The organism is Micromonospora sp. NPDC007220, assembly GCF_040634035.1.
In the GTDB taxonomy this organism is placed as follows: Bacteria; Actinomycetota; Actinomycetes; order Mycobacteriales; family Micromonosporaceae; genus Micromonospora; species Micromonospora reichwaldensis.
Genome location: NZ_JBEYEU010000006.1, coordinates 1 through 230,686, shown reverse-complemented (window position 1 = coordinate 230,686; position 230,686 = coordinate 1). Strand labels below are relative to the sequence as shown.

General features: G+C 71.7%; 186 protein-coding genes and 6 pseudogenes (1 of these 192 cut by a window edge). 123 read left to right on the top strand and 69 right to left on the bottom strand.

Translation table 11 applies throughout. The features are described 5' to 3' along the window. A protein-coding gene (locus ABZ573_RS15210) for a 4'-phosphopantetheinyl transferase superfamily protein (RefSeq protein ID WP_358118597.1) crosses the window boundary here: on the top strand, positions 1 to 208 show its 3' portion. Its footprint begins 596 nt before the window's first position; only the last 208 of its 804 coding nucleotides appear in the window; its start codon lies off the left edge, out of view; the stop codon is at positions 206 to 208. 228 nt (positions 209 to 436) lie between these two features. On the opposite strand, the pseudogene ABZ573_RS15205 reads toward ABZ573_RS15210, so the two are convergent. Further along, positions 437 to 631 (bottom strand): annotated as a pseudogene (locus tag ABZ573_RS15205) (transposase); the annotation flags it as partial. 1,314 nt (positions 632 to 1,945) lie between these two features. On the opposite strand from ABZ573_RS15205, the gene ABZ573_RS15200 reads away from it, so the two are divergent. Then, positions 1,946 to 3,412, top strand: a complete 1,467-nt coding sequence (locus ABZ573_RS15200) for an endo-1,4-beta-xylanase (RefSeq protein WP_358118595.1) — start codon at positions 1,946 to 1,948, stop codon at positions 3,410 to 3,412. A 194-nt stretch (positions 3,413 to 3,606) separates the two neighbouring features. Next, positions 3,607 to 4,989 carry an RICIN domain-containing protein gene (locus ABZ573_RS15195; protein ID WP_151452338.1) on the top strand — a complete coding sequence of 461 codons (1,383 nt, stop codon included), beginning with the start codon at positions 3,607 to 3,609 and terminating at the stop codon, positions 4,987 to 4,989. 103 nt (positions 4,990 to 5,092) lie between these two features. Here the strand turns inward: ABZ573_RS15195 and ABZ573_RS15190 are convergent, their stop codons facing one another. After that, positions 5,093 to 5,242: an FCD domain-containing protein gene (locus ABZ573_RS15190; protein WP_255474674.1), complete on the bottom strand. Its 150-nt coding sequence runs from the start codon at positions 5,240 to 5,242 to the stop codon at positions 5,093 to 5,095. A gap of 360 nt (positions 5,243 to 5,602) precedes the next feature. On the opposite strand from ABZ573_RS15190, the gene ABZ573_RS15185 reads away from it, so the two are divergent. Continuing rightward, positions 5,603 to 6,337 carry an HAD-IA family hydrolase gene (locus ABZ573_RS15185; RefSeq protein WP_327028949.1) on the top strand — a complete coding sequence of 245 codons (735 nt, stop codon included), beginning with the start codon at positions 5,603 to 5,605 and terminating at the stop codon, positions 6,335 to 6,337. A 112-nt stretch (positions 6,338 to 6,449) separates the two neighbouring features. Here the strand turns inward: ABZ573_RS15185 and ABZ573_RS15180 are convergent, their stop codons facing one another. Next, entirely contained in the window at positions 6,450 to 6,578 is a 129-nt protein-coding gene (locus ABZ573_RS15180; protein ID WP_255474673.1) for a hypothetical protein, read from the bottom strand. A 5-nt stretch (positions 6,579 to 6,583) separates the two neighbouring features. Between ABZ573_RS15180 and ABZ573_RS15175 the strand changes: the two genes are divergently transcribed. The 4 genes and pseudogenes from ABZ573_RS15175 (at position 6,584) to ABZ573_RS15160 (ending at position 10,208) form a co-directional block, all read left to right on the top strand. Next, positions 6,584 to 7,165 carry a DinB family protein gene (locus ABZ573_RS15175; protein WP_151452336.1) on the top strand — a complete coding sequence of 194 codons (582 nt, stop codon included), beginning with the start codon at positions 6,584 to 6,586 and terminating at the stop codon, positions 7,163 to 7,165. Further along, positions 7,149 to 7,583, top strand: a pseudogene (locus tag ABZ573_RS15170) (transposase); the annotation flags it as partial. The gene ABZ573_RS15175 and the pseudogene ABZ573_RS15170, both read left to right, overlap by 17 nt. A 91-nt stretch (positions 7,584 to 7,674) precedes the next feature. Next, positions 7,675 to 8,174: pseudogene (locus ABZ573_RS15165) on the top strand (X2-like carbohydrate binding domain-containing protein). A 636-nt stretch (positions 8,175 to 8,810) separates the two neighbouring features. Next, complete coding sequence (locus tag ABZ573_RS15160; RefSeq protein WP_151452335.1) at positions 8,811 to 10,208, top strand: hypothetical protein; 1,398 nt, start codon at positions 8,811 to 8,813, stop codon at positions 10,206 to 10,208. Positions 10,209 to 10,283: 75 nt separating this feature from the next. Here ABZ573_RS15160 and ABZ573_RS15155 read toward each other — a convergent pair whose 3' ends face one another. From ABZ573_RS15155 to ABZ573_RS15135, 5 genes are all read right to left on the bottom strand, one after another. Continuing rightward, the gene (locus tag ABZ573_RS15155) at positions 10,284 to 10,553 is read right to left on the bottom strand and encodes a phosphopantetheine-binding protein (RefSeq protein ID WP_151452334.1); all 270 of its coding nucleotides are present in this window, start codon (positions 10,551 to 10,553) and stop codon (positions 10,284 to 10,286) included. Between the two features lie 159 nt (positions 10,554 to 10,712). Continuing rightward, a complete protein-coding gene (locus ABZ573_RS15150; protein ID WP_358118591.1) occupies positions 10,713 to 12,236 on the bottom strand; it encodes an AMP-binding protein in 1,524 nt (507 codons plus the stop codon). Further along, positions 12,226 to 13,638 carry a methylaspartate mutase gene (locus ABZ573_RS15145; protein WP_151452332.1) on the bottom strand — a complete coding sequence of 471 codons (1,413 nt, stop codon included), beginning with the start codon at positions 13,636 to 13,638 and terminating at the stop codon, positions 12,226 to 12,228. The genes ABZ573_RS15150 and ABZ573_RS15145 overlap by 11 nt, the downstream gene beginning before the upstream one ends. Next, the gene (locus tag ABZ573_RS15140; protein ID WP_151452331.1) at positions 13,625 to 14,110 is read right to left on the bottom strand and encodes a cobalamin-dependent protein; all 486 of its coding nucleotides are present in this window, start codon (positions 14,108 to 14,110) and stop codon (positions 13,625 to 13,627) included. Before ABZ573_RS15140 ends, ABZ573_RS15145 begins: the two co-directional genes overlap by 14 nt. A gap of 98 nt (positions 14,111 to 14,208) precedes the next feature. Continuing rightward, positions 14,209 to 17,988, bottom strand: coding sequence for an amino acid adenylation domain-containing protein (locus ABZ573_RS15135; protein WP_358118588.1), 3,780 nt, complete (start codon positions 17,986 to 17,988; stop codon positions 14,209 to 14,211). Between the two features lie 1,239 nt (positions 17,989 to 19,227). On the opposite strand from ABZ573_RS15135, the gene ABZ573_RS15130 reads away from it, so the two are divergent. The 11 genes from ABZ573_RS15130 (at position 19,228) to ABZ573_RS15080 (ending at position 30,745) form a co-directional block, all read left to right on the top strand. Beyond that, positions 19,228 to 19,602: a cyclic-phosphate processing receiver domain-containing protein gene (locus ABZ573_RS15130; protein ID WP_358118586.1), complete on the top strand. Its 375-nt coding sequence runs from the start codon at positions 19,228 to 19,230 to the stop codon at positions 19,600 to 19,602. A 1,355-nt stretch (positions 19,603 to 20,957) separates the two neighbouring features. Continuing rightward, complete coding sequence (locus ABZ573_RS15125) at positions 20,958 to 21,086, top strand: hypothetical protein (RefSeq protein WP_358118584.1); 129 nt, start codon at positions 20,958 to 20,960, stop codon at positions 21,084 to 21,086. Between the two features lie 789 nt (positions 21,087 to 21,875). After that, positions 21,876 to 23,321, top strand: a complete 1,446-nt coding sequence (locus ABZ573_RS15120) for an ABC transporter substrate-binding protein (RefSeq protein ID WP_358118582.1) — start codon at positions 21,876 to 21,878, stop codon at positions 23,319 to 23,321. 61 nt (positions 23,322 to 23,382) lie between these two features. Further along, a complete protein-coding gene (locus ABZ573_RS15115; protein WP_151452327.1) occupies positions 23,383 to 24,258 on the top strand; it encodes a branched-chain amino acid ABC transporter permease in 876 nt (291 codons plus the stop codon). Beyond that, entirely contained in the window at positions 24,255 to 25,274 is a 1,020-nt protein-coding gene (locus tag ABZ573_RS15110; RefSeq protein ID WP_358118580.1) for a branched-chain amino acid ABC transporter permease, read from the top strand. The genes ABZ573_RS15115 and ABZ573_RS15110 overlap by 4 nt, the downstream gene beginning before the upstream one ends. After that, positions 25,267 to 26,175, top strand: coding sequence for an ATP-binding cassette domain-containing protein (locus ABZ573_RS15105; protein ID WP_358118578.1), 909 nt, complete (start codon positions 25,267 to 25,269; stop codon positions 26,173 to 26,175). Before ABZ573_RS15110 ends, ABZ573_RS15105 begins: the two co-directional genes overlap by 8 nt. Then, positions 26,162 to 26,893: an ATP-binding cassette domain-containing protein gene (locus ABZ573_RS15100; RefSeq protein WP_151452325.1), complete on the top strand. Its 732-nt coding sequence runs from the start codon at positions 26,162 to 26,164 to the stop codon at positions 26,891 to 26,893. The genes ABZ573_RS15105 and ABZ573_RS15100 overlap by 14 nt, the downstream gene beginning before the upstream one ends. A 141-nt stretch (positions 26,894 to 27,034) precedes the next feature. Beyond that, positions 27,035 to 27,901: an LLM class F420-dependent oxidoreductase gene (locus tag ABZ573_RS15095; protein WP_358118575.1), complete on the top strand. Its 867-nt coding sequence runs from the start codon at positions 27,035 to 27,037 to the stop codon at positions 27,899 to 27,901. Between the two features lie 78 nt (positions 27,902 to 27,979). After that, positions 27,980 to 28,702, top strand: coding sequence for an SDR family oxidoreductase (locus ABZ573_RS15090; protein WP_358118573.1), 723 nt, complete (start codon positions 27,980 to 27,982; stop codon positions 28,700 to 28,702). A 10-nt stretch (positions 28,703 to 28,712) separates the two neighbouring features. After that, entirely contained in the window at positions 28,713 to 29,930 is a 1,218-nt protein-coding gene (locus ABZ573_RS15085; RefSeq protein WP_358118571.1) for an acetyl-CoA C-acetyltransferase, read from the top strand. Continuing rightward, positions 29,930 to 30,745, top strand: a complete 816-nt coding sequence (locus ABZ573_RS15080; RefSeq protein WP_151452321.1) for an SDR family oxidoreductase — start codon at positions 29,930 to 29,932, stop codon at positions 30,743 to 30,745. The genes ABZ573_RS15085 and ABZ573_RS15080 overlap by 1 nt, the downstream gene beginning before the upstream one ends. Before the next feature lie 17 nt (positions 30,746 to 30,762). Here the strand turns inward: ABZ573_RS15080 and ABZ573_RS15075 are convergent, their stop codons facing one another. Further along, positions 30,763 to 31,359, bottom strand: coding sequence for a TetR/AcrR family transcriptional regulator (locus ABZ573_RS15075; RefSeq protein ID WP_151452320.1), 597 nt, complete (start codon positions 31,357 to 31,359; stop codon positions 30,763 to 30,765). 252 nt (positions 31,360 to 31,611) lie between these two features. Here ABZ573_RS15075 and ABZ573_RS15070 point away from each other — a divergent pair, with 252 nt between their 5' ends. Together ABZ573_RS15070 and ABZ573_RS15065 are read left to right on the top strand one after the other, a co-directional pair. Further along, positions 31,612 to 32,484, top strand: a complete 873-nt coding sequence (locus tag ABZ573_RS15070; RefSeq protein WP_358118569.1) for an SDR family NAD(P)-dependent oxidoreductase — start codon at positions 31,612 to 31,614, stop codon at positions 32,482 to 32,484. Continuing rightward, positions 32,477 to 34,069, top strand: coding sequence for a class I adenylate-forming enzyme family protein (locus tag ABZ573_RS15065; RefSeq protein ID WP_358118567.1), 1,593 nt, complete (start codon positions 32,477 to 32,479; stop codon positions 34,067 to 34,069). The genes ABZ573_RS15070 and ABZ573_RS15065 overlap by 8 nt, the downstream gene beginning before the upstream one ends. 96 nt (positions 34,070 to 34,165) lie before the next feature. Here ABZ573_RS15065 and ABZ573_RS15060 read toward each other — a convergent pair whose 3' ends face one another. Continuing rightward, positions 34,166 to 34,567, bottom strand: a complete 402-nt coding sequence (locus ABZ573_RS15060; protein ID WP_151452318.1) for a hypothetical protein — start codon at positions 34,565 to 34,567, stop codon at positions 34,166 to 34,168. A 73-nt stretch (positions 34,568 to 34,640) separates the two neighbouring features. Here ABZ573_RS15060 and ABZ573_RS15055 point away from each other — a divergent pair, with 73 nt between their 5' ends. Continuing rightward, complete coding sequence (locus tag ABZ573_RS15055; RefSeq protein WP_358118565.1) at positions 34,641 to 36,275, top strand: class I adenylate-forming enzyme family protein; 1,635 nt, start codon at positions 34,641 to 34,643, stop codon at positions 36,273 to 36,275. A gap of 12 nt (positions 36,276 to 36,287) precedes the next feature. On the opposite strand, the gene ABZ573_RS15050 is transcribed toward ABZ573_RS15055, so the two are convergent. Together ABZ573_RS15050 and ABZ573_RS15045 are read right to left on the bottom strand one after the other, a co-directional pair. Further along, positions 36,288 to 37,781: an AMP-binding protein gene (locus tag ABZ573_RS15050; protein ID WP_151452316.1), complete on the bottom strand. Its 1,494-nt coding sequence runs from the start codon at positions 37,779 to 37,781 to the stop codon at positions 36,288 to 36,290. After that, positions 37,778 to 38,917, bottom strand: a complete 1,140-nt coding sequence (locus ABZ573_RS15045; protein WP_358118563.1) for an alcohol dehydrogenase catalytic domain-containing protein — start codon at positions 38,915 to 38,917, stop codon at positions 37,778 to 37,780. The genes ABZ573_RS15050 and ABZ573_RS15045 overlap by 4 nt, the downstream gene beginning before the upstream one ends. 104 nt (positions 38,918 to 39,021) lie before the next feature. Here ABZ573_RS15045 and ABZ573_RS15040 point away from each other — a divergent pair, with 104 nt between their 5' ends. From ABZ573_RS15040 to ABZ573_RS15020, 5 genes are read left to right on the top strand one after another with little or no spacing between them, the layout of a single operon-like run. After that, positions 39,022 to 39,591 carry a 2-oxoacid:acceptor oxidoreductase family protein gene (locus tag ABZ573_RS15040; protein WP_151452314.1) on the top strand — a complete coding sequence of 190 codons (570 nt, stop codon included), beginning with the start codon at positions 39,022 to 39,024 and terminating at the stop codon, positions 39,589 to 39,591. Further along, a complete protein-coding gene (locus ABZ573_RS15035) occupies positions 39,588 to 40,667 on the top strand; it encodes a hypothetical protein (protein WP_151452313.1) in 1,080 nt (359 codons plus the stop codon). Before ABZ573_RS15040 ends, ABZ573_RS15035 begins: the two co-directional genes overlap by 4 nt. Beyond that, a complete protein-coding gene (locus ABZ573_RS15030) occupies positions 40,664 to 41,446 on the top strand; it encodes a thiamine pyrophosphate-dependent enzyme (protein ID WP_151452312.1) in 783 nt (260 codons plus the stop codon). Before ABZ573_RS15035 ends, ABZ573_RS15030 begins: the two co-directional genes overlap by 4 nt. Then, entirely contained in the window at positions 41,443 to 42,174 is a 732-nt protein-coding gene (locus ABZ573_RS15025) for a GntR family transcriptional regulator (protein WP_192581208.1), read from the top strand. The genes ABZ573_RS15030 and ABZ573_RS15025 overlap by 4 nt, the downstream gene beginning before the upstream one ends. Further along, positions 42,171 to 42,446: a 4Fe-4S dicluster domain-containing protein gene (locus ABZ573_RS15020; protein ID WP_358118560.1), complete on the top strand. Its 276-nt coding sequence runs from the start codon at positions 42,171 to 42,173 to the stop codon at positions 42,444 to 42,446. The genes ABZ573_RS15025 and ABZ573_RS15020 overlap by 4 nt, the downstream gene beginning before the upstream one ends. 47 nt (positions 42,447 to 42,493) lie before the next feature. On the opposite strand, the gene ABZ573_RS15015 is transcribed toward ABZ573_RS15020, so the two are convergent. Then, positions 42,494 to 42,667 (bottom strand): hypothetical protein, encoded by a 174-nt coding sequence (locus ABZ573_RS15015; protein WP_358118558.1) that lies wholly within the window; start codon positions 42,665 to 42,667, stop codon positions 42,494 to 42,496. A 200-nt stretch (positions 42,668 to 42,867) separates the two neighbouring features. Here ABZ573_RS15015 and ABZ573_RS15010 point away from each other — a divergent pair, with 200 nt between their 5' ends. After that, positions 42,868 to 43,221 (top strand): hypothetical protein, encoded by a 354-nt coding sequence (locus tag ABZ573_RS15010; protein WP_358118556.1) that lies wholly within the window; start codon positions 42,868 to 42,870, stop codon positions 43,219 to 43,221. A 2-nt stretch (positions 43,222 to 43,223) separates the two neighbouring features. On the opposite strand, the pseudogene ABZ573_RS15005 reads toward ABZ573_RS15010, so the two are convergent. Beyond that, positions 43,224 to 43,349 (bottom strand): annotated as a pseudogene (locus ABZ573_RS15005) (IS630 family transposase); the annotation flags it as partial. Between the two features lie 315 nt (positions 43,350 to 43,664). Here ABZ573_RS15005 and ABZ573_RS15000 point away from each other — a divergent pair. The 7 genes from ABZ573_RS15000 to ABZ573_RS14970 all read left to right on the top strand — a co-directional run bounded on the left by ABZ573_RS15000 (position 43,665) and on the right by ABZ573_RS14970 (position 50,886). Continuing rightward, positions 43,665 to 44,249 (top strand): helix-turn-helix domain-containing protein, encoded by a 585-nt coding sequence (locus ABZ573_RS15000; RefSeq protein ID WP_358118554.1) that lies wholly within the window; start codon positions 43,665 to 43,667, stop codon positions 44,247 to 44,249. A gap of 5 nt (positions 44,250 to 44,254) precedes the next feature. After that, entirely contained in the window at positions 44,255 to 45,508 is a 1,254-nt protein-coding gene (locus ABZ573_RS14995; RefSeq protein ID WP_358118552.1) for an MFS transporter, read from the top strand. An 85-nt stretch (positions 45,509 to 45,593) separates the two neighbouring features. Next, on the top strand, positions 45,594 to 45,788 hold the full coding sequence (locus tag ABZ573_RS14990) for a tetratricopeptide repeat protein (RefSeq protein ID WP_225851847.1): 195 nt from the start codon (positions 45,594 to 45,596) through the stop codon (positions 45,786 to 45,788). Positions 45,789 to 46,045: 257 nt separating this feature from the next. Next, positions 46,046 to 48,034 (top strand): LodA/GoxA family CTQ-dependent oxidase, encoded by a 1,989-nt coding sequence (locus tag ABZ573_RS14985; protein WP_225851846.1) that lies wholly within the window; start codon positions 46,046 to 46,048, stop codon positions 48,032 to 48,034. After that, positions 48,031 to 49,128 carry an FAD-dependent monooxygenase gene (locus ABZ573_RS14980; protein WP_151452306.1) on the top strand — a complete coding sequence of 366 codons (1,098 nt, stop codon included), beginning with the start codon at positions 48,031 to 48,033 and terminating at the stop codon, positions 49,126 to 49,128. Before ABZ573_RS14985 ends, ABZ573_RS14980 begins: the two co-directional genes overlap by 4 nt. Before the next feature lie 110 nt (positions 49,129 to 49,238). After that, positions 49,239 to 50,333: a peptidoglycan-binding protein gene (locus ABZ573_RS14975; protein ID WP_151452305.1), complete on the top strand. Its 1,095-nt coding sequence runs from the start codon at positions 49,239 to 49,241 to the stop codon at positions 50,331 to 50,333. 58 nt (positions 50,334 to 50,391) lie between these two features. Further along, positions 50,392 to 50,886 (top strand): GNAT family N-acetyltransferase, encoded by a 495-nt coding sequence (locus ABZ573_RS14970; protein ID WP_151452304.1) that lies wholly within the window; start codon positions 50,392 to 50,394, stop codon positions 50,884 to 50,886. Between the two features lie 40 nt (positions 50,887 to 50,926). On the opposite strand, the gene ABZ573_RS14965 is transcribed toward ABZ573_RS14970, so the two are convergent. The 4 genes from ABZ573_RS14965 to ABZ573_RS14950 are packed head-to-tail and all read right to left on the bottom strand — an operon-like array spanning position 50,927 to position 53,131. Beyond that, positions 50,927 to 51,463 carry an alpha/beta hydrolase gene (locus ABZ573_RS14965; RefSeq protein ID WP_151452303.1) on the bottom strand — a complete coding sequence of 179 codons (537 nt, stop codon included), beginning with the start codon at positions 51,461 to 51,463 and terminating at the stop codon, positions 50,927 to 50,929. A gap of 38 nt (positions 51,464 to 51,501) precedes the next feature. Then, a complete protein-coding gene (locus ABZ573_RS14960; protein WP_358118548.1) occupies positions 51,502 to 51,981 on the bottom strand; it encodes an SRPBCC family protein in 480 nt (159 codons plus the stop codon). Continuing rightward, complete coding sequence (locus tag ABZ573_RS14955; protein ID WP_151452301.1) at positions 51,978 to 52,340, bottom strand: metalloregulator ArsR/SmtB family transcription factor; 363 nt, start codon at positions 52,338 to 52,340, stop codon at positions 51,978 to 51,980. Before ABZ573_RS14955 ends, ABZ573_RS14960 begins: the two co-directional genes overlap by 4 nt. A 59-nt stretch (positions 52,341 to 52,399) precedes the next feature. After that, the gene (locus ABZ573_RS14950; RefSeq protein ID WP_358118546.1) at positions 52,400 to 53,131 is read right to left on the bottom strand and encodes an alpha/beta fold hydrolase; all 732 of its coding nucleotides are present in this window, start codon (positions 53,129 to 53,131) and stop codon (positions 52,400 to 52,402) included. A gap of 36 nt (positions 53,132 to 53,167) precedes the next feature. On the opposite strand from ABZ573_RS14950, the gene ABZ573_RS14945 reads away from it, so the two are divergent. After that, positions 53,168 to 53,518 (top strand): hypothetical protein, encoded by a 351-nt coding sequence (locus ABZ573_RS14945; RefSeq protein WP_358118544.1) that lies wholly within the window; start codon positions 53,168 to 53,170, stop codon positions 53,516 to 53,518. On the opposite strand, the gene ABZ573_RS14940 is transcribed toward ABZ573_RS14945, so the two are convergent. After that, complete coding sequence (locus ABZ573_RS14940; RefSeq protein ID WP_327028926.1) at positions 53,515 to 54,012, bottom strand: hypothetical protein; 498 nt, start codon at positions 54,010 to 54,012, stop codon at positions 53,515 to 53,517. The two genes, ABZ573_RS14945 and ABZ573_RS14940, sit on opposite strands and share 4 nt — an antisense overlap. A gap of 2 nt (positions 54,013 to 54,014) precedes the next feature. Beyond that, the gene (locus tag ABZ573_RS14935) at positions 54,015 to 54,692 is read right to left on the bottom strand and encodes a hypothetical protein (RefSeq protein WP_358118541.1); all 678 of its coding nucleotides are present in this window, start codon (positions 54,690 to 54,692) and stop codon (positions 54,015 to 54,017) included. Between the two features lie 556 nt (positions 54,693 to 55,248). Between ABZ573_RS14935 and ABZ573_RS14930 the strand changes: the two genes are divergently transcribed. Next, entirely contained in the window at positions 55,249 to 55,854 is a 606-nt protein-coding gene (locus ABZ573_RS14930; protein WP_151452297.1) for a YdeI/OmpD-associated family protein, read from the top strand. A 694-nt stretch (positions 55,855 to 56,548) separates the two neighbouring features. On the opposite strand, the gene ABZ573_RS14925 is transcribed toward ABZ573_RS14930, so the two are convergent. The 3 genes from ABZ573_RS14925 to ABZ573_RS14915 all read right to left on the bottom strand — a co-directional run bounded on the left by ABZ573_RS14925 (position 56,549) and on the right by ABZ573_RS14915 (position 58,873). After that, positions 56,549 to 57,121 (bottom strand): hypothetical protein, encoded by a 573-nt coding sequence (locus tag ABZ573_RS14925; RefSeq protein WP_327028924.1) that lies wholly within the window; start codon positions 57,119 to 57,121, stop codon positions 56,549 to 56,551. An 11-nt stretch (positions 57,122 to 57,132) separates the two neighbouring features. Beyond that, positions 57,133 to 58,146, bottom strand: a complete 1,014-nt coding sequence (locus tag ABZ573_RS14920) for a papain-like cysteine protease family protein (RefSeq protein ID WP_358118539.1) — start codon at positions 58,144 to 58,146, stop codon at positions 57,133 to 57,135. A gap of 331 nt (positions 58,147 to 58,477) precedes the next feature. Continuing rightward, complete coding sequence (locus tag ABZ573_RS14915; RefSeq protein WP_358118537.1) at positions 58,478 to 58,873, bottom strand: hypothetical protein; 396 nt, start codon at positions 58,871 to 58,873, stop codon at positions 58,478 to 58,480. A gap of 946 nt (positions 58,874 to 59,819) precedes the next feature. On the opposite strand from ABZ573_RS14915, the gene ABZ573_RS14910 reads away from it, so the two are divergent. The 7 genes from ABZ573_RS14910 to ABZ573_RS14880 all read left to right on the top strand — a co-directional run bounded on the left by ABZ573_RS14910 (position 59,820) and on the right by ABZ573_RS14880 (position 80,171). Beyond that, entirely contained in the window at positions 59,820 to 61,337 is a 1,518-nt protein-coding gene (locus ABZ573_RS14910) for a lyase family protein (RefSeq protein WP_358118535.1), read from the top strand. A 93-nt stretch (positions 61,338 to 61,430) separates the two neighbouring features. Continuing rightward, a complete protein-coding gene (locus tag ABZ573_RS14905) occupies positions 61,431 to 63,731 on the top strand; it encodes a pyridoxal-phosphate dependent enzyme (RefSeq protein WP_358118533.1) in 2,301 nt (766 codons plus the stop codon). A gap of 9 nt (positions 63,732 to 63,740) precedes the next feature. Continuing rightward, entirely contained in the window at positions 63,741 to 67,100 is a 3,360-nt protein-coding gene (locus ABZ573_RS14900; protein ID WP_358118531.1) for an AMP-binding protein, read from the top strand. A 10-nt stretch (positions 67,101 to 67,110) separates the two neighbouring features. Next, the gene (locus ABZ573_RS14895) at positions 67,111 to 73,818 is read left to right on the top strand and encodes an amino acid adenylation domain-containing protein (protein ID WP_358118529.1); all 6,708 of its coding nucleotides are present in this window, start codon (positions 67,111 to 67,113) and stop codon (positions 73,816 to 73,818) included. Positions 73,819 to 73,852: 34 nt separating this feature from the next. Continuing rightward, a complete protein-coding gene (locus ABZ573_RS14890) occupies positions 73,853 to 76,567 on the top strand; it encodes an amino acid adenylation domain-containing protein (protein WP_358118527.1) in 2,715 nt (904 codons plus the stop codon). Next, positions 76,564 to 77,838, top strand: a complete 1,275-nt coding sequence (locus ABZ573_RS14885) for an MFS transporter (protein ID WP_225851844.1) — start codon at positions 76,564 to 76,566, stop codon at positions 77,836 to 77,838. The genes ABZ573_RS14890 and ABZ573_RS14885 overlap by 4 nt, the downstream gene beginning before the upstream one ends. Positions 77,839 to 77,912: 74 nt before the next feature. Beyond that, positions 77,913 to 80,171 carry a penicillin acylase family protein gene (locus ABZ573_RS14880; protein ID WP_358118525.1) on the top strand — a complete coding sequence of 753 codons (2,259 nt, stop codon included), beginning with the start codon at positions 77,913 to 77,915 and terminating at the stop codon, positions 80,169 to 80,171. 28 nt (positions 80,172 to 80,199) lie between these two features. Here the strand turns inward: ABZ573_RS14880 and tsaD are convergent, their stop codons facing one another. From tsaD to ABZ573_RS14865, 3 genes are all read right to left on the bottom strand, one after another. Next, entirely contained in the window at positions 80,200 to 81,237 is a 1,038-nt protein-coding gene (tsaD, locus tag ABZ573_RS14875; protein ID WP_151452289.1) for a tRNA (adenosine(37)-N6)-threonylcarbamoyltransferase complex transferase subunit TsaD, read from the bottom strand. A gap of 2 nt (positions 81,238 to 81,239) precedes the next feature. Beyond that, a complete protein-coding gene (def, locus tag ABZ573_RS14870) occupies positions 81,240 to 81,788 on the bottom strand; it encodes a peptide deformylase (protein ID WP_151452288.1) in 549 nt (182 codons plus the stop codon). A gap of 204 nt (positions 81,789 to 81,992) precedes the next feature. Then, positions 81,993 to 82,427 carry a transcriptional repressor gene (locus ABZ573_RS14865; RefSeq protein WP_192581202.1) on the bottom strand — a complete coding sequence of 145 codons (435 nt, stop codon included), beginning with the start codon at positions 82,425 to 82,427 and terminating at the stop codon, positions 81,993 to 81,995. 107 nt (positions 82,428 to 82,534) lie between these two features. Here ABZ573_RS14865 and ABZ573_RS14860 point away from each other — a divergent pair, with 107 nt between their 5' ends. The 5 genes from ABZ573_RS14860 (at position 82,535) to ABZ573_RS14840 (ending at position 88,130) form a co-directional block, all read left to right on the top strand. Then, positions 82,535 to 83,149 carry a superoxide dismutase gene (locus tag ABZ573_RS14860; protein WP_151452286.1) on the top strand — a complete coding sequence of 205 codons (615 nt, stop codon included), beginning with the start codon at positions 82,535 to 82,537 and terminating at the stop codon, positions 83,147 to 83,149. Between the two features lie 5 nt (positions 83,150 to 83,154). Further along, positions 83,155 to 83,415, top strand: coding sequence for a superoxide dismutase (locus tag ABZ573_RS14855; RefSeq protein ID WP_327028916.1), 261 nt, complete (start codon positions 83,155 to 83,157; stop codon positions 83,413 to 83,415). Positions 83,416 to 83,582: 167 nt separating this feature from the next. Beyond that, positions 83,583 to 86,228 carry an alanine--tRNA ligase gene (gene alaS, locus ABZ573_RS14850; RefSeq protein WP_151452373.1) on the top strand — a complete coding sequence of 882 codons (2,646 nt, stop codon included), beginning with the start codon at positions 83,583 to 83,585 and terminating at the stop codon, positions 86,226 to 86,228. Positions 86,229 to 86,313: 85 nt separating this feature from the next. Beyond that, positions 86,314 to 86,997 (top strand): hypothetical protein, encoded by a 684-nt coding sequence (locus ABZ573_RS14845; protein WP_192581201.1) that lies wholly within the window; start codon positions 86,314 to 86,316, stop codon positions 86,995 to 86,997. 326 nt (positions 86,998 to 87,323) lie between these two features. Next, positions 87,324 to 88,130: a peptidoglycan DD-metalloendopeptidase family protein gene (locus tag ABZ573_RS14840; protein WP_327028915.1), complete on the top strand. Its 807-nt coding sequence runs from the start codon at positions 87,324 to 87,326 to the stop codon at positions 88,128 to 88,130. Positions 88,131 to 88,180: 50 nt separating this feature from the next. On the opposite strand, the gene ABZ573_RS14835 is transcribed toward ABZ573_RS14840, so the two are convergent. From ABZ573_RS14835 to ABZ573_RS14815, 5 genes are all read right to left on the bottom strand, one after another. Beyond that, a complete protein-coding gene (locus ABZ573_RS14835) occupies positions 88,181 to 88,912 on the bottom strand; it encodes an alpha/beta hydrolase (protein ID WP_151452283.1) in 732 nt (243 codons plus the stop codon). Between the two features lie 288 nt (positions 88,913 to 89,200). Further along, entirely contained in the window at positions 89,201 to 90,163 is a 963-nt protein-coding gene (locus ABZ573_RS14830) for a hypothetical protein (protein ID WP_151452281.1), read from the bottom strand. Positions 90,164 to 90,235: 72 nt separating this feature from the next. After that, positions 90,236 to 91,063, bottom strand: a complete 828-nt coding sequence (locus ABZ573_RS14825) for a peptidoglycan-binding domain-containing protein (protein ID WP_327028913.1) — start codon at positions 91,061 to 91,063, stop codon at positions 90,236 to 90,238. Between the two features lie 772 nt (positions 91,064 to 91,835). After that, positions 91,836 to 92,132 carry a hypothetical protein gene (locus tag ABZ573_RS14820; protein WP_151452279.1) on the bottom strand — a complete coding sequence of 99 codons (297 nt, stop codon included), beginning with the start codon at positions 92,130 to 92,132 and terminating at the stop codon, positions 91,836 to 91,838. Positions 92,133 to 92,303: 171 nt separating this feature from the next. After that, positions 92,304 to 95,351, bottom strand: a complete 3,048-nt coding sequence (locus ABZ573_RS14815; protein WP_358118519.1) for a patatin-like protein — start codon at positions 95,349 to 95,351, stop codon at positions 92,304 to 92,306. 300 nt (positions 95,352 to 95,651) lie between these two features. On the opposite strand from ABZ573_RS14815, the gene ABZ573_RS14810 reads away from it, so the two are divergent. Next, positions 95,652 to 97,955, top strand: coding sequence for an HAD-IC family P-type ATPase (locus ABZ573_RS14810; RefSeq protein ID WP_358118517.1), 2,304 nt, complete (start codon positions 95,652 to 95,654; stop codon positions 97,953 to 97,955). Positions 97,956 to 98,030: 75 nt separating this feature from the next. Here the strand turns inward: ABZ573_RS14810 and ABZ573_RS14805 are convergent, their stop codons facing one another. Then, positions 98,031 to 99,194 (bottom strand): MFS transporter, encoded by a 1,164-nt coding sequence (locus tag ABZ573_RS14805; protein ID WP_358118515.1) that lies wholly within the window; start codon positions 99,192 to 99,194, stop codon positions 98,031 to 98,033. Between the two features lie 209 nt (positions 99,195 to 99,403). Between ABZ573_RS14805 and ABZ573_RS14800 the strand changes: the two genes are divergently transcribed. The 3 genes from ABZ573_RS14800 to ABZ573_RS14790 all read left to right on the top strand — a co-directional run bounded on the left by ABZ573_RS14800 (position 99,404) and on the right by ABZ573_RS14790 (position 104,389). Further along, positions 99,404 to 102,685, top strand: coding sequence for a BTAD domain-containing putative transcriptional regulator (locus ABZ573_RS14800; RefSeq protein WP_358118513.1), 3,282 nt, complete (start codon positions 99,404 to 99,406; stop codon positions 102,683 to 102,685). Between the two features lie 48 nt (positions 102,686 to 102,733). Further along, positions 102,734 to 103,375 (top strand): NAD(P)H:quinone oxidoreductase, encoded by a 642-nt coding sequence (gene wrbA / locus ABZ573_RS14795; protein ID WP_327028907.1) that lies wholly within the window; start codon positions 102,734 to 102,736, stop codon positions 103,373 to 103,375. Positions 103,376 to 103,492: 117 nt separating this feature from the next. Continuing rightward, positions 103,493 to 104,389 (top strand): NAD(P)-binding domain-containing protein, encoded by an 897-nt coding sequence (locus tag ABZ573_RS14790; protein WP_151452274.1) that lies wholly within the window; start codon positions 103,493 to 103,495, stop codon positions 104,387 to 104,389. Positions 104,390 to 104,550: 161 nt separating this feature from the next. Here the strand turns inward: ABZ573_RS14790 and ABZ573_RS14785 are convergent, their stop codons facing one another. After that, positions 104,551 to 105,384, bottom strand: a complete 834-nt coding sequence (locus ABZ573_RS14785; protein ID WP_151452273.1) for an SGNH/GDSL hydrolase family protein — start codon at positions 105,382 to 105,384, stop codon at positions 104,551 to 104,553. Positions 105,385 to 105,934: 550 nt separating this feature from the next. On the opposite strand from ABZ573_RS14785, the gene ABZ573_RS14780 reads away from it, so the two are divergent. Next, a complete protein-coding gene (locus tag ABZ573_RS14780) occupies positions 105,935 to 106,987 on the top strand; it encodes a S1 family peptidase (protein WP_358118510.1) in 1,053 nt (350 codons plus the stop codon). Between the two features lie 51 nt (positions 106,988 to 107,038). On the opposite strand, the gene ABZ573_RS14775 is transcribed toward ABZ573_RS14780, so the two are convergent. Next, a complete protein-coding gene (locus ABZ573_RS14775) occupies positions 107,039 to 108,019 on the bottom strand; it encodes an acyltransferase domain-containing protein (protein WP_327028904.1) in 981 nt (326 codons plus the stop codon). 246 nt (positions 108,020 to 108,265) lie between these two features. Between ABZ573_RS14775 and ABZ573_RS14770 the strand changes: the two genes are divergently transcribed. The 6 genes from ABZ573_RS14770 to ABZ573_RS14745 all read left to right on the top strand — a co-directional run bounded on the left by ABZ573_RS14770 (position 108,266) and on the right by ABZ573_RS14745 (position 111,742). Beyond that, the gene (locus ABZ573_RS14770; protein WP_225851839.1) at positions 108,266 to 108,919 is read left to right on the top strand and encodes a hypothetical protein; all 654 of its coding nucleotides are present in this window, start codon (positions 108,266 to 108,268) and stop codon (positions 108,917 to 108,919) included. 6 nt (positions 108,920 to 108,925) lie between these two features. Next, positions 108,926 to 109,516 carry a MauE/DoxX family redox-associated membrane protein gene (locus tag ABZ573_RS14765; RefSeq protein WP_151452269.1) on the top strand — a complete coding sequence of 197 codons (591 nt, stop codon included), beginning with the start codon at positions 108,926 to 108,928 and terminating at the stop codon, positions 109,514 to 109,516. Beyond that, on the top strand, positions 109,513 to 110,058 hold the full coding sequence (locus tag ABZ573_RS14760; RefSeq protein ID WP_151452268.1) for a hypothetical protein: 546 nt from the start codon (positions 109,513 to 109,515) through the stop codon (positions 110,056 to 110,058). Before ABZ573_RS14765 ends, ABZ573_RS14760 begins: the two co-directional genes overlap by 4 nt. Next, positions 110,055 to 110,987 carry a peptidoglycan-binding protein gene (locus tag ABZ573_RS14755; RefSeq protein WP_358118507.1) on the top strand — a complete coding sequence of 311 codons (933 nt, stop codon included), beginning with the start codon at positions 110,055 to 110,057 and terminating at the stop codon, positions 110,985 to 110,987. Before ABZ573_RS14760 ends, ABZ573_RS14755 begins: the two co-directional genes overlap by 4 nt. Beyond that, complete coding sequence (locus ABZ573_RS14750) at positions 110,984 to 111,157, top strand: hypothetical protein (protein ID WP_192581199.1); 174 nt, start codon at positions 110,984 to 110,986, stop codon at positions 111,155 to 111,157. Before ABZ573_RS14755 ends, ABZ573_RS14750 begins: the two co-directional genes overlap by 4 nt. An 81-nt stretch (positions 111,158 to 111,238) precedes the next feature. After that, complete coding sequence (locus tag ABZ573_RS14745; protein WP_225851837.1) at positions 111,239 to 111,742, top strand: hypothetical protein; 504 nt, start codon at positions 111,239 to 111,241, stop codon at positions 111,740 to 111,742. A gap of 126 nt (positions 111,743 to 111,868) precedes the next feature. On the opposite strand, the gene ABZ573_RS14740 is transcribed toward ABZ573_RS14745, so the two are convergent. Further along, complete coding sequence (locus ABZ573_RS14740; RefSeq protein ID WP_358118504.1) at positions 111,869 to 114,742, bottom strand: BTAD domain-containing putative transcriptional regulator; 2,874 nt, start codon at positions 114,740 to 114,742, stop codon at positions 111,869 to 111,871. A 156-nt stretch (positions 114,743 to 114,898) separates the two neighbouring features. Here ABZ573_RS14740 and ABZ573_RS14735 point away from each other — a divergent pair, with 156 nt between their 5' ends. After that, positions 114,899 to 115,312 (top strand): peptidase inhibitor family I36 protein, encoded by a 414-nt coding sequence (locus ABZ573_RS14735; RefSeq protein ID WP_358118502.1) that lies wholly within the window; start codon positions 114,899 to 114,901, stop codon positions 115,310 to 115,312. After that, positions 115,303 to 116,253, top strand: coding sequence for a hypothetical protein (locus ABZ573_RS14730; protein WP_358118500.1), 951 nt, complete (start codon positions 115,303 to 115,305; stop codon positions 116,251 to 116,253). The genes ABZ573_RS14735 and ABZ573_RS14730 overlap by 10 nt, the downstream gene beginning before the upstream one ends. Positions 116,254 to 116,415: 162 nt before the next feature. Here ABZ573_RS14730 and ABZ573_RS14725 read toward each other — a convergent pair whose 3' ends face one another. Beyond that, a complete protein-coding gene (locus tag ABZ573_RS14725; protein ID WP_358118498.1) occupies positions 116,416 to 117,243 on the bottom strand; it encodes an SDR family oxidoreductase in 828 nt (275 codons plus the stop codon). 264 nt (positions 117,244 to 117,507) lie between these two features. Between ABZ573_RS14725 and ABZ573_RS14720 the strand changes: the two genes are divergently transcribed. Further along, on the top strand, positions 117,508 to 119,487 hold the full coding sequence (locus ABZ573_RS14720; RefSeq protein WP_358118496.1) for an acyl-CoA dehydrogenase: 1,980 nt from the start codon (positions 117,508 to 117,510) through the stop codon (positions 119,485 to 119,487). A gap of 284 nt (positions 119,488 to 119,771) precedes the next feature. On the opposite strand, the gene ABZ573_RS14715 is transcribed toward ABZ573_RS14720, so the two are convergent. After that, positions 119,772 to 120,131 (bottom strand): DUF4328 domain-containing protein, encoded by a 360-nt coding sequence (locus ABZ573_RS14715; RefSeq protein WP_358118494.1) that lies wholly within the window; start codon positions 120,129 to 120,131, stop codon positions 119,772 to 119,774. 434 nt (positions 120,132 to 120,565) lie between these two features. Here ABZ573_RS14715 and ABZ573_RS14710 point away from each other — a divergent pair, with 434 nt between their 5' ends. Further along, positions 120,566 to 122,089 (top strand): non-reducing end alpha-L-arabinofuranosidase family hydrolase, encoded by a 1,524-nt coding sequence (locus ABZ573_RS14710; RefSeq protein WP_327028898.1) that lies wholly within the window; start codon positions 120,566 to 120,568, stop codon positions 122,087 to 122,089. A 237-nt stretch (positions 122,090 to 122,326) separates the two neighbouring features. Here the strand turns inward: ABZ573_RS14710 and ABZ573_RS14705 are convergent, their stop codons facing one another. Continuing rightward, complete coding sequence (locus ABZ573_RS14705) at positions 122,327 to 124,012, bottom strand: cellulose binding domain-containing protein (protein ID WP_327028897.1); 1,686 nt, start codon at positions 124,010 to 124,012, stop codon at positions 122,327 to 122,329. A 269-nt stretch (positions 124,013 to 124,281) separates the two neighbouring features. Beyond that, positions 124,282 to 126,003, bottom strand: coding sequence for a family 43 glycosylhydrolase (locus ABZ573_RS14700; protein WP_358118668.1), 1,722 nt, complete (start codon positions 126,001 to 126,003; stop codon positions 124,282 to 124,284). A 609-nt stretch (positions 126,004 to 126,612) separates the two neighbouring features. On the opposite strand from ABZ573_RS14700, the pseudogene ABZ573_RS14695 reads away from it, so the two are divergent. Beyond that, positions 126,613 to 127,092, top strand: a pseudogene (locus ABZ573_RS14695) (cellulose-binding protein); the annotation flags it as partial. An 80-nt stretch (positions 127,093 to 127,172) separates the two neighbouring features. Here the strand turns inward: ABZ573_RS14695 and ABZ573_RS14690 are convergent. Further along, on the bottom strand, positions 127,173 to 128,690 hold the full coding sequence (locus tag ABZ573_RS14690; protein WP_358118666.1) for a ricin-type beta-trefoil lectin domain protein: 1,518 nt from the start codon (positions 128,688 to 128,690) through the stop codon (positions 127,173 to 127,175). A gap of 843 nt (positions 128,691 to 129,533) precedes the next feature. Here ABZ573_RS14690 and araB point away from each other — a divergent pair. The 9 genes from araB (at position 129,534) to ABZ573_RS14645 (ending at position 141,952) form a co-directional block, all read left to right on the top strand. Further along, positions 129,534 to 131,219, top strand: coding sequence for a ribulokinase (gene araB / locus ABZ573_RS14685; protein ID WP_358118491.1), 1,686 nt, complete (start codon positions 129,534 to 129,536; stop codon positions 131,217 to 131,219). Beyond that, positions 131,216 to 131,899 carry an L-ribulose-5-phosphate 4-epimerase gene (locus ABZ573_RS14680; RefSeq protein ID WP_151452867.1) on the top strand — a complete coding sequence of 228 codons (684 nt, stop codon included), beginning with the start codon at positions 131,216 to 131,218 and terminating at the stop codon, positions 131,897 to 131,899. Before araB ends, ABZ573_RS14680 begins: the two co-directional genes overlap by 4 nt. Positions 131,900 to 131,988: 89 nt before the next feature. Beyond that, positions 131,989 to 132,981 (top strand): ABC transporter substrate-binding protein, encoded by a 993-nt coding sequence (locus ABZ573_RS14675; RefSeq protein ID WP_327028894.1) that lies wholly within the window; start codon positions 131,989 to 131,991, stop codon positions 132,979 to 132,981. An 89-nt stretch (positions 132,982 to 133,070) separates the two neighbouring features. Beyond that, the gene (locus ABZ573_RS14670) at positions 133,071 to 134,612 is read left to right on the top strand and encodes a sugar ABC transporter ATP-binding protein (RefSeq protein WP_327028893.1); all 1,542 of its coding nucleotides are present in this window, start codon (positions 133,071 to 133,073) and stop codon (positions 134,610 to 134,612) included. Continuing rightward, positions 134,609 to 135,679, top strand: a complete 1,071-nt coding sequence (locus ABZ573_RS14665) for an ABC transporter permease (protein WP_151452864.1) — start codon at positions 134,609 to 134,611, stop codon at positions 135,677 to 135,679. Before ABZ573_RS14670 ends, ABZ573_RS14665 begins: the two co-directional genes overlap by 4 nt. Then, positions 135,676 to 136,668, top strand: a complete 993-nt coding sequence (gene yjfF, locus ABZ573_RS14660) for a galactofuranose ABC transporter, permease protein YjfF (RefSeq protein ID WP_151452863.1) — start codon at positions 135,676 to 135,678, stop codon at positions 136,666 to 136,668. Before ABZ573_RS14665 ends, yjfF begins: the two co-directional genes overlap by 4 nt. Before the next feature lie 26 nt (positions 136,669 to 136,694). Then, a complete protein-coding gene (gene araA, locus ABZ573_RS14655; protein ID WP_358118487.1) occupies positions 136,695 to 138,197 on the top strand; it encodes an L-arabinose isomerase in 1,503 nt (500 codons plus the stop codon). A gap of 366 nt (positions 138,198 to 138,563) precedes the next feature. Next, positions 138,564 to 140,648: an RICIN domain-containing protein gene (locus ABZ573_RS14650; protein ID WP_358118485.1), complete on the top strand. Its 2,085-nt coding sequence runs from the start codon at positions 138,564 to 138,566 to the stop codon at positions 140,646 to 140,648. A 311-nt stretch (positions 140,649 to 140,959) separates the two neighbouring features. Beyond that, a complete protein-coding gene (locus ABZ573_RS14645; RefSeq protein ID WP_192581264.1) occupies positions 140,960 to 141,952 on the top strand; it encodes a LacI family DNA-binding transcriptional regulator in 993 nt (330 codons plus the stop codon). Positions 141,953 to 141,980: 28 nt separating this feature from the next. Here the strand turns inward: ABZ573_RS14645 and ABZ573_RS14640 are convergent, their stop codons facing one another. Then, entirely contained in the window at positions 141,981 to 144,731 is a 2,751-nt protein-coding gene (locus tag ABZ573_RS14640; protein WP_358118483.1) for a beta-L-arabinofuranosidase domain-containing protein, read from the bottom strand. A gap of 29 nt (positions 144,732 to 144,760) precedes the next feature. Further along, positions 144,761 to 146,152: a glycoside hydrolase family 43 protein gene (locus tag ABZ573_RS14635; RefSeq protein WP_151452858.1), complete on the bottom strand. Its 1,392-nt coding sequence runs from the start codon at positions 146,150 to 146,152 to the stop codon at positions 144,761 to 144,763. 585 nt (positions 146,153 to 146,737) lie between these two features. On the opposite strand from ABZ573_RS14635, the gene ABZ573_RS14630 reads away from it, so the two are divergent. Both ABZ573_RS14630 and ABZ573_RS14625 read left to right on the top strand, forming a co-directional pair. Next, the gene (locus ABZ573_RS14630) at positions 146,738 to 147,145 is read left to right on the top strand and encodes a YciI family protein (protein WP_132236607.1); all 408 of its coding nucleotides are present in this window, start codon (positions 146,738 to 146,740) and stop codon (positions 147,143 to 147,145) included. Positions 147,146 to 147,149: 4 nt separating this feature from the next. Beyond that, positions 147,150 to 148,295 (top strand): DUF6596 domain-containing protein, encoded by a 1,146-nt coding sequence (locus ABZ573_RS14625; protein WP_151452856.1) that lies wholly within the window; start codon positions 147,150 to 147,152, stop codon positions 148,293 to 148,295. Positions 148,296 to 148,684: 389 nt separating this feature from the next. Here the strand turns inward: ABZ573_RS14625 and ABZ573_RS14620 are convergent, their stop codons facing one another. Next, positions 148,685 to 149,710, bottom strand: a complete 1,026-nt coding sequence (locus ABZ573_RS14620) for a hypothetical protein (RefSeq protein WP_327028889.1) — start codon at positions 149,708 to 149,710, stop codon at positions 148,685 to 148,687. A 118-nt stretch (positions 149,711 to 149,828) separates the two neighbouring features. Here ABZ573_RS14620 and ABZ573_RS14615 point away from each other — a divergent pair, with 118 nt between their 5' ends. Then, positions 149,829 to 150,479, top strand: a complete 651-nt coding sequence (locus ABZ573_RS14615) for a helix-turn-helix domain-containing protein (protein WP_327028888.1) — start codon at positions 149,829 to 149,831, stop codon at positions 150,477 to 150,479. 144 nt (positions 150,480 to 150,623) lie between these two features. After that, on the top strand, positions 150,624 to 151,358 hold the full coding sequence (locus tag ABZ573_RS14610) for a VOC family protein (protein WP_327028887.1): 735 nt from the start codon (positions 150,624 to 150,626) through the stop codon (positions 151,356 to 151,358). A gap of 14 nt (positions 151,359 to 151,372) precedes the next feature. Here the strand turns inward: ABZ573_RS14610 and ABZ573_RS14605 are convergent, their stop codons facing one another. The 7 genes from ABZ573_RS14605 to ABZ573_RS14575 form a co-directional block, all read right to left on the bottom strand. Further along, entirely contained in the window at positions 151,373 to 151,624 is a 252-nt protein-coding gene (locus ABZ573_RS14605) for a hypothetical protein (RefSeq protein ID WP_327028886.1), read from the bottom strand. Between the two features lie 247 nt (positions 151,625 to 151,871). Beyond that, positions 151,872 to 152,648, bottom strand: coding sequence for a hypothetical protein (locus ABZ573_RS14600; RefSeq protein ID WP_327028885.1), 777 nt, complete (start codon positions 152,646 to 152,648; stop codon positions 151,872 to 151,874). 911 nt (positions 152,649 to 153,559) lie between these two features. Continuing rightward, entirely contained in the window at positions 153,560 to 154,444 is an 885-nt protein-coding gene (locus tag ABZ573_RS14595) for a 3-hydroxyacyl-CoA dehydrogenase family protein (RefSeq protein WP_151452854.1), read from the bottom strand. 43 nt (positions 154,445 to 154,487) lie between these two features. Further along, entirely contained in the window at positions 154,488 to 155,507 is a 1,020-nt protein-coding gene (locus ABZ573_RS14590) for an HAD-IIIC family phosphatase (protein WP_151452873.1), read from the bottom strand. Between the two features lie 5 nt (positions 155,508 to 155,512). Further along, positions 155,513 to 156,676, bottom strand: a complete 1,164-nt coding sequence (locus ABZ573_RS14585) for an acyl-CoA dehydrogenase family protein (RefSeq protein ID WP_358118478.1) — start codon at positions 156,674 to 156,676, stop codon at positions 155,513 to 155,515. After that, a complete protein-coding gene (locus ABZ573_RS14580) occupies positions 156,673 to 156,942 on the bottom strand; it encodes a phosphopantetheine-binding protein (RefSeq protein ID WP_151452852.1) in 270 nt (89 codons plus the stop codon). The genes ABZ573_RS14585 and ABZ573_RS14580 overlap by 4 nt, the downstream gene beginning before the upstream one ends. A 13-nt stretch (positions 156,943 to 156,955) precedes the next feature. After that, complete coding sequence (locus tag ABZ573_RS14575) at positions 156,956 to 157,966, bottom strand: ketoacyl-ACP synthase III family protein (protein WP_358118475.1); 1,011 nt, start codon at positions 157,964 to 157,966, stop codon at positions 156,956 to 156,958. Between the two features lie 232 nt (positions 157,967 to 158,198). Between ABZ573_RS14575 and ABZ573_RS14570 the strand changes: the two genes are divergently transcribed. From ABZ573_RS14570 to ABZ573_RS14560, 3 genes are read left to right on the top strand one after another with little or no spacing between them, the layout of a single operon-like run. Next, the gene (locus tag ABZ573_RS14570) at positions 158,199 to 159,947 is read left to right on the top strand and encodes a condensation domain-containing protein (protein WP_358118473.1); all 1,749 of its coding nucleotides are present in this window, start codon (positions 158,199 to 158,201) and stop codon (positions 159,945 to 159,947) included. Continuing rightward, positions 159,944 to 167,290, top strand: coding sequence for an amino acid adenylation domain-containing protein (locus ABZ573_RS14565; RefSeq protein ID WP_358118471.1), 7,347 nt, complete (start codon positions 159,944 to 159,946; stop codon positions 167,288 to 167,290). The genes ABZ573_RS14570 and ABZ573_RS14565 overlap by 4 nt, the downstream gene beginning before the upstream one ends. Then, positions 167,287 to 168,951 (top strand): amino acid adenylation domain-containing protein, encoded by a 1,665-nt coding sequence (locus ABZ573_RS14560; protein WP_327028881.1) that lies wholly within the window; start codon positions 167,287 to 167,289, stop codon positions 168,949 to 168,951. The genes ABZ573_RS14565 and ABZ573_RS14560 overlap by 4 nt, the downstream gene beginning before the upstream one ends. Positions 168,952 to 169,057: 106 nt before the next feature. Here ABZ573_RS14560 and ABZ573_RS14555 read toward each other — a convergent pair whose 3' ends face one another. Next, positions 169,058 to 169,519, bottom strand: coding sequence for a hypothetical protein (locus ABZ573_RS14555; protein WP_151452848.1), 462 nt, complete (start codon positions 169,517 to 169,519; stop codon positions 169,058 to 169,060). A 205-nt stretch (positions 169,520 to 169,724) separates the two neighbouring features. Between ABZ573_RS14555 and ABZ573_RS14550 the strand changes: the two genes are divergently transcribed. From ABZ573_RS14550 to ABZ573_RS14540, 3 genes are read left to right on the top strand one after another with little or no spacing between them, the layout of a single operon-like run. Beyond that, positions 169,725 to 170,648, top strand: a complete 924-nt coding sequence (locus tag ABZ573_RS14550) for an NAD-dependent epimerase/dehydratase family protein (RefSeq protein ID WP_151452847.1) — start codon at positions 169,725 to 169,727, stop codon at positions 170,646 to 170,648. Beyond that, on the top strand, positions 170,645 to 171,121 hold the full coding sequence (locus tag ABZ573_RS14545; protein ID WP_358118468.1) for a nuclear transport factor 2 family protein: 477 nt from the start codon (positions 170,645 to 170,647) through the stop codon (positions 171,119 to 171,121). Before ABZ573_RS14550 ends, ABZ573_RS14545 begins: the two co-directional genes overlap by 4 nt. Beyond that, positions 171,118 to 171,948: an SDR family oxidoreductase gene (locus ABZ573_RS14540; RefSeq protein ID WP_358118466.1), complete on the top strand. Its 831-nt coding sequence runs from the start codon at positions 171,118 to 171,120 to the stop codon at positions 171,946 to 171,948. Before ABZ573_RS14545 ends, ABZ573_RS14540 begins: the two co-directional genes overlap by 4 nt. 48 nt (positions 171,949 to 171,996) lie before the next feature. Here ABZ573_RS14540 and ABZ573_RS14535 read toward each other — a convergent pair whose 3' ends face one another. Genes ABZ573_RS14535 through ABZ573_RS14510 form a run of 6 tightly spaced genes read right to left on the bottom strand, consistent with a single transcriptional unit; the run spans position 171,997 to position 176,999 of the window. After that, on the bottom strand, positions 171,997 to 172,866 hold the full coding sequence (locus tag ABZ573_RS14535; protein ID WP_151452844.1) for a TIGR03619 family F420-dependent LLM class oxidoreductase: 870 nt from the start codon (positions 172,864 to 172,866) through the stop codon (positions 171,997 to 171,999). A gap of 4 nt (positions 172,867 to 172,870) precedes the next feature. Continuing rightward, positions 172,871 to 173,389, bottom strand: coding sequence for a nuclear transport factor 2 family protein (locus tag ABZ573_RS14530; RefSeq protein WP_358118464.1), 519 nt, complete (start codon positions 173,387 to 173,389; stop codon positions 172,871 to 172,873). Positions 173,390 to 173,441: 52 nt separating this feature from the next. After that, entirely contained in the window at positions 173,442 to 174,338 is an 897-nt protein-coding gene (locus tag ABZ573_RS14525) for an LLM class F420-dependent oxidoreductase (protein ID WP_358118462.1), read from the bottom strand. Further along, on the bottom strand, positions 174,335 to 175,483 hold the full coding sequence (locus ABZ573_RS14520; RefSeq protein ID WP_358118460.1) for a TIGR03617 family F420-dependent LLM class oxidoreductase: 1,149 nt from the start codon (positions 175,481 to 175,483) through the stop codon (positions 174,335 to 174,337). Before ABZ573_RS14520 ends, ABZ573_RS14525 begins: the two co-directional genes overlap by 4 nt. Next, a complete protein-coding gene (locus ABZ573_RS14515; protein WP_358118458.1) occupies positions 175,480 to 176,355 on the bottom strand; it encodes an SDR family oxidoreductase in 876 nt (291 codons plus the stop codon). Before ABZ573_RS14515 ends, ABZ573_RS14520 begins: the two co-directional genes overlap by 4 nt. After that, complete coding sequence (locus ABZ573_RS14510; protein ID WP_358118456.1) at positions 176,352 to 176,999, bottom strand: PaaI family thioesterase; 648 nt, start codon at positions 176,997 to 176,999, stop codon at positions 176,352 to 176,354. The genes ABZ573_RS14515 and ABZ573_RS14510 overlap by 4 nt, the downstream gene beginning before the upstream one ends. 543 nt (positions 177,000 to 177,542) lie before the next feature. On the opposite strand from ABZ573_RS14510, the gene ABZ573_RS14505 reads away from it, so the two are divergent. From ABZ573_RS14505 to ABZ573_RS14430, 16 genes are all read left to right on the top strand, one after another. Continuing rightward, entirely contained in the window at positions 177,543 to 179,120 is a 1,578-nt protein-coding gene (locus tag ABZ573_RS14505) for an ABC transporter substrate-binding protein (RefSeq protein ID WP_358118454.1), read from the top strand. A gap of 74 nt (positions 179,121 to 179,194) precedes the next feature. Further along, positions 179,195 to 180,832, top strand: a complete 1,638-nt coding sequence (locus tag ABZ573_RS14500; RefSeq protein ID WP_358118452.1) for an AMP-binding protein — start codon at positions 179,195 to 179,197, stop codon at positions 180,830 to 180,832. Beyond that, a complete protein-coding gene (locus tag ABZ573_RS14495) occupies positions 180,829 to 181,989 on the top strand; it encodes a CaiB/BaiF CoA-transferase family protein (protein WP_358118450.1) in 1,161 nt (386 codons plus the stop codon). Before ABZ573_RS14500 ends, ABZ573_RS14495 begins: the two co-directional genes overlap by 4 nt. Positions 181,990 to 182,080: 91 nt before the next feature. Then, on the top strand, positions 182,081 to 183,778 hold the full coding sequence (locus tag ABZ573_RS14490) for an AMP-binding protein (protein ID WP_358118448.1): 1,698 nt from the start codon (positions 182,081 to 182,083) through the stop codon (positions 183,776 to 183,778). 57 nt (positions 183,779 to 183,835) lie between these two features. Next, the gene (locus ABZ573_RS14485) at positions 183,836 to 185,020 is read left to right on the top strand and encodes an acyl-CoA dehydrogenase family protein (protein WP_151455111.1); all 1,185 of its coding nucleotides are present in this window, start codon (positions 183,836 to 183,838) and stop codon (positions 185,018 to 185,020) included. After that, on the top strand, positions 185,017 to 186,036 hold the full coding sequence (locus ABZ573_RS14480) for a MaoC family dehydratase N-terminal domain-containing protein (RefSeq protein WP_358118445.1): 1,020 nt from the start codon (positions 185,017 to 185,019) through the stop codon (positions 186,034 to 186,036). The genes ABZ573_RS14485 and ABZ573_RS14480 overlap by 4 nt, the downstream gene beginning before the upstream one ends. Beyond that, a complete protein-coding gene (locus ABZ573_RS14475) occupies positions 186,036 to 187,163 on the top strand; it encodes an acyl-CoA dehydrogenase family protein (RefSeq protein ID WP_151455109.1) in 1,128 nt (375 codons plus the stop codon). Before ABZ573_RS14480 ends, ABZ573_RS14475 begins: the two co-directional genes overlap by 1 nt. Further along, on the top strand, positions 187,160 to 187,585 hold the full coding sequence (locus ABZ573_RS14470) for a MaoC/PaaZ C-terminal domain-containing protein (protein WP_225852247.1): 426 nt from the start codon (positions 187,160 to 187,162) through the stop codon (positions 187,583 to 187,585). Before ABZ573_RS14475 ends, ABZ573_RS14470 begins: the two co-directional genes overlap by 4 nt. Before the next feature lies 1 nt (position 187,586). Next, positions 187,587 to 188,768, top strand: a complete 1,182-nt coding sequence (locus ABZ573_RS14465) for a lipid-transfer protein (protein ID WP_151455108.1) — start codon at positions 187,587 to 187,589, stop codon at positions 188,766 to 188,768. A gap of 141 nt (positions 188,769 to 188,909) precedes the next feature. After that, complete coding sequence (locus ABZ573_RS14460; RefSeq protein WP_151455107.1) at positions 188,910 to 190,484, top strand: ABC transporter substrate-binding protein; 1,575 nt, start codon at positions 188,910 to 188,912, stop codon at positions 190,482 to 190,484. 142 nt (positions 190,485 to 190,626) lie between these two features. Then, positions 190,627 to 191,568, top strand: coding sequence for an ABC transporter permease (locus ABZ573_RS14455; protein WP_151455106.1), 942 nt, complete (start codon positions 190,627 to 190,629; stop codon positions 191,566 to 191,568). Then, positions 191,565 to 192,542 carry an ABC transporter permease gene (locus ABZ573_RS14450; protein WP_151455105.1) on the top strand — a complete coding sequence of 326 codons (978 nt, stop codon included), beginning with the start codon at positions 191,565 to 191,567 and terminating at the stop codon, positions 192,540 to 192,542. The genes ABZ573_RS14455 and ABZ573_RS14450 overlap by 4 nt, the downstream gene beginning before the upstream one ends. Before the next feature lie 27 nt (positions 192,543 to 192,569). Further along, positions 192,570 to 193,640, top strand: coding sequence for an ABC transporter ATP-binding protein (locus ABZ573_RS14445; protein WP_327028867.1), 1,071 nt, complete (start codon positions 192,570 to 192,572; stop codon positions 193,638 to 193,640). Then, positions 193,640 to 194,467 (top strand): ATP-binding cassette domain-containing protein, encoded by an 828-nt coding sequence (locus ABZ573_RS14440; RefSeq protein WP_358118441.1) that lies wholly within the window; start codon positions 193,640 to 193,642, stop codon positions 194,465 to 194,467. The genes ABZ573_RS14445 and ABZ573_RS14440 overlap by 1 nt, the downstream gene beginning before the upstream one ends. Before the next feature lie 3 nt (positions 194,468 to 194,470). Further along, positions 194,471 to 195,943 (top strand): MmgE/PrpD family protein, encoded by a 1,473-nt coding sequence (locus tag ABZ573_RS14435; protein ID WP_358118439.1) that lies wholly within the window; start codon positions 194,471 to 194,473, stop codon positions 195,941 to 195,943. After that, the gene (locus ABZ573_RS14430) at positions 195,940 to 196,470 is read left to right on the top strand and encodes a nitroreductase/quinone reductase family protein (protein ID WP_151455101.1); all 531 of its coding nucleotides are present in this window, start codon (positions 195,940 to 195,942) and stop codon (positions 196,468 to 196,470) included. Before ABZ573_RS14435 ends, ABZ573_RS14430 begins: the two co-directional genes overlap by 4 nt. Positions 196,471 to 196,678: 208 nt before the next feature. Here ABZ573_RS14430 and ABZ573_RS14425 read toward each other — a convergent pair whose 3' ends face one another. Further along, on the bottom strand, positions 196,679 to 197,632 hold the full coding sequence (locus tag ABZ573_RS14425) for a zinc-binding dehydrogenase (RefSeq protein ID WP_151455100.1): 954 nt from the start codon (positions 197,630 to 197,632) through the stop codon (positions 196,679 to 196,681). A 10-nt stretch (positions 197,633 to 197,642) separates the two neighbouring features. Beyond that, the gene (locus ABZ573_RS14420) at positions 197,643 to 198,908 is read right to left on the bottom strand and encodes a MaoC family dehydratase N-terminal domain-containing protein (protein WP_358118436.1); all 1,266 of its coding nucleotides are present in this window, start codon (positions 198,906 to 198,908) and stop codon (positions 197,643 to 197,645) included. 149 nt (positions 198,909 to 199,057) lie between these two features. Here ABZ573_RS14420 and ABZ573_RS14415 point away from each other — a divergent pair, with 149 nt between their 5' ends. Together ABZ573_RS14415 and ABZ573_RS14410 are read left to right on the top strand one after the other, a co-directional pair. Further along, positions 199,058 to 199,855 carry a hypothetical protein gene (locus tag ABZ573_RS14415; protein ID WP_358118434.1) on the top strand — a complete coding sequence of 266 codons (798 nt, stop codon included), beginning with the start codon at positions 199,058 to 199,060 and terminating at the stop codon, positions 199,853 to 199,855. Continuing rightward, complete coding sequence (locus tag ABZ573_RS14410; protein ID WP_327028863.1) at positions 199,852 to 200,667, top strand: SDR family NAD(P)-dependent oxidoreductase; 816 nt, start codon at positions 199,852 to 199,854, stop codon at positions 200,665 to 200,667. Before ABZ573_RS14415 ends, ABZ573_RS14410 begins: the two co-directional genes overlap by 4 nt. A gap of 16 nt (positions 200,668 to 200,683) precedes the next feature. Here the strand turns inward: ABZ573_RS14410 and ABZ573_RS14405 are convergent, their stop codons facing one another. Genes ABZ573_RS14405 through ABZ573_RS14395 form a run of 3 tightly spaced genes read right to left on the bottom strand, consistent with a single transcriptional unit; the run spans position 200,684 to position 203,367 of the window. Beyond that, the gene (locus ABZ573_RS14405; protein WP_358118432.1) at positions 200,684 to 201,283 is read right to left on the bottom strand and encodes a nuclear transport factor 2 family protein; all 600 of its coding nucleotides are present in this window, start codon (positions 201,281 to 201,283) and stop codon (positions 200,684 to 200,686) included. Further along, a complete protein-coding gene (locus ABZ573_RS14400) occupies positions 201,276 to 202,097 on the bottom strand; it encodes an SDR family oxidoreductase (protein WP_358118430.1) in 822 nt (273 codons plus the stop codon). The genes ABZ573_RS14405 and ABZ573_RS14400 overlap by 8 nt, the downstream gene beginning before the upstream one ends. Positions 202,098 to 202,152: 55 nt before the next feature. Continuing rightward, positions 202,153 to 203,367: an MFS transporter gene (locus tag ABZ573_RS14395; RefSeq protein WP_358118663.1), complete on the bottom strand. Its 1,215-nt coding sequence runs from the start codon at positions 203,365 to 203,367 to the stop codon at positions 202,153 to 202,155. A 97-nt stretch (positions 203,368 to 203,464) separates the two neighbouring features. Between ABZ573_RS14395 and ABZ573_RS14390 the strand changes: the two genes are divergently transcribed. Genes ABZ573_RS14390 through ABZ573_RS14380 form a run of 3 tightly spaced genes read left to right on the top strand, consistent with a single transcriptional unit; the run spans position 203,465 to position 206,706 of the window. Further along, positions 203,465 to 204,364 (top strand): SDR family oxidoreductase, encoded by a 900-nt coding sequence (locus ABZ573_RS14390; RefSeq protein ID WP_358118428.1) that lies wholly within the window; start codon positions 203,465 to 203,467, stop codon positions 204,362 to 204,364. Positions 204,365 to 204,401: 37 nt separating this feature from the next. Then, positions 204,402 to 205,550 (top strand): acyl-CoA dehydrogenase family protein, encoded by a 1,149-nt coding sequence (locus tag ABZ573_RS14385; protein ID WP_225852178.1) that lies wholly within the window; start codon positions 204,402 to 204,404, stop codon positions 205,548 to 205,550. Positions 205,551 to 205,560: 10 nt separating this feature from the next. Further along, on the top strand, positions 205,561 to 206,706 hold the full coding sequence (locus ABZ573_RS14380) for an acyl-CoA dehydrogenase family protein (protein WP_358118426.1): 1,146 nt from the start codon (positions 205,561 to 205,563) through the stop codon (positions 206,704 to 206,706). Positions 206,707 to 206,784: 78 nt separating this feature from the next. Here ABZ573_RS14380 and ABZ573_RS14375 read toward each other — a convergent pair whose 3' ends face one another. Beyond that, the gene (locus ABZ573_RS14375) at positions 206,785 to 207,591 is read right to left on the bottom strand and encodes an SDR family oxidoreductase (protein WP_358118424.1); all 807 of its coding nucleotides are present in this window, start codon (positions 207,589 to 207,591) and stop codon (positions 206,785 to 206,787) included. Beyond that, positions 207,591 to 208,742 carry an acetyl-CoA C-acetyltransferase gene (locus ABZ573_RS14370; RefSeq protein ID WP_358118422.1) on the bottom strand — a complete coding sequence of 384 codons (1,152 nt, stop codon included), beginning with the start codon at positions 208,740 to 208,742 and terminating at the stop codon, positions 207,591 to 207,593. Before ABZ573_RS14370 ends, ABZ573_RS14375 begins: the two co-directional genes overlap by 1 nt. 182 nt (positions 208,743 to 208,924) lie before the next feature. Here ABZ573_RS14370 and ABZ573_RS14365 point away from each other — a divergent pair, with 182 nt between their 5' ends. Both ABZ573_RS14365 and ABZ573_RS14360 read left to right on the top strand, forming a co-directional pair. Then, on the top strand, positions 208,925 to 210,532 hold the full coding sequence (locus tag ABZ573_RS14365) for a FadD3 family acyl-CoA ligase (RefSeq protein ID WP_358118661.1): 1,608 nt from the start codon (positions 208,925 to 208,927) through the stop codon (positions 210,530 to 210,532). A gap of 71 nt (positions 210,533 to 210,603) precedes the next feature. Next, complete coding sequence (locus tag ABZ573_RS14360) at positions 210,604 to 211,824, top strand: acetyl-CoA C-acetyltransferase (protein ID WP_327028858.1); 1,221 nt, start codon at positions 210,604 to 210,606, stop codon at positions 211,822 to 211,824. A 695-nt stretch (positions 211,825 to 212,519) separates the two neighbouring features. On the opposite strand, the gene ABZ573_RS14355 is transcribed toward ABZ573_RS14360, so the two are convergent. From ABZ573_RS14355 to ABZ573_RS14340, 4 genes are all read right to left on the bottom strand, one after another. Next, positions 212,520 to 213,287: a hypothetical protein gene (locus tag ABZ573_RS14355; protein ID WP_358118419.1), complete on the bottom strand. Its 768-nt coding sequence runs from the start codon at positions 213,285 to 213,287 to the stop codon at positions 212,520 to 212,522. After that, positions 213,284 to 213,850: an RNA polymerase sigma factor gene (locus ABZ573_RS14350; RefSeq protein WP_311410307.1), complete on the bottom strand. Its 567-nt coding sequence runs from the start codon at positions 213,848 to 213,850 to the stop codon at positions 213,284 to 213,286. Before ABZ573_RS14350 ends, ABZ573_RS14355 begins: the two co-directional genes overlap by 4 nt. 445 nt (positions 213,851 to 214,295) lie before the next feature. After that, positions 214,296 to 215,372 (bottom strand): phosphotransferase family protein, encoded by a 1,077-nt coding sequence (locus ABZ573_RS14345; RefSeq protein WP_358118417.1) that lies wholly within the window; start codon positions 215,370 to 215,372, stop codon positions 214,296 to 214,298. Positions 215,373 to 215,383: 11 nt separating this feature from the next. Further along, positions 215,384 to 215,971 (bottom strand): TetR/AcrR family transcriptional regulator, encoded by a 588-nt coding sequence (locus ABZ573_RS14340; protein WP_151454513.1) that lies wholly within the window; start codon positions 215,969 to 215,971, stop codon positions 215,384 to 215,386. 195 nt (positions 215,972 to 216,166) lie between these two features. On the opposite strand from ABZ573_RS14340, the gene ABZ573_RS14335 reads away from it, so the two are divergent. Continuing rightward, positions 216,167 to 217,111 carry an SDR family oxidoreductase gene (locus ABZ573_RS14335; protein ID WP_358118414.1) on the top strand — a complete coding sequence of 315 codons (945 nt, stop codon included), beginning with the start codon at positions 216,167 to 216,169 and terminating at the stop codon, positions 217,109 to 217,111. A 44-nt stretch (positions 217,112 to 217,155) separates the two neighbouring features. Further along, positions 217,156 to 217,971, top strand: a complete 816-nt coding sequence (locus tag ABZ573_RS14330; protein WP_358118412.1) for a sugar phosphate isomerase/epimerase family protein — start codon at positions 217,156 to 217,158, stop codon at positions 217,969 to 217,971. A 4-nt stretch (positions 217,972 to 217,975) separates the two neighbouring features. Here ABZ573_RS14330 and ABZ573_RS14325 read toward each other — a convergent pair whose 3' ends face one another. Beyond that, a complete protein-coding gene (locus ABZ573_RS14325) occupies positions 217,976 to 218,737 on the bottom strand; it encodes an enoyl-CoA hydratase-related protein (RefSeq protein ID WP_358118410.1) in 762 nt (253 codons plus the stop codon). A 174-nt stretch (positions 218,738 to 218,911) separates the two neighbouring features. On the opposite strand from ABZ573_RS14325, the gene ABZ573_RS14320 reads away from it, so the two are divergent. From ABZ573_RS14320 to ABZ573_RS14255, 14 genes and pseudogenes are all read left to right on the top strand, one after another. Further along, positions 218,912 to 219,772, top strand: coding sequence for a CoA-transferase (locus ABZ573_RS14320; RefSeq protein WP_327028855.1), 861 nt, complete (start codon positions 218,912 to 218,914; stop codon positions 219,770 to 219,772). After that, the gene (locus tag ABZ573_RS14315) at positions 219,769 to 220,596 is read left to right on the top strand and encodes a CoA-transferase (RefSeq protein WP_358118407.1); all 828 of its coding nucleotides are present in this window, start codon (positions 219,769 to 219,771) and stop codon (positions 220,594 to 220,596) included. Before ABZ573_RS14320 ends, ABZ573_RS14315 begins: the two co-directional genes overlap by 4 nt. Then, complete coding sequence (locus tag ABZ573_RS14310) at positions 220,593 to 221,708, top strand: nitronate monooxygenase (protein ID WP_151454519.1); 1,116 nt, start codon at positions 220,593 to 220,595, stop codon at positions 221,706 to 221,708. The genes ABZ573_RS14315 and ABZ573_RS14310 overlap by 4 nt, the downstream gene beginning before the upstream one ends. 2 nt (positions 221,709 to 221,710) lie before the next feature. Then, the gene (locus tag ABZ573_RS14305; protein ID WP_358118404.1) at positions 221,711 to 222,586 is read left to right on the top strand and encodes an SDR family NAD(P)-dependent oxidoreductase; all 876 of its coding nucleotides are present in this window, start codon (positions 221,711 to 221,713) and stop codon (positions 222,584 to 222,586) included. Then, the gene (locus tag ABZ573_RS14300; protein ID WP_358118402.1) at positions 222,579 to 223,376 is read left to right on the top strand and encodes an SDR family oxidoreductase; all 798 of its coding nucleotides are present in this window, start codon (positions 222,579 to 222,581) and stop codon (positions 223,374 to 223,376) included. The genes ABZ573_RS14305 and ABZ573_RS14300 overlap by 8 nt, the downstream gene beginning before the upstream one ends. Before the next feature lie 60 nt (positions 223,377 to 223,436). Next, a complete protein-coding gene (locus ABZ573_RS14295; RefSeq protein WP_358118400.1) occupies positions 223,437 to 223,910 on the top strand; it encodes a MaoC family dehydratase N-terminal domain-containing protein in 474 nt (157 codons plus the stop codon). Then, the gene (locus ABZ573_RS14290; RefSeq protein ID WP_358118398.1) at positions 223,907 to 224,428 is read left to right on the top strand and encodes a MaoC/PaaZ C-terminal domain-containing protein; all 522 of its coding nucleotides are present in this window, start codon (positions 223,907 to 223,909) and stop codon (positions 224,426 to 224,428) included. Before ABZ573_RS14295 ends, ABZ573_RS14290 begins: the two co-directional genes overlap by 4 nt. Beyond that, positions 224,425 to 225,213: an enoyl-CoA hydratase family protein gene (locus ABZ573_RS14285; RefSeq protein WP_327028853.1), complete on the top strand. Its 789-nt coding sequence runs from the start codon at positions 224,425 to 224,427 to the stop codon at positions 225,211 to 225,213. The genes ABZ573_RS14290 and ABZ573_RS14285 overlap by 4 nt, the downstream gene beginning before the upstream one ends. Before the next feature lie 42 nt (positions 225,214 to 225,255). Then, on the top strand, positions 225,256 to 226,200 hold the full coding sequence (locus tag ABZ573_RS14280; protein WP_225852176.1) for an NADPH:quinone oxidoreductase family protein: 945 nt from the start codon (positions 225,256 to 225,258) through the stop codon (positions 226,198 to 226,200). A 29-nt stretch (positions 226,201 to 226,229) separates the two neighbouring features. Continuing rightward, on the top strand, positions 226,230 to 227,480 hold the full coding sequence (locus tag ABZ573_RS14275) for an acyl-CoA dehydrogenase family protein (protein WP_151454530.1): 1,251 nt from the start codon (positions 226,230 to 226,232) through the stop codon (positions 227,478 to 227,480). 1 nt (position 227,481) lies between these two features. Then, entirely contained in the window at positions 227,482 to 228,621 is a 1,140-nt protein-coding gene (locus tag ABZ573_RS14270) for an acyl-CoA dehydrogenase family protein (RefSeq protein ID WP_358118395.1), read from the top strand. Positions 228,622 to 228,627: 6 nt separating this feature from the next. Then, entirely contained in the window at positions 228,628 to 229,644 is a 1,017-nt protein-coding gene (locus ABZ573_RS14265) for an acyl-CoA dehydrogenase (RefSeq protein WP_151454527.1), read from the top strand. Between the two features lie 80 nt (positions 229,645 to 229,724). Beyond that, positions 229,725 to 230,591, top strand: coding sequence for an enoyl-CoA hydratase (locus tag ABZ573_RS14260; protein WP_358118392.1), 867 nt, complete (start codon positions 229,725 to 229,727; stop codon positions 230,589 to 230,591). A 3-nt stretch (positions 230,592 to 230,594) separates the two neighbouring features. Further along, a pseudogene (locus tag ABZ573_RS14255) lies at positions 230,595 to 230,686 on the top strand (electron transfer flavoprotein subunit beta); the annotation flags it as partial.

The following is a 230,686-nucleotide window of genomic DNA, read 5'->3' as shown; positions in this document are numbered from 1 at the left end:
CGGGCTGCGGGCACCGCCCGGCCAGCTGGACGTGAGCGGGCCGACGGTCACCGTGGGCAGCGTTCCCGGCTGGCCGCGCATCCCTGTCCATCTGCACGACCTGCCTGCCCCGGCCGGTCACGCGGCGGCGCTTGCCAGCACCGTTCCGGTCCGCGCGGTGCGGTCCTTCCCGGTGCCCGGCGAGCGTGCTTTCCGGGCCACCGGATGACGACGGCCACGGTGGAGGACGATCAGGGCGGCGGGGCGGGGCAGGCGACCACCCGACGCCCGGCTGCCGTCCGGAAAGTCGGCGGCGCTTCTCCAGCCATTGCCGCCTGGATCTCGGCGCTCCGGTCCGGATCGTCACGCAACTCGCCGACACGTCAACCAGGCCAAGGGCGATCGGGGTCGGCTCGGTGTCGTCGGTGTCGTGTTGGTCGGTGTCGACGGTAATCAGGCGGGCTTTGGCCAGTAGTTCCAGGCCCGAGTAACGGCGGCCTTCAGTCCATTCGTCGGTCTGCTCGGCAAGGACGGCGCCGACGAGGCGGATGATCGCCGGCCTGTCGGGGAAGATCCCGACGACGTCGGTGCGGCGGCGGATCTCCTTGTTCAACCGCTCCTGCGGGTTGTTCGACCTGATCTGCCGCCAGATCACGCGGCGGCCGTCTCCGATCTACGCAACACGCCCATCACGGGCCAGTCGTACACCACTCCGTTGGACGCGACGGAACCACCTTCTTGTCGGCACCGGCCATGAGCGCCATCGTGGCTGCTCCGTGGCGCAGGTCGTGGGGGCGAACCGGCGGAATATCGTCGCGTCTCACCAGCCGCTTAACCTCTATCCCTCAAGCTCTGGCCTCCAGGCTACGAGGGGAAGGGCAGCCACCCTCTTATCGGAGTTTTGGCCGTGGCGTTCGTGCGCACACCTCTGCCCTGATCCGCATCAACCCGGTCCCGAATCTCGACGGGCATCGATAACTTCTGGCAGCACGACGGCCCGCCGCTGGCGCGCTGCTTCGCCTCCTCGCGGGAGGTGTGCTGACGCCGCGCCGCCCCGGTGATACCCGATTTGAGGGTTCCCCACGGATCTCTCGCCGACATCGCGCAGAACTCTCAACAGCGTTGTTCAACGATACGGTTGAAGTCATGACTCTCGCTGTCCAGGACGCCGCCCACGTCGTCGGCGCGGCCAACGTCATGAGGCTGCTGCCGACGCGGCCGCGGCTGCTCGCCCTGGGACGTCCGCAGCGGTGATCGCGTCCCGCACCTGGGATCGGCTCATTGGGGGGACGAACACCACGCCGTCCCGGGCCGCCTGGGCGGTCTCCTCGGTGATCAGCGCGTCCAGCGCACCGGATCGCGCGGTCAGAACCTGACGCACGCCCGCAGCGCGTCAGGGCGCAGCGCGGAACTCGCCGTTCGGCCGGGGTCATGATATCGCTAACATGACTTGACATCGATTCCCTGACCGAGGTTGCCGGCCCGGGCACCCAGTCGGGATGTCGCGGTCCGGCGGGGCCGACGCCGGCTTCTCGCTCCCCGAACCCGATCTCGCGGACGTGCGCCCCCGGCGATGCGCGCCGCGCCCGGCGCGCTCCGACTGTGCCCCGGAGGTGTGGGCATTGCGGCGCCGGCACGTATTGACGAACGGGATGTTATCGCTCACTCTCGATGTCGAGGATGACGGCACCTGTGGCTCACCGGGCGAGCCCGCTGGCCGAACCTCGCGTCCAGGGCATCCCCAGGGGTGCGTGGACGTCGCTTCAGGACCATCAGCAGCTGTGTGCGACAGCCGGTCGGACTGCCCGTGCCAGCGCGGACCGGCCGACGACGACCGGCGGAGCGCACCTGGGCGGCGTCGCCACCCACCCGTCTGACCGTCCGCGAGCCGCGTCCGCCGTCCCGGACCGGCTTGCCCGAACGAACTGGCTCATCACCACCACCGGATTCACTGGAAAGGAATGCCATGAGATCCATGAGAACCCTGCTGTCGACGATGGCCCTCGCCGTCGCGTTGACCGCGGGCATGACGGTGGCGCCAGCCCCGACGGCCAGTGCCGGGACGACCCTGAAAGCGTCCGCCGCCGAGAAGGGTCGCTACTATGGCGCGGCCGTCGCGACGGGCAAGCTCTCCGACAGCCAGTACGTTGGCATTCTCAACCGCGAGTTCAACAGCGTTGTCGCCGAGAACGAGATGAAGTGGGACGCCACCGAGCCGCAACAGGGTCGGTTCAGCTACACGGGCGGTGATCGTCTCGTCAGTCACGCTCGGGCCAACGGCATGAGCGTGCGGGGTCACGCCCTGCTCTGGCACGCGCAGCAGCCGGGTTGGGCGCAGAGCCTCTCCGGTAGCGCGTTGCGCAACGCCGCGATCAACCATGTCACCCAGGTCGCCACCCATTTCCGAGGCCAGATCCACTCCTGGGACGTGGTGAACGAGGCGTTCGCCGACGGTGGCAGCGGCGGTCGGCGTGACTCCAACCTGCAGCGCACGGGCAACGACTGGATCGAGGCGGCGTTCCGCGCCGCCAGGGCGGCCGATCCCGGCGCGAAGTTGTGCTACAACGACTACAACACCGACGGCGTCAATGCGAAGTCGACCGGTATCTACAACATGGTGCGGGACTTCAAGTCCCGGGGCGTGCCGATCGACTGCGTCGGGTTCCAGTCCCACCTGGGAACCTCGATCCCGGGGGACTACCAGGCCAACCTGCAGCGCTTCGCCGACCTCGGCGTCGACGTCCAGATCACCGAACTCGACGTCATGAAGGGCTCCAACCAGGCCAACATCTTCGCCACGGTCACCCGCGCCTGCCTGGCCGTCGCGCGCTGCAACGGCATCACGGTCTGGGGGGTGCGGGACAGCGACTCCTGGCGCGGCGACGACGACGCCCTGCTGTTCGACCGGTCGGGCAACAAGAAGGCGGCGTACGACGCCGTTCTCAACGCCCTCAACGCCGGCACCAACCCGCCCACCACGCCTCCGCCGGGCTCCCCGGTCGACACCAGCGCCTGGTACGTGCTGGTGAACCGGAACAGCGGCAAGGCGTTGGACGTCTACAACCTCGCGACCAACGACGGCGCCCGGATCACCCAGTGGTCCCGCAACAACGGCAACCAGCAGCAGTGGCAGTTCGTGGACTCCGGCGGCGGCTACTACCGGGTGAAGTCCCGGCTCTCCGGCAAGGTGCTGGACGTCTACAACTTCTCCGGCTCCGACGGTGCGGCGATCGTGCAGTGGAGCGACGGCAACGGCACGAACCAGCAGTTCCGCCTCGCCGAGTCGGCCGGGGGTTACCTGCGCCTGGTCAACCGCAACAGCGGCAAGGCCGTGGAGGTGCAGGGCGGGTCCACCGCCGACGGGGCGAACATCGTTCAGTACACCGACTGGGGCGGCAACAACCAGCAATGGCAGCTGATCCGCATCGGGTAGCTGGTCCTCCGTTCGGTGGCGCGGACAGCATCCGTTCGCGCCACCGCAGGCGGGCAACCGGCCAGGGACGTGCGCCGGTGGCCGCATCGCGCCCGTACGACGAACACCGTGCTGACGCCACCAGACGTCGGCACGCACGCCAGGCCACCCGCATGCGTTCCGCTCGCGGGTGACCCCGACCAGAGGAGTGGACCATGAATGCCATCGGTGCGGGTCGTCGCGCCCTTCCACCGAGACATCGCTGGCGGTCAGGGCTGGCCGCGACGGCTGCGGCGGTCATCGCGGCCAGCACGTTGGTCGCCGTGGACGCGGCCCCCGCGGCTGCGGCGACCGTGGACACCAGCGCCTGGTACGTCTTGCTGAACAGGAACAGCGGCAAGGCGCTGGACCTGTACGCCTCGGCCACCAACGACGGTGCGCGGATCAGCCAGTGGACGCGGAACGACGGGGCGAACCAGCAGTGGCAGTTCCTGGACTCAGGTGGCGGCTACTACAGGCTGAAGTCCCGGCACTCCGGCAAGGTCCTCGATGTGCACAACTGGTCGACCGCCGACGGCGGAGCGATCGTGCAGTGGTCCGACACCAACGCGACGAACCAGCAGTTCCGGCTCGCGGACTCGGACGGCGGTCACGTCCGGCTGATCAGCCGGCACAGCGGCAAGGTCGTGGAGGTGCAGGGTGCCTCCACCGCCGACGGTGGGAACATCGTGCAGTACTCCGACTGGAACGGTGCCAACCAGCAGTGGCAGCTTGTCCGCGTGGACAGCGGCAACCCGCCGTCTGGAGGCACCGGGTGCGGTAGGGCACCGACGCTGTCCAGCGGCACGCACACGATTCAGAGCAACGGCAAGAGCCGCTCCTTCATCCTGCGGGTGCCCACCAACTACAACAGCAACAACCCCTACCGGCTGATCTTCGCGTTCCACTGGCGCGGCGGCACCATGCAGGAGATATCCTCGGGCGGCACCAGCGGGACGGCCTGGTCCTACTACGGGCAGCAGGAGCAGTCGAACAACAGCGCGATCTTGGTCGCGCCCCAGGGAATTGGCAACGGCTGGGGCAACGCCGGCGGTGAGGACGTCACCTTCGTCGACGACATGATCAGACGGATCGAGAGTGACCTCTGCGTCAACCCGAGGCAGCGGTTCGCCCTCGGCTTCAGTTGGGGCGGCGGCATGAGCTATGCGCTCGCCTGCGCGCGGGCTACCGTCTTCCGGGCGGTCGCGGTCATCTCCGGCGCACAGATCAGCGGGTGCAGCGGCGGTACGCAGCCCATCGCGTACTTCGGGCTGCACGGCATCTCGGACAACGTCCTGAACATCTCGCAGGGGCGGTCGTTGCGCGACACGTTCGTCCGGAACAACGGTTGCACCGCCCAGAACCCGCCCGAGCCGGGGCCGGGCAGCCGTACGCACATCACGACCACCTACTCCGGCTGCAGGGCCGGCTACCCGGTCCAGTGGGCCGCGTTCGACAACGGTCACATGCCCGGACCGGTGGACGGGACGTACGCCGAGAGTGGCGTCACCACCTGGACCAAGGGTGAGATCTGGAGGTTCTTCGCGCAGTTCTCGTGACGCAGACGGGTCAGGCGGCGCTGGCCCTCGCGACGCGGGGGCCGGCGCCGCCTGACGTCGGGCCGGGATGGCGAGGATCCTGAGCGCCGGCCTCCTGGCCGGGTCAGCGTTGCAGGCGGGTCGGCTTGCCCGAACCGCTGCGGCGGACCAGCCAGGCCTCGGTGATGTGGGTGAACATGGCCTCGGCCGCGCCGTCCGGGTCGTGCGCGGCGATGCGCTCGTAGATGCGCCGGTGGCCGCGGTTGGACGCCACGCACAGGGAGCGTTCGGTCCGGCCCATGTAGCGGGCGGTGTTGATGACTGGCTCTCCAGCGCCTGTACGACACCGCGAGCGATGCGGTTCCCGGACGCCTGCATGACCGTCGCTGATCGGTCGGCGATGAAGGTGCTCCAGTGGGCGCCCGGACTGCGATTGAGCATCAGGGAGCGCCACGGGCTGATTGTGTTTCCGCGGATCCACAAGGCGTCTTCAAGGTGGCAAAGGAAGGGCTTGTCCGGCTGCCGGTCGAGTGGTCGGTGATGCCCTGGTCCGGTTACGGGGAAATCCATGGACCATGACCCGCGATACCGTGAGCGCCGTGCGGACAGCGGTCGACTTCCAGGGAGTCGTGTGATGACGATGCGGGTGAAAGCCGTCCTGCTGGACCTGGACGGCACTCTGCTGGACCACAAGGGTGCCGCGGAGAAGGCGTTCCTCGCCGCCTGCCTGCAATGGCTTCCCGACCTCGACGAGGAGGCGCGGTACGAGGCTCACACGGAGTGGCAGCGGCTGGAGGCCGTCCACATGCGGGCGTACTTGGACAAGACAATGACCTTCCAGGAACAACGGCGGGCTAGGCTCCGCGGTGTGCTGTCCGCCTACGGCCGAGAAACCGGAGCCGTGAGCGACGACCAAGCCGATGACCTCTTCACGCTCTACCTGCGCCACTATGAGAATTCCTGGGCAGCGTATAGCGACGTCCCGGAGGTGATGCGTTTCCTCGGCGGGGCACCCGCCGGTGTGGCGGTGTTGAGCAACGGCGATCGCGCGCAGCAGGAAGCTAAACTGGCCTCGCTCCGTCTCCCCTCGACGCCACCGCTGTTCACGCCCTCCGACGTCGGTGCTTCGAAGCCGAATCCCACAAGCTTCCTCGGCGCCTGCGAGCGGATGGGCTGGGAACCCTCCGAGGTTCTGTACGTCGGTGACGATCTTCAGGGCGATGCCTTAGCCGCCGCCGCCGCGGGATTACGGGGATGCTGGCTGGACCGGCAGCAGACGTACGGGGCCGCGGCGCCCGAGGGCATCCTTCGCGTACACAGCCTGTTCGACCTTGCGACGGCCGACCTCTTCGACCGGAGCGCGGCCTAGCTGTGCTGTCCAGGGACGTGGCGGAGCAGTACCCGAAGTCGAGATGAAAGTGCTCCGGTTCGCCTCTGTCGGGGGCGGGCCGGCACTAAGGCGTGTTTCGTAAGAGGTTGTCTCACGTGGCAAGTCTCGCGAGCTTCTTGTAGCAGGTCAGGGCGGTGGCCATGGCCAGGCCTCGGCTCTGCCGGTCGTTGCGGACCACGTACGGGATCTTGAGACCACGAGTAGCCCATGGCAGGCTCATGCCGCATGATTGATGATTTCGCGAAAGCCAACCTGCACGGGAGACTGCGGCGGGACCGCAAGGCGCTGCTCTGGAAACTCGACGGCTTGTCCGAATACGACGCCCGCCGACCTTTGACAGCGACCGGGACCAACCTCCTCGGCCTGGTCAAACACGTGGCCACCGTCGAGGCCAGGTACTTCGGCGAGGTCTTCGACCGCCCTTCCCCGGAACCGCTGCCCCGGTGGCAGGACTCCAACGGCAGCGATCTGTGGGCGACCGAGGACGAGACCCGCGATCAGATCATCGCGTTCTACCGGCGCATGTGGGAACACTCGGACGCGACGATCACCGCGCTTCCCCTCGACGCCCCCGGCCACGTGCCGTGGTGGCCGGAGCCTTATGCCGACACGAACCTGTTCGCCATCATGGTCCATGTCCTCGGCGAGTCCATCCGGCATGCCGGGCACGCCGATATCCTGCGCGAGGGCCTCGACGGCCGGACCGGGTTGCGCGCCGAACACGAGAACCAGATCGACGAGGAAGCCCGTGCAGCCTACTGCGCGAAGATCGAGCAGGCCGCCAGGTCGGCTGACGAGGCGGCATGACCTGACCGACGGGCAGTGGGCTGTTCTGGCTCCGCTGCTGCCTCCCGCGCCAAAAACAGGTCGTCCGCTGAAGTGGGAGAAACGACAGCTCATTGATGGATCCGGTGGCGGATCCGCATCGGCGCCCCATGGCGGGATGTCCCGGCTGAGTCCGCGCCGTGGCCCACCGTCTACGGCCTGTTCCGCCGGTGGCAGCGGGACGGGACCTGAGGACAAGATCCTGTCGGCGTTGCAGACCGCGGGCGATGCGCAGGGCCGGATCGGTTGGACAGTGAGCGTGGACTCGATGACCAGCCGCGCCCACCAACACGCCGCCAGCGCCCGCATCGACGGGCATCTGCAGAAGGAACCGCCAGGTGGCGTGCACGACGAGCCGGCCGATCATGCGCTGGGCCGCTCGCGGGGCGGGCTGACCACCTAGACTCACCTGGCTCGCGAGCAGGGGCAGAAGGTGCGCGATCCCGGCGAAGTCGCTGACGCTGAACCTCAACGGCCTGACCTTCCAGGGGTTGTGGCAGGGGAGCACGGCGCTGGCGAACGGTGCCGACCACACCGTCTCCGGCAACACGCTCACGCTCACCCCGGCCGCGCTCACCCGGCTGGCCGGCAACCGGGCGTACGGCGTCAACGCCAGCATCGAGGCCCGCTTCTCGGCGGGCGTGCCGTGGCGGATCGACGTCGTCACCTCCGACCCGCCGACCCAGGCTGCCGCGACGGGGACGACGCAGTCGTTCGCCGTCCCGACCCAGTTCCGCGGCGACCAACTGCCGCCATGGAGGCGAAGTACGCCGACGGCAGTCCCGCCGGACCGGCGGACTGGACCCCGTACGAGGAGTTCTGGCAGCACTTCCAGCCCGACTACGCCGCGTCGACGATCCTTCTCAAGCCCGAGTTCTTCGCCGAGGTCGACGATGGCGCCGTCACCCTCACGTTCCACTTCTGGAGCGGCGCGCGGACCACGTACCGCATCACCAAGACCGGCACCACGGTGACCGGCAGCACCCCCTGACGTCCGGCGGCGCCGCGGCCGGGCACGCCGCGGCGCCGCCGCCATCCTCATGACGCTCGTCGTGGCGATCTTCATCGGCGGCCTCATCCCACTCTCATCGTCGCTTCCGCCCTCGGTGACCACGCCCGCTGGCCGGCGGCGCGACGGAGTGCCCAGCCGCCCGCCGTCGTGCCCGCGTCAGCGAGGCTTTCGCCGGCGTGCGGCAACAGGCGGCGGGGTTGCCCGGACCGGGCCGGACTCGGTCGTGCTCACGTCGGCAGCGAGCTGATGGGCGGCAACCCGGTGCGGGAACCCGGGGACCGACAACTCCCTCGTTGCCAAACAGGCAGTTATGGCTGATCATGGCCTTGATCACTCGTCGACCGCTGGCAGCGGCTCCTTCCAGCCCTCGGGTTCGACCTCTTCGTGATGTCGGAGCCAAGGAGGAACCGAGTCCTTCCACTCCGTCGACAGCCACCTTCGACCAGGCGACCCGTTCCCGGTCGCTGTCAACTCCTGCACGCCGATCACCGCTTGCTGCGCCAGTTGGAGGCAGACCATGCCCTGCTCCTGTCAGCCTGGACGGCCGACGCCGAGCCGCTCCTGCCACGGCACGCCGCACCACCTGCGCGTCGCGACCAGGGCAGGGGGCGCCTGATGGGCTCCACCGGCCCGGTGTTCCTTTCCGACCCCGCCGCGGACTACCTGAGGGCGGTCGGAGCCGGCAAGCTGCCGGCCGACCTGCCAGCCGATCACGCGGTCGCGGTGCTGGGGCCGGAACTCGCGGCGCGGACCTTCCCGCGCCCGATGTTCGTCGCGGAGCGTGAGATCGCTTCGTTCTACGCCGACTTCGAGGTGTTGCTCGATGTCGTCGGCAGACTGCCCGATCTTCTCGCGGGCGGCAGCCTGGCCGCGTTCGGCGCGCTGACCGACGCGCCGGCGGCGATCCGCCCGATGCTCGTCGACACCGACCTGCCACGCCTCGTCCGGTACGGCCGCGCCGACCTGATCCACGACGGCACCGGCTTCAAGGTGATCGAGCTGGGTTTGAGCACCGCGGTCGGCGGGGTGCGGCGGGCACCTCTGGCTGCCGCGATCCTGGCCGACCCACGATTCAGTTCCTTCGCCGAGCGCCACGGACTACGTCACCTCGATTCCGTCACCGGCCTGGTCGACGTGTTGGACGCAGCGGCGCCGGAGCAGGAAGCCGGCAGGCCTGGCGAGCTCAGGGAGGTGCTGATGGTCGAGGCGACCGGCGCACTCGCGGAGTGGGCCGCCGCATGGCAGCCGATGGCCGAGCGGATCGAGACGCGCCCCTTCCGGACTCGGCTGGCAGAAATCGCCGATCTGTCGAAACCCGACGGGACCATCGCCGACGGTGTCGCCGGAGCCAGCGCGATCCTGCGGCTGTTCAACCTGGAGGAACTCGCCGCCGAGCCGGAACCGGCGATCGCCTGGCGGCGGCTGCACCCCGCAGCGGACGACACCATGCCGCCGGTGGTCACCGTACCGGCGCATGACGTGTTCAACAGCAAGTCCTGCCTCGCCCTGGTGCAGCTGCCCGCGGTGCAGGGCGCGCTGACCGAGGCCGAACGCGCTGCGTTGCGCCGGATCCTGCCCCAGGCGACCCGCATCGACGCGTCGTACGACCTGACCGGTCTGATCCGCGACAGGTCCGACAACATCCTCAAACCGACCACGCTGGCCCGGGGGGAGGGCACGGTGGCCGGCTGGACGGTTGACGACACGACGTGGCGCGCCGCGCTCACCACGGCGGCCAGGGACGGCAGGTACATCGTGCAGCGGCGGGTGGTGCCCCGGATCGAACCGGGCTACGACGAGCAGGGCGGCCCGGTGCGAGACTGGCACGCGGTGTGGGGGCTGCACTACGGACCGGCCGGGCTCACCGGTCTCACCTCCCGACTGGTCAGGGACCCGAGCACCGTCATCCGCGGCACCACCGAACGAGGCACCCTGCTCGCGCCGGTGCTCCTCAACTCCGGCTCTCAACCGCCGAGCGGTGACCGCCGTGGGACAGCCACCGCTGGAAGCTGACTCCCGCCGTTGTCGGGCCGCTGGCCGAGGCGCTGTCCGACGAGGACAGGGCCGGAGCGGCGGCGCTGGGCGTCCTCACGAGCGCTCGCTCCGGACGACGCCCTCCTGTTCGGCGATGAGCTCACAGACGTCCGCGACAGTCGGATTGCGGAAGAAGTCACGGAGCCTCAGGTCGACCGCCAATTCGACGTTGATCCTCGTCACGACCTCAGCCGCGAGCAGCGAGTGGCCACCGACGTCGAAGAAGTCGTCCGTCACCGAAACGGTATCGATGTCGAGACACTCGGCGAACAGGGCGCACATCGACTCCTCCAGCGACTTCCGCGCAAGTTGGTCCATGGGCATCAGATTCTCCAGAAGAAGTAGAAGGGACAAACTCGGACTCTGCCCGGCTGCTCGCCGCTGAGGCCACCACGCGGGCGGGCAGTCACCGAAGAGAAACGCACTCCACCCTGCCCGCTGAAGACATCGCCTTCCCGTTCACCATGCTCCGGACGGCCGAACTCAGCGCGCGAACCTCTTCTGCAGCAGTCCCGCACAGGCCGTCCGGTCGGTCTTGCCGCGATCGTTCACCGGAAGGCCGTCCAAGGCCGCGATGCGCGTAGGGATCATGTAGTCGGGCAGGTGGGGGCGAAGCAGTTTGCGTAGTTCACGTCCTGACGGAACGTCACCGGTGCAGGCGGCGGCGAGCTCGAGTTGCCCGTCCAGGTGCGCGACCGCGTGGACGATCGCGTCATCGACTCCTGCCCACATTCGCATGGCGCTTTCTATCTCGGGTAGCTCAATCCGGTATCCACGGATCTTGACCTGGTGGTCCAGGCGACCCAGGTGAACGAGGATTCCATTTTCGAGGGCGATCCGGTCGCCGGTGCGGTACCACGCCTCAGGCCCTGGTTCGGGGCGGTCGGACCCGGGTTGAGGAAGGGCGGGTTCGATGAACCGTCCCTCGTTGTCCTTGGCGTCGTGATAGCCGTGGAACCGCTGGGAGCCCCGCACCTGCAGCTCGCCGGATTCTGGATCGATCTGAAAGTCCAGATGCGGGTACACCGCGCCGATCGGCACTGTTCCGTTGGATGTCGCCGGCCAGGCGCCGCGTTCCTTCGGTAGGCGATATGACGTCATCGCAACCGTGAGCTCGGTCGGCCCGTAGAGGTTCTCCAACGTGCTGTTCGGCGCCGCCTCGGCCCATGCCTGCGCCTGGTTGAGCGTGAGCTGCTCCCCGCAGAACAGGCTCCAGCGCAGCGACGGCATGCATCCCGGAGACAGCAGCCGCGCTCGGGTGGCCATGGAAACCAGAGAGGGTACGCAGAACCAGTGCGTCAACCGGTGCTTGTTGACGAACTCGACCGGATCGTAGAGGTCGTCGGCCGACGGCACCACCAGAGCGGCACCGGATCCCCAGGTGACGAACATGTCGAAGACCGACAGGTCGAACGTCAGGCTGAACATCTGCGAGTGTCGGCAGCCTGGTTCCATCCCGTAGCGGGCGACGTTGAGATCGATGAACGGGTCCACGTTGCCGTGCCTGATCGGCACGCCCTTGGGCTGGCCCGTCGAGCCCGAGGTGAACAGCAGATAGGCGAGGTCGTCAGGATTGCCCGTCCAGTCGGGAAAGCTGTCCCGCGATGCCGATCCGGCAGTGGTGTCCGATGCCGACGGCGATTCGACGCGTACGACACGGGCCGGGAGCGCGTCCAGGAGTGCGGCGTCCGCCGTGTCGTCGGCGACGACGAAGTCCAGGCCGGCCGAGCGGGCGACCACGGCCAGGCGATCGGCAGGATGGGCAGGGTCGAGCGGCACGACGACACCGCCGATCCGCAGCCCCGCGAGGTAGGCCGCGTAGGTCTCGACGGTACGCGTGGACAGCAGGCCGATTCGCGGCCGGTCGACGCCCTCGGCGAGCAGGCGGTGGCCGATGCTGCGGGAGATCCCGTCGAGCTCGGCATAGCTGAACTGCTGTCCGTCGGCGATCAGCGCGGGCTCGTCTGGATACTTCTCGACGCTCCGGATGAACCAGTCATGCAGCATACGTTTCCTCCGGATCAGCTCCCTGGGTTGCCGAATCAACCACAGTCGGCGCAAAGTCGAAATCCTGCTCGCCCGGCGGCTCAAGGAAGTAGTTGATGTCCGCCATCAGTAGTCGCATCCGGTCGTGATCGGTGACCGTGAGCCACCGGTCATCGAGCAGGCTGCGGTTTCGACGCATGACGTCCTCGGAGAAGGGAAGCCCACCCGCGTCCAGATAGCGGACCGCGCCGGCACGATCCCGACACGGCATGACGTTCGACCTCGCGTGCCTGCTCGCGCTGAAGGGAACGTCCAGGGAGCCGCGTTCGAATGCCGAGGAGATTGCCAGTGGAAGATTGGCGGCGCCGAGCAGTGGACCCACGATCTCATCCACCTCGCGCTCGATCCAGTGTTGCTCCTCCTCCAGGGCGTCCTCGTCGAGCCGGATGGCGCGGACGAATGGGGCGTTCGCGATCCGTGCGAGGCGCATGCCATGAACGTTCGCCGAGGCGTCCGGGATGCCGTAACCCTCCTGGATCGTCTTCGTGACCACCTTCGCCGCGCCGCCGAGCCTCGCGGTCAGGGCTCCCGCGAATATGAGTTGCTCGGCACGGGCGCGGCTCTTCGGAAAGACACCCATGAACTCGTGGAGCACCGGATGGACGTCGACTGACGAGGGTAGGTAGCGGCTCGCGAGAGACCGGATCGCGCGCAGCGCGGCCACATCCTGCACCAGGTTGCCGGCCTGCGGATACGCGATCGACACGCAGGTCACTCCGGCACGGGTGGCCATGACCGCTTCCAACACGCTGATCGCGAGACTGACCGACGGCGGCACGAGCACGCCGGTGAGGCTGCCGAACAGTTCACGGTCGACGACCACGCCCGCCTGAGCCAGCTCGCCGCACCTCGCGTCGATCTCCGCGTACGCGTCCAACGAGGCCGCGAGCGGCACGTCCTTGCAGTACGGCAGGTTGTACGAAATCCCGCCGCCCTCGAAGGACGTTATTCCTGACGCGATCGTGGTTTCGAACAGTCGGTGCGGCAACGGAGAGCCATGGCGTACCTCCAGCGGGGCCGAGACCGCCTGGTTGAGGTCGCGTCCGCGCCGCCAACCATGCGTCACCAACGGGTAGCCGTTCATTTCCTCAGGGGCGTTGGACAACGACGACAGCGCCCTGTCGAACTGGTTGAGCCGCGTGTAGGAGTCGATCGTCAGACTCAGGATGTCGGGGTGGGCGCCTTCTTCGAGGGCGAGCAGCAGGGCGCGCATCTGCTCATGACCGCCGACACCGCATCGCGGCTGAACCGCCACCAGGCCCTGGGCCTGCGCCGCCCTCAGGACATCGGAGACAGTGGGCTTGTCCAGCCCTTTGATGAAGCCGATCGAATCGGCAGCCGATGGAAGCTCATCGGTGTCCATCGGCTGTCTCCTCGATGCGTGGCGCACCCGAGAATGCGGTCACCTCGCCGTCGGGTCGCCCCCGGAGTTGGTCGAGCACCGTGGGGATCGTGGACGGGTCGCGGAGGATGTGATCCACCCCCAGGGCGTAGAGGGCCGCCTCTTGGCTGATGTCGTCGGTCACGGCCACCGACAGGTTGCCCCCGACGATCACCGGGCAGGTGATCGCGCCGCGTTCCTTCGCCGCTGGCAGGTCGGCGAGATCCTGTCGTGCGTGTCCGTTGAGGCTGCCGACGAGCACCGCCTCCGCTTCAGGCCACCGGAGAAGTGCATCGCACATATCGGACACCGTCGTGCAGGCGCCGAGGTTCACCACGTTGAAGCCGCGGGACCTGAGCAAATAGGCTATGAGGTGGTTCGCGACGACGTGGGAATCGCTGGCCGCGACGCACAGGATGACGGTTCGCCTGCCGGGGCGGTAATCGCTTCTCATTCCTGACCGATTTCTATGTATCGAGGGGTCGACCGGTGCATCCGGCTGATTCGAGTCGAACATCGGTGCTGGACGGCAGCACCAAGCTCTATGGCCGTCTACGAGGGGTGGCGCTCCTCCACCAGCTGCACCCCCGAGAGCTGTGCTTTCGGGTCCCGCGCTCCGGCGGTGAGTAGCTGACGGAAGTGCAGAACCAACTCCTGTATCGCATCGCGGTCGAATATCTCGGTAGCGAACTCGGCGCGCAACGACCATCGTGTCGGCGAAACGGGGATCACCTCGACCATCAGGTCAAGCTTGGCAGTTCCGTTGTGAATGGACAGTTGTCGGACCTCCGTGCCGGCGAAGGTTACGGGGGCAGGCGTGACCGATTGAAGTGCGAAGGCGACCTGCGTGAAGGGCTGGCGGCTCCGGTCGCGGGGAGGGCTGAGCTCCTGCACGAGCCGAACGAAAGGCACGTCCGAGTTGCTGAACGCGCCGAGCGCCGATTGCCTCACCCGCTCCATCATCTCCACGAACGTCGGCGCGCCGCCGGTATGGACGCGCAGGACGACCGTGTTCATCAGGAGCCCCACGAGAGACTCCGTACCGGGATGATGGCGGCCCGCGACCGGCACGATCATCGCCACGTCGTCCTGGTCGGCGTATCGTGCCAGCAGTTCCTGGAACGCCGCGGCGACCGCCATGAAGAGCGTGCAGCCGTGATCCTCAGCCGTCGCACGGAGTTGGCCCATGAGGGGACCGGGCAGGTCGACCTCGACCCGATCGCCGCTCACCGGTCGCTGTTTCGGGCGCGGCCTGTCGGTGGGCAGGTCGAAGGGGACGTAGCCGGCGAGGGCTGAACGCCAGTAGTCCAGCTGGCGCGCCAGCCGTTCGCCGCTGAGCCATCGCTGGTACCACGCCGCGAACTCGGAGTACGTGACGTCGAGCGTCAGCAGTCGTGCCGGCCGTGATTCCACGATGCTGTCGTAGAGCTCGCTCAGCTCCTTGGTGAGGACACCGATCGACCAGTCGTCGCAGATGATGTGGTGCAGGCAGAACAGCAGAACATGCCTGTCAGGGCGAAGCCGAACCAGGCTGCCGCGCAGTAGGGGTGCGCGTTCGAGGTCGAAGGGTGTCCGCGCCACCAGGCGCATCTGCGCCTCCAGCACCGCTGGGTCATTCCCCGTCGCATCGACCTCGTCGAGGCTGACGCTCACGTCGGGATGCACCCGCAGGGTGGAGACGCCACGGCTTTCCGGGAAGGACGTGCGCAACACCTCGTGCCGGCTCACCAGGAGGTGCAACGCCTGGTTCAGCGCGGCCACGTCTATCTGCCCCGTGAGCTCGTACGCCAGGGGAACGTTGTATATCGGTAGTTCGGGATACACCTGGTGCAGGAGCCACTGACCGCTTTGGGTGGGGGACAGGCCGCCGGCCGGCTGGCCTGCCGAATCCTCGGCGGCGACGGCCGGCTGGGCGGGGCTTTCCACCCTTGTCGCCCGCGCCGCCAGTGCTGACAGGACCGGATGGGCAAAGATGTCATCCAACCCGATCCGGACATGCTCCGCCGATTCCAGAAGGTGGACCACGCGCATCGCCGCGAGGGAATCGCCACCAAGCGCGAAGAAGTCGTCTGCGGACTCCACCACGTCCACCCCGAGCACCGTCTGCCACGCCCGCGCAATCCGCTGCTCGTCGACACTGAGGGGGGCGGGTTCGTCGCCGACGCGGTCGGCGTGATCGGCAACCGCCTTCACGTCGATCTTGCCGTTCGGCGTGAGCCGCATCTTCTCCACGATGACGATGCTGGCCGGCACCATGTACGACGGCAGCGCGGCGGCGCACATCTCCTGGAGGTGTCGAGCGGTGACCGGTTCCACCAGCGGGCGAGGCTGCACGTGGGCCACCAGGCGACGCCGTCCGTCCGGACGACCGACCACGCCTACGACGGCCCGATCCACCCCCGGGTGGGTGTGCAGTACGTTCTCCACGTCACCGAGTTCGATCCGATGCCCGTTCACCTTCACCTGACGGTCCCGGCGCCCGACGATCTCCAGCGTCCCGTCCGCGCGGTATCGTCCGAGGTCCCCCGTCCGGTACAGGCGGGCGCCAGGGCGGCCGCCGAGGTGGTCGGGCACGAAGCGCTCAGCGGTGAGACCCGGTGACCTCACGTAGCCGCGGCCGACCCCGGAACCACCGAACACCACTTCGCCGACGACCCCGTACGGGACCGGTTGAAGATTCTCGTCGAGCACGTAGACGTCGATGTTGGGGTTGGGGCGCCCCAGAGGCGTGGTGCCTCGACCGCCTGCGGCGGCAACTGCGGTCGCATCCACGCAGCAACCGCCGACGGTGACCTCCGTGGCGCCGTACTGGCTCAGCACCGTCAGCCCCGCTGCCCGGGCCGCGAGGGACCTGACGACCTCCAGTCGCAGCGGTTCACCGCCGACGAACAGCGTCCTGGTGGCCAGTCCTCCGCCCCGCAGTCGAAGCTGCCCTTCGAGGACTTCGAGGTGCGACGGGGTGAGCCGGACGAAGTCGAAGTCGGCGTCGCCGGTGAGCGCGTCGACCACCTTGTCGATCCTCGCGCCGTCGGGCAGCAACACCACCTCCGCGCCCCTCATGAGGGGTACGAAGATGCACGGCACGGTGAAGTCGAAGCTCAGTCGGCTATGCACCAGGGTGCCCTGCCGATGGCCCGTGGGCAGCACGGAATCAGCCCACAGCAGGTAGTTCACGGCACTTCGGTGCTCGATCATCGAGCCTTTCGGCGTGCCGGTGGAGCCGGAGGTGAAGATGACGTACGCCAGATTGCGTGGGGCGGCGAGGGACTCCGGTCGGTCGCTCGGTTGTGCCCGCAGCTCGGTGGCATGCCGATCGACGTCCAGAACGGGAAGACCAGTCGGCACCAGAAGGTCAGCGGTGTCGGCATCCGTGATGGTCAGGCTGACACCGGCGGCCGCGAGAGTGGTCGCCGTCCGCTCCAGAGGCTGATCGCGGTCCTGCGGTACGTATGCTGCGCCAGCCTTGAGGATCGCCAGGATCGCGACGATCACTCTCGGCTCCCGCCCCAGGAGGATGCCTACCCGGCATTCCGGCCCGATCCCGCGCTGACGGAGCAGCCGAGCGAGTTTGTTGGCCTCACGCTCCAGCTCCCCATAGGTAAGCGTGGATTCACCACACGAGACCGCGAGGGCGTCCGGCACCTGATCCGCCTGCCTCTCGAACAGCTCGTGCAGGCACAGGTCGGGCGTACTGGCTGCCCTGCCCCGGCCCCACTGGCGGGTGATCGTGGCGGTCTCGTCGGACGTCAGCAGGGTGAGAAGACGAGCAGGGGTGTGCGGATCAGCGTATGCGCTGCCCAGGAGAGTCATCAGGTGAGTGACCATGCGGCGGGTGGTGTCGCGGTCGAACAATTCGGGGTCGTAGCTGAGCCGACCGTCGAGACCGGCGGAGGTCGCGGTCATCGTCAGTCTGATCTCCGCCCGGAAGGTGCTCCCATCGGCCACGGGAGACTCCAACGGCTCGCCGTGGACCGTCGTCCCCTCGCCGTACCAGGCAAACACCGCGCGTGCCGTCTGGGTCCGAGATCCGGCTCGGTGTCCGCCGTCGCCCGGTTGTTCTGCCGGATTGCCACGGAGGCACCCGAGCTCGGAGGCGTTTGCTCTGGCCAACGCGTCGAACCCCAGTGGCCCGGGATCGCCGCACTCGACGACGGTGCCTGGCTCCGTGGTGTGCTCGTGCGCCCTGGCTGACCCGACGGGCACACCCATGACACCCATGACGAATCGTCTCTGCCCGCTGTACCGGTGCAGCAGCAGGCGCCATGCGGTCTGGAGAACCACCCACCTGTCGGTCCCGACCCGACCAGCCAATGCGTCGACCTGTTCGGCCATGACTCCGGTGATGGCGAATGGCTCGTCCGCCCTACGGCTACCGGCAGCACGAGTACGCGGCCGGTCGGTTGGCAGTTCGAGGAGTGATTCGTCTCCTGGAACCCGGTCGGCTAACTCGGGCGATTGCTCAGTCACGGCCGCTCCTGTGGCAGAGATGGGTTGCGTTCTCTCCTCTGGCGTGGCGTGGCGTGAAAGGAGAGGGATTGACCAGCAGGAGGAGGGATAACGGAGAGTAGGCAAGGGCGGGGGACGTGAGCCGCGCGGGGAGTGAATGCCGGGCCGGCAGCCCGCTCTAGACGCCACCAGGTCTGCAGGCATCAGCTGAGACCACCCATGCTGACCGTCTGGTCGAGGCCGCCGTCAGGATGGTCTGGAGGGCCACCCCACCCGGGATACCACGGACGGCCGAAGGTAAGACGTCGTGCATGCATCGGCTCCTTGGGGGCAGCGCATAGACAGAGAATTAGTGATACTGTTGCGGAGCGGAATCGAGCGGCCACACGTCTGACGGTGTGCCTTCCGGCCCCTTGCGTCTGAAGACGGACAGATGCATGAATGGCTCCAGCCCTCGTGTGGATGGATGCCCGGGGAAAGGTATGCTGACCCGACGGCTTTCGCCGCGAGTAGGCGAGCGTTCATGTGATCGCAGCAAACAACCTCAAAAAATCAACTCACCATAAGGTGAGCGCCGCATCCGACTGCATGTATTAGTAGTCGGATGCCGCTTTACCATGTATTGCCCTCCTGGTGGGGGATCCTACGCACAGCGAGTGGATCAAAGCAACACCTTCGATCCTCACTTAGGGGTCGGTGGGCGGTGGGCACGCCGCAGGTCGACGCCGGCCTCACCAGGGCCGTCGCCGCGGCCCCCTCACCCTGTCCGTCGCCGTGACGACGACGGCGTCCTGCGCTGCGTCCTCGGCGACGGCACCCAGAGGATCTGCCGATCGCCACCGGTCTCACCATCGGGAAACTGACCTTCTCGTCCGCAACGGCGAGGCGCCTCCGGTCGGCCGCAGAGTGAAGTTGGCGAACTTCACCGGAGCAGAGCCGCGGAACGTTTCGGAGCGCCGCCCGGCGGTCCCGCCGCCCTGAGGTGGGCAGCGGCAGCAAGCTACCGAGGCCAGAAGCACTCATCCGCACATCGGCACGACCGTGCACTGCGCCGGGCGGCAGCCAACGCGCGGACAACGGCAGATCCGGATGCCGGAACACGGCGACTTCAGGCATCCTCTCTGGGTGGATGCCAGCGGGGCCAGGATCGTTCTGGTGGATGATCTGCGTTCCTTCGTGGATGGTCGCAGTGCGGAGGTGGCCCGTAGCAGTGCGGCTGGGGTTCAGCTCCTCGATCGGTACCGGGGGCAGCGGTTGGACGAGTTGTGGCTGGACCATGACCTGGGCGGGGACGACACGATCTGGCCGGTCGTGGAGGTGCTGGAACGGGCCGCCTTCGAGGATCGCCGGTTCGACATCGGTGTCGTCTACGTCCACTCCGCCAACCCGGCTGGTGCCACGAAGATCGTCCAGGTTCTGCGGCGTTGGGGCTACCAGGTCCACGTCGCGTCGGGCTCGACGGACGTCGGCTATCTCGACGGGACCGCCAGCGCGAGCTGACCGGTTGCAAAGCGCCAGAGCGACACAGGCCAGCCGACCTCGCGACTCGCAGCAGAAGCAGATAGCCGACTATCGCGGGACTCGGCGCCCGAAGGACGAGGCGTGCTGGCCAGTTGGCTCTTGAGGGCATGCCGCCGAGTTACCACACTTACTCGCTATGAGTGCTAAGGGGCGTCCGCGTCAGCCGAGCGATGAGGTCGCGGAACGACGCCAGCGACGCGACGTGCGGATTCGCGCGGAACGGATCGAACTCGCGATGGCGGAGATGGACGACAAACCGCCGACCGACGACATCGAGTTCGGGCCCGGCCGCGATACGCGTGTACGGCGCGGAGGACTACCTGGCCTCGGTCGAGGTCGGTGAACCGCCCGCCGGGCCACTCTGGGTGAACTCCGATCGGGCCATCGTTGTCGGCGACTTGATCACGGCATGCCTGGCCCTTCGGCAACCCACCAGCTCGTTGGGACGCCGTGCGGCGATCGGATTGCGGCAGATGAGTGCATCTGCACGACCGGCAAGGGACTCATAATTGCAGGGTGATGGATCACGCGCTGTGAAGGGACGACTGCCGGTTGACTACGAGCGCTGACGAGTTGTTCGCGGCACGGCTCGCCTTCCCGGTGGGCGACCGGGTGCGAGGCACCGTGAGTTCCGTCCCGATGGGCGCGGGAAGAGCAGGGGTTCTGGTAGACCTTGGCCAGCCGCCGCGAGGATGGGTCGACGTCCTACACCTGCCGGATGACCCGACCGACTGGCCTCCGGTCGGCAAGTCCGGGCTCTTCGAGGTAGGGCAACACCGGCCCGGCCAGGTGCGGCTGTTTCCGTTGGACGCCGGGATGCGAGGTCGTGGGGCCCGCCTTTTACGCTGGTCTGGTGAGGAATGGACCGCGATCACCAGACGGTACTCCGAGGGCGAAGTTGTCGTGGCAACGGTAACAGACGTTTTTCCAGCCACCCGTGAGTACACAGTGGTGTTCGACAACTGCTGGTCGGCGGTCGAGTATGAGGACAAGGCCCTGCCGGTCGGCTGGACCGGCCCGTTCCGTGTGACCCGTCTGCTGGAGTGGACTCACCGAATCTTGCTAACGCCGGCAAAGTAACGATCGAATAGATGGACAAAACCAGGCCAATCGGGCCGAGCGTCCCGAGATCCGACGGGCCAGCTTGCTAACGCACTCAACTCGGCATGTCCGCACGATCAGCGGCATGAGCGAATGCCGCGGTCGTCGATCTGCACGTCGCGGACGTCGGTGGCCCCTGGTCCATCTATCAACGACGGCATCAAGCGAGCGCCAGAAGCAGTCACTACGCCTGGCAGGCCCTCGCCGAACCCTGACGGGCCCACCATCGTCTGATGCAGCAAGATGACGAGATGGCCGCCGAGAACACCACCCCAGATCGCATGACCGACGCGGAGATTCGCCAACTCGCCAGGCTGCTCGCACGTTCTTCCCGGACGACGATCATGGATTCTCGGTCGTGATCGCCCCTCGGGCACGTACAGTTGCCCCACGGTAATCAGCGTCAGGCTCGGCCTCGACGCTGATTTTTGTTTTGCGCGGGGTTGCAGGTGAGGGCGAGCCGTAGCTTGCTCTTGTCTCCGCTGTGGGCGTCGTAGGGCGGACGAGCCATTCGCCATCCCCGGGGCCATGGCCGAGCAGGTTGACGCATCGGCGAGTCGGGTCGGGACCGGTTCTCCAGACCGCAGATCAGCTCGCTGCCGTCACCAGCACGACCGAGTCCGGCGCGGTCCGGCCAACCCGGAGCCCTCGACCGGTGTCGCCGGACGCTCCGGCAGCCCTCTGCCGATCGCGTACGCCCGGCGCCGGCGATGCCAGGCGGCGGGATCGATCGGCTGGGCCGGCCGTGATCTGCGCGGTGCCCCCGACCGGCTCCGGATCGCCGAAGACCGCGTCGGCCTGGTCCTCGGCGCACCCGCTGTGTGTGACGCCGCTGGATCACTTCCATGTTGTCCCGGCACTGGCCGAGGACGTCCACGCCACCGGCCCGGTCGGCGGTTTCCACGGCCCGTGCCGTTCGGGCAGATCCCGCCCCGGCGACCCGTCGCCGGGCTCCGCCCGCCGACCGCGAGGTCGGCTCGATCCGTCGTTGGTGACGGAGTGTAATCGATCTTGTGGGCGCTGGAGTGGCCCGCGGCGCGCAGGTGCCTGGTGATCTCGCTCGGCGACCGGGGCTGAGCTGCGAAGCCGTCGGCGTGTCCCAGCAGTCGGACGACTTCGAAGATGAAAGTGCTTCTTGATTCATTCGTAACATGCAGCTCACATTGTGGTGCTTGACACAGCCCGCGGCTGACACCATCATTGGAAACAACCAAGCGCTTGCTAGGTTCTGGGGAGGGGTGGCACCTCATTCCCGGCCGGAGCCTCGTGGGCGCGCGGCAGCCACCGGTCGGCCGTCCGGGCCGGCCGACCGACTTCGACGCGAGACGCACAACTACCTATCACTGACGACCGGCAAGGCAGGGATAGAAGTGGCCGTATCAAGAAGTGGCACCACCGGTCTGGCGACGGGCCTGGTTGCCCTGTTGCTGGCCGTCACCGGCTGTGGTGGAGGCGGCGGCGGCAACGACAAGCCCACCGATGGGACCGCCTCCGGGTCCCCCATCATCATCGGGATGGACGAGGACAGCACCGGTCCGGGCGCGTCCTACAGCACGATCGCCGGCGAGACGATCCGGCTGGCCGTGCAGGACGTCAACGACAAGGGCGGGGTCCTCGGCCGTCCGCTACGCCTGGTCGTCGAGAACGACGAGAGCGATCCGACCAAGGTTCCCGCGGTGCTGCAGAAGCTCGCCGGACAGGGTGCCAAGGCACTGCTGCTGCAGAGCGGCAGCGCGGCGATCATGCAGGCCAAGTCGACGCTGACCCAGCTCGGGTTGCCGGCGATCGCACCGACCGGCGTCACCGCCACGCTGGTCGAGCCGCCCAACAACGAGCTGATCTACATGCTCGCCAACACCACCGCCGACTGGGCCGACGTCTACTGCGGCGCGTTCAAGGCGGCGAACATCAGCAAGCTGGGCGTGTTGACCGACGACACCACCACCATCGCCGCGCTCAACAAGTCGCTGCTGGGCGGGCTCGGCTGCGTCACGGTGGTGGCCACCGAGAAGGGCGCCGCCAACGCCTCCGACCTCTCCGCCCAGGTGGCCCGGCTGAAGAACGCCAACCCGGACGCCGTGCTGGTGACGAGCGTCGGCGGCGCCTTCGAGGTGCTCGCCCAGAACACCCTGGCCCGGCAGTTCTCCGGCAAGCCGCGGTTCTCGCTGGCGTCGATCGGCAACCAGCCCTCCTCCTGGAAACTGGCCAACGCCGGTGCGCTGGAGGGCCTGATCTTCATGGGCTCGATCAACCAGGAGAACCCCCGCACCAAGGCACTCACCGAGCTGCTCAAGAAGAAGCACGGCAAGGACTACGAGGTCACCGCGTACGACGCGCAGGCCTGGGACTCGGTGCAGCTGCTGAAGCTGGCCATCGAGAAGGCCGGCAGCCCGGACGACCCGGCGAAGCTGAACACCGCGATCCAGAGCCTCACCGGCTACTCGGCCAGCTTCGGACAGCCGAACTTCACCCTGTCGTTCTCGGCGACGAAGCATCTCGGCGCGGACGGCCTGTGCGGGCTCTCCCTGATCGAGTTCGGTGCCGACAACAAGCCGAAGGGCCCCTGGTCCACCTTCCAGCCGCCCTGTTCCGGTTGATCCGGTGGAGGGGGCCGGCCGTCGAGGCCGGTCTCCTCCCGCCGTTCCCGAGGGAGTGACGATGACAGATCCCCAGCTCTGGCTCTCCGCGGTGGAGATGGGCTGTTTCTTCGGCATGCTGGCCCTGGCCTACTACCTTGTCCAGGTCGGTGCCGGTTTCTTCAACTTCGCCATCGGCCCGTACGCGATGATGGGCGGCCTCTGCACGAGTTGGCTGGTCATCGAGTACGACCTCGGCGTCTGGTCGGCTGCCGGCATAGCGGTGGCGGTCACCCTGCTGCTCGCGGCCGTCACCGAGCTGGGCGTCGTCCGGCCGGTGCAGCGGCGCAGCGGCGGCGGTGAGCTTCCCGCCCTGGTCGCGGTGGCCGCCGTGCTCTTCGCCATCCAGCAGTTCGCCGGGTACCTCTTCGGCCACCCGACGTTGCCGGGGCAGAACCTGGCCACCTTCGAACCGGTCACGGTCGGCGAGATCGTGGTCCAGCCCAGCTCGTTCCTGCTGATCGGCGTGACGCTGTTCGCCTTCGGCCTGGTCGCGGTCTGGATCAGATCAACCCGGACCGGCCGGATGTTGCGGGCGGTCGGGGACAGCAAACAGGCGGCGTCCCTGCTCGGCCTGCCGGTCAACCGGATCCGGCTGATCGCCTTCCTGCTGGCGGGCTTCCTCGCCGCGCTGGCCGGGCTGCTCTTCGCCCCCAAGGCCGGCGTGCACTCGCTCTCGGGACTGCACTGGTCGCTGTCCGGCTTCCTCGCCGTCGTGATCGGCGGCACGGGTTCGGTCTGGGCGCCTCTCTTCGGCGGGATGCTGCTCGGCCTGGCCGAGGTCTTCCTGCCCTACTACTTCGGGGGCCAGTCACACGTGTACGGGATGCTCCTGATCGCCCTGCTCTTCTTCGCCTTCCGTCCCCAGGGACTCTTCGTCCGGATGGTGCGCGCATGACCGGCACGGCTCCGCCTCGCATCGAGGGCCCGCCGAGGCGCCGGGACATCCGTCAGGTGCCCGGCATCGGCGGGCTCGCCCTCGGCGTCGCCGCGGCGGTGCTGATCCTGGCCTGGGTGGGTTCCGACGGCTACCGGCAGACGCTCGTCACCGCCAGTGTCACGTACGCGCTGATCGCCCTCGGCATGTACGTGCCGTACCTGATGGCGGGCTCGCTGTCGATGGCCTACAGCGCGTACGCCGGCATCGGTGGGTACGCCGTCGGCCTGATCTCGACCCGTACCGACCTGCCACTCCTGCTGGCCTGGATCGCGGGCCCGATCGTGGCGGCGCTCATCGCGGTCCTGCTGGGGCTCGCCACCCGGCGGCTGTCCGGGTTCTTCCTCGCGGCGGTGACCCTGCTCTTCGGGATGGCGTTCACCGCGTTCCTGATCGACGGCGAGGGGATCACCGGCGGCTCCGCCGGCCTGGGCAACCTGCGTCCGCTGCACCTGTTCGGCTGGACGCCGAGCCACTACCAGGTGGTGGTCGGCTCGGTGGTGGTGGTCTGCGTCGTCGCCTTCCTGCTGGACCGGTTGCGCCTGTCGCCGTGGGGCGTGATCGTGCGGACGATGCGGGACGCTCCCCGGGCGGTGGAGGCGGCCGGTGTCCGCGTACCGATGATGAACCTGGTCGCGCTGGCGCTCGGCGCGGCGATCGCCGCGGTCGGCGGCGGCCTGTTCACCTACTCGGCCGGCAGCGTCACGCCCGACACCTTCACGCTGAACATCGTCTTCCTGGCGATCTTCATGCCGCTGATCGGCGGCTCCGGCACCCCCTGGGGCGCGGTCGCCGGCGCCGTGCTCGCCGTCCAGCTGACCTTGAACTTCCCGGCCGTGCAGGCCAGCGGCACGTTGCTGCTCGCGCTGGGCGTGCTGGTCATCATGCTGGTCGCGCCGAAGGGCGTGATCGGCTACGCCGACGAGCTGAGACGGCGCGCGATCGCGTTGCCACGGAGGGGGCGTACCGGTGGATGAGACGGAGCTGCTGGTCGGCCGCGGCCTGACCAAGCGGTACGGCGGGGTGACCGCGCTGGCGGAGGTGTCCTTCGAGCTGCGTCCGGGCGAGATCCTCGGCCTGGTCGGGCCGAACGGAGCCGGCAAGACGACCCTGGTGGACCTGATCTCCGGCGCGCAGGCGGCCACCGCCGGCGAGCTGCTGCTGCGCGGTCGCAAGCTCACCGGTCCGGCGTCCCGGCGGGCTCGGGTCGGCCTCGGGCGGACCTTCCAGTACCCGCAGCTGGCGCTGCACCTGAGCGTGCGGGACAACCTGCTGCTCGGCCGGCACGCGCGACGGCACGGCACGCCCTGGCAGATGCTGGTCGGCGCGTTCGCCGGCGCAATGCGCCCGGAGCGCCCCGCCGACCGGGAGGCCGTCAGGCAACTGGCGGGGGAACTGGGCATCGAGGGGCTCGACCGGATGGCGGGTGACCTCACGTTGGGCGAGCAACGCCTGGTCGAGGTCGGCCGGGCCCTGGGCCAGGATCCGGTGGTCCTGCTGCTCGACGAGCCCTTCGCCGGGTCGGACGCCCAGGGTGTCGCCGGCATCGCCGAGGTCATCCGGACCGTCCAACGACGGGGGCACGCGGTGATCCTGGTCGATCACAACGTGGACCTGGTCGCCCGGCTGGTCGACCGGGTGCTGCTGCTCGACCGGGGCCGGGTCGCCTTCGACGGTGCTCCGGGGGAGTGCCTGGCCAGCCCGGAGATGCAGCGGGTCTACTTCGGCGCGCACGACGCCGACGACGACGGTGCGGAGGACGAGGGTGGGGCCCGGGACGAGGCGCCGGCCGATGCCGGCCCGGCCGGGACCGACGCCGCGGCCGTGCCCGGCAACCAGGCGCGACGACAGGGGAGGGTGGAGGATGTCCGCTCATGAGTTGCGGGTGGAGGGGCTGAGCGTCCGGTACGGGCACGCCAGCGCCCTCTCCGCCGCGACGGTGACGGTGCCGGGCGGCACCATCACCGCGCTGGTCGGGCCGAACGGCGCGGGCAAGAGCAGCCTGCTGCTCGCCGCCTACGGCTCGGTGCCCGCCACCGGTCAGGTCCTGCTGGACGGCACCGACGTCAGCCGGCTGCGGCCGGCGGCCCGGGCCCGGGCGGGGATCGCGATCGTCCCACAGGGGCGGCAGCTCTTTCCGCACCTCGACGTCGTCGACAACCTCCAGGTGATGGCGGAGCTGCTGCACCTGCCGCGCAGCGTCGTGCAGGGCGCGCTGGACCGCTTCCCGATCCTGCAGACCCGCCGGCGCAGCCTGGTCGGGGTGCTCTCCGGCGGCGAGCAGCAGATGTTGGTGGTGGCGCGGGCGCTGATGGGCTCGCCCCGGGTGCTGCTGCTGGACGAGATGACGACCGGGCTGGCTCCGCTGATCGTGCAGGAGCTCGGCCGGACGGTGACCGCGCTGGCCGCCGAGGGCGTGGCGGTGTTGCTCGCCGAACCGGCCCTGGGGGTGCTGCGCCGGATCGTCGACCGTGGCTACGTACTCGTCCGGGGCGAGGTGGTGGCCTGTGAGGAGGGGGGCGGCCGTGCGTTGGACGACGCGTACCGCGCCGCCATGGGTGTGCAACGTCCTCGCGAGCTGCGCCCGGCGAGCTGACTCTCGCCGGGCGGGCGCCGCCCACGGGCGGCCACCCGGGTGGCCGCCCGTGAGCCGCGAGCAGTTGGCCGGTGACGAACCGGGCCCGGTCGCTGGCCAGGGCCCGGTCACTGCCGAGCAAGGGATTGGTGGGCTGTCGGCATGGGGTTCAAGCTCGGCGTGATGCCGGTGCTGGGTGGGCGCGGCGCGGCCGATCCCGGCGTCACCGCGGCCTTCGTGCGGCGGATCGAGGAACTGGGCTGCGAGTCGGTCTGGGCGGTGGAGCACCTGGTGGTGCCCGACACCTATCGGTCCGGCTATCCCTACGACCCGAGCGGCCGGATGGGGCTGGGGCCCGCCGACGACATCCCCGACCCGCTGGAGTGGTTGACCTTCGCGGCGGCGCACACCAGCCGGCTGGTGCTCGGCACGGCCATGCTGATCCTTCCCCTGCACCACCCCGTCGGCCTGGCCAAGAGGCTGGCCACGCTGGACGTGCTCAGCGGCGGCCGGTTGATAGCCGGGGTCGGCGTGGGCTGGCTCCGCGAGGAGTACGACGCGGTCGGGGTGCCGTTCACCGGGCGGGGCCGGCTCGCCGACGAGTATCTCGACGTGCTGCGCGCCCTCTGGACCGGCGCACCGGCCAGCCACCAGGGCTCTGCCGTGCGCTTCGACGCGGTGCACAGCGCGCCACGGCCCACCCGACCGGGCGGGGTCCCCATCATGGTCGGCGGGCACAGCGTCGCGGCGGTGCGCCGCGCCGCCCGCTTCGCCACCGACTTCTATCCCCTCGGCGTGGACGTGCCGGCCCTGGCCCGGCTGCTGGACCGGCTCCGCGCCGAGTGCGCGGCGCTCGGCCGGGATCCGGTCGAGGTCGCGGTGACCGTACGGGGCCCGGGGACCCGGGCGGAGGCGGACGCCCTGCGTGAGCTGGGCGTGGCGCGGGTGGTCATCCGGGCCGACCCACGGGACCCGGAACTGCTCGCCACGACGATCGACAGGTACCGGCGCGAGATCCTGGGAGAGTGACGGCGGTGCGGGGCGCGGCGAACGCGGCCCGTCGGCCGGACCGTTGCTATTCAACCAAGCGCTTGCTAGGTTCGTTTCATGGACTTCGCCTTTCCGGCCGGTGAGACGGTTGTCGTCACCGGCGCCGGCAGCGGGATCGGCCGGGCGACCGCGTTGCTGGCCGCCGCCGCCGGTCTGCGGGTGGCCGCGTGGGACGTCCAGGACCGGGCGGTCGCCGGAACGGCGGACGAGATCGTCGCCGGTGGTGGCGCCGCCCTCGCGCTGACCGTCGACGTGGCCGATCCGGCGGCGGTACGGGCGGCGCTCGCCGCCAGCGGCCCCGCCCGTTACCTGGTCAACAACGCCGGCCCGGCGAGCAGCGCCGCCCTCGACTTCGACCGGGCGCTCGCGCTCACCGTGGGCAGCGTGCGGACGGTCACCGACGCGTGGCTCGCCGGCCGCCCCGGCGCCGGAGCGGCGGTCGTCAACGTCGCCTCGGTCGCCGGGAACCTGGTCGGCACCGATTCCGCCTGGTACTGCGCGGGAAAGGCGGCGATCGCCGGTTACACCCGACACCTGGCCACCCGGCTCGCCCCGGCGGTACGGGCCAACGCGGTCGCGCCGGGACTGATCGACACCCCCCGTACCGCCGGCTTCGCCGCCACCGACCTCGGCCGCGACCTCGTCGCCCGCAACCCGATGGGGCGCCCCGGCCGGCCGGAGGAGGTCGCCCACGCGGTGCTCTTCCTGCTCGCGCCGCTCGCCGGCTATCTCAACGGCGTCCTGCTGCCGGTCGACGGCGGCTGGACGGTCACTCAGTGAGGAAGAACCGATGCCGGAAGCTGTCATCGTCGCCGCGGCCCGTTCACCGATCGGTCGCGCCGGCAAGGGCTCACTGGTCGGGATGCGCGCCGACGACCTCGTCACCGAGATCACCGGGGCGGCCCTGGCGCAGGTCCCCGCGCTGGATCCGCGGACCCTGGACGACGTCCTGCTTGGCTGCGCCCAGCCGGCCGGCGAGCAGGGCTACAACCTGGCCCGGATACTCGCCCTGCGGCTAGGTCTGGACGAGGTGCCCGGCACCGTCGTGCAGCGCTACTGCGCGTCGTCGGTGCAGACCACCAGGATGGCCCTGCACGCGATCAGGGCGGGGGAGGGGCACGCCTTCGTCTCCGCCGGCGTGGAGATGGTCTCCCGCTACGACCGGGGGAAGGCCGACGGCATGCCCGGCACCCGCCACCCCCGCTACGCCGCCGCCGAGCAGCGCACCGCCGCTCTGACCCAGGACGGCGGGCAGTGGTCCGACCCGCGCTCCGCCGGGCTGGAGCCCGACGTCTACATCGCCATGGGGCACACCGCCGAGAACGTGGCCCAGCACTGCGGGGTCAGCCGCCAGGAGCAGGACGAATTCGCCGTACGCAGCCAGAACCTGGCCGAGCGGGCGATCGCCGACGGCTTCTTCGCCGCCGACATCACGCCGGTCACCCTGCCCGACGGCACCGTGGTCGACCGCGACGACGGCCCGCGCGCCGGGGTCACCCTGGAGAAGGTCGCCGCCCTGAAGCCGGTCTTCCGTCCCGACGGCACCGTCACCGCCGCCAACTGCTGCCCGCTCAACGACGGCGCTGCCGCCCTGGTGGTGCTCAGCGACGTACGCGCCCGCGAACTCGGCCTGACCCCGTTGGCGCGGGTGGTCTCCACCGGGGTCTCCGCGCTCAGCCCGGAGATCATGGGCCTCGGTCCCGTGCAGGCCAGCCAACGTGCGCTGGCCCACGCCGGGCTCGCCATCGGCGACATCGACCTGGTGGAGATGAACGAGGCGTTCGCGGCCCAGGTGATCCCGAGCTACCGGATGCTGGGGGTCGACCCCGACCGGCTCAACGTCCACGGCGGAGCGATCGCGCTCGGCCACCCGTTCGGCATGACCGGGGCCCGGATGACCACCACCCTGGTCAACGCGCTGCGGTTCCGGGACCGGCAGTTCGGCCTGGTGACCATGTGCACGGCGGGCGGTCAGGGCATGGCGCTGATCATCGAGCGGCTCTCCTGATGCCCGGCGTGCTGGCCGGCAAGGCGGTCGTCGTCACCGGCGCCGGTCGGGGGCTGGGCGAGGCGTACGCCAGGCTCGCCGCCGCCGAGGGCGCCTCGGTCGTGGTCAACGACGTCGACACGACGGTCGCCGCGTCGGTGGCCGCCTCGATCGGGGCGCTGGCCGACGATTCGGACATCGCCACCTGGGCCGGTGCCGGCCGGTTGATCGACACCTGCCGCCAGGCGTACGGACGGATCGACGGGTTGGTCAACAACGCCGGGCTGTTCCGGCTGGCGGACCCTCGCGAGCAGGACCCCGACGAGTTCCGCCGGGTGGTGGAGGTGAACCTGCTCGGCACCGCCCACTGCGGACTGCACGCGATCCGGGCGATGCTGGCGCAGGGCTCCGGTTCGGTGGTGAACGTGACCTCCGGCGCGCAGGCCGGCACGGCGGCGCTCGCCGCGTACGGTGCGAGCAAGGGCGGTGTCGCCTCACTGACCTGGTGCTGGGCGGCGGACCTGGCCGGCACCGGGGTGCGGGTCAACGCGGTCTCGCCCAACGCGCACACGCGGATGGCGGAGGCGTTCGAGCGCCACCTGGGCGACCGGGCGCGGGGGCAGAACGTGGGCAAGTCCGCGGCCAGCAACGCCCCGGCCGTCATCCATCTGCTTTCCGACGCGGCGGCCGGCGTCTCCGGTCAGGTCGTCCGGATCGACGGCGACGAGTTGTCGCTGGTGACGCCACCCAGGCAGGCCGCCAGCGTGCGGATGTCGCGGTGGACGGTCGCCGCGGTGGCCGACGCGTTCGCCGGCGACCTCGGCCGGCACCGTTAGTCGCCGTGCCCGGTCGGTCAGTTCCTGGCGCGGTTGGTCAGGCCGTCCAGGAAGAGCGAGGTGCAGTCCTCGGCGAGGCGGGAGGTGGGGTGGTCGGCGCTGGGCTTGAACCAGCGTACGGACAACCACACGGCGTCCCGCATCAGTCGATAGAGGATCTTCGGGTCGACGTCGGCGCGGAAGGTGCCCTCGGCGAGGCCGGCCTCGATGACGGTCAGCCAGGCGGTCTGCACCTCCCGGCCGGCGTTGCGGAGATAGTCGAACCGGTCGAACTGCAACAGGTAGTTGACGTCGTTCTGGTAGATCTCCGTGGCGTGCGGGTGTGCCTCGACGACCTCCAGCGAGGCTACGATCAGGTCGTGCAGGCGCTGGCGGGCGTCTGTCTCCTGTGCCAGGACCTGCGCGTAGCGCTGCTGGAGGTCCCGGAGGAAGGACGAGACGATCTCGTCGACCATCGACTCCTTGGAGTCGAAGTGGTGGTAGAGGCTGCCGGAGAGGATGCCGACGTCGTCGGCGATCTGCCGGACCGTGGTCGCCGCCACCCCCTTGCTGGCGAACAGGGCGGCGGCGCTGCCGAGGATCGCCTCGCGCCGGACTCCAGGCTCTCGCGCCATGTTTTCTCGCAGACAGACTCGACGGAACAGGGTCTTGGTCGTTGGACGTCGGAAGGGCTTCCCGCCGGACGGCCCCCGAGAGTGTACCGGCGGCATCGACGGGTCGGGTCGCTCCGGATCCAGGGTAGCGTAACCAACCAAGCGCTTGGTAAGTTTTAGCGCGCGCGGCCCTGAACATCGAGTCGTGCTGATCCAGCCGATGCGGGTGGGCCGACCGCGGACGGCAGGGCGACCGGCGGCGAGAAGGCGGCGATGGCTGACGAGCGGATGACCGAGGACGACGCGCTCGACCTCCAGGCGGTGAACCGCATGACCGTGGACGCGACCCCACCGGCCCCGGCCGGCGAGGAGGCGGTCCGCGGCGCCGGCCGACGGTGGTGCGGCGGACCGATGAGGGGCCGGTACGAGGGCAGGATCGCGCTGGTCACCGGCGCCGCCGCCGGGCTGGGCCGGGCCACCGCGCGCCGGTTGGCGGCCGAGGGCGCCCGGGTGGCCTGCCTGGATCTGCACGCCGACGACGCGGGCCTCGGCCCGGCCGGCCTGGCACTCGCCGGGGACGTCCGGGACGAGGCGGCGGTCGGCGAGGCGGTGGACCGGACCCTCGCGTGGGGCGGCGGCCTGGACCTGGTGGTGACCGCGGCGGGGGTGGCCTCCTTCGGCCACACCACCGACGTCCCGCTCGCCGAGTGGGAGCGGATGCTGGCGGTCAACCTGACCGGCACCTTCCTGACCGCGCGGGCGGCCTTGCCGCACCTGGGCGCGGCCCGTGGCGCGCTGGTCACGGTCTCGTCGCTGGCGGGGGTGCGGGGATACCGCTACAGCGCCGCGTACTCGGCGGCCAAGGGCGGGGTGGTCGCGTTGACCCGGGCGCTCGCCGTCGAGTACGCCCCGGCGGGGGTCAGGGTCACCTGCGTCTGCCCCGGCTCGATCGACACCGGGCTGACCCGGAACCTGCCGCCGGTGCCGGCCGCCGACCCGAGGCTGCTGGCACACGGCCGGGCACTGGTCGACCCGCCGGTGTCCCAACCCGAGGAGATCGCGGGCGCGATCGCCTATCTCGGTTCACCGGAGGCGCGGTTCGCCACCGGTGCGGTGCTACGAATGGACGGTGGGGCAGGTGTCTGAGTTCTCCGCGGCGACGATCGAGCGGTACCACGCCGACGGTTCCTGGGATGCCGAGACGATCGCCGACCTGGTGGCCCGCAACGCCGTAGCCGCACCGGAGGCCGTGGCCTTCCACGCCCCGGAGGGGACGCTGACCTGGCGGGAGTACGACGCGGCGGCGACCCGGCTGGCCGGCGCGTACGTGCTCGTCGGCCTGCCGCCGGAGCGACCGCTGGCCGTCCTGCTCACCGGGGGCGCGCTCACGCACGTCGCGTACCTGGCCGCGCAGCGGGCGGGGCTGGTCACGCTGGGGCTCGGGCCCCGGGCGGGTGACGCCGAGATCAGCCACCTGCTGCGGCACACCGAGGCCGTCGCGCTGGTCAGCCGGGCCGTGCACCGGGGCCGGCCCGGTCCGGAGATCGCCCACGCCACCGGCGCGCCCGCACACCTGGAACTGGATCTGGTCGGCGGGCAGCCGGTGCTGCGCCGCGACGGCGTCGACCTGCCGATGCCGTCGGTGTCCGCCGCCATCGACCTGCTGGAGGGTCGTGGCCTCGGCCCGGACGACCTGTTCTTCCTCAACTCCACCTCGGGCACCACCGGGCGACCCAAGTGCGTGCGGCAGACCATGAACGTGCGCAAGTACTTCGCCGCGCTGGCCGCCGACGCCGGCGCGTTCGGTCCGGACGAGGTGGTGCTCAGCGCGCTGCCCGCCCCGTACGGCTTCGGTCTCTGGAGCGCCCACGTCGTGCCGGCCCGGTACCGGTTCCCCACCGTCCTGGCCGCCGAGTTCGACCCGGCCGGGACGCTGGAGCTGATCGAGCGCCACCGGGTGACCGTCCTGGCGGCCGTGACCAGCCAGTTCATCATGTTGCTGAACCACGAGTCGTTCGCCCGGCGGGACCTCTCCTCGCTGCGGGTCCTCTTCACCGGCGGCGAGCGGGTGCCGGCGCACCGGGCGATGGAGTTCGAGGAGCGCACCGGCTGTGCCGTGCTCCAGTTCTACGGGTCCAACGAGGCCGGGCCGATCTCGGTGACCCGGGTGGCCGACCCCCGCCCGGCGCGGTTGGGCACCGCGGGACGACCGGTGCCGGCGATGCGGGTGCGCCTGCTCGGCCCGGACGGGGAAGACGTGCCCGACGGCCCCGGCCAGGTGGCGGTGAACGGTCCCGGCTGCGCCCCCGGGTACTTCCGTGACGAGCCGGCCAACCGGCTGCTCTTCCGCCCCGACGGCTGGTTGCGCACCGGTGACCTGGGGCGGCTGGACGAGGACGGGTATCTGTCGATCACCGGGCGCACGGCGGATTTCATCATCCGTGGCGGGCACAACGTCAGCGCCCCGGTGGTGGAGGAGGCCGTCGGCGGACACCCCCGCGTGGCCCAGGTCGCTGCGCTCGGCATGCCGGACGAGGTGCTGGGGGAGCGGGTCTGCGCCTTCGTGGTGACCCGCGACGGCGGCGAGCTGACCCTCGACGAGCTGCGGGTCCACCTGGATGCGACGGGCGTGTCCAAGGTCAACTGGCCGGAGCGGCTGGTCGGGTTGCCCGCCCTGCCGCTGGGTGTCGGTGGCAAGGTCGACAAGGCGGCCCTGCGGGCCCTGCTCTGACCGTTTCGCGGGCGAGGGGGGCCTGGCCCGGGTCGGGCGGCCTCGGCGTTGCCTGCCCCTCTCGGCTTGCTCCCGGCCGGCGCAGGCCGGGGTGACTCAGGCTTTCGTGGCCCGGATCAGGGTCTGGGTGACCTGGCCGTTTCCGATGACGCGGCCGGCGACGGAGGCGGTCACGTCGAAGGTGATCCACCGGCCGGCCACGGTGGCGACGGTCGCCGCCACGTCGACCCGGTCACCGCTCAGCGCCGGGGCGCGGTGGTGCACCCCGATCCAGGTGCCCACGGAGGAGGCGCCGGGAGCGAGGCGGGGGCGCAGGATGCCGGCGGCGGTGTCCTCCAGGAGCCCGATCAGGGCGGGGGTGGACAGCACCGGTGGCGAACCGGGCACGTGGTCGGTGAGCATGCCGGCGCCGACCTCGAACGATCGGTCGATCCGGTCGCCGGGCGCGACGGCGGCGGTCAGTAGGTCGACCGTCTCCGGGGTTCGCCAGATCTGCATCCCGCCTCCTTGACACGTCTCGTCGTACGGCCACAGAATGCCATAAACAAGCGCTTGTTTGGTAGGGGTGACGATGCAGGTGAACGAGGTCGCGGCTCTCTTCCCACCCGGAACGGCCCCGGTCGCCGGCAGCGCCCACGAGCGCTACGTCGCGCAGCGGCTGGCCGAGGTGGGTCGGTGGGGCGACGACACCCTGGTCGACCGGGTACGCCGGCACGCCGGCCTGATCGGGGGGCAGGCCGCCTTCGTCGCGGGGGCCGACCGGATCACCTGGCGGGGCCTCGACGACCTCTCCGACCGGCTCGCCGCGGTGCTGCTGCGGCACGGTCTCGCGCGCGGCGAGCGGGTCGGCGTACTGCTCCCGGACGGCGTCGCGGTGCACGTGGCCTATCTGGCCGCGCTGAAGGCGGGAGTGGTGGTGGTCGCCGTCGGGCCGCGCGCCGGCCGGCTGGAGGTGCGGCACCTGCTCACCACCAGCGGTGCCACCGCGCTGATCAGCCATGCCGAGCACCGGGGCACGCCGGTCGCCGGGCTGGTCGAGGGCCTGCCGCTGCGGGTCCGGCTGGAGCTGCCGGCGACCGTGACGGAGGCGGGCTGGCCCGGCCCGACCGACGCCGAGCGGGCGCTGATCGCCGAGCGGACCCTGGGCCTCGGCGACATCCACCTGCTCAACGGCACGTCCGGCACCACGGGCATGCCCAAGTGCGTGGTGCACAACCAGAACCGGTGGATGTACTACCACCAGCTCGCCGTCGAGGCCGGTGCGCTCACCGGTGACGACGTCTTCCTCACCCTGATCCCCGCCCCGTACGGCTTCGCCCAGTGGACGGCCAACTTCACCCCCACCCTGCTCGGCGCGCCGACGGTGGTGATGCCCCGGTTCGACGCCACCGGGGCGCTGGAGCTCATCGAGCGGGAACGGGTGACCGTGCTCTGCTGCGTGAGCACGCAGTTCATCATGATGCTGAACGCCGACCCGGGCCGCTACGACCTCAGCTCGCTGCGGTGCATGTTCACCGGCGGGGAGGCGGTGCCCTTCGAGCGGGCCGCCGAGTTCGAGCGCCGTACCGGTGCCCGCGTACTCCAGTTCTTCGGCTCGAACGAGACCGGGGCGCTGTCGCGTACCACGATGGACGACGACATCGACGCGCGGCTGCGGACGGCGGGCCGGGTGATCGACGAGATGAACGTCCGGCTCTTCGCCGAGGACGGCACCGACGTCACCGCCGCCGGCGGCCCCGGCCAGGCGGCCTGCGCCGGTCCGGCGACCTGCCTCGGCTACTTCGCCGACCCGGCGGCCAACGAACGCCTCTTCACCCCCGACGGGTGGATGCTGACCGGGGACATCTGCACCAGCGACGCGGACGGCTACCTGCGGGTGGTCGACCGCAAGCAGGACTTCATCATCCGGGGCGGCAAGAACGTCAGCGCGGCGGCGGTGGAGGACCAGGTCGGCTCGCACCCGGCGGTCGCCATGGTGGCGGCGGTGGCGGTGCCCGATCCGACGTACGGCGAGCGGGTGTGCGCGGTGGTGGTCCCGCGTCCCGGTGCCACGCTCGACCTGGACGGGTTGCGCGCGCACCTCGCCGACCGGGGTGTCAGCAAGGAGAACTGGCCGGAGCGGTTGGAGATCGTCGACGACCTGCCGCGTGGCTCCGGTGGCAAGATCGCCAAGGCCGAGCTCCGCGCCCGGCTCCGCGCCGGTTGACCCCGCCCGCCGTCACGAGGCGCTCCGCAGCGACTCCCGGATGCGCGACCGCTGCACCTGGCCGGTGGCGGGAGTGCGCGGGATGGCCGGCAGCACGACCACCCGGCGCGGCTGCTTGAAACCGGCCAGCCGACCGGCGACGTGGCCGCGTACCGTGCCGACATCCGGCGGGGTCGCGCCCGGCGCCAGCACCAGGACCGCGCAGACGACCTCGCCCCAGCGGTCGTCGGGCAGGCCGACCACGGCCACGTCGACGACGCCGGCCAGGCCGCGCAGGGCCGCCTCCACCTCGACCGGCGAGACCGACTCGCCCCCGGTCCGGATCACCTCCCGGACCCGGCCGGTGAGGTGCAGGTAGCCCTCCTCGTCCAGGCGGCCCAGGTCGCCCGAGCGGTAGACGCCGTCCGGCAGGGCGGCCGCCGTCTCGGCGGGCAGCCGGTGGTAGCCCGACATCAGCGCCGGGCCCGTGACCAGCACCTCGCCGACCTGTCCGACGCCCTCGGCGGCCACCCAGAGGGCGCCCGGGAAGGCCGGCCGGCCGACGCTGCCCGGCTTCCGGGCCAGGTCCGCGTCCGGCAGCGCGCTCATCCGACCGGCCTCGGTGGAGCCGTACAGGATGGTCGTGGTGGTGCCGGGCAACCGGTCCTTGATCCGCGCGACCAGATCGGCCGGCAGGGCCGAGGTGCCGGTGTCGGCGTGCCGCAGCGAGGAGAGGTCGGCCCGCCGGTGCTCGCTGTCGAGCAGCCGCTCCCACACCGCCGGGATGCAGTAGAGCGCGGCCGGCCGTTCGGTGCGGACCACGTCGATCAGCCGGGCCGCGTCGGCCCGGGGCACCAGGTGCACGGCCGTCCGGTTCTGCCACGCCTCCAGCACGTAGTGCCACCCGCCGTAGTGGTAGAGCGGGAAGCTGCACAACACCCCGCCCGGGCCGCGGATCGCGGCGGTGAAGGTGCCGCCGCCCGGCGCGGCGCGCAGCCAGCTGGCCCGGTGGCTGACCAGCGCGCCCTTCGGCTGACCGGTGCTGCCGCTGGTGAGGTAGATGATGTGCGGGTCGGTGTCGGCCAGCCGGTCGGCGCCCGCCGGCGCGGTGGCCGCCGCCCGGGCGGTGAGCGCGTCGAGGTCGGCACCGGCGCCCGGTGCCCCGCCGAGGCCGGCCAGCGGTGCTCCCGCCGGCGCGTCCGTCCGGTCGCTGACCAGGAGGCGGGGCTCCAGGTAGTCGAGCACGGCCTCGGTCTCGACGGGGGAGAGGCCCGGATTGAGCGGTACGAAGACCGCCCCGAGGCGGGCGCAGGCGACGAAACCGTCGAGGGTACGCAGGGTCGGCGCCGCCGACCAGGCCACCCGGTCGCCGGCCCGCACCCCCAGCCCGGCGAGGGCGTTCGCCGTGCGGTTCGCCTGCCGGTCCAGCTCGCCGAAGGTGATCCGTCGGCCGCACAGGGTGGCCGCCACGGCGGTCGGGGTCATCCGTGCGGTCAGCCGGACGATCTCGCCGATCAGCAGGCTCACGGCTGCCCCCAGTCGGCGCCGAGCCGGACCTGGGCGGGGTTGATCGCGCCGTACCTCGTCTTGTCCCGGGTCATCCGCACCGCCTCCGGGATGGCCTCGATGCCGGTCAGTTGATGCGTCACCAGGGACTCCACGTCGACGTCGGAGCGGGCCACCAGGCGCAGGGCCTGGGTGAAGACGGTTCCGGAGGGGGAGTATCCGCCGGCGCCGGAACGGGGATGCAGCAGGGAGACCGCCCGCTCACGGAGCAGGCCGAGGGGTGCCGGCGCGCCGTCGGGCAGCACCGAGACGCCGACCACCCGGCCACCCCGGCGGGCGCAGCGGGCGGCCAGTTCCAGGGTGTCCACGCCGGACAGGCCGTGCCCCGGTGACCCGCCCGCGGTCTCGACGACCACGTCCGCGCCGACGCCCCCGGTCGCCGCCAGGATCGCCGTCAGCACCGGATGCTCCCCCTCGGTGCCGTCCGTCGTCGCGTCGATGACGAGGTCGGCGCCGAACCGCCGGGCCAGGGCGAGCTTGGCCGGGCTCCGGCCGCTGACCGCGACGAGGCCGGCGTTGCCACGGCGGGCGACCTGGACGGCGAGCAGGCCCATCACGCCGGCGCCGAGGACCAGGACGCTCTCGCCCGGCGCGACGGCGGCCAGGGCGTGGGCGTGCAGCGCCCCGGCGAGCGGCTGGATCGCCGCGCCCGCGGTGGCGCTCACCCCCGCGGGGATCGGCACCACGGCGCTCTCGGGTACGACCACCCGCTCGGCCAGCGCCCCCGGGCGGGTGAAGCCCAGAAACTCGGGCCGGACGCAGGCGTCGGCGCGGTCGTGCCGGCAGGCGGCACAGCGCCCGCAGGTCAGCGTCTCGACGGCGGTGACCCGGTCACCCGGCCGGTAGCGCCGGACCCCGGCGCCGACCGCGCCGACCACCCCGCAGAACTCGTGCCCCCCGAAGCGGACCGGGCCGTCCGCCAGCGCCTCGGCCAGCCGTCGGTGCAGGGCGATCGGCTCACCGGCGATCAGCATGCACTCGGTGACGCTCGGCTGTACGCACGAGACGTCGATCAGCACCTCACCGGGGCCGACCTCCGGATCGGGCACCTCGTCGACCCGGAGGTCGCCGAAGCCGTGCAGGACGGCGGCGCGCATCGTGCTCCTTCCGAAGGGCGGGGGTCGGGACGGCCCTTGCCTTGCCGATTGAATTTTGTATCTAATATCCAAACAAGGTCAAGGACTCAGCTGGGGAGGACCGCATGGAGCGTGAACTCGTGGTCACCGGCGTCGGCGGTCAGGGCATCCAGCTACTCGCCAAGACCCTCGCGCTCGCCGCCACCCGCGAAGGGCGGTACGCCATGCTGACCGCCGACTACGGCGGCGAGATGCGCGGCGGCCCCTCCCGGGCCGGCGTGGTGATCGGCGACGCGCCGCTGCGGAGCCTGCCGGTGCTCGCCGCCGCCTGGTCGGCAATCGTCGTCCACCACCGGTTCAGCGAGCCGGCCCTGGCGCGGCTGCGCCCCGGCGGGCCGGCGGTGGTGAACGTGCCGCTCGTCGACCCGGCGAGCCTGCCCGAGACGACCGTGTACCCGGTGGACGCCAGCGCCGTGGCGAAGTCCGTCGACGCGCCCCAGGCGATCGGGTTCGTGCTGCTCGGGGCGTACAACGCGGTCGCCCGGGCGGTCGACCCCGAGGCGCTGGTCGAGGCGATGACCGAGCTGCTGCCGCCGTACCGCCGGCAGCACGCCCCGGCCAACGCCCGGGCGCTCGCCGCCGGCGCCGCCGTGCCCGCGGTGGCGGTCGGCGCCCCGGTGGGGGTGACGTCGTGACCCGGGAGTTGCTGGAGGGCAGCGCGGCCATCGCGGCGGCGGCGATCACCGCCGGCTGCCGCTTCTTCGCCGGCTACCCGATGTCGCCGTTCACCGGCCTGCTCGAGAGCATGTCGCGCGAGCTGCCGGCGGCCGGTGGGGTGTGCGTCAACGCCGAGAGCGAGATCGAAGGGGTCAACATGGTGCTCGGCGCGGCGGCGGCCGGCGCCCGGGCCGCCACGGGTTCCTGCGGCCAGGGGATCGCCCTGATGCAGGAGACGATCGCCGAGGCGGCGCTCAACCAGACCCCGTTCGTCGTCTTCAACATGGCCCGCAACCAGCAGGACTACTTCCAGTGCACGCGCGGCGGCGGCTGGGGCGACTACCGGACGATCACCCTCGCGCCGAAGGACGTCACCGAGGCGGTCGCGCACACCCAACTGAGTTTCCACCTCGCCGAGCTGTACCGCGCCCCGGTGATCCTGTACGGCGACCCCCTGATCGCCCAGACCCGCGTCTCGGTCACCGTGGCACCCCAGGACCACGGGCCGCTGCCGGAGCGGGACTGGGTGCTCGACGGCACGGGCGGCGGCACCGGCCGGTCCCGCCAGGTCTGGACCTGGGCGATGGGCAAGGCGACCGACCCGGGCCCCGGCCCGGACCGGCACTGGCGGGCGGTGGCCGACAAGTTCGACGCCATCGCCGCCACCGAGGCCCGGTTCGAGCAGGCGCACGTCGAGGACGCCGAGACGGTGGTGGTGGCCTTCGGCACCGCGGCGCTCTTCGTCGAGTACGTGGTCGAGCAGCTGCGCGCCGAGGGACACCGGATCGGATGGTTCCGGCCGGTGACCCTGTGGCCGTTCCCCGGGGACGCGTTGGCCGCCGCCACCACCGGGGCCCGCCGGGTGCTCGTGTTCGAACTCAACGCCGGGCAGATGCTCGACGACGTCCGCATCCACGCCGCCGACCGCTCGGCCGTCCGGTTCATCGGCGGAGTCAGCATCGCCGAGTCCGGCCTCGCCTACGGCGACCTGATGGACGCGCCGGCGATCCGGGACCGGATCCTCGCCGCACTCACCGGAGGTGCCTCCGCATGACCCGGGAACAGATCGTCATCGACACGTCGGGCCCGCCCTCGGTGCCCGCCCGCAAGGTGGCCGACCCACGACCGTCGCTGCTCCTCGGCGAGCACTCGCTCTGCCCGGGCTGCGGCGAGCCGGTCGCGCTGCGGCTGCTGCTGGAGGTCCTTCAGGAACTCGACATCGTGCAGCGGACCATCGGGGTGGTGGGGCACGGCTGCTACGGCAGCTTCGTACGGATCATGGACGTCGACGTGCTCCAGTGCCTGCACGGCCGGGCGCCCTCCTGCGCCACCGGTATCAAGCGGGTCCGGCCGGAGTGCGCCGTGTTCACCATGCAGGGCGACGGCGACATGGCCAACGAGGGGCTCCAGGAGGTCCTGCACGCCGCCGCCCGGGGCGAGAAGATCACCTGCGTCATGCTCAACAACGGCGTCTTCGGCGACACCGGCGGCCAGCTCACCGCGACCACCGTGCTCGGCCAGCGGACCAAGACCAGCCTGGCCGGTCGGGACGCGGAGGCGCACGGATACCCCATCCCGGTGGCCGATCTGGTCGCGGGGTTGCAGGGCAGCGCCTACGTCGCCCGGGGCGCGGTCTCCACCGCCGGTGGGGTGGCCCAGACGAAACGGATGCTGCGCCGCGCCTTCGAGACGCAGCTCTCCGGTGCCGGGTTCAGCCTGGTGGAGATCCTCACCATGTGCCCCACGGGATGGTTCGTGCCGGCCGGCGAGGGCCCTGGTTATCTTGGCGGGTCGCTGGAGCAGAGCTATCCACTCGGGGAGTTGGTCACATGACGGCACTGGTACGGGCGAAGGCGGGTGAGGCCGTCGCCGGACACATTCTCGGGCTGCTCTTCGACGGCACGCTGCGCAGCGGTGACCGGATCGACCTCGACAGCATCGCCACCACCCTCGACGTCAGCCGGGTCCCGGTCCGGGAGGGGCTGATGCAGTTGGAGCGCGACGGCCTGGTGAGCATGCCGCACTACCGGGGCGCGTTCGTCTCCGCCTTCGACGCGGGCACGGTCCGCGAGGCGTTCGAGCTGTACGGCATGCTGAGCGCGCTGACCAGCAGCCGGGCGGCCACGTCCGGCGACGCCGGGCTGCGCGAGACGCTCGACAAGCTCATCGAGGCGCTGGGCGGCTGCGACCAGGTGGACGAGTTCGAGCGGCTGGCCCGGGAGTTCCGCAAGGTGGTCAACCTCGCCGCCGCCGGGCCGCACCTGAGGGCGCTGCTGCGTACCTTCAGCGGTCTGGTGCCGGTCGCGGCAAGGTTCTCGATCGAGGACGCGATGGACGAGGAACGGGCCGCGTTGCGCCGCGAACACGCGGCGCTGACGGCCGGCGATCCCGAGGCCGCCGCCGAGGCGAGCCTCGACCACGTGTTGATGACGGCCGAGAACGCGGTGCGGGCGCTGCAACGACGCGGCGTCTTCGCGGCGGAGGCCGCGCCGCCCGCCACCGGGGACCGGGCCCGACTGCTCGGCATCGTGCGGGCCACGACCGGAGGAGTACGCCCGTGACGGCACCGGAGAACACGACGAGAAGCAGCCGGGGCACCCTGGTCATCGACATCGAGAGCTGCAAGGGTTGCGAGCTGTGCGTCATCGCCTGCCCGCCCGAGGTGCTGGTGATGTCCGACGAGGTCAACGAGATGGGCTACCGGTTTCCGGAGCTGACGCCGGGCTGCACCGGCTGCACCGCGTGCCAGATGGTCTGCCCCGACTTCGTCTTCTCGGTCTACCGGCTGACGCCGGCCAGGACGGACGGGGGGCCGGACCGCGCCGCCCGATGACGCTGCCGTCTTCGCCGCCGAGCAGGACCCCGTGACGCCCATATCGGTCACCTCGCGGGAGCGGCGTCCAGGCTCAGTTGGTACCAGCGCTCGGCGGTGATCAGGTGCAGCACCGGACCGCGGCCGACCACCGTCACGCGAGCCGGAAGCGCAGCCCCGTCCGGTAGAACCAGCTGGTATTCGCCGACGACGCGCATCACCTCGCCATCCAGTTCGCCCACGACGAACCGGTCATGCTGCTGCCCGTATCCACCGAGGAGTCCGATCCGAGTGCCGGCAACTCGCGGACGCCCGGCGTCGAACCGCGTCTCGGTGGTTTGCCCGAAGTGTCGTCCGGCGGTGGGTCTGGCCGCAATAGTGTCGCGTGTCTGAATAAGTTTGACGGTGCCGAGTCGTCGTACCGGGCTGCCACGATGCAGACGTGGATGACGCTTTGAGGGTGCTGAGGCGAGAGTTCGAGTCCGTGGAGGGGAGCTTCCTGCTCCGACTGCGCTGTGAACTCGTCTGGGACCGGGCGGCGTTCAGCCGGTTGGAGCAGGCGATGCGGGTGGGCTGTGAGCAGTACGAGAGTCATGACGACCTGCCGCGCTGGGTGGCTGAGGGGTTCTACGAGGTCTCACACTTCGTGGCGGAGTGGACCGCGCACCCGAACTTCCCTCGGCCGCAGCCGGCGCAGTACTACCAGGATTGCCTGGAGCGGTTGCGGGATCTGACGGACTGGTTCTTTCGCGGGTGGCATGCCTACCAGGAGCCGCACGTTTGGCGTGATCTCTAACGTCACGCGGAAGGGGTGCGCTGGGCCTTGACGAGAATCTGGTCGGTGGTCTTGGTCCAGCGGAACGGCTGGCAGCGCTCGTTGTAGCCGTCGATGAACGCGCGGATGGCAGCGATCAGGTCGTACAGAGGCCGGGTGCCGCTTATACAGCGGTACCCGGCCTCTGTGGATCTACTGCCTCTCCGAAGGAGAAGGTCAGCAGATGACGTTCACGTTGCGGTCTGCCGGTCCACCAGCAGTGGTGGCGATGGGGGCGTCGTCGAACACGTGGAGCACATCCCCCGTAGAGAGCCAGATGTGTCAATGGGTGCGGCCGCGAGGTGAAGCTAGCTCGCATCGATTTAGTGGGTCAAGGGGTCCTGTAAAAGGAATCCTGAAACTTCGATCGGCGATTAATTCAAGAACTCTTGAATAAGGCCTGTCCGTCACATATCGTGCACACTGTGGACGAACAGCAACCCAGGCGAGTGACCCAGGTGGAGGTCTTGAAGTCCTTCTCCCACCCGCTGCGCCTGCGTCTGTACTACGCACTCGCCAAGCGCGGCTCGGCGACTGCTACGAGCCTGGCCAAGGATGTGGAAACCACTGCTCAGCTGGCCTTCTACCATCTCTCGCGGATGGCCGAGTTGGGTGTGCTCGAGGAGGACGACGCGGCCCCCGCCCGAGGCCGGGAGCGCTACTGGAAGCGATCAACCCAGGGCCTCTCCTTCACTGCCGACAGTCTCGGATCCGACACGGTGAGTGACTTGGAGGTGCTGCACCGTGGCCAGGCTGGCATCCACTTCGAGCATCTGCAGGAGTTCTTCGCGAGCGGTCCGGACGCCGAGGACGAGTTCCGCACCGCCGCGTTCGGCTCCGACATGGTCCTCAACCTGAGCCGCGCCGAGGTGGATCTCCTGCGCGAGCAACTCACCGAGGTGCTCCTGCGCTTCCGGGACAACAACCGTCCGACCGACAGCGCTGCCCCTGCCGCTGAAGAAGCGACGCGCAGCATGTTCGTGTTCGTCCATGCCTTCCCAATGAGGTGACCCTCATGACCGAGGCCACAAAGACTTCATCCGCCGTCGTCACGCCGAACCAACCGCGCTGGCGGCTGCTCTGCTGGCTGACCGCCGAGCCGGTCTCCCTCATCGGAGACCAGATTTTTTTCCTGGCGATCGCGTGGACCGCCGTACAGGAAGCAGGTCCAGCCGGCGCCGGTCTGGTCCTCGCCGCCGGCGCCGTGCCCCGCGCGCTCTTCATGCTCCTGGGCGGGACGCTCGTCGACCGTCTCGGCCCTCGACGCGTCGCCCTCAGCAGCGACATCCTGCGTGCCCTGCTCATGCTCGCGGCCGCCGTGATCGCCGCCGCCGGTGCGACGATCCCCCTGCTCCTGGCTCTCGCACTGATTTTCGGCGTCATCGACGCACTTTTCTATCCCGCAACCAACGCCCTCGCCCCACTCGTCGTAGCCCATGACCAACTCGTCCGAGTCCAGAATCTGCGTGCACTCGGCACCCGCGCCGCCGTCCTGATCGGCGCTCCTCTCGGCGGCCTCCTCCTGGCGATCGGAGGCCCGTCCACCTCCTTCGCCGTCAACGCCGCCACCTTCGCCGTGTCGGCCGTAGCCCTGACAGCCCTACGCATCCGCTCCGTTGTGGCTCAGCATCAAGACGGTGCCGGTGGCGTCGTCCGTCAGGCGATGCAAGGGCTCCGCTACGCCCTCGGCAAGCCCGTGATACGCAACCTGCTCCTACTGGTCGCGCTGCTTGAGTTCGCGGTAAACGGGGTCATCAACACCGCGTTTCCAGCCCTCGCCGCCGAACGACAATGGGGAGCTCAAGGCCTCGGATGGCTGATGGCGGCCCTTGGCGCCGGCGCCGCAGCAGCTGCACTCGTCCTCGTGATCATCCGACGCCTACCTGCACCAGGGCTCGTCGTCGCCGGCGCAGCCTGCACCGGCGCCATCGTCATGAGCCTCTTCCCCGCCGCAGTCGACCTACCGGCCACCCTTACGCTCTCGGTTGCCCTCGGCGCGGTCGGCGGTGCCGTCGCCGGGATCGTCCTACCGATCATCCAAGCCGACACACCCCCCGACATTCTCGGCCGCACCATGAGCCTGTTCGCCCTCGCCACCGTCGGCGTGTCCCCACTGTCCATCGCAGCCGCCGCACTCATCACCGACCAGGCAGGGTTACGAACCGCGTTCCTCGCCGCCGCCGCCCTCGCACTCGGCGGCGCTGCCGCCTGCATTACCAGCGGACCCGTGCGCAACATAACCCTGAAGGCGACGGCACGAGCGACCTGACCAACAAGGTCATGTCGCACAGTCAACCAGGCCTCGCCGCCGTCCACCCGGCCCGTCTGACCGGGTTGCGCAGGCTGGAGTGCCGATGTCGGTGGCCGCTCTGTACCCGTCCTTGCATCTCAACCTGGGTGAGTGTTACCGGAAGCTCGGCGACCTCGGCCGTGCCCGCGAGTGCCTCCAGCGTGCGCAAGCGGGGATCGGCGCGCTTGGCGATGACGCGTACGCGCAGCTGATCAAGGGCGGTCTGGATCGGCTGGCGCAGGAGTTGACCTCCACGTAGGGGCACGCTGCCGAAGAGGGCTTCTGGTAGCCGGTCGTATCGCTGGGCGGCGAGGTGGCCCCGAGCGGCCAAGGAGCCCGAACATCTCAGACGGGTGGCCGCGCCGAGCGGGTGTGGTCAGTTTGATGGAGAAGGCGGGTGGTCGGTCTTTGCACCCGACTGCGGGACACGGCCTGATCCCGCTGAGCAGCACCAGATCCGCCGCCTGACGCCGTTCGCCGAATGCAAGCCTCCGCAGCTCGCTAATCTCCTGGTGGATGCTTGTTCCGTCAGCTGGAAAGCGAAAGATTCTAATGGCAGAGGAAATCATCCGCGCGGCCGTTCACCCGGCGATCGGTGTGGCGCGGGTAGGCAACAGCGACAGTGAGTATTTCATCGGCCCGGAGATGCCGGATCCTCCGCCTCGTGAACCGGGCTTCTACCGGGACCGGTCCGGGGCGATCAAACGTCAGGCCGCCCGGTTCCGGGTGTACGGGTACAACGCCAAAGGCCAAGTGGTCAAGGAGATCCTTCCCCAGGAGGGCACGTCCCTGCGCTGGAGCGTCGAGCTGGCCAACAAGAAGGCCGCCTGGTACCAGTTCCGGCTGGCGATGGACATCCCCGAAGCCGAGCAGGCCAAGAACGCCGAGCTGCGCAACGCCGACGTGCCGCGCGCCGAGCGTGACCGGCTGGAGATCAAGCCCGGTCCCCGCGAGGTCAGTGGTGTCAATGTCAGCACCGGTGCTGTCTTCGACACGGGAAAGTTCATGGGCATCCCCGTCTATCTCGGCGAGCTGCACACCGATGAGGAAGGGCGGCTGCTGGTCCTCGGCGGCAAGGGTGCCGCCGCTCCGTACGACAAGAAGTACGAGACGCTGAAGTCGTATGCCAACAACGATGGTTGGCACGACGACGTCTCCGACGGACCCGTGACCGCGAAAGTGACCATCGACGGCCGCGAGATACCGGTGGATCCGGCATGGGTCATCGTCGGACCGCCCGACTACGCGCCCGGCGTCAAGAGCGTGCGCACGTTGTACGACCTGCTGTTCGACATGCACGTCGCCAGCGGTGTGCTGCCCTTTCCCGAGGTGTCGTTCCACGAGCACATCGCGCCCGTATTGCGCCGGATGACCGAGCTTCAATGGGTCAACCACGGGTTCGCCACCCGGTTCGGCTGGGGCGGGGCCGACTACTTTCTCGACGACTCCGTCATGGCCAAGCTCGCCCGTCCCGATCAGCAGTACGCGGAGCTGCGCACCCAGATCTACACGGCGCTGCGCCACATCGACCGGGACGGGATCTCCCCGGTGCCGTGGCCATGGATCTACGGCGACGCCATGTCGGTGCCGCCCCGCTCGGTGCGCCACCACGTGACGTTGTCACCCGCCCAGTACCGCATGTTCCGCTACTGGGCGGCGGGCAGGTTCGTGCCGGGCGACCCGCCCGCCTCCGGCAGGCAGTTCCGTGACGTGGCACTGGATCTGCAACCGGAGACGCTCGACCGCGCGGCGCTCGACTTCTGCCTGGCCGACGCGTTCCACCCGGGTTGCGAGGTGACCTGGCCCATCCGGCATCCGTCGATGTACCAGGGCCGCTTCCGCATCCGGCACCGGCCCAGCGGCTGGCAGGAGCCGTTCTACGGGCCCTGGCTGACCCCGCAGACCGCGATGGCGGTGGACGGCCCGCTGTACGCCCAGGCTCCCGGCGACCTCATCCGCTGGATGGCCGTGCCGTGGCAGACCGACACCTCTGAGTGCCGTTCCGGCTACGCCAGTCAGGAGGAGATGGGCTTCACCGCCGGGTTCGACCCGTACCTGCCGACGTGGTGGCCCGCGACCGTGCCCAACCATGTGCTCACCGAAGCCGACTACCGCACGGTCATGGACACGCACCAGGACATCGAGGTGCGGCGCAAGGCATTCGAGCAGCGGGCGGTGTGGTTCCGGGCGCTGCACGGCGACGATGAGCAGCAGCACAAGCAGATGGTGGAGGTCTGGTCCAAGCTCGGCATCGTGGAGACCCGCGACGGCCCTGACGACGGCACCTTTCCCGCTGTCATGCGGGTGGAGTCCACGCCACTGCTCGACCTCGACCAGGTGCCGTACACCCGAAACCTGATCGCCCTGCACGTGCCCGAGACGGCCGACGGTGCAGGGGTCTCCGATGACGAGGTCGGATACGTCATCGAGCAGAGCCCGTTCGACTCCGACGAGGTGCTGGTGGGCCGCTTCGACAAGGTCAGCCCGTACCGGGACCAGCGGTGAGCGAAGGCGGCCCGCCGCCCGATTCCTGGTACGACGTCGTGGTGGCCGGCGGCGGTCCCGCCGGTACCGCCGCCACCGCGGCCCTGGTCTGCGCCGGCCGCTCGGTTCTGCTCGCCGACGCCGGCCACCGCACGCCGCGGGCCGGGCAGGCCCTGCCCGGGGCGGCCCGCCGCATGCTGAACGAGCTTGGCCTGCCCACTCCGGACGCGGCCGGCGGCCACCAACGGTGCCTGGCCAACCTTTCGGCCTGGGACTCGGAAACCCTTGCCCGTGTCGACACGATTCTCGACCCGTATGGGCACGGCTGGCACCTGGACCGGCCGCTCTACGACCGCCAACTACGCGCGGCCACCGTGGCCGCCGGAGCCCGGGCCCTCGACGACACACGGGTCGCCGAGGCCGTGCGCGAGCCGGGCGGTGCGTGGACTCTGCGGCTGCGCACCGCAACGGGGGCCCGTCGGGTCAGGTGCGCGTGGCTGGTCGAGGCGACCGGCCGGGCCGGGGCCATCGCCCGTCGCCACGGCGGCCACTACCAGACCACCGACCGGCTCATCGGCGTCGAAGTCCGAGTTCCCGCAGCCGATCCGGTCCCGGCCGCCTCGCTGGTCGAGGCGGCGCCCGACGGGTGGTGGTACGCCGCGCCCGCTCCGAACGGGCACCGGGTGCTCACCTACTTCACCGATGCCGATCTGGCGCCGGCGGACCTGCACCGGCCGGTCCGGTACCGGGCGCTGCTGGCCAGGCTCCACCATGTGACGGCTCCTGTTCAGGATGTCGGAGAATGGTCCCCACCGCGGCGGGTCGCCGCCCACAGCAGCCATCTCACCCTCCCGTACGGCGACGGGTGGATCGCCGCTGGTGACGCCGCCATCGCCCTCGACCCTCTCTCCAGCCAGGGCATCCTCACCGCCCTCTACGCCGGGCTCGTCGCCGGCCGAGCCATCGACCGGCACCTCCGCGGCGAGCGTGACGCCCTACCGGAGTACGCCGCGAACCTTGCCAGGATCCGGGCGGCGTACCGCCGCCACCACCGCGACGCGTACAAGAGGGAACAGCGGTGGACCTCGCGCCCCTTCTGGCGCCGGCGCCGGTAGTCATCTCCGCGGCCACGGTCTTCGGGCAGCACGCCGGTGCCGCATCCGCCTACCGGCAGCTCCTCCAGGCGGCCCCGCGACCCACTCAGCTTCGAGATCATGGAGGATCAATGGTGATCAAGCGCGAAACCGACACTGCCGACGCCGTGCCCAGCGCCATGTTCCCCTGGATCATCGACTGCGGCAGCTGGGGTGCCCGCCGGCCGAAGCCCCCTGGGGTGGTGCTGCTCGAAGGCACCACCCGGAAGATCATCCTTCACCACACCGGGGAGCCGGCGCACAACACCACCGACTTCTCCCGCGAGCGGGCGGTGAGGTTGGCAAAGGACATCCAACGATTTCACCAGGACGAGAGGGGCTGGTCCGACTCCGGGCAGCACTTCACGGTCAGCCGGGGTGGTCATGTGCTGGAAGGACGGGCGTGCAGCCTCGAGACGCTGGAGACCGGCCTGGCCCAGGTCAGATCGGCGCACTGTCCCGGCCGTAACCACGACTCGATCGGCATCGAGAACGAGGGTTTCTACATCGAGGAGACCCCGACGCAGAAGCTGTGGGACTCGCTGGTGCGGCTCTGCGTCACGATCTGCCGGCAATACCAGCTCAGAGCGCACCACATCTTCGGCCACTGGGACTTCCGCAACACGCAATGTCCCGGCATCGGCTTCTACCGCCAGTTCCCGCAGCTGCGCCGCGAGGTGGCGGCCCAGCTCGGCACACAGATCGGGGAGGTCCCGGAGCGCACCTGGCCCGACATCTACGAGGTCGCCGAGGGTACGCCCGTCGGGGGCCCGGTGGTCACCGTCGCCCAGTACCTCCTGCGCAACGCCGGTTACCCCGTCCCGCTGACGGATGGCGGGCAGTGGTCCCCCGAGATGACGTCAGCCATCAAGGACTGGCAGCACAGGCACGGTCTTGCGGTCTCGCCGGACGGGACCATGACCGCCGGAACCTGGGAGACCCTCGCTCCTGAGCTGGACCAGCACGCCACTGGCGATGTGGTCAGGGCGCTGCAAGGCATCCTCATCGCCAAGGGATACCTGGGGGTCGGCGTCGACGGCCAGTTCGACGATGCCACCGAGAGTGCCGTCAAGGACCTGCAGAAGCTGCACGGCCTGCCCGCCAACGGCGAAGTGGACACCAGGACGTGGTGCGTCGTCACTGGCGGCGTGATCCGCGAAGCCTTCAGGGACGCCCTTCATTCGTAGCGCCCATGCGACAGGAACCAGGTTGCCTGGTCTTCGCACCTGCGGCAGCCTTCGCGACGTGATCGAGACGCGTGTGCTCACCGAGGGCGATTGGAAGACCTGGCGGGATCTGCGGCTCGCCGCGCTGGCGGAGGCGCCGTACGCCTTCGGTTCCCAACTGGCGGATTGGCAGGGTGACGGCGACCGGGAGGAACGCTGGCGCGGTCGGCTGGCCATTCCCGGCTCATACAACGTCGTGGCGACGCTCGACGGGCATCCCGTCGGCATGGCCAGCGGGGTGCCGACCGATCAGGATCGCGTTGTCGAGCTGATCTCGATGTACGTGGCGCCGGTGGGACGTGGCCAGAGTGTGGGCGACCTCCTCGTGCGGGCGGTCGAGCAGTGGGCTCGGCTGGTTGGCGCGAGGACTCTGCGCCTGGCCGTGGCGGAGGGCAACAGGAACGCCTGGGCGCTCTACCGGCGCAACGGCTTCCGTGACACGGGTGAGCTCGGCGACCTCATGCCCGACGGTCTGCGTAGGGAGCACATCATGGCCAAGGGGCTCACCGCTTAGCGGACCGGTCCGACGGGTCGGTGCCGTCGCGCCGGCGGCGTCAGGGGATGAGCCGGTCGAGCAGCTCGAACCGCTCGTACGGCTGGTCGTAGTCGCCGAAGTGCCCGTCGTCGCGCACGATCTGGGTGCCGCCGAGCCGCTCGAACATGGCGCGCCCCTGCCGGTCGTCGCAGCCGTACGGATCCTCCCGGGAGTTGATGAAGTAGATGTCGCGTACGTGCGACCGGATCGCGGCCCAGTCGTAGCCCTGCTGGAGGACCGGTTCCTCCTCGGTGTTGGGCCGGGTGCAGTATCCGGCGACCAGGATCGCCTGGGCGACGGTCACGTCCACGTGTTCCAGGAGCGCGAGCAGGAGGGCCGCGCCGCCGGAGTGGCCCACGAGGACCGTGTCCTCGTCGAAGCTGTGCCCGTTGAGCACCTTCGGCAGGAACGTGGCGATCGGCTCGACGTTGATGCCCGGGTGGTGCGGCACCTCGACGGCGTATCCCCGGGCCGCGAGCCGCCCTGCCAGCCAGGGATACCAGCACGCGTCCGGGTTGCCGCCGGTCCCGTGGAAGATGATCGCGCTGCGCCCCACCGTGCCCCCTTCGGATCGACGTCCTGATCACATCACCTCTACCGCTGCGCTTCGAAGTGCTCCTTCATCGCGGGGTAGTAGTCGTCGAAGTCCGGCGCCGGCCGACCGTCATGGGAGGCGGTCAACGCGTCCAGGTAGTACTCCCAACCGGGTCCGACCTCGCCGACGCCCTCCGTGCCGGTCAGGTGCTGCGTGAACCGGAGCTCGGTCACGCCCGCGCTTTCGACCAGCACCAGGTCCAGATGCCAGCTGCCGTGCTCGTCCACCGCGGAAACCGCCAGCCGGTGCGGCGGTTCGCACGCGTCGATGGTCATGTCCATCCAGGGCTCGCCCTCCTCGTACGCCATCTGGACCTTGATCGTGCGTCCGGGCGCGGCGTCGCCCTGCCACGGGCCGAACCAGCGTGCGGTGCGCGCCGGATCGGTGAGGCTGGCCCAGACGTCGGCCACGGGAGCGCGGAACGTGCGGGTCAGCACGAGGTCGTCGCCGATCAGTCGGCCGGTGGGTGTGGGGCTCATGCGGTCTCCTTCTCCGATGGGTGCCGCTTGGCGGCCGTCTGCCGCTCGCGGCGGGTGCGGTAGACCTCGGTCTCCAGCGCGTCGAGGCGGTGCTGCCAGCCGGACGGGCGCATCAGCCGTCCCAGCCACCCGGTCAGCTCGTCGAGCGGCGCGGTGACCAGCGTGTAGACACGCCTGCGTCCGTCGGCCGTGTCGCGCACCAGGCCGGCCTCGCGTAACACGCGCAGGTGACGGCTGACGGCCGGCCGGCTGATCACGAACCGGTCGGCGATCTGGCCGGCCGAGAGCGGTTCGTCGCGCAGCATCAGCAGGATCTCCCGCCGAACCGGATCGGCGATCGCGGCAGCCACCTCGTCCACGCCGAAAGGGTAACCAGGTTGTTACGCTTTTGGCAACGTCGCGCCCGTGGGGGATCGGTTCACGCGTTGTCGAGCACGAACGCCCGCATGAGTTCGGCGCACTCCGCCGCGTGCGTCTCCAACAGGAGGTGGCCACCGTCGTAGATGTGCGCGTCCAGGCGCTCGAGAACGCGGTGGTAGGCGAGGACCTCGTCGACGTCGAAGTACGCGTCGTGCCGTCCCCACAGCACGAGCACCGGCGGCTGGTGAGCGCGGTGGTACTCGGCGAGCTCATCGAAGCGGGCGACGTGGTTGGCGTAGTCGGTGAACAGCGCGAACTGCGCGTCGACGTTGCCGGGCCGGCTCATGCGCTCCCAGTCGAGGTGCCACGACTCGGGGGCGTGCAGGGCGCGCAGCCGTTCGGGCAGCCCGGCCAGGTACTGGTCGCGGGTACCGGCGAAGTTCAACCAGTCCGGCAGGTCGGCGCGCTTGGCGTCGGTCGGGTCGGCCCAGTAGGCCCGGGCGCTGTCCCACTGCTCGCCGAGGCCGTCCTGGTGCGCGTTGCCGCTCTGCACGATCAGGCCGCGGATGCGGGTCGGGGCGCGGGTGGCCAGGTGGTATCCCACCGGCGCGCCGAAGTCGTGCAGATAGACGAAGAGGCGCTCGATCCCGAGCTGGTCGAGAAGGTTCTCGATCGTCCAGGAGAGGTTCTCGAACGTGTAGTCGTAGTCGTCGACGGTTGGCGACGAGGACATCCCGAAGCCGGGCAGATCCGGCGCGATCACGTGCGCGACGTCGGCGAGTGTGGGCATGACCTCGCGGAACGTGTGCGACGAGGAGGGGAATCCGTGCAGCAGCAGTACCGCCGGCTGGCCGGGGCGCCCGGCCTCGCGGAAGAACACTTCCAGTCCGTCGACGTCGGCCCGTCGATGGCGGACCTTCTGGACGGCCCGCATCGCGTCCTCCTCCCGGCTGCCCCGGCGAGGGGCAGCATGCCGACATCGGCTCTGAGTCTGGCGAGTGTGGTGCCGGTGGTCACCGTCGCGTCCGGCTACGGCCGCGAGGATCAGATGTACGCCCAACAGCAGCCGGACGCCGACACCGCCCAGCCCATCGTGCCGGACCCGAACCGACGTTGCCCGGCCAACTCGACATCCGTCTCCGGTTCCGCCGCGATCCGCGCGGCCCGCGATCTCTAGCCGGGAGGCGCCGCGATGCCGAGGGCCCCGGTGAGCTCGACGATTCCGTCCCCGAACGGACCCGGGCGTTCCTCAAGTGCGCTCGCGAGTCGATCGGGGCCGGCGACGAGGCCCGCCTTCTCGGCCCATCGCAGCAGTCCGGCGGCGGCCTGGCTGTTGAGCGGCTCGAACCTGTCGTCGTCGTCGACGAGAGCCCGGACGACCTCCTCGTTGAGGTAGAACTCGACGGCCTCGCCGGCGGGGTCGGCCGCCGTGGCGAAGGCGCAGTCGCTGTCGAAGACCGACAGCGCGATGGCCGGTGCCGTCGTCTCCAGCGCGAGGTCGTTGGCCAGGTCGTCGGGCGAGGTGTCGTCGACCGGGCCGAGGAACCCGATCCGCCAGCCGTCGGCGCGGACGTTGTCGGTCACGGCCACGAACAGGTCGTCGACGCACGCCAGTTCGTCGAGCCGCGTGTCGCCGGTGCGGGCGATGATGACAAGACCGGAGTAGCCCACGATCATCCCTGCCGTTCGGTGAGGCGCTGGCTGGCGAGTGCCAGGGCGTCGGCGGCCAGCGAGTCGGGGCTGTGGTCGTGCCAGCCCGCGGTCTCGGCCGTGACCGCGTCCACGTCGCCGCGCTGAGCGTGCGCGTAGGCGCGGATGACGCCGCCACTCCAACTTCCGTCCGGCCAACGGCCGGCCTTCCACCGCCCGGAGGCGAGCTGCTCGGCGCGGGCCCGGGCGGATCGGTCGCGGTCTGCCTCGATGGCGGCGAGCATCGCGTCGAAGTCGCCCAGCCAGCTCTTCATGCGGGGCAGGTTCTCCGCCAGCCAGGTCCGCACGATGGTGGCGGCGCGTTCCGCGTCGGCTTCCGTGGCCAGCGAGAACGTGTGGTCGGACAGCTCCGCGGTGTCGTCGGTCGCCACCAGTCGGTGGTGCCAGACGCTGTGGTGCGGCATGGCGTCACGGCGCGGATCGTTCTCTCCGAAGTAGTACCGCAGGTGCGGGGCGAGCAGCACCCCGACGTTGATGAAGAATTCGACCTCTCCCCTCAGCGCGGTGGTGCGCTGGATGTCGAGGGCGATGCCGTTGCCATCGGGGTCGAAGTACCGGAAGACCGGCCCGCGGCGGATGAAGCCGGCGGCTGCCAGGTCGGCTTCGATGAGTTCGACGAACCGTCGTAGCAAGGCGTTCACGAGGCGGCACGGTACAGCGCGCCCCCGACAGGCCGCAGATCGTCGACCGACCTCCTGCACGCCGAGACCGGGATGAAGATCGACCTCGGCGCGATGCCCCCGGAGAGCGTTGCTCGATGCCGCGCAGCGTGGGCGCGGCTCACCGGACGTCGGACGTGCGTCGTCCACGGCAACCCAACAACCCTGGCAACGTCCGCATGACCGCGAGCAGGTCGCGCTGATCGACTGGGACGAGTCGTACGTCGACGTCCCCGACCTCGTGCTGCCCGGCAACGCCGCCGGCCTCGACGACGGCGCGCTCGACATCACCGGGCAGGCGTCGGCCGCCTGGGAAGCCGCCGTCGCTGGGACGACGAGTACGCGGTCAGGCGGCTCGCCGAGGTTCGAGCGGTCTGAGAACGCGTTCGAGGAGTGGGGTCATTGGCGGCCGAGTGCGCACAGTTCCACAGGGCGTGGACCGAAGAGGGATCGCCGAACGGCATGCGCCGGCAGCCCGACGAGCCGGGCTGTCCCACAGGCAGAGGCTGCGGCCACGGCGCAGCGATAGCCTGCCGTCATGGTGAGCGCCGAACTGGATGAGTTGATCGTCGTGGACGCCGAGTCGCTGCGGGCGTGGTTGTCGGCCAACCACGCCACGTCGCCCGGTGTCTGGCTCGCCCTGACCAGGAAGGGCGGCACGGTCACGACGCTGACCTGGCAGCAGGCGGTCGACGAGGCCCTGTGTTTCGGCTGGATCGATGGGCAGGCTCGTAAGCGGGATCAGGAGACCTCCTGGATCCGGTTCACCCCGCGCCGGCCCCGCAGTTCCTGGTCGCAACGCAACGTCGCCCACGTGGCGCGGCTGGAGGAGCAGGGGCGGATGCTGCCCTCCGGCCGGGCCGCGGTGGAAGCCGCGAAGGCGGACGGGCGGTGGGCGGCCGCCTACGCCCCGCCGTCGGAAGCCGAGGTGCCGGACGACCTCCTCGCCGCCATCGCTGCCGACCCCGCCGCCCAGGCCATGTTCGACGTACTCACCAAGACCAACCGGTTCGCTCTCATCCACCGTGTCAACGGGGTCAAACGGGCGCAGACCCGCGAGCGGAAGATCGGCGAGTTCGTCGCCATGCTGGCCCGTCACGAGACGATCTACCCGCAGAAGGCCAAGCCTCCGCCCACGCCGTGATCGGCATTTCATGATCATGGACACTGATCTGGCCACGAACGGTGCTGGGACGGGCTGGCGCCACGTGTCGGTCAGCTGGCGAGCTGCTCGCGGCGGCGGGTGAGGTAGGCCCGCTCCGCGACGCCGGACACCGCGACGAACCGCAGGATGAGCGCCAGCATCCACCATCTACGCACGTGTGACCCCCTGACCGGCTTGCACCAGCCCCATGTCGCGAAGGTGCCTGCTGTTGGATCGCTCCAACGCGACTGATGCGGAGTTCTCCAGCCGACCAGCCCTCGCTGTCACGGATACGAAGGGTGGGGATTCCGAGCAGGCCATGGGGTCACAGGCGCGACGCTGACGAACCACACAAGGCAGAAACTGCTCATGGTTACCGGTGGAGGCGGGGGTCACCCATTCCTGTCGGGCTATGCGACGGCCGGCCATCTGTTCGCCGAGCGGCTGCGCGCCCGCGCAGGCGAGGTTGCGATCGGCCGCAGGGTGGCTCGTCTGGCGCCGGGAGGGAGCTGGCAGGTGGGTCGAGGCGGCCCGGACGCCGTTCGAGTCCGACGCCAAGGCGGTGGTGGCCACGATGCGGGCCCGTGGCGACAGGGGCGACTACGAGGTCTCCGAATGGTCCTGATCGCGGGCCCCGCCGGGCCGTCCGCACCGCCTGCCGGGGCCAGGGTGCGGCCCTGGCCCCGGCAGGCGGTTAGGCGGAACTTTCGGGCGGGCCCATCTTGCCGGCCAGTTTGCGCAGGTCGTCGAGGAACACAGCCGGGAGTAGCGGCTTGCCGTCCTTGCCGATCGGCGACGGAGCCAGCGGCACCAGCAGGTCGACCAGCGGCGAATGCAACCAGAGCGCCATCACATACAGGGCGGACACGCGGAGCAGGCGCAGTTCGAAGCTCGCCGCCGCTACCTGGGGCAGCCGGTTGGCGATCTTCAGCGCCTTGTCGGTGGCGGCGACGAACGGCCCCTCGGTGAACTGCGCCACCTCGTGTGTGCCGTCCGGCTTCTCGGCGGTCTCGGCGCTGGCGATGAGCTGGCCGCCGTCGACGACCAGGAACCGCCAGCCGACCGGCTGCGCCTGGTCGAGGCCGCCGCCGGCGGTGACGACGTCCAGTCCGAGGGTGAAGACCTGGTGCGGGGTGTTCAGATCGAGGTTCTCCTTGCGGGCCTGGCGTAGGGCCTTGGTGGAGAATCGACCGCTGTCGGCGAGGGCGTTCAGCTTCGCGCGGACCTTGTCGGGTACGCCCTGCGGGTCGGGCATGTGCACCGGCATTCCGTAGCTCCTCAGGCCTGCGTCTTGTAGGTGTGGGTCCAGCTACCACTGCCCTGGTACCGGTTCCGGAAGGCCTCGTACGTCACGTCCGAGTCCCCGTACCACGGGTCCCCGACGCTCACGTACTCCACGCCGTCGGCGACGTAGCGTCCCCGTACCACGAGGATGTGCCCCCCGCCGCCGGCCCAGGCCGTGTTTATCGCGAACGGCCGGGACTTGGCCAACTCGGCTCCGACCTGGGCCGGGGTCAGCACGCCGACCAAGCGCTCACGAAGGTGCCCGACCCGCTGCATCGGCCCCTCCGGCCAGGAACCCTGGTTGCACGGCCAGTTCGCGCCGGCGTCGCCACAGCAGTTGTTCACCCCGCGCTCCGCGTTGACCAGCGAGCACTGGGTCCAGTTCGTGTTCGCGTTGTAGAACGCGGCGATGCTGACCGCGCTCGCCGCCCAGCACCACTGGGTCTGCACCTGGGGCTGCATGGCGAAGTTCAGCCGCTGGTCGACCATGTTGATGAAGAACTTCTCGTGCGACCCGCCGTTGGCGTTGTACTGACAGTTCACCGTGCCGCCACCGTTGCCGTTGTTGGCGGTGAACCCGGAAGCTTCCATACGCAGGTACACGTTCGGGAAGGCTGCCGACTCGAACGACATCGACCCGTCCGCCTGCGCCTTGGCCTTGAACCGCTCGTAGGCGCTGGGCGGGCTGCCGGCCGGGGTGAACTGGCAGTTCACCGTTCCGCCACCGTTGACGGTCTGCGAGGTGACACCGGTGCCGTCCATCCGCACGTACACGTTCGGAAAGAACACCGACTCGAACGAGTACGTGCCGTCAGTCTGCCTGCGGACCCTGAACCGCTCGAAGTCGCCGACCGGGGTGTACTGGCAGTTGACGTACCCACCGCCGGTGGAGGTGGCGGCGGTCACGCCACCACCGGCCAGTCGCAGGAACACGTGGGGAAATGCCGTCGACCGGATCGTCACCGGGGTGTCGTCGAGCGAGGCGAGGTCGGGCACGGACAAGGGCATGTAGCCTTTCTCCTTTCGATTGTGGTGTTCCCGGGCAGGGCGCATCCGCGTTCGGAGAGCACGGTAAAGGGCAACTCGTTCTTACTGTGGCGGCGGCCCGAATTGGCGCACGGGAGGCGAACAGATCCATTCGGATCTGCGCGCGGAAATGAGGCAACTTGCGGAGTGGAAGTGAGCCGATCGGTCCGATCCAGTATTCGTCACGCTCGGCATTCACGCAAGGTGCGCAACCAACTACCTCTCGTGATCGCGCGGGGTGCGGCCCGTGATGACCCGATTGAAGATAATGCTTGTTTCCGTCCTGGTGAGGCCCGGTGTCGCGTAATTTAGGTCAGTATTCGCCCTTGTTGGCGTGGGTTTCAAGGACCTCGACATTGACCCAACGGGTCTTGTCAAAATCTCGCTGGCGGGTTTGATCCAGGTGAGCCGGGCCGGGGACGAGGTCCGGATCCGGGCGAAGCCTTCCTGCTGCGTCCCGCGCCGCCGTACGCAGCAGCCGCTGCATCGCCTGCGGATCGTCGTGACCCGCCCGTTCCGCGAGGGGCCAGCAGGTCTTGCGTTCTATGCCCGACAGCTGCCCTTCCACGAACTGCGCCGCCGCCGCGCGCGGCCCGGCCCGCACGAACCGGTCAGCAACACGTGTCACGGCCTCGTCCAGGATGACCCGCCACCCGGCGGGGTCTACGCTGCGGCACACGGCCGCCGCACGATCTTCGGTTGTCCTCACGAACCATCGATGATCAACGCGGTGGCCGTTTTCATGCCCACGCCACGCCCAACGCCGGAGTCAAGTGACGTTGGAGTACCAAGCAGACCAGTGCTGGTGGAGCACTGGTGCGCCGCGACCGTGAACGAACGCCAGCTCCTGCTCGTCGGAACTGCGGGTGTCGCGCGCTGGGCCGGTGAACGACTGCAAGGAGGAGTACGCCCCACCCGCCGTATCGCCGTCCCACAATGCCTCGATCGCCAAGACCGGCTCGATGAGCCGCGCCGCCGGCACGGGCGGTGGAGGGGAAGTTGTCGCCGTCCGGGGGGTCGGAACGCCATGCCCGCCCGTACGGTCGGTAGTCGCGGGTGATGCTTCCAGTTAGCGCCATCGACGGAGCCTGGAATTCCGCTTGAAGGGGCCACGTGCAGACAGGCACTGTCCCGTGTCGGCTGACGAGGGGATGGGGTCAACCAAATCCCCTGACACCTTCCGAGTTTCCACGCGCCAATGACACTCGTCCGTCCTGGCCGTCAGCCTGCCAGCAGTATCAATGGCCATGGGTGGCCCCGGCCGGGGGAAAAGTCCCACCATCGTCAGGGTGCCCAGGCGGGTGCTTCGGAGCCGGGTACTGGGAAGAACAAATACGACCTGTACCAGACATAGCGCGCGAAATGCAGTCCCTTGCGGGGCATGAGGCGCGCGGCTACTCTCGCCCCATCGAAGACCGCGCATTGGCACGAACTGCCGATTCATGCTCCGTTGCCTGCACGAGTTCGTAATCGCTCCACGGGGGAGTTGGGCTCATGTCTGCTGACGGCAAGCGTCGAATTCGTCCAGTGCCGCCGATCGCGCCTTCCTTGTGAATCGTCGCACCCACCTCAGGTGACTGTCCTTCATTCGAGGCGGTCCGATCCGCAGGCGATGTCACGCGCCCCGGGGCGCGGACTCGGGTTGCAGTCCGGCCGTGCAGCTCCGTAACGGGGGTCTTCAGTTGCAACTCGTTCCCGAGGGCTCCGCCCTGATGTCAGGACGGTTGTCCAGCGGTCCGTCCCGGCAGGTGGATGACGAAATCCTCCGACCGCAGTTCGACTTCGACATGACTCACCTGCTTCCTCACTATCTCGCTGTGGAAGTGGTCCTCCTGCTCGAGTACGAGCGGATGGGAGTCATCACCGGCGATCAACGACGAGACATCGCGGACAGACTTTGCAGGATCGACGAGTCCACGCTCAGCGCCGACCCCGCCACCAACATGTCCGACACGTCGATGGCCATCGAGCAGTGGGTGCATGGTCAGTTGACCGAGCCGGTCCCGGCCTGGCACGTCGACCGCAGTCGTAACGACTCTCAGGCGACCGCACACGCTCTCGCGGCACGCGAGTGGTTGGGTGGGGCGGCAGAGGACCTGCTGGGCCTCGGTGAGGCTGTCCATCGACTCGCCAACGGCACGACCGACCTGCTGATGCCGGGATACACCCACCTCCAGGCGGCCCAGGTGATCACTCCCGGCTTCTACCTGGCCGCCCTCTCCCAGCAGATTCTGCACAACCTGCGCCGCTGGCTCGCCACCTACGACGGCAACGACCTCTCACCGCTCGGCGCGGGCTCGATGGCCGGCCAACAGTTGCCCTGGGACCGGCACCGCATGGCGCACCTGCTCGGCTTCGCGGGACCGGTTCCGCACGCCCTGACCGCCGTGGCGTCCCGGTCGCTGGCCTTGGAGATGATGGCGGAGTTCTCCATTCTGGGTGCCGAACTGAGCCGCTTCGTCACCGATCTCATGACCTGGGGCAGCAACGAGTACGGCTTCATCGACCTGCCTGACGAGCTTTCCGGCATCTCGGCGGCGATGCCGCAGAAGAAGAACTTCCCGATCCTGGAGCGGATCCGCGGAAAGCTGGCGCATCTCGGCGCCTTCGGCGTGGACATCGTCCTCGCCCAACGCTCGACGCCCTATTCCAACATGGTGGAGGTGTCCAAGGAGGCGACCGCGAACCTCCATGTCTCCGTCGCCACCACGCGGACGGCCCTGCGGCTCTTCTCGACCGTCGTCGACAACCTGCGTTTCCGGTCCGACCGGATGCGGGAAGCCTGCCGGCGGGAGTATCTGGGCGCGTTCGCACTGGCGAACGACCTGACCCTCAACGACGGGATCCCCTGGCGCGACGCCCAGATCGTCGTCGGGCAGTACATCGCCGCCGCCATTTCCGCCGACATCCCGCCCCATCCCGGAGACCCCGGGCTGTTGGCCGAGGTCGCCGGCCGGTACGGATACCAGGTCTCCGACGCCGCACGCGTGCTCGCCGACGCCTTCGACGTCGAGAACGCGATTCGTGGAAAGCGGTCGGCGGGCTCGGTCAATCCCCAGGCGTTGGCCGACCTGCTCGCCAGCCAGGCGGACGAGTTCCGGCTCCTCCGGCAGCGGTGGGACGACCGTCGTGAACGGCGAGGTGCCGCTCGGGCGCTGCTCGGGCGTCGATGAGCGTCGAAGCGGGGGAAGAATGACGATCTTGAGCGGAGCAGCCCGGGTGGGCGCGAGCGACGTCGGCACCCACGGACGATCGGGGGCCAGCGCGTGATCTTCCAGAGTGTCGTCGACGCCATCGGGCACACGCCGTTGATCAGGCTGAGGATGGATGTCGACCCGCGCGTCGAGGTGTACGCCAAACTCGAACTCCAGAACCTCTTCGCTATGAAGGACCGGGTCGCCCGCTACGTGATCCTCGAGGCCAGACGGCTGGGCGTGCTCCGACCGGGCGCGCCGATCGTCGAGAGTTCCTCCGGCACGATGGCGCTGGGAGTCGCCCTCGTCGGCACCGCCCTGGGCCATCCGGTGCACGTCGTCACCGACCCCCGGATCGACCCCGTGACCCTCGCCAAGCTGCGCGCCCTGGGCTGCCAGGTGCACGTCGTCGACCGGATGTCCAGCCAGGGCTGGCAGGGTGCCCGCCTCGAACGGCTGCACGAGCTCCTCGAAGCCCTGCCGGGTGCGTTCTTTCCCGAGCAGTACCGCAATCCGGACAACCCGGGTGCGTACCGGTCCCTGGCCGGGGAGCTGCTGGGGGACCTCACCTCCTTCGACGTCCTGGTCGGGGCGGTCGGCACCGGTGGATCGCTGTGCGGCTCGGCCCGGGCGCTGCGACGCGCGCTGCCCGAGCTGCGGGTGGTGGGGGTGGACTGCGTGGGCAGCGTGCTGTTCGGTCAGCCGGACGTGCCCACCAGGCTGCAGGGCGGGCTCGGCAACAGCCTCGAGCCCGCCAACCTGGACCGTCGCCAGATCGACGAGGTGCACTGGCTCAACGACCGGGAGGCGTTCGGCGCCACCCGTGACCTGGCCCGCGAGCAGCAGATCTTCGGCGGCAACACGTCGGGCTCGGTCTACCAGGTGCTGAAGGACGTGGCTCGCCGGGCGGAGCCGGGGACCCGGATCGTCGGCATCTTCCCCGATCGCGGCGACCGGTACGCGCAGACCGTCTACGACGACGGATGGGCCGCCGACCGCCTGCACGAGATGGACGCGGCGGACCGGCCGCGTCCGATCAGCCCCGGCGAGGTCGCCGTGAGCTGGTCGCGGACGGACGACGTCCCGCGCACGGACGGCGAGCGCTACCTGTTGTTCCTGGAGGCGAACACGAGCGGGACCGGCGTGCTCGCCCTGAGCGTCGCACGACGGATGGGGCTGCGTCCGGTGCTGCTCACCGACCGTCCCGACCGTTACCCGGGGCTCGCCGACACCGACTGCGAGGTCCTCGTCTGCGAGACGCACGACCTGCCGGCCCTGCGCTCGCTCATCCAGGGCAGGTTCCGTCGTGAACAGCTCGCCGGGGTGACGACGACGAGCGACTTCTACACCGTGCTCGCCGCCGAACTGGCCAACTGGCTGGGACTGCCGGGCAACCCGCCGGGGGCCGTGGCCGCCTGTCGGAACAAGGCCCTGCTGCGGGAGGCGCTGCGGGACAGCGGGATCCGGCAACCCCGCTTCGTCGCGGTGACGGACCCGGCGCGGGCCGCTGCCGCGGTGCGCGAGGTCGGACTGCCCTGCGTGGTGAAGCCCGCGGACGACTCCGGGTCCAACGCCGTGCTGCTCTGCGCCACCGTCGAGGAGGCGACCGCGCACGTGGCGGCGGTCCTGGCGATGCGCGTCAACGTCCGGGGCATGCCGACCGCCCGCTGCGCACTGGTCGAGGAGTACGTGCGGGGTGCCGAGTTCAGCGTCGAGGTGTTCGGCGAGAGCACCGGGAACCGCTGTCTCGGGATCACCGAGAAGCGGGTGACCGGCGGGCCGTACTTCGCGGAGCTCGGTCACGTCTTTCCCGCGGACCTGCCGGCGGATCAGGCGACCGAGATGGTGGATGCCGTCCTGCGGGCGCTCGCCACGGTCGGGATGTCACACGGGGCCACCCACACCGAGGTACGCCTCACGCCGTCCGGCCCGGCCATCATCGAGATCAATCCCCGCCCGGCTGGCGGGATGATCCCCGAGCTCTACCGCCTCGCCACCGGCTCCGACCTGCTCGCCGCGCAGCTGGCCGCGGCCGTCGGGGGACCGACCCGGCTCTCCTCGACCACCCACGGGTACGCCGCGATCGAGTTCCTGGTGGCTTCCCGACCCGGGACGCTCCGGGGCACCGTGGGCGGGGCGGAGATCGAGCGCCTCGACGGCGTCGAACAGGTGACCGTGACGGCGTCCCCCGGCACGTCCGTGCGACCACCGCGAAACGGCTACGACCGCCTGGGGCACGTCATCGCCACGGGCTCCAGCAGAGCGGAGGTCGTCCGCCGGATCCGTACCGCCGTGGACCAGGTCCAGCTGCTGGTCGACGAGGACAGCCCGGACGCCGTCAGCGACGAAGCGTCCCTGGCCCCGGCCCACTGAGGGACGACCATGACGCACACCTCGCTCATCGCGGCCCTGTCGGCCTGGGCGGACACCCGAGCGGACGACCCCGCGCTGACCTTCGTCGACAGCGCCGGGGCGACGACCAGCACCACCTACGGGCAGCTCGACGAGGGCGCTCGTACCGTGGCCGGCCACCTGCGGTCGATCGCCGAACCGGGCGACCGGGCGCTGCTGCTCTTCCCACCCGGCCTCGACTACGTGACGGCCTTCCTCGGCTGCCTCTACGCCAACGTGGTCGCGGTGCCGCTCTACCCGCCGGGCCCCCACGCGCGCCTCGACCGCGTCACCACCGTCGTGCGCGACTGCGGAGCCACCCACGCGCTGACCACCGCGAAGCTGGTCGAAGCGCTGTCGGGGCTGGCGGCCGAGCCGGGCGGACCGGCGGTGCACCCGATCGAGGCGGTGCGGGCGCAGGCCGCTCCGGTGGGCCCCCACCGGCCGGCGCCGGGCGACCTCGCCTTCCTCCAGTACACCTCCGGATCGACGGGCGATCCCAAGGGGGTCATGGTCGGCCACGGCAACCTCACCGACAACCACCGGGCCATCGCGGCCGGCTTCGGGATCAACACCGACGACGTGGTGCTCAGCTGGCTGCCGATGTACCACGACATGGGTCTCATCGGCACCACGTTGCTGCCGCTGTTCATGGGCGTACCGGCGGTCCTGCTCGACACGTTCGCGTTCGTCCGGAATCCGCTGCGGTGGCCGGCGGAGGTGTCCCGGTTCAGGGCGACCCTCTCCGGTGGACCCAACTTCGCCTATCAGCTCCTGGCGGACCGCTTCGACGCCGGGCTGCTCGACGGGATCGACCTCAGCTCGTGGCGGGTCGCATTCAACGGCGCGGAGCCGGTGCACAGGCGGACGATGGACGCGTTCTCCGCCGCGTACGCGCCGCTCGGTTTCGACCGCCGCGCGTTCTATCCGTGCTACGGCCTGGCGGAGGCGACGCTCTTCGTCAGCGGCCCCGAGGCGTCGACCGGCTACCGCGCCGGCACCTTCGACCGGCACGCCCTCGAGACGGGCCGGCTGACCGGGGCGACCGGCGCAGCGGGGACGGGCCCGGTCACGCTGGTCTCCTGCGGCACCCCGCCACCGGGTACGACGGTCGCCGTGCGCCGCGCGGACGGCGCACCCTGCGCGGCGGGCGAGGTCGGCGAGATCTGCGTGAGCTCCGGCGGGGTGGCCGCCGGGTACTGGGGCAGGTCCGACTCCGCCGCGACGTTCGCCGCCACCGTCGGCGGCCAGCAGGGGACGTTCCTGCGTACCGGGGACCTCGGCGCGATGTACGACGGCGAGCTCTACGTCGCGGGGCGCCAGAAGGATCTGATCATCCGCGCGGGCCGCAACTACCACCCGCACGACATCGAGGCCGTCGCCACCGCGGGCGACGAGCACCTGCGCCAGGGCGGCGCCGCGGCGTTCCAGCCGGAGACCGGCGACCAGCGGGTGGCACTGGTGGTCGAGGCCTCCCGCCGCGGGCTGGCGCGGCTGCTCGCGGACCCCGCGCTGCTCGCGTCGCTGACCGGCGGGTTGCGGCGTCGGGTGGCCACCGAGTGCGGGTTGGACCTCGACGACGTGGTCGTCGTCATGCCCGGCGCGATACCGAAGACCTCCAGCGGGAAGGTCCGCCGGCGTGCCACCAGGGAGCAGTTCGTCGGCGGGCGGCTCAAGCTCGTCGTGCCGGCGGTCCCGTCCGTGGCGCCCGAGCGGGCCGCCGCCGACACCCACCCCGGCGACCGGTCCACTGCGGTGGAACAGCTCGTCCGGCGGTACGCGAACCTCGAAGGGGCCGAGTGGGACCCGTCGCTGCCGCTGGCGGCGCTGGGACTCGGTTCGCTGCGACTGATCGAACTCAAGGCGGCGGTCGAGCGGTTGGTGGACGGCACCCTGGACACCGAGCTGTTCTTCGGCGACCGGTCGGTGGCCGAGCTGGTCGCCGCCGCCGCGAGCCCCGGCCCGGCCGCCGTGCCGCTGCCGGCGGAGACCGGCGCGGTGAGCCCCGCCTCGGCCGGCCAGGTCGAGCTGCACTTCTACGACGAGGTGTCCCGCGGCAACCGGGCGAACAACCTGGCGATCGCCCTGCGCGTCTCCGGCCGCGTCGAGGAAACCCTGTTGCGGGCCGCGATCGACGAGGCCGTCGCTCGGCACCCCGCGCTGCGCACGACCCTCGGACCGCTCGGCTCCGGCGTCCAGACCGTGCACGACCAGGGCACGGTCGACTGGGAGTACCGGGCCTTCCCGGACGGCCCCGACGAGGCGGTACGGGCCTACCTGCACGAGCGGGCCTACCGCCCCTTCGACCTGGTGAAGGGCCCGTTGGTGCGGGCCGGGGTGGCGTACCCGCCGGACGGCACCGTGCTTCTCGTGGCGTGTCATCACGCGGTCGTCGACCACTGGTCGCTCCAGCTCCTGCTCGCCGAGATCCTGCCCCGGATCACGGGCGGCGACGCCCCGCCGGCCACGGCGGGACCGGCCACGGCGGACGCCACCGACTGGGCCCGGCTGCAGCAGCAGGCGCGACTCGATCCCGACCGGCGCGACCGGGTCACGGCCCTGGCGGAGAGGTGGCGGCCACTGCGTGACCTCGTCCTCTTTCCGCAACGACCTGCTGGCGGCGGGTCGGCACGACGACGGCCGGACCCGGACCGGCACCGGGCCGGCTGGATCGACTTCGAGGCCGACCCGGACGTCGTACGGACCCTCCACCGGCACGCGGCGCGGCGCGGCTTCACCCCGTTCGTCTCCCTGCTGGCCGCCTACGTTCAAGCCCTGCACGAGGTGACCGGCCAGCCCAGGATCGTGATCGGCGCGCCGCACCACGGGCGCACCGACCAGCGCTTCGCCGGCACCGTCGGCTACCTGGTCAACATGGTACCCGTCCTCGGTGACCTGACCGACCGGCCCGATCCGTCGGCACTCGAGGAACGCCTGTGGCGGGAACTGCGGGCGGCGCTGTCGACGGCGGACGTGCCCTTCAGCGACCTGGTCCGGGCACTCGCCGCGGATCGGCACGGCCAGAATCCGCTCTTCCAGGCGACGCTGACGCTCCAGCAGCCGGTGGACGGCGGCGACGTCGGACTGTCCGTGCCCTGGAGCCGCCGGCGGCGACGGATCGGGCCCCACGACGTCGAGACGTTCGACGTGCCGCCCGTGGACGTCGCCTTCGCGACGAGCCTCTACGGCGTCCTCGACGCGGGCGGACTCGCGTTCCGCCTCGTCCACCAACGCACCCTCGTGTCCGCGGAGACGGCTGCCGAGGTGTGCCGGCGGTTCTCCGAGAACCTCGCCCGGCTGGTCCGACGGCCGTCCACACCACTCGCTCACGACCCGGTTCGACTCAGCTAAGGCGGAAATGATGACTGCTTCCGATGGTGCCGTCGGTAATCTGGTGGAGTCGTTCGACGAGGTCGTCCGACGTGACCCGGACAGCATCGCCGTGTGCTGCGGCGACCGGCGGATGTCGTACGCCGAGGTGGCCGCCCGCTCGACAGCGCTCGCCGCGGCGATCAGGGCGCGGGTCGACGACCCGTCGCGTCCGGTGCTGCTGCTCCTGCCGCGTTCGACGGACATGGTGGTCGCGAGCCTGGCCGTGCTGCGGGTCGGCGCGGCGTACGTGCCGGTCGACCCGTCCACCCCCGCCGCCCGGCTGAGAATGATCGTGGCGGACGCGACGCCCTCGGTGGTGTTGACGACTCCCGAGCTGGCGGAACTGCTGCCGCCGGACACCCCGGTGCTGGGGCCGCAGGACATCGCGGAGGACCGCAGCGACGACACCGACGGGCGGTGCCCCGCGGCGTGGGACACCCGCGCCTACGTGATCTACACCTCGGGCACCACCGGGCGGCCGAAGGGCGTGGAGGTCAGCCACGGCAACGTGCTGCGCCTGATCCGGACCACCCAGCCGCAGTTCGGCTTCGGCGCCGGGGACGTCTGGACGATGTTCCACTCGTTCGCCTTCGACTTCTCCGTCTGGGAGATGTGGGGCGCGCTGCTGTCCGGTGGCCGGCTGGTCGTCGTGGGACAGGACGTCGCACGGGACCCGGTGGCCTTCCGGGCGTTGCTCGCCGACGAACAGGTGACGATGCTCAGCCAGACCCCCACCGCCTTCAACAGCCTGGTGGCGCACGAGGTCTCCCGGCCCGACAGGCTGCCGCTGAAGTGGGTGGTCTTCGGCGGCGAGGCGCTGCGCTTCGGTGACCTCCGGCCCTGGGTGGACAGGTACGGCGGCCAGCAGCCGCAGCTGGTCAACATGTACGGCATCACGGAGACGACGGTCCACTCCTCGTACCGCAGGGTCCTGGCGGCCGACCTGACGAGCACGGCCAGCCTCATCGGCCGTCCGTTGGCGGACCTCGGTTTCCTGCTCTGGGACGAGCAGGGCCGGCCGGTGGCCCCGGGCCAGACCGGCGAGATCATCGTGACCGGACCGGGGGTGGCCACCGGATACCTGGGCCAGCCCGGAGCGACCGCTGAGCGGTTCCTCGACCTGACCGTCGACGGCAGGCCCGTGCGGGGATACCGGTCCGGTGACCTCGCGCGGCTGACCCCCGCCGGGGAGTACGAGTACCTGGGGCGGGCCGACGACCAGGTCAAGATCCGTGGGCACCGGGTCGAGCTCGGGGAGATCCACGCGGCGCTGAGCGCGGTACCCGGCGTCGAGCAGGTCGCGGTGACCGTCCGCCGGGCGCGCCCGCAGCGCAATCCGGTGGTGAAGCAGGAGGCGGTGTCCGGGCGGATCTCCTCGGTCCGCAGTCTCGTCCGGGCCGGGCAGCCGGCGTCGGGCGCCGGCAACGACCGGACGCAGATCGTCGCGTACGTGACCCACGACCCCGGCTGCGAGCTGGGCGAGATCCCGGAACTGCTGCGGGCGAGCCTGCCGTCGTACATGCTCCCGGCGTTCGTCGTCCCGGTGCCGGAGATCCCCGTGAACGCCAACGGGAAGGCCGACTTCACGCTCCTGCCCGCACCCACCCCGGCCAACCAGCTCCGGGCGCCGATGGCCACGGAGGCGGTCGCCGACGCCTCGACGGCGACGGTGGAACGGGCGATCTGCGCGCTGTTCGAGGAGGTGCTCGGCGTCGAGGGGGTGGGACCCGACGACTCCTTCTTCGGCATCGGCGGGGACTCCATCATCGCGGTGCAGCTGCGTGCGGCGGCGGCGAACCGCGGGATGACGCTGGACCTGGCCGACATCTACGAGCTGAAGACGCCCCGTGCGCTGGCCACGTACGCGGTCAACACGGACGAGTCGACCGACCCGCCGGTCGAGCCGTTCAGCCTCATCGACCCGGCGGACCGGGCGCACCTGCCGGCCGACGCGGTGGACGCCTACCCGTTGGCCACCCTCCAGGCCGGCGTGCTGTTCCACAGCGCGTACGCCGAGGGCGTCAACATGTACTGCGACATCTTCATGTTCCGGTTGCGCGCCAGGTTCGACCACGACGCCATGAGCCGCGCGCTCGCGCGGGTGACCGAGCGCCACGAGATCCTGCGGACGTCGTTCCACCTGTCCGGCTTCTCGCAACCGCTCCAGGTCGTCCACGCGCAGGCCCGGACCCCGCTGAACGTGACGGACCTGAGCCGGTTCGACGAGGACCGGCAGCTGGCCGAGTTCGAGGCCTGGCAACGTCGGGAGATGAGCAACCCGTACGACTGGGCGCAGCCGCCACTGGTGCGGTTCACGGCGCACCTGCTCGGCCCGGACGAGTTCATGTTCTCCATGAGCTTCCACGACACGATGTTCGACGGGTGGAGCGAGACGTCGCTGCTCGCGGAGATCCTCGTCGACTACTGGCAGGACCTGCAGGGCATCGCGTCGCACGACCGTGCCCTGCCCGTCCGCCGGTACGCCGACTTCATCGCCGAGGAACAGGCCGTGCTCCGCGACGAGGCGGTGCGGGAGTTCTGGCGGCAGGAACTGGCCGACGTCGAGCCGAGCCTGCTGCCCCGCCTCGCCCGGGGCTCCGGCGCCGTCCACGAGGGGCGGATGGGCTTCCTCAGCGTGGACCTCCCGGCGGAACTCTCCGACCGCCTGCACCAGCTCGCCGCCGCCTGCGGGGTGTCGGTCAAACACGTGGTGATGGCCGTCCAGGCGCGGGTGGTGATGGCGCTCACGGGACGCGACGACGTCGTGCTGGGCGTCGCCGCCAACGGGCGGATCGAGGAGGAGGGTGGCACCGAGGTCATCGGCCTGCACCTCAACCTCGTACCCTTCCGGTTCCGGCCGCGGGGTCGCACCTGGCGCGACCTGATCGCGGCGACCAGCGACAAGGAGCGGGAACTGCTGCCGGTGCGGCGCTTCCCGCACGCCGAGATGCTCCGTCTCGCCGGCGTGCCCGAGCTGACCGACATCATGTTCAACTACACCCACTTCCACGGCTACGAACGGCTCGCCCACGCCACCGGTATCGAGGTGGTCGACGGCTTCGGCTACATCCAGACGAACTTCACCCTGCGGGCCGAGTTCAACAAGGACCCGTTCAGTCGACTGCTCACGCTCGACCTCGAAGCGAACATGGAGCGGATCTCGGAGGACCAGCTCCACGAGGTGGCGGACATCTTCCTGCGGGCGCTGACCAGCGTCGTCGACCAGCCCGACGACGAGCCGACGCAGGTCGCGCTGCTCGGTGAGCAGCGGTACCGGGCGTTGGTGGAGATCTCACGCGGGCCGGTCGAGCCGGCGACGGCCACGGGCTTCCTCGAACGGATGGCCCATTCGGTGCGGACGTTCCCCGACGAGGTGGCCGCCGTCTGCCGCGGCCGCGAGATCACCTACCGGGAGCTCGCCGCGCACGTCGAGCGGGCGGCCGGATGGTTGCGTGACCGGCAGGTGGGCCACGGCACCGTGGTCGGCCTGGCCAGCGGCCGGAACATCGACTACCTCGTCGTCACCCTCGCCATCCTCCGCCTCGGCGCGGTGTACCTGCCGCTGCCGCAGGGCCCGGCCGCACGCGTCGCCCGCATGGTCGGGCGGGCGGAGGCGAGGCTGGTGGTGTCCGACGAGACGCACCGCGCCGCGTTGGCCGCGATCGGTGAGGTCGAGCTGGTCGATCTGGCGGACGTCCTCGCCGCCGCCGGCACGCCGGCCGGGCTCGGCCCTGCACCGGGCGGTCGGGACAGCGCGTACGTCCTCTTCACCTCGGGATCCACGGGCGACCCCAAGGGCGCCCTGATCCGGCACGACGGCATGCTCAACCACATCGACGCCAAGATCCAGCAACTGGACCTGCGGCCCGGCGACCGGCTGGCCCAGGACGCCGCCGCCACCTTCGACATCTCCGTCTGGCAACTCCTCGCGCCGCTCGCCGTCGGCGCCACGACCGTGATCTACCCGGACGAGATCGGCCAGGACGCGGCGTCGCTGCTGCGGGCCGTGGCCGAGGACGGGGTCACCGTGCTGGAGGTGACGCCCTCCGTGCTCAACATCATGTGCGCCGAACTCGCGTTCTACGGCGTCGACGCGTTCCCCCCGTTCCGCCTGCGCTGGGTCGCCTCGCAGGCGGAGACCCTGACCCCGCAGTCCGCCAACACGTTCCGCCGGCTGCTGCCCGGGGTGGGACTGCTGAACATGTGGGGGGCGACCGAGACGTCCGACGACGTCCTGCACCACCTCGTCGCGGCGGACGTCGACGAGCGGGACGCCTCCGTCCCCCTCGGACGGCCCGCGCGCAACACCGCCCTGTACGTGCTGGACGGCGCCCGGGAGCCGGTGCCCACCGGCACGCCGGGTGAGCTGTACGCCGGCGGCGTCTGCGTCGGCGGCGGCTACGTCAACGACCCCGACCGGACCGCCGCGGTCTTCGTCGGCGACCCCTTCGCCGGCGACGGGGACGGGGACGGGGACGGGGACGGGGACGGCATCATGTACCGCACCGGTGACCGTGGCCGCCGGTTGGCGGACGGCTCGGTGGAGTTTCTCGGCCGGACCGACAACCAGCTCAAGATCAGAGGGAACCGGGTCGAACTGGACGAGGTCAGTCGGGCCCTCGCCGGCGTCGAGGGCGTCCAGGAGAGCGTCGTGATCGTCCGGCAGTCCGCCGACGGCGGCAAGCAACTCGCGGGCTTCTTCGTACCGGAGGTGGTCTCCGGCGGCGCCGGCGGTGCGACCGAGGGCTCCCTGGTCCGCCGGGACCTGCAGCCCGAGGAGGTGCGCTCCGGGCTCGGCCAGGTCCTGCCACGCAACGCCATCCCGGACTTCCTCGTCCGCGTCGACCAGTTGCCGCGGACGAGCCACGGCAAGGTCGACACCCGCGCGCTGGCGGCGACGGCCCTGTCCCCGGTCGACGAACCGACCGAGGCGAACTCCGCCCCGATGACCCCGACGGAGGAGGCCGTCGCCGAGATCTGGGCCTCCGTGCTCGCCGGTCGCCGGCCCGGGCCCCAGGTCAGCTTCTTCGACCTGGGCGGGCACTCCCTGCACGCGACGCAGGTCCTCGCCCGGCTGGGGGACCGCCTCGGGGTCCGCCTGCCGATCCGGGAGCTGTTCGAGAACCCGACGCTGCGGGGTTTCGCCGCCCGGGTCGAGGCGGCGCTGACCGACGACCGGGAGTCGGAGGTGCCGATCCCGGCGAGGCCCGCCGGCCTGCGGGAGTTCCCGCTGTCCATGGCGCAGTCGAGCCTCTGGTACCTCGACCAGATCGACTCCGACGGCGCCTACACCGACGGGTACCTCCTGCATCTGCGCGGTGACCTCGACGTGACGGCGCTGCGGGCGGCCGTCGACCGGCTCGTCGCGCGGCACGAGGTGTTGTCCAGCCGGATCGTCGAACGCGACGGCGTGCCGTTGCTGGTCGTGGACCCCGATGCGAAGCCGCGCCTGCGGGTCCGGGAGGTCACCGACGCGGTGGTCGCGGAGGGGGACACCGAGGCGATGCTGGAGTACGTCCGGCAGCGGGCGACGCGACGCATCGACCTCGGTGGCGTGCTGACCCGGGCCACCCTGTACCGCTTCGCCGACCGGGACCACGTGCTCGAATGGACGAGCCACCACGTGGTCACCGACGGCTGGTCCAACGAGCTGATCCTGCGGGAGATCGCGGAGTCGTACGCGGCCCACCGGGCGGGTCGGGAGGCGGACCTGGCCCCGCTCCCGATCCAGTACGGCGACTACTCCCGCTGGCAGCAGGACTACCTCGAATCGGCGCCGGCCCGACGCGACGGCGACTTCTGGCGGTCCTACCTGAAGGGCTACGACGGGGAACTCGCCCTCGCGACCGACCTGGAGCGGACCGAGGACCGCGCGCGGGCCGCGGGCCGGCACCGCCGGGAGTGGGACGAGTCCTTCTCCGCCGAGGTGCGGGCGTTCGCGCAGCAGCACAACGTGACCCTCTTCATGGTCGTGCACGCCGTCAGCGCGGTGCTGATGGCCAAGCTCGCCCAGCAGTCGGACGTGGTGATCGGCGCGGCCGTCGCCGGTCGGCACCCGGCCGAGACGAGGGACCTCGTCGGCTTCTTCGCCAACACCGTGCCGTTCCGCTACCAGGTCGACCCGGAGCACAGCGCGCGGGCCGTCGTCGCATCGGTCCGGGACAGCGCCCTGAACGCCCTGGACCACCAGAGCCTGCCGTTGCAGAAGATCGTGGACCTCGTGGGAGCACCCCGTCGACCCGGGGTGAACCCCCTGGTGCAGGTCGTGGTCTCCGTCGCCCGGTCGATGCACGGTGTCGCCGCGCTGCCGGGCCTGGACACGAGCGTGACCCCGCTGGGCGCGCAGACGAGTCGCTTCGACCTGTTGCTGCACTTCACCGACGAGGACCGGATCGGGCTGACCATCGAGTACGACCGGTCGCTGTTCACCCCAGAGGCCGTCGACCGGCTGGCCGGGGCGGCCGACCGGCTGCTGAGGTTCTTCCTGGGCAGCCCGGACCGGCCGGTGGAGGAGGCGACGCTCGTCGACGACAAGGACCGCGGGGCGCTCGGGGAGATCTGGCGGGAGGTGAGCGGCCAGTCCCTGGAGATCGACCACCGCGCGACGGCGACGCTCATCGACTCCCCGCACTGGGGCGCGTACGTGTCGCGGGTCGAAGCGGCAGGGCTGATCGTCCCGCTGGTGCTCGCCCTGTGAGGACCAGCGGGACGAAACCTGGGGAGAGATGCTCATGACGTCGACCGATCGCGCGCTACGGCTGCGTCGGCGGCTCGCCGGACGCCGCGAGGTGTCCACACCGGAGGTCGGCCCGGCCGCCACCGCACCGGTCACCGCCGACAACCTCGTCGCCGCCTTCGACGAGGTCGCCGGACGGCACCCCGACCGGGTCGCCGTCCGCTGCGACCGGCAGGCCCTGACGTACCGGGAACTGGCCGCCGCCTCCCGGGCCCTGGCCGGCCGGATCGCGACTGTCGCGCCGCCCGGTCGGCCGGTCGGCGTGCTGCTGCCGCGCTCGGCGCGGATGATCGTGGCGGCGCTGGCGGTGCTCCGCACGGGGGCCGCGTACCTGCCGCTCGACCCGGAGGCGCCCGCCGTCCGTACCGGCACGATCGTCGGTGACGCGGCGCCGTCCCTCGTGATCACCACGGGTGCGCTGGCCGGCTCCCTGCCCGCGACGGCCGCGGCTGTCCTGCTCGACGCGCCGGACAACGGCGGGGAGCAGCCGGACCCGCCCGCCGCACCGGCCCGCCCGATCGCGCCCACCGACCGGGCGTACGTCATCCACACCTCGGGCACGACCGGCCGTCCCAAGGGCATCGAGGTCTCCCACGCCAACGTCCTGCGCCTGATCGGCACCACGCAGCCACTGTTCGGGTTCGGGCCGGGCGACGTGTGGACCATGGCCCACTCGTTCGCCTTCGACTTCTCGGTGTGGGAGATGTGGGGGGCGCTGCTCACCGGCGGGTGTGTGGTCGTCGTCGAGGGCGAGGTCATGCGGGACCCGGTGGCCCTGCGGCGCCTGCTGCGGGCGGAGCGGGTCACGATGCTCAGCCAGACGCCCACCGCCTTCAGTGCGCTGGCGGCCCAGGAGGACGAGTACGACGACCGGCTGCCGTTGCGGTGGGTGGTCTTCGGCGGTGAGGCGCTCCGGTTCGCGGACCTGCGGCCGTGGGTCGCCAAGTACGGCGACGCCGGGCCCGAACTGGTCAACATGTACGGGATCACCGAGACCACCGTCCACGCGTCGTACCGCCGGATCCTCGCCCCCGACCTCGCCGGCACGACCAGCCTGATCGGCGCGCCACTTCCCGACCTCGACTTCCTGCTGTGGGACGAGGACGACCAGCCGGTCGCCGACGGCGGGATCGGGCAGATCATCGTCACGGGCGCGGGCGTGGCCCTCGGATACCTGGGGCAGCCGGAACTCACCGCGCAGCGGTTCGTCACCGTCACCGACGCGCAGGGCCGGCCGGTACGCGGATACCGCTCCGGGGACCTCGCCCGGCGGACGCCCTCCGGCGAGTACGAGTACCACGGGCGCAACGACGACCAGATCAAGATCCGCGGCTACCGCCTGGAGCTGGGGGAGGTGCACGCCGCCCTGCTCGCCCTGCCCGGGGTACGGCAGGCCGCGGTGGTGCCGCACACCGCACCCGGCACGGGAACGCGGCTGGTGGCGTACGTCGTCGGCGACGCCGGCCCGGCGCAGCTGCGCTCCCGGCTGGAGGACCGGCTTCCGGCGTACGCCGTTCCGTCCGCGTTCGTCGCCGTCGACGCGCTGCCGCGCACCGCCAACGGCAAACTCGACCGGGCAGCCCTGCCCGATCCCGGCCCCGTCCTGACGCCACACGTGCCCGCGGGCGTCGACGACGTCACGCGGTCCCTGCTGACGATCCTGGCCGAGCTGCTGCCCGGCACCGAGGTCGAACCGGACACCGACTTCTTCCGGCAGGGCGGGAACTCCCTGCTGGCGACCCGCCTGCTGGCCGCCGTACGCCGGCAGTTCGGTGTCGTCGTCCCGCTGCGCGACTTCCTGCGGGCGCCGACGGTACGGGCGGTGGCGGGCGCGGTCCGGCGGGCCCGGCAGGCCGGCCCGGGTGCGGCGTCCCGCCGCCCGGTCGACCTGTTGCCGCTGGGGGACTCCGCGGCGGGCCGGGCGCCCGTGGTGGCGCTGCCCGGCGTCTTCGGGATCGCAGCCTCGATGGCGCGGCTGTCGACGCACGTCCGGGGCCGCCCGTTCCACGCCCTGCACACCCGGGACCTTCTCCGGGCCCAGGACGGCACGCCGTCCTCCGCCGTGGCCGCGCAGGCGTGCCTGACCGAGCTGCTGCCCGTCGTCGATCCCGGGGTCCACCTCGTCGGACACTCCCTGGGTGGGGCGATGGCGCTGCACCTCGCCCACGCGGTGCGGGCGGCCGGCCACCAGGTGCGGAGCATCACCCTGCTCGACGCGCCGAGCCCACGCTGTCTCCACCAGCGCCTCTCCGAGGAGCACCGGGCCCAGCTGGTCGCCTTCCTCTCCGACGTGGCCCTCGCGTTTCCCGAGCACACCCGCCGGTGGCGCGAGCTCTCCCCGCAGTCCGCAGCCGGGATGGCCGACACGGAACTGCTGCGGTGGGCCGCCTCCACCGCGGCACCCGCGCTGGCTGCCACGATCGGCGGGCTCGCCCACGCCTTCGAGGACTACCGGACGATGGGACGGATCATGGCAGAGCCCGCGCCTGCACTGGCCGTGCCCGCGCTGCTCCTGGTGGCGGGCCTGGAGAGGTCCACCGACGACGGCGGGCACACCGAGGGCTGGCACCTGGTGCTGCCGAACCTGACCGAGACGGTGGTGGCCACCAGCCACGAAGGCATGCTGCGTGAGCCCGGAGCGGCGACCGTCGCCGAGGCAATGACCGAATTCCAGCGCCAGCAGGACAAGACGGAAGGAAATCCGAGTTGACCCGGGAACCGGCTGCGAGCGCAGCGTTCCGCCCACCGCGACTGGCCAGGATCCTCGTCGGCGGTTCCGGCGTGATGAGCCTGGCCAACGGCGTGACGATTCCCTTCCTCACCATCTACCTCCGCAACGAACTCGGCCTGTCCGTCTCGGCGGTCGGCCTGGTCATCGGCTCCTCCGTGCTCTTCGGCATCTCCGGTGGGTTCCTCGGCGGCGCGCTCTCCGACATCGTGGGCCGCCGCCGGGTCCTGCTCTCCTGCCTGCTGGTGGTGATCGGCAGCTTCGTCGGGTTCTACTTCGCCCGCGACGCCGCGACGGCGTTCGCCTTCAACGCGTCCATGGCGTTCGCCACCAGTGCCTTCAGCCCGGTCGCGAAGGTACTCATCAGCGACCTGCTCCCCGTCGCGCTGCGGGTGAAGTGGTTCTCCTACCAGTACCTCGCGATCAACGCCGGCTACGCCGTCGGTCCGCTGATCGGCGTGGCCCTCGGGCTCACCGGCGCCCGGCTCTCGTTCCCCGCCGCCGCCGGCGTGTACCTGGTCTACCTCGCCGTCCTCTGGGCGGCCACGCGGCAACTGCCACGACCGTCCACGGGGGACGGCGGGCTGACGACGCTCGGCCGCAGCACGGGCGCCATCGTCCGGGGACTGGGCGAATCGGCCCGGGCGGTGATGTCGGACCGCCGCCTGCTCCTCCTGCTCATCGGCGCGATCCTGTTGGAGACGGTGCACAGCAGGATCTCGGTGCTGCTCGCCCAGAACTTCGTCATCGACTTCGCCGACAGCGCCCGGGTGCTCGCCGCGGTCATGACCACCAACGCGGTGGCGGTGATCGTTCTCCAACTCTTCGCCGCCGGCTACGTGCAGCGCTACAACCCGTTGAACGCCATCACCCTCGGTGGGATCCTCACCTTCGTGGGGATGGCCGGCTTCGCGATCTCCGAGCAGATGTGGCACTACATCGTGGCGATGGTGGTGTTCACCGTCGCCGAGACCCTGATCGTGCCGTCGGAGTTCGCGCTCGTCGACCGCATCGCGCCCGAGGAACGGCGCGGGGCCTACTTCGGCGCACAGACCTTCGCGCAGGTCGGCGGGTTCACCGGACCGTTCCTCGGCAGTCTCGTCCTCGCGTCCTTCGGCGGGCCGGTCATGTTCCTCGCCATCGGCTCCCTGGCGTTGGTGAGCGTCGCGCTCTACCTGCTGGTCGGCCGGCGCATTCCCGACCTGAGCCGCCACGACACCCTCCCGGAGGCGGAGACCGAAAAGGCGTCATGAGAGCCGCGGCGGGCATTCTGCGCCTGGCCGCCTGGCCGAGCAGTCGGGCGCTCCGGCGCACCCGGGTACTTTCCGTGGCGGCCCTGCATGGGACCGTCGACATCGACCGGGACGAACGCGGCATCCCGTGGATCCGGGCGGGCGACGAGCGTGATCTCTACGTGGGCGTCGGGGTCGCGATGGCGTACGACCGGCTGTGGCAGATGGACGTCCTGCGCCGGCGGGCGACCGGACGACTGGCGGAGGTGTTCGGCGCTCGTGCCGCCGGCTCGGACGTCCTCGCCCGTACCCTCGCCTTCGATCGGGCCGCCCGCCAGAGCGAGGCGCTGCTCTCACCGCCTGCCCGCGCCAACCTCGCGGCCTTCGCGCACGGGGTCGACACCGCGGTACGCCGGATGCGGCGCCGCGGGCAGCTCCCGCCCGAATTCCACCTCCTGAGGTACCGGCCGGGCCCGTGGTCGGTCGGCGACTCGCTGGCCGTCGTCAAGCAGCTCGGCTTCCACCTGGGCCGCAACCTGCAGCAGGAGGTCTTCCGTAGCCGGCTGCTGGCGGAGCGACCGGACCTCGTCCACAGCTTCCTGGCGCCGAAGTACCCGCCCGGCGGCAGCGTCACCATCAGGGCCGGCGCCCCGGCGGGGCCGGCGGCACGGCGCGGCGACACCGCGCTGCTCTCCGCGGCCGGCGCCGCCCACCTCGGCGACCTCTTCGCGGGCCGGCAGGGGAGCGGCTCGAACGCGTGGGCGGTGTCCCCGGCCAGGTCCGCCACCGGCTTCGCCGCGCTGGCCAACGACCCGCACATCCTGTTCACCCACCCGAGCCTCTGGTACCAGCTGGGACTGGACCTCGACGGCGAACGCGCGTACGGGGTGACGGTGCCGGGCGTGCCCGGACTGGTGATCGGCGCCAACCCGGATCTCGCGTGGGGGGTGACCAACTCCACCATCGACACCCAGGACCTGGCCGTGGGGGAGCGGCCGGACCCGACGGGAGAGCCACGGTGGTCGCAGACCAGCGTCGTCCGGGTGCGCGGCGGGACCGAGATCTCCGTGTGCGCCGCAGGCGGTACGGGATACGTCGACCTGCCGGGCCCGCGCGGTGCGGAAGCCGAGCCGGTGGCCCTCTACTGGAGTGGTCTGCACCCGTCCACCGAGGCCGAGAGCTGCCAGCGGATGTGGCGGGCGCGCGACTACCCGGCGTTCCGCGAAACCCTGCGGGGCTTCGGTGTGCCCGTGCTCAACCTCGTCGTCGCGACCCGGGACGGGACGGTCGCGCTGCGGACGGCCGGAATCGTGCCCCGCCGAGACCGTCGGGAGGGCCTCGCCCCGGCCGGCGCGGCAGAGGTGGCCGCTCGCTGGAGCACCACGCTCGGGTTCGACGAGCTACCGGAGGTCGTCGATCCGCCAGCGGGCTTCGTGGTCAGCGCCAACCACCAGATCCTGCCCGACGGGGTCGCCCCGCACCTGGGCAGCGACTGGGGCGGACCGTACCGGGCCGACCGGATCGAGGAACTGCTGACGGCGACGCCGACGGCCCGCCCGGACGACTTCGGCGCGTGGCAGATGGACCTGCGCAACGGCAGGGCACAGCGCATCCTGCCCACCCTGCTGAAGGCACTCGACGAGCATCCACCGGAGTCGCCACTGGCCGTGTTCGGCCATCAGTCGTTGGCCACCTGGGACGGCAGGGACGACGCCGATCAGGCCGCACCTCTGGTCTTCGGGGCGCTGGCCCGCGTGTTGACCGAGCGCTGGATCACCAGCCGGCTCGGTGCGGCCGTCGCCGACGCCATGACCGATGTGACCCTCCAGGTGGATCACCTGGTGATGGACGCGGACGCCCGCCGGCGGCTCGGCGAGACGGAGGAAATGCCGGTCGTCGTGGCCGACGCCCTCACCGAGGCGGCGCGTCGACTCGCCGACAGATTCGGCGACGACCCCACCGGCTGGCGTTACGGCAGGTCGAACCGGATCGCGGACCAGCATCCCCTGGCCGCGGCGTCGGACACGCTGCGTTCGCTGTACGGATCGCCCCCGACCCCGGTAAGCGGCGGCGGGCAGAGCGTCTGCCTGATGTATCCCGACCGCCACGGCCAGGTGGTCGAGGGCGCGCCCTGGCGCTTCGTCGTGGAGTTCGGCCCCTCCGGCAGCACCCGCATCCGCGACGTGCTCCGCCACGGCAGCTCGGGACATCCCCTCTCGCCGCACTACACGGACCAGACGCCGGCGCACGCCGAGGGGCGGCTGTACGAGGTACGCCTCGACAGCCCGCCGGAGGTGCGCAGCCGCCTGACCCTGGCGCCCCGGACGGCGGGGCGGTCGCATCGCGCACGGTGAAGGTGTGGCCGCCGACCCGGTCGTGTCGTCAGCGGGGACCGTGCAGGAGCGCGCCGTGCAGTACGGCGGACGGGTCGGCGCCGAGGTCGAGTGGGTCCGGGGTAGCGTCGGCGGCGGCGAGGAGGTCGCCGAGGGTGGCGATCATGGCGCCGTTGTCGGTGCAGAGCCGTGGTGAGGGGACACGCAGCCGTACGCCCGCCGTGCGGCAGCGTTGTTCGGCGAGTGCGCGCACGCGGCTGTTGGCGGCGACGCCGCCGACGAGCAGGAGGGTGTCGGCGTGGTGGTCGCGGCAGGCGGCGAGGGCCTTGCGGGTGAGGGTGTCGGCGACGGCCTCCTGGAAGGAGGCGGCGACGTCGGCCACCGGAACTGGTTGGTCGCGGCGTTGTTCGACCCAGCGGGCCACCGCGGTCTTGAGGCCGGAGAAGGAGAACCGGTAGGGCGGGTCGTGTGGGCCGGTCATCGGCCGGGGGAAGGCGATCGCGGCGGGGTCGCCGGTGCGGGCGATCCGGTCGATCGCCGGGCCGCCGGGGTAGGGCAGGCCGAGCAGGCGGGCGACCTTGTCGAATGCCTCCCCGGCGGCGTCGTCGACGGTGTCGCCGAGGTGGACGACCGGGTCACGGGCGAGGTCACCGAGGAGCAGCAGGCTGGTGTGGCCGCCGGAGACGATCAGTGCGACGCAGCGGGCGGGCAGGGGCCCGTGTTCGAGGATGTCGACGGCGGCGTGGCCGGCGAGGTGGTGTACGCCGTAGAGGGGCACGCCGAGGGTGAGGGCGTAGGCCTTGCCGGCGGCGAGGCCGACCTGTACGGCGGTGGCGAGGCCTGGGCCGGCGGTCGCGGCGACGGCGTCGATGTCGGCGAAGCCGATACCGGCGCGGTCGAGGGCGTGTGTGACCATCGGGGTGATGGCGTGCAGGTGGGCGCGGGCGGCGATCTCGGGTACGACGCCGCCGAAGCGGGCGTGCTCTTCCATGCTGGTTGCCAGGGCGTCGCCGAGCAGGACACCGTCGGCGACGATGCCGACGCCGGTCTCGTCGCAGGACGTCTCGATGCCGAGGACGATCGGCATGGTCAGGTGCCGTCGGGGGTGCCGACGCCGACGCCGGGGTGTTCGGCGCTGGCGGCCAGGATCTGCTTACGTTGCTTGATGGGGAGCCGGTCGACGTAGGCGAGGCCGTCGAGGTGGTCGACCTCGTGCTGGAAGCAGCGGGCGAGGGTGCCGGTGCCCTCCAGGCGGATCGGCTCGCCGTGCAGGTCGACTCCGGTGACGGCGGCGGTGGCGGAGCGGGCCAGGTCGGCCTGTTGTCCCGGGACGGACAGACATCCCTCGGAGTCGGTCACGAGTTCCCGGTGCTCGGGTAGGTGCAGCACCGGGTTGATCACGTGGGCGACGGTGTGGGTACCGGTGGCGTCGGGGCAGTCGACGACGAAGATCCGGGCGTCGACGCCGATCTGGTTCGCGGCCAGACCCACGCCGTGGGCGGCGTACATGCTGGCGAACATGTCGTCGACGAGCGTGGCGAGCGCGTCGTCGAAGACGGTCACCGGGGCGCACCGGCGGTGCAGCACCGGGGCGCCGTAGCGCGTGATCGGCCTCGGGGTGCCGGCATGCGTTTCCATAGTCGCCCATATTATGCAACTGCACATGAGTGGCAGTAAGGCTGGGCCGGTTGGTGGGGCATGGCCAGGTGCCAGGGCTGGACGGCGCCATCGGAGATCGGCGAGGCCGCTGCGGTTGCCCACGTCGGTTTCCGAGGGCTCGACGGGCGTGCCGTCGTGACCGGTGCCGGCATCGTGGCGGGCCGTGGACCAGCGGATTCGGCCTCAGCGAGCCGTCGTCCGGCACCGCGTACACCGTCCGTAGACGACGACGCCCGCGAGGTGCCCGCTGGGGTCCGCCTCGATGCCGGCGGCTTGCGCGGCGGCGACGCTCGCCGCGACCGCCTCGGCCGGCAGTTGTCGTATGTCGCCGCAGCCTGCGCAGACGGCGTGGTGGTGCGCGTCGTCGGCGAGACCGAAGGTGATCGTCCTGCCGATGGGCACGGTGTGCGCGATGCCGAGTTCGACCAGTTGCGCCAGGACCCGGTGCACCGTGGAAAGCTCCACGGCCAGGCCGCGGGCGAGTAGCGCGTGGTGCAGCTGGGAAGCGGTGAGGTGCCCCTGGTCGCCAACCGCACGGGCGAGCTCGTCAAGTACTCCCCGACGTGGTGCGGTGTTGCGCAGGCCCGCACGACGCAGGCGCCTCACCGCGGCGTCCACCCGGTCGGCTCCCGATGTGCTCAATCGCCACTCCTCAGCGCGTACGCACTCCTCATGTTGCAAGATAGTGGCAACAACCTAGCCTTGGCAGCAACAGAGGAGTTCTGATGGCGGTCTACAACCTGCCGGATTTGCCCTACGACTACGGCGCACTGGAGCCGGCCATGTCGGGGCAGATCCTGGAGCTGCACCACGACAAGCACCACGCCGCGTACGTCAAGGGTGCGAACGACGGCCTGGACCAGCTCGCCGAGGCCCGCGACAAGGGCGACTTCTCGAAGCTTGTCGGCCTGGAGAAGACGTTCGCCTTCAACCTGTCGGGTCACGTGCTGCACACCATCTTCTGGGGCAACCTGTCCCCGGACGGCGGCGACCGCCCGGACGGGGAGCTGGCCGCCGCGATCGATGAGCACTTCGGCTCGTTCGACGCGTTCGCCGGGCAGCTCTCCGCCGCCACGAAGAGCGTGCAGGGCTCCGGATGGGGAGTCCTGGCCTGGGAGCCGCTGGGCCAGCGGCTGATCGTGGAGCAGGTGTACGACCATCACGGCAACATCGGGCAGGGCTCCACGCCGCTGCTGGTCTTCGACGCCTGGGAGCACGCCTACTACCTGCAGTACAAGAACGTGCGGCCCGACTACGTGGACCGGCTGTGGAACCTGGTCAACTGGTCGGACGTAATCGCCCGATTCGACGCCGCCCGCGCCACGACGCCGAAGATCTGATCGGCGTGACCGAGCCCACCCCGGCTGCGGCGGAGCTGCTCCAACGGGCCGCCGGGGTCATCGCGGCCAAGCACCGCGGTGATCTCGGCGGCGCCGAGGAACTGCTCGCCGCCTTCGGCACCGAGCAGGCCAGGACCCTCGGTTTCTACCTGCTGGCAGACCTGAGCCTCGGGCTGCTCCGGGCGCAGAGCGGCCAGTCCATGGACGACCTCGTACGAGAGCTGTCCCTGCTCGTCGCCGCCACCGCCACACCACCCGAGACCTGACCCGGCTGGTCCATCGGTCGGTGTCGCCGGCACGCCATGCCGGCGACACCGACCGGATCACCGCAACCGTCGCCCGGGGTGCGTGAGCGACTGCGGGGTACCTGAAACACTCTCGCTCTGTTGCCAATAAGCTGTAGCTGCACATCATGGGCAACAAGGGGGCGTTGGTGCGGACGGCGGAGATCAAGCGGCGTTTCCTGGCGCACTTCGAGACCAACGGGCACACGGTGGTGCCGTCGGCGCCGCTGCCGGCGATAGCGGACCCGAACCTGCTGTTCATCAACGCCGGCATGGTGCAGTTCGTCCCCTACTTCCTCGGCCAGCGGGCCGCGCCGTACCGGGCCGCGACGTCGGTGCAGAAGTGCATCCGGACGCCGGACATCGACGAGGTCGGCAAGACGTCACGGCACGGCACGTTCTTCCAGATGAACGGCAACTTCTCGTTCGGCGACTACTTCAAGGCCGGCGCGATTCCGCTGGCGTGGGAGTTGTCCACCACGCCGGTCGAGCAGGGCGGTTTCGGGCTGGACCCGCAGCGGATCTGGGCGACGGTCTACCTGGACGACGACGAGGCGTACGACCTGTGGCTCGCCACCGGCGTGCCGGCGGAGCGGATCGTGCGCCGCGGCAAGGCGGACAACTTCTGGTCGATGGGCATCCCCGGTCCGGCCGGCCCCTGCTCCGAGCTGTACTACGACCGCGGCCCCGCCTACGGCGCCGAGGGCGGCCCGGAGGTCGACGAGGACCGGTACCTGGAATTCTGGAACCTCGTGTTCATGCAGTACGAGATCGCCGACGTGGCGTCGAAGACCGACTTCCGCATCGTCGGCGACCTGCCAAACAAGAACATCGACACCGGCATGGGCCTGGAGCGCATCGCCTCGATCCTGCAGGGCGTGGACAACCTCTACGAGATCGACGAGGTCCGCCCCATCCTGGCCAGAGCCGCCGACCTCACCGGCAAGCAGTACGGCGTGCACTCCGGGCAGGCCGCCACCCAGTCCCACCCCGACGACGTACGCCTGCGGGTCATCGCCGACCACGTGCGGACCTCGCTCATGCTGATCGGTGACGGGGTGACCCCGTCCAACGAGGGCCGCGGGTACGTGCTGCGCCGGATCATGCGCCGCGCCATCCGCGCCATGCGGCTGCTCGGCTGGCACGACAAGGCTCTACCCGAACTGCTGCCCGTCGCCCGCGACTGCATGGCCCCGTCGTACCCCGAACTCGCCACCGACTTCGACCGGATCTCCTCGGCCGCCTACGCCGAGGAGGACACCTTCCTCGGCACGCTGCGCGCCGGCACCACCATCCTCGACACCGCGATCACGGAAACCAAGAAGGCCGGGCGCTCCGCACTGCCCGCCGACAAGGCCTTCCAACTGCACGACACGTACGGCTTCCCGATCGACCTCACTCTCGAAATCGCCAACGAGCAGGGCCTGACCGTGGACGCCGACGGCTTCCGGGCGCTCATGACCGAGCAACGCGCCCGCGCGAAGGCCGACGCGAAGGCCCGCAAGACCGGCCACGCCGACCTGTCGGCGTACCGGTCGGTGCTCGACGCGAACGGGCCCACGCAGTGGCTGGCCTACGAGACGCTCGACACCGACTCCCGGGTCGTCGCGCTCTGGTCCGGCGGCGCGGCGGTCGATGCCGCCCACGCCGGCGACATCGTCACGGTCGCCCTGGACCAGACGCCGTTCTACGCCGAGAGCGGCGGCCAGGACTCCGACGCAGGCGCAATCACCGGCCCGAACCTGCGCGCCGAGATCATCGACGTGCAGCGACCGGTCAAGGGCCTGATCGCGCACACCGTCCGGATCCTCGACGGCAGCCTCACCGTCGGCGACGCGGTGCACGCCGCAGTCGACCCCGAATGGCGCGTCGGCGCCCGGCAGGCGCACTCCGGCACGCACGTCGTGCATGCCGCGCTGCGGCAGGTGCTCGGGCCGAACGCGTTGCAGTCCGGCTCGTACAACCGGCCCGGATACCTGCGCCTGGACTTCGCCTGGCGCGGCGGCCTCTCCGACGCCACCCGCAGCGAGATCGAGGAGGTCTCGAACCTGGCGATCCGCCGCGACCTGCCCGTCGACGTCCGCTACCTGCCGCTGGAACAGGCCCGCACCGAAGGCGCCCTGGCCCTGTTCGGCGAAACCTACGACGAGACCGTGCGGGTCGTCGAGATCGGCGGCGCATGGTCGCGTGAGCTGTGCGGCGGCACCCACGTCGACCACTCCGCGCAGATCGGCTCCCTCGCCGTCACCGGCGAATCGTCGGTCGGCGCCGGCCAACGCCGCATCGAAGCCGTCACCGGAATCGAGGCGTTCCGCTACCTCGCCCGCGAACGCGACCTCGTCACCCAACTCGCAGCCCAGCTCAAAGCCCGCCCCGACGAACTGCCCGACCGCATCACCACCCTGCTGGCACGACTCAAGCAGACCGAACGCGACGCCGACGACCTACGCGGCCGGCTCATCGACCTGGACGCCGACACCTACGCCGCCAACGCCACCGACCTCGACGGCATCGCGTACGCCGGCATCACCACCACCGGCGACGCGCGCCGCCTCGCCGAGAAGGTCCGCGACCGCCTCGGCCGCCGCCCCGGCGTCGTCGGCGTCGTCGCTGGCGCGAGCATCGTCGTCACCGTCACCCCCGCCGGCGTGCAACGCGGCCTGTCCGCCAACGACCTGATCAAACACCTCCTGGCCGGAAAAGGCGGCGGCAACGCCGCGTCCGCCCAGGGCAAGGCCAACGCGGAACCGACGGAACTGCTCGACCAGCTGCGGGACCTCACCCGCGCGGCATGACACCCGACGCCGCCGACTGACCACCACACCCACCACCCCCGGGGGTGCCGCCACCCAGGCCGAGCACCACCGCCGAAAGGAACCCATGAGCGCCGGCACCGTGGTTCGTTCCCCCGACGGTAGCGACATCGTGCTCGGCGAGGTCGGCCAGCGGGTCCTGCTCGCCAACTCCCGGGTACGGGTCTGGGAGGTGGCCCTCGCTCCAGGCGAGTGCCAGCCCTGGCACCTGCACCGCAACCCGTACCTCGTGCTCTGCCTCGACACCTCGGCCTGCCGCATGGACTGGCTCGACGGCAGCCCGCCCCGGCACATCAACGAACAGGTGGGCGGTGCTATCTACCGGCCCGTCTCCCCGGTCCACATGCTCACCAACCAGGGCCACAGCCTCTACCGCAACCGCCTCGTCGAACTGCTCGACCTCGGCGAGGAAGCCTCGGGAGAAGCACCGTACGCACTGCCCGACACGACCGACGGCTGGCCCGGGGAACCGGCCCACGGCATGGCCCTGACGACGGTGCTGGACACCGACGGGGTGCGCGTCCAGCGCCTCACGACTCCGCCCGACGACGAACACACCTGCCGCGCGGAGTCGGTGCCCCTGCTCGTCGTCGACCTGGCCGGCGGCGCGGACGCCGACACACCGCCACGGCCCGCAGTGCGCTACCTGCATCCCGGCGAGACCCACAACATCCGGAACCCGAACCGCACACCGATCGACACCCAGATCGTGGAGCTACGTTACCTGCGGGCCCTGCCCGCCGGGCAGTAGCGGCAACCGCAGCACGACCGGGACCGGTGACGGTACCGGGAGCGCAGATCCGCTGCGTACACCGACTCGCGCCACGCCGTGCCCTGCTCGACGGCGCGGAGAAAGGCTTAACGACGCTCGCACTGTCCGAGTCTTGACACCAGCGGAGCCCGATACCTTAATATCCAAGATCCCAGATGCATGCGGGCTCGCTGGTTCGCCGCCGAAGGGGTTGGTCGGCCCGTCCCGAACCAGTGACCACCCGAACGTGGGCAGAAGTCGCAATCGGTGGTCTCCTCGGTGCGGATTGTGTTTCCGGTCGTCATTCATCGCGAGCAAGGGGCCGAATGCGGACACTCGACGAAACACTGCCGGGCGACGGGGCGGAGTCGCGTCGCATCGGCCGCCGCCATCTGCTTGGTCTGGTCACCGCCACACTGGCAGCCGGCATCATTCCGGAGGCGTGGCTCGCGGAAGCCGCGTACGGCGCGACGCCGAGATGGAACCGGCCGTTCGACAAGTGGGTGCCGATCACATCCTCGTACGGGATGCGGACAGACCCGATCACCGGCGTGTCCAGGATGCACAACGGCACGGACTACAGCTACTCGGGAATCCTCGGCTATCCGATCCGTGCGATCGCGGCGGGCACCGTGACCAGCGTGTCGTACAGCGCGGGCGGCCTTGGGCACAACGCCACCATCACGCACGCCGATGGTTGGCGGAGTGTCTACGGGCACATGCGGGAGGCTCCCCGAGTCGGGACGGGCGTGCAGGTCGCCGCCGGGCAGCACATCGGCAACGTCGGATCCACCGGCCACTCCACCGGCCCGCACCTGCATCTCGAGATCTTCCAGCCGAACGGTCAGCGCGTTAACCCCGAGTCGGTTCTGACGGGTGCCCCATACGCCGGGGCGCCCGGAACTCCCCCTGAGATCGTCACTAAGGATGGACTGATGTACCTCATCTGGAGCACCGGCGGCACCGGTTACCTGGTCACCCCCAACCGGGTCATCGGTCTGCGGTCGATGGCGCACTACAACCTGTTCAAGCGGATCATCAACTCGAACCAGGCCGCCGCCCAGCCTGAGGTCTTCAACGCACTGGAGATCGACCAGATCAACGCGTACCTCAACGGGACCGTGCCTGCCTGATCCACCCGGCGGTGGCCTCGGAGACGCCTGCGCGGTCTGACGGCGCGGCCTCACCTCAGGTGCCGGGCGAAGAACTGGTTCCCGGCGTCCCCCTCGAAGTGCGGGACGCCGGTGTGCCCGCCCATGTTGGCGTGCAGCGTCTTCTCCCTGGTGCCGAAGGCGTCGAACAGGTCCAGGGCCGCCTGCCGGTCGTTTCCTTCGTCGTCCCACTGGAGCAGGACCTGCAGCGGAATGGTGACCTGTCGGGCCTCCTCGAACATGGTGCGGGGCACGAAACTCCCGGCGAACAGGAGGGCGGCCGAGATGCGCGGCTCGACCACCGCCAGCCGGATGCCGATGGAGATCACCCCTCCCGCGTACCCGACCGGGCCGCCGATCCCGGGCAGCGGAAGGAGGGCGTCCAGGGCGGCCCGCCATTCCGGGACCGACTTCTCGACCAGTGGGAGGACGAGCCGATCAACGAGCTCGTCGTCGACCGGCTCGCCGGCCTCCAGCGCCCGGTGCAGGTCGGCGCGGGTCTCCTCGGCGGCGGCGGAACGGGGCCGGTCACCGCTCCAGGGGAGCTCGAGGGTGGCTGCGGCGAAGCCCTCCGCCACGCAGTGCCGGGCCCGCGCCATCAGTCGGGGGTACAACCTGTGCAGCCCGCCGGGGTGGCCCATCAGAATCAGCGGGGCCGGTGCGGAGCCGGATCCCGGCGTCCACAGGATGCCGGGGATCTCACCGAGGGTGAACTGACGTTCGAGGACATCGTCGTCGAGGCGCTGTTCGGAAGTGAATCGCATGGTCGTGCCCTTCGGGAGTGCTCGTGAGCGGCGCTCCCGGACGACCTATCGCCCGACCGTGACCCCGGAGGGGAGCACCCATGTCGATACTGCATTCACGGGTACCACCTCCTCGTTCTCTCGCACGGCCGTTGGCAGAGTAGCGGTGCTCGCCGTGGCCCGCCAACGGGTTTCCGCGGACGCGCGGCAGCCGGGAGTGCAGCACGTCGCTGCTGACCGCGGTGGGGCGGCGAGGGCACGGGCGGGACGACGCCGCGCCTGTGCTGTCAACCTCGCCGCCCCACGCGGTCAGTACTTGACGTACGCGGTGACGGCGCGGTGGTCCGAGTACGCCCCGCCGGTCATCGACTCGGTGACGGTGGCGACGTTGCTGAAGCCGTTGCCGCTCTTGACCAGCAGGAAGTCGATACGCCGGCTGTTCAGGGTGTCGTAGGCCGAGGAGCAGTTGCGGCTGCCGCACTTCTCGGCGATCGGGTCGCGGTAGCCGTAGCTCTTGCCGTCGTTCCACCATCCCGCGTCGTCGGGCTCCGCGTTGGCGTCGCCGGCGACGATCTTGAGGTCGCCGCCGAGGCGGCCCATCGCCTCGTCGGCCTCCTTGATGTTCTCGTCCGCGCACTTGGGGCCGTGCCAGGTGTTGGTGGGCCAGTGGATCGAGGCTACCGAGACGTCCTGGTTGGCGACGTTGTCGTGCAGCCGGATGCCGATGTTGTGGACCCGGTCCTGGCTGCTTCTGGTGGGTTCGAGGTTCTGGCATCCGCCGGTGCCCGCGTCGTAGTTCGCGGGGGCGTCGGAGCGCCAGCGGGTGGCGGCCTCGTAGGTGAACCGGTCGGAGCGGTAGATGACCGCGTTGGTCTGCTGGTTCTTCATCTTGCCGCAGGTGCTGGTGTAGCCCATCGAGCCCGGGTTCGCGATCGCGATCTGTCCGGCGTAGGTGCCGGGCAGTTCGTCCGAGAGGCGCTTGGTCAGGGTGTTGAGCTGCGTCTGGTTCGAGACCTGCTGCACGGTGAAGATGTCCGGGCTCAGTGGGCGGCCCTTGAGGTAGGTGATCAGCCGGTCCCAGATGTGGCCGTCGGCGCAGGAGCTCGGCAGCCAGTTCTCGATGTTGTTGTTGTAGACCACCAGATGGCTCGGCGAGGTGTTCACGGCGGCCTGGGCGGCGGTGGCGCCGGTGAGGCCGACCGCCGCGGTCGTGAGGGCCGTGGTGAGCACGGCGACGGCGCCGCGTACGAGGCGGTTGTTACGGATGGACAACTTTCCTCCTGATCGGATGGAGACACTCGGCGCAACTGCGCCAGCGCCGATGAGGCTCGGCGCTCGCCACTGTCAGAGCGTCCGTTGGTATTCCTCCCAGGTCCGCTTGGGGCTGACCGCAGGACCGTCGTCGCGCCCGCGATTCGCCAGGCCGTTGAGGCCGAGGTAGTAGTCGCCGGCCTGGTGCTGCGCGCCGGTCGACTGGTCGGTGTCCGCCAGCGCGATGGCGTGGATGTGGTACGGCCAGTCGCCCTGGGACGGCGTACGCAGCCAGGCGGCGAACCCGACCGTGCGCAGACGGCGCAGCACCTCGGTTCGGGTGGCCGACGACAGGCCGTTCACGGAGAGGTCGAGGGCGCCACCGCCGTCGTGGGTGCCCGCCGACGCGCCCACGCCGGTGTTGTAGGACCCCTGCGTGATGGTGAGTTGGCGCCCGAGCAGGCGTTCGGCCTCGAGGAGCATGGATCTGGTACGGGTGTTGACGCGTACGTCACGCAGGCTCACCACGGTGCCGGGCGAGATCGCCTTGACCACGGTGTAGCGCCCCTCGCCCAGCAGCCGCAGCGACGACGGGCCGGGCAGGCCGGTCGCGTCGAGGCCGGTATAGCCGAGGGACCGTTGGTACGCCGCATATGCGGCGATCGTGCTGGTGCCGAAGTGTCCGTCCACGTAGGTGGCCGACAGGTGTCCTCTGGCCTGTAGGGCGCGCTCGACCAGCAGGACGCTGTCCTTGGCGCCTGTCGTGATGGCGGTGTCCGCCCGGCGCGGATCGATCTGGGCGGCCTTGATGAGCGCCTCCATGTCGACCTGGGGCAGCGCGGCGGAGACGGGGCGGGCCAACGGCCCGGCGGCGGCCGCGGCGGCGCCGGCGGCGACGAGCAGGCTTCTTCTCGTGATCACGTTTTCTCCGTCGGTGGGTGGGGTGCGGCCGGTCGGCAGCGTGAAACGCCGGGGATGAACCGGCCCGTGCCGATCCGGTCCCAGACGTTGCTGGTGTCGTACGCGTTGCCGAGGTCGGTCACTACATCGACCGTGCCGGCGTGCTCGCGGCGAAGAGCCCGTCGACCGCGGCGGGGAGGGCGACCGCGAGCAGCCGCAGGGGGACGTGCCGTCAACTGGTCTCCTGTCGAGGGCGAGCGATGATCCGTGACCGCGATCACCGGTTCGGTCGCCCGACTATCAGGGACGACGGCGCCTTCGTCAAGATGTTCATCGATGGAGAGCTGGTCCGCGCTGCGTGTGGCGGTGGTGGCCGCCGAGCCGGTCCGCGGGCGGGAGGGTCGGACGACGCTGTCGAGCTGAGTCGTCTGTGACATCAGGCGCCGTCTGGGCCACCGCGCACCGGCCGGCGGCGAGTCGTCTGCGACATCAGCTCGACAGCGTCGCACGTGCGGATCCTCCGCCGACGGACACCAGGGCGGAGCGTTGGAGTTCGTCGCGAATCCGGATCTCGGTCCGAAGCGCCGGTTGCGCCAGCGGTCACCCGATCAACGTTCTGAGACGAGGCACCAGCCTCATGGCGGAGACATCGGTGCGTGCCCCGGGAGGTTCCGGCAGCGACCGCGGCGAACCCGGCGCCAGCAGCCCGAACGGCAATCGCTGCGACTGACTGTCGGCCGCAGCCGCATGGCGCCGGCCGGAGCCGGCGCCATGGTGGTGGAGCGGCTCCGGTCTACCAGTTGCAGTTGGCGGCCGGGATCCAGCCGTCCTGCCCCGGCGCCTCGGCCCCGTGGCCGTAGTACCAGGTCTGGATGTCACTGCCGCCGTAGATCGAGTGAACGCGGAAGCCTCGCCCGGGGCTCAGGGTGCGTAGCGTGCTGCCCCAGGGCTGGTCGCGCAGCCAGGTGGTCTGGTTGGTCACGCAGATGTCACCAGGGCTGTCGCTGGCGGCGGCCGGCGCGGACACCACCGCCGATCCCGCGGCGACGACGGCCATGACCGCCAGCACGCGTACAACGTTACGCCTCATGCGCTTCCTCTCGATCGGGTGCCTTGCGAGGCATCGACTATGCCCAACGCCTCTGACATGACAAGTCGGGCATCCCGAGCGGTAGGTCCGGGTCCAGCCGATGCGTTGGTGGACGACTTCCCGGCTGCCGGAGGTGGTGCTGATGCGTACCGTATGGAGCCGGCCGCCGGCCTACCTGCGGGTGCTGCGGCCGGAGCGCCGGGGCTGGGCGCGGGCGACCCACCAGCCGAGCAGGACGATGAGGAGCGTGACCCCGAGCTTGATCGACAGGCTCCAGATCAACGCCGTGCCGTTGCGGTACCAGTCCCACCAGAGAACTCCGCCCAGTGCGAGCAGCACGACGAGCGCCGCTGCGACCAGGCGCAGACCGACCGGCCTGGTCTGGGGCGAGAGCAGGGCGGCGGCCGAGAACCCGGCCAGTAGCAGGAGGACCGCGAGCAGGGCCAGCGCGATCGGCACTGCGGGCACCAGCAGGGATACGGCCAGCAGCACAGCGCCGGCCGCGACGGCGATCTCCACTGCCCGCGTGCCCATCGCGCTGCGGCGGGTGAGCAGGGCCACCATCGCCCAGACGGCGAGTGCGTAGCCGCGGAAGGCGGAGAGCACCACGGCCAGTGGCCTGGTGCGCGCCGTGTCGCCGGCGACGTTGGCGAGGACGGTGGCGGTGTGCGACGTGGTTCGGGCAAAAGTGTCGCTGCCGACGTCACCATCGATGCGTTCGCCGCCGATCTGGGCTGCCTCGTCCCACAGCCGCCACAGATCCTGGGCCGGCATCTCCCGGCCGGCCTTCAGGTCGGCGGCGTCGAAGGACGCCAGCCAGGCGGTGCTCGTCCTGGCCCGATCGGTGCCCTCGGCGCGTACCGCGGCGGCGAGGCCGGGCAGGTCCTCTCTGAGCACCGAGGTCTGGATCGGTCGGGCGATGGCTCTGGTGCAGGCGCTCAACGAGCGGGCGTCCGGGTTGCCGAGGATCTGCTGCGCCTCGCGTTCGCACGCCGCGCGGTCCCGCGCCCACTGGTCGGCCAGCCATCCGCGGTCGGGCGACCGGTCGGGGACCGCGCACCGCTCGAACGCCTCCATCAGCCGGTCCACCGCCTCGGCCTGGGCCGGCCGTGGCCCGGCACAGGTCGCTGATCCGGGTGCCAGCAGACACTGCCGTAGTCGCTCCGGCGCCAGCAGGATCCGGATGAGCTGTTCGACCGCGTCCATTCGGCCGTGCAACCAGTCGTTGAGGCGCCACGAGCCGCGGTAGAAGGCGCCGAAGTGGTGCAGCTGGATGCCGGTCAGCAGGTCCGGGTGCAGCGAGGAGACCTTGGCGAGCTCCACCTCCTGCTCCGGGTCCTGACTGGCGCTGGTGAAGGCGAGCTGTACGACGTCGAGCCGCAACATGTTCCGCAGGACGGTCTCGTCGGCGGACCGCATCGGGACGAGGAACCGGTGGAGTGCGGTGAGCCGCCCCGTCCACTCGCCATCCGGATCGAGCACGTCGTTGCCTGCCTCGCTGACCGTCCGCAGGGCGGGGGCGACCTCGTGAAGGCTCCGGGCCAGTTCGAGCGCCTGCCGGTGAAGTCGGGCTCGTCGCACGCCGTCACCGGGGACGGGCAGGGCGTCCCACGCCGTCAACGCGGCGGCGAGCCAGCGTTCGAGCTCGGGCAGGTTGTCGGCCGTCCGGTTCAGCGAGCCCCGGCGCCTGGGCATCGGATCGATGCCGTACCGCGCCGGTCCCGTTGGCGCGGCCGACCAGTAGCGGTTGAGGTCGGTGCGGTCTGCGTGGATCTCCTCCAGGGTGGCGGCTGCCTGTTCGCGGCAGCGCACGATCCTCGTTCGCTCCGGCGTACCGAGGTGGGCCAGCCACACCGATCGTTTGAGCAGGTCGACGGTCATGTCTGCCAGGCGCTGGACGGTGGTCTGTCCCCAGTCCCAGCCGGCTCCGGTTCTCCCGAGCGCTTCCGCGAGGGGGCCCTCGGGGACGAACGACATCCGTTGTCGCCGAAGCGCGGCGAGCAGTTCGTGCCCGCTCCACTGCTCGGCGGGTCGGCCGCGCTGTCCCATCGCCAGCAGGGGAGCGATCGTGGTGGCCGCGTTCTCGACGCGCACCTCCAGGTACGCCGGCCACGCCCCGTCGGAAAGCTGCTCGGCGACGCCGATCATCGCCGTCGCGAACCGGTCCCGGGCCCGGCGGCGCATCCGCACCGTGGTGTTGCGGCCGCGGATCTCGGTGAGTTCCCGGGAGACGGAGTCGGTGGCCCGCAGTCGGGTGAGGACTCCGAGCAGCACCTCGCGGGCCGACGGGAGCGGCATCCCCGGGCCGGCGGCGTCCGCATGCGGGGCTGCCGGCGAGTCGGCCGCGGGGGAGGGGCAGAGCTGCTCGCCCGGATCCGGGGCGACGTACGCGAGAACCCGGCGCACCTGGAAGCCGGCGGTCTGCCGGTACACCGCCTCCAGGGCCGGGCGGATCGGCTTGTTGAGCAGCACTCCGCCGTCCACCACGTGCTGCGCGTCGCGGAAGTTCGATCGACCCGCCGCGGACTCCCACCGCAGGTCGCTGCCGGGATCTCCGGGGCGCACCCGTACGAAGTGCGGCTCGAAGGCACCCGGGAACGACGACGTGCACCGCGCCGCGGCGGCCAACTCGTCGAGCACGGCGTCGGCGGCGAGGTCACCACTGACCGGTCGGCCGTCGCGGTAGCCGGCCCGGAGGTCGGCGAACCGGAAGGTGGCGTCGTGATCGGTCTCGGTGATCCCGACACCCAGGTCGTCGGTGAACGTCGTGGACCTGCCCTGCCAGAGCGTCCCGGTCAGCACCAGCTCGATCGGCACCCGTTCATCGTCGGTCCGGGCCGAAGGCGATCCGGTGGTCGAGACGACCTTCTCCAGCGCGTCCCGCACCTTCGGAAGGAAGTAGTCGTCCCCCTTCAGCAAGGATCGTGGACGGCGCGTCAACGGGTCGCGCAACAACCGGTCCAGGCTGCCGTGCTCGTGCCACAGGTCCCGCATGACGGACAGGTCCCCGCCCCTGGCCAGGCCAAGCGCGAGGAAGGCGCCGTTGAGACCGCCCGCCGAGGTACCCGAGATGACATCGACGCGAACGTCCGCCCGGAGCAGATCCAGCAGCGACGCGTACGGCGACTCCGGGTCCGTGCGTGCCGCGGCCAGGCGGGAGACCTCGAGGGTGACGCCGCTGATCCACACCGCCAGGCTGACTCCACCAGTCATCACCACGGCAAGGCGGATGTCCTGCCGGTCGGCTCTGTCGCTGGAGGACGCCGGCCGCGGCGGCTCCCGGCCCTCGCCAGTCTGCGCCACTGCTACCCGGCGGTGAGGGCAGGCGAGGGCATGATCGCTTGGGTGGATCGTCCGTACATGTCCGACATGGTATGTCGGGTCGGCGGTTCCGCGAAGCACGACCTCGTATCCGGATCCGGGTCGGGCTCGTTGGTCGTGCCATCGGATGTCGTCGAGGGCGCACGCCTCGGCTCATGCGTCGGAACAGGAATGGTGGCCTGACGTGGGGCGTGGCACGTGCACCAGGGGCTGACGAGTGCGCAGGTCGCTGAACGGGTCGCGAAGGGCTCGGTCAACACGACCGCCCGCCGGAGCAGCCGCACGTTCGGCCAGATCCTGCGCGCCAATCTGCTGACGCGGTTCAACGCGATCATCGCGGTGCTCTGCGGTCTGATCCTGGTCTTCGGCCAGCCGGTCGACGCGCTCTTCGGCTCGGTGATCGTGGTCAACAGCGCAGTCGGCGTGATCCAGGAACTGCGGGCGAAGCGGACCCTGGACCGGCTCACCCTGCTCACCGAGGCGCCGGTGCGTGTCCTGCGCGACGGCCGTGAGGTTTCGATCCGGCCGGGTGAGGTGGTCGTCGACGACCTCGTACTGCTGGGGCCCGGGGAGAAGGTGCCGGTGGACGGGGCGGTCCGGGAGGCCGACGGGGTCGAGATCGACGAGTCGCTGTTGACCGGCGAGGCGGACCCGGTCGAGAAGCGGCGCGGCGACAAGGTCCAGTCGGGCACCTTCGTGGCCGCGGGCAGCTGCCTGCTCGCGGCGACCGGGGTCGGCGAGAAGGCGTACGCGGCTCGGCTCGCCGCCGAGGCCAGCCGCTTCGAGTTGACGGACTCCGAACTCATGACGGCCATCAACCGGTTGCTCCGGCTGGTCACCTGGATCATCGTGCCGATCGGCGGGCTGCTGGTCGTGCGGCTGTTCACCAGCGGGGCCAGCGTCTCCGACGCCGTGGTGGGCAGCGTTGCGGGAGTCGTACCGATGATCCCCGAAGGGCTCGTGCTGATGACGAGCGTCGCTTTCGCGGTGGGTGTGATCCGGCTCGGCCGGCGCCGGTGCCTCGTACAGGAACTGCCGGCGGTGGAGGTGCTGGCCCGCGTCGACACGCTCTGCATCGACAAGACCGGCACGCTCACCGAGCCCGGCATGGCGTTGCGCGAGGTGCGGCCGTACGACGGCGTTTCCCCCGGTGTCGCGCGGGCGGCGCTCGCGGCGCTCGCCCGCGCGGAGGCGAAGCCCAACCAGACCATGCGGGCCATCGGAGACAGCCTCTCCGCCGACGGCTGGCACGCGGCCGAGACCGTGCCGTTCTCCTCGGCACGCAAGTTCTCGGGCGCGTCCTTCCCGGAGCACGGCACCTGGCTCGTCGGTGCGCCCGACGTGCTGCTGCCCGACGACGACCCGGCCCGACGCGAGGCCCAGGATCTCGCCGCGATGGGTCGACGGGTGCTGGCCCTCGTGCGGTCGGCCACGCTGGCCAGCCGCGACCGCAGGACCGCCGCCCTCGTCGTTCTCGAACAGCGGATACGGGCCGACGCCCCGGACATGATCCGGTACTTCGCCGCGCAGGGCGTCGACGTCAAGGTGATCTCCGGCGACGACCCGGCCGCGGTGGGCGCGATCGCGCGGCAGGTCGGCATCCCGTCGGCTGATGCGCCAGCCGACGCGCGCTCGCTGCCGCAGGAGCCGGACGCGCTCGCCGACGCCGTCGCCGGCCACACCGTCTTCGGCCGGGCGACACCGCAACGGAAGCGGGAGTTCGTGGCCGCCCTGCACGCGCGGGGTCGCACCGTGGCGATGACGGGCGACGGGGTCAACGACGCGCTCGCGCTCAAGGACTCCGACCTGGGCGTCGCCATGGGCTCCGGTAGCCCTGCCACCCGGGCGGTCGCGCAGGTGGTCCTCCTCGGCGACAACTTCACCGCGCTGCCGCACGTGCTCGCCGAGGGACGCCGGGTGCTGGCCAACATCGAACATGTCGCGAACCTGTTCCTCACCAAGACCGTGTACGCGGCGCTGCTCGCGCTGCTCGTAGGCATCGCCCAGGTGCCGTTTCCGTTCCTGCCCCGGCACATCACCCTCGTCGGGACCCTGACGATCGGCGTGCCCGGCTTCTTCCTCGCGCTCGCCCCGAACAGCGGACGGGCGCGACCGGGTTTCGTTCCCCGCGTCCTGCGGTTCGCCGTTCCCGCCGGTGCCGTGGCCGCTTCGATGACGTTCGCCGCGTACGCCGTCGCGCGGTCGAACACGGCGTCGAGCCTGCGGGCGGACCGCTCCACCGCCACGCTCACCCTGTTCCTCGTCGCGTTCGCGGCACTCGTCGTCATCGCCCGGCCGTACACCCGGTGGCGGCTTGGCCTGTTGGCGGTGATGGCCGGCTGCTTCGTGGCCGTGGCCGTGCTGCCCGGAACGCGGCAGGTCGCCGACCTCACCTTTCCCGAACCGCGCGACACCCTCGCCGGGCTGGGACTCGCCGTGCTCGGCGCCGCCGTCCTCGTCGTGCTGCTGCGGCTCGACCGCTGGCTGACGAGGGTCGGCTGAGCGAACTGCCTTCCGACGTCCAAGGACGAGGCCAGCCAGGGCGGTCCGGGCAGGCGCGGAGAGGAACGCGGGTGCTCAGGCGGCGGGGTGCGCGAGCGTCACGGCGATCGCCGGTCCGAATGCGACGCTGAGCAGGTAGGCGAGGTTGAACAGACCCAGGGCCTCGGCCCGACGCGAGGCGGCTACCACTCCGGTCGCCTGCAGGGCGAGTGCGCCCTGGCCGGTCGCGGCGGCCAGCGAGCCGAGCGTCATCGCCGCGAGCAGCAGCGGTACGGCGGTGGTGACCGCCGCCAGCAGCGACGCGGCGGCGCCGGTGACGAGCAACGCGGCGGCCGCGACGCGGCGGGGCACCCGCACGGACGCCGCGACGAGGAACCCGGAACAGAAGCCGCCGAGCAGGTACGGCGCCAGCAGCACGAGCCCGCTGCGGGTGCCGTCCCATCCCGCGTGCTCCCGCAGCAGGTCCGGCGCGGCGTAGAGCAGGGCGAAGTTCACCACCCCCAGCACGAAGGCCGACGCGCACGCCGCGAGGAACCGGCCGTTGCGTGCCACCACGGCGGGCAGGAAGCCCTCCGGACGGATCTTTGTCCAGGCCACCAGCGCGAGCAGCAGCGCGACGGTGACCGGGGCGGCCACCAGCGGACGGTGCGGAATGAGGACGGCCGCGGTGACCAGCAAGGACAACAGAACCATGCCGAGGGGGTCGAACGACGCCGGCGCCGCGTCCGGCGAGGTGGTGCCGCGGCGAGCGGCGGGCACCGCGAGCACCGCCAGCAGCGGCAACGCCAGCGCCGCCTGCCACGAGAAGAGGTCGGCGACCAGCGCGCCGGTCAGCGGGCCGGTGGCCCCGACGACCGCCAGCGACGCGGTGACCACCCCCATCTGCCGGGCCGAGTCGGCCAGCTTCATCGCCGTCACGGTGAGGCCGGCGGACCCCAGTGCCTGCACCGCCGCGCCGGCCACCAACGCCGGCACGCTCGGCACCAGCACGAGCAGGAGCGTCCCCGCGCCCAGCAGCACGGCCGAGACGGTCAGGACCGCCCGCACGCCGCTCCGGGCCAGCAACGCCGCCAACAGCGGCGTCCCCAACGCGATCCCCCAGCCGAAGGCCGTCACGCCGGCGGCCGCGGCCTGTTCGTCGGTACGCGTCGCGCGCGCCACGTCGGCGAGGATCAGGGCCGGTGCGGCGATCCCGTACGACAGCGGGCCGGCCAGCAGGGCGAGCCAGGGTGTGGCCACCCGCGCTGGTGCGAACGGCCGGTGACCGTGAGCGGCCCGGGGCTCTTGCAGACGATCCATCTCATTCCTCCGGTGTCGGCTCGGATCAGCCTGCCCGGGGTCGCTCACCACCGGCTGACGGCCGGCTGACGTACGCGTCGGAGCCGCGACCCGGTGGGCGGACCGACGGCCGACGGACGTTCGCGGGGCGGGACGGTCGACTGGCTAGTGTGAAAGTCGTGATGTTCGGGGTGCTGGGCGAGATCGCGGTCTGGACGTCGGACGGCAGGCCCGTCACCGTGCCCGGCCTGAAGGTTCGTGCTCTCCTGGCTGACCTGCTGGTGCACGAGGGACGCCCGGTCTCCGCCGACCGGCTGATCGAGGATCTCTGGGGTGACGAGGCGCCGGGCAAGGCGCTGGGGGCACTGCAGACCAAGGTGTCGCAGTTGCGCCGCGCGCTGGGGGCGGGTGAGGCGGGTGGCCGCGCGCTGGTCGAGTCCGGCGATGCCGGCTACCGGCTGCGGGCGTCGTCGGAGTCGGTCGACGCCGGTCGCTTCGCCGTGCTGGTGGCGCGTTCGCGCGCGCAGCGGGAGCCGGCGGGGCGGGCGGCGACGCTGACGGAAGCCCTGTCGCTGTGGCGCGGTTCCCCGTACGCCGACTTCAGGGACGAGCGGTTCGTGCGCCAGACGGCCGAGCGGCTCGACGAACAGCGCCTGGCCGCGCTGGAGGACCTGGCCGAGGCCCGGCTCGATCTCGGTGAGCACCACCTGCTCGCCGGTGAGCTGGCCGACCTGGTCGCACGCCACCCGTGGCGTGAGCGGCTACGGGCCGCGCACCTGCGCGCCCTGTACGGCTCGGGACGGCAGCGTGAGGCCCTGTCCGCGTACGAGCAGTTCCGTCGGCAGGTGCGCGACGAACTCGGCATCGATCCCGGCCAGGAGTTGGCCGAGCTGCATCGGGCGATCCTGCGCCAGGACCCCGCCCTGCGGCCGCCGGCACCGCCGTCGACTCCGGCCCGAACCAACCTGCCGGCCCCTGTGTCACCCGGTCCGTACGGCGGACTGATCGGGCGTGAGACGGCCGTCGAGGCGGTACGGGAGCGGCTCACGAGCGAGCGGCTGGTGACCCTGACCGGGATGGGCGGGGTGGGGAAGAGCCGGTTGGCGCTCGAGGCCGCCCGGGTGCTGGCCGACACGTTCCCCGCCGGGGTGTGGCTCGTCGAGCTGGCCGGCCAGCCGCACTGCGGCGGCCAGGTGACCTGCACCGAGCTCGTCGAGATGGTGGCGGCGACCCTGGAGATCCGGGACGACAGCCCGCCCGGCCTGCCCGGTGAGCGACCACGCGAGCCGATGGACCGGCTGGTCGCCGCGCTGCGGGACCGGCGGATGCTGCTGCTGCTCGACAACTGCGAACACGTGGTGGCGCCGATCGCCGAACTGACCGAGAGCCTGCTCGGCGCCGCGGCCGACCTGCGCATCCTGGCGACGAGCCGCGAACCGCTCGGGATCCCCGGCGAGGTCGTCCTTCCGGTGCCGCCGCTGGCCCTGCCGGAACCGGGAGCCACCGCCGAGCAGATCGCCGACGCCCCGGCGGTCCGGCTCTTCGCAGCCCGCGCCCGCGCCACCGAGCCGGGGTTCACCGTCGACGCGCGGAACACGGACACGATCGCCACCATCTGCCGGCGCCTCGACGGCGTACCGCTGGCGCTGGAACTGGCCGCGTCCCGGCTGCCCGTGCTCGACCCGGGCGAGCTGGCGGCGCGGCTCGACGACCGTTTCCGGCTGCTGTCGTCCGGCCGGCGCACCGCGCCCGCGCGTCAGCAGGGACTGCGCGCGATGATCGACTGGAGCTGGGAGTTGCTGTCGCCTCCCGAACGCGCGGTGCTGCGCCGGCTGGCGGTCTTCGCCGACGGCGCCACCCTGGCTGCCGCCGAGCAGGTGTGCCCGGGCGGGCAGGTGGCGTCGGACGAGGTCCTCGACGTGCTGGCCCGCCTGATCGACCGCTCGCTGGTCATGGTGCGGCACGGCGAGAGCCCGCGACGCTACCGGCTGCCGGAGACGGTGGCCGCCTACGGTCTCGAACAGCTCGACAGCGCCGGCGAACTGCGCGCGACCCGTCGCCGCCACGCCGCGTGTTTCGCGCGTCTCGCCGAGCAGGCCGCAGGGCGGCTACGTGGGCGCGAGCAGAGTCGCGCGCTGCGCGAACTCGACGCCGAGAACGCGAACCTGCGGGCGGCACTCGACGTCGCCGCCACCGACGGTCAGGCCCGCGTGGGCTTGGCGCTCGCCACCTCGTTGTGCTGGTACCGGCTGCTGCGGGGCCGGTTCGGGGAGATGAGCCGGTCCCTGCGGACGGCGTTGGACATCGTCGGGGGCAGCGCGGACGACGTCGCACCGGACGCCCTGCGGCGACACGCGGACATGTGGCTGACCGCCCTCGCCACCCGCGACGGTGATCCGACCGCTCCCCGGCAGCGGATCCTGGAGCGCTACCGGGACGCCGACGGGCCGGAGAAGGCGTTCGCGCGGTGGTTGTTCGCCTCCATGATGCTCGGCTCCGGAGATCCGGGGGAGGCCGCCGACCTGGTCGACGCGGCGCTGGCGGCGTTCCGTGCCGACGGGGACCAGTGGGGCATCGCGGCCGCCTGCGCCACCCGGGCGGACCTCGCGCTCGTACACCGCAGCGACCTGCCCGCCGCGCAGCGTGACTGCGAGACCAGCCGGTCGCTGTTCGGTCAGCTGGGCGACCGCTGGGGGCAGGTGCATCCGACGAGCCTGTTGGGGACCCTGGCCGAGATCCACGGCGACTACGACCTGGCCGCCGCGCACTACCGGGAGGCGCTGCGCACCGCCGAGCACCTGCGGCTGTGGACGTCGGTGTCCCGGCAGCTGGCCTGCATCGGTCGGCTCGCCCTGCTGCGCGGCGACCTCGACGAGGCCGCCGCCAGTCACGACCGCGCGCTACAGGTCGCGCGGGAACAGTCGAGCCGATCCGCCGCCGCCTTCGCCGGCACGGGCCTGGCGATGATCGCGCGACGGCGGGGCGACCTCGACGCCGCCGAGGCCCAGCAGCACGACCTGCTCGACTGGAACCGGCACGCCGGCTACCTGCCAGGCTGCGCGCTCGCACTGGCCGAGTTGGGGTTCATCGCGGAGCACCGCGGCGACGCCGTCCTCGCCGAGCGCCGACACCGTGAGTCGCTCGACGCGGCGCGCGCCGCCGGAGACCACCGGGCGGTCGCCCTGGCCCTCGAGGGACTGGCCGGGGCCACCAGCCTCGGCGGTGACCAGCGCCGTGCCGCGCGGCTGCTCGGCGCGGCCCGCACGCTGCGCGAGGTCGCCGGAGCGCCGCTGCCCCCAGGCGAACGGCACGACGTCCAGCGCGTGACCGGCCGCCTCCGGGATGCGCTCGGCGGCGGGGAACTCGCTGCCGAGATGAGCCGTGGCGCACAGCTCGACCTCGACGACGCGGCGCTCAGCGGCCTCGGTCAGGGGACGGTCAGCAGACGGTAAGCCTGCCCGGCACGGTTGACCGAGAACCGAGCCGACCAGGAGGCAACCGTGCAGACCGATGCCAGGATCGCCGTCATCTACTACTCCGCCACGGGCACCGTGCACCGGCTCGCGCAGGCGTTCGTCGACGGAGCGGCCGACGCCGGCGCGGAGGTCCGCCTGCGCCGGGTGGCGGAGTTGGCGCCGGAGCAGGTCGTCGATGCCAGACCGCAGTGGCGGGCCCACCTGGACGCCACCGCCGACGTCCCGCTCGCCACCCTCGACGACCTCCGGTGGGCCGACGGGTACGCCTTCGGCACGCCGACCCGGTTCGGGAACGTCTGCTCCCAGCTGCGCCAGTTCCTCGACACCACGACCGCCCCGTGGCAGGCGGAGGAACTGGCCGACAAGCCGGCGACCGGCTTCACCGCCACCTACGAGGAACACGGTGGGCAGGAGGCGACCCTGCTCAGCCTCTACCAGACCTTCCACCACTGGGGGTCGGTCATCCTGCCCACCGGCTACCTGAACTACGACACCGCGCACGCCGCCGGCGGAAACCCGTACGGCGTCAGCCTCGTGGAGAGCCGCGCCGGCGGGGATCCCGGGTACGCCCGGGCCGTCCTCGATACGGCCCGCTTCCAGGGCGCGCGCCTCACCCGCATGGCAGCCGCCGTCGCCGCCGTCCGCGCGGAGCGCCGGCCCGGGTAGCAGCCCGACGACGGGAGCAGTACGGCGTGCGGACGACATCGTGCGTAGCCGCGTCCGCGGCGAGCACTCCGCCACCTGACGCACCAGGACCACCTGGATGAAGGACGAGAGGAAATCATGCTGACAACGACCACAGCCGATCCGACCAACCGGGCCAGCCAGGTCACCGTGCTCGGCCTCGGTGACATGGGATCGGCGATCGCCAGGACGTTCCTCGACCGCGGACACCGCACGACGGTCTGGAACCGGACCGCGAGCAAGGCCCTGCCGCTGGTCGACGCCGGCGCCACGGCCGCCGCGACCGCCGCGGAGGCGGCGGCCGCGAGTCCGCTCGTCGTGGTGTGTCTGCTCGACGGCGCAGCGGTCGACGAGGTGCTCGGTTCCGTGGACGCCGCAGTCGCGGGCAAGGTCCTGGTGAACCTGACGAGCGGCTCTCCTCAGCAGGCCCGGGCCAACGATCGCTGGGCGAGAGCGCGCGGCGCCGAGTACCTCGACGGCAAGATCATGGGAGACCCGCCCTACGTCGGTACGCCGCACGTCATGTTCCCGTACAGCGGTTCCCGCACCGCCTTCGAGGCGCACGGGCCGATGCTGCGGGAGTTGGGCACCGTCGTCTACCACGGGGAGGAGGCCGGCTCGGCCGCCGTGGAGTTCATGGCGCAGGTCGCGATGGGCTACGAGATCCTCATCGGGTTCCTGCACACGCTCAGGCTGGTGCAGGCGGAAGGGGTCGACGTGGCGGAGTTCGCGGAGCGTGTCGCCAACAACGTGGCCGCGCTGGCACCGCTGTTGACCTCGATCGGCAACGCGGTCAGGGCCGGCGACTACCCGCCGGATCTCGGCCCGCTCAACGTCCAGGCCGCGCTGATGGACGACCTGATCAGCCATCGGGAATCCATCGGCGTGGAGGCCGTGCGGATGCGGGAGGTCGAGGGCCTGATGGACCGCCGGATCGCTGACGGCTTCGGCGCTCAGGGATTCTCGAGCCTGTTCGAGCTGTTGGCGAAGGCCTGACGGCGGTTCCCCAGCGCCCGGGGAGCCGCCACGGCCCGCCGTGTCGTTCCACGTGGGGCGTGCGTCCACGGCCTGGGCGGGGGCATCCTGACGCCGGGCTGGGGTGAGGTCTCCGGTAAGGGCTGTTCGGCGGGAACAGGCCCGAACCGGAGACCTCGCGGCTACGCCTTGGCGCCGGCCTTCTTGGCGGTGGCGGACTGGCCGACCGCCTGGGTGAACACCGGGAGGTAGCCGAGGGACTGCCCGGTCGCCATCGGGTGGTACGAGTTCGACAGGTTCAGGATGTCGACGGAGTGGATCCACTTGTTACCGCTGCAGATCTGGTGTCCGACGAAGATGCTGCGTACGTCGGCGAAGGTGAACCCGGCGCGGGCCGCGGCGGCGGCGATCAGGTTGTCGGCCAGGTTGATGCCCTCGTTGACCTTCGCGCGGGCCGCCTCGCCGATTCCGAGGCAGACCGTGCCGAGCTGGTAGAAGACCGGGTAGCTCAGCACCACGACCTTCGCGTTCGGGGCCTTGCTGCGGATCGCGGCGTAGGCCCGGTCGAGCAGGCCGGGGAGGTTCGCCCGGGCCTGCACCTGGGCCGCGTCCACCGCGGCGATGCAGGCGCTGGAGCCCTGGAGGGCGCAGGTGCTCATGATGGTGCCGAACCCGGCGTCGTTGCCGCCGATGGTGATGCTGACCAGGGTGGTCTGTGCACTGAGCGCGGCGACCTGCGAGTTGATCACATCGGTCGTCTTGGCGCCCCCGCAGGCCACCGACTTGTAGGAGGCCGGCGCGTTGGCCGCCGCCCAGAGGGCGGAGAACGCCTTGGTGCTGCGCTTGCAGGCGCCGCTCTCCGAGGTGTAGCTGCCGGCGCCGACACCTGAGGCGTACGAGTCCCCGAGCGCCACGTAGTGATGGCCGGCGGCCTGCGCCGGGCTGGCCAGCCCAAGTACCGCGAGTGTCGCGGAGAGGACGCCTGCGAGCAGGCTCAGCGTTCGGGTTCTGGTCATGTACCCCTCCAAGGTCCACCGGTTGGTGAACGATTAATAGCACTACATCGATGTTTAGGGATAGGTGCAGATCGAATCAATGTGGTGATCGGGTGGAACTAAGGGGTGGCTCGGCGCGGGGCCGGGCCCGCCCGGCCCATGACGCCGGATCCGGTGGCCCGGCCGTCGGTGCCACGATGGAGCCGGGGGAGGCGTCGCGGTGCGCGGCGCCAGCCCGATGGTCGTCGACCGACACCGGTTTTTTCGATGTTGCGGCCGCGTCCCGCCATCCGGTCGTGGTGAGTGGTGGGAGCCGACGGGTGGGTCGCGGGCGGGGCTTGCTGACCTGCCAAGTCGCGGCGAATAGCGACTAATCGCCGCAGGCGCCACTCGTCGGGCTCTCCGGACCCAAGGTATGAGAAGTGGCCGAGTCAGGCCAACCGTCACTCTTGCAATCAATATGAGATCTATGAATAGATCGAACGCCTCCGGTCGGGTGAGCCTCACCAACCGATCGGGTGCCCGGGGCTACCTGACAGGCAGCCCGTGCTCAGCTCCATGGAGGTACCACATGCGACACTCCGGGTCTTCGATGCGCCGCATCACCGCACTGTCGGTGGCCGGCGCGCTGGTCGTCGGCACCTTGACCAGCAGTCCCGCCCAGGCAGCACCCGCGACGCCCGCTTCCCCCGACCAGGCCACCGCGCTCGCCGCCGCACTCGGCGACCGCTCCGGCGGGGCGTACGCCGGAGCCGACGGCGCCATGGTCGTCACCGTGACCGACGACGCCGCTGCCCGCAAGGTCCGCGCGGCCGGCGCGACCCCGAAGCTCGTCGCCCGAGGTGCGAAGGACCTCGCCCGGGCCACCGCCGCGCTGGACAGCGCCGCGCGGGTGCCCGGCACCGCCTGGTGGACCGACCCGGCGACCAACCAGGTCGTGGTCTCCGTCGACAGCACGGTCACCGGCGCGAAGCTGGACCGCGTCGAGACCGTCGCGGCGCGGCTCGGCGGTACCGTCCGCATCCAGCGGGAGGCCGGCACCCTCAGCACCCGGGCTGCCGGTGGCGAGGCCATCTACGCCGAGGGCGGCGGTCGCTGCTCGCTCGGCTTCAACGTCCGCAGCGGCGACACCCACTACTTCCTCACCGCCGGGCACTGCACCGACATCACCGCCAACTGGTACGCCGACTCCGCGCAGGGCAACCTGCTCGGCACCGGCGGCACCGGCAGCTTCCCCGGTAACGACTACGGCATCGTGCAGCACACCAACCCGGCCGCCGCCGACGGCAGCGTCTACCTCTACGACGGCACCACCCGCGACATCACCGGCGCGGCCGACGCCTTCGTCGGGCAGTCGGTACAGCGCTCCGGCAGCACCACCGGCCTGCACGGCGGCGCGGTCGAGGCCACCAACGCCACGGTGAACTACGCCGAGGGCAGCGTCAGCGGGCTGATCCGCACCACGGTCTGCGCCGAGCCGGGCGACAGCGGCGGCGCGCTCTTCAGTGGAAGTACCGCCCTGGGCCTGACCTCGGGTGGCAGCGGCAACTGCTCCTCCGGCGGAACCACCTACTTCCAGCCGGTCACCGAGGCGCTGAGCGTCTACGGAGTGGAGATCGTCTGACAGGCGCCACAGCAGCGGGGCCGCCGGACACCGGCGGCCCTGCTGCTGTTCTCAGGCCGCCGATCCGGCTGACGGGTGTGGCTGGAACGGGAAGCGGCCGCGGCGCCACTGCCAGTGGCGGCCGGCCTTCAGGTGGTCGACGACCGCGCGCTGGAGCACGGTGCGGCGCGGCAGTTCGTCGAGCGGCGTGGTCAGGGTGCGGAACACGAACCGCAGCACCTCGACGTCGGCGTCCAGCCCCTCCGGATCCGGATCCTCGTGGGGCTCCAGCTCGAACCTCCGCTGGAACCGGGCGATGTGGGAGTCCTCGGGCAGGTATTCCAGCAACTGCGGATCCAGCAGCCACGAGCCGCAGGAGAACGCCGTGTGACGCTCGTCGGGGAAGTGGCGCGGGAAGAACGCCCGGGCCTCGTCGAGCGACGCCGTGACCGACTCCGGGGTCAGCGGCCCCGACTCGGGGATGTGCAGGGCGATGCCGGTGTCGCCGCGCTGGTGTTGCAGCCGGCCCAGCTCGTAGAGGCCGCCGCGGGCGTGCAGGGTCAGCCAGCTCTGCATGACCGGCCAGCCCTCGCGGCGCATCCGCCGGTCGATCGCGAGGTTGCGGCCCAGGTCCGCGAGGGTCGCCCACGACACGGCGTCGGCGATGCCGTGGTCGCGGTGGTATCCCCTGACGACGTCGACCAGGGCCAGGTACGCGTACACGTAGAGATGCCGCCAGGCGGGGCCCCGCTCGCGCGGCAGCGCCGGACCGGGCGGCAGCCAGCCGTGGCCCCCGAGATCGGCGCGGACCAGGGCGATCGACCGGTCGAGCAGCCAGCGCAGCTCCGGCGTCCACAGCGGAGAGTCGGGGTCGGGCCAGCCCGCCATGATCTCGGCGGCGTCGTCCGGCCGCACCGCGAGCCGGTCGAGGAGCGCGGGCGCGTCGGCCCTGGCGGGCAGCGGCGCCGACGGCCGGTCGCCGGCGAGCCGGTGCAGGCGGTCGATGTCCTCGACGGGTACGCCGAGCCGGGCGGCGGTGTCGTCCAGATCCACGCGGACGACCCTATCGGCCGGTCGGCGTCCTCCCCGGCCCGTGCCGCTCGGGCCGGGCGGCGCGCGTCCGCAGTGCCCGCGCGCCGGGCCGGAACTGTCACCACCCGGTGACAGCAATCGACCTTGTCATATATTTACAGAACCGTATACCGTGCCGTTGGTAAGTTCCGGACCCGGACGAAGGGCGGGCGCATGGCAGCCAGTGGGGCGCCGGTGACGCATCGGGCGATCGACCAGGGTCGGTTCATGCTCGATGGCTCACTCGACCTCAGCGCACCGTTCACCTCGGTGGCCGACGTGACCATCGGCGGCCGACTGCACGAGTTCACGGCCGGCTCGGTCGGGCTCGCGGACGACGTGGCCCGGACGCTCGGCGTCGAGACGTTCGACGAGGAACTCACCTACCAGGGCGGCACGCTGGCGACCGCGCGCATCCGGTCCTACGACCCGCAGATCCAGTTGGCCGAGGAGCGGCTCGTGGCGGTCTGGCGGGGACGGCGACACTGCTTCTTCACCGAGATGTACGGCGCGTCGACCACCGATCTGCTCGGGGCGTTGCGGACCCTGCGCGTCGAGGAGCACGACGACGGGCTGGCCCTGCGCCCGGCCTCGAAGACCGGGGCCGAGTTCGCCGAACCCGCCACCGTCCTCAAGGAGATCCCCGGGCTCGGCCTGCTGGAGATCGCACCGCTCACCAAGCAGCGTGCCGGACAGCTGCCATCCTGGCGCGGCCTGCAGACGCGGGCGGGCGAGCTCTTCCGGGACGTCCTGCCCGACGGGCAGCCCTACTTCGTGCTGGCCGCGGCGGACGCCTGGCTCAGCCTGGTGCCGTTCGGCGACACGGCCGTGGAGCAGGTGCCCACCCTGGTCGACCGGCTCCGCGTCCAGACGGTCCGGTAGGTCGGGATGTCCGGGCTGCTGGCCGGCGTGGCCACGTACACCGTCCTGTTCACCCTGCTCGTCAGCACCGCCGAGCACCTGTCACGGCCGGCGGCGCTCGCCCGGGCCCTGGCCGCGCACCGGGTGCTTCCGGCTCCGGTCGCGGTCGCCGTCGTCGCCATCGCCGGCGAAGGACTGCTCGCCGGTGCCGGGATCGTGGCGCTGCTCCACCCCGCCGGCGAGCGCCTGCTCGTCGCCGTCCTCGTCGGCAGCGGCGCGCTACTCGCCCTCTACGCCGGCTACGGCCTGTACGTGCGGTCGACCGGGCGCGCCGGATCGTGCGGATGCTCCCGGGTGGAACTGCCGATGACCGGTTGGGTGGTGGCACGGGCGGCGATCCTCGCCGGGCTGGCACTGCTCGCGCTGTCGCTGTCCGGCTCGATCGTCGCGCCGGACCGGGCCGACGCCGCACTCGCCGTCGTGCTGCTGGCCGCCGCCACGTTCACCACGCTGCTGTGGCACCTGCCCGCCGCGATGTACGAGCCGGCGACGGCGACAGCCGGGCGGCGCACGACCCGCCGGTCCATCGGCACGACAGAGGGAGGCCTTGCCGGATGAGCTTCCAGACCAGCGCACTGATCCTGAGCTGGATCGCGATCCTCCTGCTGGCCTTCACGGTCTCGGGACTGGTACGCCAGGTGCACGCGCTGTCGAGCGGGGCGGTTCAGCGCCGTCCCGAGTCGGTCGGTCTGCGGCCGGGCGCACCAGCCCCCGGATTCGCCCGGCTGGCGCCGGCGGCCCCGACGGTTCCGCTGGTGCTGCTCTTCCTGGAGCCCGACTGCGGGACGTGCACCGAGGTGCTGGCCGAGGCGGGCGAGCACGCCCGTCCCGGCCTGGAGTTCCGGGTCCTCTACCGGGAGGACCCCCCGGCGCGGGCGGCGGAGCTCCCGATCACCGTGCTCGGTGGGCAGGCGGAACTGTTCGAGCGGTACGACGCCCTCGCCACGCCGTTCGCCACCGTCGTCGACGCGGCCGGGCGGGTGCTCCGCGCCGAGCCGATCGGCTCCCGGGCGGCACTGCACCGCCTGCTCGACGAAGTCGACAGCCGACCCGGCGGCCCCGCACCGGCGGTCGCCACGAATCAGGGAGATCGGGCATGACCGGTATCGACACGGTGCCCTGGTTGCGCGGGGACGACCCGGGGACCGGGGCCGCCGTCCGGCGGGTGCCGGTGCAGCCGGGCGGCCGGCGCGCGGGTTGGGCGCTGTCGCGACGCACCCTGCTCCGGGCGGGCACCGCGGTGGGGATGGCCGCGCTCAGCGTGTTCCCGGCGGCCCGCCGCGCGTACGCCGACGGCTACACGATCTATGCCGGGTGTCCGACGTACGCCAGCGACCACAACTGCTCACCGGGGTGCGGCCCGAGCACGATCTTCGCCGACTCCTGCAACACCAGCGGGACGTACGCCGGATTCCACAAGAACGACGGCGTCACCTGGATCCTGCGGCCGAACCAGTGCTACGGCGGCACCTACGACGGCTGGCTGTGGGCCTACAACGGGGCGTGCGGCGCCTGCGCCTGCTCGGTCGAACGCCGGTGCCACGACGGGTACAAGAAGACCAGCTCGGGCTGGGTGAAGTCGATCTGCCGCTGGAACACCAAGTGCGGATGCCTGGGCACGGCCAGCTGGCCCACCACCCAGCGGAGCAACACGGGGGTGAACGTCTACACCGTGCAGCACCTGCTGACCGCCCGCGGGCACGCGACCGAGATCGACGGGATCTTCGGTGGCGACACGGAGGCGAAGGTGAAGAGCTTCCAGGCGGCGGCCGGCCTCGGGGCCACCGGTGTCGTCAACGCGACCACCTGGCCGAAGCTCGTGAGCACGGTCCGCTCCGGGAACAGCGGCCACGCCGTCAGCGCGGTGCAGCGCCAGCTGAACAGGCGCGGCTACGCGCTGGTGGTCGACGGGGCCTTCGGCCCGGCCACAGACAGTGCGGCGCGCGACTTCCAGCGGCAGAACGGGCTCACGGTCGACGGGGTCGTCGGGGTGAACTCCTGGCGGACGCTGACCGGCGCCGCCGTATGACCCGGACACTGCCAGGGCACGCCCGGGCGGCACTACGCCGGGCCGGTGACCCTCTCGTACCCCTGCTGCTGCTCGTCGTCGGTGCGCTCGCCGCCGCCGCGTACGGGCACGTGCTCACCTGGGCGATGATCGGAGGGCTCGCGGGTTACACGCTCTCCGGCTCCGTTTGAACGCACAACAGCGCGCACGCGCTGGCCTCGCCCGGGTGGCGGGATCGAGATCGGCAGGGCGTCGTCCTCACCCTGTTCGTCGTGGGGTTGATCGTCGGTGGCCTGCTCAGCGGATCGGTGTTGGGGTTGCTCTCCGGCCTGTCCGCTCCCGTGCCCGTCCCGTGGCGGTACGCGGGCATCGTGGCGGTGGCGGTGCTGGGGCTGCTCCGCGAGGTGGGTCTGGTGCCGATCCGGCTGCCGCAGAACGCCCGGCAGGTGCCGCAGGACGTGCTCCAGCGCAGCCTGCGGCGTGGGGCGCTGCAGTTCGGCTTCGAGATGGGCACCGGGGTGCGCACCTACGTCTCGGCGAGCGCTCCGTACGTGCTGGCGGTCGCTCTGCTCCTCGGTGGCCAGCGCCTGCACGTCGCGATGCTCGCCGGGATCGGATTCGGTGTCGGACGCGCGATGACCCCGCTGGCCCGCCGCGCCGCCGGCACCGGCGACACGTGGGACGCCGACCTGCGGGTACGGATCCGGACGATCACCGTCACGGCGGGCGTCGTGCTCGTGATCGCCCTCGGCCTGCTGGCCGTGCGGCAGTTCTGACCGCGGCGCGACGCCACGACGCCGTCCACCGCGACGGTCGGCCGCACAGACCGTGCACGTGTCGTGCCGGCCGAGGCCTGCGCGGATGTCGCCCCGACCCTGCCGGGTGGCGCACCCGGCGGGGGATCACCGTCCCGCTGCGCCCTCGTCCGGCCACGTCCCGGACAGGTGCCTGCTGGCCGGCGTCGGCGGCTGCGGGAACCCGGGGACCGAGCGGAGCCGGGCGCGGACGAGGTCGATGTCGGGGTGACCGAGGTCGGACAGGACGCACAGGGCGTCGGCCCAGGCGGCGTTGGCTCGTCCCGGCTCGTCCGCGGCCAGCAGGGCGTCGCCCAGTCGGACGAGGGTCTCGGCCCGCAGGTACCGCTCGCCCGTGTGCTGGAAGAGTTGGAGAGCCTGCCGGTAGCACTCGATGGCCCTGCCGTGCTGCCCGAGGTGGTGGTGGGCGTAGCCGAGGCTGTCCCAGACGTTGGCCTGGCCGTGGCAGTCGCCGAGCCGGCCCATCAGCGTCAGGGCCTGGTGGCAGTAGACGAGGGTCTGGTGGTGGTTGCCGAGCAGCGCGTGGCTCCAGCCGAGCGCGTTGAGCGATTCCGCGTACCCGTCCGGGTGCCCGGCCCTGGCGTACAGCCCGAGCGCCCGCCGGAGGTGCGGTAGCGACTCACGGTGCCGGCCGCGCTGGTTGAGGATGAAGCCGAGGCCGCCGTGGACGCGCGCCTCCGCCACCGGGTCGCCGAGTTCCTCGCAGAGGGCGAGGGCCACCCGCAGGTGGGTGTCCGCCTCGTCGTGGCGACCCAGCCGGAAGTAGGCCCGTGCGAGGCCCCGGTGCAGGTGTGCCTGTCCGTCCTTGTCGCCGGCGTCCCGCGCCGCGCTCAGCGCGGTGTGCTGGACGGCCGCCTGGTCGTGCCAGTACCCCTGCCGGCTGAAGAAGGTGTTGAGGATCCAGGCCAGCCGCCAGGCGTGGGCGGTGTGCCGGGTGGCGGCGGCGGCCATCTGGACGCTGGCGACCAGGGCGGAACGCTCGGCCACGAACCAGGCCAGTGCCTCGGCGGCGGTGGCGAAGGCCGTGGGCGTGACGCCGGAACGAGGCGCGGCGAGCGTGAGCGGCTCCCGGTGGGGCTCCAGCATCCGGGCGGCGGCGTGTGCGGTGTGCAGGTAGTGGTCGAGGACCCGGTGCGTCGCGCCGTCCCGCTCCGACCGGCCGTCGAGGCTGTCCGCCAGCTCGGCGGCGTAGGCGCGGAGCAGGTCATGGGCGGCGTACCGGCCGGCGGTGTGCTCGGCGAGCAGGTGGTTGTCGGTCAGTTCGGTGAGCAGGGCCCGCGCCTGCCGCACCGGCACGCCGCTCATACTCGCCGCGCTCGGCACGGTGATGTCGGCGCCGGGGTGCGACCCGATCAGCCGGAAGGTCCGCGCGGCCTCGCCGCCGAGCGCCCGGTAGGAGCAGGAGAAGATGCTCCGCAGGTTGGTGGTCGGGTCGTTCGCGGCGAAGGCGTCGAGGCCGCCGCGTGCCTCACGCAGCTCGCCGGTCAGCACCGCCAGGGCGACGTCGGGCCGCATCACGGCGTGGGCGGCCACGACGGACAGCGCCAGGGGAAGCCGGGCGCACAGGTCGACGATCTCGTCGGCGGCCCCGGGCTCGGCCGACAGCCGGTGCCGTCCGAGCCGGCCGGCCAGCAGGCTCCACGCCTCACCACGGTCCAGCAGGTCCAGCCGCAACGGCGTGGCGCCCTCGGCGGCGACCAGACCGACCAGCGCGTCGCGGCTGGTCACCACCACCAGGCACGAGGCTGCCCCGGGCAGCAGCGGGCGGACCTGTTCGGCATTGCGGGCGTTGTCCAGCAGGACGAGCATCCGTCTGCCGGCCAGCAGCGTGCGGTACAACGCCGCCTGCGCCTCCGGTCGCGGTGGCATCCGGTCGGCGGTCACGCCGAGAGCGTCGAGGAGACCGCGGACGGCCTCCGCGGGAGCCGTCGCCTCGCCGGCGGGCTCGAAGCCGCGCAGGTTCACGTACAGGTTCCCGTCGGGGAACCGCCCGGCGACGCGGTGCGCCCAGTGCACGACCAGTGCGGTCTTGCCGACCCCTGCGGTACCCGAGACGGTCACGATCGTGGACGCCGCGGCGGGCTGCTGCCCCGGCAGGTGCGCGTCGAGGCGGGCGAGGTGCTCCGCCCGGCCCACGAATCCCGGGGTGTCGGGAGGCAGCTGGGCCGGCGTCGGGTGCGCAAGGGTCACCGGCGCCGGGTGCCGGCCGTGCGGCGCGTCCAGGTCGTCGCGCAGGATCGCCTGGTGCAGCGTCCGCAGTTCGGGCCCCGGATCGACACCGAGTTCCTCGGCGAGCCGCCGACGGACGACCGCGTACTGCACGAGGGCGTCGGCTCCCCGGCCCACGGCGTAGAGGGCGCGCATCAGCGCCGCGGTCACCGACTCCACGAGCGGATACTCACCCACCAGTTCGGTGAGCCGACTGATGACCGGTTCCGGGTTCGCCACCCGCAACTCGGCGTACGCCCAGGTGACGGCGGCCTCCGGGTAGTGCTGCCGCCAGCTCTCCCTGGTCCGCGCGGCCCAGGACCCCGACAGTCCCGCCAGCGGTTCGCCCCGCCACAGCGCGAGCGCCTCCCGCAGCAACGACGCCCGCCGGGCGTCCGGGCACTCCGGCTCCTTGGCCTGGGCGAGCAGGCTGCGGAACCGGTGTACGTCCACCCGGTCGGCGGCGACCTCGAGCACGTATCCGCCCGGCCGCCACACCAGCGCGGGCGGCTCACCGACGTCCACGAGGTGCAGGGCCTGCCGGATCCGGGTGACGTGCGCGTGCAGCGACTGACGCGCGCCCCGTGGCGGGCTGTCCCCCCACACCCGGTCCAACAGGGTCTGCGGCGTCACCGACCGTCCGGCGTCCACGAGCAACGCCGCCAGCACGGCGCGCTGCCTCGGCTGCCCGGCCGGTAGCCGCCGGTCGTCCGCCCAGATCTCCACCGGCCCCAGTACGCGAAAGTCGGCCACGAACCCCCCAAAAGCGGCATCACGATCGTCGCCCACCGGTCGCCCGCATCGATGCACAAGAATTTCACAAGCCGTCGACCCCACACCACCGCCGACGCTGATGCGACAGATGTCGACCGCATCCGGTCGACTGTCCGGGCAGAGAAGAGGGAGATCATGAAAAACGTGCTGCGGCGGTGCGCGGCGGCGGCGGCGGGATTCGTGCTGGCGCTGGTGTGCCTGGTGGAGCCCGCGTCCGCGGGGGACAGGTACGCCGGCTGTCCGTCGGGTTCCTTCTGCGTGTGGGCCGCCGCCGACTTCAACGACGGCCCGGGGAAGTGGCAGAACAACGAGGCCAACTACGGCAACTGGGGTCACGGCACCTGCCCGACGGGCACCTGGAGCAACTGCGTGTCGTCGGTGTTCAACAACGGGCAGAACTGCGCCGTCACCTTCCACGACGGCACCAACTACACCGGCGCCTTCTTCTACCGGCTGCCGCGCGGCAGCTACCTCGCCAACCTGGCGTACGACAGGTGGAGCGACGGGACCAGCCCCAACGACAAGATCAGCTCGCACAAGTGGTGCTGACGACTCGACGCTCGACGTCCCGGATGCTCTCCGTGGCCGTCGGTCTCCTGGTGCTCGTCTGCGGGAGTGCCTGCACCCCGCAGGCGGGCACCACCGGCCGCCAGGAGTCCGCGCTCGGCGTCGACGCGCTGGACCTGCTGACCGGGTCCGGCGGCCATCCGGCCCGCAGGCGGGTGCTGGAGCTGGCCGAGGAGAAGCTGGTCGAGCGGTGCATGGCCGCGCGTCGGCAGGTCTACTGGCCGGTCATCCCGCCGCCGGTCACCGGGTCCGACGAGGAGCGTGCGGTCGACCTGCCTCGGCGCCGCGCGAAGGGTTTCGGGCTGGCGGAGGCGTCGAGGCCCCCGAGGGCGGGTCCGAACGACCGGCAGCCGGCGTTCCAGCTCGTCCTGTTCGGCGACACCAGGCGGTACGAGAAGCTGGAGCTGCCCAACGGCAGCGTCCTGTCCTACCCGACGCTCGGGTGCGTGGCCGAGAGCCGGGCCGCCCTGTACGGCGACACCCGGAGGTGGGCCCGCGTCGACGGCGTCCCCCAGGTCCTGGACAACACTCTCAGGGAGCAGGTCGGAAAGGCCCCGGAACTGGCGCGGGCCCGCGCCCGGTGGCTCTCGTGCATGGCCGAAGCGGGCTACCCGTACCCCGACCCGGAGGCTGCGGCCGAGGACCTGTCGCGTGCGTACCGGCAGGACGGCGACTCCGCCTCCCTGCGCCGCCGGGAGATCGCCGTGGCCACCGCCGACGGCGAGTGCGCGCTGCGGGCCCACGTGCCCGCGACGGAGCTCGCGCTACGTCGGGACGGGGCTCAGTCCCTGCCCGTCACCCGGCGGCGCGAGCTGAACGACCTGGGCGCGGTGCACTGCGCCGCCTACCGCAGGGCGCAGCCGGTGGTCGGGGACCTGGCGCACGCCCAGCCGTGCCTGTCGAGCCCGGAGGACGGCCGGTAGCGCCCGGGGACCGGCAGGCGGGCGAACGTCGCGTGGTGCCGGGCCGGCGCCGTGGTGCCGGCCCGGTGCGACGTGTCCCGCCGTGCGCGGCGAAGGGCCACAACCGTCGTCGCGGTCGGCCGCGTCCGCCGGCCGTCGGTGCCGGCCGAGCCCGGGCGAGGGTCACGCGAGGGTGTGATGACCCGCCTTGACGACCTGGTCGTACTCACTGCGCCGGGCGTCGTAGGCGGCCTCCAGGAACGTCTCCGAGTCCGGGCCCACCGGCAGCCGAAGTGGCGGCGACTCCAGCTGGCTGAGCCGCCAGACCACATCCGCGAAGAGTTCGGGGGAGTTCACCTCGATCTTGGTGTTCATGCTGCGCAGCGCGCCGAGCAGGCCGTCGCTGACCGCCGTGTACTCCGGGATCCGCTGCTCCGGCATCACCAGGTTGCCGCTGTATCCGGTGGCGAAGCCGCCCGGCTGGAGGATGGTGACCTTCACCCCGAGGTGCCCGGCCTCGGCGGCCAGCGACTCGGCCGCTCCCTCCACCGCGAACTTGCTCGCCGTGTACGCGGCCAGCCCGGGGAAGGGAACCATGCCGGCGACCGAGCTGACGAAGACCGCGTGCCCGTGGCGCTGCGCCCGCCACAACGGCAGCACGGCCCGGGTGAGCCGCCACGGCCCGAACACGTTGGTGTCGAACTGCGCGGCGAGTTCCGCGTCGGAGACCTCCTCGAAGGTGCCGAACTGGCCGTAGGCGGCGTTGTTGACCAGGACGTCGACCCCGCCGAAGGCGTCCACCGCCCGCTCGACCGCCGCCACGCACTGCGCCGGATCCCGTACGTCCAGCGCGGCGGCCACCACCTTGCCCGGATGCCGGGCCACCAACGCGCCGAGGGTCTCCGGTCGCCGGGCCGTCGCCAGCACCTGCTCCCCCTCGGCGGCGAGCCGGGCCGCGAGGGCCTGGCCGAGTCCGCTCGAACACCCCGTGATCAACCAACGCTTCGCCATCGCTCTCGACCCGCCCAATCCGAAGGGTTACCTGTCGGGTGCAGAGTGTCAGAGCCGTTGGCGAGGGTGAAGGGACATCGGCTGTCGCCAACCGGATTCGTCGGGTACCCGGCGCACCGCCGGCCGAGGGGCGACGGCCGGTTGGCCCAGCCCTCCGGGGCGGCCGTCGCGACCTGTCCCTGCCGGATCTTGATGACGGGAGCGGCCGGTATCCTGGATCGGGTACAGAGTGTGCCCATATATCCGCTATTCCGAGGGGTGACCATGTCCGATCACGCATCCGGCCGCATCGAGGTCACCCGCCTGCGGGAACTGCTCGACGGGCCGTGGGCCGAGGTCCGCAACGCGCACCGGGAGCAGCTCGACGCGCGCTTCCTCCCCGTGTACGGCGAGACCGGTGACCAGGCGCGTGAGCGGATCACCCGGTTGATCGCCGAACTCCCCGTCAAGCTGGGCATCGCGTCGGCCTTCCCCACCGAGTACGGCGGCAGATCCGATGTCGGCGGCTCGATCGTGGCCTGCGAGATGCTGGCGCAGGTCGACCTGTCGCTGATGGTCAAGGCGGGCGTGCAGTGGGGCCTGTTCGGCGGCGCCGTCGACGCCCTCGGCACCCGGCGGCACCACGACGCCTACCTGCGGGACATCGTCTCGGGCAAGATCCTCGGCTGTTTCGCGATGACCGAGACCGGCCACGGCTCGGACGTGCAGCAGCTGCGCACCACCTGCACGTACGACCCGCGGACGCAGACCTTCGACCTGCACACCCCGCACGAGGCGGCCCGCAAGGACTACATCGGCAACGCGGCCCGGGACGGGCGGATGGCCGTGGTCTTCGCGCAGCTGATCACCGAGGGGCGGCGGCACGGTGTGCACGCGTGGCTGGTGCCGATCCGCGACGCGCAGGGCAACCCGCTGCCCGGCGTGACCATCGGCGACGCCGGGCCCAAGGCCGGCCTGCTCGGTGTCGACAACGGGCGGCTCAGCTTCGACCACGTGCGGGTGCCGCGGGACATGCTGCTGGACCGGTACGGTCAGGTCGCGGAGGACGGGACGTACTCCAGCCCGATCGAGGACGACTCCCGGCGTTTCTTCACCATGCTCGGCACCCTGGTCCGCGGCCGGGTCAGCGTGGGCGGCGCCGCGGCGGCGGCGACCAAGTCGGCGCTGACCATCGCGGTGCGCTACGGCGACATCCGCCGCCAGTTCGACACGCCCGACGCGGACCGGGAGGTGCTGCTCAACGACTACCTGGCCCACCAGCGCAAGCTGCTGCCCGCCCTGGCCACCTCGTACGCGCTGCACTTCGCCCAGGCCGAGCTGGTCGCCGCGCTGCACGAGGTGCAGGGCGGCGACGGGCCGGTCGACGCGCACCGGCAGCGGGAGCTGGAGTCCCGGGCGGCCGGTCTCAAGGCCGCACAGACCTGGCACGCCACCCGCACCATCCAGATGTGCCGCGAGGCGTGCGGCGGCGCCGGCTACCTGGCCGAGAACCGGCTGCCCAGCCTCAAGGCCGACACCGACGTCTTCACCACCTTCGAGGGCGACAACACGGTGCTGCTTCAGCTGGTGGCCAAGGGGCTGCTCACCGGCTACCGGGACGAGTTCGGCTCGTTGGACGGCTGGGGGCGCGCCTCCTTCGTCGCCGAACAGGTCCGCGAGATGGTGCTCGAGCGCACCGCCGCGCGGTCGGTCATCGAGCGGCTGATCAGCGCCGTGCCCGGCCGCGACGAGGAGGTCGCCGTCACCGATCGCGGCTGGCAGCTCAAGGTCTTCGAGGACCGCGAGAGGCACCTCCTCGACGGCGTGGTCCGCCGCCTGCGCAACGGCGCGGCGACGAAGAAGGACCGCCCCTTCGACATCTTCAACGACGTCCAGGACCATGTCCTCGCCGTCGCCGCCGCGCACGTCGACCGGGTCACCCTGGAGGCGTTCGTCGCCGGCATCGAGGACGCGACGGACCCAGAGGTCCGGGCGCTGCTCTCCCGGGTCTGCGACCTGTACGCGCTCACCGTCATCGAGGCACACAAGGGATGGTTCCTGGAACACGGCCGCCTCACGCCGGCCCGCGCCAAGGCGATCACCGGCGTGGTGAACGGCCTGCTCAAGGAGCTGCGCCCGCACATGCGGACGCTCGTGGACGGGTTCGCCATCCCGGACGCCTGGCTGCACTGCGCAGTCCTGCGCGAGGAACCCCGCAGGCAGGAGGACATGGCCGCCCACGACGCCGCCGGGCGAGGCCGGTGACGAGAACCCCCGCGACGACCGCGCGGACGAGAGGGCTGCCGCGCCTGGCCCAGGGCGACGGTGACCGGGTTGCCCCAGCGCGTCGCCGTGCGGCTGCGGTCGTCGCTACGTCGCCATCGAGCCCGCCGGGGGCGCCGGGTGCCCGGGCGCGCTTCGAGGTGCCGCGTAGGGTGCGTCGGGCGCGAGCCCGCCGTGTCCGGTACCGATCGGCGTCGTCTTGGCGATGCGGTCCTGCTGGGCGGCGGTGATCCGGCGGATCAGCACGATGAGCGAGGCGCCGGCGATCAGGCAGGCGACGGTGGGGACCAGCCGGGGGCCGAGCGAGTCCTGGTAGTAGCGGACGTACGTGGCAAACTCCGTGTCGGCAGGGCCCCCGGGAACGCCTCCAGGTTCCTGCGCGCGCGCCAGGTCCAGATGATCAGTAGCACCGCGGCGGTCAGCATCGCCGAGAGGTGGAGCAGGGTGAGTAGCACCTCGGCGGCCACCGCGCCGAGTAGCAGATCGCGGTCGCCGCGTTCGGCGGCGGCGCGGGCCAGCTGGACGCCGAACACAGGGAACAGCCCGCTGGGCAGGTAGAGCAGGCTGGCCACGCCAACGGCGACGGCGGTAGCCGTGCCCAGGCGGCGCAGGGGATGGATGGGCACTCCCGGAGCGACCGCCGGTTGGCCCAGTGGAGTCTTGCAGCGCCGGCACTCGTTGAAGGCCGGGGACGTGGCGTCCCCGCAGGTCTTGCAGATCAAGGTGACCGTCCAGGATGGCGGCGAGAGGTGACGCGCGCAGACTAGACGATCATGGCTGGAGGCGTTGGCCGGCGCGACCAGGCCAGGCAGATGCGTCGATGCGTGCCGAGTGGGGAACGTTACGTCTTGACGAACGACATGTTATCGCTCACAGTCGATGGCTGAGGCCGACGACGCGTGGCTTTCCGGGCGAGCTGGCTTGTCGACCTTGAATCAGGCGTGCGCCTGGGCGCAAGCAGGTCTTGTTAGCGCTAACTGCTTGCCGCTCGTGCCCGGCCACGCGTCGCGGTGCGCCCATCTTCGGGCATCCCGCTGGCATCTCTCAGCCGAGGAGGATCATGTCTGTCTTCGATAGGTCTCCATCTCCCACGCCGCCGCCGTCGCGGCGGCGCCGGTGGTTGCCGCGGGTCGTCGCCGCTGGGGTGGCCCTGCTGGTCGGTGGCGTCGCCGCGGCGGTGGTGTCGTCGGCACCCGCCGCCGCGGCGACGGTCGACACCAGCGCGTGGTACGTGTTGGTCAACCGCAACAGCGGCAAGGCCCTGGATGTGTACAACCTGGCCACGAACGACGGCGCGCGGATCGTGCAGTGGGCGCGCAACGACGGCAACCAGCAGCAGTGGCAGTTCGTGGACTCCGGCGGTGGCTACTACCGGTTGAAGTCGCGGCTGTCCGGCAAGGTGCTCGACGTCTACAACTTCTCGACCGCCAACGGTGCCAGCATCGTGCAGTGGGCCGACAGCAACGGTTCCAACCAGCAGTTCCGGCTGGCCGACTCCGCTGGTGGCTACGTCCGCCTGATCAACCGGAACAGCAACAAGGCGGTGGAGGTGCAGGGCGCCTCGACCGCCGACGGCGGGAACGTCGTGCAGTACGACGACTGGAACGGCAACAACCAGCAGTGGCAACTGGTCCGCGTCGACGGCGGGGGCAACCCCACCACGCCACCGCCCGGCACGTGTGCGCTGCCGTCGACGTACCGCTGGTCGTCGACGGGCGCGCTGGCGCAACCGAGGGCGGGATGGGTCTCGCTGAAGGACTTCACCCACGCCCCCTACAACGGCCGGCAACTCGTCTACGCGACCACGCACGACACGGGAACGACGTGGGGCTCGATGAACTTCGGCCTCTTCACGAACTGGTCCGACATGGCCTCGGCCAGCCAGAACCAGATGCCCTTCGCCGCTGTCGCGCCCTCACTGTTCTACTTCGCCCCCAGGAACATCTGGGTGCTCGCCTACCAGTGGGGCGGACCCGCCTTCTCCTACCGGACGTCGAGCGACCCCACCAACGTGAACAGCTGGTCGTCGCCGCAGACCCTCTTCACCGGCAGCATCTCCGGCTCCGGCACCGGGCCGATCGATCAGGCGATCATCGGTGACGACACCAACATGTACCTGTTCTTCGCCGGGGACAACGGGAAGATCTACCGGGCCAGCATGCCCATCGGGAACTTCCCGGGCAACTTCGGCTCGACCTACACGACCATCATGAGCGACACGACGAACAACCTGTTCGAGGCGGTCCAGGTCTACAAGCTCCAGGGCCAGAACCGGTACCTCATGCTCGTCGAGGCGATCGGCGCGCAGGGCCGCTACTTCCGCTCGTTCACGGCCACCAGCCTGGGCGGTACGTGGACGCCGCAGGCCGCCACCGAGAGCAACCCGTTCGCGGGCAAGGCCAACAGCGGCGCCACCTGGACCAACGACATCAGCCACGGCGAGTTGATCCGCAGCAACGCCGATCAGACCATGACCGTCGATCCCTGCAACCTGCAGTTGCTCTACCAGGGCCGTTCCCCCAGTTCCGGCGGCGACTACGGCCGCCTGCCGTACCGCCCGGGTCTGCTGACCCTGCAACGCTGACGACGGGCACCGGATCCCCCGGATGTCGTAGACGTCCGGGGGACACCGGCGGGGGAGTGTCGATCCACACCTTCCCGCCAAGCCCATCAGGCTCGGCGTGTCGGGCCAGACCGGTTACACCCTTACTCGGACAGTCCCCGGGCACGCCCCCCTGAGAAGGGTGCGGCCCCTCCGTTGCCGGAGGGGCCGCACCCGGTTTTGGTCAATCTCCAGGGCATGGGCCCTGCGTCGTAGCGGTCAGACCACCGTGCAGGCGACGCCGTTGAGGGTGAAGGCAGTCGGCTCGGCGGTGTTGCCGCTGGTGTTGGCCTGAAAGCCGATGTTGATAGTGGCCCCGGGGGCGATCGCGGCGTTGTAGTCGACGTTACGGGCGCTCACCTGGCCGCTGGACGGCGAGTAGGTGGCACCCCAGCCCGAGGTGATCGACTGGCCCGAGGGCAGGTTGAAGGCCAACGTCCAGCCGTTGATCGCCGAGGTGCCGGTGTTGGTGATGTCGATGCTGGCCGTGAAGCCGGAGCCCCAGGAGTTCATCGTGTAGGCGACCCGGGGTCCCGTGCCCCCACCCGGGGGCGGGGTGACGGTGGGCGTGGGGGTCGGACTGGGCGGCGGGGTGCCGTTCACGCTGGTCACGAAGGTCATGATGCTTCGGGCGGGCAGCGTGACGGTGAGGGAGCCGTTCGACATGGTGAGCGCGCTCTGGGGCGCGACGGTCCGGCTCGCGTCGGTCAGCCAGTTCGAGACGCTGCCGGAAGCGGTGGTGCCCGACAGGCTGAACTGCTGGCTCACCGACGAGGTGTTCTTGTTGACGGCGACGATGACGACGGTGTTGCCGCCCCGGTACGCCGAGACGTAGACGTTTGATGCCGGGTTCGCCGTCGCGTCGATCCGGGTGTAGCCGGGCCGGACGAACCGGGCGAAGTGCGCCATCATGGCACCGCGCTTGCTGACCTGGCCGTCCTCCCGCATGGGACCGTAGCTGCGCCGCAGATACCACCAGACGTAGGCCTGGAACTCGGCGTCCACCATGGCGCGGTGGATGTGCTCGCCCACGTCGAGCGCCTCGGGCCAGGCGTCGCCCGAGTTGGTGTTGCTGTTGGGGTAGTAGACCTCGGTCATCCAGAGCTCTTTGCCCGCGCCCTTCTGCTTGAAGAGCGGGTACGGAAAGTTCGAGTACGACGTCCCGTAGAGGTGGGCCCCAATGATGTCCACGTTGGCCAGCGCCGTGGGATCGTTGAGAATCGGGTCCGACACGGACTTGATGTACTGGAACGACTCGGGTGCCATGACCCGGGTGCTGATCGAGCCGGCGTTCTCCCGCAGGAACCTGACCATCTCGGCGGAGGTCCACCACGTCCAGTCGTGCGCGTAGTCGGGCTCGTTCTGCACCGAGATGCTGTACAGGGGCACCCCGTTGTTACGCATGTACGTGGTGAAGTCGTTGAGGTGCTGCGCATAGGCGGCGTACGAGCTGTAGCGGAGCCGCTTCGCGTTGGTCTGGCTGCCGCGGGTGAAGGTCTCGATCATGCTGGCGGGCGGGTTCCACGGCGAGGCGAAGACGGTCACCCCGAGCTCGGCCGCGCGCTTCGCCGTCGCGAGGTCACGGCCGAAGTCAGCCGAACTCTCGCCGACGGGAATCCGCAGGATGGAGAAGCCCAGCCGACCCTCGCCGGTGCCGAACGCCGTCTCCCGCTGGGCGGCCGTCAGGTCGCCGATCCAGGCCGCGTGGGCCATGGCACCATAGCCCTTGATCGTCTGCCGCTGCGCCGACAGGTTGACGGTCGCCGGCGCGGCCGAGGCTCCCGTGGCTCCCAGCAGTGTGGTCGCCGCTGCCGCGACCGGCACGGCCCCCATGGTCGTCAGGACGGCTCTCCGGCTCAGCAATCGCCGCTCGCCGCTGACCGGCCCGTTCTGATCGTGCGTCATTCTGCGTCCTCCTGGCTGGTGGTGGTGATACGCGCGTGCCCCGGTCCGGTCCGGACCGGTCAGCGCCGCCCTGGGGACTGCCCTTGACCCCGGCGTCAATGACCCGTCGGCTCTCATCGACTGACGCCGCTGTTAGCGTTAACAGATCGTGAGTTTAGGTTCCGGTGCGGGGCGGGTCAAGCGCGGGGCGGGCCGGGCATGACCACCCGGGCGCGAGGGCTGTGCGGGGACGGTCGAGCGTCGCCGCACAGCCCTCTCCCGAGGTCGACTCAGGCGCGGGACCACTGCATGCTGGCGGCGGAGCCGCACGTCCGCTGTTCCAACGCGGCACCGGGAGCGGTGGAGCCGCCGACCACGTTCAGGCACTTGTTGCTGTTGACGTTGACCAGCTGGTGGTAGCCATCGCCGGTGGAGCGCCAGCTGAACACCTGGTTGAGGCCGTCATGGCAGGTGTACTGGACGATCCGGGCCCCGTCGGCCGTGGAGAAGTCCACCACGTCGACGCACTTGCCGCTGTGGACGCTCTGCAGGCGCACGTTGCCCCCGCCGGCGTCGAGGAACCGCCACTGTTGCCAGCTCTGTCCGTTGCCCGTCCACTGGCCGATCACGGCGAGGTCGTCGAGGTTCGGCTGTTGGACGTCGACGACCTGGCCACTGTTGCGGTTGGTGACCCGGTACGCCGGGGTGGCCGTCCCGCCGCCGAACTGCCACCAGTTCACGTTGAACAGGTTTCCGGTGCCCCCGGCGAACCGCAGATACAGGTCACGGGTCCCGGTGGCACCGCTGATCGCGCAGGTGGAGGTGGTCCACGTCTGCCAGCCGCCGGTGCCGCCGACGGCGCAGGTGCCGGCGAGCGGGCCGGTGGCGCTGTCCAGCCGTACCTCGATCCGGCCACCGGCCGCCCCGGAGGCCACCCGGGCGCTGAAGGAGGTCGCGCCGGCGCCGAAGGCGACGCCCTTGACCTTGATGTAGTCACCGTTGGCGAGATAGCCGACGTTCATGCCGCCCTCGCTGGACGGCTCGGTCTCGATGCCGGAACCCCAGGCGATCGTCTCGGCCTCCTGCCGGGTGTACGGGTTGAGCGTGCCGACCTGCGGAACGCCGGCGGTGGTCATGTTCATCGTGGGGATCGTGCCGTTGGAGTTGTAGGCGAACTTCTCCACCGCCACGGACCGGGTGAATCCGCCGCCGCCGGGCAGCGCCCCGTTGTGGTAGAAGAAGTACGACCCGCCGTTGAAGTCGACGATGCCGGGGTGGTTGGTGAAGCTGGCGCCCTGCCGGGGCATGACCGTGCCCCGGTACGTCCAGGGTCCGGTCGGGCCGGGCGCCGTCGAGTAGGCGATGAACTCGGAGCAGCACTCCGCCGCGAACACGTTGTAGTAGAGCCCGTTGCGCTTGAAGACCCAGGGGCCTTCCTCGTAGAGGGTCGGGCGGCTCGGGTTGCCGGTTCGGGTGCCGAACCCGGCGGTGGTGAGCGGGATCCGGGTCGGGCTGCCGGAGAACGAGATCATGTCGGGATTGAGCCGCACGTACCACAGGTTCGGGTTGCCCCAGTACAGATACGCCTGCCCGTCGTCGTCGACGAGGACGTGCGGGTCGATCTCACCGTTGCCCACCAGCGGGCGGCCGAGCGCGTCCCGGAACGGCCCGGTCGGGCTGTCGGCGACACCGACCCCGATCACCATTCCGCCGCCGCGCTGCCGCACCGGGACGTACCAGTAGAACTTTCCGTTGCGTGGGACGACGTGGCCGGCCCAGGCGTCCGCGTCCGCCCAGGCGAAGGTGCCGAGGTTCATCGGTACGCCGTGGTCGGTCCAGTTGACCATGTCGGCCGACGAGAAGACCCGCCACTCGCGCATGGTGAAGTACGTCGAGCCGTCCTCGTCGTGCCCGGTGTAGACGTAGACGCGTCCGTTGTGCACCATCGGCGCCGGGTCGGCGGTGTAGATGTGCTGGACGATCGGGTTGTCGGCCTGCGCGGTGCCGGGCAGGAGGGCGACCGTGCAGATCAGGCCGGCGAGTACGGCGATGGCGTGCCGAGCTCTCGTCCCGATCCGGCGTGCACGTGTCAGCTTCAAGGCTCACCCCCAGGGTGTCGGCGGTCCAGCGCTCTTCACCGCAGGCGCTGTCGGAGGGACTGCACTCCAGCGCACCCGAGAGACCGCAAGAATCCCTGTTATCGCTAACACTGAACATCAAGGTTGTCTCACGTCGTGCGGGCTGGGTCCGGTACGCGTGCGGAGAGTCGCGCTTGATGGGATGGCAACGCGGACGTCACGGCGTTGACATCGATTACTTGCGATGCACCGTACTGGCCTCGGCGGTGGACGTCAACGACAAGCCGGAGCGCCGCGTCCGTGGCCGCGACCACGGCGCGGCCGGCGAACGTCGCGCCGAATTCGCACCCTGTCTCATCAATTGACACCTAGCTCTGTTATCGCTAACATGCGGCCTCGGGCTGGCTGGTCGCGGGAGCCGACATCGCCACCGGGTCGCAAGCGGGCGGGAGACGGGCGCGTGGTGCGGTCGCGGCCCTTTTGCGTCTTTCCCACACGCACCACGAGGAGCGCGCCCGTCCTGATTCGCGCGGTCCAGACAGGGAGCAGCTGAGGCTCATCGAGGGCGGCCTCTGCGTGAACACGCGGCAGCGCTTCGCGACCGGGTTCAGCTTCGGCGGGGCGATGAGCTCCGCCGTGGCCTGCGCCCGGCCGACCGTGTTCCGCGCGGTCGCGGTCCTGTCCGGCGCGCAGCTCAGCGGGTGCAGCGACGGCACCGGCCGCGTCGCGTACCTCGGGGTGCACGGCACCCGCGACGGGGTGCTCCCCATCGCGAGCGGCCGGTGGCTGCGTGACCGGTTCGTGCAGGACAACGCCTACGCCGCGCAGAGCCCGCGCGAGCCCGCGACGGGCAGCCTGACCCACGTCCGGACCGCGTACCCGGGCTGCGCCGCCGGCTACCCGGTGGAGTGGATCGCGTTCGACGAAGGACACATCGCGGCGCCCCAGGACGGGGCGCCGGGTGACAGCGGCACCCGGACCTGGGTGCCGGGGGAGGCCTGGCGGTTCTTCACGCAGTTCCAGTAGGAGGCGAAGGGTCCGGCCGGCCGGGTGGGAGCAGGCGTGTCCACCCGGCCGGCCGCACTATGGTCGGTGGCCGTCGGTCACACCCGGCTCCACCGCTGGTTGGTGCCGCCGTGGCAGGACCAGAGGATGACCGTGGTCCCGTTGGCGGTGCCGCCGTTGTTGACGTCCAGGCACAGGGACGGGAAGCGGACGCTGCTCACCGTGCCGTTGCCGTTGAACGTCCACTGCTGGTTGGTGCCGCCGTTGCAGTCCCAGAGCTGCACCCGGGTGCCGTTGGCGGCGGTGCTCGGGACGTCCAGGCACTTGCCGAGGACGCGCAGCGTCTGCCCGCTCTGGCTGATCTGCTGGTTGGCGTTGCCGTGACAGTCCCAGATGAGCGTCCCGGTGCCGTTGGCGGTCTGGGAGTTGTCGACGTCGAGGCATCGTCCGGCCGATTCGCTGCGTAGCCGGAACGTGGTGGGGGGCGGCGGGTTCGTGGTGCCGCCGCCGCTGACCCGGTACACCACCGTGCCGTGCGCCGGGACGCTCGCGGAGATCGTTCCGGTGCTGGTGGAGGTGCCGTTGGTCCACGCGTCGCGCAGGGTGAACGAGGTGCCGCTCTTGCCGATCGCCGCCGCCGTCGTGGAGATCGTCGTGGTGGAGCTGCCCTGGTTGAACAGCGCGACCGCGACGTCACCGTTGGCCAGCCGCTTCGCCAGCACCCGCCGGGTGCCGTCGTTCGACACCTGGACCGCCTGGAGCCCGAGCGGGTCCTGGTTGATCGCGACCAGGTTCTGGTTCCGCAGGATGCTCAGCGTCGCCGCGCTGGCCGAGCGCAGGTCGTTGCCCATCATGAGTGGCGCCGCCATGAGCGACCAGAGCGCGAAGTGGCTGCGCATCTCGGTGTCGTTCATCCCGCCGTTGCCGACCTCCAGCATGTCCGGGTCGGTGAACCCGCCCGGTGCGGCGTACCCGGCCAGCGGCACGTTGACGTCGACGATGTTCCGGATGCCCATCGGGTAGCCGTTGGTCTGGCCGGTGTCCCACGCGTTGGTGATGTCCTCGGTGGTCCGCCAGAGGTTCGCCACGTCGCTCCAGTTGCGCTGCGGCCCGGTCTTCTCGTGGATGCTGTTCGGGTTGATGCTGTAGACGATCGGCCGGCCGGCGGCGGCCAGCGCGTCCCGCATGATGCCGAACCTGGCGACCTGGTCGTTGATGGTCCCGGTGGGGGAGCACCAGTCGTACTTGAGGTAGTCCACGCCCCAGGCGGCGAACTGCCGGGCGTCCTGGTACTCGTGCCCGAGACTGCCGGTGGAGCCGGGGAAGGCGTCGAAGTACTGCGCACAGGTCTGGTCCAGCGGCGCCTGGTAGAGGCCGAACAACAGGCCGCGCGAGTGCAGGTAGTCGCCCAGCGCCTTCATCCCGCTCGGGAAGCGCTGCGGATGCGCCTGGAGGTTGCCCTGTGCGTCCCGGTCCGGGTTGAACCAGCAGTCGTCGACGACGACGTACCGGTACCCGAGATCGCGCAGCCCGTTGGCGACGATCGCGTCGGCCGTCTGGCGGATGAGCGTCTCGTCGATGTTGCAGCCGAACGTGTTCCAGGTGTTCCAACCCATCGGCGGCGTCCGGGCGACGCCGTTGTCCAGCGCCTGTGCCGGACGGGGCGCGACGGCCCCGTCCGCGACGGTCGCCGCGAGGGCCACCGCCAGGATGCCCAGGGCGGCGGCGAGCCATTGTCTCGGTCTGCGCACGTGTTCCTCCTCGGTCGGAGCGGTGAGTGGCGTCGGGTCGGGCGCCGGCGCCGGGATGCGGCGAACGAGGGCGTCACGGGGCGTGGCCGGTGGGCTGTCGCCCGGCCCTGCCCGCGGGCATCGACGGCAATACCTCGGGACGGGGATCGTCCGGCCCTCGGCCGACCTCGTGCCGGACTAGTCGCTCGCCCGTCCGTCGTCGCGTTCCCGGTCTGCTCCGGCCCGGTGGCTGCCCGGGGACCCGACACGATGAGACGGATGTTATCGCTGACATCCACTGATGTAAATCGGATGCGACGAGGCCGAGTCATCCGCGCGACGATTGATGGCGGTCCGCGTCGGCTTCGGTCGGAGAGCGTCGCAGCTCAGTGCGCGCACCGGAGTCGGCGTCCCCAGGGGGCCGGTCCGTGCGCGACTGATGTCGTGCGCCCGCGAGAAGGCAGAGAAGGCCTGGATGTTCTCGCTAACAGTCGTCGATCTGTCGCCGGGGCTGCGGCACCGGGCGCTCCCGCCCCCGTGCCTCCGCCGAGCGGGCGCCGGCACCATGTCCGGGCAGCCGAGAGCGCGGGAATGGTGACCGGGTGTGATGCCTCTGGTCCGGGCCACACGCTCCGCCTATCCTTCCGTTACTGAGCTGTTGTCGGCCAACGTCTTGACGGCGCTGTATGTGAGCGTTAACACTATGCCGGTCATTGATCGGAGGTGGACATGGGCAGTGTGGACGGTGCGGACGAGCGGTACGTGGTCGGAGTCGACTACGGCACCCTCTCCGGGCGGGCGCTGGTGGTTCGGGTTCGCGATGGTGCCGAGGTCGGGACCGCGGTGCACGAGTACCGCCACGGCGTGATCGAGGCCGTGCTCCCCGACGGCGGCCCGGCACTGCCTCCCGACTGGGCCCTACAGGACCCGGAGGACTACCGCGACGTCCTTCGGCACGCCGTCCCCGCCGCCATGGCCGACGCCGGTGTGGACCCGTCGCAGGTCATCGGCATCGGCACCGACTTCACCGCCTGCACCGTCCTGCCGACGCTCGCCGACGGCACCCCGCTGTGCGAGGTCCCGGAGCTGCGCCACCGGCCGCACGCCTGGGTGAAGCTGTGGAAGCACCACGCCGCCCAGTCGCACGCCGACCGCATCAACGCGTTGGCCCACGAGCGGCACGAGCCGTGGATCGGCCGCTACGGCGGCAAGATCTCCGCCGAGTGGCAGTTCGCCAAGGGTCTCCAGATCCTCGAGGAGGATCCGGAGGTCTACCGCCGTGCCGAGCGCTTCGTCGAAGCCGCCGACTGGATCGTGTGGCAGTTGTGCGACGAGGAGACCCGCAACGTCTGCACCGCCGGATACAAGGGCATCCGGCAGGACGGCCGGTACCCGTCGACCGACTACCTGAGCGCCCTCAACCCTGGCTTCGCCGACTTCGTGGCCAAGTTGGACGGTCCCCTGCTGCCGCTGGGCGAGCGGGCCGGCACCCTCAGCGCCCGCGCCGCCGCCTGGACCGGGCTGCCGGCGGGCATCGCTGTCGCGGTCGGCAACGTCGACGCCCACGTCACCGCCGCCGCCGCCCAGGCACTGAGCCCCGGCCGACTGGTGGCCATCATGGGCACCTCCACCTGCCACGTCCTCAACGGCACCCACCCCGCCGAGGTGCCCGGCATGTGCGGTGTCGTCGACGGCGGCATCAGCGCGGGTGCGTGGGGTTACGAGGCCGGGCAGAGCGGGGTCGGCGACATCTTCGGCTGGTTCGTCAGGAACGCCGCGCCGGCCGGAGTCGCGTCGCACGAGCGGTTGACCGAACTGACCGCCGACCAACCGGTCGGGGCCCACGGCCTCATCGCGCTGGACTGGTGGAACGGCAACCGGTCACCGCTGGTCAACCACGACCTCAGCGGCCTGATCGTCGGGCTGACCCTGGCCACCCGGCCGCAGGACGTCTACCGGGCGCTGCTGGAGTCCACGGCGTTCGGCACCCGGATGATCATCGAGGCGTTCGTCGAGGCCGGGATACCGGTCACCGACCTGGTCGTCGCTGGTGGTCTCGCCTCGAACCGGCTGCTCATGCAGATCTACGCCGACGTCACCAACCGCCCGCTGGGCATCATCGGCTCCGCCCAGGGACCGGCGCTCGGCTCGGCGATCCACGCGGCCGTCGCCGCCGGGGCGTACCCGGACGTCCACCGGGCCTCGGCGGCGATGGGCCGGGTGAACGAGGGCGTGTACCAGCCGGACCCGGACAACGCGCGGGCGTACGACGCCCTCTACGCCGAGTACCGCGCGCTGCACGACCACTTCGGCCGCGGCGGCGACGACGTCATGCTCCGCCTGCGGGCGATCAGGAACACGGCCCTGGACGCGGCCGCGGGGCGGACCGACACGGTTCTGGAGGCGATCGGATGAGCAACGACGTGGCGCGGCAGGTGAGCGTCCTGCGGGAGACGGTGGCCCGCCTGCACGCCGAATTGACCCGGTACGCGCTGGTGGCCTGGACCGCCGGCAACGTCTCGGCGCGGGTCCCGGGCCAGGACCTCATGGTGATCAAGCCCAGCGGTGTCGACTACGACGCCCTGACGGCGGACACCATGGTCGTGTGCGACCTGAACGGGACCGTGGTCGACGGGAACGGCGCGCCGTCCAGCGACACCGCCGCGCACGCCTACGTCTACCGGGCCATGCCGGAGGTCGGTGGCGTCGTGCACACGCACAGCAGCTACGCCACCGCCTGGGCGGCCCGGGGCGAGTCCATCCCGTGCTGGCTGACCGCGCAGGCCGACGAGTTCGGCGGGGAGATCCCGGTGGGGCCGTTCGCGCTGATCGGTGGTGACGACATCGGCAAGGGCATCGTCAGCACCCTGTCCGGGCACCGCTCGCCGGCGGTGCTCATGCGCAACCACGGGGTCTTCACGATCGGCAAGGACGCCCGCGCGGCGGTCAAGGCCGCGGTGATGTGCGAGGACGTCGCCCGTACCGCGCACCTGGCACGGGCGCTCGGGCAGCCGCTGCCGATGACGCAGGCCGACATCAGCTCGCTGCATGACCGGTATCAGAACGTCTACGGCCAACGCCCGGCATCCGGCTGACCGGGAACGGCCCCTTCTCGTACCAACCTCACCACCACACCGGGACACGCGCGCGCCACGTGTCCGGACCACCCCACCGAGGAGAACCGATGAGAACCAGGAGAACGGCACGCACCCTGCTCGCGGTCGTCGCCACCGTGCTGCTCACGGGCAGCCTGGCGGCCTGCGGCAACAGCGACACCGGCGACGGCTCCGCCGACGACGGCAAGGTCACGCTGGGCTTCTCGCAGGTCGGCGCGGAGAGCGGCTGGCGGACGGCGAACACGACCTCGATCAAGGAGGCCGCCGCCGCCGCGGGGATCGAGCTGAAGTTCGACGACGCGCAGCAGAAGCAGGAGAACCAGATCAAGGCGATCCGGAACTTCATCCAGCAGAAGGTCGACGTGATCGCCTTCTCGCCGGTGGTGGAGTCCGGCTGGGACACCGTGCTCAAGGAGGCCAAGGACGCCGGCATCCCGGTGATCCTGACCGACCGCTCCGTCGACTCGGCCGACAAGTCGCTCTACAAGACGTTCCTCGGCTCGGACTTCGTCAAGGAGGGCCGGCTGGCCGGCGAGTGGCTGGTGGAGCAGACCAAGAGCGCCAGCGGGCCGGTGAACGTCGTCGAGCTTCAGGGCACCACCGGCTCGGCGCCGGCCAACGACCGCAAGGAGGGCTTCGCCAAGGCGATCGCCGCCAACCCGAACCTGAAGATCGTCGCCTCCCAGTCAGGCGACTTCAAGCGGGCCGACGGCAAGCAGGTCATGGAGCAGTTCCTCAAAGCCAACCCGAAGATCGACGTGCTCTTCGCGCACAACGACGACATGGGTCTGGGCGCGCTGGAGGCGATCACCGCGGCCGGCAAGGTGCCCGGCAAGGACATCACCATCATCACCATCGACGCGGTGAAGGACGGCATGCAGGCCCTCGCCGACGGCAGGTTCAACTTCATCGCCGAGTGCAGCCCGCTGCTCGGCCCGCAGCTGATGGACCTGGCGAAGAAGGTCCACGCCGGCGAGGAGGTCCCGGCCCGGATCGAGACCGAGGAGACCACCTTCACCCAGGAGCAGGCCAAGGAGGCACTGCCCAACCGCAAGTACTGACCGACGCCGGGGTCGCCGTCCGTCGACGGCGACCCCGGCCCGTCGCTCGCTCCTGTCCTACCGACACCATCCAGAAGAGGTCCGATGGGATGACGGATAGCCGTCCGGTCCTGACCATGACCGGGATCAGCAAGACCTTCCCCGGGGTACGTGCGCTCCACGACGTCGATCTCCGCCTGTTCCCGGGCGAGGTCCACGCCCTGATGGGCGAGAACGGTGCCGGCAAGTCGACCCTGATCAAGGTGTTGACCGGCGTTTACGCCATCGACGAGGGCACCGTCGTCCTCGACGGTGAGCAGGTCGCCTTCAGCGGCCCGATGCAGGCGTCGGCCTCCGGGGTGAGCACCGTCTACCAGGAGGTCAACCTCTGCACCAACCTGTCCGTGGCGGAGAACATCTTCATCGGCCGGGAGCCCCGTCGTCTCGGCGCGATCCGCTGGGGCGAGATGCGCCGGCGGGCGCGGGCGCTCCTGGCCCGGCTGGATCTCGACATCGACGTCACCGCGCAGCTCGGCACGTACTCCCTGGCGGTGCAGCAGATGGTCGCCATCGCCCGGGCGATCGACGTACGGGCCCGGGTCCTGATCCTCGACGAGCCGACCTCCAGCCTGGACGCCGGTGAGGTCGCGCAGCTCTTCCGGATCATGCGGCAGCTACGCGACGAGGGCATCGGCATCCTCTTCGTGACGCACTTCCTCGACCAGGTCTACGGCATCGCCGACCGCATCACGGTGCTGCGCAACGGCGCCCTGGTGGGGGAGTACCGGACGGAGGAGCTGCCCCAGCTCAGCCTCGTCGAGAAGATGATCGGCAAGGAGCTCGACGTCCTGGAGCGCCTCGACGAGCAGCAGAAGCGGACCGCCGCCGTACGGTCCGACGCGGCCCTGCTGGTCGACGCGTCGGAGCTGGGCCGCAAGGGTGCGGTCGCCCCCTTCAGCCTGCGGATCCACGCCGGCGAGGTGGTCGGGCTCGCCGGCCTGCTCGGCTCCGGCCGCACCGAGGTGGCGCGGCTGCTGTTCGGCGCCGACCGCGCCGACCACGGCACGGTCGTCGTCGACGGCGGCGGGACGCAGGTGCGTAACCCGGTCCAGGCCATCGACCGCGGCGTCGGGTTCTGCTCCGAGAACCGCCGCGCGGAGGGCGTCGTCCCCGAGCTGTCGGTGCGGGAGAACATGATCCTCGCGATGCAGGCGGCCCGCGGGTGGCTGCGGCCGATCCCCCGCCGCCGGCAGGACGAGCTGGTCGAGAAGTACATCCAGGCCCTCAGCATCCGGCCGGCGAACCCGGATCTGCCGGTGCGCAACCTCTCCGGCGGCAACCAGCAGAAGGTGCTCCTGGCCCGCTGGCTCATCACCGAGCCGCGCCTGCTCATCCTCGACGAGCCCACCCGGGGGATCGACGTCGGCGCGAAGGCCGAGATCCAGAAACTGGTGGTCCAGCTCTCCGACGACGGCATGGCGGTGCTGTTCATTTCCGCCGAGCTGGAGGAGGTGCTGCGGCTGAGCCACCGCGTCGCCGTGATGCGTGACCGGACGATGGTCGCCCAACTCGACAACGACGACACCCTCGACGCCGACCGCGTCATGCGGACCATCGCCAGCGGCACCACCGGTGCGGAGGTGATCCGGTGAACGCCGTCGCCGACCGCCTCCGCCCGCTTACCGGCCACCGCCTGTTCTGGCCGGTGCTCGTGCTGGTGGTCATGATCCTGGCCAACACGATCTACCGGCCCGGCTTCCTCTCCATCGAGGTCAAGAACGGGCACCTCTACGGCACCCCGGTCGACATCCTCCGGCTGAGCGCACCGCTGATGCTGGTGGCGCTGGGCATGACCCTCGTCATCGCCACCGGCGGCATCGACCTCTCCGTCGGATCGCTCTGTGCCATCAGCGGCGCCATCGCCTGCCTCCACATCAGCGAGGCGCCCGACCAGAACAGCCCGGCGACCGTGCTCACGGCGCTCGCGCTGGCCTTCGGCGCCGCGCTCGCGCTCGGCGCCTGGAACGGGGTGCTGGTCGCCGTCATCGGCATCCAGCCCATCATCGCCACGCTGATCCTCATGGTGGCCGGCCGAGGGCTCGCGCAACTGGTCACCGAGGGCCAGATCATCACGATCAACTCCGGGCCGTACCGGGCGATCGGGCTCGGGCACTTCCTGACCCTGCCGCTGGCCGTCTTCATCGCCCTCGCGGCGGCCCTGCTCATCGCCGCCTTCACCCGGCGTACCGCGCTCGGTCTGATCGTCGAGTCGGTCGGCGGCAACGCCGAGGCGAGCCGGCTGGCCGGCATCCGATCCAGCCGCGTCGTCTTCCTCGTGTACGTGCTCAGCGCCGCCTGCGCCGCGGTCGCCGGGTTCATGATGACGGCGAACGTGTCCAGCGCCGACGGCAACGCCGCCGGCCTCTGGGTGGAGCTCGACGCGATCCTCGCGGTGGTCATCGGCGGCACCTCACTCGCCGGTGGCCGGTTCTCCCTCGGCGGCACCATCCTCGGCGCGCTGATCATCCAGACCCTCACCACCTCGGTGTACGCCATGAACATCTCGCCGCAGACGGCCCTGCTGTTCAAGGCGGTCGTCGTCATCGCCGTCTGCCTCATCCAGGCGCCGGCGTTCCGGGCCAGGTTCAGCCGCCGCCGTCGCGGCACCACGCCCGGGCCCACGGCGCGGCGGCGGGAGAAGGAGCAGGTGCCGGCATGAGCAGCACGTCACTGACCACCGGCCGTGCCTGGCGACCCAGGGTGCCCCGACGGCACGTCCCGGTCCTGGCCACCCTCGCCCTGCTGCTGGTCATGTACGGCGTCGGCGTGTCCCAGTACCGGGCGTTCTCCAACGTCCAGGTCGTCTTCAACGTCTTCATCGACAACGGCTTCCTGCTGGTCGTCGCGGTCGGCATGACCTTCGTGATCCTCACCGGCGGCATCGACCTGTCGGTCGGCTCCGTCGTCGCGATGACCGCCATGGTGTCGGCGTCGCTGCTCCAGGACGGTCTGCCCGCGGCCCTGGTGCTGGTCGTCGCGCTGCTGATCGGCCCGACGCTCGGGTTCCTGATGGGCTGCGCGATCCACTTCTTCGAGATCCAACCGTTCATCGTCACCCTCGCCGGGATGTTCTTCGCCCGGGGCATGTGCACGTTCATCAGCGACGCGTCCATCCCCATCACCGACGGCTTCTGGACGGCCGTGTCGCAGGAGCGCATCGGCGACCCGCGCGGCAACTTCGTGTCGATCATCGTGCTGATCGCGTTCGCGGTGGTGCTGGTCGCCGCGTACGTGCTGGCGTACACCCGCTTCGGCCGCACCGTGTACGCGATCGGCGGCAACCCCCAGTCGGCGCTGCTGATGGGCCTGCCGGTGGGGCGTACCCGAATCGCCGTCTACACGGTCAGCGGCCTCTGCTCGGCTATCGGCGGCATCCTGCTGTCGTTCTACACGCTCTCCGGCGCACCGCTGATCGCCATCGGCATGGAGTTGGACGTGATCGCGGCTGTCGTCATCGGCGGCACCGTGCTCACCGGCGGGTCCGGCTACGTCTTCGGCACCGTGCTGGGTGTGCTGGTGCTGGGCGTGATCCAGACCCTGATCACCTTCGACGGGAGCCTGAACTCCTGGTGGACGAGGATCGTGATCGGTGGCCTGCTCTTCGCCTTCATCCTCCTCCAGCGCCTCATCGGCATCCGCTTCAAGTGACCGCCCATCTCGCGGAAGGCAACTGCATGGCAACGCACCCCCAACCCGAGGTCTGGTTCCTCACCGGAAGCCAGGGCCTGTACGGCGAGGACACCCTCCGGCAGGTCGCCGAGCAGTCCCGGCAGATCGCCGCGCAGCTCGACGACGCGCCGGGGATCCCCGTCCGGGTGGTCTGGAAGCCGGTCCTGACCTCCAGCGTCGACATCCTCAAGGCCTGTCGGGACGCCGCCGCGCAGGGTGTGGTCGGGGTGATCGCCTGGATGCACACCTTCTCGCCGGCCAAGATGTGGATCGCCGGCCTGGACGCCCTGCGGACGCCGCTGCTGCACCTGCACACCCAGGCCAACGTCCTGCTGCCCTGGGACGAGATCGACATGGACTTCATGAACCTGAACCAGGCCGCGCACGGCGACCGCGAGTTCGGCTTCATCCAGACCCGGCTCGGCGTCGCCCGCAAGACCGTCGCCGGGCACGTCAGCGACCCCCGGGTGACCGCCCGGGTCGGCGCCTGGGCCCGGGCCGCGCTCGGCTACTCGGCGATGCGGTCGCTGCGGCTGGCCCGCTTCGGCGACAACATGCGCGACGTCGCCGTGACCGAGGGCGACAAGGTCGAGGCGGAGCTGCGCTTCGGCGTCTCGGTCAACACGTACGGCGTCAACGATCTCGTCGCGGTCGTCGACCAGGTGGCCGACGCGCAGATCGACGACCTGGTCAAGGAGTACGACGACACCTTCCGGGTCGACCCGCAGCTGCGGCCCGGCGGGGAGCGACACGACTCGCTGCGCTACGCCGCGCGCCTCGAACGCGGCCTGCGCGCGTTCCTCGAGGAGGGCGGCTTCCGGGCCTTCACCACGAACTTCGAGGACCTCGGCGGTCTGCGCCAACTGCCCGGCATCGCCGTGCAGCGACTCATGGCCGACGGCTACGGCTTCGGCGGCGAGGGCGACTGGAAGACCTCGGTGCTGGTGCACTCGCTCAAGGCGATGGCGGTCGGGGTCGAGGGTGGGACGTCCTTCATGGAGGACTACACCTACGACCTGACGCCGGGCGACGAGCTGGTGCTCGGCGCCCACATGCTCGAGGTCTGCCCGACGATCGCCGGTGACACCCCGAAGGTCGAGGTCCACCCGCTGAGCATCGGCGGCCGCGAGGACCCGGTCAGGCTGGTGTTCGACGCCGCGCCCGGCCCGGCGGTGGTGCTCGGTCTCGCGGACATGGGGGAGCGCTTCCGCCTGGTGGCCAACGAGGTCGACGTGGTGGCGCCGCCGCACCCGCTGCGCCGGCTGCCGGTCGCCCGGGCGGTGTGGCGGCCCCGCCCGCACCTGGCCGGCTCGGCGGAGGCCTGGATCACCGCCGGCGCCCCGCACCACACCGTGCTGTCCCAGGCGGTGGGCGTGGAGGAGCTGCACGACCTGGCCGAGATGGTACGCACCGAGCTGGTCGTCATCGACGAGCACACCGAGCCCCGCCGCTTCGCCGACGAGATCCGGTGGAACCAGGCCTACTACCGCCTCGCCAGGGGGTTCTGACCCGCGCAGGAGGGCAACCACCAGCGCGCCCTCGGCCTGGCCCGCTGGTCGGTTCCGTCGGTGGCCCCGGGTGGTCCTCCCGTGCCGGGAGGGCCCCCGTCGGCGTTCCGGTCGCTGTCAAGGCTCATGCGTGACGTCTTGACGAACGTCATGTTATCGCTCACAGTCGATGGATGGGTCGATCGGCCTCCACGGGCATGCCGGCCGAAGACCTCCTTGCCGGGGTCGTGCGACTCTGTGCGTCATGACGGTGGCACGGCTGTGAGCGATCACATTCGAGATGGCCGATCGCCGCGGTGGTCGCAGGCTCCCGGGTGACGCTCCCCGACGGAATCCGGATCGTGTCAGCGCTCTCGAAGGAGGATCATGGTTGCCATTGGTGGGCCCTCGCGGGCTGTGCCCCGACGGCGTGGTTGGTTGTCGCGTGTCTCGGCCGCGGTGGTCGCGGTGCTCGCGGCGAGCGGGCTCGTCGCGGTGTCTCCGGGGCCGGCTGCGGCGGCGACGGTGGACACCAGCGCGTGGTACGTGTTGGTGAATCGCAACAGCGGCAAGGTGCTGGACCTGTACAACGGGGCCACGAACGACGGGGCGCGGATCACGCAGTGGCCGCGCAACAACGGCAACGGGCAGCAGTGGCAGTTCGTCGACTCCGGCGGCGGGTACTACCGGTTGAAGTCCCGCCACTCGGGCAAGGTGCTCGACGTCTACAACTTCTCCACGGCCAACGGCGCCAGCATCGTGCAGTGGAGCGACGGCAACGGGACGAACCAGCAGTTCCGGCTGGCGGACTCAGCCGACGGGTACGTGCGGTTGATCAACCGGAACTCGAACAAGGTGGTCGAGGTGCAGAACGCCTCCACCGCTGACGGCGGCAACATCGTGCAGTACGACGACTTCAACGGTGGCCATCAGCAGTGGCAGCTGGTCCGCGTCGGCGACAGCGGCAACCCCGGCGGCACCTTCAGCAACCCGGTCGTCTGGCAGGACTTCGCCGACGTCGACATCATCCGGGTCGGCGACGTCTACTACATGTCGGCCTCCACCATGCACTACTCGCCCGGCGCCCCCGTGCTGCGGTCGTGGGACCTGGTGAACTGGGAGTTCGCCGGGCACTCGGTGCCCCGGCTGGACTTCGGCACGAAGTACGACCTGGCCAACGGCAGCCACGGGTACGTCGACGGCATCTGGGCCTCCACGCTGAACTACCGGCCGAGCAACCGCACCTTCTACTGGGCCGGCTGCATCGACTTCGCCCAGACGCACATCTACACCGCGTCCGCCGTCGACGGCACGTGGAGCCGCCACACCACCATCCCCAACTGCTACTACGACGCCGGGATGCTCGTCGACGACAACGACACCATGTACGTCGCGTACGGCAACGGCACGATCAGCGTGGCCCAGCTGTCGCCGGACGGGCGTACCCAGGTGCGGGCCCAGCAGGTGTACCAGACACCGTCGAGCATCGGCACGCTGGAGGGAGCGCGCTTCTACAAGCGCAACGGCGCCTACTACATCTGGCTCACCCGCCCGGCCAACGGCCAGTACGTGCTGAAGTCGACGAACGGCCCGTTCGGTCCGTACGAGCAGCGACAGGTGCTGCTCAACATGCCGGGTCCGATCTCCGGCGGTGGGGTGCCGCACCAGGGCGGACTGGTGCAGACCCAGAACGGGGGCTGGTACTACATGGCGTTCACCGACGCGTACCCCGGCGGCCGGATGCCGACGCTGGCCCCCATCACCTGGACCAGCGACGGTTGGCCCCAGGTGCAGACGGTCAACGGCTCCTGGGGCGTCAACTACCCCAACCCGCTGCCGTCGCGTCCGGTCAAGCCGCTCACCGGGACCGACACCTTCCCCGGCACCACCCTCGGCGTCCAGTACGAGTGGAACCACAACCCGGACAACAGCCGGTGGTCGGTGAACAACGGGCTGCGCCTGCAGACCGCGACGGTGACCAACGACCTCTACCGGGCGCGCAACACGGTGACCCACCGGATCCAGGGTCCGACCTCGACGGGCACCATCGAACTGGACTACTCCACGATGCGCGACGGCGACCGGACCGGGCTGGCGATGCTGCGCGACACCTCGGCGTGGATCGGCGTCAAGCGCGACAACGGGGCCATGCGGGTGGTCATGACCAACGGCCTGACCATGGGCACCGACAACTGGAACACCACCGGCACCGGAACCGAGATCGCCAGCGCGCCGGTGTCCGGCGGGCGGATCTGGTTGCGCGCCAACGCCGACATCCGGCCCGGCTCGGGTCGCCAGGCGAGGTTCTCGTACAGCACCGACGGGGTCACGTTCGTCCCGCTGGGCAACGCCCTGACCCTCAACAACGCCTGGCAGTTCTTCATGGGATACCGGTTCGGCATCTTCAACTACGCCACCCAGTCGTTGGGCGGCCAGGTGACGGTGCGCCGGTTCACCCTGACGACACCATGACACCGGTCACCGTTCCCAGGCGTACGAGAGCCTGAGGATCGTACGGCGAATGGTCCGGGGCGGGGTGCGGGGAACCATCGGAAACCGCTCCCGCCCCGGGGCGCGCGCCGCCGGCAGTCCCGTCTGGTGTGCCGGCTCAGCCGCACCCTGACCGACGGGACGACTGGCGTAGACTGTCGGCGTTTCCACCGGTCACCCGGCACACGTCGCCGTGGCGGAGGCAGCAACACGATGGCCGCTCCCGTCGACGACGACGTGTGCGATCGTCGACGGGCAGGCGGGGAAGTGAGGTGGCCGTGCGCAGTCCCGCGATGACGGACGTGGCTCGCCTCGCCGGCGTCTCCCACCAGACGGTGTCCCGGGTCCTCAACGGGCACCCCAACGTGCGCGAGCAGACCCGGCTGCGCGTCCAGGCGGCGATCACCGAGCTGGGCTACCGGCCCAACCGGGCCGCGCGGGCACTGGTCACCGGCCGGTCCCAGGTGATCGGGGTGGTCGCGCAGAACACCACCCTCTTCGGCCCGGCCTCGCTGCTGACCGCCCTGGAACAGGCGGCCGCCGAGGCGGGCTTCGCGGTTAGCGTCGGCAGCGTCAGCGACCTCGACCACCAGTCCATCTCCGCGGCGGTGGAGCGGCACCTCGCGCACCGGGTCGCCGGCATCGTGGTGATCGCGCCCGTCGAGTCGGCCGGGGAGGCGCTCGGACGGCTGCCGAAGGACGTACCCCTGGTAACCGTCGACGGCGACCCGCGGCGGCCGATTCCGCTGGTGACGGTCGACCAGGTCGCCGGTGCCCGCGCCGCCACGCAGCATCTCCTCGACGCCGGGCACCGGACGGTCTGGCACGTGTCTGGCCCGCCCGACTGGTTCGACAGCGCGGGCCGCATCGAGGGGTGGCGGGAGGCCCTGCGGTCGGCGGGTGCCGAGGCGCCGCCGCTGATCCCGGCGGACTGGTCCGCGGCGGCCGGCTACCGGTGCGGGCAGATGCTCGCCCGGATACCGGAGGTCACCGCGGTGTTCACCGCCAACGACCACCTGGCGCTGGGCGTGCTGCGGGCGCTGCACGAGCACGGCCTGCGGGTGCCGGACGACATCAGCGTGGTCGGCTTCGACGACGTGCCCGAGGCGGCGTACTTCATCCCGCCGCTGACCACCGTGCGTCCCGACTTCGCCGCGGTCGCCCGGGCGAGCCTGGACCTGCTGCTCGCCCAGATCGAGTCGTCGCAGGTCGTCGGCCCGCTTCGGCAGACGGTCGCACCGAGCCTGGTCGCCCGCCGCAGCGTCGGGGCGCCGCCGCGCCGTTAGGGCCGGGTGGAGGTCCTCGCGACACGGTTCAGACGAACCGCCAACGCTGGTCGGCGGCCCCGCTGTCGGTGCCGAGGACGATCTGCGCGCCCTGGCTGCCGGAGCCGCCGCTCACCCCGAGGACCCGGCCGCCGTTGGCGCACTGGACGCGGAAGTAGCCGTTGCCGCCGTACCGCAGCCGCCACCGGTGGTCGTTCGCGCCGTTGTCGGCCCACTGCACGATCCGGGCGCCGGCGGCGCTGGCGCCGCCCTCGACCCCGAGCACCTTGCCGCTGTGCGAGTTGCGCAGCCGCAGGTAGCCGCCGGTGTCCACGATCGCGGTCCACAGGTGGTCGGCGGTGCCGGTGTCGCCCCACTGGAGGACGAGGCCGCCGTCGGTGGTGGACATGTCCCGCACCCCGAGCACGAGCCCGCTGGCGAGGTTCTGGATCCGGCGGGCGCCGTTGGGCACGAACCTCCACTGGTTGTCCGGGCTGCCGTTGTCCTGGTCCTGCACCGCCTGGGCGCCCTGGGCGGTGGCGCCGCCGGAGATGGCGAGCAGCTTGCCGGTGTGCGCGTTGCGCAGCTTGTGCGTGCCGTCGCCCACGTCGACGGGCGTCCAGTCGTGGTCGGCGGTGCCGTTGTCGGCCCACTGGACGATGCGGGCGTCGTCGGCGGTGGACATGCCCTCCACGCCGAGTACCTTGCCGCTGTGGACGTTGCGCAGCCGGATCGTCGACCCGCCGGGTAGGAGCTGCCAGTCGTGGTCGGCGGTGCCGGTGTCGCCCCACTGGAGGGCGGGGCCGCCGTCGGCGGTGGACATGTCCCGGATGCCGAGCACCAGGCCGCTGGCCGCGTTGACCAGACGGAAGCTCGCGTTGCCGCCGCCGTTGCCGGCGACGCTCCAGTAGACGGTGTAGTTGTGCCCGTGCGCGTCGTGGAAGGGTCCGAGGCCGACCGTGGCGCCGTTGGCGACGGCGGTGAACGCGAGGGCGCTGGTGCTGGTACGCGTGATCGAACCGGCGTTCAGCGCGGGCAACCCGCTCAGGGCGGTGTTGCCGTAGTTGCCGGAGAGCACCACCGGGCCGTACGTGACGGCCTGCACCGCGGCGTTGTCGTTGGCGGCCGACATGACGACCCGCATCGGCAGCCGGACCGTGACCACGTCGCCGGAGGCCCAGGAGCGGGTGAGACTGGCGTAGCTGCCGGGGGTCGTGGCGATGTTCTGCGGCGTGCCGTTGACGCTGACGCTGGCGCCGCTGGTCCATCCGGGGATCCGGATCCGCATCGTCCACGATCCGCCGGCCGAGCCGGTCACGGTCAGGGTGGTGGTGTCGCCGACCGGGTACGAGGTGCTCTGGGTGACCGTGATCCCGCGCTGCGTCCAGGTGAGTACCGACGGCATGAACAGGTTCACCGTCAACGTGGTGCCGTTGTGGAAGTAGATGGAGTCCATCAGCGTGGTGTTGGTCTCCAGACCGGTGCCCTGGCAGCACCAGAACGAGTCGTAGTCGGTGCTCCAGGTGCCCCCGCCCCACGCCGGACCGACCCCGCGCCGGCCGCCCGGGTTCAGCGGCGTGAAGTAGGTGACGTGGCCGTGGGCGTCGGCCGGGTTCTGCTGGCCGATCATGTGGTTGAGCAGCGCCCGCTCGTAGAAGTCGAAGTAGGCGGCCCGGTTCGGGTCCAGCAGCCACAGCTCCCGGGTCAGCTTCAGCATGTTGTAGGTGTTGCAGGCCTCGCAGGTGTCGGTGCGCAGGTACCCGGCGATGGCGTCGGGGGAGCGGAAGTGCTCGGCCTGGCTGTTGCCGCCGATCACGTAGCTGTGCGCGTCGACGGTGATGTTCCAGGCGTTGCTGGCGATGTCCCGGTACCGGGTGGTGCCGGTGGCCTTGAACTCCCGGGCCGCGCCGATCCACTTCGGCACCTGCGTGTTGGCGTGCAGCCCGTTGAGCTGGTCGGAGTTGGCGGCGAGGGGGTTGAACACGGCGTTGTGGTCGAACCGCTGGGCGGCGGTGAGCCACCGGGCGGTTCCGGTCTGCTGGTACAGGTCCGCCAGGACGGCGTTCATGCCGCCGAACTCGGTGCCCAGCATGGCCTGCGTCTGGGCGGTGGTGAGCCGGGCGGTGCGCCAGTCGACCCAGCCGGCGAGTGCCAGCAGCACGTCGCGGGCCTGGGTGTTGCCGACGAGGCGCCAGACGTCGAGCAGCCCGGCGAGTGTCTTGTGGATGCAGTAGTACGGCACGTTGCCGTTGCTCAGCGTCCGCGCCTCCAGCGCGGTGAAGTCCGACTCCGGGAAGCCGGACAGGTATCCGGTGTTGAAGCCGGCGGCCGCGTTGTTGGCCTGGCACCTGGCCAGTTCCGCCACCATGCGGTTCGCCTTGTCCCGGCAGGTGGCGTCCCCGAGCACCGCCCAGGCGTGGGCCCAGGCGGTCAGGACGTGTCCCTGCATGTGGGTGCGGAACGGAAACGTCGGGGCGTCCCAGCCGCCGGTCGGCGCGGCGCCGGCCGTGGAGAGGCGGTGGTTGGCGCGGAAGTTGTAGAGCAGCCGGTCGACGTCGACGAACCGCAGGTAGTTCAGCGTGCGGCTCTGGTTCTCCTGCCAGCGGCTCGCCGACAGCCGGACCTGGCCGGGCTCGAACGCGTAGGCGGAGACGCCGATGTCGGACCGGGCCGGGGGCAGGGCGGCGCTTGCCGCGTCGCCGCCGGTGACGGCGCCGAGGACGGGCCCGCCGGTGGCGGCGACGGCGGCCACGCCGGCGGACCTGAGCAGGAGTCGACGGTTGAGGAAGGGAGTGGGCATCAGGGCCTCCGGAAGCGGGGGTCGGGGTGCTACGACGTGAGCCGGAAGGTGGCGTCCTGCCGGTCGGCGGCGCTGGAGGAGGCGCTCAGCGGGTCGATGCGCAGCAGGTAGCCGGAGTGTCGGAGGTAGCGGTCCGGGAAGTTGTGGGAGCGCAACGACGTCCACGAGGAGTCGGCCAGGCCCGGCGTGCGGTGGAACGTGGCGTCGGCGCGGAACGTCGCGGTGCCGTTGTCCGGTTCGAGCCGGATGGCGTAGGCGCTGTGGCGCAGGAAGTTGCCGGGCCGGTTCACCGACTCGAACGACACCCCGGAGGGGTCGGCCAGGCCGGGCACCAGCCGCCACAGCTGGTCCTGGTACGGGTCGAAGGGGTACGCGTCGAGGCGCCCGACACCGTTGAGGTGCCGTACGAACCGGTCCGGGAAGTTGGCGGACTTCAGCCGGACCCAGTTCGGGGTGCCCCACCGGCTGACCGCGCCGGCGTACTCGGCCTCGGTGATGCCGAGGATCGAGCCGTGCTTGCCGTTCAGCGGCGGGGTGTAGTCGCGCTGGTTCAGCGTGGTCCACGCGTTGGCGGTGATGTTGCCGCTGGACCAGGCGTAGTAGTCGGCGTTCACCGGGGCGAACGAGTCGCCCCACAGGTACCAGCCGTTGCCGTCGTTGCGCTTGACCAGCAGCGGGGCCTCCATCGCGTCGCCCTGCCGCAGGCCGCCGGTGTAGGTGGTGAAGCTGTTCGGGGCGCCGGTCGACGAGCGGGCGCCGTACAGGTTTCCGTTGGCGAGGTTCTTGTAGTACAGGTACGTGACCCCGCCGTCGACCATGATGTCGCTGTCCAGGACGCCGAAGCCGGGGCTGAAGAAGACCTGCGGGGAGCCGACCGAGTGGAAGTCGGACGTGTAGTTGACCAGGAACACGTCCCCGCTGCTGGTGTTGCAGGAATAGACGATGCCGTACTGCCCGCGGTTGGCGTCCCAGAAGACCGTCGGCGCCCAGGTGTGCGCGTTGTAGGTGTGCATCCGCAGCCGCCGGTAACCGGTGAAGCCGGTCAGGTTCGTCGAGTCCCATACGTGCAGGTACTGGCTGATGACGCCGAAGTTCGTGCCGCGCAGGTCGGTGGCGATGACGATGTACGTGCCGTCCTGCTTGCGGAAGATGAACGGGTCGCGCAGCCCCAGTTGGCCGGCGGTCGGGGTGGCCACCGGGTTGTTCTGGTTGAGCGGGGTCCAGTTCAGACCGTCGCGACTGACGGCGAGGTGCAGGCCGTAGTCCGCGCCGACGAAGTTCGGCGACTCGGTGAAGTAGGTCATCACGTAGCCGGTGTAGGCCGCTGCCGAGGCCGCCCGGGGGGCGATCGTCAGGCCGGTGGCGGTGGCCGCGCCGGTGGCGACCGCACCGAGGGTGAAGGCTCGTCGGGTCAGGGCCATGGGGTGACCTTTCTCGATGGTGGCGGGAGAGCGGCGGTTGGCGGGCCGGCGCCGCGAGAGCCCTTACGTCCTGGTTCTTTCGGGTGCTGGTCGTGGGGCCGGCCGAGTCAGGACGGGCCAGCCGTCGGCGAGCGCTCCGGCCGGCCGAAGGGCCCGGCGGCACGCCGTCGCCGGAGCGGGTGTGACGTCGGGGAAGAGGTGCGGGACGGGTGGTGCGTGCCACGGGCCCGGCGGTCGGAACGGCCGCGCGACCGTCCAGACAAGCCATGGGGCAACATCGATGTTATCGATAACATAGTTTCCACGTGACGCCCGCGCAAGACTCCTCCCGGCCCGGGAAGCCGAGCCCTGTCCGCCGGTCGCCCGCCCGCCTGCGGTGCGGATCCGGTCGCCTGCGGGCAACGGGACGGCACCGGAGCGCGCGGGGCAGGAGCCGACGCACCTCGGATCTCGCATGCTCCGGGACCGGACACGAGATCGACCCAGAAATATCCGGGCAGCGATGTCGAGAACCCGGGACCGGCTCCGTCCCCGTGGTGGACGCGATCAGAATGGGTTCGCACCCGCACCGAGAGGGGAAACACGATGGCCAAGTACCTGCTGCTCAAGCACTACCGGGGCGCTCCGGCCGGGGTCAACGACGTACCCATGGACCAGTGGACGCCGGAGGAGATCTCGGCGCACATGCAGTACATGCAGGACTTCGCGACCCGGCTCGAGGGGACCGGCGAGTTCGTCGACGGTCAGGCGCTCGCCCCCGAGGGGACGTTCGTCCGGTACGACGGTGAGGGGCGCCCGCCGGTCACCGACGGCCCGTTCGCCGAGACCAAGGACCTCATCGCCGGCTGGATGGTGATCGACGTCGACAGCTACGAGCGCGCCGTCGAGCTGGCCGGGGAGCTGTCGGCCGCCCCCGGGGCGGGCGGGAAGCCGATCCACGAGTGGCTCGAGCTGCGCCCGTTCCTGACCGCGCCGCCCACCATCACGGAGTGAGCTGATGCAGGAGGCCCTGCTCCGGAGCCTCACGCCCGGCGTGCTCGGGATCCTCGTCCGCCGCGGAGCCGACTTCGCGGCGGCCGAGGACGCCGTACAGGATGCGCTGGTCGAGGCGGTGCGCACCTGGCCGGCCGACCCGCCGCGCGACCCGAAGGCCTGGCTGGTCACCGTGGCCTGGCGTCGGTTCCTCGACGCGACCCGGGCGGACGCCGCCCGCCGTCGGCGCGAGGACCTCGTCGACGAGGAGCCCGCGCCCGGGCCCGCGCCCACGGTGGACGACACGCTCCAGCTCTACTTCCTGTGCGCCCACCCGTCGCTGACGCCGGCGTCGGCGGTCGCGCTCACGCTACGTGCCGTCGGCGGGCTGACCACCCGCCAGATCGCCCAGGCGTACCTGGTGCCCGAGGCGACCATGGCGCAACGCATCAGCCGGGCCAAGCGCACCGTCTCCGGCGTGCGGTTCAACCAGCCCGGCGACGTCGCGACCGTACTGCGCGTCCTGTACCTGGTCTTCAACGAGGGCTACTCCGGCGATGTCGACCTCGCCGCCGAGGCCATCCGGCTCACCCGGCAGCTCGCGGCCGCGATCGACCACCCCGAGGTGGCGGGGCTGCTCGCCCTCATGCTGTTGCACCACGCCCGGCGCGCCGCCCGGACCGCGCCCGACGGCAGCCTGGTGCCGCTCGCCGAGCAGGACCGCGGCCGGTGGGACACCACGTCGATCGCCGAGGGCGTCGAGATCCTGCAGGCCGCCCTCGCCCGCGACCGGCTGGGCGAGTTCCAGGCCCAGGCAGCCGTCGCGGCGCTGCACGCCGACGCGCCCACCGCCGCGGAGACCGACTGGGTGCAGATCGTCGAGTGGTACGACGAGCTCGTCCGCCTGACCGACAGTCCGGTCGTCCGGCTCAACCGCGCGGTGGCCGTCGGCGAGGCCGACGGACCGCGCGCCGGCCTGGCGGCGCTCGTGGCGCTGGACGATTCGCTGCCCCGCCACGCGGCGGTGGCGGCGTACCTCCACGAGCGCGACGGCGACCTGGCGACGGCGGCACGGCTGTACTCCGAAGCGGCCCGGCGGGCGCCCAACCTCGCCGAACGTGACCACCTGACGCGCCAGGCCGCCCGGCTCAACGCCCGCCAGCGCCCCTGAGCGGTCCAGGACTTCACCGCTTTTTCGTACGACAGGGCCGCCCCGGAGGGAGGCCACTCCGGCTCCGGTCGCTCCTCGGGAGACCGGGCGAGCGGCACAGGCCGAGAGAGTGCCGGATCGAGGAGAGCCCAGGTCGCGGCCCAGCGTCGCCGGACAATCAATGTCCTAGGACGCTTTAGGGGATGTGCGTCAGCCGGCACGGGCGGAACCCGACCTGGTGTCATTCATCGAGGGCGAGTCGGGTCGGTAGCGGTGCCAGCGGGCTCGGGTCTGGTGGCGGCGTCGCCGGGCGGACCAGCCGCGGTCGGCGACCACCGCGTCCATCTGTTCGGGATCTGCACCGCGGCGCGGTGCAGATCCCGCGCCGTGGCCATCGTGCTCGGGGCCTGTCACCTCCGATAGCGCTGTGCCACTGCCGCGAAGGCGGCCTTGGGTTCCCATTCCATGTCGGGGTAGGTCTGCCCTCGGCGCCCTTCGAGGAGCTTGACGATGCCCAGGCCGGCCCGGTCCAGGTCGTCCCTGGGGTCGCCGTCCGGGCGGTGCGGGTAGCCGGGCAGGGCGAACAGGAACACGAACGCGCTGTCCACGCCCTCGGTCTCGAAGATCTCCAGCAGTTCGCTCAGGTAGGTGGCCTGGCCGGCCTCGTCGCGCTCGTATACGCCGTTCAGCCGTACCGGAGCCCTGGTCTCCGGGTCGTACTCGACCACTTCCAGCACCCGCCCACCGCGGTCTCCCGCGCCGCGGTAGGCCGCGGTGCCGAACCCGGTGATGGCGAGCGGCTTCGGGCTCTGGGCCAGGATGCGCACCGCGTCCCGGAACCGGTCGGCGACCTCGGCGGAGCGGATCAGCTCGAACGCCACGATGTCGAAGGGAGTCCAGTCGACCTGCTCGAACTGGATGGACGCGTAGGTGAGTTTGCCCTGGAAGCGCTCGCGGACCGTCGCCGCGGCGTCGCGGAGGAACGCGTTGATGTGCACGCCGAGTTCGCGGATGGCTTCGGCCCGCCGCTCGGGTTGGCTCATCAGCCGCTCGACCCGATCCTCGGGGCTCTCTCCGGACAGGAACCCGCGGTTCATCACGCTCAGCTCGACGCCTGCGACGAACACGACTGTGGCCCCCTGCTGCCGGACCCGTTCCGCCCGCTCGGCGCAGTCGCGGAAGAGCGTGAGGATCTGCTCCGGATCCAGCTCCAGCGGGTAGGGCGAGAACCAGACCTCCAGTCCGAGTTCGGCGGCGGCACCGGCGGCCAGTTCCAGTCGATCCGGGTCACCGCCGATGATCTGGACCGCGTTGCAGTGCAGGTCGTCGCGGATGATGGCGAGCTCGCGCCGGACCACCGCGAGGTCGAAGTGCTCGCGGGACGTCTGGCCGTGCACGACGAATCCGGTGTCGTAGGTCATTCCTCTTGCTCGCATGGCGACGTCCTCTCTGTCGGTCCCGGTCCAGGTCGAGACTGGCAGGAAAAATGCGTGCACGCAAGTTTGCATGCACGCAACTTTGCGTGTGTGCAGCCCTGCATGGGACGCTGACACCGTGACACCACCAGGGCTGCGGGAGCGGAAGAAGCAGGCCACGCGTGAGGCGCTACGCGAGGCGGCCCTGCGCCTGGCCGAGGAGCGCGGACCGGACCAGGTGCGGGTCGAGGACATCGCCGAAGCGGCCGGGGTCTCGCCGCGCACCTACAACAACTACTTCGCCAGCCGCGAGCAGGCGATCGTCTCCGCCGTCACCGCGGACCGGGAGGCGCGCATCGCGGCGGCGGTCGCGGCCCGGCCCGCAGGAGTACGCCTGGCCGACGCCGTCACCCAGGCAGTGGTCGAGCAGTACACGAACACCGGCGAGCGCGAACACAAGGCGCTGCTGCTGATCACCACCCAGACCGCGTTGCGCGACGCGTTCCTCGACACCACCGCCGGCATCGAGCCCCCGCTCGCGGCGGTGATCGCCGAACGCCTGGACGACGCCGAAGCGCACACGGCCCGCGTCCTCGCGGCAAGCGTGGCCGCGGCAGTTCGCATCGCACTGGAAGGCTGGCTCCAGCCGGCCGGTAACCCGGAGGCCGCCGGGAGTTTCGCCGCCGGAGGACTGGTCGTGCCCTCCGGCTCACTGGCCGACCAGCTCCGCAAGGCGCTGGCCCCGCTCGCGCCCGCGTTCGACGCCGCCGAGCAGCACAACCAGCCGTGAAGCCGACCCAACCGGGGCATCCGCTGCACCAGCAGTAGATCCGGAACATGCCGATGCGCCCGGCCATCGTCCTCGGCGGTCGACGCAACGTAGCTGACGCTACGTCAGGTTGCGATCCACGACTGGAGTACTAGCCTGGCCGGCGTGGCGACGCGGCTCGTGCAGATCAACATGAAGGCCCGGAACGACTCCGTGCTGGGCGGTTTCTGGGCGGAGGCGCTCGGCTGGGAAGTCTCCAGCGAGGGGCCCGGCGTGACCAACCTCGAACCCGAGGGCTTCGTCTACCCCGACCCCGTCGCGGTCTGCCTCGACCTCATCGTCTCCCCGGAACCCAAGACGGTGAAGAACCGCGTGCACGTCGACCTCGCCACCACCTCGGCAGCCCACCAGGCCGAGGTGGTCACGCGCCTGAAGGATCTCGGCGCGACACCCGCCGACGTGGGCCAGGGCGACGTCCCATGGACGGTCATGGCCGACCCGGAGGGCAACGAGTTCTGCGTGCTGGACCCCCGACCGCTCCACCGCGACACCGGACCGATCGCCGCGGTGGTGGTCGACTGCGCGGATCCGCGAGCCATGGCGCGCTTCTGGAGCGAGGCCATGGACTGGGCCCTGCACGAGGTGACCGACCACAGGGCGGTGCTGCGCTCCGCCAAGGGCGTTGGCCCCTACCTGCGGTTCCTCCGCACACCCGACGTGAAGACCGGGTGGAACCGCGTCCATCTCGACGTCCGCCCGTACCCGGGTGACGACCTGGAGGCCGAGGCGGCCAGACTGCGGAATCTCGGCGCCACCGCCGTCGACCTGGACCGCGACGTCCCGTGGACGGTCCTCGCCGACCCGGAAGGCAACGAGTTCTGCGTCCTCACCCCAGGCTGACTTCGAGGCACGGTCTAGCCGCGGCGACCGCAGGACGGGCAATCGATATCGACTTCGCCGCGATCGCCCTGGTAGACGACTGCCGCGCCGGTTTCCTCTGACAGTTGCTGGGCCAGCTTCCGGCCCTGTTCCGTCCACGCCCGGTACTGCTCGTCGGTGCCGACCCGACCACCGCCGTACTCGCTGTGCATGTCCATCCAGTCCGACCACGCACGCAGGGCAGTAGCCAGCTCCACCGAGAGCCTCAGCCCTTCCGGGGGAACCATCCCCACGACCTCTCGGCCTGGACGACCACCGCGAGCGGGAATCGTGCACCAGGCCCACACAGGGAAGGCATCGTAGTCGAACGCGACGTCGAGGCGTCGCACGCCAGGCGGGCGGCCTCGCGGGCAGGACAGTACATGCCGCCGAAACTCTTCCACCCGCCACCACCTGGGCTTCAACCTACTTGACACAGGCCCTAGCTGACCCCTGGTGCACAGGTCGTACGCCCCGGTTCTCCGCCGCACTGGATCAGCGCCTCGGGCCGTCCCTCTGCGCACCGAGCGACTGGGATGGATCACTCGCTTCGACGGCACGCAGTTGGGCGGCGATCGCCTGTTGGTCGTCGGGAAGGGTCTCCGGGTGGTTCAGCCACCAGCCGGGTCCCCAGCGCATGACCTTGCCGTAGAGAGTCAGAATGAGGCCGGCTTCGAAATCCGCGGCGGGACGGCGTACCGCCCGTACCAGGGGATCGTCGTTCGAACGCCACTCGTAGTGTCCGGCGCCTGGGACGTACTCGCCAGGCCCGTGCTCCTGGAAGCAGTCGAAGAAGAGCCATCCGGACGCGTCTGCCGGGGCATAGCAGAGCACGCGTTTGTCGACGATGAGGCTTGGTGGTCCGTAGCTGGCCTCGACCTCACTGCGACGTACATCCTGGCCGTCGAAACGCTGCTGGAGATCTGCGGTGAGGTGGTTCCAGCTATCCGCGTCAAGCAGTCGCCCCAACTGGAGGTAGCCGAGTCGGTGGAATTGTTCGGCGAAGACCGAGGCGACCTCGGCGACGCAGCTACGGTCCTCGCCGAACATGGCGAGGAACGGCCCGGCAACTCCCCGCTTTCCGTACGAGCGGAGCACCGTCTCGACAGCGTCCTGGTCGATCTCGCGTTCGTCGAGGAAACACAGATCATTGAGGAGCCCATGGGCCAACCTGTCGAAGGCCTGCCCGGTCGTCGCCCACATTGAGGGCCTGGTCATCAGTTGTGGTAACTGATCGAGCCAACGTTGCCGAACCTCTGCCGCCGAACGCATCGGCCCACGGTACCGGCCATGCCCCGGGCAGCGCCTACCGGAGGCCACGGTCGTCTTAACGTCTGACCTCTGTATCAGGATCAGATGGTGCGAGTACGCGGCCACCGGCTGAAGACACCACGGGGACCAGCCTGAATTCATCGAGGCTGAGCCACTGATCGCACGATCCCGGCCGTTCACTCTCGGAAACAGGGTCTCCGCCGCAGCCATGGTGCTGGCGGCCTCCGCAGAGTGGCACCGTCCACAGCCTACGTCGGGCCCGCACTGCTGCCATTCGGGTGAACAGCCATGTTGAGCTGCGGTTTCGCCGCTATACCCTCGCTGCTTGTGATTGACGACAGCCCTTGGACGACGCTCCGGACGACCGACGGACACGTCGGCAACTCCAGGGTGGTCCACCTCCGCGGCGACCTCTGGTTGGACGGCCCGGTCGGAGATCCGGTGGCGCGGGGACTCGCGGGCAACCCGGCGGCACCGGCCGACGTGCTGCTGTGTCTGCTCGACGACCACGCCGAGGCCGTGCCCGCAGCGTTCCGGCGGCGCGCCGACCTGCCGCCCGCGGTCGTCGCAGCGGCGATGCGTCACCCCATGGCCCGGGTACGCGGCAGGCGAGGTGGTCGAGCTGGCGTGGCGCGACCGGCGTGCGGCGTGCGGCGCGTGTCGCCGCCACCCACCCGGAGCCGCGCGTACGTGCCGCCGGATCGTCGATTTGCTCGATGACATCGAGCTGGCCGAGTCCACGGCGCGGAACCCGGCCCTGCCGGTCGACGCGATGCGCGAGCGACTCGCCTCGTCGGCACCCTCGCAGGGGAAGCGCTGACGGTCGATCGGCACCGTCGGCGAGTGACCTGCGTCGACCTCCGTCCGGCGGGCAGCCGTGCGGGTGGCTGCCGGACGGAGGTCGGCGGTGGTCAGGTGGCGGCGGTCGCGACCGGCCGCGGGTACTGGTGGAAACCGCTGCCGCTCTTGCGCCCGTACCTGCCCGTGTCCACCAGTTCCCGCAGTGTGCGCCCGGGCCGGAAGCGGGGGTCACCGGTGCACTCGAGCAGCACCAGGAGCGTGTCGACGACGGTGTCCAGGCCGATCAGGTCGGCGGTACGCAGCGGACCCGTCGCGTGGCCGAGGCACTCCTGGAAGACCCGGTCGACGGTCGCGGCGTCGGCGGTGCCCTGGCCGACGACCTCGGCGGCCTCGTTCACGGTGAGCATCAACACGCGGTTGATCACGAAGCCCGGCCCATCGGCGACCACGATGCCGGTCTTGCCGATCGCGGCGAGCAGGTCGAGGGTGCGCTGGAGGGTGTCCGCGCTGGTCCGTGGCGCACGCACCACCTCGACGCTGTCCCTGAGGGGCGCGGGGTTCATGAAGTGCGTCCCGACCACCCGGTCCGGCCGGCGGGTGCTGGCGGCGAGCCGGTCGATCGGGATGGCGGAGGTGACCGACGCGAGCACCGTCGTCGGTGGACAGACGGCGTCCAGCTCGCCGAAGATCCGTTCCTTGAGCGGGATGCGTTCCGGTGCGCACTCGACCACGTACCCGGCCCGGTCGAGCCCGGCGGTCCGGTGGGTCCAGCTGATCCGCTCGACCACCCGGGCCACCGGCTCGCCCGCGCGGTCCGGGGCCAGCAGCCGGGCCTGCCGCAGCCCGGTACGCAGCCGGTCCGCTGCCGCCGCCACCCCGGTCGTCGACCCGAGCGCCGGGTCGACCACGACCACGTCGTACCCGCCCTCGGCCAGGCACTGGGCGATGCCGAGCCCCATCGTGCCGGCGCCGACCACCCCGACGGTTCCGCTCATGCTTCCCCCTCGCCGCGTCTGATGATCCGTCCGCTGTGCCCGCTCACGCCGTCACCACCCGCACCGGGTGTGCCCGCGCGGCCGGCGGCCGGGCCGGGTCGATCGAGAGCGTCCACCGGTCGCCCGCGTCGTCCTCGACGGCGAAGCCGGCGAACCGCAGGGTGACCAGCATCTGCCGGTTGACCGAGGTGGGCACGAACTCGGCCACCGGCCGCCGGCCCGCGGCGAGCGCGGTGTGCACGAGGTGGTCGAGCAGGGCCGCGCCGGCGCCGCGGGACAGCACCCGGCACGACATCAGCAGCAGCCGCAGTACGGTCGCGTCCGGCCGCGACTCGGTGACGGCCAGCCCGACCGTTCCGTAGGAGCCGAACCTGTCCCGCAGCCGCGCCACCAGCACCTCGTGCCGCGGCGACGCGCACAGCGCGTGCAGCTCCGCCAGGCTGAAGGTGACGCCGGTGGTGTTCAGCTGGTGGGTGCGTACGGTCAGCTCGTGCGCCCGGGCGAGGTCGGCCGGGCCGGCCCGGCGCACCTCCAGCACCAGGCCGAGCGAGGCGAGGAAGTCCGCGGATGGCCCGGCATGCGTGGCCTCGGCGGCCCGGCGTCGCTCGTCGGTCCGGTAGAGCTGGCGGCGCTGCCGGGACTCCTCGGTGACGAACTCGCAGGCGAACTCGGGCAGGGCCGGCAGTTCGGCGACGGCGTCGGCCGGGTGGCAGCGCACGACCGGCAGCGCGGCGGCCACCTCGGCGCGCTCCACCGGGTCGTTGTCGACGAACGCGACGGAGTCCAGGCCGATGCCCAGGTCGGCGGCGATCCGGGCGACCGCGAGGGACTTGGCGCCCCAGCCCACCTCGACCCGGGTGAACAGGTCGAGCAGGCCGTGCGCGGCCAGGTGGGCGGTGGCGGCGGCACGCTCGCCCCGGCTGGCCACGGCGTGCAGGACGCCGCGCCGGTCCAGGGCGTGCAGCGTGCGTACGGCGGCGGGGAACGGCACCGGCTCGTCGCCCTCCAGCACGACGCCGTCCCACAGGGTGTCGTCGAGGTCCCAGACGAGGCACTTCACCATGCTGGTCACGGCCGCCCTCCCGGCCCCGTCGCGCGGGCGCGCCGCAGCAGGTGGTCGGCGACGTGCAGCTCGGCCACCTGGGAGGAGCCCTCGATGATCTCCATGACCTTGGCGTCCCGGTAGAACCGGCCGGCCCGGCTGTCCGGGGCGCAGCCGGCCGCGCCGAGGACCTGCACGGCCGTGCCGGCGACCCGGGCGGCGGTGCGCGCCGCCGCGTACTTCGCCGCGACCGTGCCGGCGATCGCGTCGGGAGCACCGGCGGCCCGCCACCGGGCGGCCCGGGCAGCGAGTTCCCGCGCGGCGGCGGTGTCCACCGCGGCCCGGCCCAGCAGCCCCCGTACGGTCTGGTGCTCGGCGAGCAGGGTGCCGCCCTGCCGGCGGGTGAGCACGTGGTCGGTCATGTCCCGCAGGCACGCCTCGGCCATGCCCACGCAGCCCCAGCCGACCGTGAACCGGCCGTGGTCGAGTGCGCTGGCCGCGACGTGCGACAGGCCGAACCCGGGCGGTGCGACGCGGTTCGCCGCCGGTACCCGTACGCCGTCGAGCTGGATGTGGGCCAGCTGGGCGGCCCGCAGGCCGAGCTGGCCCTCGACCGGCTGCCGCGTCACGCCGGCCCGGTCGGTCTCGACGAGCACGGCGGTGTGCCGGCCGTCCAGCGCCCCGAGTACCAGTAGCACGTCGGCGACCTGGCCGAAGGTCACCCAGCGCTTGGCCCCGGTCAGCTCCAGGGTCGGCTGCCGGCCACCGCCGACGGCACGGATGCGGGTGTCGACGGCGGTCAGGTCGCTGCCCGCGCCGGCCTCGGTGGCGGCGAACCCGGCGAGCAGCTCACCGCGGGCGAACGCGGGCAGCCAGCGCGCCCGCTGCTCGGCGGTGCCCCAGCGCAGGACGGCCGCGGCGACCATGGCCTGCACGGTGACCAGCGCGCGCAGCGCGCCGCACACGCCGCCGAACCGGGCGCACAGCTCACCGAGCTGCGCCGGTGTGGCGCCGAGACCGCCGTGCCCGACCGGCAGGTCAGCGGTGAGCAGCCCGGCGGCCGCCGCGGCGCGGCGTACCCCGGCGGGCAGCGCGCCGTCCCGGTCCCAGCGGGCCGCCTCGTCGCGCGCCGCCGCGGCGAGGTCGTCGCCGAGACCGTCGAGCGCCGGCGGCGCGGCCGCGGCGGTCACGCCGGGATCCCGGCGCGGCCGGCGGTCTTGGCCAGCACGAAGTCGGTCAGCCGGGAGATGGTGCGGAAGTGGTCGAGGTCGAGGTCGGCCACCTCGACCTCGATGTCGAAGCGACGCTCCACGAACACCACCAGCTCGATCGCGAACAGCGAGTTGAGCAGGCCGAGCGCGAAGTAGTCCTCGTCCGGGCCGATCGGTCCGGACACCGCCGGGGCGATGAAGTCGTGCAGCTCCCGCGCCACCGCGGGCCGGTCCGGTGCTCCCATCCCCACTCCCATCTCAGTCTCCCGCGACGGCCGCAGCGGGATCGCCGTCGAACTCGACCAGCACCATGCTCCAGGCGGCCACGGGGCTGGAGCTGATCAGTACGGCCCGCTCGCCGCCCCGCAGCCGCCCGGTGCCGATCTCGGTCGCCAGGTTGAGCAGGACGTCGTTCGCGCCGAGGTGGCCCAGGTCGCGCAGGTTGTCGCGGCAGGTGGGGGCGACCGTCACCCCGAGCGTCTCCTCGACGAACCGGAACGCGCCCGCCGACAGGTTGTGGCTCACGTGCCGGGCGACGTCCGCCGGCGTCAGCCCGTTGCGGTCCAGCAGGCTCCGGTACATCGCGCGCAGCCGATTGCGGCTCTCCAGGGCCAGTTGGAAGGAGTACTCCCGGGGGTCGCGGCACTGCTCGGTCCAGCGGGCCGACGGGCGGTCCCGGTAGTCCACCCGGAACAGGTCCCAGTAGCGGCCGTCGGTCTCCTGGAGCACGTCGCGTACCCGCAGCGGCCCGTCCCGCGAGACGACCACGGCCATGCCCCCGTCGCCGCTGACGGTGACGGGGTGCCGGTAGCGCCGGGGCGTGGCCGGCGTACTGCCGTGCACGACGAGGACGTCGGTGAGGTCCGGGTCGGCGGCCAGCAGGCCGCGCGCCACCAGCAGCGCCGGCGTGGTCGACACGCAGCCCAGCCCGCCGACGGCGAAGGTCAGGGCCCGGTCGGCACCGAGGTACGCCTGTAGCCGGGTCTCGGCGGAGCTCATCAGGGTGGCCGGCGCGCGGGACTCCACCACGACCAGCGCCCCGATCCGTGCCGGGTCCAGCCCGGCGGCGCCCAGCGCCCGGATGGCGGCTCCCGCGGCCAGGTCGAACGCGTCCAGATCCGGGTCGGTACGCACCCGGTCGATTCCGAGGCCGGCGCAGAGTTCCCGCTCGGCCGGCCCCAGGTACGCCAGCTCCGGCAGCTCCGCCACCGCGACCGACCGTTGCGGCAGGAACGAGGCCATCGTCCGTACCACGATCGTTCCGGGCATGTCGCCGCGCCTTCCGGTAGCAGGGGCCGTCGTCGGTGTCCCGTCCCGGGCGTCCGGACCCGCTCCTGCGTCCGGAGTCCCGTGCGCCGACTCGATGCCACTCTGCCGATCGCGGCTCGTGCCGGGACAGAGAAGGACCGGCAACGCCTCTGCCGGTCCTTCTCTGGTTCCGGCCTGCTCGCGTCCACCAGTCTCGATCCGACGCCGACCGCCGGTAAAGGGGAGACCGCCGATGCCGAGCCGGATGCCCGACCAGACGAACGCCCCGCCGCCGAGCGGCACCCGGATCCGGCCGGTGCCGCGCACCGGCGCGCTGCGGCTGTCGCCCGGACAGGAGCGGCTGTGGTTCCTCGACGGGCTGCACGGCGACGGCACCGAATACCTCGTCTGGCTGCGGATGCGCCTGCGCGGGTCGTGGGATCCCGCGGTGTTCGCCCGCGCCGTGACCGCGGTCGTCGGCCGGCACGAGGTGCTGCGCACCCGGTACCGGGACAGCGACGGCGAGCCGGTGCAGGTCGTCGACCCGCCCGGCCCGGCCGACGTGACGGTCGTGGACCTGACCGGGGGACCGGACGCCGGGACCCGGGCTGCGGCGCTGCTCGACACGGCGGCGGGCCGGCCGTTCGACCTGCGCCGGGAGCACCCGCTGCGGGTCGTGGTGGCACGGCTCGCGCCGACGGAGCACCTGGTCGGCCTCACCCTGCACCACATCGCCGCCGACGCCTGGTCGTGCGACGTGCTGCTGCGCGACCTGGACCACGCGTACCGCGCGTTGGCGGCCGGCCGGCCGGTGCCGGCGCCGCCGTCGGTGCAGTACGCCGACGTCGCGGCCTGGCAGCGGGCCCGGCGCGAGGCCGCCGGCGCGGCCGGCATCGGCTACTGGCGGGACCAGCTCGCCGGGCTCGAACCGGTCCTGCTGCCCACCGACCGCCCGCGCGGCACCCGCCGCGACCCCAGCGGCGACATGCTCGCCGTGGACGTGCCGCGGCACGTCGCCCGGCTGGTCGCCGCCGCCGGCGAGCGGTACGGCACGACCGCGTTCATGACGCTGTTTGCCGCCTTCCAGGTGCTGCTGGCGCACCGGACCGGCCGCACCGACATCGCCGTCGGGATGCCCGCCGCCGGGCGGGACGTGCCGGAGACCGAGGACCTGATCGGCTTCTTCGTCAACACCCTGGTGCTGCGGACCGACCTGGCGGGCGAACCGTCGTTCACCGAGGTGCTGGACCGGGTGCGCACGACGGTGCTGGCCGCGCTCCTGCACAACGACGTGCCGTTCGAGGATGTCGTGGCGGCGGTCCGGCCCCGCCGCGACCCCGCCCGCAACCCGCTGTTCGAGATCATGTTCCAGGTCCTGCACACGGCGGAGACGCCTGGCACGCTCGGCGGCGCCACGGTGTGGCCGCTGCCCATGAACGCCACCGACGCCAAGTTCGACCTGGTCTTCACGGTCTGCCGCACCGCGGCCGGCGACCTGCGGTGCGTTCTCGAGTACGCCGGCGGCCTGTTCGACCGGACGACAATGCTCCGGCTCGCCGAGGACTACGTGGCGCTGTTGGAGCGGTCGACCCGCGAACCGGAGGCCCGGGCGGTCCGGCTGGCCCCGGCGCCCGGCGCGCCGGGCGTGCCGGCGACTGCGGCCGTGCCGGCGGGTGCCCCCGTTCCGCCGGCACCCGCGCCGGCCGGCCCGGTCGAGCAGGTCGTCGCCGGGATCTGGTCGCGGCTGCTCGGCGTCGACGACATCGCCGCCGACGACGACTTCTTCGACCTCGGCGGCCACTCGCTGCTGGTCGCCCGGGTGCGTACCGCGCTGCGGCGGACGTTCGCCGTCGATCTCCCCCTGCAGGTCCTGTTCGAGGCCACCTCCGTGGCCGGACTCGCGGCCGTGGTCACCGCCGCGGTCCGCGCCGACGTCAGCCGACTCTCCGACAGCCAGGTGCAGGACCTGCTGTCCCGAGCCGCCCGGGAAGGAACCCGATGACCGAGATGCTGGAGTCGCCCACCCCGCACGAGAAGCTGCTGGAGCGCCGGCTGCTCGGCCTCGAGCCGCTCCCCGAGCCGGGCATCCCCTTGGCGTCGCGGGCGGACCCACCACCGCTGTCGTACGCCCAGCGCCGGCTGTGGATCCTCGACCGGCTGCGCCCCGGCGGCGTCGAGTACCTGGTACAGATCGCGCTGCACATGACCGACCGGCCGGGCAGCCGGCTGGACCTCGACGCGCTGCGGGCCGCGCTGGACGGGCTGGTGGCCCGGCACGAGGTGCTGCGCACCCGCTACCCGGTCGGCCCCGACGGCGAGCCGGTGCAGCTGATCGACCCGCCCGCCCCGGTCCCGCTGCCGATCCGCGACCTCACCCACCTGGACGGCGACACCCAGTGCGGGTTGCTCAACCGGCTCGTCTCCGTCGACCGCGAGCCGATCGACCTGGCCGCCGGGCCGGTCCTCCGCGCGCTGCTCGTCCGGCGCGAACCCGACCAGCACCTGCTGCTGCTCACGACCCACCACATCGCCATGGACCTCTGGTCGGAGGGCCTGCTGCTCGACGAGCTGCACCACCGCTACACCGCCGCGCTCGACGGTCGCCCGGCCGACCTCCCCCCGCTGCCCGCGCAGTACGCCGACGTGGCCGCCTGGCAGCGGCAGCGGACCGCCGAGCTGCGCGAGACCCAGCTGCCGTACTGGCGCCGCCAGCTCGCCGGCGCCACGCCGGTGGACCTGCCGGCCGACCGGCCACGGCCGGCGGTACGGGACTCCGCCGGCGACGTCGTGCCGTTCACCGTGCCCGCCGAGGTGGCGGCGGCCCTCGGTGAACTGGCCCGCCACCACCGGGCCACGCCGTTCATGGTCCTGCTGGCGGCGTACGCGGTCGTGCTCGGGCGGTGGAGCGGCCGGACCGACGTCACGGTCGGCACCCCGGTCGCCGGCCGTGGGCACGACGACGTGCAGGACCTCATCGGGCTCTTCGTGGACACCGTCGTGGTGCGGGCCGACCTGGCCGGCGATCCGACGTTCGGCGAGCTGGTCGAGCGGGTCCGCCGTACGTCGCTGGACGCCTTCGCCCACCAGGAGCTGCCGTTCGAGCAGCTCGTCGAGGAGCTGGCGCCGGTCCGGGACCCCGCGCGGACGGCGCTCTTCTCGACGATGTTCGTCTGGCAGGAGGCCGCGCCGGACGGCTTCGAGGCGCCCGGCCTGGACGTCCTGTCGGTGCCGATCCCGTTCGCCGATGCCAAGTTCGACCTGACCCTGTCGGTGGGCCCGGGCCCGGACGGCTCGCTCGCCGGCGCCGCGGTCTACGCCACCAGCCTGTTCGACCGCGCCACGATCGAGCGCTTCGTCGCACACGTCGGTCGGCTGCTGGCCGGCGTGGCGGCGGCCCCGGACATCCCGCTGGCCGACATCGACATCCTTCCGCCGGCCGAGCGCGAGCAGCTGCTCGACGGCTGGAACGACACCGCGACCGACGTGCCGGCCACCACGCTGCCCGCGCTGTTCCGGGCCCAGGTGGCCGCCACCGGGGACGCGGTGGCCGTGCGGACGGCGGAGCGGAGCCTGTCGTACGCCGAGCTCGACGCCCGCGTCACCGCGCTGGCGCTCCGGCTGCGCGCGGCCGGCGTCGGCCCCGAGTCGGTGGTCGGGGTGTGCCTGGAGCGCGGCCCGGACCTGGTGGCCGCGCTGCTGGCCGTGCTCACCGCCGGCGGCGCCTACCTGCCGCTGGACACCGAGAGCCCGCCGCAGCGGCTGGAGCAGCTGCTCACCGACGCCGCGGTACGGGTCGTGGTGACCGACCGGGACACCGTCGGCACCGCCTCGCGCACGGTGCTCCGGGCCGACGTGCACGGCACCGCCCCGCACGGGCCGCTGCCCGGTGACCCCGACCCGGACCACCCGGCGTACGTGCTGCACACCTCCGGCTCGACCGGCCCGCCCAAGGGCGTCGTGATCACCCACCGCGCGCTCGTGAACCGGCTGGTCTGGATGCAGCGCGAGTACCCGCTGGACGCCACCGACCGGGTGCTGCACAAGACCCCGTACGGCTTCGACGTCTCGGTCTGGGAGCTGTTCTGGCCGCTGATCACCGGCGCGACGCTCGTCGTCGCCCGCCCCGGCGGGCACCGGGACCCGGCGTACCTGGCCACGGCGATCGCCGAGCACGGCGTCACCACGCTGCACTTCGTGCCGTCGATGCTGCGCGCCTTCCTCGACACGCCGGTCGGCGAGCTGCCCTCGGTACGCCGGATCTTCGCCAGCGGCGAGCCGCTCCCGGACGGGCTGGCGGCGGCCGTGTCCGAGCGGATCGGCTGCGAGCTGCACAACCTCTACGGCCCCACCGAGGCGACGATCGACGTGACCGCGGCGCGGTGCCTGCCCGGGGAGCCGGTCACGATCGGCCGCCCGGTCGCCAACACCCGCGCCCACGTCGTCGACCCGGACCTGCGGCTGCTGCCGGTCGGCGTGCCCGGCGAGCTGGTGGTGGCCGGCGTCCAGCTCGCCCGCGGCTACCTGGGCCGCCCCGCGCACACGGCCGACCGGTTCGTGCCGGACCCGTTCGGCACGCGGCCGGGGGACCGGCTCTACCGCACCGGCGACCTGGCCCGGCACCGCGCCGACGGGACGATCGAGTACCTGGGCCGGCTGGACCGGCAGGTGAAGCTGCACGGCCACCGGATTGAGCCGGGCGAGGTCGAGGCGGTGCTCACCGCGCACCCGGACGTCGCCGCCGCCGTGGTCACCGTGCACGACGACCGGCTCGTCGCGTACCTCGTCGGCCCGGCCGCCGAGGCCGGCGCCGGGCAGGTCGGGCCGGCGGTCGACCGGGACGGCGTCGCCGCGTACGCCCGGGCCCGGCTGCCCCGCCAGCTGGTGCCCGCGCGGTGGGTGGTGCTCGACGCGCTGCCGCTGACCGCCGCCGGCAAGGTCGATCATCGCGCGCTGCCCGCACCGCCCAGCGGCGCCCCGCCGGCGGCGGAAGCGCCACGCACCCCGCTGGAGCGGACGATCGCGCGCGCCGTGGCCGACGCGCTCGGCGTCGACGCGGTGGGCCGGCACGACGCGTTCTTCGCGCACGGCGGCGACTCGATCCGGGCCATCCGCGCCGTCGGGGCGCTGCGGGCGGCCGGCCTGCCGGTGTCGGTGCACGACCTGTTCAGCCACGCCACGGTGGCCGAGCTGGCCGAACTGGTCGGCGCCCGGGCGCCGGAGCAGCCGGACACGGTGACCGAGCAGCCGGGCGTGGCGCCGTTCGCGCTGCTGTCCGAGGCCGACCGCGCGCTGCTGCCGCCGGGCCTGGTCGACGCGTACCCGATGGGCGAGATCCAGGCCGGAATGGTGTACGAGATGCTGGCCGCGCAGCGGCCGGTCTACGTGAACGTCAGCTGCTACCGGATCGAGGACGAGACGCCGTTCGACCTGGCCGACCTGCGCGCTGCCGCGGCACTGCTGGTGCGGCGGCACGAGATCCTGCGTACCTCGTTCGCGCTCGCCGGCTACACGCGGCCGCTGCAACTGGTGCACCGCACCGCCGAGCTGCCGGTGGACCTGGACGACCTGCGGGACCTGCCGCCGGCCGCGCGGCGCCAGGTCCTCGACGACTTCCTGCTCGCCCAGCGTGCCGCGCCGTTCGACCTGGCCGTGCCGCCGCTGCTGCGCTACACGGTGCACCAGACCGGCGAGCGCGAGTGGTGGCTCACCCACGTCGAGTGTCATGCGATCCTCGACGGCTGGAGCCACACGTCGGTGATCGCTGAGCTGCTCGGGTACTACCGGACGCTGCGCCGGGGCGACGTGCCCCGGCCGGCGCCGCTGCCGGCCGTCCGGTTCGCCGACTTCGTCGCGGCCGAGCAGGAGTCGCTGCGCTCGGCGGCCGACCGGGACTTCTGGACGGCCACGATCACGGCCGCCGACAAGCTGGAGATCCCGGCCGAGTGGGGCGGTCAGGCGGACGGGGCCGAGGGGCCGGCCGGCGCCGACGACGCGCCGGACCAGGTCGTCGTCGAGTACGCCGACCTGGAGCCTGCGCTGCGTCGGCTCGCGGCCGACGCGGGGGCGTCGCTGAAGAGCGTGCTGCACGCCGCCCACCTCGCGGCCTGGGGCGTGGTCACCGGGCGGCAGCGCTTCTTCACCGGGCTGGTCGGCAACGGCCGGCCGGAGCGGCTGCGCGGCGACGAGGTGATCGGCATGTACCTGAACACGGTGCCGTTCCCCGCCGACCTGACCGCCGGGAGCTGGCCGGAGCTGGTGCGGGCGGTCTTCGCGCGGGAGGCCCGGATGTGGCCGCACCGGCGCTACCCGATGGCCGCGATGCGGCGCGACGGCCGGCACGCCTCGGCGTTGGTCGACGTCAGCTTCACGTACCTGGACTTCCACATGCTCGACTGGAGCTCGGGCATCGACCTGGAGGCCGACTTCAGCCCGAGCGAGCAGCCGTTCTCCGCGGTGTCGTTCCCCGGGCACCTGCGCCTGCTCGGCCGGCCGAGCAGGATCGGCCGGCCGTATCTGGAGCTGGTCGGCCGGACCTACCGGCAGGTGCTGGCGTCGATGGCCGCCAGCGCGGCCGGGCCCGGTGCCGCCCGCGACCCCGGCGCCGGTCCCGACGCCACCCCGGCTGTGTCGCTGTCGCCGTCGCCGTCGCCGCGGACCGTGACGCTGGCGCCGGCCGACCGCGAGCGGGTGCTCGTCGACCCGAACCGCACCGACCGGGCGTTCCCCACCGATGAGCCGGTGCACCGGCTGATCGAGCGGCAGGCCCGGTCCGCGCCCACCGCCGTCGCGCTGCGGCAGGGCGTCGTCAAGGTCTACTACGCCGAGCTGGAGCTACGCGCGAACCGGCTGGCGCACCGGCTGCGCGCGCTCGGCGTCGGCCCGGGCACGGTCGTCGGCATCTGCCTGCCGCGGACGCCCGACCTCGCCGTCTGCGTACTGGCCGTGCTGAAGGCGGGCGGCGCGTTCCTGCCGCTGGATCCGGCGTACCCGGTCGAACGGCTGCGGTTCATGCTCGACGACACGGCAGCCGCGGTGCTGCTCGCCGCCGGGCGGCTGCCGGCCGGCCTCGTCCAGGCCGACCCGGCGGGCGTGCCGACGGTCGACGTGACCGACGAGTCCGCCCAGCTCGACATGCCGGTCACCGCGCCGGAGGTGACGGTGGCGCCGGACGACCTGGCGTACGTCACCTACACGTCCGGCTCGACCGGGCGGCCCAAGGGGGTCGCCGTGCCGCACCGGGCGCTGCTCAACCTCCGGCACGCCCAGCAGGAGGTCTTCGACGTCCGGCCGGGCGACCGGATGCTCCAGTTCTTCTCGGTGGGCTTCGACGCGTCGGTGTCCGAGCTGGTCGCCGCGCTCACCGCCGGCGCCGAGCTGGTGCTGCCCGAGCCCGACCGCGACCCGGGCGACCTGCGCGCCGAGGCGGCCACGCTGACCCACCTATTCCTGCCGCCGTCGATGCTGAGCCGGCTGGACCCGGCGGACTTCCCGCGGCTGCGGGTCACCCTGGTCGGCGGCGAGGCGTGCCCCGCCGGGCAGGCCGACCGGTGGGCGCGGCACGCCGCGTTCGTCAACCTCTACGGCCCCACCGAGGCGTGCGTCGCCGCCACGTACGCGCCGGTCGCCCCCGGCTCGCCGGAGCGGATGCCGTCGATCGGCACCCCGCTGGCGAACGTGCGGTGCCACGTCCTGGACGCCGACGGCCGGCCGCTGCCCGCCGGGGTGCGCGGCGAGCTGTACGTCGCCGGCGCGGGCCTGGCCCGCGGCTACCTCGGCCGGCCGGCGCTGACCGCCGACCGGTTCGTCCCGGACCCGTTCGGGCCGCCCGGCAGCCGGATGTACCGCACCGGCGACGTGGTCTCCCGCGCCGCCGACGACTCGCTGCGCTTCCACGGGCGCGGCGACCAGCAGGTCAGCGTCCGCGGCTTCCGCATCGAACTCGGCGAGGTCGAGCACGCGCTGGAGGCGCACCCGAGCGTCGCGGCCGCGGCCGTCGCCGTCGCCGCGGCGGGCACCGAGGAGGCGACGCTCGTGGCGTTCGTCCGGCTCACCGCCGGCAGCTGCGGCGCCGCCCCGTCCCCGGCCGAGCTGCGCGAGCACGTACGCCGCCGGCTGCCGGCGCACATGGTGCCGACCCGCTGCCACGTCGTCGGGCAGTTCCCGGTCACCGCCTCGGGCAAGGTCGACCGCGCCGCGCTGGTCGCTGCCGAGCCGAGGCCCGCCGCGCAGATCGCGCCGGTGGCGCCCCGGACACCGCTGGAGCAGACCATCGCCGACGCCTGGGCGCAGGTGCTGCGGCTGGACCGGGTCGGCATCGACGACGACTTCTTCGACCTCGGCGGGCACTCGATGGCGATGATGCGGGTCATCTCGCTGTTGCGGGAGTCGCACGGCGTGGAGCTGACGTTCCGGGCCTTCCTGGAGCACCAGACCGTCGCGCGGCTGGCCGCCGCGATCACCGACGGCGCGGTCGGCGGCCCCGAGGCACCGGCCGCGCCCGGCAGCCGCAACCGGGCGCTGCTGTGGCTGCGGCGCGGCAGCGCCACGCCGCTGTTCTGCATCCACCCCGGCGGCGGCAGCGCCCACTGGTTCCAGCGCTTCCTGCCGTACCTGGACCCGCAGCTACCACTGGCCGCGTTCGAGTGGCCGAAGCCGCACGGCGACCACGCCACGATCCCCACCGCCGCCGAGATGGCCCGCCGGCACTTCGACGAGCTGCGGGCCGCCCAGCCGCACGGGCCGTACCGGCTGTTCAGCTGGTGCGGTGGCAGCACGATCGCGGCGGAGCTCGCCACCCTGCTGCTGGACGCCGGTGAGGAGGTGACCTTCATGCTCCTCGACCCGGTGCTGGACGCGCAGACCCGGCCGAAGTTCTACGAGCAGATGGGCTTCGTGCGCCGGCTGGAGAAGCTGGTGCTGGAGATCGACCGGGGCGGGCCGGAGGCGGACACGCCCGAGCGGCGCGCCGAGATCATGGACCTCTACGAGCGGGTGGCCAACGACATCGACGAGAAGGAAGGCATGGCGCTGCCCGAGCGCGGCGTCGGCGCCGCCTGGCCGCGGATGGTCCGGGTCTGGCGGGAATCGTTGCAGGCGCTCATCGAGTACCCGAACCCCCGCTACGCCGGCAAGCTGCACCTCATCGCCAGCGACGCGCTCGCCAACGGCCAGCACGTGGTGTCCTCCGGCCAGACGTTCGCCGACTACCTCGAACGCTGGGAGGAGCTGATCGGCGGCGGGATCGAGCTGCACCGGGTGCCGGGGGACCACATCGGAATCATGAAGCCGCCGCTCCTGGTGCACCTGACCGACGTGATCAGCGCCGTGCTGGCCGGCAGCCGATGACCACCACGCCGGGCCGCCCGTCGACCGACCCGGCCGTGCCCCGACCTGCCGCATCCGACCCGGCCGCGCAGCAGCGGGCGTGGAACGCCACCGCCCGCGCGTACGCCGCGGACGGCCCGGTGCACCGGCTGTTCGAGGAGCAGGCCCGGCTCCGCCCGCACGCCGTGGCGGTGCGCTGGGCCGGCGGCGCGCTCAGCTTCGCCGAGCTGGACCGGCTCGCCAACCGGCTGGCCTGGGCGCTGCGCGACCAGGGCGTTGGACCCGAGACGCCGGTGGGCATCCGGGTGCCGCGCGGCCCGCTGCTGGCGGTCGCCGTGTACGGGGTGCTGAAGGCGGGCGGCTGCTACGTGCCGGTCGAGCCGGCGCTCCCGGCCGAACGCGCGCACACCCTACTGGCCGAGGCCGGTGTGCGGCTGCTGGTCGGCACGGCGGGCGAGGACGGCTGGCCGGCGCCGCCGCAGGTACGCACGGTGCCCGCCGACGCCCCGGTCCCGGACCACCGCGAGCTGCGGAGCCCGGAGCCCGGCACCGGCGCGGACTCCACCGCCTACGTGGTCTTCACCTCCGGCAGCACCGGCCGGCCCAACGGCGTCGCCGTGGCGCACCGGTCGCTGCACAACCTCTTCGCCTGGTGCCGCCGCACGCACGGCTTCGGCCCGCACGACCTGGGCCTGTCGGTCACCTCGCTCGGTTTCGACCTGTCCGTCTTCGACCTGCTCGGCCTGCCCGCGTACGGGGCGGGCGTCTACGTCGCCGACGACGCGCAGCGGTGCGACCCGGAACTGCTGCTCGACGTGCTGCTGCGGGAGCCGGTGACGTACTGGAACTCGGCGCCGACCACGCTGGCCCACCTCGCGCCGCTGCTCGGCGGGCACCGGGGCGCCGCAGGGACCGGGCACCTGCGGCTGGTCTACCTCAGCGGCGACTACACGCCGTTGACGTTGCCGGACGAGGTGCGGTCGGTCTTCACCGGGGCGACGATCGTCAGCCTCGGCGGCGCGACCGAGGCGACCGTCTGGTCGAACTGGTTCGAGGTCGGCGCGGTCGACCCGGCCTGGCGGAGCATCCCGTACGGGCGACCGATCGACAACGCGCAGTACTGGGTGGTCGACGAGGACCTGCGGCCGTGCCCGGTAGGGGTGCCGGGCGACCTGCTCATCGGCGGCGACGTCCTCGCCCTCGGCTACCACCGCCAGCCGGAGCTGACCCGGCAGCGGTTCGTCCCGGACACGCTCGGGCCCGACCCACGCGGCCGGCTCTACCGCACCGGCGACCGGGCGAGCTTCGGCTCCGACGGGGTGCTGACCTTCCTCGGCCGGGTCGACGGGCAGGTCAAGATCCGGGGCGCCCGGGTGGAGCTGGCCGAGGTCGAGCACCGCCTGCGCGGGCACGCCGGGGTGAAGGACGTGGTGGCGCTGGCCCGGCCGGACCGCGACGGCGAGCGCGCCCTGGTGGTCTACGTCGTGCCGGCCCCCGGCTGCCGTCCGACCGTACGGGAGCTGCGCCGGCACGTGGCCGCCGCGCTGCCGGACTACATGGTGCCGGCCGCGGTGGTGTTCGTGGACGGCTTCCCCGCCACCGCCAACGGAAAGCTCGACCGCGCGGCGCTGCCGTGGCCGGCACGCACCGGCAGCACGCACGTGCTCGGGGTGCCGGGGTAGCCGCCGTCCGGCCGCCGGTGGGCGCACCCGGGGGAGAGGTGCGCGCACGACCGCGGGCCCGCGCCGTCGCCCCCGGGATCACGACGGCGCGGGCCCGTTCACCGGGTCAGCACGGGTGGATGTACCAGATCGGGTTCCAGTCGACGGAGACCGGGATGTTGTCCGGGTCGATCTCCTGTCTCGTCACGCTTTCTCTGTCGCGGAGGTACGCGACCGCCTCGTCCGTCTGGTGGTTGACGGCGGCGCCGCGGCCCAGGAAGTTCGTGACACTCCGATTGTCGCAGTAGTAGAGCTCGAAGAAGGTGTGCTGACCGTCGCCCTCTCCCACGGCGTAGCAGGAGTAGCCCGACCTGCAGCTGCGCAGGTACTGGTTGCGGGCCTCCGTGCTCAGGTTGCGGGTCACGTACTCCCGGGGTCCGCTGCCGTTCTTGCCGTCGGAGAAGAACGGGCTGAGACCCGGTCTCACCTCCAGCGTGGTGTCCGCCCGCGCCGGGGACGCGGCGGCGGTGAGCAGCGCGACGACTGCGGCGGCTGTCGCCAGGACCCGGATTCTCCGTAGATCTCGCATGGGTTCCTCCGTCTGTTGCGGACGTTGTGGAACGAGCATGCTCGCCGCGGCACACGGCTGTCCTTACGGGCGAGTGCACAGCTGTTGCGTCAGCGCGCACACCCGCACCACTAACCAACCTATCGCTTGGTTGGTAAGCTCAGCTGCCATGCTGGCTCCCAGACGCGCGCCGGGGAGTCGCCTCACTACGCAAGGAGACCTCACGATGAAGGTGCTCGTCGTCGGTGGAACCGGCATGATCGGGGCCCACGCCGCTCTCCACCTGCGGGATCGGGGAGACGACGTCACCGTCGCCGCCCGGGGAGCGGTCGACGCGGACTCGCCCGTCGCCGACCTGCCTGTCCTGGTCGGGGACTACACCCGCCAGACGTTCACCCGCAAGGACCTGGCCCCCTTCGACGCGGTCGTCTTCGCCGCGGGCCAGGACGTGCGCCATCTGCCCCGCGACGTGGACGAGACCCAGTTCTGGAAGGAGACCCAGAGCGGGGGAGTGCCGGCCTTCGCCGCGCTCGCCAAGAGCGCGGGTGTCTCCCGCTTCGTCCAGATCGGCAGCTACTACCACCACCTGCGACCCGACCTGGCCGACTCCAACGCCTACGTCGCCGCCCGCCGCGACGCCGACGAGGGAGCCCGGGCGCTGGCGGACGCCTCCTTCACGGTCTGCACCCTCAACCCGCCCTCGATCATCGGTGCCATCCCCGGCATCACGGCCAAGCGCTACCGCCGCATGGTGTCCTGGGCGGCCGGCAACGAGCCGCAGTTCCCCGACCACGCACCGGCCGGCGGCACGAACTACATGTCGGCCCGGTCCCTGGCCGAGGCGATCGGCGGCGCGATCGACCGCGGTACGGCGGGCGCGGCATACCTCGTCGGTGACGCCAACCTCACGTTCGCGCAGTTCTTCCAGCTGCTCGTCGACGCGGCCGGGGGCAACCGCACCATCGCCGAGCTCGACGAGCCGCACCCCTTCATGCCCGACTCGATGATCGTCCAGGGCCGCGGGACCGTTCTCGCCTACGAACCGGATCCGACCGAGACCGCACTGCTCGGCTACACCCGCGGTGACTGCGAGCGTGCCGCCGCCGAGCTCGTCGAGGTCGTGCGCGCGGCGACCGCTCCCAGGTCGTGACCAGCCTCGACGCGGCCGACCTCACCGCGTTGCGCGTACTCTCCGAGACGTATGCGGCGGCCGCCGACGACCGTGACGCCGCCGCGGTCGGCGCGCTCTTCGTCCCGGACGGCGTCCTCGTCGTGCCCGATCCGCCGGCTCACCTCGACCCCCACGTCTCCCACGTCGGCCGCCCCGCTGTCGTGGCCGCGCTCGGGGCACTCGCCGGGACGCTGGCGACGACCCACGTCGTGGCCGGGGCCCGCTACCTGCCGACGTCGACCGGGGCCCGTGGCCGGGTCCGCGGCACGGCCCACCACCTGCTGTCCGGCCGCGAAGGGCCCTCGGACCTGGTCTGGTTCCTGCACTACGACGACGAGTACGCGCGCAGCGACGACGGCTGGGCCTTCACGCGGCGCGCCGTGACGATCAACTGGATCGAACGCCACCGCGTCTCCGCGCTTAGGACCGACGAGGAAGTGACCGGCGGATGAGCGCCACCCGCAGGCTCGAGGACCAGATCGCGGTCGTCACCGGCGGCGCCCGCGGGATCGGCGGCGGCATCTCCCGCCGTCTCGCCGCCGCGGGTGCCCGCGTCGTCCTCGTCGACATCGACGGGGAGGCCGCCGTCGACACCGCCGCCGACATCCGTGGCGCCGGCGGCGAGGTCGAGGTCGTCCTCGCCGACGTACGCACCGCCGACGGTGTCGCCACCGCGGTCGCCGCCGCGTCGGCCCTCGATTCGGGGCGGGTCGACGTGCTCGTCAACAACGTCGGCGACTTCCGCCCGGCCTCCAGGACCTTCCTGCACTCGAACCCGCAGCAGTGGCAGGCGCTCTACGAGGTCAACCTGTGGCACGTGCTCGCGATGACCCACGCGCTGCTGCCCGGCATGGTCGAGCGGGGCCGTGGCGCCATCGTCAACAACTCGACAGTCGAGGCCTTCCGGGGCATCCCGGCGTGCGCCCCGTACTCCGCCTACAACGCCGGGGTCAGCGCCTTCACCCGGAGCCTCGCCGTCGAGGTCGCCGGCCACGGGGTGCGGGTCAACGCGATCGCGCCCGACCTCGCCGACACGCCCCAGACACCGGCCGCGGCGATGCTGCGTGGCCGAGACCCGGCGCTCATCCGCACGTGGATCCCCGTCGGGCGCTTCGGCGAGCCCGACGATTACGCCGCCGTCGTCGAGTTCCTCGCCAGCGACGACGCCCGCTTCGTCACCGGGCACACCATCCCCGTCGACGGAGGGACCCTGGCCGCCTCGGGCTGGTACGCGCGGGTCGACGGCAAGGGCTGGTCGAACATGCCCAACGAGGCCTGACCGTGGGCGCCGGGACCCACGCGGGGGTCCCGGCGCAGGCGGCCGTGCTCAGTCGCGGCGGTCGAGGCCGAAGAGCTCGGCTGCCGCCGCGAGCTGGTCGAGGTACTCGGCCAGCTCGCGGTGCCGCACGACGACGTTGACCACGGTGGCCCCCGCCTCGCCGATCCGGCCGACGAGGTCGAGCGCGGCCTCCGGGTCGCCCGTCGGGTCGAGGCGGGCCGGCGGGGTGATGACGACGTCGAATCCCTCCGGCAGGTCGTGCTCGGCGAGCATCCGCGGCAGGGTCCGCAGGTCCGGACCGCGATACGTCACCGGCGCCGGTGCCCACCCGTCGCCCAGGGTGACCGCGCGCCGGAGAGCGCGCCTGCTGTGGCCACCGACCCAGATCGGGACCTTCTCCTGGACCGCGTGCGGGCTGACGACCTGCTCGGTGAAGTGGTAGTACTCCCCGTGGTAGGTCGCGAGCCGCACCGACAGCGACGCCCGCAGGGCCCGCAGGGCGTCGTCCGCCCGTGGTCCGCGGTCGGCGAACGGGCGCCCGAGCAGCGCGAACTCCTCCTCCAGGTTGCCGACGCCCACTCCGAGGACGACCCGCCCCCCACTGAGGTGGTCGAGGGTGCCGTACCGCTTGGCCAGCTCGAGCGGATGGTGCAGCCCGAGCACGAGCACGTACGGCAGGAAGCGGATCCGCTCCGTGATCGCCGCGAGGTAGGAGAACGTCGCGACCGGGTCGTAGAAGCGTTCGCCCCGGGCCAGCCCTTCTGGAACGCTGACGTGCTCCGGGCAGGTGAGGAACTCGTACCCGAGCCGGTCGGCGGTCGTGAAGACCTCCCGCAGCTCGGCGACCCCGGCCTCGGCCTCCCACGGGGGCCGGGGTCCGGAGTCGGCCAGGACCGGGGAACTTAGGCCGATGCGCACGGCCTCAGGCCTCGGATTCGACGGCGCGGGCGAGGATGTCGCGGCCCTCGTCGGTGCCGTCGAGCTGGCGGTTCCAGCGGTGGGTCACCTTCCAGCCCTCGGTGGTGCGGGTGAACTCCCATCGGTTGGAGCCGGTACGCCAGATCCGGTAGCCGTTCTCGTCGGGAGCGTGGAGCACGAGCTGCGAGTAGTTCGTCACGACGGCCCGATCGCCGTCGACGACGATGTGCGGCAGGCCCATGAGATGGGCGGCGCCGGAGTGGATCAGGGCCTGGTGCCGCTCGCCGGTCACCATGGCGCGCAGCGCGTCCCGGCCGTCGAGCACGACCGGGTAGGTGTCGTACACGCCCTCCTCGGTCCACATCCGGGCGGTGACCTCGGCTGAGCCGCTGTCCACAGCGGGGCCGTAGCTGGCGACGATCTGCCACAGGGCGAGCCGGTCCTCGGCGGCGGCGAGGCGCCGTTCGGCCTGCTCGAGGCGCGCCTCGAGCCGGGCGAGCCGGTCGGGCTGCGAGTCGGTCATGGTGGGTTCCTTCCGAGCGGGCTTCTCGCGGGTCGATCCGGCCGGTGGCCGGTCAGGTCGTGGCCGCGTTCGTCTCGAAGCGTTCCGGGGTGAGCTCGCGCAGCGCGGCCATCTGCGCGAGGTGGTGGGCCGCCGAGGTGGCGACGAGGCTGGCGTTGACCGCGGTCGCCCCGACGGCGTCGGCCGTGCGCAGGTGCTCGCGGGAACCGTCCGGGTCCCCGAGCGGGTCCAGCGGCGGGATCTGCAGCACGAGGTCGAAGTCGTCCGGACGCTCCACGGAGGTCCACAGGCGGGTCAGCTCCTGCGGCCCGAGGCCGAACGGCGCCCACCCGGTGCCGTGCGCGACGGCACGGCGCAGCGAGCGGCGGGTGCGCCCACCGAACCACAGCGGCACCGTGGTGCGCGGCGCGTGCGGTTCGACGACGAAGTCGGTGAACGTGAACCGGGGACCCTCGTGGTGCGGCACGGCCCTGCCCCAGGCGGCGCGCAGGGCCGCGATCGCCTCGTCCGCGACCGCGCCGCGCCCGGCGAACTCGGCGCCGAGCAGGTCGAACTCCTCCTCGAGGCTGCCGACGCCGACTCCGAGGATGACGCGCCCGCCGCTGAGCAGGTCGAGGGTGCCGTAGGTCTTAGCGAGGGCCAGCGGGTGGTGGTATCCGATGACGACGACGTTCGTCGCGAGCCGGACGCGGCGCGTCGCCGAGGCGAGGAACGACAGCGTGGCCACGGGGTCGAAGTACGTCCCGCCCCGCTCGGCGGCGATCGGGGCGGGCACCGCGACGTGCTCGCTGCACGTCAGGTGGTGGTAGCCCAGGTCGTCGGCGGCGCGGGCGATGGCCAGCAGCGTACCGCCGACGTCGGGGCCGGCCAGGACGTCCCGCTCCCAGGCGGCGGCGGTGCGCGGATGCTGTACGACGACCGGGGTGAGCAGCCCGACGCGTGCGGTCATGACAGGGTCTCCGATCCGGCGCCGCCGCGCGTCGCGCCGGTGGCCTCGTCGCTGGGGCCGCCGGTCGCGGGCGGGTCGCAGGTCGCGGTACTCGTCGGGATGCGCCGGAGGCGTTCGAGCAGCGCGCCGAAGTCCTCGTCGTCGGCCGGGTCGAGCGGCAGCCCGAGCCCGAGCCCGTCGGCGAGCCCGCCGTAGGCCTGTTCGAGCACGTCCGGCAGCTCGGCGTAGGTGCCGTGCGGGATGAGCGTGGCCAGGGTCTCGTCGTCGAGGGTGTCGGCGAGTCCCGCCCAGCGCCCGGAGGCGGCCATCCCGGCGAGCCGTTCGCCGACCCGGCCCAGGCCGAGCCGGTCCAGGGTCGTCCGGTAGGCCGGGGTGGAGAAGAGGAACGCCAGCTCCTGGCGGGCGGAGTCGCGGCTCGCGGCGAGTGCGGCCGGTGTCGGACCGGTGATCGACTTGGAGACGACGACGACCCGCGGGATCCGGGCGCGTCCGGCGCGCTCGGCCCCGGCGCGGAGTGCGGGGAGCACGACCGTGCGCAGGTGGCTCGGGTGCGAGTTCGTCGCGTGGGTGACGAAGCCGTCGGCGAGCTCGCCGGCCACCTCGCAGACGCGCCGGTTGACCCCGCCGGTGTAGAGCGCCGGGGCCGCGGTCGACAGCGGGCCGGGGTTGAAGTAGGGCTGGAGCCGGGTGAAGCGGTAGTGGCTGCCCTCGTGCTCCAGGGGCCCGCCCGTGGCGAACGCGGCGAAGATCGCCCGGATCGAGGCGAGGTAGTCGCGCAGGTTCTCGGCCGGCCGGTCCCACGGCACCGAGAAGCGGCCGACGATGTTGCCGCGCACCTGGGTGGCCAGCCCGAGCTGGAAGCGACCCTCGGAGAACCGTGCGAGGTCCCACGCGGCGTACGCGGTCACCATCGGGCTGCGGGGGAAGGCCAGCGTCATGCTGGTGCGTACGGTGATCCAGCTGGTGTGCTCGGCCGCGAGCAGGGCGACCGCCAGGGAGTCGTGCGTCGTCTCGGGGACGTGCACGGTGTCGAAGCCGAGCCGTTCGATGCGCGCCGCGACCGCGGGCACCTCGCGCAGCGCCGTCGTCGGCGGCAGTGTCGTGGCCAGCTCCATCCGGGTGGCGGGCACCTGTGCCGCCGTCATGGGATGCGGCCCGCCAGGGCGGCGTCGACGACCTCGTCGCCACCGACGATCCGGGCGAGCTTCTCCAGTCGGGGCGCGCGGCGCAGGTGCGCCCCGCCCTCGACCGGCAGGCACGCGCCGGTGATCCACGACGACTCGGGGCCGCACAGGAAGCGGACTGCGGCGGCGACGTCCTCGGCGCGTCCGACTCGCGACAGGGGCTTCTCGGCGACGGTCGCGGCGGCCAGCTCGGGGTCGGCCAGCAGCAGGCCCGGGTTCTTCCCGTCGGTGGCCACGATGCCGGGGCGTACGACGTTGACCCGCACCGCGAGGTGGCCGAGCTCGTCGGCGGCGACCCGGACGAGCGCCTCGAGCGCGGCCTTGCTCACCGAGTACGACGGCATGAACGGGAAGGAGTGCCCGCCCGCGCTCGACGAGGTGCACACGATCGAGCCCCCACCGCGCGCGGCCAGGGCCTGTCCGCCGTGCCGGATCGCGTGCAGCGCCGTCGTGACGTTGCGCCGGAAGTCGTACTCGAGGGTCTCGGCGTCGAGGGCGAGCACGGGGCGGAAGGTGCCGCCGCCGACGGTCGTGACGACGGCCGCCAACGGGGTCTCGTCGGCGACGCGCACCGCGGCGGCCACGTCCTGATCGAGGGCGGAGTCGCCGACGCTGACCCGCACCGGCAGCGCCCCGGGAACGGCTGCGGCGATCGTCGCGGCCGCCGCTCGCAGCGTGGCCTCGGTGCGCCCCATGATCGTCACGGCGGCCCCGTCGGCGGCCAGCACGGCGGCGATGGCGCGGCCGAAGCCGCCACCCCCGCCGATGACGAGGGCACCGCGGCCGGCGAGCGGACCGGGTGGGGCGCTGGTCGGGTCGGGACTCGTGCTCATCCCTGCTCCCTCGAGTCTCGTCGGAACATGTCCCGCGTCGACGGGTCGTCCATCAGCACGAAGGTGCCGGTGGCCGTGACGCACGTGAGGTCCCCGACGCGCAGCTCGCCGGAGCTGCGTACCTTGCGCCCGTCGCGCCCGTCGTGCCGGGCCAGGATCGTGATCGTCGAGCCGATCGGGATGGCCGCGCGGAAGGAGACGTCGAGCCCGACGGTCACCGCGGCGTATCCGGCGCGGGCGTTGGCGATGCCGAGGGCGTGGTCCATGAGCATGGCCGAGGTGCCGCCGTGCACGTGCCCCGGAGGTCCCTGGAAGGCCAGCCGCAGGGTGACCTCGCCGCGCAGCGAGCCGTCCGGCTCGACCCAGAGACTCACCGGCGGCGACAGCGGGTTCTCGGTGCCGCCGGCGGGGTCGAAACGGCCCGGGCCGGGCTGGCGCCACATCGTCGCGATCCGCTCGGAGAGGTCCGGGGCATGGGCGTCGATCCGGGCGGTGAGCCCGTCGAGGTCGGCCACGATCCGGTCGGCGTCGGCGTCGATGGCCCCGCCCGCGCGGGTGATCGCGTCGACGAGCCGGCGGGTGGCTGAGGCGACGGCGTCGATGCCGGTGTCGCGGGGCTGTGCCGTGGCGAGGGTGGCTTCCACCGGGCGGACTCCTTCGGCCGGTCAGGGCAACCAAGCGCTTGCTTGATCGCACTTTAGCGACCCGGTGGCGCGCTGGCAACGCTTGCGCCCCGGCGTCGCCCCCACGGGTCGCGGCGGCGTCCGTCCGTGCGGGCCGCGGCGGCGTCCCTCCGTGGGCTGCGGTGGCGGCCGTCCGTGGGTGGTGCGTCCCTCCGTGGGTCGCGGGTGGCGTCCGGCCGTGGGTCGCGGTGGCGTCCTTTTGTGGGTCGCGGCGGGCGTCCGCCCATTGACGCGCCCGCAGCCTGCCCCTACCGTCCCAATCGAGCGCTTGGTTGGTTCGCGAGGGGCGCCGCATGTCGGCAGCCTCGGGGACGCCGCGCGCCGAGCAGCTCCAGGCGGGCATCACGCCGCCGACGCCATCCACCACCCACCGTGACCACCGCGCCCGCGCGGCCACTGCCGAACGACCCGCCGGCACCCCGGCCGCGCCCCGGGCACCCGGGACCCCGCCGCCGGCCGCGGAGCCGCTCCCGGCTCGGAGCGGCAGGTCAGGAAAGGAGCACCTTGTCCCGCCTCCCGCACCACCGACGCCTCGCCGTCGCCACCAGCCTGCTCGCCACCCTCGCCCTCGGAGCCTGCTCCGGCACCCCGACCAGCAGCCCCGGCGCCACCGGTGCCGGCACGGGGGAGATCGACCCCGACGCCGTCCTGCGGGTCACGGCCTCGTCCCCGTTCCAGAACCTCGACCCGGCCCAGCCGGCCCCCGGCGGTTACCCCTACCTCACGCTGATCTACGACCGGCTCACCATGGTCGACTCCAGGGACGGGATCGTCCCCGGCCTGGCGACCTCGTGGACCTACGCCAAGGACGGCTCCCACCTCGAACTCGCCCTACGCGACGACGTCACCTTCCACGACGGGACGCCCTTCGACGCGACCGCCGTCAAGGTCAACATCGAGCGCGGCCAGACGCTGCCGACGAGCACCATCAAGCAGGACCTCGCCGCCGTCACCGGCGTCACCGTCGTCGACGCGCACACCGTGCGCCTCAACCTCACGCCGGGCACCGGCGCGGTGCTCCCCTCGGCCCTGGCCACCGCCGCCGGCATGATGGTCTCGCCCAAGGCGATCGCCGACGGCGTCGACCTCAAGCGCGCCCCCGGCAACGCCGGCTCGGGCCCGTACGTCGCCACCGAGTTCGTGCCCAACGAAAAGTACGTCGTCAAGCGCGCCGAAGGCGCCTACTGGGACCCGAACGCGGGGCGCCTCGCCGGGATGGAGATCACCCGCGTCCCCGAGGGCGCCACCCGACTCAACGGCGTCGTCAGCGGTCAGACCGACCTCAGCTTCGTCTCCTCGGCCAACGAGGTCGTCCAGGCCCGCCAGCTCGGCGAGGCCGGTCAGCTCAAGGTCACCACCCGCCCGTTCCGCAACGTCCTCGGCATCCTGCTGCGCGCCGACATGGGCGACCTCAAGGACAAGCGGGTCCGTGAGGCCATCGCACGCTCGGTCGACCCGGCCGCCATCCGCGCCCTCTTCGCCGACACCTGCACGCCCACCCGCAGCATCTATCCGGACAGCCCGTGGGCGGACCCGGCGGCGACCTACCCGTACGAGTTCGACCTCGCCAAGGCCAAGGCGCTGATCGCCGAGGCCGGCGGGGCCAAGGTGTCGATCACCTTCTCCGCCGGCACCAACACCGAGCAGCCCGCCACCGCCATCCAGGCCGCCATGGCCCAGGCCGGCATCGACGCGAAGCTCAACCCGACGCCGAACTCCGAGACCGAGGCCCGCTTCATCGCCGGCGACTTCGAACTCGAGGTGTCCAACACCTTCAACCCGCGCCTCGACCCGGCGGGCACGGTGGACAACTACCTCACCGGCAACTACAAGCTCGCCACCGACCCCGGGACCATCGCCCCGATCGCGGCCAGGGCCGCCGACCCCCGCTCCAGCGTGGGGGAGCGCGCCACGCAGTACCACCAACTGTGGGAGCGGCTGTTCACCGAGGCGTGGTTCATCCCGCTCTGCAACCTCACCAGCGCCACCATCGCCTCCCCGAAGGTCGTCGGGGCCGAGCAGCTGCCGTGGACCAACCTCGGCCTGTTCGACCTGCGCACCGTCGCGATGACGAAGGGCTGAGCGCCAGCTCCCCACCCGCCGGCCGGCCGGTCGCCCACCCGACCGGCCGGCCCGAAGAAAGGCAGCCAGAGCCAGTGACCCGTCCCACCGCCGCCACCCCCCTCCTGCCCGCCCTGTCCCGCCTGCTCGACGAACAGCCGAACCTCGCCCTCACCCTCGCCGGCACCCCGTTCACCGTGGCTGAGCTCGATGCCGCGTCGCGTCGCCTCGCCGGGTTCCTCGCCGACCGCGTCGCTCCCGGCGACCGGGTCGTCGTCCTCGCCCGCAACGGCCGTCTGGCCCTGCTCGCCTGGTGGGCGACGACGCTCTGCGGCGGTTTCGTCGTCCCGCTCAACACGAGCAACCGCGGCCCCGTACTGGCCCACCAGGTGCTCGACGCCGACCCGGTCGCGATGATCGTCGAGGACGAGTTCGTGCCCGTCCTCGACGACGCCCTCGTCGGCACGGGGCTACGGGCGCCGGTCCTCGTCGGCGCTCCCGTGGCCGGCCGGCCCTCCTCGGGCCCGGTGCCCGCCTGGGCCACCGAGGTCGTCGACTTCGACACCGCCGTCGCCGAGGGCTCGGCGGTGACGACCACCCCGGACCTCGACGCGTACGCCACCAGCCACCTCATCTACACGGCCGGCACGACCGGACCGTCCAAGGCGTGCCTGGTCAGCCACGGCTACGTGGCGAACATGGCCCGCCAGATGCGCGAGAACCTCGAGCGCCACTCCGGTGACGTCCTCTGGTCGGCGATGCCGCTGTTCCACATGGCCGCCGTCGGGCACGTCATGGGCTCGCTCCAGATCGGCTCGGCCATGGACGTCGCGCGGCGCTTCTCGGTCAGTGGCTTCTGGGGCGAGATCCTGCGCTCCCGCGCGACGATGGCCGCGCTCATGGGCTCGATGCTGCCGATGATCGCCGGCGCCCCCGAGTCCGAGGCCGCCCGCAAGGCCTTCGGCCAGCTGCGCGTCGTGTCCGGCTCGCCGGTCACCGCCGACCTCGCCGCCCGTTGGACCGAGCGGTTCGGCGTGGAGCGGGTCGGCTCGGGCGCCTACGGCCTGACCGAGGCCAGCCTGATCACGCTCACCCCGCCCGGGGGTTACCGCGCCGGGGCCGCCGGCAAGATCAACGATTCCTTCGAGGTGCGCATCGTCGACGAGCACGACAACCCGCTGCCCGTCGGCGCGGTCGGCGAGATCGTCGCCCGCCCCACCCGCCCGGCGATCATGTTCAACGGCTACTGGCGCCAGCCGGAGAAGACCCTGGAGGTCTTCCGGGGCCTGTGGTTCCACTGCGGCGACTACGGCCGTCTCGACGAGGACGGCTACCTCTACTTCGTCGACCGCGGCAAGGACTACCTGCGCCGCGGCGGCGAGAACATCTCCAGCTTCGAGATCGAGGGCATCGTCGCGGCCCACCCGGCCGTCGGCGAGGTCGCCGTCCACGCGGTCCCCTCCCCGCTGGCCGAGGACGACCTCAAGGTGACGGTCGTGCCGGCGCCCGGCGCCCGGATCGACCCCGCGGAGCTCTTCGAGTGGCTGCACCCGCGGATTCCGCGGTACGCCGTCCCCTCCCACATCGAGGTCCGCGCCGAGCTGCCCAAGAACGCCGTCGGGCGGGTCCTCAAGCGGGTCCTGCGCGAGGAGGGCGTGACCCCGCGGACGTGGAGCACGGACCCCCGCGCCGTGACCGGCCCGGTCCCGGCCGGCGCCGGGGAGCAGGCGTGAGTGCCGCCCCCGGCCCGGTCACCGGCCCGCGGTCCGAGGGGCCGCTGGCCGGCCTGCGCCTGGTCGAACTCGGTGGGCAGGGGCCGGTGCCGTTCGCGACGATGATGCTCGCCGACCTCGGTGCGCAGGTCGTGCGGGTGGACCCGCCCGGCGAGCCCGACCGGCGGGAGCGCGCGCAGGTCAACGCGATCGACCGCGGCCGTACGACCGTCACGCTCGACCTGAAGTCGGAGGCCGACCGGCGGCTCGTGCACCGGCTGCTCGCCGACGCGGACGTGCTGCTCGACCCGTTCCGTCCCGGGGTGCTCGAACGTCTCGGCCTGGACCCGGCCGAACTCACCGAGCGGTACCCGCGCCTCGTCGTGGCGCGGATGACCGGCTGGGGCCAGGACGGCCCGCTCGCCTCGGCCGCCGGGCACGACCTCAACTACATCGCCGTCTCCGGCGTGCTCGACACGATCGGCCTGCCCGAGCAGGGCCCCGTCGTGCCGCCGATGTACCTGGCCGACTTCGCCGGCGGCGGCATGGTGCTGGCCTTCGGCGTTCTGGCCGCCCTGCACGAGCGCGTCTCCTCCGGGCGTGGGCAGGTCGTGGACTCCTCGATGCTCGAGGGCAGCGGGCTGCTCACCGTCGTCATCCGCTCGATGCTCGGGCGGGGCGCCTGGAACCTCACCCGGGGGACGAACTACCTCGACGGCGGGGCGCACTTCTACCGGGTGTACCGCACCGCCGACGACAGGTTCATGTCCGTCGCGGCCATCGAGGCGAAGTTCTACCGCACGTTCCTGCTCACCCTCGGCCTCGATCCCGAGGACGGGCCGGGGCAGTTCGACGAGTCGGGGTGGGCCGGCTGGGCCGGGCGGATCGCGCAGGTCTTCGCCGGACGCACCCGGCAGGAGTGGACCGGCGTCTTCGGGAGCGTCGACGCGTGCGTACACCCGGTGCTGGACGTCGCCGAGTCGGCCGGGCACCCGCAGGTGCGGGCCCGGCGCGCCGTCGTCGAGGTCGAGGGGGTCGCCCAGCCGGCCCCGGTGCCCCGCTTCTCGCGGACGCCCGCCGGGATCCCGCGGGCCCCGCGCCGCCGTGGTGAGGACACCGACCGGGTGCGCTCGGCGCTCGCCGGGGCCAGCCCGTGGGAAGCCCTGTCCAGGCCTTGACCTGCGTCACACCCCACCTTACGATCTCGACCAAGCGCTTGCTTGTTGCCGCTGGTCCGCATTCGACGACGAACGAGACGGAGCGACGTCAATGACGACTCAGACTTCGGTGGCCCGGACCTCGGGGCCCGCCGTCTTCGGCGACATCGTGCGCGGGCGCACGGGTGACGACCACCCGGGCCTCCTCTTCGAGGGCCGCACCATCACGTGGGGCCAGGTCGTGCAGGAAGCCGCCGACCGGGCCGCCGCCCTGGCCGAGGTGCCCCGGCCCGAAGGCAGGCCGCTGCACCTGGGGGTGCTTCTGGAGAACACCCCCGACCACGTGTACTGGATCTGCGCGGCGGCGTTGTCCGGCGCCACCGTCGTCGGGATCAACCCGACCCGACGCGGCGCCGAGCTGGCCCACGACGTGCGGCACACCGACTGCGACGTGCTCATCACCGAGGACCGCCTCGCCGGCCTCGTCAACGGGCTCGACCTGGGCATCCCCGCCGAGCAGGTGCGCAACACCGACTCCCCGGAGTACGCCGCCTGGCTGGCCCGGCACGCCGGCGCGCCGGTGCCCGTCGACGCGGTCGACCCCGGCGCCAACCTGCTGCTCCTGTTCTCCTCGGGCTCGACCGGGGCCCCGAAGGCGGTCATCTGCTCGCACGGGCGCCTCGCCGCGGTCTCCGAGGCGCTGCTGGCCCGCACCGAGCTGACCCGCGACTCGGTCAGCTACCTGTCGATGCCGCTGTTCCACGGCAACGCCGTCATGCTCAACCTCGGGCCCGCCATGGTCTGCGGCGCGACGATCTGCATGGTCCGCAAGTTCTCCGCGTCCGGCTTCGTACGCGACGTGCACGAGCACGGCGTCACCTACTTCAACTACGTCGGCCGGGCCCTCGCCTACGTCCTGGCCCAGCCGGTCGACCCGCGCGACGCGACGAGCACCCTGCGTCGCGCCGTCGGCACCGAGGCCTCGGCCACCGACATCGCCCGCTTCACCCAGCGCTTCGGCGCCGTCATCTCCGAGGGCTACGGCTCCAGCGAGGGCGTCATGCGGATCAACCGCACCCCGGGGACCCCCGACGAGGCGCTCGGCGTGGCCGTCGCGGGCGCCGAGATCAAGGTCATGAACGAGGCCACCGGCCTGGAGTGCCCGCCGGCCAGGCTCGACGGGACCGGACGGCTCGTCAACGCCGAGGAGGCCATCGGCCAGCTCGTCGGAGTCGGCATGGCTGCCCGGTTCGAGGGCTACTACAAGAACCCCGAGGCCGCCGCCGAGCGGATCCGCGGCGAGGACTTCTGGTCCGGGGACCTGGCGTACCGCGACGCCGACGGCTACTTCTACTTCGCCGGCCGCTCCTCGGACTGGATCCGCGTCGACAGCGAGAACTTCGCCGCCGGACCGGCCGAGCGGATCATCGAGCGCTGGGACCGGGTGGCGGTCGCCCCCGTCTTCGCCGTGCCCGACCCGCGCACCGGCGACCAGGTCATGTGCGCGCTCCAACTGCGCAACGGCGCCAGCTTCGACCCCGAGGCGTTCACCGCCTTCCTCGACGCGCAGGCCGACCTCGGCACCAAGTGGCGGCCCCGCTTCGTGCGGATCGTCACCGAGATCCCCACCACGGGCAACAGCAAGGTCGCCAAGCAGGTCCTGCGCCGTGCCGCCTGGGTCACGACCGATCCCGTCTACGTCCGCGACGGCGCGTCCACCGCGTACCGCCCGCTCACGGCGGCGGACGTCCAGGACCTCGAGAAACAGTTCGCCGACAACGGGCGCACCGCGCTCCTGCCGGCCACCTGACCCGCCGGCCCGCCCGGCACGCCGACGGGCGCCCCACGCCCCGAGAAGAGGACATCCATGTACCTGGAGTACACCCCGGAGCATCGAGAGCTGAGCCGGGAGCTGCGCGCCTACTTCGCGCGCCTGCTCACGCCCGAGGTCCGCGAGGCGCTGGGCGGCACCAACGAGGACCGGCCGGCCTATCGCGAGATCATCCGTCAGATCGGCAGGGACGGCCTGCTCGGGCTCGGTTGGCCCAAGGAGTACGGCGGCCAGGGCCGCCCGGCGCTCGACCAGTACATCCTCTTCGACGAGATCAACCGCGCCCAGGCGCCGTTCCCCTTCGTCACCATCAACAACATCGGCCCGATGCTCATGCGCTACGGCACCGAGGAGCAGAAGCGCACCTACCTGCCGGGCATGCTCACCGGCGACGTCATCTTCTCCATCGGCTACAGCGAGCCGGGCTCCGGCACCGACCTCGCCTCGCTGAAGGCCAGGGCCGAGGCCACGCCCGAGGGGGGTTGGGTCGTCAACGGCCAGAAGGTCTTCACCAGCGGCGTCAGCCAGGCCGACTTCGTCTGGATGGCCGTGCGCACCGACCCCGCCGCCCCGAAGCACAAGGGCATCACCATCCTCATCGTGCCGACCTCGGACCCCGGCTTCAGCTGCACGCCGATCGCCACCAGCGGCATCACCCACACCAACGCCTCCTACTACGAGGACGTACGCGTCGGTCCCGAGGCCCTCGTCGGCGAGGTGAACGGCGGCTGGCGCCTCATCACCGGCCAGCTCGGTCACGAGCGGGTGGGGCTGGCCGCCATGGGCGGGCGTACCGAGCAGCTGTGGACCGACGTCGCCGCGTGGGCCGCCGAGCCCGACGCCGACGGCGTCCGCGTACTCGACAAGCCGTGGGTGCGCACGGAGCTGGCCCGCGACTACGCCGAGCTGACCGCGATGCGCCTGCTCAACTGGAAGATCGCCGTCGTCGGGGAAGGCCAGAACCCGGCCCCCGCCGCCGCGTCCGTCGCCAAGGTCTACGGCACGGAGACCCACGACCGGGTCTGCCGCAACCTCGTCTCCGTCGTCGGGCCCCGCGCGACCCGGCGACCCGGCGCCCCGGACGCCGTCCTCGGCGGACAGCTCGAGGCCTACACCCGCGGCTCCTACATCAACACCTTCGGCGGCGGCACCAACGAGGTGCTGCGCGACATGATCGCGGTCGCCGGCCTCGGCATGCCGAGGAAGGGACGGTCCGCATGAGCACCACGACGCGGACCCCGGCCGCCGCCACCGACGAGGACGCCTTCCTCGCCCGCCTGCGCGAGTTCGTCGGCCTCGAGGCCACGCCCACCCGCCATGCCCAGGACGCCGTCAACCAGGCGATGATCCGCCACTTCGTCGAGGCGATGGGCGACGAGAACCCCGTCTACGTCGACGAGCGGGCCGCCCGCGACACCGGCCGCGAGGGTGTCGTCGCGCCGCCGCCGATGCTGTCCACCTGGCTCATGGTCGGCTACCGGGCCCACACGGCCGCCGCCGCGGGCGCCACGGCGGACACCCCCATGGCCCAGCTGCTCGCGCTCCTCGCCGAGGCCGGCTTCGTCGGGGTCGTCGCGACCAACGACGAGCACGAGTACGTGCGCGAGCTGCGCCTGGGCGACGAGATCAAGATGACGACGGTCATCGAGGACGTCTCGCCGCGCAAGACCACGGGCCTGGGCACCGGCCACTTCATCACGACGCTGCGCACCTACACCGACCAGGACGACGAGGTCGTGGCCCGCCAGCGCTTCCGCATCCTGCGCTTCGACCCGTCCCGCGCCAGGCCCCCGGCACCGGCCGCCGCCGACCCGGCGCTGCGGCACAAGCCGTTCGTCCTGCGCGACAACGCCTTCTGGTTCGAGGCCGCCGCACAGCGTCGCCTCGTCATCCAGGCCTGCACCGACTGCGGCACGCTGCGCCACCCGCCCGGCCCGATCTGCCCCTCCTGCCACTCGTACGCGTGGCACGAGGTCGAGGCGAGCGGACGCGGCACGGTGCACAGCTACGTCGTCAGCCACCACCCGAAGGCGCCCGGGTACGACTACCCGCTCACCGTCGTGCTCGTCGACCTCGAGGAGGGCACGCGTCTCGTCGCCGACTTCGTCGGGGAGGCCGACGAGGTCGAGATCGGCATGCCCGTGCAGGTCGACTGGCTCGACTACGACGAGAACGTCACCCTGCCGCGTTTCCGGGCCGCGACCTCCGCATCGGAGCCCGCCGGAGAGGAGAACTGATGGACTTCCAGCTCGCCGAGGACCAGGTCACGGTCAACGACCTGGCGCGCGACGTCTTCTCGCGCAACGGCGACCCGCAGCGCCTCTTCGACGTCGAGGCCGGGCCGGACCGCTTCGACCGCGTCCTGTACCGCGACCTGGCCGGGTCCGGCGTCCTCGGGCTGCTCGTGCCCGAGGAACACGGCGGCGCCGGGCTGGGCCTGTGGGAGGTCGCCGGGGTCTTCGTCGAGCAGGGCCGCACGCTGGGCACCGTCCCGCTGTGGGAGACCCTCGTCGGCGGCGTCCTGCCGCTGGTGCGCTACGGCGACGCCAAGCAGCAGGCCGAGTGGCTGCCCCGCGTGGCCGCCGGGGACGCGGTCCTCACCGTGGCCGTCGACGACCTGGCCGACGCCCGGCCGTACGGCGCCCGCGTCCGCGCGCGGTCCGGCACCGGGCTCGGCGGTGCGGGGGTCACCCTGAGCGGCACCGCCGTCGGCGTCCGTTCGGCGCACCTCGCCGACGCGATCGTCGTCCCGGCCACCGACGAGGAGGGCACGGTCGGGCTCTACCTCGTGCCGACCACCGGCGGAGGGGTGCGCCGCGACACCTTCGAGCGCACCGACCGGGGGCTCGCCTCGGACGTGCACCTCGACGGCGCCGCCGCGGAGCCGCTCGCCGAGGGCCCGGGGGAGGACCGGATCGACTGGCTGCTGCGCCAGGTCTGGATCGCCGTGGCCGCCCTGCAGAGCGGCGTCAGCCAGGCCGCCGTGCGCCAGGCCGCCGACTACACCTCGGGGCGCGAGCAGTTCGGTGTGCCGATCGCGACCTTCCAGGCCGTCGCCCACCAGATCGCCGACTGCCACATCGACACCGAGGCGATGGAGGTCACCTACCTCAACGCGCTCTGGCGCGAGACGGCCGACCGGCCGCCCCGCGCGGCCGTACACGTCGCGAAGTACTGGGCCGCCGAGGCGGGCGACCGCGTCGCGCGCACCGTGCAGCACGTGCACGGCGGCATCGGCGCCGACGTCACCTACCCGATCCACCGCTACATGCTCTGGACCACCCAGCTGGCCAACACCGCCGGCTCGGGAGCCTGGCACCTGCAGCAGCTCGCGGACCTCGTTGACGCGGGGGAGCAGCTGTGAGCGGCACGCAGATCACCATCGCGCAGGTGAGCGTCGGCGACACGCTGCCGGAGCTCGAGATCCCGCTGACCCGGACCCTCATCGTCGCCGGCGCCCTCGCGACCCGCGACTACGAGGACGTGCACCACGACCCGGCCCAGGCCGAACGTCGCGGCACCCCCGACACCTACATGAGCATCAACAACACCAACGGGCTCGTCGGCCGCTACGTCACCGACTGGGCCGGCCCCGCCGCGCGCATGGTGCGCCTGAGCACCCGCCTCGGGGTGCCGAACTTCCCGGGTGACGTGATGCGGCTGACCGGAGAGGTCGTCGGCGTCGAGGAGGACACCGTGCGCGTCGCGGTGCGTGGCATGAACAGCAAGGGCGCGCACGCCGTCTCCGAGGTGACCGTGCGCCTGCCCCGCGGAACGGAGCAGTGACGTGACGTCCAACTTCCTGTCGGGGCGTACCGCGATCGTCGGCATCGGCGCGACGGAGTTCTCCAAGGACTCCGGCCGCAGCGAGCTGCAGTTGGCCGTCGAGGCCGTATCGGCCGCCCTGGCCGACGCGGGCCTGAGCCCCGCCGACGTCGACGGCATGACGACCTTCACCATGGAGACCAACCCGGAGAACATGGTCGCCCGCAGCCTGGGCATCCCCGAGCTGAAGTTCTTCTCCCGGATCCCCTACGGCGGTGGCGGCGCCTGTGCCCCCGTCCAGCAGGCCGCCATGGCCGTCGCGAGCGGCGTCGCCGACGTCGTCGTGGCCTACCGCGCCTTCAACGAGCGCTCCGGCGTCCGCTTCGGGCAGGGGCCGCCGCCGGCGAAGACCCAGGCCACCTCGGACAACGAGTACCGCTCCTGGGTCAACCCGTACGGCCTGCTCACCCCGGCCCAGCACACCGCGATGTTCGCCCGTCGCTACATGCACGAGTACGGCGCGACCAGCGAGGACTACGGCCGGGTCGCCGTGCTCGCCCGCAAGCACGCCGCGAACAACCCCAGGGCGTGGTTCCACGGCAAGCCGCTCACCCTTGAGGAGCACCAGGCCTCCCGCTGGATCGCCGAGCCGCTGCACCTGTTCGACTGCTGCCAGGAGACCGACGGCGGCCAGGCGATGGTCGTCGTCAGCGCCGAGCGCGCCAAGGACCTGCCCGCCACCCCGGCCTACATCGTCGGCGCGGCCCAGGGTCTGGGGCCGGACCAGTACCAGATGGTCAGCTACTACCGCGAGGACCTGACCCGGATCCCCGAGGTCGAGCTCTGCGCCCGACAGTTGTGGGCCCAGTCGGGCCTCGGACCCGCCGACATGGACGCGGCGATCCTCTACGACCACTTCACCCCGTACGTGCTCCACCAGCTAGAGGAGTACGGCTTCTGCGGTCGCGGTGAGGCCAGGCACTTCATCGCCGACGGCAACCTCGAGGTCACCGGGTCGCTGCCGACCAACACCCACGGTGGCCAGATCGGTGAGGCCTACCTGCACGGCACGAACGGCGTCGCGGAGGGCGTCCGCCTCGTCCGGGGGACCTCGACCAACCAGCCCGACGGCGTACGCAACGTCCTCGTGACGGCCGGCGTCGGGGTCCCGACCAGCGCACTGATCCTCTCCGCGGAGGGCTGACCCGCGGGCGGCCGGCACCCACACACCCCGAAGACATCGCATCGACCCACCGATCCCACCGATCCCGCCGGGCAGCCGTCGGGGGACAACACCACCTCTCGATCGGCCGGAGCGATTCGGCTCGTGTTTGGAAGGATGAGAATGGGCGTCAAGAACAAGACCAGGCGACGCGTGGTCGCGCTGATCGCCATCGGGGCCCTCGCCGTGGCCGGCTGCAGCTCACCGGAGAGCTCCGGCACCAACGGCGCTGGCCAGGGCGAGATCGACACCTCGGCCGTGCTCAAGTTCGCGTCGGCGGGTCCGCTGCGCGACCTCGACCCGGCCGCCCAGACGAGCTACGGCGCCTGGGGCTACCTGTTCCTCGTCTGGGACCGGCTGACCATGCTCGACAAGGACGACAAGATCGTCCCGGGCCTGGCCAAGGAGTGGAACTTCGTCGAGGACGGCAGCGTCCTCGAGCTCAAGCTGCGTGACGACGTGAAGTTCCACGACGGCACGGCGTTCGACGCCGAGGCCGTCAAGGTCAACATCGAGCGCGGCAAGACCCTCGCGACCTCGACCCTCAAGGGCGACCTCGCCGACATCGAGTCGGTCGAGGTCGTCGACAAGACGACCGTGCGCCTCAAGCTGGTCAAGGGCAAGGGCGTCCAGCTTCCCGCGTCCTTCACCGGCACGGCCGGCATGATGGTCAGCCCGAAGGCCATCACCGACGGCGTCGACATCAAGAACAAGCCCGGCAACGCCGGCTCCGGCCCGTACATCGCCACCGAGCTCGTGCCCCAGGAGAAGCTCGTCCTCAAGCGGGCCGACAGCTACTGGGACCCGAACGTCGGACGCCTCGGCGGCATCGAGCTGCAGCGCGTGCCCGACGCCGCGGCCCGCCTCAACGGTCTGCAGAGCGGCCAGGTCGACCTGGCCCCGCTCAGCTCGGCCGGTGAGATCGCCACGGTCGAGAAGATCGTCACCACGGGCAGCGGCCTGCAGCAGCACCAGGTCAAGTTCAAGAACCTCGTGGGCGTCTACATGCGCGCCAACAAGGGCGCCGTCGCCAAGCCCGAGGTCCGCCAGGCGATCGCCCACGCGGTCGACCCGGCGGCGATCAGCGCACTCTTCAGCGGCTACTGCACGCCGACGCGCCAGCTCGTCGGCGAGACGGACCCGAGCCGCATCCCGAACTACACCTACCCGTACGAGTTCAGCGTCGACAAGGCCAAGGCCCTGGTGCAGCAGGCCGGTGGCGCCAAGGTGTCCATCACCTTCGCCGCGGGCACGAACGCCGAGCAGCCGGCGAACGTGGTGCAGGCGTCGCTGAAGGCCGTCGGCATCGACGCGACGCTCAACCCCGTGCCCAACACCGAGAACGAGCCGCGCTTCATCGCCGGCGACTTCGAGATGATGGTCGCCACGTCGTGGAGCCCGAAGGCCGACCCGGCGGCGACGGTGAACACCTACCTGCTGAACACCTACAAGCTCGCCGCGGACCCCTCGCTCGTCGCGGCCAAGGCAGCCGAGGCCGGCAACCCCGCGTTGTCGATGGACAAGCGCGCCCCGCTGTACCAGGACATCTGGAAGACGACGCTCGAACAGGCCTGGTACGTGCCGCTGTGCAACCAGACCAACGCGACCGTCGCGAAGGAGAACGTCGTCGGCTTCGACAACATCCCGATGTCGAACATCGGCATCTGGGACCTGCGCAACATCGCGGTCAAGAAGTGACCGTCCGCTCCTGACCACCCGGTGGTGTCGCCGCCGGACCCACCCGCTGTGGGGGCCGGCGGCGACACCTCACCGGCCCCGCCCGGCCCCAGGCCGCGCGACCGGCCAGTCCCAGGCACCACGCCCAGAGTCGAGGTAGGACATGCTCCGCTACGCCGGCAGGCGACTACTCGCGGCAATACCCCTGCTGTTCGTCGTCCCGCTGCTCGTGTTCGTCCTGATCGAGTTCGCCCCAGGGGACCCGGCCGCCGTCCTCGCCGGTGACGAACCGACCCCGGAACGCGTCGAGGCGATCCGCGAGGAACTCAACCTCAACGATCCGGTCCTTCTGCGATACCTCATGTGGATCGGCGACGTCGTCCGCGGCGACCTCGGCACGTCCTTCCTCTCGGACCAGACCGTGACCGAGCTGCTGACCCGGCGGATGGCCACGACGATGTCGCTGGTGCTCGTTGCGATGATCTTCGCCGTCGTGCTCGGGACCATCCTGGCGCTCGTGGCCACGCTGCGCTCCGGCGGCATCGTCGACCGGGTCGTCAACTGGTTCGCCTCGATCTCGATCGCCATCCCGGGCTTCTGGTTCGGCCTGGTGCTCGCCTCGGTCTTCGCGGTGGGGCTGCAGATGTTTCCGGCCTTCGGCTACCAACCGCTCTCCGCCGGTTTCTGGCCGTGGCTCTCGCACCTCATCCTGCCGGGCATCGCGCTCGGTCTGCTCCCCGCCGCCGAGGTGACCCTGCAACTGCGCTCGGCGCTCGGGCAGGTCATGAAGACCGACTACATCCTCAACGCCGAGGCCAAGGGGCTGTCGCGCGCCAGCGTCGTGTTCAAGCACTCCCTGAAGAACGCGTGCATCCCCGTCATCACCGTCCTCGGCTTCCGCGTCGCGGAGGTCCTCGCCGGGTCGGTGACCATCGAGATGATCTACAACATGCCGGGTCTCGGGCGCACCGCCGTCGAGGCCGTACAGGGGCGTGACGTGCCGGTGCTGCTCGGCTTCGTCCTCTTCAGCACCACGATCGTCGTGCTCGTCAACCTCATCGTCGACATCTCCTACGGCTACTTCAACCCGAAGGTGCGGTCATGAGCACGAATCGGCCCCCCGCGTCCCCGGTGCCGGGGAGCGAATCACCCGACGTCGGCGTGCCCGGCGACGGCCTCACCGAGACCGTCCTCACCGAGGTGCCCACGGCGGCCACCGGTACGGGTGCCCCGGAGCCGGTCGCCGCCCCCGGCATCCTCGGGAGCATCGTGCGTCGCCCCGCGACGATCGTGGCCGGCGTCTTCCTGCTCGTGCTGACCCTCATCGCGATCTTCGCCCCGGCCCTGGCGCCGTACGACCCCGACGTGCAGGACCTGTTGCAGCGGCTCAAGCCGCCGAATGCCGAACACTGGCTGGGGACCGACGACTACGGCCGGGACGTGCTGAGCCGGCTCATCTTCGGGGCGCGGGTCTCGCTCTGGGCGGCGCTGCAGGCTTCGGCCGTCGCGCTCGTGCTCGGCCTGCCCTTCGGGATGATCGCGGGCTACCGCGGCGGTTGGGTCGACACGATCCTCACCCGCATCATGGACGCGCTGATGAGCGCTCCGTCGCTCGTGCTGGCCATCACCATCGTCGCGGTCCTCGGCTCCGGCATCACCAACGCGATGCTCGCCATCGGCCTGGTCATGGCACCGCGCTTCTTCCGGGTGGCCCGCGCCGGCACGATGGACGTGCGGCACGAGACCTACATCGAGGCCTCGATCGCCCTGGGCTGCAGCACCCTGCGCACGGCGGTGCGGCACGTGCTGCCCAACGTGCTGCCGCCGATCATCCTCGTCATCTCGGTGTCGTTGGGCAGCGCCGTCGCGGCCGAGGCGAGCCTGAGCTTCCTCGGGCTGGGCGTCACGGCCCCCACGGCCAGTTGGGGCTCGATGCTCTCGACGGCTTCCTCGAACATGCGCCTCGCGCCGTACCTCGTCTGGCCGCCCGGCGTGATGATCTTCCTCGCCGTCCTCGCCTTCACCTACGTCGGTGACGGTGTCCGTCGCGCCCTCGTGCGCACCCGGTCGGGCAACTGACCGGCCCGGCCCCCACCAGGAGCTGACATGGCACATGAAACGGCACCCGGCGTGATCGCCGGCACCAGGACCGACGCCGCCACCGGCCCGGCGGCGGACCTGCTGCGCGTGGAGAACCTCACCGTCGAGTTCCCCGCACCCTCCGGTGGGTGGCAGACGACCGTCCAGGACGTCTCGTTCTCCCTCAAGCCGGGAGCGTCGGTGGCTCTCGTCGGCGAGTCCGGGTCGGGCAAGACGGTGACCTCGGTCGCGGTGATGGGTCTGACCGAGGCGACCGGCGGGCGGATCGCCTCGGGCCGGATCGTCTTCGACGGCACGGACCTCACCGCGGGCACCCGGAAGCAGTGGCGGAACCTGCGTGGCCCCGGCATGGGCATGATCTTCCAGCAGCCGATCCGCAGCCTGAACCCGGCCTTTACGGTCGGGGACCAGATCGCGGAGTCGGTGCGCAAGCACCTGGGCATGAACCGCAAACAGGCCCGGGCCCGCGCCGTCGAGATGCTGGAGCTGGTGCAGATCCCGCGGGCGGCGCAGCGGGTCGACGAGTACCCGCACGCGTTCTCCGGCGGCATGTGCCAGCGCGTCATGATCGCGATGGTCATGGCGTGCAACCCGCGCCTGCTCATCGCCGACGAGCCGACGACGGCGCTCGACGTGACGGTGCAGGAGCGGATCCTCGAGCTCTTGCGCGACCTGCAGGAGCAGACCGGCGTGGCGCTGCTGTTCGTCAGCCACGACCTCGCCGTGGTGGCCGAGCTGTGCCAGCAGGTCGTGGTCATGTACGCCGGCGAGGTGGCCGAGAACGCTCCCTCGGAGCAGATCTTCTTCCACCCGCGGCACCCCTACACCTCCGGCCTGATCGGGTCGATCCCGAGGCCGGGTCTGAGCACCGGCCGGCGGCTGCGCTCGATTCCCGGTGGCATCCCGGCCCCGGGTGCCTGGCCGCACGGATGCCGGTTCAGCAGCCGGTGCGAGTTCGTCCAGCCGGGCCGGTGCGACGTGGCCCACCCGGGCCTGGTCCGGGTCGACGGCGCCGCCGGGCACGACGCGCGGTGCGTACGCGTCGCGGAGCTCTCTCTGGATGGAGTGACGGTCTGATGAGCCTGCTCGAGGTCGACGGCCTCACGAAGTCGTTCAGCTCCGGCCGGGACTGGCTCGGCCGGCGTACGAAGTGGTCGCACGCGGTCAAGGGGGTGAGCCTCACCCTGGAGCGCGGTGAGTGCCTCGCGGTCGTCGGTGAGTCCGGCGCGGGCAAGTCGACGGTCGGACGCATGGTGCTGCGCCTCATCGAGCCGGACTCCGGGTCGGTGACCTTCGACGGGATCGACGTGCTGGCCACGAAGCGGATGCGCGAGCTGCGTCAGCGGATGCAGATGATCTTCCAGGACCCGTACAGCTCCCTCGACCCGCGGATGACGATCAAGGACGCGGTCGCCGAGCCGATCCTCGTGCACACCGACAAGGACCGGGTCACGCGTGAGCGGGAGGCCGTCGAGCTGCTCGACAGGGTCGGCATCGGCTCGCGCTACCTGGAGCGCTACCCGGCCGAGCTGTCCGGCGGGCAGCTGCAGCGGGTCGCGATCGCCCGGGCGCTGACGATGAAGCCGAGCCTGATCGTGTGCGACGAGCCGGTCGCGGCGCTGGACGTGTCGGTGCGGGCGCAGGTGCTCAACCTGCTCCGGGACCTGCAGGAGGAGCTGGGTCTGGCGTACCTGTTCGTCTGCCACGACCTGGCTCTCGTCGAGGTCATCGCCGACCGGGTCATGGTGATGGCCTCCGGTGAGGTCGTGGAGACCGACACCACGGAGCGGATCTTCGCCAACCCGCGGCACGAGTACACACAGAAGCTGCTCGCGGCGATCCCCGTGCCGCTGCCGCGCGACACGCAGGGCAACCGGCTCGTCGCGCCGGGAAAGGTGGGCTGAGCGGTGACCGACGCGACGGGACCGACCCGGACGCAGCTGCTCGCGCGGTTCGCGACGACGACCCGCGACGAGGACATTCCCGAGTCGGTGCGCGACTACGGAAGGCTCGTCTTTCTCGACTCGCTCGTCTGTGGGCTGGCGGCGGTGCGGTTGCGGCGCAGCCGCATGGTCCAGCGGGTCGCCGCCCGCTTCGGCGGCCCGCCCGAGGCGACGGTGTTCGGGCTGGGGCAGCGGGTCGCGGCGATCAACGCCGCGCACGCCAACGCGGACATGATGAACGCGTTGGACGCGGACGACACCTTCTTCAACTCGGCGCACTTCGCGGTGTTCGGGGTCGCGGCCGGACTGGCCGAGGCCGAGCGGCTGCACGCCGACGGGGCGAGCCTGTTGCGCGCGAGCATCCTCGCCTTCGAGATCAACGCGCGGCTGAACCTGTCGACCTCGCTGATGGCCTTCTCCGACGGGCAGTTCCGCTGGTCGCCGCTGTCGTCGCACGGGTACGCCTCGATGGGCACCGCCGCGGCGTGCGCCGTCGTCGGCGGCTGGGAGCCGGAGCGCCTGACCCACGCGCTCGGCCTGGTCGCCTGGCTGGCCCCGCCGGCGAAGAACTCCTACATGGCCGAGCGGCGCTCGTTCAACGCGTTCAAGTACGGCCCGTACGGCGCGATCGCGCACGCCGGGATGCTCGGCGCGGCGCTCGCCGAGGAGGGCTACACCGGCGACTTGGACGTGCTGGACCGCACCCCGGGCTTCATCGAGGCGATGGGCTTCCTCGGCGGTGAGCGGCACGAGATGGTCGCCGGCCTGGGGTCGACGTGGTGGATCAGCGAGACGTCGCTCAAGCCGTACCCGACGTGCCGCTTCACCCACGCCGCGCTCGACGCGATCCGCGCGTTCCCGAGCATCCACGGGGTGCCGGTGTCGCAGATCGAGTCCATGGAGATCCGGCTGAGCCCGGCGGCCTACCGGACGTTGCAGTTCCGGGAACCGGCCCCACAGATCCCGGACACGCTCGTCGCGCCGCTGGACGGTGCCTTCAACATGCCGTACGCCGCGGCGCTGGCGTTGCTCGGGCACGCGCCGGGTCCGCAGTGGTACGACCCGCAGCGGCTGACGGACCCCGAGGTGTGGGACCTGGCGCGCCGGATCACGACGGCGCCCGACCCGGTGCTCGACGCCGAGTGGGAGGCCGACCTCAGGGAGCATCCGGGCGGTCAGATCCGCCGGACGCGCGGCGCGCTGACGATCCGGGCCGGCGGCCGGGAGTACGTCGTCGAGTCGGACTTCGCCCAGGGCGACCCGTGGGACTCCGCGACGCGGGCGGACTGGGACTTCGTGACCGGCAAGCTGGCCACGTTCTGCGACGGGATCCTCGACGCGGGCACGCAGGAGCAGCTCGTCGAGGTGGTCCGGGGCATCGAGGACGTCGCCGACGTCGCCGAGACGCTGTCACCGTTGCTGGCCCGGGCGCGATGAGCCGGGGAAAGCGGATCGGTGCGGAGACGAGGTCGTTCGCCTCGTACGGCCGGTCGTGGCTGATCGTCATCCGTGGGCCGCGCGGGATGGCGTTCGACCGGTTCCTGGTCCGCAGGACCGGGTTCTCGCTCGTGTCGTTGCAGTACGCGCTGGCGGGCCGGTTCCCGTACAACCCCACGCTGCTGCTGACGACGGTGGGCCGCCGGTCCGGGCAGCTGCGCGACGCGGCGTTGCCGTACGTGCCGCACGGGACGGACCTGGTGGTCGTCGGCTCCAAGGGCGGCGGCCCCAAGGACCCGGCCTGGGTGGTGAACGCGCGGCACCACGACCTCTGCTGGATCGTCCTGCGGCGCAGGACGATCGCGGTGCGGGCGCGGGTGACCGACGGGGAGCGCGACCCGGAGCTGTTCGCGCACGTCGTGGCGCAGAAGCCGAACGTGGGGCGCTACGCCGAACGGGCCGCGGGCTTCGGGCGGCAGATCCCGCTCGTCGTCCTGTCCGCCGTGTCGGGGGAGTCGCTCACCTGACGCCTCGTCTGTGAGCAGGATCCGCCATGGTGTCCGTCGCGGAGGATCCACACGTGGGACGCTGTCGAGCTGATGTCGTAGACGATTCACCGGCGTGGTGAGCGGCCGGACCGGCTCGGCGGCCACCACCGCCCCACGCGGCGCGGATCACCCGTTCCAGGCTGCATGACGAGGCACCACAACGAGGAGCTGCTTCCCGCGGCCCCGCTCAGCCGATCGCGAGGACGATCCGCCCGACGAAGTCGGAGGCCTCCAGCCGGTCGTGCGCGGCCGCGGCCCGCTCGAGCGGGTACGTGGCGGCGACCGCGGGGACGGCGGCGACGGCCGAGAGAGTGAGAGCCTCGCGCAGTTGGCGGGCCACCGCCTCGGGCCCGGGCCGGCCGATGCCGCGCAGCGTCCAGCCCTTGACCATGAGTCGACCCAGGTGCAGGTGGGCGTGGCTGTCGGCGGTGACGCCGCAGGTGACCAGTCGCCCGCCGGGGGCGAGGACCTTGAGCACGTCGGACCACAGGGTGCCGCCGACCGACTCGACTATGACGTCGGCCTCGCCGCCGGGCAGGGCGGCACGCAGGGACTCGACGACGTCGGGGCGGTAGTGGTCCACGACGTCGAGGGCGCCGAGAGCGCGTACGGCGTCGGCCTTCGCCGGGGCGCTGGTGCCGACGACGCGCGCGCCCAGGTGGTGGGCGTACTGGACGGCGAAGGTGCCGACGGCGCCCGCGGCGGCGACGACGAGGACCCGGTCACCGGGGCGCACCCCGGCGAGGTTGACGACCGCGTCGTAGGCGGTGCGTCCGGCGGTGGGCACCGCCGCGGCGTGGACGGCGTCGAGCGCGGCCGGCCGCGGGAAGCAGTGCGTGGCCGGGACGACGGCGAGTTCGGCGTGGGTGCCGGTGGTCAGCCCGACGACCGCGTCGCCGGGAGCGAGACCGGTGACGCCGGGACCGGTCCCCACCACGGTGCCGGCGACGTCCCGGCCGAGGATCGCCGGCCCGGCGACCGCCATCCCGTGGGTGCCGCGACGGATGTACGTGTCGACCCGGTCCAGGCTCGCCGCCTGGACCCGCACGAGCACCTGACCGGGGCCGGGCGTCGGGGCGTCGAGCTGGCCGAGCCGCAGGCTGTCGGGGGAGCCGGAGTCGACGACGTAGCTGGCGAGCACGGGGTTCCTCTCAGGGCAGGGCGAGGGCGGCGGAGGCGATGACGTGGTCGCCGAGGCTGTTGGTGCCGCGGACGTCGACGGTGACGTGCGTTCCCCCGGTGGCCCCGGGCGCCGGCTTCACGCCGGTGACGACACCGTCGAGGGTGAAGGTGTCGCCGGGGTGGTTCTGCGCGGCGAGGCGGGTGCGGAAGTCGACGACACGGGCCTCCGGCCCGGCCCAGTCGGTGAGGTAGCAGTTGACCAGCGCGCTCGAGCCGAGGATGTTCATGTAGACGTCGCGGGCGCCCCGCTCGAGGGCCGCGTCGCGGTCGAGGTGCACGTCGTTGAAGTCGAAGGTCGCGGTCGCCAGCGCCGCGATGGACAGCTGGGTGACGGGGATCGGCCAGGGGGCGAGGCGTTGCCCGGTGCGCACCTCGGCCCCGGTGCGGGTGCTCGTGCGGCGTTCAGGCCGCGGGGCGGTGAGGACCGGCAAGATATGGCCGTCGCGGGTGCGCCGGTGGGCCACGACGACCGGCATGCCGTCGTGCACGAGGTCGGGGCGCAGGTCCACGACGTCTGCGGTGAGGCGGGTCCCGTCGGTGAGCTCGGCGGTGCCGACGAGGTAGGGGCGCTCGTCGAGGGGGGCGGCGGCGTAGCCGGGTTGCAGGTGCGCGGTCAGGCTGCCGGTGGTGCCGGCGGGCGGCAGGTCGGTCGGGGCGGCACCGACCGGACGCACCGGCCGGGCCAGGCGGTCCCCGGGCGTCGCCGGGACCTCGGCCCGGGTCGCCGGGTTCCAGCGGAGCATCCGCAGGACGACGCGTCCGACCGGCTCGCCGTCGAGGGTGCGGTAGTCGCTGACGAGGTCGACGAAGTGGCCCCGGCCGAGGCGGGTGGACTTCTCCGGGGAGACCGCGCCGATGGAGGGGAACTGTTCGAGGTGGTCGCCGGGGCGCAGCGGGCGTACGTAGGTGTGCTCCGTCTGCACCGCGGCCACCGAGGTGAAGCCACGCTCGGCGAGGACCTCGTTGACCCGGTCGAGGCTCTCGGCGTGGCGGTGGCTGCGCCGGTTGCCCGGCAGGGTCCACATGTTCAGCGAGGTCGCCGGGGCCACGATGCCGCCCCAGGCGGAGCGGGCGGCCCACTGCGGGTCCTGGTAGGCGGGGTTCTCGTCGCCGACGGCGTCGCACCAGATGCGGATTGCCGCCTCGGTGACCGCGTCCTTGGCCCGGCGCGGCGGGTCGGTGAGGCCGATCAGGGCGTCGAGCCGGGCGCGGAAGTCCGCGTCGCTGGCGGTCATGGGGGCTCCTTCGCGGGCACTTACGTCAACCAAGCGCTTGCTTGACGGTAGTGCTGGTGCGGCCCTAGGGTCAAGCGTCAGCGGCCGAGCGCGGCGGCGACGCCGGCCCGATCGCGCTCCACCAGCGCCCACCCGTGGAGAGGGCCGAGATGATCCCGAGCACCCCGGAAACCGCCACCCGCGCCTTCTTCTCGTTCCCGAAGGTGACCGACCCCGCGCGCCATCGCGACTACAACGCGTGGCACCAGCTCGACCACCGCCCCGAGAACCTCGCCCTGCCCGGCGTCGTCCACGGCGACCGCTGGGTGCGTACCCCCGCGTGCGAGCGGCTCGGCAGCTACCCCGACCCCGCCCTCGCCGGCAGCCAGTACCTGGCGATGTACTGGTTCGCCGAGCCGGCCGCGGACTCGATCGGCGAGTGGAAGGACCTCGGCGACCGGGCGATCCACCAGGGCCGGCGTCCGGAGCTGGCCTGGACCGAACGGCCGATGACCCGGATGTTCCGTCCCGTCCGGGGCTACGTGGCGCCCCGGGCCCTCGTCACCCTCGCCGCGCTGCCCTTCCGACCCCACCGCGGGGTGTACGTCGAGGTGAGCCGGGTCGAGACCTCCCCGCACCCCGACGTGGCCGACCTGTCCCGGTTCGAGCACGAGACCCAGGTGCCCGACCTGCTCGCGCGCGACGGTGTCGCGGGCGTGTGGACCTTCCGCAGCGCCCCGAGCCGCAGCAACCCAGACGGACCGGTCACGCGGATCCGCCTCACCTACCTCGAGGCCGGCCCGGTCGAGTTCGCACGGGACCTGGCCGCGGATCCGCTGCCGGCCCCGCCCGCAACGCTCGCCAGCACGGCCACCCCGCTGCTCACCGGGCCCCTGGCCACCATCACCCCCTGGGAGTGGGACTGGTTCGACGAGCCCGCCGCGACGGAGCGCGGGGCGGGGTCATGAGCGCGGCTCCCGGCGTGACCGGCCTGCGCGAGCGCTACGGGCCCTGGGCCCTGGTCGTCGGCGGCTCCGAGGGGGTCGGCGCCGCGTTCGCCGAGCAGCTGGCCCGGGCCGGCCTCGGCGTCGTGCTCGTCGCCCGCAAGCCTGAGGCCCTCGAGGAGGTCGCCGACCGGGTGCGGGCCCACGGGGCCCCGTGCCGCGTGCTCGCACTGGACCTGCTCGACGCGGACGCGACCGCCCGGATCGTCGAGGCCGTCGCCGACCTCGACCTCGGCCTGCTCGTCCTCAACGCCGGCGCGAACACCTACCGCAGCCGCTTCGTCGAGGCGGACCTCGCCCGCGTCCAGGCCGTCATCGATCTCAACGTCACCCGCCCGCTCGAACTCTGCCGGGAGCTCGGTGCCCGGCTCGCCGCCCGCGGCCGTGGCGGCATTCTCGTCGTCGGCTCCTCGGCCGGCTACCTCGGCCACGCCGACATCGGCGTCTACGCCGCGGCCAAGGCCTTCGCCCGGATCTTCACCGAGGGCCTGTGGCTCGAACTCGGGCAGGTCGGCGTCGACGTGCTGCACCTCGTGCTCGGGCTCACGGCCACCCCGGCCATGCAGCGGGCCGGCCTCGACCTGACCAAAGCGGCCGACCCGGCCGACGTCGCCGCCCAGGGGCTGGCAGCCCTGGGTGCCGGCCCGGTACACGTCGTGCGCCAGCAGGCCGAGGTCGCCGCGCGGCGCTCCGGCCTGGACCGGGCCGCCCTCGTCGCCGGCAACCACGGCGGGATGCGCGCGATGCTCGGCGGGTCGCGCCCCGGCCCGAGCTGACGGCACTGTCCGGTGGCTAGGTACCCGGGCCGTCGGGCGGCCACGGGCGGCTGGCCGGGTCGGACCCGTCGCGGGCTCCCCGCAGCGAGGCCTCGGGGAGCGGCCACTGTCCGGCGAGGTCGTCGACCCGCTGCCACTCCGAGACGGTGAGACGTTCCCGTACCCGCCACTCACCCGCGCGCCGGGTGACGAGGTCGACGTAGCGGAACCCGCTGACGATGTTGCCGTGCGGCGGCTCCGACGCGCTGCGCTGGAACGCGATGCCGTACGTCTCGGCCCGGGCCCGGTCCGGGTCGGTCGGGTCGAGCTCGACCAGGACGTTCGTCAGGTAGTGCATCGTCATGGTGCGCCGCGCCACGAGCGCGAAGACCACGTCCAGCGTCGTGTCCCGGTCGGCCACGGTGCCGCCGAGGGTGATCCGGGCGTCCGGGTGGAAGGCGCTCGCGGCGAGGTCCCGGTCCATCCGGTCGACCCCGCGCGCGTAGCGCAGCAGGGCCCGCTCGATGGCCCGCTCGGCGAGCAGCACCTCCAGCCCGACCGCGTCGGAGACCCTGGTCGCCGCGTCCCCTTCGCCACAGGGGTCCGAAATCGACGGGGACCGGGGCTGTTCAGACACCGAAGCCGCCGTCGACGTCGAGCTTCTGCCCGGTGACGAAGTCGGCCCGGTCGCTGGCCAGGAAGCAGGCGGCCTCGGCGATGTCGAGCGCGTCGCCGAACCGCCGCAGCGGGGTCGAGGACCGGGCGACGGCCAGGGCGCGTTCGTCGAGGTCTCCCGAGGCGATGAGCCGCTCCGCCATCCCGTCGGTGAGCATGCCCGGCCCGACGCAGTTGAACCGGATGCCGAAGCGGCCCTCCTCGTTGGCGAAGGCCCGCACGAGCGCCTCGACCGCCGCCTTCGGTGCGGCGGAGAGGCCGTCGCGGGTGGGGTAGCGCGCCGTCGCCGCGGTCGTGATCGCCACGACGTTGCCGCGGCTCTCCCGCAGGGCCGGCAGGCAGGCCGAGACCAGCGTGAAGAAGGCGGTCGTGTCGTTGGCCACCTGCGCGGCGAACTGCGCGGGGCGCACCGTCGACAGGTGCCGCATGGGCACGTGCGGCCCGGCCGCGTGCACGATCGTGTGCAGCGGACCGTGGCTTCCGGTGAGCTCGGTCACGAGCGCGGCGGTGGCCTCGGCGTCGGTGAGGTCGAGATGGTGCGCCGAGTGCGTGCCGGACGCGACGGGCGGCAGTTCGTCGAGCACCTGCCGGGCCGCCTCGGCGTTGCTGCGGTAGGTGATCGCCACCGCCGACCCCCGGCGGGCCAGCTCGAGGGCGACGACCCGGCCGATGCCGCCGCTGCCGCCGGTGACGAGCGCGACACCGGTGCGGTGGGCGAAGTCGGCGGGCACGGGCAGCGCCGCCGCGGGCGTGGTCGGGGGGGACTGGTCGGTCACGGCGAACTCCTTCAAGGGGCGGTGGGTCGGCAGGGAGCAGGAGGGGCCGGGGCGGTCACGTCGCGGGCAGGGGGGCGGTGCCCCCGCGCCGCAACCACACGATCACCGTGATCGCCGTCGCGAGGCACGCGGCGGCGTACAGCAGGAAGGCGGTCGCGGAGCCGAACCACGTGCTCAGCCCGCCGAGCAGGAGGGCACCGAACGGCATCCCGCCCCAGCCGAGGAAGTAGAGGCTCATTGCCCGGCCGCGCTGCGCGTCGTCGACGACCCGCTGGACGACCGTCTGCAGGATCACCATGGCGCCGATGCTGAACGAGCCGCACAGCAGCGCGGCCCCCGCGAGCACGGGAACTGTCGTCGCCGCCCCGAGCAGCGCGGTGCTCACGGCGAGCAGGCCGAGGGTGACCGCGGCGTGCCACACGGTGGCGACGCGCCCGGAGAGCCGGGCCACGACGAGGACCCCGAGGAACGAGCCCAGCCCGGTCAGGGCCACGAGCATGGGGAAGACCGTCTCCGGATGGTCCGAGGTCGAGGTCGCCCGGACGGCGAGCTGGGTCGTGAAGGTGCACCCGAAGAAGGCGTTGACCCCTACGATGACCAGGCAGAGCGCGGCCGGGGGCCGCTCCCGGGCGTGCCGGATGCCGGCGCGGACCTGCGCGGCCAGGCCCTCGCGGACCACCGGGGTGACCGGCGGGACGCGACGGGTGCGCACCGCGACCGCGGCGGCGACCGCGGCGAGGCTGAGCGTCGCGTACATCACGAAGGTGCCCAGCGGTCCCCAGGCCACGAGGATCAGCCCGGCGACCGCGGGGCCGATCGAGCGGGCGAGGTTGAGCCCGGCGGCCTGGATCGGGACGGCGTTGCCGAGCGCCTCGGCCGGGACGGTGTTGGCCACGAGTGCCTGGGTCACCGGGGACAGGAAGCTGATCCCGGTGCCGGCGAGGAAGGCGAGCACGAGCAGCACGGGCAGGTCGACGACCCTGGCCGCGACCGTCGCCGCGCAGATCCCGGCCAGGGCGCTCGTCGCCAGGAGCACGCCGATCTGCAGTCGCCGCCGGTCGAAGGCGTCGGCCAGCACCCCGGCCGGGATGGAGAAGAGCGTGAACGGCACGAGCAGGCAGAAGAAGAGCGCGCCCATCGTCGCCGGGGTGCCGTCGACCTCGGTGAGCACCGACTGGAAGGCGATGTTGCAGCCCCAGTAGCCGGCCTGGGACAGCACCAGGGTCAGGAGTACGAAGCGGAAGTCTCGGAATCGCAGGGCCGAGAACATCGTCACGTGGTCCGCCGTCCTTCTGTCGTTTCGCGGACCCTACCAAGCGCTTGCTTGCATAGCTAGCGTCGGGTGTGGTTTTCTGGCCGCACCACGAGTGAAAGGGCGTGTCGTGAGCGGCTTCTGCGTAGGACGAACGGTGATCGTGACCGGTGCGGGACAGGGGCTGGGCCGGGTGCACGCCCTCGAGTACGCCCGGCAGGGCGCCGACGTCGTCGTCAACGACGTCGAGAGCAGCCGGGAGGCGGCCCAGGCCGTCGTCGACGAGATCCGCGCAGCGGGCGGTCGCGCGGTCGTCAGCGCCGGCGACGTCAGCGACTGGGCCTACGGTGAGCGCCTCGTGCGCGAGACCGTCGAGACCTTCGGCGGGCTGCACACCCTCGTCAACAACGCCGGCATCAACCGCGACCGGATGCTGGTCAACATGAGCGAGCAGGAGTGGGACCTCGTCCTGCGGGTCGACCTCAAGGGCCACTTCGTCCCGATGCGCCACGCCGCCGCGTACTGGCGGGACGAGGCCAAGGCCGGCCGACAGGTCGCCGCGCGCGTCGTCAACACGTCCTCCGGCGCGGGGCTCATGGGCAGCGTCGGGCAGGGCAACTACGGCGCCGCCAAGGCCGGGATCGCCGCCCTGACCCGGATCGCGGCCGTCGAGTGGGCCCGCTACGGCATCGTCGTCAACGCGATCGCCCCCTCGGCCCGTACGCCGATGACCGAGGCCGTCTTCGCCGAGGCGATGGCCGCCCCCGAGACGGGCTTCGACGCGATGGACCCGGCCAACGTCTCCCCCCTCGTGGTCTGGCTCGGGTCCGACGCCGCGCAGGCCGTCACCGGAGCCGTCTTCGAGGTCGCCGGCGGCGAGGTCTCGCTCGCCGACGGCTGGCGCCACGGGCCAACCGCCACCAGGGGCGAGCGGTGGAAGCCGGAGGAACTCACCGACGCGATCGCCGACCTCATCGCCCGCGCCGAGCCGCCGACCCCCGTCTACGGCGCCTGACATGGGTACGGACGCGGCGCAGGCCACCGGCGCGCCGGTGAGCGACGAGCAGTTCCGGGCCGAGATCCGCGGCTGGCTCCACGAGGCCCTCAGCGGGCCGTTCGCCGGGGCCGTCGGCACCGGCGGCGAGGGACGCGAGCACGAGGCGCACGAGCTGCGCCGCGAGTGGGAGCGCCACCTGGGCCGGGCCGGCTGGATCGGCCTCGGCTGGCCCAGCGAGTACGGCGGTCGCCCCGCCACCCTGGCCCAGCAGGTCATCTACCACGAGGAGTACGCCCGCGCGGCCGCCCCCGGCCGGCTCGGGCACATGTCCGAGCAACTGCTCGGCCCGACCCTGCTCGCCTTCGGCACGCCGGAGCAGAAGGCGCGGTTCCTGCCCGGCATCACCAGCGGCGAGGACATCTGGTGCCAGGGCTACTCCGAGCCCGACGCCGGCTCGGACCTCGCCGGGGTGCGTACCCGCGCCGAGCGCCGGGGCGACAGCTACGTCATCACCGGGCAGAAGGTGTGGACCTCGCTCGCGCACCTGGCCGACTGGTGCTTCGTGCTGTGCCGCACCGACCCCGGCTCGACCCGGCACGCGGGCCTGTCCTACCTGCTCGTGCCGATGCACCAGCCCGGCATCACGGTGCGCCCGATCACCCAGCTGACCGGCACGAGCGAGTTCAACGAGGTCTTCTTCGACGGGGCCGTCGCCGCCGTCGAGCACCGCGTCGGCGCCGAGGGCGAGGGCTGGAAGGTCGCCATGGGCACGCTGGGCTTCGAGCGCGGCGTGTCCACCCTCGGCCAGCAGATCGGTTTCCGTCGGCGCCTCGACGCCGTCATCGCCCGGGCCCACGAGAACGGCGCCTGGCAGGAGCCGGCGCTGCGTGACCGCCTCGTCGAGGCGTACATCGGGCTCGAGGTGATGCGGCACTCGGCGGTGCGGCTGCTCGCGTCCGCCGGTGCGGGGCTGTCCGGCCTGGAGGCGTCGATCTCCAAGCTCCAGTGGGCCACGTGGAACCGTTCGCTCGGCGAGCTCGCGGTCGACGTCGAGGGGGCCGGGGCGCTGCTCACCGGGCCCGGGTACGAGCTGGACGACGCCCAGACCCACTTCCTCTTCAGCCGCGCCAACACGATCTACGGCGGCTCCAACGAGATCCAGCGCAACATCATCGCCGAGCGCCTGCTCGGTCTGCCCCGATGAGGTGAGGACGATGACCGAAGCGAGCGCCGACCCCCAGCCGGTGGCCGGGACGTGGCGTCCCGAGGCGGCCGAGGAGGTGGCCCAGATCCGCGCCTCCGTCGTCGAGGTGCTCGACGAGCAGGCCGACCTGCGCCGCACCCACGAGCTCATGGTCGGGGCGCAGGGCCACGACCCGCGGCTGCACGAGCTGCTCACGGCTGAGCTGGGCCTGCTCGGCCTCGTCGTGCCGGAGCACCTCGGCGGGCTCGGCCTCGACGTGTCCGCCGCGACCGCCGTCATCGAGGAGCTCGGGGCCCGGCTCGTGCCCGGCGCGCTCGCGACGAGCCTCACCGCGGTCCTCGCCGCCCGCGCCCTCGGCCCGAGCGCCGAGCCCCTGCTGGCGCGCGTCGTGGACGAGCAGCTGACCCTGGCCAGTGCCCTCGCCGAGGACGGCGCGGGCTGGGACCTCGAGCGGACCGCCACCCGGGCCACCGGCACCGGGGACGAGTGGGCGCTGACCGGGACCAAGACCCTCGTCGCCGGAGTCGAGGCCGCCCGCGTCGTCCTGGTCACCGCCCGGGACGCCGGCGGTGGGCTCGGCGTCTACGCCGTGGACCCGACCGACGCCGGGGTGGACGTGCGGACGCACATGACGCTCGACCAGACCCGGCGGCTGAGCACGGTGCACCTCCGCGAGGCCGCCGCCACCCGGGTCGACGCCCCCGGCGGCGAGGGCCCCCGGGTGCTGCTCGACCACGTGCGCGCCATGCTCGCGCTGGAGTCGGCCGCCGCCGCCCGCGCCTGCCTCGACCGCACCGTCGAGTACCTCAAGGTCCGCGAGCAGTTCGGCCGCCCGATCGGGTCGTTCCAGGCCCTCAAGCACCGCTGCGCAGACCTCGCCGTCGCGGTCGCCGGAGCGCGGGCCACGGCCGACCACCTCGTCACGACGCTGCGCACCGGGGCCGCCACCCGCTCGCACGACGCGGCACTGGCCAAGCTCGTGTGCACCGACACGCTGATGGCCGTCGCCGCCGAGGCGATCCAGCTGCACGGCGGCATCGGGTTCACCTTCGAGCACGACGCACACCTGTTCTTCAAGCGCGGCAAGTCGGCCCAGCTGCTGGCCGGCTCCCCGGCGACGGTCCGCGCCGAGGTGGCAGCGCTCGCCGGTCTCTGAGCCGGCAGGCGACAGCGCATGACAGCGGGGTCCGCACCGGTCGGTGCGGACCCCGCTGTCGTACGTGCCCGGCTTGGCTCAGCCGAGCGGACCGGTGCCGGGCGGCTGGGCGGCCAGGTGCCGCGACGGGATCTCGCCGCCCCCGGCGACGACGATCTCCGTGCCGGTGACGTAGCCGGCCAGCGGCGAGGCGAGCAACAGGCAGGCCGCGGCGACGTCGGCCGGGGTGGCCATCCGCCGCATGGGGATCGTCCGGGCCACGCGGTCCTGTCCCGCCTCGTCGCCGTAGTAGAGGTGCGACAGGTCCGTCCGCACGAGGCCCACCGTCACCTGGTTGACCCGCACCGCCGGCGCGAAGTCGAGCCCGAGGCACCGGGTCAGCATCGTCAGGCCCGCCTTGGCCGCGGCGTACGCGGCGGTGTCCGGGGCCGGGTTGGCCCCGGCGACCGAGCCGATGTTGATGATCGTCCCGCTGCCCTGCCGCTGCATGACCTCGTTGGCCTGCTGGGCGACGTAGAACGGAGCGAGCAGGTTGAGCGTGACGATCGCCGAGACGAAGCGGGGGGAGACCGTCGCGGTGTCGGCGTTCGGCGCGCCACCGGCGTTGTTGACCAGGATGTCGAGCCGGCCGAACCGGTCCACCGCCGCGGCGACGAGGGCCTTGGCCTGCTCCGGGTCGCGCACGTCCGACCGGACGAAGACGGGCGTGCGTCCGTCGACCTCGGGCAGTTGCTCGGGCTCGCTGCGGCCGCACACGAGCACCCGTGCCCCGGCCCTGAGGAAGGTACGGGTGATCTCGGCGCCGATGCCACGGGTGCCGCCGGTGACGATGGCGACCTGGCCGGTCAGGTCGACGCCGTCGGGCGTGGCGGGGGACTGGGTCATCAGAGCCTCTCGATGATCGTCACGTTGGCCTGGCCGCCACCCTCACACATCGTCTGCAGGCCGTAGCGGCCACCGGTGCGTTCGAGCTCGTGCAGCAGGGTGGTCATGAGCCGGGCGCCGGTGGCGCCGAGGGGGTGGCCCAGGGCGATCGCGCCGCCGTTGACGTTGACCCGCTCCGGGTCGGCCCCCGTCTCCTTGATCCAGGCGAGCACGACCGAGGCGAACGCCTCGTTGACCTCGAACAGGTCGATGTCCTCGATCGACAGCCCGGTCCGCCCGAGCGCGTGGGCGGTGGCCGGGATCGGGGCGGTGAGCATCCACACCGGGTCGTCGGCGCGTACCGACAGGTGGTGGATCCGGGCGCGCGGGGTCACCCCGTGCTCGGCCACGGCCCGCTCGCTCATGACGAGCAGGGCGGCCGCGCCGTCGCAGATCTGGCTCGCCGCGGCGGCGGTGACCCGGCCGCCCGGGGTGAGCGGGTTGAGACCGGCCATCTTCTCCAGGCTCGTGTCGGCGCGCGGACAGGTGTCGGTGTCGACGTCGCCGACGGCGCGGATCTCGCGGGTGAAGCGGCCCTCGGCGATGGCCCGCAGGGCCCGCTGGTGGCTGCGCAGGGCGAAGCGTTCCATGTCCTCCCGGCTGATGTCCCACTTCTCGGCGATCATCTCGGCTGAGCGGAACTGCGAGATCTCCTCGTCGCCGTAGCGTTCGCGCCAGCCTTTGGACCCGGAGAAGGGGTCGTCGAAGCCGTACTGCTGGCCGGTGAGCATCGCGGCCGAGATGGGGATGGCGCTCATGTTCTGCACGCCTCCGGCCACGACGACGTCGTTGACCCCGGCCATGACAGCCTGGGCCGCGAAGTGCACCGCCTGCTGGCTCGAGCCGCACTGCCGGTCGACGGTGACCCCGGGTACGTGCTGCGGGAGGCCGCCGGCGAGCCAGGCGGTGCGGGCGATGTCACCGGCCTGCGAACCGATGGTGTCGACGCAGCCGAACACGACGTCCTCGACGGCGTCGGGGTCGATCCCCGAGGAGCTCATGAGGCTGGTGAGCGCGGCGGCGCCCAGGTCAGCGGAGTGGATGCCCGCGAGCGCGCCGCCGCGTCGCGTGACGGGGGTGCGGACGGCGTCCACGATGTATGCCTCTGCCACCGGGGTCCCTTCCTGCGGATTCCTCGCCGGTCGGTGCCGGACGTCGGATCGGTTGAGTCTGCGTGGCTCGCTGACGGCGTGGCCGGCGTTGCCGCAGCTAGTCTAGCAAGCGCTTGGTTGGTAGTCTGTGGTCCGCGCCAGACAAGTGACCGGCTCCGCGTGAGGAGATGTGCGTGAGTGACGTGCTGACCACGATCCCCGCCCTGCTGCGGCAGGCCGCGCAGGACGCCGCCGAAATCGAGGCCCTGGTCGACGGTGACGTACGGATGACCTTCGCCGAGCTCGACGCGGCCGTCACCCGGTTCGCCCGGGCCGCGGTCGCGCACGGTCTCGAGCCGGGGGACCGCGTCGTCGTCTGGGCACCGAACAGCGCGGACTGGGTCGTCAGCGCCCTCGGCGTGCTGGCCGCCGGGGGCGTGCTCTGCCCCGTCAACACCCGCTTCCGCGGGGAGGAGGCGCGGTACGCCATCGCCAAGGTCCGGGCCACGATGGTCATCCTCGACGATACCTTCCTGGGTGCCGACTACCTGGCCGCGCTGCGCGGCGACGGGCCACCACCGGCCATCGGGTGCCCCGTGCCGCTGCTGCCCTCGGTGCGTACCGTCGTCGACCTGTCCGCCGCCGCAGACCGCGAGCAGGCCGCTGCCGGCGTGTGGTCCCTGGCCGGCTTCACCGCGCTGGCCGACCAGGTCGACCCCGCCATCGTCGACGGACGGATCGCCGCCCTCGACCCCGAGGGCATGGCCGACATCCTGTTCACCTCGGGCACCACCGGCTACCCCAAGGGTGCGATGGTCTCGCACGCCTCGAACCTGCGCGTCGACCTGCAGTGGGCCCGGCTCGTCGGGCTGCGGCGCGGCGACCGCTACCTCATGGTCAACCCGTTCTTCCACAGCTTCGGCTACCGGGCCGGCATCCTGGCCTGCCTGCTCATGCGCGCCACGATCATCCCGGTCGCCGTGTTCGACGTCGCGACCGTGCTGCGTCTCGTCGAGCGGGAACGCGTCACCGTCTTCCCCGGCGCGCCCACCGTCTACACCTCCCTGCTCGCGCACCCCGACTTCGGCGCCTACGATGTCAGCTCCGTGCGCCTGGCCGTCACCGGGGCCACGATCGTGCCGGTGCCGCTGCTGCGCCGGATGCGCGAGGAACTCGGCTTCCGCGACGTCATCACCGCCTACGGCCTGACCGAGACGTGCGGCACCGCGACCGTGTGTCCGCCCGACGCCGACATCGAGCGGATCTCGACCAGTTGCGGACGGGCGATCCCGGGCACCGAGCTGCGGATCGCCGGTATCGACGGGCAGGCGCTGCCGGCCGGTGAGTCCGGCGAGGTCCTCGTGCGTGGCTACAACGTCATGCTGGGCTACTTCGAGGACCCGGTCGCCACCGCACAGGCCATCGACGAGGACGGCTGGCTGCACACCGGCGACGTCGGCTGGGTCGACGAGGACGGCTACCTGCGCATCACCGACCGGATCAAGGACGTCTACATGGTCGGGGGCTTCAACGTCTACCCCGCCGAGGTCGAGCGCGTGCTGTGCGAGCACCCCGCGGTCTCCGACGCCGCCGTCGTCGGGGTGCCCGACGCGCGGATGGGCGAGGTTGGCAGCGCCTTCGTGCAGACCGTTCCCGACTGGGGTGGCGACGAGTCGGTGCTCGTCGACGAGCTCGAGGCGTGGTGCCGGGACCGGCTGGCCAACTTCAAGCGCCCCCGCAGCTTCAGCGTCGTTCCGGCCCTGCCACGGACCCCGAGCGGAAAGATCCAGAAGTTCAAGCTCACCGGGTGAGCGCGAACCCGACCAGACCTGACACCGACGGCACCGCCGTCACGGGCACCAGCCCGAAATCGGAGGACACCATGCAGGACGTAGTCATCGTCGCCGCGGCGCGCTCGCCGATCGGCCGGGCCTTCAAGGGGTCGTTGGCCTCGATGCGGGCCGACGACCTGGCGACCCAGATGGTCCAGGCGGCCCTGGCCCAGGTGCCGTCGCTCGACCCGACCCGGATCGACGACCTCATGCTCGGCTGCGCGCAGCCGGCCGGCGAGCAGGGCTGGGGCCTCGGGCGCGTCGTCGCCGTCGAGCTCGGGCTCGACCGGGTCCCCGGGACGACGGTGCAGCGCTACTGCGCCTCGAGCCTGCAGACGACCCGGATGGCGCTGCACGCCATCCGCGCCGGTGAGGCGGACGTGCTCGTCTCCGCCGGGGTCGAGGTGGTCTCGCACTTCGCCGCCGGCAAGTCCGACGGCATGCCGGACACGAAGAACCCGATCTTCGCCGCGGCGGGGGAGCGCACCGCCGCCCGCGCCCAGGGTGGCGCCGGCCCGTGGACCGACCCGCGCGACGCGGGCGAGCTGCCCGACGTCTACATCGCGATGGGCGAGACCGCCGAGAACGTCGCGAGCCACCGCGGGGTGAGCCGCGCCGAGCAGGACGAGTGGGCCGCCACGAGCCAGCAGCGGGCCCGGGCCGCGATCGAGTCGGGCTTCTTCGCCACCGACATCACGCCCGTGACCCTCGCCGACGGCACCGTCGTGGCCACCGACGACGGGCCCCGCGCCGGGGTGACCGTCGAGTCGCTCTCCGGCCTCAAGCCGGTCTTCCGGCCCGACGGTACGGTGACCGCGGGCAACTGCTGCGCGCTCAACGACGGCGCGGCCGCCCTCGTCGTCATGTCCGCCCGCAGGGCCGCCGAGCTCGGCATCACGCCGCTGGCCCGGATCCTGTCCACGGGCGTCTCGGCGATCTCGCCGGAGATCATGGGTCTCGGCCCGGTCGAGGCCTCGAAGCGGGCCCTCGCGCTGGCCGGGCTCTCGATGGCCGACATCGATCTCGTCGAGCTCAACGAGGCGTTCGCCGCGCAGGTCGTCCCCTCCATCTGGGACCTCAAGGTCGCTCCCGAGCGGGTCAACGTCCACGGCGGCGCGATCGCCCTGGGCCACCCGTTCGGCCAGACCGGAGCGCGGATGACGACGACCCTCATCAACGGGTTGCGGGCCCGCGACGGCCAGTTCGGTCTCGAGACGATGTGCACGGCCGGCGGCCAGGGCATGGCGATGGTCGTCGAACGGCTCTCCTAGGGCGCCGCGCCCATCGGCCACAGGGGCCCTGACCAGTGCCCGGTCGATCGTTTGACCGGCAGGCCATTTGCGGTCCGGTCGATGTCAACCCGGACCGGCGCGAGCCCACTCTCTGACCGCCTGCTGCCGGCCTTGCCCCAGATACGGGAAGGACCGCCTCGCCGGCAGTTGCCCGCCGAGCAGAATGCGGCTGCCGGGTCAGGCGGCAGGATGCCCAGGTCGTCGGTCCGCTGCGGGTGACGGGACCAGCGTCCGTGGGGCCGGAACGACGGTGTCGAGCTGCCCCACGCATGCGATCAACCGGCGCCAAACCCCTGCCCGTCCGTGGGGGCAGCTCGACAGCGCGCCTGACCCGGTGTCGGCGTACGGGTTCCGGTGCAGGTCGGGTACCAGACGTGCAGAGGTGGGGCGCGAAGCATTCGGGACGCTACGAGGGCGGCCGACCCGACGACCCACGTCCGCTACTCACGATGAGTAGATCCGTGGACGTGAGCTGGCACCCGCTGGCGCCCGGCTCGCGGCATGACAGGGCTTCGGTCGCCGAGACCATAGGCGTTGACGGTGTTGGGTGACGCGCTGGCGGCACACGCGGCGACGACAACACGTTCATTGCCGCGACGGCCATGAATACTGCGGGGCCGATCCGGACGCGATGGCGTTACCGGGAAGTCGGGGTCGGTGTACGCCGTTGAAGATCAACCGCCGGTCCCGGGGCGCACCCGCTTTCTCAGGTTGGGTGGCGACCGTTCCGCCACCACCTTTCCGGCGGCGTCGTACCCGACCAAGACCGGCGGGTCGACGCTCTCGTTGGCGAGGTACCAGAAAAAGAACACGTCTTCGGCGCGTACGGCTGACCGCACGGACCCGTCGGGCAGTCGCAGTTCCGCCCGTACCGCATCCCCGGCGGCAGCCCACATCGTGTGTATTCCTCTGCCGTCCTCGGATCCGCCCATGGTGCTGAGCGGCTCCGTGCCCCGGTCCGCCGCGCCCGTGCACTGTCCCCCGGCAAGTTTGAAGCTTGTCGGGGCCGGCCGGTCGAGGTCACCGGGCGGCTCGAACAGGGGGGCTATGCAGGTGGTGCCGTCCTGGCCCTTGGCGGACCAGACGGACAGTACGGTGCCGTCCGGGCCCGGTGCCTGGGCCACTCGTCGTGCTGTCTGGACGTCCACCGCGCCCCCGGTTTCGGTTGCCCAGAACGACAACGGCTTAGTGAATGACTCGGGCAGCAGCCCTCCGGCGACGGCGATGCTCGCACCCGAAGCGACAAGCCCGGCAGCCAATGCGGCGGTAAACACGACCCGCCGTCTGTGCGACCGTGGAGGGGCCTCCGGGAGGTCGCCGACGATGTTGACCAACAGGTGTGCCAGCGCTGCTTCCCGAGTCGAGGCAGGCCAGCGGTCATCGACTGCGGTAACCGGCCTGAGCTTCTCGACAACGATCATCATGTCGCGATCCTTGGTCATGCGGTGCCTCCTGCAGATGGCAGTGGACGTTGGGCAGCGTCGACGTGAGGCGGCGCGTCCGGCTCGCCGCTGGCGCGTAGTCGCCGCCGCGCCCTGAACACCCGTACATGGAAGGCCGGTAGTGAGCAGCCCGCCACCCGCGCCGCCTGCTCCGGGGTCAAGCCGTCCCAAGCGATCAGCAGCAGCGCCTCCCGCTCCTTCGGGGTCAGCGTCGCCAGTTGGGTCAGCACGGTAGCGCGCTCCGTGGCGAGAACATCGGCGGCAGCCGCCGGCTCCGCGACCTGCCGGAACCGTTCCAACTCGACGGCCACTCGTGCCTGCCGATGTCCCGATCGACGCAGGTTGGAGATGGTGTTGCGGGCGACCACGAGCAGCCAGGGCAAGGGGTCGTCCGGAACACTGGCGAGCTTCCGCCAGGCCACGAGGAACGTCTCCGACACCACATCCTGTGCGGAATCGGAGTCAAGGTGTCGCAACGCGTACGCCATCACCCGAGGTCCGTGTTCAGTCCACAGCTCCACGAACCGTTGTTCATGCCGCTCGGCTGCGTGCTCTTCTCTCACACCACGTAGTGTCCGGCCACACTTCGGAACTTACGGCGACAGCTGCCAGAGAGTGAGCAGGTGCAGTTCACCCCGGGACGGTGGTCATGCGGCCTTCGCGCCTCGGCGACCCCAGCGCTGTTCGCGTTACCAAGCGATGAACTGTCAACGCACCCTTCTCGGCACGACAGGGCGGCGCCGAACGCGCACGGTCGGCGGCATGAGCGGGCGCTTCGTCACGCCGATCACTGTTGGCCGCGGCTACGAGGGGAACAGCCCCCGCACGCCGACACCCGGCACGGCACAACCTCGGCACCACCAACGACCCGCATCCTCGTCGACGCTCACTGGCGGCCGGCAGGTGCGCGGTCGTCGACCCTCGGTAGGGGCCCCGGTGCGAACGCGACCGGGGTTCCTGTGCCGGGTCGGAGGTGTCGGGGTGCTTGGGTCCGCGGCCGGGCCGGGGTCAGTGCCGGCGCAGCGCCGCCGCGAGGGTCGCGGCCCGGCCGGCGACGGCGGCCGACTGCTCGGCGAACGAGGCCGCGGTGCGGTCGCCACCGCTCATCGCGCCCTGCGCGACCCTGGTGTGCACGCCCTCGACGATGCACGCGGTCTTCCACCAGTTGTAGGCGACGAAGTAGTCGATCCGGGCCAGGTCGGTGCCGGTGGCGAGGCAGTACCGGGCGAGCAGTTCGTCCCGGGTCGAGAAGCCGGGCAGGACCGTGGCCGGGTCGTGCAGCGCACGGGCCTCGTCGTCGGCCTGCGCCCAGTAGACGAGCAGCTGGCCGACGTCGGCCAGGGGGTCTCCGACCGTGGTCAGCTCCCAGTCGAGCACGCCCTGCACCCGCCACCGGGAGTCGAGCATGCAGTTGTCGAGGCGGAAGTCCCCGTGCACGATCCCCGAGCGGGACTGCTCGGGAGCCGCGGCCACGAGATGCTCGTGCGCGGTCTGCAGATCGGGCAGGTCGCGGATCCTGGTCCGGTGCCAGTTGTCGTGCCAGCGCCCGAGCTGGCGGGTGATGTAGTCGCGGCGGTGGGCCAGACCCCCGAGCCCGATGACCTCCGGCCCGAGCCCGTGCAGGGCCACGAGGGCGTCGACGATCGCGGGGCCGATGAGCGCGCGGTCGGCCTCGGTCGTGAGCCGCTCGACGTCGGCGGGGCTGCGCAGGATCGTGCCGTCGAGGTGCTCGAGCACGACGAGAGGGGCGCCGGCCACCTCGCCCGTCTCCTCGACGGCGAGCACTCGCGGCGCCGGGAGGTGGCCATGCAGCCCACGGAGGATCCGCGCTTCGCGCAGCACGTCGTGCGCGGTGGCCGGGTGGTCCCCGAGCGGTGGACGTCGCAGCACGACGACGTGGCCGGCCGCGTCGGTGGTCCGGTAGGTGAGGTTGGAGCGTCCCCCGGCGATGAGCTCGTGTCGCAGGTTCCCCCGCAGCTCGGGCACGGCGCGGCCGAGCCAGGCGTCGACCCCCGCCGGGAGCCCGGGGTGTCGGGTGGTGCCGCTCGGGGCCGGACCGGTCCGGGCATGACCCGCTGCCGTCATGGAGCGCCTCCTCAGTCGCGGGCGAGAATCCCGTCGAGGTACACCGAGACGAGGTCGTCGGCGAAGGTCGCCATGGAGTACGACGGGGTCGGCTTGAACCAGCGGACCGAGAGCCACAGCGAGTCACGCAGCATGCCGTGCAGTACGCGTACCGGGATGTCGTTGCGGAAGTCGCCGCTGGCGATGCCGGCCTCGAGCACCTGGATCCAGGCCCGCTGGATCGAGGCGGCCGACTCGCGGATGTGCTCGTAGCCCTCGATCGTGGGCAGGTAGGTGCTCGAGTTCTGGTAGATCTCGGTCGCGTGCGGGTGTGCCTCGATGTTGGCCAGCGAGCTCGTCACGAGCTCGCGTAGCTGGGTCGCCGGCCTTTCCTCGGACGCCAGCACCTTGGCGTAGCGGTCGGTCAGGTCGGTCAGGTAGTCCGAGATGATCGCGTCGACCATCTCGTCCTTGGACTTGAAGTGGTGGTAGAGGCTGCCCGAGAGGATGCCGACCGAGTCGGCGATCTCGCGGACGGTCGTGGCGCCGATCCCCTTGGCGGCGAACAGGTGCGCGGCGTTGTCGAGGATGACCGAGCGGCGGTCCTGGGTCGTCGACATCTGGGATGCTCCCGGTTTCCTCGAACGTTGTCGGTCAAGCGCTTGTTTATACCACTCGACACCCCCTGTGCGCGTGGAGGCAAGGATCTTCCTTGACCGGGGAGATCGTGTCGCCTAGCGTTCAACCAACCAAGCGCTCGTTAGATTGCGCGGAGGTTCGCGCTCCGGCTTCGATCGCCGAGAGGGGCTGCCCGCATGCCCGATCCGATCCCCACCGTGCCGCCCGGCAACGGGCCCGGTCGTCCACCCGCCGCCAGCCTCGACGAGGGGGCCGGCCTGCTCGCCGGCCGCGTCGTCATCGTCACCGGCGCTGCCAACGGGTTGGGGGCGGCGTACGCGCGCGGCATCGCCGCGGCCGGGGCCCACGTGGTCGCCGTCGACGTCGACGAGCGGGGACTCGAGCGGCTCGGCGGGCAGCTCGCCGCGGCTGGTGGCCGTGGCTCGATCCGGGTCGCCGACGTCGCGGACTGGGCGACCGCGCACGACGTCGTGCGTGACTGCCTCGCCGAGCACGGCCAGCTCGACGGCCTCGTCAACAACGCCGGCGTCTTCGCCATGGCCCACGCCGGCACGGAGGCCGAGGCCGCCGTGCGCCGGCTGCTCGAGGTCAACGTGCTCGGCACCATCGCCTGGGGCGACGCCGCGATCGCGGCGATGCGCACCCAGGGCCACGGGGTCCTGGTCAACGTCACCTCGGGCGAGCAGATGGGCCGCGCCGAGACGGCCGTGTACGGGGCGACGAAGGCCGCGATCGCCACGCTCACCTACGCGTGGGCAGCCGAGCTCGCCGAGGCCGGGATCCGCGTCAACGCCATCTCCCCGAACGCGCAGACCCGGATGGCCGAGGTGCTCGCGCAGTTCCGGGGTGCCCCGAGCGGGCAGAACGCGGGGATCGCCCCCGAGGCCAACGTGCCGCTGCTGATCTACCTGCTCTCGGACCTCAGCGCCGAGCTCACCGGCCAGGTGCTGCGCGCCAACGGTCCCGAGCTCATGCTGACGACCCACCCGGCGCTCGCCGACCCCGTGCTGCGGCACGCCGCGTGGACCCCGGAGCGGATCGCCGAGGCCGTCACGGCGCGGCTGCGGCCGCACCTGGCGCCCCTCGGGGTGCGCCGGGTGCGCGTCGAATACCTCGACTGACCGACGTCCGACACCCGGACGACCCCGAACCCGACAGGGGCCCGATGTCCACCACGATCAACCCGCTCTGCGTCAGCGGCATGGCCGCGATGTCCTGGGCCCTGCCCGAGGAGATCGCGATGTACCGGCGTACCGGCACCGACCTCGTCGGCCTGCAGTGCGGAAAGGTCGCCGCCTTCGGCGTGCCGGCCCTCGGCGACCTGCTCGCCGAGCACGACGTACGGCTCGGCTACCTCGTGCACGGCTTCACCGCCCATCCGGACGACGAGTCGGGCTGGGCGCAGCAGGTCGCGGCGCTGCGGACCGGCGTCGTCGACGCCCGTACGCTCGGAGCCGACCTCGTCTACCTCACGTCGGGCCCCTCGGCGCACCTGACGTGGGAGGCGGCGGCCGACCGGTTCGCCGAGCGGATCGCCCCGGTCGTGGCCACCGCCCGTGAGTACGGGGTGCGCCTCGCTGTGGAGAACACCCTGCCGGTCAGGTGCGACCTGAGCTTCACGCACACCGCGCGGGACGCCCTCGCCCTGGCCGACCTCTGCGGCATCGGCATCTGCCTCGACCTCTACTGCTGCTGGCAGGAGCGGGGACTGGCCGACCTGGTCCGCGAGCGGGTCGCGCGGATCGAGATCCTGCAGGTGTCCGACTTCCGGGTCGGCACCTCGACCTTCCCGAACCGGTGGGTGCCCGGGGACGCCGACCTGCCGATGGCCGGCCTGCTGGGGAGCGTGCTGCGGGCCGGCTACACCGGCATCGTCGACGTCGAGCTGCTCGGCCCGGCCATCGAGGCTGAGGGGGCCGAGTCGGCGGTGACCCGCTCGATCACCTGGCTGCGCGAGCAGATCGCGGCGGTGCGTCCCTGAGCGCTCAGGGCGCGTCCGCCCACCGCGGCGCGCGCCTGGCGACGAACGCGGCCGCGCCCTCGGCGGCATCGGGCCCGGCCAGCAGTTCGAGGGTCGCGAGCCGGTTGGCCGCGGCGAGGTCGCGTTCGCGGGGGTCGAGGCTCAGGTGCATGAGCCGCTTGGTCGCCAGCACCGCCGCCGGAGAGTGGGTCGCGATCCGGGCGCCGAGCGCGAGCGCGCGCGGGAGGACCTCGTCGGCGGGTACCACGGCGTTGACCAGGCCCAGCTCGTGGGCCCGGGCCGCCGGAAGTGGCTCGGCCGTCAGCCCGAGCTCGAGGGCGACGGCGATCGGCAGGCGACGGGGCAGGTCGGTGCCGCCCTCGGAGGCGGCGATGCCGCGCCCCACCTCGGGCAGTGCGAAGTAGGCGTGCTCGGCCGCGACCACGAGGTCGCAGGCGAGGGCGAGCTCGAAGCCGCCGCCGACGGCGGGCCCGTTGACCGCGGCGATGACCGGCTTGCGGTAGCCGCCGCGCAGTAGCGTGAGAGGGCTGCGGGCCACGTCGACCAGGCGTCCCTCGGCCGCGGCGCGCAGGTCCATCCCGGCGCTGAAGGACAACTCGCCGGTGCCGGTCAGCACGACCGCGCGCACGCCCGGGTCCGCGTCGTACCCGAGCAGGGCGTCGGTCATCGCCAGGAGGGTGTCGGGGTCGAGGGCGTTACGCACCTGAGGGCGGTTGATCCTGACGACGCCCACCGCGCCGACGCGCTCGCACACCACCGTGCCCATCGTCCCGCCCTCCTTCGCATCAGGGTCTTGACCCACTCCCGATGGCTGTTAGTCTACCAACCAAGCGCTTGCTACATGGTGGCCCGGCCACGGATGCCCGGCACGCGACTCGCCTTTCCGCACCGCTCGCCACCGCGCTGGAGCAGTGCCCCGAGACGAAACGATGAGGGACACATGGCCGACAAGACTCTGACAACGCGCGACGTCGTGTCGCGGCTCCGATCCGGAATGACCATCGGCATCGGGGGATGGGGCTCACGGCGCAAGCCCATGGCCCTCGTACGCGAGATCCTGCGCTCCGACCTCAGGGACCTGACCGTCGTCAGCTACGGCGGGCCGGACGTCGGCCTGCTCTGTGCCGCGGGCAAGGTCAGGAAGGTCGTCTTCGGTTTCGTCTCGCTCGACAGCATCGCCCTCGACCCGCACTTCCGTGCCGCGCGGCAGAGGGGCGCCGTCGAGGTCGCCGAGTACGACGAGGGCATGCTCCAGTGGGGGCTGTACGCCGCCGGCATCCGCCTGCCCTTCCTGCCGACCCGCGCCGGGCTCGGGTCGGACGTCCTGAAGCACAATCCCGACCTCAAGCTCGTCCAGGACCCGTACGGTACCGAGCAGCTCGTGGCCATGCCGCCGCTGCGCCTCGACGCGGCCCTCGTGCACATGAACCGCGCCGACGCCCAGGGCAACGGCCAGTTCCTCGGGCCCGACCCGTACTTCGACGACCTCTACTGCCTCGCCGCCGACCAGGCCTTCATGTCCTGCGAGCGGATCGTGCCCACGGCCGAGCTCAGCGCCGCCGGGCACTCGGCGACGATCAAGATCAACCGTCAGCTCGTCGCCGGCGTCGTCGAGACCCCGAACGGCGCGCACTTCACCTCCTGCGCCCCCGACTACGAGCGCGACGAGGCCTTCCAGCGCGAGTACGTCAAGGCCGCCGGCGACCCGCAGGCCTGGGCCAAGTTCGAGAAGCGGTACCTGTCCGGTACGGAAGATGACTATCAGGCGGCCGTCGCCGCCCGAGCCGAGGAGGTCGCATGAGCAGCGCCGTCACCGAGTCCGCGGACCAGCCCACGGGCAGCGCCAGCACTGCCGACGCGCCGGTGACCCGCGCCGAGTACTGCGCGGTCGCCGTGGCGGACGCGTTCGCCGGCGACGGCGAGTCCATCGCCAGCGCCTTCGGCACGATCCCGGCCATCGGCGTCCGCCTCGCCCGGCTCACCGTCGCCCCCGACCTGCTGCTCACCGACGGCGAGGCCCACTTCGTCTCCGGCACCTGGCCGATCGGCGCGGACCCGCACGCCACCGAGGGCGTCGTCGTCGAGGGCTGGAGCCCGTTCCGCACGATCTTCGACCTCGTCTGGCACGGCAAGCGGCACGTCATGATGATCCCGGTCCAGATCGACGGGCACGGCAACACCAACATCTCGGCCATCGGCGACTACGCCCAGCCGAAGGTCCAACTGCTCGGCGTGCGCGGCGCCCCCGGCAACAGCGTCTACCACCCGACCAGCTACTGGGTGCCCAACCACTCCACGCGCAGCTTCGTCCGTACCGTCGACATGATCTCCGGCGTCGGCACCGACAGCGCCCGCGCCGCCGGCCCGGCCGCGAGCGCGTACCACGATCTGCGCCGGGTCGTCACCAACCTCGCGGTCCTCGACTTCGGCGGTCCCGACGGCGCGCTGCGCCTGCTCAGCCTGCACCCCGGCGTCACGCTCGAGGAGGTCCGCGCGGCCACCGGCTGCGACCTGCACGTCGAGGGCGAGGTCCCGGCCACCCGCGAGCCGACCGCCGAGGAGCTGCGCCTCATCCGCGAGGTCATCGACCCCCGCTCGCTGCGCGACCGCGAGATCCCCGCATGAGCCGGGCCCAGGAGCCGCACCCGACGCTGCGCACCCGGGCGACCGACCTGTTCGGGGTGCGGTACCCGATCGTCCAGACCGGCATGGGCTACGTCTCCGACGTGCGCCTGACCACCGCGACGGCCAACGCCGGCGGGCTGGGCATCCTCGCGGCCGGCCTGCTGTCCTACGACGAGCTCGTCGTGGCCGTCGAGCAGATCCAGGCCGGCACCGACGCGCCGTTCGGCGTCAACATCCGCGCCGACCAGCCCGACGTCGTCAAGCGCATCGACCTGCTCATCTCGGCCGGCGTCAAGGTCGCCTCCTTCGCGCTGGCCCCCAAGCAGGAACTCATCGCCAGGTGCAAGGACGCCGGCCTCGTCGTCGTCCCGTCGATCGGCGCGCGCCGCCACGCCGAGAAGGTCGCCGCGTGGGGCGCCGACGCCGTCATCGTGCAGGGCGGCGAGGGCGGCGGCCACACCGGCGGGGTGCCCACCAGCCTGCTGCTGCCCCAGGTCGTCGACGCCGTCGACATCCCGGTCATCGGCGCCGGCGGCTTCTTCGACGGCCGCGGCCTCGTCGCCGCGCTCGCCTACGGTGCCGAGGGCATCGCCATGGGCACCCGCTTCCTGCTCACCAGCGACTCGCCCGTCGAGTCGTCGGTCAAGGACGTCTACCTGGCCAAGACGGTCAACGACACCGTACTGACCCTCCAGGTCGACGGCGTGCCGCAGCGCGTGCTGCGCGCCGGCACGATCGAGGAACTGGAGCGCACCTCCGCGCCCGGCCGACTGCTGCGGGCCGTGCGCAACGCCGTCGCCTTCCAGAAGCTGTCCCGCACGCCGTGGGGCGACATGGTCCGCGAGGGCCTGGCCATGCGCAAGGCACACGACCTGACGTGGAGCCAGGTCGTCATGGCGGCCAATGCCCCGATGCTCTACCGGTCGGCCCTGATCGAGGGCAGGACCGACGTCGGCGTCATGGCCACCGGCCAGGTCGTCGGACTCATCGACGACGTCCCGAGCGTCGCCGAGCTCATCGACCGCATCATCGACGAGGCCACCCGGACCCTCGACCGACTCGGCGTGCCCGCGCCGGTCGCGTCGGCCCCGGCCCTGCCCGAGGAGGACTAGTCATGGGAGCACTGCAGGGACGGGTCGTCGTCGTCACCGGCGCCGGCCGCGGCCTCGGCCGAGAGCACGCGCTGCTCGCCGCCGCCGAAGGCGCCTCGGTCGTCGTCGCCGACACCGGCGCCGCCGCCGACGGCACCGGCGGCGACCCCGCGGTCGTCGAGGCCGTCGCCGCCGAGATCACGACCGCCGGCGGGCAGGCCGTGGCCAGCACCGCGGACGTCGCCACCACCGAGGGCGCCCGCGAGCTGCTCGCGCTCGCCCGCGACACCTACGGGCGCGTCGACGGCCTCGTCAACAACGCCGGCATCCTGCGGGACCGGATGTTCGTGAACATGAGCGAGGACGACTGGGACGCGGTGATCCGCGGCCAGCTGCGCGCGACGTTCGCGCCGTGCCGGGTGTTCGCCGACCACTGGCGCACCGAGTCCAAGGCCGGCAACCAGCCGGTCGCCTCGATCGTCAACGTCTCCTCGACCTCGGGCCTCATCGGCGCCGTCGGGCAGACCAACTACGGCGCGGGCAAGGCCGCCATCGCGGCCCTCACCGTCATCCTCGCCCAGGAGATCGGCCGCTACGGCGTACGCGTCAACGCGATCGTCCCGGTCGCGCGTACCCGGATGACCCAGGACCTGCCCGGCATCGGCGAACTGGTCGCCGCCCCGGCCGACCCCGCCGCGTTCGACGTCTACCACCCGGGCAACGTCTCCCCGCTCGTCGCCTGGCTGCTCACCGCCGACGCGCCGGTGACCGGCGAGGTGTACTACGCCAAGGGTGGCGAGATCCGTCGCTTCGCGCCGTGGAGCTACGACTGGACCATCGACAAGGGCGCCCGCTGGAGCGTCGGGGAGATCGCGAAGGAGATGGCCGCCCGTGCCTGACACCGGTCACACCAACGCCGCCGACTGGGCCGGCCCCGCCCACGGGCTGCTCTCCGGGCGCTCGGTGCTCGTCACCGCCGCGGCCGGCACCGGCATCGGCTTCGCGACGGCGCGCCGCGCCGCCGAGGAAGGCGCGCGGGTCGCCGTCAGCGACCGGCACGAGCGCCGCCTCGCCGAGTCGGTCGACGAGATCGAGCGGCTCACCGGGACCCGGCCCCTCGGGGTGCCCTGCGACGTCACCGACCAGGCCCAGCTCGACCACCTCATGGACACCGTCGCCGCCGAACTCGGCGGCATCGACGTGCTCGTCAACAACGCCGGCCTCGGCGGCACCGCGGCCGTGCAGGACATGACCGACGACCAGTGGGACTCCGTCCTGTCGGTGACCCTGACCTCGACGTTCAAGGCGACCCGGTCGGTGCTGCGGCACATGATCCCGGCCGGTAAGGGGGTCATCGTCAACAACGCCTCCGTCATCGGCTGGCGCGCGCAGAAGGGGCAGGCGCACTACGCCGCGGCCAAGGCCGGCGTCATGGCGCTGACCCGGTGCGCGGCCCTCGACGTCGCCGAGCACGGCGTCCGGGTCAACGCGGTGTCGCCGAGCATCGCGGTGCACGCCCACCTGGCCAAGGTGACAAGTGACGAGCTGCTCGCCCAGCTCTCGGCCCAGGAGGCCTTCGGCCGGGCCGCGACGCCGTGGGAGATCGCCAACGTCATCGTCTTCCTCGCCAGCGACTACTCGTCGTACATGACCGGCGAGGTCGTGTCCGTCTCGAGCCAGCACCCGTGACCGTCCGGTGCGCGCCGGCGACCCGCGCCGGCGCGTACCGATGAACGAAAGGAGCTCGTCGTGGCCAACCCCGACGCGCAGGGCGTCACCGGCGCCCCCTTCCGGCTCGACGTCGAGCGCGGCAAGATCCGCGAGTTCGCGCTGGCCACCGGAGCGGCCGACGCGGCCTACCTGCGGGAGGAGGACCCGGTCGTACAGCCGACGTTCCTCACGACGACCTTCTTCTGGCAGGGCGATGACGCCGACCCGTGGCCGGCGGTCGAGCTCGACCAGCAGCGCGGCCTGCACGCCGAGCAGCAGTACACCTTCTTCGGCGAGCCGCCGCGCGCCGGGACCAGGCTCACCTGCCAGTCGCGCATCGGCGAGATCTACACCAAGGTGGGGCGCCGCGGCGGTGAGATGACCTTCGCGGTGATGTACACCGACTTCCGCGACGAGACCGGGCGTCTCGTCGCCCAGGCCAAGCTCACCGGGGTCGAGACGGCCCGGCCGCCGGACAGCGGGGCCGCGACGCAGGACGGAGCCTCCGCATGAGCGACACGACCGTCACCACCCGGCCCGGCACGACCGAGGTCGGCCTGCCCGTACCGGCGGCCCCGCCGGCGCGCGTCCACGGCCCGGTGACCCGCACCGACTTCGTCCGCTACCAGGGCGCCTCGGGTGACATGAACCCGATCCACCACGACGAGGTCTTCGCCAGGGCCGCCGGGTTCCCGAGCCCCTTCTCGGTGGGCATGTGGCAGGCCAGCCTGCTCGGCACGTACGCCACCGACTGGCTCGGCGGCCGGAACGTGCGTGACTTCCGCATCCGGTTCCTGGCCCAGGTGTGGCCGGGCGACACCCTCACGCTCGAGGGCGTTCCGCTGCGCACCTACGTGATCGAGGGTGCGGACGGACGTGAGGGCCGCGTCGACGTCGAGCTGACCTGCCGGCGTCAGACCGGCGACACGGCCGTCACCGCCTGGGCGACGTTCGTGCTGCCCGAGGCGGCCCCCGACGCCGCGACACCCGGGACCGGCGAGCGGCCCGAGACCACCGAGGAGCAGGGATGAGCCCCACGACCCACGCATCCGTGACGACGACCGTGCACCCCGACGGGATCGCCGAGGTCGTCGTGGACAACCCGCCGGTCAACGCGCTGCCCGTGGCCGGCTGGTTCGCCCTCGCCTCCGCCCTCGACGCCGCCGGCGCCGACGAGTCGGTGCGGGTCGTCGTGCTGCGCGCCGAGGGCCGCGGCTTCAACGCCGGCGTCGACATCAAGGAGATGCAGCACACCGACGGCTTCACCGCGCTGCTCGGCGCCAACCGCGGCTGCTACGCCGCGTTCAAGGCCGTCTACGAGTGCCCCGTCCCGGTCGTCACCGCCGTCAACGGATTCTGCCTCGGGGGCGGCATCGGCCTGGTCGGCAACTCCGACGTCATCGTCGCCTCCGACGACGCCACCTTCGGCCTGCCCGAGGTCGACCGCGGCGCCCTCGGCGCCGCGACCCACCTGTCCCGGATGGTGCCCCAGCACCGGATGCGCGCCATGGTCTACACCTCGGCCACGGCCACCGCCCAGGAGCTGCACGCGTACGGCTCGGTCCACAGCGTCGTGCCCCGCGAGCGGCTGCGCGAGGCGGCGTTCGCCGTCGCGACGCAGATCGCCGCGAAGGACCCCATCGTCATCCGGGCCGCGAAGGCCTCCCTCAACGGCATCGACCTGTGGGACGTCAACCGCAGCTACCGCTTCGAGCAGGGCTTCACCTTCGAGCTCAACCTCACCGGGGTCGCCGACCGGATCCGCGACGAGTTCGCCGGCACCGACAAGGCGGCGCGCCCGGGCAGCGAGGGCTGAGCCGTGCGTGCGATGGTGGTCCGTGAGCTCGGGGGTCCCGAGGTGCTCACGCTCACGGACGGGCCGCAGCCGCAGCCCGGCCCCGGGCAGGTGCTCGTCGACGTCGTCGGCGCCGGGGTGAACTTTCCCGACGGCCTCATCGTCGCCGGCACCTACCAGACCAGGCCGGAGCTGCCGTTCGTGCCCGGCTGCGAGGTCGCCGGCACGGTCGCGGCGCACGGCGACGGGGTGACCGGCCCGCCCGTCGGCACCCGCGTCATCGGCTTCTGCGGCATCGGCGGCTACGCCACCCAGGTGCTCGTCGACGCCCGCCTGGTCCACCCGTTGCCCGAGGGCATCGACCTCGTCGAGGCCAGCACGATTCCCGTCGTCTACGGCACGTCGTACCACGGGCTCGTCGACCGGGCCGGTCTCGCCGCCGGCGAGACGCTGCTCGTGCTCGGCGCCTCCGGTGGCGTCGGCCTCACCGCCGTGCAGATCGGCAGGGCCCTCGGCGCGACCGTGATCGCGGCCGCCTCGACCGAGGACAAGCGCGAGCTGTGCCTGGCGCACGGGGCCGACCACGCGATCGGCTACGACGACCTGACGGCGACGGTGCGCGAGCTGACCGGCGGCGCCGGTGCCGACGTCGTCTACGACCCCGTCGGCGGCGACGCCGCCACCGCGGCGCTGCGTACCCTCGCGTGGGCCGGGCGGTTCCTCACCGTCGGCTACGCGACGGGCGAGATCCCGCAGGTCAAGCTCAACCGGCTGCTGCTCACCGAGGGCGCGGTGCTGGGGGTCCTCTGGGGCGCCTGGGCCAAGCGCAACCCGGAGGCCAACGCCGCGAACATGACGACGCTGCTCGGGTGGATCGCGGCCGGCCGGCTGAGGCCACACGTCAGCGAGGTCTTCCCGCTGGAGGAGGCCGCCCGCGCGCTCGGCACCGTGCTGAACCGTGGCGCCCGCGGCAAGATCGCCCTCCGGATGAAAGCAGGCAAGGAATGAAGGTGGCTGACCCGACCGAGCTGACCCAGATGGACCTCGGCCCCGGCCCGCGCTCGCGGGAACTGCTCGCGACGTTGCGCACGTTCATGGCCGAGCACGTCTACCCCGCCGAGAAGGTGTACGCCGCCGAGCTCGGCGCCGCGGCCCGCGAGAACGGGGGAGTGTCCCACGTCCTGCCGCCGGTCGTCGAAGAGCTGAAGGTCACGGCGCGCGAGCTGGGTCTGTGGAACCTCTTCCTGCCTGACCTGTCGGGCCTCACCAACCTCGAGTACGCCTACCTGGCCGAGGAGACCGGACGCTCGCCCTACCTCGCTCCCGAGGCGCTCAACTGTGCCGCGCCGGACACGGGCAACATGGAGCTGCTGCACCTGTTCGGCACGCGCGAGCAGAAGCGACAGTGGCTCACCCCGTTGCTCGAGGGCACCATGCGTTCCGGCTTCGCGATGACCGAGCCGGACGTCGCCTCCTCCGACGCGCGCAACATCGCCACCTCGATCGTGCGCGACGGCGACGCGTACGTCGTCAACGGCCGCAAGTGGTGGACGACCGGCGCGGCGGACCCGCGCTGCGACATCCTCGTGCTGATGGGCAAGACGGACCCGGAGGCGGCCGTCTACCGGCAGCAGTCCATGGTCCTCGTGCCGGTCGACACCCCCGGGGTGACGATCGTGCGCTCGCTGCCGATCTTCGGCTACCACGACCAGCACGGCCACTGCGAGATCCGGTTCGACGACGTACGCGTGCCGGTGACGAACCTGCTCGGCGCCGAGGGCGACGGTTTCGCGATCGCCCAGGCCCGTCTCGGCCCGGGCCGCATCCACCACGCGATGCGCTGCATCGGCATGGCCGAGCGCGGCCTCGAACTCTTGGTGCGCCGGACGATGGCCCGCGAGGCGTTCGGCGGCCCGCTCTCCGAGCAGGGCGTGGTGCGCACCTGGATCGCCGAGTCCCGCCTGGAGATCGAGCAGGCCCGCCTGCTCGTGCTCAAGACGGCCTGGCTCATCGACCGGGTCGGGCCCGAGGGCGCGGCGACCGAGATCGCCGCGATCAAGGTCGTCGCGCCGCGGGTCGCCCGCAACGTGCTGGACCGTTCGATCCAGGCGCACGGCGGTGGTGGGGTCACCGACGACTTCCCGATGGCCCGGATGTGGGCCAGCGCCCGGATCCTCGGCATCGCCGACGGCCCGGACGAGGTGCACCTGCGCACGGTGGCGCGCACGCAACTGCGCCGCTACCGGGACGCGGCGCCGACGGGCGCCGCCGAGACGAGGAGGGGCTGAGATGGACCTGACCTGGTCGGCGCAGGACGAGCAGTTCCGGGCGGAGGCCCGCGACTGGCTCGCGGCGAACGTGCCGCGGCAGCCGCTGCCATCCGGGGACACCGCGGAGGGCTTCGCCGCGCACCTGGGGTGGGAGCGGACGCTGCACACCGACCGGTGGTCGGTCGTGTCGTGGCCCAGGGAGTACGGCGGCCGCGATGCCTCGATCTGGCAGTGGCTCATCTTCGAGGAGGAGTACTACCGGGCCGGTGCGCCGCAGCGGGTGACGCAGAACGGCATCTTCCTGCTGGCCCCGACGATCTTCGAGTTCGGCACGAAGGAGCAGCAGGACGAGTTGCTGCCGCGGATGGCGGCGGCGCGGGACCTATGGGCCCAGGGCTGGTCGGAGCCGAACGCGGGCAGCGACCTGGCGGGGATCCGGTCCCGGGCGGTGCGGGACGAGCGGGCCGGCGGGTGGCGCCTGAGCGGGCAGAAGACGTGGTCGACCCGGGGCGCGTTCTGCACCCACCTGTTCGGTTTGTTCCGCACCGACCCGCAGGCCCAGCGGCATCGGGGACTGACGTACTTCCTCGTGCCGCTGGACACCCCGGGCGTGACGGTGCGCGGGTTCGACCGGCTCGACGGTGACGAGGGCTTCGCCGACGTGTTCTTCGAGGACGCGTTCGTACCGGACTCGGCGGTTCTCGGCGGCGTCGACCAGGGCTGGTCGGTCGCGATGTCGACGACCGGGTCGGAGCGGGGCCTGACGCTGCGCTCACCGGGGCGTTTCCGCAAGGCGGCCGACGCGCTCGTGGCGCTCGCGGGCGAGCGGGCCGAGGCGGCGACCGATCTGCTCCGCGACCGGGTGGCGCGCTCGTGGATGCAGGCGCACGCCTACCAGCAGTTCACGCTCGCGCAGGTCACCGACATCGTCGAGGGTCGCCCGGCCGGTGCGCGGTCGAGCCTCAACAAGGTCTTCTGGTCCGAGCTGGACATCGCGTTGCACGAGACGGCGCTGGAACTGCTCGGTCCGGACGCGCTCGTCGACGGCCCCTGGACCCGCGGCTACCAGTTCTCGCTGTCGGGTCCGATCTACGCGGGCACCAACGAGATCCAGCGCAACATCATCGCCGAGCGCCTGCTCGGTCTGCCGAGGAGGTGACCAGGCGTGCGGTTCGCTCCGAGTGACGAGCAGCGTGACCTTGAGGCGGTCGTCCGTCAGGTGCTCACCGAACGGTGCCCGCCGGCGACGGTGCGCGCCGGAGCCGGGTCGGCGCAGGTGGCCTCGCTGGCCGAGAGCCTGGCCGGCCTCGGCGTGGCGGGGCTGCTCGTGGCCGAGGACGACGGCGGGCTGGGTCTGGACGAGAACCACCTCGTGTCGGTCTTCGCGCAGATCGGATACTCCGCCGCCCCGCTGCCGCTCGCGGCGACCCTCGCGGTCGCTCCGGCGGTGCTCGCCTCGGGCGCCCCGGACCTGCTGGCGAGCCTCGTCGAGGGGTCGCTCACGGTCGGTGCCGACCCTGCGGCGACCGGGCGGGTCGCGTTCGGTTCCGGTGTCGACCTGGTGCTGAGCGGCGGCTTCGGCGGGACCGGGCGCATCGAGGTTCTCGACGTGTCCGAGGCGACGGCCTTGGCCTCGCCGTCGGTGGACTTCGCGCTGGACCTGACCGGGTACGCGGGCGCGCGGCTCGTGGCGACCGTGGACGACCCGCGGGTGGTGCGGCTGGCCTGGGAGCGGGGAGTGCTGGCGGCCTCGGCCGAGCTTGTCGGGCTGTCCCGACGGATGCTCGAACTCACAGTCGAGCACGTGCGCGCCAGGGAGCAGTTCGGGGTGCCGATCGGCAGCTTCCAGGCGGTCAAGCACCACCTCGCCACGGCGCTGCTGCAACTGGAGTTCGCCGCGCCGGTGGTGGCGACGGCCGGGTTCGAGCTGGCCGCGGGCGTCCCGGGCCGGCTGCGCTCACTGGCGACGGCCAAGGCGTTGGCGTCCGAGGCGGCGCACGTCGTGGGCCGGGCTGCCCTGCAGTGCCACGGCGCGATCGGTTACACGACCGAGTACGACCTGCAGCTGTTCCTCAAGCGGTCGTGGGCTCTGGAGGCGTCGTGGGGCAGCGCCTCCTGGCATCGGGCGGCGCTGCTGGAGGACCTCGGTGTCGGCCTGACCGGCGCGCGCCCCGCGTCCTGACCGCTGGCCCCGTAGGCACTCACCGGCGGCCCACGACCCTCACGACGTACACCCGACCCCGGGGCGAGAAGGAGATCCAGATGAGCGAGACCAGCGACGCGGCGGTGGAGGTCGTCCGGTACGAGACGCGGGGGCCGGTGGCCGTCGTGACGATGAACCGACCGGAGTACCGCAACGCGCAGAACTCCGCGATGACCTATGCCATCGACGACGCGTTCTACCGCGCGGCCGCCGACGACGAGGTGAAGGTCATCGTCCTGGCGGGTGCGGGGAAGCACTTCTCGGCCGGCCACGACATCGGCACGCCGGGTCGGGACGTCGACTCGTCGTTCGACCGGCGGGCGGGCCTGTGGTGGGACCACGTCGGAAAGGCCGGGGTGGACAGCCGGCTCGCCCGCGAGTCCGAGGTGTACCTCGGGATGTGCCGCCGCTGGCGTGAGCTGCCCAAGCCGACGATCGCCATGGTGCAGGGAGCGTGTGTCGCCGGTGGCCTCATGCTCGCCTGGGCGTGCGACCTGATCGTCGCGTCGGACGACGCGTTCTTCGCCGATCCGGTCGTGCGCATGGGGATCCCCGGGGTCGAGTACTTCGCCCACCCGTGGGTGCTGGGTCCGCGGTTCGCCAAGGAGTTCCTCTTCACCGGCGACCGGATGCCGGCGGCGCGCGCGGCCGAGCTCGGCATGGTCAACCGGGTCGTCGCCAGGGACGACCTCGAGGCGGAGGTCATGGGGCTCGCCGCGCGGATCGCACAGATGCCGCGGCTGGGTCTCGCGCTGACCAAGAAGGCGGTCAACCAGGCCGAGGACCTCATGGGCCTGCGGGACGGGATGGATGCGGTGTTCGGGCTGCACCACGCGGCCCACGCGCACAACGCCGAGGTGGGCACCGACTCCCTCGGCGGCCAGGACGCCCGGAGCATGCGTGACGCCGCGAGAAGGGAAGGGTGAGCGATGAACATCGTCGTACTCGTCAAGCAGGTGCCCGATTCGGGCGCGGACCGCAGCCTGCGTGCTGACGACAACACCGTCGACCGCGGTTCGGC

Coding starts and splice junctions, on each gene's coding strand:
- ABZ573_RS15200 (WP_358118595.1), top strand. CDS start 1,946: ATGAGATCCATGAGAACCCTGCTGTCGACGATGGCCCTCGCCGTCGCG.
- ABZ573_RS15195 (WP_151452338.1), top strand. CDS start 3,607: ATGAATGCCATCGGTGCGGGTCGTCGCGCCCTTCCACCGAGACATCGC.
- ABZ573_RS15185 (WP_327028949.1), top strand. CDS start 5,603: ATGACGATGCGGGTGAAAGCCGTCCTGCTGGACCTGGACGGCACTCTG.
- ABZ573_RS15180 (WP_255474673.1), bottom strand. CDS start 6,578: ATGAGCCTGCCATGGGCTACTCGTGGTCTCAAGATCCCGTACGTGGTC.
- ABZ573_RS15175 (WP_151452336.1), top strand. CDS start 6,584: ATGATTGATGATTTCGCGAAAGCCAACCTGCACGGGAGACTGCGGCGG.
- ABZ573_RS15160 (WP_151452335.1), top strand. CDS start 8,811: ATGGGCTCCACCGGCCCGGTGTTCCTTTCCGACCCCGCCGCGGACTAC.
- ABZ573_RS15155 (WP_151452334.1), bottom strand. CDS start 10,553: ATGCCCATGGACCAACTTGCGCGGAAGTCGCTGGAGGAGTCGATGTGC.
- ABZ573_RS15150 (WP_358118591.1), bottom strand. CDS start 12,236: ATGCTGCATGACTGGTTCATCCGGAGCGTCGAGAAGTATCCAGACGAG.
- ABZ573_RS15145 (WP_151452332.1), bottom strand. CDS start 13,638: ATGGACACCGATGAGCTTCCATCGGCTGCCGATTCGATCGGCTTCATC.
- ABZ573_RS15140 (WP_151452331.1), bottom strand. CDS start 14,110: ATGAGAAGCGATTACCGCCCCGGCAGGCGAACCGTCATCCTGTGCGTC.
- ABZ573_RS15135 (WP_358118588.1), bottom strand. CDS start 17,988: ATGGCCGAACAGGTCGACGCATTGGCTGGTCGGGTCGGGACCGACAGG.
- ABZ573_RS15125 (WP_358118584.1), top strand. CDS start 20,958: ATGCAGCAAGATGACGAGATGGCCGCCGAGAACACCACCCCAGATCGC.
- ABZ573_RS15120 (WP_358118582.1), top strand. CDS start 21,876: ATGCAGCTCACATTGTGGTGCTTGACACAGCCCGCGGCTGACACCATC.
- ABZ573_RS15115 (WP_151452327.1), top strand. CDS start 23,383: ATGACAGATCCCCAGCTCTGGCTCTCCGCGGTGGAGATGGGCTGTTTC.
- ABZ573_RS15110 (WP_358118580.1), top strand. CDS start 24,255: ATGACCGGCACGGCTCCGCCTCGCATCGAGGGCCCGCCGAGGCGCCGG.
- ABZ573_RS15100 (WP_151452325.1), top strand. CDS start 26,162: ATGTCCGCTCATGAGTTGCGGGTGGAGGGGCTGAGCGTCCGGTACGGG.
- ABZ573_RS15095 (WP_358118575.1), top strand. CDS start 27,035: ATGGGGTTCAAGCTCGGCGTGATGCCGGTGCTGGGTGGGCGCGGCGCG.
- ABZ573_RS15090 (WP_358118573.1), top strand. CDS start 27,980: ATGGACTTCGCCTTTCCGGCCGGTGAGACGGTTGTCGTCACCGGCGCC.
- ABZ573_RS15085 (WP_358118571.1), top strand. CDS start 28,713: ATGCCGGAAGCTGTCATCGTCGCCGCGGCCCGTTCACCGATCGGTCGC.
- ABZ573_RS15080 (WP_151452321.1), top strand. CDS start 29,930: ATGCCCGGCGTGCTGGCCGGCAAGGCGGTCGTCGTCACCGGCGCCGGT.
- ABZ573_RS15075 (WP_151452320.1), bottom strand. CDS start 31,359: ATGGCGCGAGAGCCTGGAGTCCGGCGCGAGGCGATCCTCGGCAGCGCC.
- ABZ573_RS15070 (WP_358118569.1), top strand. CDS start 31,612: ATGGCTGACGAGCGGATGACCGAGGACGACGCGCTCGACCTCCAGGCG.
- ABZ573_RS15060 (WP_151452318.1), bottom strand. CDS start 34,567: ATGCAGATCTGGCGAACCCCGGAGACGGTCGACCTACTGACCGCCGCC.
- ABZ573_RS15055 (WP_358118565.1), top strand. CDS start 34,641: ATGCAGGTGAACGAGGTCGCGGCTCTCTTCCCACCCGGAACGGCCCCG.
- ABZ573_RS15045 (WP_358118563.1), bottom strand. CDS start 38,917: ATGCGCGCCGCCGTCCTGCACGGCTTCGGCGACCTCCGGGTCGACGAG.
- ABZ573_RS15040 (WP_151452314.1), top strand. CDS start 39,022: ATGGAGCGTGAACTCGTGGTCACCGGCGTCGGCGGTCAGGGCATCCAG.
- ABZ573_RS15030 (WP_151452312.1), top strand. CDS start 40,664: ATGACCCGGGAACAGATCGTCATCGACACGTCGGGCCCGCCCTCGGTG.
- ABZ573_RS15025 (WP_192581208.1), top strand. CDS start 41,443: ATGACGGCACTGGTACGGGCGAAGGCGGGTGAGGCCGTCGCCGGACAC.
- ABZ573_RS14995 (WP_358118552.1), top strand. CDS start 44,255: ATGACCGAGGCCACAAAGACTTCATCCGCCGTCGTCACGCCGAACCAA.
- ABZ573_RS14990 (WP_225851847.1), top strand. CDS start 45,594: ATGTCGGTGGCCGCTCTGTACCCGTCCTTGCATCTCAACCTGGGTGAG.
- ABZ573_RS14985 (WP_225851846.1), top strand. CDS start 46,046: ATGCTTGTTCCGTCAGCTGGAAAGCGAAAGATTCTAATGGCAGAGGAA.
- ABZ573_RS14975 (WP_151452305.1), top strand. CDS start 49,239: ATGGTGATCAAGCGCGAAACCGACACTGCCGACGCCGTGCCCAGCGCC.
- ABZ573_RS14960 (WP_358118548.1), bottom strand. CDS start 51,981: ATGAGCCCCACACCCACCGGCCGACTGATCGGCGACGACCTCGTGCTG.
- ABZ573_RS14950 (WP_358118546.1), bottom strand. CDS start 53,131: ATGCCCACACTCGCCGACGTCGCGCACGTGATCGCGCCGGATCTGCCC.
- ABZ573_RS14930 (WP_151452297.1), top strand. CDS start 55,249: ATGGTGAGCGCCGAACTGGATGAGTTGATCGTCGTGGACGCCGAGTCG.
- ABZ573_RS14925 (WP_327028924.1), bottom strand. CDS start 57,121: ATGCCGGTGCACATGCCCGACCCGCAGGGCGTACCCGACAAGGTCCGC.
- ABZ573_RS14920 (WP_358118539.1), bottom strand. CDS start 58,146: ATGCCCTTGTCCGTGCCCGACCTCGCCTCGCTCGACGACACCCCGGTG.
- ABZ573_RS14900 (WP_358118531.1), top strand. CDS start 63,741: ATGACGCACACCTCGCTCATCGCGGCCCTGTCGGCCTGGGCGGACACC.
- ABZ573_RS14895 (WP_358118529.1), top strand. CDS start 67,111: ATGACTGCTTCCGATGGTGCCGTCGGTAATCTGGTGGAGTCGTTCGAC.
- ABZ573_RS14890 (WP_358118527.1), top strand. CDS start 73,853: ATGACGTCGACCGATCGCGCGCTACGGCTGCGTCGGCGGCTCGCCGGA.
- tsaD (WP_151452289.1), bottom strand. CDS start 81,237: ATGCCGATCGTCCTCGGCATCGAGACGTCCTGCGACGAGACCGGCGTC.
- def (WP_151452288.1), bottom strand. CDS start 81,788: ATGGAAACGCATGCCGGCACCCCGAGGCCGATCACGCGCTACGGCGCC.
- ABZ573_RS14860 (WP_151452286.1), top strand. CDS start 82,535: ATGGCGGTCTACAACCTGCCGGATTTGCCCTACGACTACGGCGCACTG.
- ABZ573_RS14845 (WP_192581201.1), top strand. CDS start 86,314: ATGAGCGCCGGCACCGTGGTTCGTTCCCCCGACGGTAGCGACATCGTG.
- ABZ573_RS14840 (WP_327028915.1), top strand. CDS start 87,324: ATGCGGACACTCGACGAAACACTGCCGGGCGACGGGGCGGAGTCGCGT.
- ABZ573_RS14835 (WP_151452283.1), bottom strand. CDS start 88,912: ATGCGATTCACTTCCGAACAGCGCCTCGACGACGATGTCCTCGAACGT.
- ABZ573_RS14820 (WP_151452279.1), bottom strand. CDS start 92,132: ATGAGGCGTAACGTTGTACGCGTGCTGGCGGTCATGGCCGTCGTCGCC.
- ABZ573_RS14790 (WP_151452274.1), top strand. CDS start 103,493: ATGCTGACAACGACCACAGCCGATCCGACCAACCGGGCCAGCCAGGTC.
- ABZ573_RS14785 (WP_151452273.1), bottom strand. CDS start 105,384: ATGACCAGAACCCGAACGCTGAGCCTGCTCGCAGGCGTCCTCTCCGCG.
- ABZ573_RS14780 (WP_358118510.1), top strand. CDS start 105,935: ATGCGACACTCCGGGTCTTCGATGCGCCGCATCACCGCACTGTCGGTG.
- ABZ573_RS14770 (WP_225851839.1), top strand. CDS start 108,266: ATGCTCGATGGCTCACTCGACCTCAGCGCACCGTTCACCTCGGTGGCC.
- ABZ573_RS14765 (WP_151452269.1), top strand. CDS start 108,926: ATGTCCGGGCTGCTGGCCGGCGTGGCCACGTACACCGTCCTGTTCACC.
- ABZ573_RS14760 (WP_151452268.1), top strand. CDS start 109,513: ATGAGCTTCCAGACCAGCGCACTGATCCTGAGCTGGATCGCGATCCTC.
- ABZ573_RS14755 (WP_358118507.1), top strand. CDS start 110,055: ATGACCGGTATCGACACGGTGCCCTGGTTGCGCGGGGACGACCCGGGG.
- ABZ573_RS14750 (WP_192581199.1), top strand. CDS start 110,984: ATGACCCGGACACTGCCAGGGCACGCCCGGGCGGCACTACGCCGGGCC.
- ABZ573_RS14735 (WP_358118502.1), top strand. CDS start 114,899: ATGAAAAACGTGCTGCGGCGGTGCGCGGCGGCGGCGGCGGGATTCGTG.
- ABZ573_RS14725 (WP_358118498.1), bottom strand. CDS start 117,243: ATGGCGAAGCGTTGGTTGATCACGGGGTGTTCGAGCGGACTCGGCCAG.
- ABZ573_RS14720 (WP_358118496.1), top strand. CDS start 117,508: ATGTCCGATCACGCATCCGGCCGCATCGAGGTCACCCGCCTGCGGGAA.
- ABZ573_RS14710 (WP_327028898.1), top strand. CDS start 120,566: ATGTCTGTCTTCGATAGGTCTCCATCTCCCACGCCGCCGCCGTCGCGG.
- ABZ573_RS14705 (WP_327028897.1), bottom strand. CDS start 124,012: ATGACGCACGATCAGAACGGGCCGGTCAGCGGCGAGCGGCGATTGCTG.
- ABZ573_RS14690 (WP_358118666.1), bottom strand. CDS start 128,690: ATGGGTTGGAACACCTGGAACACGTTCGGCTGCAACATCGACGAGACG.
- araB (WP_358118491.1), top strand. CDS start 129,534: ATGGGCAGTGTGGACGGTGCGGACGAGCGGTACGTGGTCGGAGTCGAC.
- ABZ573_RS14680 (WP_151452867.1), top strand. CDS start 131,216: ATGAGCAACGACGTGGCGCGGCAGGTGAGCGTCCTGCGGGAGACGGTG.
- ABZ573_RS14675 (WP_327028894.1), top strand. CDS start 131,989: ATGAGAACCAGGAGAACGGCACGCACCCTGCTCGCGGTCGTCGCCACC.
- ABZ573_RS14670 (WP_327028893.1), top strand. CDS start 133,071: ATGACGGATAGCCGTCCGGTCCTGACCATGACCGGGATCAGCAAGACC.
- yjfF (WP_151452863.1), top strand. CDS start 135,676: ATGAGCAGCACGTCACTGACCACCGGCCGTGCCTGGCGACCCAGGGTG.
- araA (WP_358118487.1), top strand. CDS start 136,695: ATGGCAACGCACCCCCAACCCGAGGTCTGGTTCCTCACCGGAAGCCAG.
- ABZ573_RS14650 (WP_358118485.1), top strand. CDS start 138,564: ATGGTTGCCATTGGTGGGCCCTCGCGGGCTGTGCCCCGACGGCGTGGT.
- ABZ573_RS14645 (WP_192581264.1), top strand. CDS start 140,960: ATGACGGACGTGGCTCGCCTCGCCGGCGTCTCCCACCAGACGGTGTCC.
- ABZ573_RS14640 (WP_358118483.1), bottom strand. CDS start 144,731: ATGCCCACTCCCTTCCTCAACCGTCGACTCCTGCTCAGGTCCGCCGGC.
- ABZ573_RS14635 (WP_151452858.1), bottom strand. CDS start 146,152: ATGGCCCTGACCCGACGAGCCTTCACCCTCGGTGCGGTCGCCACCGGC.
- ABZ573_RS14630 (WP_132236607.1), top strand. CDS start 146,738: ATGGCCAAGTACCTGCTGCTCAAGCACTACCGGGGCGCTCCGGCCGGG.
- ABZ573_RS14625 (WP_151452856.1), top strand. CDS start 147,150: ATGCAGGAGGCCCTGCTCCGGAGCCTCACGCCCGGCGTGCTCGGGATC.
- ABZ573_RS14620 (WP_327028889.1), bottom strand. CDS start 149,710: ATGCGAGCAAGAGGAATGACCTACGACACCGGATTCGTCGTGCACGGC.
- ABZ573_RS14605 (WP_327028886.1), bottom strand. CDS start 151,624: ATGGTTCCCCCGGAAGGGCTGAGGCTCTCGGTGGAGCTGGCTACTGCC.
- ABZ573_RS14600 (WP_327028885.1), bottom strand. CDS start 152,648: ATGCGTTCGGCGGCAGAGGTTCGGCAACGTTGGCTCGATCAGTTACCA.
- ABZ573_RS14595 (WP_151452854.1), bottom strand. CDS start 154,444: ATGAGCGGAACCGTCGGGGTGGTCGGCGCCGGCACGATGGGGCTCGGC.
- ABZ573_RS14590 (WP_151452873.1), bottom strand. CDS start 155,507: ATGGTGAAGTGCCTCGTCTGGGACCTCGACGACACCCTGTGGGACGGC.
- ABZ573_RS14580 (WP_151452852.1), bottom strand. CDS start 156,942: ATGGGAGCACCGGACCGGCCCGCGGTGGCGCGGGAGCTGCACGACTTC.
- ABZ573_RS14575 (WP_358118475.1), bottom strand. CDS start 157,966: ATGCCCGGAACGATCGTGGTACGGACGATGGCCTCGTTCCTGCCGCAA.
- ABZ573_RS14570 (WP_358118473.1), top strand. CDS start 158,199: ATGCCGAGCCGGATGCCCGACCAGACGAACGCCCCGCCGCCGAGCGGC.
- ABZ573_RS14565 (WP_358118471.1), top strand. CDS start 159,944: ATGACCGAGATGCTGGAGTCGCCCACCCCGCACGAGAAGCTGCTGGAG.
- ABZ573_RS14560 (WP_327028881.1), top strand. CDS start 167,287: ATGACCACCACGCCGGGCCGCCCGTCGACCGACCCGGCCGTGCCCCGA.
- ABZ573_RS14555 (WP_151452848.1), bottom strand. CDS start 169,519: ATGCGAGATCTACGGAGAATCCGGGTCCTGGCGACAGCCGCCGCAGTC.
- ABZ573_RS14550 (WP_151452847.1), top strand. CDS start 169,725: ATGAAGGTGCTCGTCGTCGGTGGAACCGGCATGATCGGGGCCCACGCC.
- ABZ573_RS14540 (WP_358118466.1), top strand. CDS start 171,118: ATGAGCGCCACCCGCAGGCTCGAGGACCAGATCGCGGTCGTCACCGGC.
- ABZ573_RS14530 (WP_358118464.1), bottom strand. CDS start 173,389: ATGACCGACTCGCAGCCCGACCGGCTCGCCCGGCTCGAGGCGCGCCTC.
- ABZ573_RS14525 (WP_358118462.1), bottom strand. CDS start 174,338: ATGACCGCACGCGTCGGGCTGCTCACCCCGGTCGTCGTACAGCATCCG.
- ABZ573_RS14520 (WP_358118460.1), bottom strand. CDS start 175,483: ATGACGGCGGCACAGGTGCCCGCCACCCGGATGGAGCTGGCCACGACA.
- ABZ573_RS14515 (WP_358118458.1), bottom strand. CDS start 176,355: ATGAGCACGAGTCCCGACCCGACCAGCGCCCCACCCGGTCCGCTCGCC.
- ABZ573_RS14490 (WP_358118448.1), top strand. CDS start 182,081: ATGACGACTCAGACTTCGGTGGCCCGGACCTCGGGGCCCGCCGTCTTC.
- ABZ573_RS14485 (WP_151455111.1), top strand. CDS start 183,836: ATGTACCTGGAGTACACCCCGGAGCATCGAGAGCTGAGCCGGGAGCTG.
- ABZ573_RS14480 (WP_358118445.1), top strand. CDS start 185,017: ATGAGCACCACGACGCGGACCCCGGCCGCCGCCACCGACGAGGACGCC.
- ABZ573_RS14475 (WP_151455109.1), top strand. CDS start 186,036: ATGGACTTCCAGCTCGCCGAGGACCAGGTCACGGTCAACGACCTGGCG.
- ABZ573_RS14460 (WP_151455107.1), top strand. CDS start 188,910: ATGGGCGTCAAGAACAAGACCAGGCGACGCGTGGTCGCGCTGATCGCC.
- ABZ573_RS14455 (WP_151455106.1), top strand. CDS start 190,627: ATGCTCCGCTACGCCGGCAGGCGACTACTCGCGGCAATACCCCTGCTG.
- ABZ573_RS14450 (WP_151455105.1), top strand. CDS start 191,565: ATGAGCACGAATCGGCCCCCCGCGTCCCCGGTGCCGGGGAGCGAATCA.
- ABZ573_RS14445 (WP_327028867.1), top strand. CDS start 192,570: ATGGCACATGAAACGGCACCCGGCGTGATCGCCGGCACCAGGACCGAC.
- ABZ573_RS14440 (WP_358118441.1), top strand. CDS start 193,640: ATGAGCCTGCTCGAGGTCGACGGCCTCACGAAGTCGTTCAGCTCCGGC.
- ABZ573_RS14430 (WP_151455101.1), top strand. CDS start 195,940: ATGAGCCGGGGAAAGCGGATCGGTGCGGAGACGAGGTCGTTCGCCTCG.
- ABZ573_RS14420 (WP_358118436.1), bottom strand. CDS start 198,908: ATGACCGCCAGCGACGCGGACTTCCGCGCCCGGCTCGACGCCCTGATC.
- ABZ573_RS14415 (WP_358118434.1), top strand. CDS start 199,058: ATGATCCCGAGCACCCCGGAAACCGCCACCCGCGCCTTCTTCTCGTTC.
- ABZ573_RS14410 (WP_327028863.1), top strand. CDS start 199,852: ATGAGCGCGGCTCCCGGCGTGACCGGCCTGCGCGAGCGCTACGGGCCC.
- ABZ573_RS14395 (WP_358118663.1), bottom strand. CDS start 203,367: ATGTTCTCGGCCCTGCGATTCCGAGACTTCCGCTTCGTACTCCTGACC.
- ABZ573_RS14380 (WP_358118426.1), top strand. CDS start 205,561: ATGACCGAAGCGAGCGCCGACCCCCAGCCGGTGGCCGGGACGTGGCGT.
- ABZ573_RS14375 (WP_358118424.1), bottom strand. CDS start 207,591: ATGACCCAGTCCCCCGCCACGCCCGACGGCGTCGACCTGACCGGCCAG.
- ABZ573_RS14360 (WP_327028858.1), top strand. CDS start 210,604: ATGCAGGACGTAGTCATCGTCGCCGCGGCGCGCTCGCCGATCGGCCGG.
- ABZ573_RS14355 (WP_358118419.1), bottom strand. CDS start 213,287: ATGACCAAGGATCGCGACATGATGATCGTTGTCGAGAAGCTCAGGCCG.
- ABZ573_RS14345 (WP_358118417.1), bottom strand. CDS start 215,372: ATGACGGCAGCGGGTCATGCCCGGACCGGTCCGGCCCCGAGCGGCACC.
- ABZ573_RS14340 (WP_151454513.1), bottom strand. CDS start 215,971: ATGTCGACGACCCAGGACCGCCGCTCGGTCATCCTCGACAACGCCGCG.
- ABZ573_RS14335 (WP_358118414.1), top strand. CDS start 216,167: ATGCCCGATCCGATCCCCACCGTGCCGCCCGGCAACGGGCCCGGTCGT.
- ABZ573_RS14330 (WP_358118412.1), top strand. CDS start 217,156: ATGTCCACCACGATCAACCCGCTCTGCGTCAGCGGCATGGCCGCGATG.
- ABZ573_RS14325 (WP_358118410.1), bottom strand. CDS start 218,737: ATGGGCACGGTGGTGTGCGAGCGCGTCGGCGCGGTGGGCGTCGTCAGG.
- ABZ573_RS14320 (WP_327028855.1), top strand. CDS start 218,912: ATGGCCGACAAGACTCTGACAACGCGCGACGTCGTGTCGCGGCTCCGA.
- ABZ573_RS14315 (WP_358118407.1), top strand. CDS start 219,769: ATGAGCAGCGCCGTCACCGAGTCCGCGGACCAGCCCACGGGCAGCGCC.
- ABZ573_RS14310 (WP_151454519.1), top strand. CDS start 220,593: ATGAGCCGGGCCCAGGAGCCGCACCCGACGCTGCGCACCCGGGCGACC.
- ABZ573_RS14305 (WP_358118404.1), top strand. CDS start 221,711: ATGGGAGCACTGCAGGGACGGGTCGTCGTCGTCACCGGCGCCGGCCGC.
- ABZ573_RS14290 (WP_358118398.1), top strand. CDS start 223,907: ATGAGCGACACGACCGTCACCACCCGGCCCGGCACGACCGAGGTCGGC.
- ABZ573_RS14285 (WP_327028853.1), top strand. CDS start 224,425: ATGAGCCCCACGACCCACGCATCCGTGACGACGACCGTGCACCCCGAC.
- ABZ573_RS14275 (WP_151454530.1), top strand. CDS start 226,230: ATGGACCTCGGCCCCGGCCCGCGCTCGCGGGAACTGCTCGCGACGTTG.
- ABZ573_RS14270 (WP_358118395.1), top strand. CDS start 227,482: ATGGACCTGACCTGGTCGGCGCAGGACGAGCAGTTCCGGGCGGAGGCC.
- ABZ573_RS14260 (WP_358118392.1), top strand. CDS start 229,725: ATGAGCGAGACCAGCGACGCGGCGGTGGAGGTCGTCCGGTACGAGACG.